Here is a 230686-nt window from a genome sequence, read left to right on the forward strand (position 1 = left end):
GGGCGACGTCTCCAAGGGCGACCAGGTCCTGATCAACGACGGCAACGTCGAGCTGCGGGTCGTCGAGATCGAGGGCCCGCGGGTGCGGACCATCGTCATCGAGGGCGGTGTCATCTCGGACCACAAGGGCATCAACCTCCCGGGTGCGGCCGTCAACGTCCCCGCCCTGTCGGAGAAGGACGTCGACGACCTCCGCTTCGCCCTGCGGATGGGCTGCGACATGGTCGCCCTCTCCTTCGTCCGCGACGCCAACGACGTCAAGGACGTCCACAAGGTCATGGACGAGGAGGGCCGCCGGGTCCCCGTCATCGCCAAGGTGGAGAAGCCGCAGGCCGTGGCCAACATGGAGGCCGTCGTCGACGCCTTCGACGCGGTCATGGTGGCCCGTGGCGACCTCGCCGTCGAGTACCCGCTCGAAAAGGTCCCGATGGTCCAGAAGCGGCTCATCGAGATGTGCCGCCGCAACGCCAAGCCGGTGATCGTCGCGACCCAGATGATGGAGTCGATGATCACCAACTCGCGCCCGACGCGCGCGGAGGCCTCCGACGTGGCCAACGCGATCCTCGACGGTGCGGACGCGGTCATGCTGTCGGCCGAGTCCTCGGTCGGCGCCTACCCGATCGAGACCGTCAAGACGATGTCGAAGATCGTCACGGCGGCCGAGGAGGAGCTCCTCTCCAAGGGCCTCCAGCCGCTCGTCCCGGGCAAGAAGCCGCGCACCCAGGGCGGCGCCGTCGCCCGCGCCGCCTGCGAGATCGCCGACTTCCTCGGCGCCACCGCGCTGGTCGCCTTCACCCAGTCCGGGGACACCGCCCGCCGGCTCTCGCGCTACCGCGCGAGCCAGCCGATCCTCGCCTTCACCACCGACCCGGGCACCCGCAACCAGCTCACCCTGAGCTGGGGCGTCGAGTCGTACGTGGTCCCCCACGTGGACAACACCGACGCCATGGTCGACCTGGTGGACGCGGAGCTCCTCAAGCTCGGCCGCTACGGCCAGGGCGACACCATGATCATCACGGCCGGCTCGCCCCCCGGCGTCCCGGGCACCACCAACATGGTCCGGGTCCACCACCTGGGCGGCGACGCGCGCGCCTGATCCGCGCCGCACGCAGCGCACGACCGCACGACCTGCACGACCCGCACGACCCGCACGACCTGCACGACTCTGCCGCACAGAGACCGAGGGCGGCGCCCCGATCCACTCGGGGTGCCGCCCTCGGTGCGTGCCGTGCCGTGCCGTAGCGTGCCGGGCCGGTGCGGCGCGGAGGCCGTCGCTACTCCGGCGGCCCGATGTAGTTCTTGAGGCCCGGGACGGTGAGCGTGCCGCCGAACTGGCCGGCCTGGACGACCTTGACGCTCGTGAAGAACGCGAAGGGGACGTTCAGCGGCGGCGGGCTGTTCGGGGTGAACTCGATCGGGATCAGCCCGAACAGGTTGCCCTTGAGGCTCTCGGTGTACATCGTCACCGTGCCGCCGCGGATCTTGGACGTGGAGCCGGGACGGGACTTCAGGTGGGCGACGTTCCCCTCCTTGCCGACCGTCTGGTACAGGTCCTTGATGTCCAGCGAGTCGGCGGTGAACTTGAGGACCTTCTTGGTCTTCCCGCCCGCCGTCTTCACCTCCACGATGCCGTGGTAGTCCAGGCCGTAGAGGGTCAGCAGCGAACTGTCCAGGTACCAGGGCTGGTCCGGCAGGAGCGGGATGCCCTGCTCCAGGTCGGCGTCGGCCAGGGCCTTGGCGTCGTAGGTCGGACAGGGGAAGGGTTCCTTCCCGTCCGCGTCCTTCGTCGCCTCCGGGTCGGCGGTGGCCTCGTCGTCGCCCTCGTCCTCGTCCCCGGCCGCCGGGTCGGCCTTCGGGTCGGTCTTCGGATTCTCCTCGCCCTTGGCGCCCGTCTCGTCCTTCGGGTTCTTCTCGGTGTCCTTGACCTCGTCGGACAGCTCCTCGACCTCGGCTCCGGCCCGCTTGGCAGCGTCGCGGATCGCGTCCGCCGCCGGGTCCGGGGTCTTCGAGGTGCTCGGCGTGGGGGTCGGGGCGGGCGTCCGGTCCGCCTTCTCCCGGGCCTCCCGCAGCGGCCTGCCGAGCTCGTCGAAGAACGCGCCGATCTTGTCGCCGACGCCCAACGGGTCCAGCGGGTCGGCCGGTTTGGTCGGCTTGGCCGTCGAGGGGGCGGCCGCCGGTTTCGTCTTCCCGTTCCCGGCCGGGGCGGACGTGTCCGCCGCGGGCGAGGGGCTGGTGCCCGCCCCGGGCTTGGCCTTGGGCTGCACGGACGTGGACGCGGAGGGCGAGGGGCTCGCGCTCGGCGAGGTGCTGGGCGACGGCGTCTTCGAGGGGGACGGCGACGGGGACTGCGCCGGCTCGTCGGACCGCGTCACGCACGGACCGGGAGCGAAGGGGATCTCCTTGTCGTCGGCCGCCGCCAGCTTCGGCGCCATGCCCATCCCGACGAACACGGCGGTCGGCATGGCCGCCAGCGCCATCGTCTTGCCGACGGGTATCTGCAACTTGTTCAGCAGCGACTTCCTGGGCGCCGCGTGCCGCGGACCCTTGCTCTCACGGGACTCTGCGCTGGGGGCCGCGCCCCGCTGCGTCTCGTCACCCCGCACTGTTCCTCCCGCCATCGGCGTGGGCAGTCGTCTCGCTCGCGTGTGCCGTTTCCGTCTCACGGGGACCCGGGATGCCCTGGGGGCCCGCCGGCGCTTCCGTCTTCCCCGCGTACGCGGGATACCCGTCCGCCGGGGCTTCCGCGGCCGGCTGCCCGGGCACCCAGGCCAGCGCGAGGGCGCCGCCGATGAGCGAGAGGGTGAAGCCGATGAAGAAGCCGCCGAGGTTGGAGACCGGGAGGGACACCAGGGCCAGCAGGATCGCGGCGACTCCCGCGAAGACCCGGATGGCCTGCTGGAACCAGAGGGCCAGGCCCAGCGTGATCAGCAGGACACCGATGATCAGTGCGCCCGCGCCGCCGGTGGTGGCCATGGCGAGGCTGATGTTTCCCAGGCGCAGGTCCGCGTACGGGAAGTACGCGATCGGGAAGCCGCCGAGGAGCGTGAACAGCCCGGCCCAGAAAGGACGGCGACCGCTCCAGGCGTGGAAGTGGTAGTACACCACGGTCAGCCAGGCGTCGTCTTCGGCGCGAACGTAAACCGGGGCCTGGGGGTTCATGGACAACAGCTCCCTGGAAACGGTGGTACTGGAGAACTCTGTGGAGCCCGGGAGGGCGGGCGGCGGCAACGGCTGCCACCGCCGCCCGCCCCACCGGTCAGGCGCCGGGACGGACTACTTCTCGTCCTGGTAGCACGGCTGGTCGCCACCGAGCAGGCGCAGCTTCAGGTCGGGCAGCTTGAAGGTGCCCGCCGTGGTCGCCCACGCCTTCTGCCGGACGTTCGACAGGATGGCCTTGTCCGCACGCTGGGAGAACGCGTACGGGCTGGCGACCGTACCGGCCTGCGGCTTGGTCTTGTGGCTGGGGTCGCCGACCGCGACACCGATGTCGAGGTTCTTGAACTCGGCGTCGGTGTCGAGCTCCGCAACATCGAGGTAGATGTTGTCGGCGACGGCCGGCTTGCCCTTGTGACCCGTACGCAGCTGGAGCGTGATGTTGCCCAGCGGGGTCGGGGTGACCAGGGACTGGCACATGTTGGTGATCTCGGCGTGGCTGAACCCGGAGATGGTGACCGGGTGGGCCGCCGCGTTCCCCTTGAGGTCGTGCCCCTCGGCGATCCCGCCGTACTGGATGAGGTTGTCACCGTCGAGCTTGTCGGCCGAGACCTTGAAGTCCTGGCCGGAGACGCTGAAGGACGCCGCGAGGGCACCCTGCGCCAGACCCACACCGACCGCGGCCGTGGCCGCGATGCTCGGCACCATGACGAGCGCGAAGCGCTTCCATCTGGTCCCGCCACGAACCTGAGAACTCATATCGTTCCTCCTTCTCGGACGTACATCTCCGGTCCGGGCCGTACCCGTCCTGGGATGGGAGAAGTGCTACGTCCTCGGGAAGGAGCGCAGGCGGCCCGGGCCGCGGTCGTGCCACGTCCGATCCACCGGCGATCACCCCCGAGCGACAACCACTGGGCCACGCGTTCGCGCAACCTGAGAGGACAGGCCCCGCTGTACGGCGGAGACCCCCCTGTCCCACGACCGGTGCCACTGCCACCGACCGGCCCGGTGGGGACCCTCCACCGCGGCTCCGGATGAGCGGCTCTGCGGGAAGGACCGAGCGTCGCCGATCGTGGTCCATTCCCGGCCGGGGCACAAGGGGGTTCGTTACTGGCGGGTAACGGCCAGATAACCGGGGGCCGACCCAGTGGCGTCGGGCAGCGACACACGGTGTCACCAATGGCCACGACAGATCAGGGGAAGTGTGAACACACCGGACAGTTCACGGGGTTCGGTTTACTGCGAGTAACAGCAGCCGCAATTACCAAGTTTTGGCAAAGTGCGGCCGCTGTTTATCTCCGTGACAACAAATCACCGGCGGTTCGCGGGGCTGCGCGGGCCGCCGGTGCGCTGCTCCTAGAAGAGGACCCGGGCCAGTGCCGTGCGCGCCGCGGAGACCCGCGGGTCGTCCGCGCCGATGACCTCGAACAGCTCCAGCAGGCGCACCCGAACGGCGTCGCGGTCCTCACCGAACGTCACCCGCACGGTGTCCACCAGGCGCCCGAAGGCGTCCTCCACGTGACCGCCGACCAGGTCCAGGTCGGCGGCGGCGATCTGCGCCGCCGGGTCGCGCGGGTCGGCGGCCGCCGCGGCCCGCACCGCCTGCGGGTCCATGTCCCGGACGCGGACGAGGAGTTCGGCCTGGGCCAGCCCCAGCGAGGCCTCGCTGTTGCGCGGGTCCTCGGACAGCACGTTCTTGTACGCCTGGACGGCGCCGGCCAGGTCGCCCGCGTCGAGCGCGACCACGGCCGCCTCCAGCAGGGCGTCGTGCGGGCCGGCCGGGGGCTCGGCCGCGGCGTCCGCCGCGGGGGCGCCCTCGGCGTCCGGGTCCACCTCGACGCCGATGATCCCGAAGCGCTCCTCGGCCACCTGGACCAGCTGCGCGAGGGTCTCGCGGATCTGCTGCTCGGGGGCCGCGCCCTGGAACAGCGGCAGCGCCTGGCCGGCGACCACGGCGAAGACCGCGGGAATGCCCTGGATGCCGAACTGCTGCATGAGCATCTGGTTGGCGTCGACGTCGACCTTGGCGAGCACGAGGCGGCCGTTGGCCTCGATGGTCAGCCGCTCCAGGAGCGGACTGAGCTGCTTGCACGGTTCGCACCACTCGGCCCAGAAGTCCAGGACGACCGGGACCTCGGCGGAGAGCTGGATGACGTCGCGTTCAAAACCGGCCTCGTCGACGTCGATGACGAGGGCGGACGGCGGCAGTGCGCCGGCGGACGGGCCTGCGCCGCCGCCCTGGGCGGCCTGGCGCGCCGCGTCGGCGCGGGCCTGCTCGGCCTTGGCCTTGGCCTCGCCGGCCGCCTTCACCGCGGCGAGGTCGACGACGCCGCTCATGGACATGTTTCTGGGCTGCATGCGTACATCCTCCCCCGTGCGTGCGCGCCGACGAAAAAGATCGGGTGAATTCACGCCTCACCGCGATCGCCGTACGGTCGGCGCCGGGTCCCCACCTGGCGCCTGTAGCCCTTCGCGTGGTTGTCGCTCTTACGCTACGAGCCGTAGCGTAACTCCTCACCCGTCCCCGGCGCCCCGTGATCTGAACCACACGGAACGTGGCCGCCGACACGTGGCTACTGGCGGGTATGGTCTCGGCCATGCGCAACCCCAGCCCCGGCACCGGCGCCGGTCCGACGCACGGCCGTACCGGGCGCCCCCGCAGCGCCGCCGCCGACGCCGCCATCCTCGGGGCGACGCGGGACGCACTGGTCGAGCTGGGCTGGTCGAAGCTGACGATGGGGGACGTCTCGGCCCGGGCCGGGGTCGCCAAGACCACCCTCTACCGGCGCTGGGCGGGCAAGAACGAGCTGGTGGTGGACGCGGTCGCGGAGCTCTTCGACGCGCTCGAACTCCCCGACCGGGGCTCCCTCGAAGCGGACATCGCCTACGTGGTCCTGCAGTTCGCGGAGCTGCTGCGGCGGCCGGAGGCCCGGACCGCGCTGATGGCGGTGGTCGCCGAGTCCACCCGCGACGAGGCGCTGCGCGGCCGGATCCGGTCGGCCATCGTGGACCGGCAGAAACGTCTCGTCGTACTGGGGCGCGAGCGGGCCCAGGCCCGCGGCGAGCTCCCGCGCGAGGAGGACGAGTCGCTCGCGGACCGCACCACCGACCTGATCTTCGACGTGATAGCGGGCACGGTGGTGCACCGCGCCCTGGTGAGCTCCGAACCGGTGGACGCGCTCTGGGTGGCCACCTTCACGGCGCTGCTGATGCACGGTCTCCAGAACCCGGACGCGGACGCCGGCTCCGGCCCGCGCACGGCCTTGACCGGAGGCCGTGCGCGGGCCGGGAGCGGGCCTCAGAAGCCGGGCGGCTCCGTGTAGGTGCCCCACTCCTCGCGCAGCACGTTGCAGATCTCGCCGAGGGTGGCCTCGGCCCGTACGGCGTCGAGCATCGCGGGGATCATGTTCGATCCGTCGCGGGCGGCGGCCAGCATGGCCTCCAGCGACGAGGTGACCTTCGCGTCGTCGCGCCGCGCCTTGCGGGCGGCCAGCTCGCGGACCTGGACGGTCTCCACCTCGTGGCTGACCCGCAGGATCTCCAGGTCGCCGGTGACCGAGCCGTGGTGGACGTTGACGCCGACGACCCGCTTGTCGCCCTTCTCCAGCGAGCGCTGGTACTGGAAGGCGGATTCGGCGATCTCGCCGGTGAACCAGCCGTCCTCGATGCCGCGCAGGATGCCCGAGGTGATCGGTCCGATGGGGTGCCGGCCGTCCGGATGGGCGCGCAGGCCGCGCTCGCGGATCTGGTCGAAGATCTTCTCGGCCTCCGCCTCGATGCGGTCGGTGAGCTGCTCGACGTACCAGGAACCGCCCAGCGGGTCGGCCACGTTGGCCACCCCGGTCTCCTCCATGAGCACCTGCTGGGTGCGCAGGGCGATCTCGGCCGCCTGCTCGCTGGGCAGCGCGAGGGTCTCGTCGAGGGCGTTGGTGTGCAGGGAGTTGGTGCCGCCGAGGACGGCCGCGAGGGCCTCCACGGCGGTGCGCACGACGTTGTTGTAGGGCTGCTGCGCGGTGAGCGAGACCCCGGCGGTCTGGGTGTGGAAGCGCAGCCACATCGACTTGTCGCTCTTGGCTCCGTAGACCTCCTTCATCCAGCGGGCCCAGATGCGGCGGGCGGCGCGGAACTTGGCGATCTCCTCGAAGAAGTCGAGGTGCGCGTCGAAGAAGAAGGACAGGCCGGGCGCGAAGACGTCCACGTCCATGCCGCGGGAGAGCCCGAGCTCGACGTAGCCGAAGCCGTCGGCGAGCGTGTAGGCGAGCTCCTGGGCGGCCGTGGCCCCGGCCTCGCGGATGTGGTAGCCGGAGACGGAGAGCGGCTTGTAGGCGGGGATGCCCGCGGCGCAGTGCTCCATCAGGTCGCCGATGAGGCGCAGGTGCGGCTCCGGCTCGAAGAGCCACTCCTTCTGGGCGATGTACTCCTTGAAGATGTCGGTCTGGAGCGTGCCGTTGAGCAGGGCCGGGTCCACGCCCTGCCGCTCCGCGGCGACCAGGTACATGCAGAAGGCGGGCACGGCCGGGCCGGAGATCGTCATGGAGGTCGTGACGTCCCCGAGCGGGATGTCCCGGAACAGGACCTCCATGTCGGCGGCGGAGTCGATGGCGACGCCGCAGTGGCCGACCTCTCCGAGGGCGCGGGGGTCGTCGGAGTCCCGGCCCATGAGGGTGGGCATGTCGAAGGCGACGGACAGTCCGCCGCCGCCGGCGGCCAGGATCATCTTGTAGCGCTCGTTGGTCTGCTCGGCGTTCCCGAACCCGGCGAACTGCCGGATGGTCCAGGTCCGGCCGCGGTAGCCGGTGGCGTGCAGGCCGCGGGTGTAGGGGTACTCCCCCGGCCACCCGATGCGCTCGAAGCCCTCGTAGGTGTCGCCGGGGCGGGGCCCGTAGACGGGATCGACCTCGTCGCCGGAGAGCGTGGTGAAGTCGGCCTCGCGCGTGCGGGCCTTGTCGTAACGGGCCTGCCAGCGTCGGCGGCCCTCCTCGATGAGGTCAGCGTCCATACCCATGAATTTACTAGGACGTCCTAGTAAATGTCGATGGCAAACCCCCGGGAGTCGTCCCGGGGGTGTCGGCGGGGGTGCCGGCCGAAGTACCGGCGGCTACGCCCTGACGGTCGCCGGACCGCCGGTGACCAGCGGCTCGACCTCGGCGCGGACCTGCCGCTCGACGAAGAAGGCGGCCAGCGGGATGGTGCCGCTGAGCATGACCCAGAGCATCTTGCCGAAGGACCACTTGGCCTTGGAGCTCAGGTCGAAGGCGAAGACCAGGTAGATCATGAAGAGCACGCCGTGGGCCTGCGACACCACGAACGTCAGGTCCGCGCCCCGGTCGAAGCCGTACTTGAAGACCATGCAGGTGCACAGCACCAGCAGCATCACGGCGGTCGCGAAAGCCATCACCCGGTAGCGGGTCAGCACACTGCGTTTCATGGCGTCGAGCCTAGCCGTCCGCTTTGCGCGATCTTGACCGGGGGCCGTGCGGAGCCCGCCCGACCGCCGTGCTCCGCGTCACTTCTCGTCGAAGTCGGCGGCGGCGACGCGCAGCGGGCGCAGCAGGGCGAAGATCTCCGCGCACTCCTCGGAGTCGTACGCGCCGAGGCCGAAGTCGATCTCCATCAGGTCCCGGGTGGCCGCCTCGACGACCTCGCGGCCCTTGTCCGTGATGGAGGCGAGGGTGCCGCGGCCGTCGTTCGGGTTGGGCCGCTTGTCGACGAGTCCGGAGCGCACGAGGCGGTCCACGGTGTTGGTCACCGAGGTCGGGTGGACCATCAGCCGCTCGCCGATCTTCGACATCGGCAGCTCGCCCGCCTTGGAGAAGGTGAGCAGCACCAGCGCCTCGTACCGGGCGAAGGTCAGCCCGTACGGCTTGACCACCGCGTCCACCTCGCCGAGCAGGATCTGGTGCGCCCGCATGATCGAGGTGATCGCGGCCATCGAGGGCACCGGCCCCCAGCGCTGCTGCCAGAGCTCGTCTGCGCGGGCGATGGGGTCGAAGGCAAGGCTGAGCGGCTTGGGCACGCTTCAGACCCTACCGGGCGGTCATTTGGCGGTCAGCCCCGTCTCACTCCTCGGCGCCCCCTCCCCCGTCCCCGCGGCCCGCAGGGCGGCGAGCAGGGCCAGGACGACGGCCGCGCCGAGGGCTCCGGCCCCGGCGACGACGAGGTGGACGGGCAGGAACTCGGCGGCCAGGCCGGCCAGGGCCATGCCCACGCCCTGGAGGGTCATCAGGCCGGTGCCGAGCAGGGTCATCGCCCGCCCGCGCAGCTCCTCGGGGACGGCGTCCACGAACCAGCGGTCGAGGCCCAGGGTGTGCGCCTGGGCCAGGCCGGCCAGGAGCAGGGCCGCGAGGACGGCGTACGGGCCCGGCCGGAGCGCGTACACGAGGAGCGGCAGCGGCGCGAGGACGGCGAGCGGGGCCACGATCCGCGAACGCGTTCGGGCGGTGAGCGCGGAGCCGGCCCACAGCTCTCCCGCGATCGTGCCGACGGGCGGCGCGCACATCAGGAGCCCGAGGACGGCGGTGGAGGCGCCCAGGCCGTCGGCGTACGGGGCGAGGAGCGCCTCGGGGACGACGACGAAGAGCGGCGGCAGCCAGAACAGCAGCACGAGCGCGCGCAGCCGGCGGTTCCCGAACACCGCGCGCAGGCCGGCGAGCGGGGTGCCGCGGTCCCCGGCCGCGCGGGCGGGCCGGGCCGCGGTGCCGAGCCGCAGCAGCAGCGCGGAGCCGAGGAACCCGGCGGCGGTCAGGGCGATGGCACCGCGCGGCGCGAGGACGGTGAGCAGCAGGCCGCCGAGCCCGAAGCCGATGAGCTGGGCGCTCTGGGCGACCATGCGCAGCAGCGAGCGGCCGAGGACGAAGGCGTCGCCGGAGCCGAGGATGTCGGCGAGGGAGGCGCTGCGCGTGCCCTGGAAGAGGGGGGCGACGAAGGCCATGGCGCAGCGCAGCACCAGCAGCAGCGCCACGGGGGTGCCCGGCAGGGCCATGGCCGCGGCGCAGGCCGCGCAGAGCAGGTCGCACCCGACGAGCACGCGCCGGGCGGGGTGGCGGTCGGCGGTCCCGGCGAGCAGGGTGCCGCCGAGGGCGTACGGGAGGAAGCCGAGGGCGAAGGTGAGCGCGCTCATCAGCGGGGAGCCGGTGGCGCGGTAGACGAGGACGGTGAGGGAGATCTCGGCGACGACGACGCCGAGCACGGACAGCAGGTGGGCGGCGAAGACGGGCCGGAACTCCCGGACCCGGAAGACGGCCCGGTATCCGGCGGACGGCGCGGCGGCCTCGGCGGGCGGGGTGACGGTGCTCATCCCGGCACCTTGCGCGCCGGCCCCCCGCGGCCCCAGACATTCGGCCCGGCACGAATGTCCCGGGGTGGCGGCGGCCGCCCCGGGACGGCCGGGGACCGGTGCGCCGATGGCGTAGCGTCGGGCGGGAAGGGCCGAAACGGACCCGGAAGGGCGGCTCTGACGTGCTCTGCGGGCCCAAGGGCTCTGCGGGCCCAAGGGCTCTGCGGGCTCTGCGGGCTCTCACGGGATCAGGCGGGCCCTGACGGGTCTGACGGCTCTGGGGGCCCAGACGGCTCTGAAGACAGGCGGTACGGAGTGGACGCGGACCGGAGGGGTCCGGGGAGGGGTGCGCCGCGTGGGCTTCCACTACCGCTTCGGCCCCGGTGACCTGCTGCGGTGCCGGTTCGCCGTCTCGCCGCGCTGGGAGACCCAGGAGGCGGTGCGGGTGCTGCGGGACCCGCAGCGGCAGGCGTACCACCTGCCCTGGCTGCGCCGGGTCCGCGCCGCTGCCGCGGGGCTCGACCTGCGTCCGCTGTGGCTGCTGATGCCGACCGCCGGGCACCACCCGGACTTCCTGAGCCCGCCGCCGCTCGGGCCCTCGGTGACCATGGCGGAGGAGCTGGCCCGGGTGCGGGCCGCCGATCCCGGGGCGGCCCGGGAGGAGGTGCGGCGCTCCCTCGCGTGCACCCCGGGCGCCCTGGAGAGCGCGGCCGGGCGGCGGATGCTGGCCGATCCGGCCCGTACGGTGCGCGAGCTGGCCGATCTGACCGAGCGGGCCTGGGAGGCGCTGGTCGCCCCGGACTGGCCGCGGCTGCGCGCCCTGCTGGAGGCGGACGTCCTCTTCCACTCGCGACGGCTGGCGGCGGGCGGTCTGGAGGCGCTGTTCGACGGGCTCCATCCGGACCTGCGCTGGCACGGGGAGAGCAGCACCCTCGCCATCGAGCGCCGGACGCACCACGACCGGTCGCTGGGCGGTCAGGGACTGCTGCTGATGCCGAGCGCGTTCGGCTGGCCGGAAGTGGTCGGGGGCTACGACCCGCCCTGGCAGCCGACCGTCGTCTACCCGGCCCGGGGCATCGGCGCGCTGTGGGCGGCCGCGCCGGAGCCGACCCCGCGGGCGCTGGCCCGGCTGCTGGGGCCGGTCCGCGCGGACGTGCTGTGCGCGCTGCACGAGCCGGCCTCGACCACGGCCCTGGCCCACCGCCTGCGCCTGGCCCCGTCCACGGTCTCGGCGCACCTGCGGGTGCTGCGCGCGGCGGGCCTGCTGATCTCGGCCCGCCACGGGCACCAGGTGCTGTACGAGCGCACCCCGCTGGCCATCGCCCTCACCACGGGCGAACCCCCGCCGACCCCCTGACCACGCCCGCGGCGGTGGGTGCCGGTTCCGCCGCGGCATCGTCGGCGAACCACACTTGGCGGGGCGTAATACGCGTCATACACTACGACCGTGGCCAAGACCCGGATCAGCATCAGCCTTGAACAGCAGCAGGCGGAGCGCATCAGGCAGCACGCCGAGCGGGCCGGCCTGGACGTCTCGGCGTACCTCATGCACGCCGCCACGCGGCAGATGGCGGAGACCGAGACCATAGAGGCGCAGTTCGCGGGCGTGGACGCGTTGATCGCGGCAACGGAGGCCGAGGCCGGGCGCGTACTCACGGAGGCGGAGCCACCGGTCGGGGAGCTGACGGAGCAGGAGCGGCAGGACGTCGAAGCAGCCCTCGACCTCGTCTACGGGCCGGCCAGAACGGGCGCCCGCCCGGGGCACGCCGCGTGAGCACGAGGATCCCCGTCTACGACAGCGGCATGCTCATCGCCCTCGCCGACCGCAAGGCCAAGGCGGTCCGCCTGCACGAAGCCCTGAAGGCCACCCCGCACCGAGCCCTCGTGCTGGGACCCGTGCTGGCTCAGGTGTGGCGCCCGAACCCGGCACTGGTGCACGCGCTGGCCACGGTCCTTCAGGACTGCTCCGTACCGCAGGCGCGCGGCTCGGCCGCGCCCATGCGCGAGACCGGGGCCGGCCGACCCGAGTGCATCGCGTGCGCGACGGGCTTCGACCTGACGGACTGGCGCCGCATCGGCACCGCACTCGGACGGGCCGGACTTCCCCCGAAGAAGCGGCCGGACGCGGTGGACGCCTGCGTGGCCCTGGCCGCCGCGAAGCACGGCAGTGCGGTGATCTTCACCAGCGATCCGGAGGACATCGCCGCCTATCTGGCCGTGCTGAATCCGACTGACGTGCATGTCCACGCGGTGTGAGCGCGTCAGCCCCCGGCGAGGTGGCGTTCCACCGTCTCGATCTTCGAGGTGATGCCGTCCGTGACGCCGGGGCGGATGTCGGCCTTGAGGATGAAGGAGACCCGGGGTGCCCGGGCCTCCACGGCCGCCACCGCGCGCCTGACGACGTCCATCACCTCGTCCCACTCGCCCTCGACGGTGGTGAACATGGCGTCGGTGCGGTGGGGCAGGCCCGACTCGCGCACGACGCGGACCGCGTCGGCGACGTACGCGCCGACCTCTTCGCCGACGCCCAGCGGGGTCACCGAGAACGCGACGATCATGCGCGGGCCGCCTCGCGGGCGCGGGCGGCCACGACGCTGTCGGCCTCGTCCCGCTTGAGGAGCTTGTCGCCGTAGAGCCCGCCGAAGGGGACCAGCGCCAGCAGGAAGAACAGCGCGACCTTCTTGACCGGCCACTTCGCCCGGTTCCACACGTCGAGCAGGAAGACGGAGTAGATGACGAACAGGATGCCGTGCAGGATGCCGAGCGGCATCATCAGGTAGTCGATGTCCGTCGTCCGCTTCAGCAGCGAACCGAAGATCAGCAGGGCCGGGAACGACAGCGCCTCCGGGACGGAGATGAGGCGCAGCCGGTGCAGGGCGGAGGCGGTCTTGATGTCCACGGGGAACCTTCGGGATGGAGGCCAGGGTCGGCTCCAGTGTCTCAGCCGCTTTGCGGGATCTTGACCCGGGTACCCGCGGACGCGGCGCCGGTGTGGCGTATATCGGCCACAAGCCCCTTCTCGGGCCCGCCCGCTGCCGATAACGTCATCCCGTGGCTCAGTTCCGACTCCAAGGCAGCAAGGTGCTCGCCGTCGACCTGACCGGGGACGCCGTCAAAGCGAAGAACGGCGCCATGGTCGCGTACGACGGCCAGATGGCCTTCAAGAAGATGTCCGGCGGCGGCGAAGGCCTCCGCGGCATGGTGACCCGGCGGCTCACCGGCGAGCAGATGACCGTGATGGAGGTACAGGGACACGGCACCTGCTTCTTCGCCGACCGCGCCAGTGAGATCAATCTGGTCAATCTGCGCGGCGAGAAGCTCTACGTCGAGTCCAGCAACCTGCTGTGCACCGACGCCGGCCTGCGCACCGGCACCACCTTCACCGGGCTGCGCGGCGCCACCACCGGCAACGGGCTGTTCACGACCACCGTCGAGGGCTCGGGCCAGGCGGCCATCACCTCCGACGGCCCGGCCGTGGTGCTGCGGGTGAGCGCCCAGTACCCGCTGTCCGTCGACCCGGGGGCGTACGTCGCGCACACCGGCAACCTCCACCAGTCCTTCCAGTCGGGCGTGAACTTCCGCACGCTGATGGGCGAGGGGTCCGGCGAGGCCTTCCAGATCCGCTTCGAGGGCGAGGGCCTGGTCTACGTGCAGCCCAGCGAGCGCAATACCGTCGGGGGCGACGTCTGATGCCGTTCCGCGAGGTCAACTCGAAGATGATCGAGGCCCAGGTGGTCCCCGGGCAGAAGATGTACAGCCAGCGCGGCGCCATGCTCGCGTACCGCGGCGAGGTCTCCTTCACCCCGAGCCTGACCGGCGGTCAGGGCGGCGTGATGGGCATGATCGGCCGGCGGGTGGCGAACGAGCAGACGCCGCTGATGGAGGTCGAGGGCAGCGGCACGGTGATGTTCGGCCACGGCGGCCACCACATCCAGGTGATCAACCTGTCGGGCGAAACGCTGTACGTCGAGGCCGACCGGCTGCTGGCCTTCGACGGCACCCTCCGGCAGGGCACGATGTTCATGGGCTCGCAGGGCGGGGTCATGGGCATGGTCCGCGGCCAGGTGAGCGGCCAGGGCCTGTTCACCACCACCCTCAAGGGGCACGGCGCGGTCGCCGTGATGGCCCACGGCGGGGTCGTCGAGCTGCCGATCACCCCCCAGCGCCCGGTCCACGTGGACCCGCAGGCGTACGTCGCCCACCACGGGGACGTGCGCAACAGGCTCTCCACGGCGCTCGGCTGGCGCGACATGGTGGGGCGCGGCTCGGGCGAGGCGTTCCAGCTGGAGCTGTCCGGCCAGGGCGCGGTGTACGTACAGGCCTCGGAGGAGAAGCTGTGAACTTTGGCCCCGTGACCGGCGGCCCGGGGGGCCCGACGGTCTTCGACCCGTACACCCTGCCGTCCGACGACAACGTGAACGCGTACACCTTCTGCGTGGAGCTCAAGGGGAGCCAGTGGTTCCTGCAGAAGGGCAAGATGATCTCGTACTACGGGAGCATCGAGTTCAACGGCATCGGCCACGGCCGCTTCGACCGGCTGCTGCGCACCAGCTTCCACTCCCCGCTGCACGCCTCCGACTGGGTGGTGGCCGAGGGCCAGGGCAAGATGCTGCTGGCCGACCGGGCCTTCGACGTGAACTCCTTCGACCTGGACGACGGCAACCTGACGATCCGGTCGGGCAACCTGCTCGCGTACCAGCCCTCCCTGGCCCTGAAGCAGTCGATCGTGCCGGGCTTCCTGACCCTGATCGGCACGGGCAAGTTCGTGGCGGCGTCCAACGGGCCGGTGGTGTTCATGGAGCCGCCGATCCGGGTGGACCCGCAGGCGCTGGTGGGCTGGGCGGACTGCCCCTCCCCCTGCCACCACTACGACCACGGCTACATGTCGGGCGTGATGGGCGGGCTGCGGTCGCTGACGGGCATCGGGGGCGCCTCGGGCGAGGAGCACCAGTTCGAGTTCGTGGGGGCCGGCACGGTGCTGCTCCAGTCCTCCGAGATGCTGATGGCGGAGCAGGCGGTCGGCGCGGTCGGCGCCGGTGCGGCCGCGGGCAACGCGCAGGGCGTGCCGGGTGCGGGCCAGGGTCCGCTGGGGCAGCTCGGCGTGCCGCGGATGCCGGGGCAGCTGGGTGATCTCCAGCGCCGTTTCGGACTGTGATCCGCGCCTCCCGACACCCCCGATCTTTGTACGCAATTCAACTTCTTAGGTAGAGTTCATTCATGGAGACCATGGAGACCGGGACGGCCACCCCCTGGCTGAGCGAGGCCGAGCAGTGCGCCTGGCGCACCCACCTGGACGTCAGCAGACTGCTGATGCACCAGCTGGAAAAGGATCTCCAGCCCTTCGGACTCACCAACAACGACTACGAGATCCTCGTGAACCTCTCGGAGTCCGCGGACCACCGGATGCGGATGAGCGACCTCGCGACCGCGACCCTGCAGTCCAAGAGCCGGCTCTCGCACCAGATCACGCGCATGGAGGCGGCGGGCCTGGTCCGCCGGGTGAACTGCGAGTCCGACCGCCGCGGGCTGTTCGCGGTGCTCACCGACGAGGGCATGGAGACCATGCGCAAGGTCGCCCCGCACCACGTGGCGTCCGTCCGCAGGCACTTCATCGACCTGCTGCCGCCCGACGCCCTGGCCGCCCTGCGCTCCTCCCTGCGCCCGGTGGCCGAGCACCTGCGGGAGAACCGCGGCAAGGCCTGATCCGCCCGCCCGGCCCCCGGGCCTCCGGGGGCTGCCGGCACCGGGTCCCGGAGCGGGGTGCCGGTGCCTGTTTCGCGGTGCGGGGCCCGGGCTCCGCGGGCTCGACGCGCCGTCCGGCGGGTTCGCCCGGACAATGGACCGGGTATCGCCAGCCGCCGGCCGCTCCCCCGCCCGTCCGTGGGCGCCGTGGCCGGCCGAAGGAGGTCAGCCGATGAAGCGCACCGTGTACATCGCGACAGCCGCGTCCGTGGTCCTGATGCTGGGAGGTCCGGTGGCGTCCGCGGCAGCGGCCGCATCCACCGCCGGGTCCGCCACCGCCTCCGTGTCCACCCCCGCCCGGGCCGACGCGACGGCCGAATCGGCCGTCAAGGCCGCGCTCAAGGCGTACCCGGGCGTCGTCGAGTCCGTCGACCGCGACGGGTCCGTCTGGCACGTCGACGTGATCACCAAGGCCGGCAAGCACGCCGAGGTGCAGGTCGACGCCGCGACCGGCGCCGTCACCAGGCAGGAGCGCGACAACGACGACGACGCCGACCAGCACGCTCCGCTGCTCGCCGCGAAGGTCTCGGCCGCGCAGGCCGTCACGGCGGCCCTGAAGGCGCACCCCGGCACGGTCCGGTCGGTGGACTGGGACGACGGCGACGGCCGCGCGGCCTACTGGGACGTCGAGGTCAAGACGACCGGCGGCAAGACCCAGAACGTACACATCGACAGCGCTTCGGCGAAGGTCCTGTCGTCCACCACGGGCGACAACGACGACGACAACTGACGGCAGGCCGACGCCGACGGCCGGCGACGGCCGGACGGCCCCGGAACACCCGGCCCCCGGGACGGCACGACGGAACGGAGGGGCGGGCGCGGGCTCCGCACAGGGCCCGCGCCCGCCCCTCCCCCGCGCTCAGGCCTCGGTCAGCGTCGCCAGCAGGGAGTCGGCCGCCGCGTACGGGTCCAGCTCGCCCGCGGCCACCCGCGCGGCCAGGGCGTCCAGCCGGGCGTCGCCCCGCAGGTCCGCGATCCTGGCCCGCAGGGCCGTCACCGCGATCGTCTCCACCTCGCGCGCGGCCCGCGCCGTGCGCCGCTCCGCCAGCACGCCCCGCTCGCCCGTCCACGCCCGGTGCTTCTCCAGCGCCTCGACCAGCTCGTCGATGCCCTGGCCGCGGGCCGCGACCGTCTTCACGATCGGCGGCCGCCAGTCACCGGCCCCGCGCGACTCCCCGAGGCCCAGCATGTGGTTCAGCTCCCGGGCCGTGGCGTCGGCGCCGTCCCGGTCGGCCTTGTTCACCACGTACACGTCGCCGATCTCCAGGATCCCCGCCTTGGCGGCCTGGATGCCGTCGCCCATCCCCGGGGCCAGCAGCACCACCGAGGTGTCCGCCTGCGAGGCGATCTCCACCTCCGACTGCCCGACCCCGACCGTCTCGACCAGGACCACCTCGCAGCCGGCCGCGTCCAGCACCCGGATCGCCTGCGGAGCCGCCCAGGCCAGACCGCCCAGGTGCCCCCGGGTGGCCATGGAGCGGATGTACACCCCGGGGTCGGAGGCGTGGTCCGACATCCGCACCCGGTCCCCGAGCAGCGCGCCGCCCGAGAAGGGCGAGGACGGGTCGACGGCGAGCACCCCGACGCGCTTGCCCGCCGCCCGGTACGCGGACACCAGGGCCGAGGTCGTCGTCGACTTGCCGACGCCCGGCGAGCCCGTCAGCCCCACCACGTACGCCCCGCCCGTCAGCGGCGCCAGCGCCGCCATCACCTCGCGCAACTGCGGGGACGCCCCCTCGACCAGCGAGATCAGCCTGGCGACCGCTCTCGGCCTGCCCTCACGCGCCTGGGCCACCAGCTGGGGGACGTCCACCGCCGTCATACGTGCTGCGCTCCTCGGTTCTCGCTACGGGTACGGGTACGACTGCGGGCGGTCCTAGCCCCGCGCGGACGGCACGCGCACGACGAGCGCGTCGCCCTGCCCGCCGCCGCCGCACAGCGCGGCCGCGCCGACCCCGCCGCCGCGCCGCTTCAGCTCCAGCGCCAGGTGCAGGACCACCCGGGCGCCGGACATGCCGATCGGGTGGCCGAGCGCGATGGCGCCGCCGTTCACGTTCACCTTTTCCGGGGTGACCCCGAGGTCCTTCATTGACTGCACGGCGACCGCGGCGAAGGCCTCGTTGATCTCGATGAGGTCCAGGTCGGCGACGGCCAGGCCCTCCTTCTCCAGGGCGTGCAGGATCGCGTTCGACGGCTGCGACTGGAGGGAGTTGTCGGGGCCGGCCACGTTGCCGTGGGCGCCGATCTCGGCGAGCCACTCCAGGCCGAGCTCCTCCGCCTTGGCCCTGCTCATCACGACCACGGCGGCCGCGCCGTCGCTGATCTGCGAGGAGGTGCCGGCCGTGATGGTGCCCTCCTTCGCGAAGGCCGGGCGGAGCCTGCCCAGGGACTCCGCGGTGGTTTCCGGGCGGATGCCCTCGTCCTGCGCGAACACCACCGGGTCGCCCTTGCGCTGCGGGATCTCGACCGGCACGATCTCGGCCTCGAAGACGCCGTTCTTCTGCGCGGCGGCGGCCCGCTGGTGCGAGGCGGCCGCGAAGGCGTCCTGCGGGGCGCGCTCGATGCCCAGGCGGGTGTTGTGCTTCTCGGTGGACTCGCCCATCGCGATGTTCTCGAAGGCGTCGGTCAGTCCGTCGTGGGCCATCGCGTCGAGCATCTCGACGGCGCCGTACTTGTAGCCCTCGCGCGACTTGGGCAGCAGGTGCGGGGCGTTGGTCATGGACTCCTGGCCGCCCGCGACCACGATGTCGAACTCCCCCGCGCGGATCAGCTGGTCGGCCAGCGCGATGGCGTCCAGGCCCGAGAGGCACACCTTGTTGATGGTGAGCGCGGGCACGTTCATCGGGATGCCGGCCTTGACGGCGGCCTGGCGGGCGGGGATCTGGCCGGCGCCGGCCTGGAGCACCTGTCCCATGATCACGTACTGGACCTGGTCGCCGGTGATCCCGGCCCGCTCCAGCGCGGACTTGATGGCGAAGCCGCCGAGGTCGGCGCCCGAGAAGGACTTCAGCGAGCCGAGCAGCCGCCCCATGGGCGTGCGGGCCCCGGCGACGATCACTGAGGTGGTGTTGTTCGATCCGGACATGAGGCACAGCCCCTTGAGGATGAGGAGTGAACGAGGGTTTACCTGAATGTACTGAGCGGTACCCGCGCCGTCACCGGGCTGTCGGTGTGATCGCTGGCACGTTGCGTGACCGCCCTCCTCGGCGGTGCACTGGTCCCATGCTGACAAGAATCGACCACATCGGGATCGCCTGCTTCGACCTGGACACGACCGTCGAGTTCTACCGTGCCACGTACGGCTTCGAGGTGTTCCACACCGAGGTCAACGAGGAGCAGGGCGTGCGCGAGGCCATGCTCAAGATCAACGGGACCTCGGACGGCGGCGCCTCCTACCTCCAGCTCCTGGAGCCGACCCGGGAGGACTCCGCGGTGGGCAAGTGGCTGGCCAAGAACGGCGAGGGGGTGCACCACATCGCCTTCGGCACCGAGGACGTCCGGGGCGACTCCGAGGCCATCCGCGGCAAGGGCGTCCGCGTCCTGTACGACGAGCCCCGCACCGGCTCGATGGGCTCCTCGATCACCTTCCTGCACCCCAAGGACTGCCACGGCGTCCTGACCGAACTGGTCACGGCCAACCCGCAGCACTGATGTCCCGATTCCCCGGCCGGTAGAGTGGCCATGGCTCGGCCGGGGTTTCGGTGCGGAGACGGGGGTCGGGGCCTGTGACCCCTGCCCCGGTATCTGACACCATTCCCCGGGGGCGTCGTTCAGCGGGCGAGCGATGCTCATTTGGGAGTGAGCTTGCGACCAGGGGACGGATGGGACCGCGCTGTGCGGGGCTACGAAAGCCAGGAGAGCCATCAGGCCGAGGCCGACCACCTCTCGCTCTTCGAGGCCGAGATGGAGCGGCTGAAGAAGGAGCGCGGGAAGGCCGTCCAGCACGCCGATGACCTGGGGTACCAGGTCGAGGTGCTGCGCGCCAAGCTCCACGAGGTACGCCGGGCTCTGGCGTCCCGCCCCGCCTACGACGGCGCGGACATGGGCTACCAGGCGGAGCAGCTGCTCCGCAATGCCCAGATCCAGGCCGACCAGATGCGCTCGGACGCCGAGCGCGAACTGCGCGACGCGCGGGCCCAGACCCAGCGCATCCTCCAGGAGCACGCCGAGCACCAGGCGCGCCTCCAGGCGGAGCTGCACGCCGAGGCCGTCAACCGCCGCCAGCGGCTGGACCAGGAGCTCAACGAGCGCCGCCAGACCGTCGAGGCCCACGTCAACGAGAACGTGGCCTGGGCCGAGCAACTGCGCGCCCGTACCGAGGCCCAGGCCCGCCGGCTCATGGAGGAGTCCCGCGCCGAGGCCGAGCAGGCCCTCAACGCCGCCCGGTCCGAGGCCGCCCGCGTCGCCGAGGAGACCCGCCGCCGGCTCGCCGAGGCGTCCGAGACCGGCCGCGCCGAGGCCGAGGCCACGCTGCTGCGCGCCCGCAAGGAGGCCGAGCGGCTGCTGACGGCCGCCTCCGCCCAGGCCCAGGAGGCCACCGAGCACGCGGAGCGGCTGCGCTCCACCGCCTCCGCCGAGGCCGAGCAGACCCGGCAGCAGAGCATGGACCTCGGGCGGGTGGCCGAGTCCCGGGTGCAGGAGGCCGACAGCGCGCTGCGCGAGGCCCGCGCCACCGCCGAGAAGCTGCTCGGGGAGGCCGAGGAGAGCGCGGCCCGCCAGCTGGCCTCGGCCGAGTCGGTCAACGAGCAGCGCACCCGCACCGCCAAGGAGCAGGTGGCCCGGCTGGTCGGGGAGGCCACCAAGGACGCCGAGGCCCTCAAGACCGAGGCCGAGCAGGCGCTCGCCGACGCCCGCGCCGAGGCCGAGCGGCTGCGCACGGAGGCCGGCGAGCAGGCCCGTACGGCCGCGGCCGAGGACACGGCGGCGCAGCTGGCGAAGGCCGCCCGCACCGCCGAGGACGTGCTGAACAAGGCCTCGGAGGACGCCCGGGCGACCACCCGGGCCGCGTCCGAGGAGGCCGAGCGGATCCGCCGCGAGGCCGAGGCGGAGGCCGACCGGCTGCGGCTCCAGGCGGCGACCACGGCCGACGAGCTCAAGGGCGCCGCGAAGGACGACACCGAGGAGTACCGGGCCCGCACGGTCGAGCTCCAGGAGGAGGCCCGGCGGCTGCGCGGCGAGGCCGAGCAGCTGCGCGCGGAGGCCGTCGCCGAGGGCGAGCGGATCCGCGGCGAGGCCCGCCGCGAGGCGGTCCAGCAGATCGAGGAGGCGGCCCGCACGGCCGAGGAGCTCCTCGGCAAGGCCAAGGCGGACGCGGACGAGCTGCGCGGCGGGGCGACCGCCGAGAGCGAGCGGGTCCGCGCCGAGGCCGTGGAGCGGGCGACGGCCCTGCGCAAGCAGGCCGAGGAGACCCTGGAGCGGACCCGCGCGGAGGCGGAGCGGCTGCGCGCCGAGGCCGAGGAGAGGGCGGAGGCCGTCCGGGCCGAGGCGGACGCGGCGGCCGCGGCCCGGCGCGAGGAGACCGAGCGGTCCCTCGCGGCGAAGCGGCAGGAGGCCGACGAGGAGCTCGTACGGCTGCACGCGGACGCGGAGGGCCGGCTGGCGACGGCCGAGCAGACGCTGCGCGACTCCCGCGCGGCGGCGGAGAACGTCCGTCGGGAGACCACCGAGGAGGCCGACCGGCTGCGCGCCGAGGCGGCGGAGCGCATCCGCACCCTGCAGGCGCAGTCGGAGGCCGAGGCCGACCAGCTGCGCACGGACGCGGCGCAGGACGCCGGCCGGGTGCGCGCGGAGGCCGAGCAGGCCGCCGTACGGCTGACCGGCGAGGCCGAGGCCGAGGCCGAGCGCGTGCGCTCCGAGGCACAGGAGACCGCGGACCGGCTGCGCGCCGAGGCGAAGGCGGCGGCCGAGCGGGTCGCCGCGGAGGCCGCGGAGGCGCTGGCGGCGGCGCAGGAGGAGGCGGCCCGCCGCCGCCGGGAGTCCGAGGAGACCCTGGCCTCGGCGCGGACCGACGCGGAGAGCGAGCGGGCGCAGGCCCGGGAGCAGAGCGAGGAGCTGCTGGCGCAGGCCCGCAAGCGCTCCGAGGAGGCGCAGGCCGAGGCGGTCTGGCTGACGGAGGAGGCCGAGCGGCGCGCGTCGGAGGTCGTCGCGGCGGCCGAGGCCACCGCGCAGCAGGTGCGCGACGCCGTGGCCGGGCTGCACGAGCAGGCCGAGGAGGAGGTCGCCGGACTGCGCAGCGCGGCCGAGCACGCGGCGCAGCGCACCCGGACCGAGGCCGAGGAGGAGGCGTCGCGCGTCCGCGCGGACGCCCACGAGGAGCGGGAGCGGGCCGCCGGGGACGCCGAGCGCATCCGCAGCGAGGCGCGCACCGAGACGGACGCGGCGAAGGCCCTGGCCGAGCGCACGGTCGGCGACGCCATCGCCGAGGCGGAGCAACTGCGTTCCGACACCGCCGAGTACGCGCAGCGGGTCCGTACGGAGGCCACGGACGCCCTGGCGGCGTCCGAGCGGGACGCGGCCCGGACCCGGGCGGACGCCCGGGAGGACGCCAACCGCATCCGCGGCGAGGCGGCGGAGTCCCTGGAGGCCTCGCGCGCCGAGGGCCTGGCGATCACCGACGCGGCGGCCGCGGAGGCCCGCCGGCTCACCGAGGAGGCGCGGGCCGCCAACGCGGTCACGGCCGGGGAGGCGGTGGCCGAGGCCGAGCGGATCACCGCGGAGGCGGCCCTGACGCTGGAGCAGGCGCGCACGGACGCGGCCCGGCTCACCGAGGAGACCCTGGCGGCCAACGCCGCCACCGTCGGCGAGGCCGAGAGCGCGGCCGAGGCGCTGCGCGGCGAGGCCGCCGGCACCCTGGACGAGGCGCGCGCGGAGGGCAACCGGCTGCGCACCGAGGCCGCCGAGCAGGCGGACCGGCTCGTCGCCGAGGCCGCCTCGGAGGCCGAGAAGCTCACCGCGCGGGCGGCCGAGACGCTGGCGGGGGCGGAGCGCGACGCGACGCGGATCCTGGTGGAGTCGCGCGCCGAGGGCGACCGGCTCGTGGAGGAGACCCGTGCGGCCAACGAGCTGACGGTCGGCGAGGCCGCGGCGGAGGCCGAGCGGCTGCGCGCGGAGGCGGCGGCGGCGCTGGACGAGGCGCGCGCGGAGGGCGGCCGGATCATCGGCGAGGCCACCGCGGAGGCCGAGCGGGTCACGGTCGCGGCCAACGAGACGCTGGCCGGCGCCGAGCGGGACTCCGAGCGGACGATGGACGAGGCGCGCGCGGAGGCCAACCGGCTGCGCAGCGAAGCCGCCGAGCAGGCGGACCGGCTCGTCACCGAGGCCGCCTCGGAGGCCGAGAAGCTCACCGCGCGCACCCGCAAGGACAACGAGCGCACGGTCGGGGAGGCCGCGAACGAGGCCGAGCGGCTGCGCGCCGAGGCGGCCGAGGCACTGTCGTCGGCGCAGGAGCACGCGACGCGGACCCGGTCGGAGGCCGAGCGGGTCAAGGCGGAGGCGGCCGCGGCGGCGGAGCGCACCCGTGCGCAGGCGCGCACCGAGTCCGAGCGGCTGCTCGACGAGGCCCGCGAGGAGGCCAACAAGCGGCGCAGCGAGGCCGCTGAGCAGGTCGACCGGCTCATCACCGAGTCCGCGGCGGAGGCCGACAAGCTCACCTCCGACGCGCAGAAGCAGGCCCTGGCCTCCACCACGGCGGCCGAGGAGCAGGCCGACGCGATGGTCGACGCGGCGCGCAAGGAGGCGGCGCGGATCACCTCGGAGTCGACGGTCGAGGGCAACTCCCTGGTGGAGAGGGCCCGTACGGACGCCAACGAGCTGCTGGTCGGCGCGCGCACGGACGCCGCGGCCATAAGGGAGCGTGCGGAGGAGCTGCGCGGCCGGGTCGAGGCGGAGGTCGAGGAGCTGCACGAGCGGGCCCGCCGGGAGTCGGCCGAGCAGATGAAGTCGGCCGGCGAGCGCGTGGACAAGCTGGTGCGGGCGGCGACCGAGCAGAGCGTCGAGGCCGAGGCGAAGGCCAAGGAGCTGGTGTCGGACGCGAGCAGCGAGGCGAGCAAGGTCCGCATCGCCGCGGTGCGCAAGGCCGAGGCGCTCCTGAAGGAGGCCGAGCAGAAGAAGGCCGAGCTGACCCGCGAGGCGGAGGGCGTCCTGGCCCGGGCGACGGCGGAGGCCGAGCGGCTCGTCGACGAGGGGCGCCGTGAGCTGGCGGTCCTGGTGCGCCGGCGCGAGGACATTCAGGCGGAGATCTCCCGTGTCCAGGACGTTCTTGAGGCGTTGGAATCATTCGAGGCGCCCTCGGGCGGCGGGAAGCCCGCGGTCGGCGGTCAGGGCGCGGGGGGCGTGAAGGCCGGCGCGGCAGCGGGGTCCACTCGTTCGGGTGGCAAGTCATCAGAGTCCTAGACGAAGCGCCGCGGCGTGTGCTCCTGATGGAGTTTCAGGCGAACGGGGGACAAGCATTCTGTCGCCTTGCCACTCAAAAGGGGTGTCATTGTCCGGATCAAACGCGGATTGACTCGATGACACGCCGTCCGGGCGCCTAGGATTCCCCTTAACACCTCACGTAGCACCTCATCGGTCTCATTCGACAGGAACCCCATGAGCGACACTTCCTCCCCCTTCGGCTTCGAGCTCGTGCGGCGTGGTTACGACCGCGGTCAGGTGGACGACCGCATTACCAAGCTGGTCTCCGACCGCGACAGCGCCCTTGGACGCATCAACTCTCTGGAAAAGCGGATCGAGGAGCTGCACCTCGAAACGCAGAACGCCCAGGCCCAGGTGAGCGACGCCGAGCCGTCGTACGCCGGCCTCGGTGCCCGGGTCGAGAAGATCCTCCGGCTGGCCGAAGAGGAGGCGAAGGACCTGCGCGAGGAGGCCCGCCGCGCGGCCGAGCAGCACCGCGAACTCGCCGAGTCGGCCGCCCAGCAGGTGCGCAACGACGCCGAGTCGTTCGCCGCCGACCGCAAGTCGAAGTCGGAGGACGAGGGCGTCCGCATCGTCGAGAAGGCCAAGGGCGACGCCTCCACCCTGCGCGCCGAGGCCCAGAAGGACGCGGCCTCCAAGCGCGAGGAGGCCGACGCCCTGTTCGAGGAGACCCGCGCCAAGGCCGCCCAGGCCGCCGCGGACTTCGAGACGAACCTGGCCAAGCGGCGCGAGCAGTCGGAGCGCGACCTGGCCGGCCGTCAGGCCAAGGCCGAGAAGCGCCTCGCCGAGATCGAGCACCGCGCGGAGCAGCTGCGCCTGGAGGCCGAGAAGCTCCGTACGGACGCCGAGCGCCGCGCGCGCCAGACGGTGGAGACCGCGCAGCGCCAGGCCGAGGACATCGTGGCCGACGCCAACGCCAAGGCGGACCGCATCCGCAGCGAGTCCGAGCGCGAGCTGGCGGCGCTCACCAACCGCCGCGACTCGATCAACGCGCAGCTGACCAACGTCCGCGAGATGCTGGCCACGCTGACCGGTGCGGCCGTCGCCGCGGCCAACCCGATCGTCGACGACGAGCCGGTCTCGCGCGGGGTCCCGGCCCAGCAGAGCCGCTAGTACGCCGGTTTCCGTACGCCGGGAGCCGCTGCGCATCCCTGAGGGGCCGTATGTCACCTGTTTGAGGTGGCGTACGGCCCTTCGGCGTTCTAGCGTGGCCCGCATGATCGAGCTTGAGGGACTTACCAAACGATTCGGCGCGAAGACCGCCGTGGACAACCTCAGCTTCCAGGTCAGACCGGGGGTGGTGACGGGCTTCCTCGGCCCCAACGGGGCGGGCAAGTCCACGACCATGCGCATGATGCTCGACCTCGACAACCCGACCAGCGGTACGGTCCGGATCGACGGCAAGCACTACCGGGACCTGCCGGAACCGCTGAAGTACATCGGGGCGCTGCTGGACGCGAAGGCCATGAACGGCGGCCGCAGCGCGTACAACAACCTGCTCTGCCTCGCCCAGTCGAACCGCATCCCGGAGCGGCGGGTCTCCGAGGTGCTGGACCTGGTGGGCCTGACGGCCGTGGCCCGGAAGAAGTCGAAAGGATTTTCGCTCGGCATGGGGCAGCGGCTGGGAATCGCCTCCGCCCTGCTCGGCGATCCGGAGATCCTGATGTTCGACGAACCCGTCAATGGTCTGGACCCCGAGGGAATTCTCTGGATCCGCAATCTGATGAAGGGCCTGGCCGCGGAGGGAAGGACGATCTTCGTCTCCTCGCACCTGATGAGCGAAATGGCGCTGACGGCGGACCATTTGGTGGTGATCGGGCAGGGCCGGCTGCTGGCGGACCTGTCGATGGCCGATTTCATCCAGCAGAACTCGCGCAGTTTCGTGCGGCTGCGCTCCCCGCAGCAGGAACGGCTCAAGGACGTCCTGCACGGGGCGGGCATCGACGCGATCAGCGTCCCGGCCACCGGCGCCCTGGAGATCGACGGGGTCGGTCCGGAGCGCCTCGGCGAGCTCGCGGCCGAGCACCGGATCGTGCTGCACGAACTCAGCCCGCAACGGGCCTCACTGGAGGAAGCGTTCATGCGCATGACGGCGGACTCCGTCGAGTACCACGCCCACGCCCCCGGAGCCGCCCTCCCCGGCGGACCGGTCGCGCCCGGCGCGGCCACCGACAATCCGGCCCGGCCCGCCGACGTCCCCGCCTGGGGCGCCGGCTTCGACGCGACGCGCAAGGGCGGCGAGTGACCGTGGCCTCCTTCCCCGCCGTCCTCAAGTCCGAGTGGACCAAGATCCGTACGGTCTCCTCGACCGTCTGGACCCTGGTCGCCGCCGTGGTGGTCACGGTCGGCCTCAGCGCCGCGCTCTGCGCGTTCTTCAACGCCTCCTTCAAGGACATGCCCCCGGAGCAGCAGCTCACCTTCGACCCGACCGTGGCGAGCTTCGCCGGCATGAGCCTCGGCCAGCTCGCGATGATCGTCTTCGGCGTGCTGGTGGTCGGCACCGAGTACAGCTCGGGCATGATCCGCACCTCGCTGGCCGCCGTGCCCCGCCGCGGCAGCTTCCTGTTCGGCAAGCTGCTCGTCGCCACCTCGCTGGCCCTGGTCGTGGGCCTGGTGACCAGCTTCCTGTCCTTCTTCCTCGGACAGGCCATCCTGGGCGACCGCTCCATCGGCATCGGTGAGGACAACGTGCTGCGGGCCGTGATCGGCGCCGGGCTCTACATGGCCATGATCGCGCTGTTCTCCATGGGCGTGGCCTCGATCCTGCGCAGCTCGATCCTGGCGCTCGGCATCCTGATGCCGTTCTTCTTCCTGGTCTCGAACATCCTCGGCGCGGTCGACGCCACCCGGAAGGTCGCCCAGTACTTCCCCGACCAGGCCGGCTCCAAGATCATGCAGGTGGTGCCGGGCGCCATGGACAGCGGCTCGACCCCCTACGGCCCGTGGGGCGGCTTCGGGATCATGCTTCTGTGGGTGGCCGCCTCGGTGATCGGCGGCTACGTCGTCCTCCGCAAGCGGGACGCGTGAGCACCGTCTCCCCCTGACGTACTACGGGTGATCCCCGAGCCGGCCTCAGGGTCGGTTCAGGGATCACGCCCGGGACGGAACCGGCGCGGACTCGATATCCTCTTAATCCTTACGCGGGCGAAAGTCGTCCCGGCCTGGTAAGGGGCAGCAAGATGATCGAGGCAGTCGGCCTGACCAAGCGCTACGGCGCCAAGACCGCCGTCGACCAGCTGTCCTTCCAGGTCAAGCCGGGTCACGTCACCGGATTCCTGGGGCCCAACGGCTCCGGCAAGTCCACCACCATGCGCATGATCGTCGGCCTGGACCGGCCCACCTCGGGCCGGGTCACCATCAACGGCCTGCCCTTCCGGGAGCTGCCGAACGCCCAGCGGCACGTCGGCGCCCTGCTCGACGCCAAGGCCGTCCACGGCGGCCGCCGGGCCCGTACCCACCTGCTCTCCGTCGCCCAGCTGTCCGGCATCCCGGAGAAGCGGGTCGACGAGGTGCTGGCCGTGGTCGGCCTCCAGGACGTCGCCCGGCAGCGCACGAAGGGCTTCTCGCTCGGCATGGGCCAGCGGCTCGGCATCGCCACCGCCCTGCTCGGCGATCCGCAGGTGCTCCTCTTCGACGAGCCGGTCAACGGCCTCGACCCCGAGGGCATCCTCTGGGTGCGCAACCTCATGCGCCAGCTCGCCTCCGAGGGCCGCACCGTCTTCGTCTCCTCGCACCTGATGAGCGAGATGGCCCTGACCGCCGACCACCTGATCGTCATCGGCCGCGGCCGGCTGCTCGCCGAGATGGGCACCCAGGAGTTCATCACCCACAATTCGGCCGGATTCGCTCGGGTCCGCGCGGCCGACACGCGTCCGGATGGCCGGGACGCACTGGGTGCGGCCCTCGTCGCGGCGGGCGCGCGGGTCCTCAAGGAGCCCGACGGAGCACTGCGCGTGACCGGGCTGGACCTGCCGCGGATCTCGGACCTGGCGCACGGGGCCGGCGTACGGCTGTGGGAGCTGTCCCCGCACCGCGCCTCCCTGGAGGAGGCGTACATGCGGATGACCCAGTCCTCCGTCGAGTACACCTCCACCCAGGACCCGCGCGCCGAGCTGTGGGAGCCCGAGCCGCTGGCCCTGCCCGCGTGGGAGGACGAGGGGACGGCCCCCGAGGTCCCCGGCGACGCCTTCTACGCCCCGCCGCCGCCCACGGCGGGCGGGCGGCCCTTCCTGATGCCCGGCAGCCCCGGCGAGCTCGCCTCCACCGCGAAGAACGACACCGAGGACACCGCATGACCGCCTCCACCCCCGGCCCGGCGCCCGCCGCGGCGGGCGCGACCGCGGCCCGCGACGGGAGCCCCGGCTCCGCGCAGCCCGCGCCCCGGCCCCACCTGGGGCACGCGCTGGCCTCGGAGTGGACCAAGCTGGTCTCCGTCCGCTCCACCCTGTGGACGCTGCTCTCCCTGGTCCTGACCGTCGTCGGCATCGGGCTGCTGTTCGTGGCGCAGACCGCCGACGGGGACTACCGGGACATCTCCTTCGCCACCCCGGCCCTCTTCGGGCTGCTGGTGGGACAGCTCGCCGTCATCGTGCTCGGCGTCCTGACGATCACCTCCGAACACGCGACCGGGCTGGTGAGCACCACCTTCACCGCCGCCCCCGAGCGGCTGCGCGTGCTGACCGCCAAGTACCTCGTCTTCGGCGCGACGGCCCTCACCGTGACCACCTGCTCCGTCGTCGCGGTCGGCCTCGCCGCGCGGATCGCGCACGGGGGCGGGGCCGCCGGGGTGCACGGGGCGTCCGAGTGGGTGGGCGCGCTGCTGGGCAGCCTCTACGTCACGCTGCTCGGTGTGCTCGCGCTCGCCGTCGGCGCGCTGATCCGGCACTCGGCCGGGGCCATCGCCGTGATGCTCGGGCTCGTGACGCTGCCGCCGGTGATAGGGGCGATGCTCAACGTCTGGCAGGCCACGGCGCCCCTCGGGCAGGTGGTCCTGCGGCACAACGCCCCGGTGGCGCTGATGACGATGTTCGGGATGCCGACCGGCGGCGCCGAGGGCGTCACCCTCCCGGGCGACACCGCGCACATGGTGCTCATCCTGCTGGTCACCGGCGCCGCGGTGGCCGCCTCGTACGTGGTGGTCGGCCGCCGGGACGTGTGATGCCGCCGGGCCCGCGGGGTCCGGAGGGGACGGCCTAGTACCTGGGCGCGTTGCGGGACCGCTGCACCTTGGAAGTGCGGCGGTCCTTCGCGTTCCAGCAGGCCTTGTGCCAGTGCCGCCGGTCGTCGACGCCGCCGTACTCGGGCCAGGCCACCAGGTGCGGGGTGCCGGAGGGGATCTCCTGGTCGCAGCCGGGGCAGCGGTAGCGCTTGCCCGCCGCGCTCGCGCCCGCGACGTGCCGCACCTTCCACTCCTCGCCCTGGTACTCCTCGGTGCGCTCCAGCCCGTACCGGTCGAGGCCGGTGGAGGGGCGTTCGTCCGGAGTCTCGCCGCCCCTGGGGCGGTTGTGGCGCGGTGACACGTATACCTCACGGAAGGGCGGGCGGCGGTGAATTTCTTCCAGACTACGCGCCGCGGGGCCGGGTAACCGCAGGGTGTCTGTCGAAGGCGGATCGTACGACGGGGACTGGCCCGACAATCCCAATAACTTTCCGGTGGGACCGTGCCTTTGGCACGTGTCGGACGTTGTTGCCATAGGGAGAACCGGTCCACCTGGGGGAGGCCGCGTCAGCCGCGAGGAGGCTAAAGGCGATGCGCGTAGGAGCGTTTGTACTGGCGGCCCAGTTCCCGGGCCAGGGAGCGGGCGAGGCACTGCACCGGGCGGTGCGGACGGCCGAGGTGTCCGAGGAGGCGGGGCTCGACTCGGTCTGGCTGGCCGAGCACCACTTCGTCCCGTACGGGGTGTGCCCCTCGGCGGTGACCCTGGCGGCCCTGCTGCTGGGCCGGACGCGGCGGCTGCGGGTGGGGACGGCGGTGACCGTCCTGCCGAGCACGCACCCGGTCGCCCTCGGGGAGCAGACGGCGCTGCTGCACCTGACGTCGGGCGGCCGGTTCACGCTCGGAGTGGGGCGCGGCGGGCCGTGGGTGGACCTGGAGGTGTTCGGGGGCGGTCTGGAGGCGTACGAGAGCGGCTTCCCGGCCGATCTGGACCTGCTGCGGCGCTGGCTGTCCGCGTCGCGGGTGGCGGGCGACGGCGAGCGGCACGGCTTCCGCGAGGTGGCCGTCGTACCGCGGCCCTCGGACTCCCTGGACGGGGACGCGCCGCCGCCCGAGGTGATCGTGGCCTGCACCTCGCCGGCGTCGGTGCGGATGGCCGCGCAGCGGGGGCTGCCGATGCTGCTGGGCATGCACTGCGGGGACGAGGACAAGGCGGCGATGGTCGCGCTGTGGCGCCGTACGGCGCGGGAGGCCGGGTACGGGGCGCCGTACGTGGCCGCCGCGGGGCACGTCTCGGCCGGGGTGTGCCAGCTGGCGGACCGCACGGCGGACGCCCGCGAGACCCTGGTGAAGAACATGCCGGGGTGGTTCCGGCAGGGCCTGGACGCGCACGTGACGGTGGACGGCCGAAAGCGGGCCATGCGGGACCCGGTGGCGTACACGGAGCTGCTGTGCGCGCTGCACCCGGTGGGCACGCCGGCGCTGGCCGCGGACCGGCTCGCGGCCACGGCGGAGCGGACGGGCATCACGCGTTTCGCGCTCCTGGCGGAGGGCTCCGGAGATCTCGCCGCGACGGAGGAGAACGTACGGCGCCTGGGCGCCGAAGTCCTGCCCCGCCTCGGCTGAGATCGTCCGCCGAAGGGTCCGGGCCGGGTGTTTCCGGTCCGGTCCCGCCTGCTGTGGTCCGGCTCTGTACGTCGGGTCCCGCAGATTCGGGGTCCGGCTAGCAGTCCCGCATTTCCGGCGACTGGTTGAGCAGCTGGCCGCGGATCGAAGTGAACTTGGCCAGCCGGTCGTCCACCGAGGCGTCCAGCGGGAACACCGCTACCCGGTGGCAGTTCTGGAAAGCCAGGCGCACTCCGAAGTGCCGCTGCAGGGCACCGCGTATCGCGTCACTCGCGAGGGCGCGCAACAGCTGCCCCCGTGCCTGCTCGTCCGGGGGCGGCGTCTGGTTGTCGGCGAACTGTCCGCCGTCCACCTTCAGCTGGGCCACCAGCGAGCTGATCATCTCCCATGCGTAGGGCAGGGAGGTCCGGACGCAGTCGACGAAGGCGGCTTCGTCGACCTCGCCTCGCTCGGCCTGTTCGAGTAGGGCCGGTGAGACGTCGAGCGACATGGGTTCTCCTCTCGCGACCCCGGCCGATTGGGTTGCCGGAGTCTTACGGGCAGGGAAGGAGGCCGCGACGCAGCGTGCACGCTCGGCAACCTCCCGCTCACCACGGTAGGCGCCCCTCGGGTGCCGCACCAGGAGAATGCGCATACAACGCGCCATCCGCGAAGGGGGCTTTCAGGGGCGAATCGCGTGGAGGCGCATCCGTCGAGTAGCGTTGCCGACCATGCGTCTCGTCATCGCCCGCTGCTCCGTCGACTACGCGGGCCGCCTCACCGCCCATCTGCCCTCGGCACCCCGTCTGATCCTCGTGAAGGCCGACGGCAGTGTCTCGATCCACGCGGACGACCGGGCGTACAAACCGCTCAACTGGATGTCGCCGCCGTGCACCCTCAAAGAGGGGACAGGTGACGAGTCGGGCGTGTGGACGGTCGTCAACAAGGCCGGTGAGAAGCTCATCATCACGATGGAAGAAGTCCTCCACGACTCCTCCCACGAGCTCGGCATCGACCCGGGTCTCATCAAGGACGGTGTCGAGGCGCACCTCCAGGAGCTCCTGGCGGACCGCATCGAGACGCTGGGCGAGGGCTACACCCTGATCCGGCGCGAGTACATGACCGCCATCGGCCCGGTGGACATCCTGTGCCGCGACGCGTCGGGCGCGACGGTGGCCGTGGAGATCAAGCGGCGCGGCGAGATCGACGGCGTGGAGCAGCTGACCCGCTACCTGGAGCTGCTGAACCGCGATCCGCACCTGGCCCCGGTACGGGGCGTGTTCGCGGCCCAGGAGATCAAGCCGCAGGCCAAGGTGCTGGCCACGGACCGCGGGATGGACTGCGTGGTGCTGGACTACAACGCGATGCGCGGCATCGAGGACGACAAGCTCCGCCTGTTCTGAGCGGGCCGTCGGCCGCCGGCGGTGTTCCGGCGGCCGCGCGAAAGGCCGGGGGCCGGGCCCCCCGGCCTTCGCGTTGCCCCGTTGCCCCGACGCCCCGTTGCTCCCGTGGTCTAGCCGGCGGTGGCGGTCTGCGTCGCGGGCGTCGTCGGGGTGGTGCCCGTCGGCGGGGGGCTCTCCGGGGGCGTCGGGCTCGGGGTCGGCTCCTGGGACGACGGCGGGGGCGAGGACGGCGTCGGCGACGTGGACTTCTGCGGCGTGGACGACGGGCGCTTCGACGCGGTCGGGGAGGTGCTCCGGCCGGGGGTCGGCGTGGTGCTCCCGGTGCGCGCGGTGGACGGCTCGGGCGCGGCGGGGTCGGCGGGCGGCGTGGGCGCGGGATCGTTCCCGCTGGTTCCGGGCGCGACGGACGGCACCACGGCCGCCGGGGTCGTGGCCCCGGGGGCGGTCGGCGGCGCCTCGGGGTCCGGGGAGCCCATGGCCAGCGCCACCACCGTGCCCAGGGCCACCACCGCCAGCGCCCCCGCCCCGGCGAGCAGCACCACGCGCCGGCGCCCGGCCGCCGGGGCCGGTGCGGGCGCGGCGGGTACGGGTGCGGGGGGCCGCTTCGGCGTCAGCGGGAACGCTTCCTCGAACACCTGTGCGAGCTGCGTGGACGGCTCGGAGCGCCGCGTCACGGGCACCACGGGGGTCAGCCGCGTCACGGCCTCGGACGGTTCCGGGGCGCCGGGCCCCTGCCCCGTCCCGGCCGGCCCGCCCGGGAAGGCGGCGCCGGGTCCGCCGTCCGCGCCGAAGCCCGGGGCTCCGGCCGTGCCGGGCGCTCCGGTGCCCCCGGGCGCTCCGGCCGACGGGAACGCCCCGGAGCCGCCCGGCAGTCCGGCCGTGCCCGGGAAGCCGGGGGCGGCCGACGGGCCGGGGAAGCCGGGGGCGGCGGACAGGCCGGGCACGCCGGTGGCCCGGACGGTCGGGAAGGCGGTGCGGCCGCTCTGCGGGGCGGAGGCGCCGGGTGCGCCGGACGGTTCGGGCGTGCCCTGCCGGGCGGACGTGCCGGTCGCGGTCGCACCCGGGAAGCCCGACGGGTCGCCGCGTTCGGGCGCGCCGGCGTCCACGGGCGGGGCGGACGCGGCCGGTCCGGCGTCGGACCCGGGCGTACCGGGTCCGCCCAGCGGGCCGGGGCCGACGGACGCCGCCGACGTGCCGGGCAGGCCGGGTGCGCCGGCTCCCGGGACGGGGGTCGGCGGGAGGTCCGGGAGGGGGGCCGTGGTGGTCAGGCCCGCCAGGCCGAAGGGGGTCGTGCGGTCGGCCGCGCCGGACACCGGGAAGGGGGTCGTCCGGGCGGGGTCGTCGCGGTCGGTGGCGGGGAGGGGCACCGTCAGGGGTTCCGGGGCGGCCGGCAGGCCCGCTCCGGCGGCGGCCGCCGCCGAGGCTGCGGCGCCTGGCGCCACCGTGCCCTGGAGGGCGGCCGGCGCCTCCAGGCGCAGCGGCGGCGAGGGCGGGGCTCCCGCCGACTCCCGGTCCACGACCAGTGCCAGCGCGCGCCGTCCGGCCACCGTGCCCCGCTTGTCGGCGAGGGCGCCCCGCAGCCCGATCGAGGTCTCCAGCTCGGCCCGGGCCCGGTCGAGGCGGCCCTCGCAGAGCGCGAGCACGCCGAGTTCGTGGTGGAAGTACGCCTGCTCGGCGACCTCCCCCGCCTTGCGCGCGGCCTCCGCGCCCGAGCGCAGCACCCGCTCCCAGGCCTCCCAGTGCAGCGAGGCCGCGAACGCCGGGGCAGCCGTGCGCGCCAGCAGCACCGCGGCGACCACGTCGGCGCCGGCCAGCGCCGCGAGCACCGCGTCGGCCTCGGCCGCGACCCGCCCCGGGGTCAGCGAGGCGTGCCCGGTCCACCAGACGTAGTGCCGGGCGGCCGTACGGGCCTCCTCGGCGGCGCTGTCGCCGTAGCCGACGTCCTCCAGCTGCCGGGCGACGCCGGCGGCCAGCCGGTAGCGGGTGCCGACCGGGGTGAGCAGTCCGCAGCCGAGCAGTTCGGCGACGGCCAGGTCGGCGTGGGTGTCACCGACCAGGGCGGGGAGGTGGGCGTGGTGGGGCAGTTCGCCGCCCAGCGCGCACGCGATGCGCAGCGCGGCCCGCGCGGACTCGCTGACCCGGGAGGCCAGCAGTTCGGCCGGGGCCGCGCCTTCGGCGAGGGTCGGCAGGGGGACTTCGACGGTGTCGCGCGGGCGCTCCTCGAAGACGCCCGGCTCCTCCTCGTCGTCGTCCACGTCACAGCGGTTGAGTTCGTCGCGCTGGCGCAGCAGCGCGGCGGCCTGGACGAAGCGCAGCGGCAGGCCCTCGGAGGCGAAGCGCAGGTCTTCGGCCCAGGCGCTCTCCTGGTCCGTCGGCGCTCTGCGCAGGCCGGCCTCCAGCAGGTCCCGGCACTCGTCCCGGCCGAGCCCGGAGAGGAGGACCTCCTCCAGGTGCGCGTCGTCGGAGGGGGCCCGGGTGTCGGGGGTCGCGGCGAGCAGGTAGGCGCACTCGGGGGTGGCGCGCAGCAGTTCGTCGAGGGCGGGGCCGCCCAGCTCCAGGTCGTCGACGAGGACGACCGCGCCGATGTCCCGTACCCGGGAGAGGAGTTCGATCCGGTCGGGCCGTTCCTCGGGGGCCTCGTAGACGGCCGCGTAGAGCGCGTGGAGCAGTTCGCCGGGCTGCTGGTGGCCGTGGCCGCTGAGGCGTACGACGCCGTCCGGCGCGAGGTTCGCGCACTCGGCGGCGACCGCGTCGAGGAGGGTGGTGCGGCCGGAGCCGGCGGGCCCGGTCAGCCGTACGGAGCGGCCGCGGCCCAGCAGGCGTACGAGGCGTTCGCGCTCCTCCCGGCGGGAGGGCAGCAGCCTCGCGGGGGCGGGCGCGCCGGGTGCCTGGGGCGGTCGGGCTCCCGCCTCGCGGGCCCGGCGGGCGGCGCTCTCGCGCTTGGCGGGGCGGCGGGTGGTGGTGCCGGGGCGGTGCGGTTCTATCTCGCTGCCGTCGACGGGGTTGACGGTGAGGGAGAAGTCGCCCGCGGTCAGGGTGACGACGCGCAGGGCCTCCGCCGGGGTGCCGGCCGCGGGCTGCTGCCCGGTCGTGCCCGCGGGACCGCCGGCCGGAGCGGCGGGTGCGGGGTCGGCCGGGGCCGGACCGCCCTGCGCCGCCGGATCGCCCGGGTCCCCCGGGACGGCCGCCTGCTTGTGTGTCCGGTCCATGACCAAGTCCCCCGATCGCGGGCCGCGCGCCTCGCCGTCGTACCGCCCGGCCTTCGCACACGCCGCTGTCGCTTCTGGTCCGGTTTCCGCCCGAACCCTAGACGGTGGCCGGCCGCGCGGGAACCGCCGGGGTGCCGTTCGCCCCCGTACCGTTACGTTTCCGCAGGGTGTGGTGGCGGCTGCCGGATCAGACCCGGGGCAGGGTTTCGGCCTCCAGGCCGCCCTCGATCGCGAGGATGCGGTGGAGCCGGGTGGCGACGAGGAGCCGCTGCATCTGCGGCGGCACCCCCCGCAGGACGAGGCGACGTCCGCTCCGGCCGGCCCTCCGGTGCGCGCCCATGATCACGCCGAGGCCGGTGGCGTCCCAGGAGTCGAGCCTGGTGAGGTCGAGCACGAGGTCGCCGTGGCCGTCGTCGAGGGCGGTGTGGAGGGCCGAACGGGCGTCCGCCGCGCTGCGCACGTCGAGGCGGCCCCCGACAGCGAGTTCGGCGTGGTCGCCCCTGATGTGCATGTGTACTCCCGGCGGTACTGCGTACGTATGGTCCGACTGGGTCCGTGGTCGGCAACTCTCACTGCAACTGACTGCCGCGCGGGCGGGGAAGTTGCCGACCGTGAGCGAACCGATACCTAATTCACTCCGTGGGGTGAACGGCGTTTCGAACGACGGCGCTCGGTGGCCCGGCCGCGTCAGTGCTTGTAGAAGCCCTGCCCGCTCTTGCGGCCGATGTCTCCGGCGTCCACCATCCGGCGCATCAGCTCCGGCGGCGCGAACTTCTCGTCCTGCGATTCGGTGTAGATGTTGCTGGTGGCGTGGAGCAGGATGTCGACGCCCGTGAGGTCGGCGGTGGCCAGCGGGCCCATCGCGTGGCCGAAGCCGAGCTTGCAGGCGATGTCGATGTCCTCGGCGGAGGCGACGCCCGACTCGTACAGCTTGGCGGCCTCGACGACCAGCGCGGAGATCAGACGGGTCGTCACGAAGCCGGCGACGTCGCGGTTGACGACGATGCAGGTCTTGCCGACGGACTCGGCGAACGCGCGGGTGGCGGCGAGGGTCTCGTCGCTGGTCTTGTAGCCGCGCACCAGCTCGCACAGCTGCATCAGCGGGACCGGCGAGAAGAAGTGGGCGCCGACGACGCGCTCCGGACGCTCCGTCACGGCCGCGATCTTGGTGATCGGGATGGCGGAGGTGTTGGAGGCGAGGATCGTGTCCTCGCGGACGATCTTGTCGAGGGCGCGGAAGATCTCGTGCTTGATCTCGATCTTCTCGAAGGCGGCCTCGACGACGATGTCCACGTCGGCCGCCGCGTCCAGGTCGGTGGTCGTCGTGATGCGTGCGAGCGCGGCCTCGGCGTCCTCGGCCGACAGCCGGCCCTTGGAGACGAACTTGTCGTAAGAGGCCTTGATCCCGTCCGTGCCCCGGGTCAGCGCGGCGTCGGTGACATCGCGCAGGACGACGTCCCACCCTGCCTGGGCGGAGACCTGTGCGATCCCGGAACCCATCAGTCCGGCACCGATGACGGCGAGCTTCCCAGCCACTGCACACCCCTAGTCCTCGAAAACGGCCCGGCCTGACAGGCCTCTGGGGCGGAGACTAGCGCTCGGGCGGTGCGCTGTGACCGCTAAGTAACACGCGTCACGTCTCAACTGACGGACATCACACCGGTCCGGCCCACTCCCGGTCCCGGTTCGGCCAACCGCTCCCCGATCGGCCCCAGTCGCCCGCTTTTCCGGGCGGCCCCCCGTCTACGCTGGCCGCATGGTGAACCTGACGCGCATCTACACCCGGACCGGCGACAAGGGCACGACCGCCCTCGGCGACATGAGCCGGACGGCCAAGACCGACCTGCGGATCTCCGCGTACGCCGACGCCAACGAGGCCAACGCGGCGCTCGGTACGGCCATCGCGCTGGGGTCGCTCCCGGAGGAGGTCGTGAAGGTCCTGGTGCGGGTGCAGAACGACCTGTTCGACGTCGGCGCGGACCTGTGCACCCCGGTGGTGGAGGACCCGCAGTACCCGCCGCTGCGCGTGGAGCAGTTCTACGTCGACAAGCTGGAGGCGGACTGCGACCGGTTCCTCGAACAGGTCGAGAAGCTGCGCAGCTTCATCCTGCCCGGGGGCGCCCCGGGCGCGGCCCTGCTGCACCAGGCGTGCACGGTGGTCCGGCGGGCCGAGCGGTCGACGTGGGCGGCGCTGGAGGTGCACGGCGAGGTGATGAACCCGCTGACGGCCACCTACCTCAACCGCCTCTCCGACCTCCTCTTCATCCTGGCCCGGGTGGCCAACAAGGAGGTCGGGGACGTGCTGTGGGTACCGGGCGGCGAGCGCTAGGGCGCGGGCCGGGGGCATCGGCCGCGGGACGGTCTAGCGGTCGGCCCGGGCCGGCGCCGGCCGGTCCTCGGCGCGGGCCGGGGCCTTCTTCGGCCAGACCGTGTACCCGACGGCGATCAGGGCGTGGAGGGCGACCACGCGCAGGGTGGCGAACTGCCAGCCCTCCAGCGTGCTGACGTCGCCCGCGGCGCCGACGTACCGGATGGCGCCCTGGAGCAGGGCGAGGGCGACGGCGGCGCCGGCGAGCGTGCGCAGCCACAGCTTCCACTCGTGGACGGCGCGCGCCCTGCCGTACCCGGCGCCCGGCGGCTTGGGGCCGCCGCCCAGCCGGTGCGCGGCGTGGCCGTCGAGCCACTTCACGGTGTAGTGGCCGTAGGCGACGGTGTAGCCGATGTACAGCGCGGCCAGGCCGTGCTTCCAGTCGGGCTCGGCGCCGTTCTTCAGGTCGAGTGCGGTGACCACCAGCAGGACGAGTTCGAGGAGCGGCTCGCACAGCAGGACCGCCGCTCCCGCCCGCGGCCTCTTCGCCAGGTAGCGCAGGGCCAGGCCGGCCGCCAGCAGCACCCAGAAGCCGACCTCGCAGGCGATGACCAGCGCGATGATCACGGGGCTCTCCCTTCCGTCCGGTTTCCTCTTCTTCCCTTCCAGACTGCCGTCGGATCGGGGCCGGTTCGTCGTCCGCGGTGACGAGGGCCGACTGCATCCTTCGGTGTAGTCGTCGCCTGCCGGCCCTCCGCCCCGGCGGCGAGGCCGGGTGCCGCGCGAGCGTGTTGGATGGGTGCGTGCTGCCGAAGATCCCCCGCCCCCACCGCGACGACGTGTTCCTCGCCGTGGTCAGCGTGCTCGCCGGCCTCCTGCTGTGGTCGCTCGGCGTGTACTCCTCCGGCGACCGCCACCTGCTCCCCGACTGGGCGGCCCTGGTCCCGCTGCTCGCGCTCGGTGCGATGGAACTGCTGCGGCGCTCGCTGCCGAACGTGACGCTGGCCGTCGGCACCGCCGGAATCATCGCGGACCAGTTCACGGTGGGGAACCTGGCCACCGTCCTGATCTTCACCGACCTGATGTACGCGGCCGTGGTCTACGGGAAACCGCCCATGGCCCGCCGGCTCCCCGTCACCACCGGCCTGATCACCGTGGCCGTCGCCATCGCCTCGGTGGCCTGGCTGCGCACCCCGCAGGCCCTGCTGATCGGCGTGGTCACCGGGCTGGTCAGTTTCGGCCCGGCGCTGACCGGGGCCACCCTGCGCAACCACCGCGAGGCCGCCGTGGCGGCCCGGCTGCGGGCCGAACAGACCGCACTGCTGGCCGAGATGGACCGCAAGCAGGCGGTGACGGCCGAGCGCGCCCGGATGGCCCGCGAGCTGCACGACATGGTGGCCAACCACCTGTCGGCCATCGCCATCCACTCCACCGCCGCGCTCTCCATCGACCGGCCGGACACCAGCCGCGAGGCGCTCGGTGTGATCCGGGAGAACAGCGTCCAGGGCCTGTCCGAGATGCGCCGGCTGATCGGACTGCTGCGGGACGCGGGCGCGGCGCGGGAGGCGGTCGCCAGCCCTTCGCTGGACGCCCTGGACGCCCTGGTCGGGCAGGCCGGGGCCAACGGCTCGGCGAGCGGCTTGGAGTTCGTGCTGCGCGACGGCCGGCCGGGCCGGGAGGGGGCCGCGCCGGTGCCGGCGCCGGTGGAGCTGGCGGCGTACCGGATCGTGCAGGAGTCGCTGACCAATGCCCTCAAGCACGCCCTCCCGGGCACGGTCACGGTCGGCGTCGCGTACGGGGGCGGCCTGCTGACGGTGGCCGTCGACTCCCCGTACGGGGAAGGGTCCGGGCCGCGCGCCCCGGGGTCGGGGGCCGGGCTGATCGGCATGCGGGAGCGCGCGGAGCTGCTGGGCGGCCGGTTCACGGCCGGCCCGGCCGGCGCGGTGTGGCGGGTGCGGGCGCTGCTGCCCGCCGACGAGAGGGCGGTGGAGGCATGACCTTGCGGGTGGTGGTGGCCGAGGACCAGAGCGCGGTCCGGGCCGGGCTGGTGCTGATCCTGCGCAGCGCGGGCGACATCGAGGTGGTGGGCGAGGCGGCGGACGGCGAGGAGGCGGTGCGGCTGGCGCGCGAGCTGCGTCCGGACCTGGTGCTGATGGACGTGCAGATGCCGCGGCTCGACGGGGTGTCGGCGACGCGCCTCGTGGTCGGGGAGGGGCTGGCCGACGTCCTGGTCCTGACCACCTTCGACCTCGACGAGTACGTCTTCGGGGCGCTGCGGGCCGGGGCCGCGGGCTTCCTGCTGAAGGACGCGGACGCCGCCGAACTGATCGCGGCGGTACGGACGGTCGCGGGCGGGGAGGGTCTGATCGCGCCGGCGGTGACCCGGCGGCTGATCGCCGAGTTCGCCTCGCCGCGGGTGCGGCGGCCGGAGGTGGCGCCGGAGCGGGCCGCGGCCCTGGCCTCGCTGACCCGCAGGGAGCGGGAGGTCCTGGGGTGCCTGGGCGACGGGCTCTCGAACGCGGAGGTGGCGGCGCGGCTGGAGATGGCGGAGGCCACGGTGAAGACGCACGTCAGCAGACTGCTGGGGAAGCTGCACCTGCGCAGCAGGGTCCAGGCCGCCGTCTTCGCCCGGGAACAGGGTCCGTAGGCCCGGGCCGCCGGCGGTCCGGGCCGCGGCGCCACGGGGGCGGGGGCCGGGGCGGGGGCGGCGCCGGGCGCTCGCGGGGCCCGCGCCGGCGGGGAGGGGCCCGGCCGGCCGGGCCCCGGTGCGCCGCGGCGTCCTCAGAAGGTAAGGATCAGCCGGCCGCGGACGCCGCCGCGCTCCAGCAGGGCGTGCGCGCGGGCCGCCTCGGCCGCCGGGAGCAGGGCGGCCGTGCGCAGGGTCACCGCTCCCCCAGCGGCCAGCGCGGCGAGCTCGGCGAGGGCGGCCCGCTTGTCCGGGTGGTCGACGACGAAGGCCTGGTGCACGCGGATGCCGCGGGTCTCGGGCAGCTCGTACGGGCGGCACTTCACCAGCGCCCCGCCGTCCCGGACGGCGTCGAGGGCGGGCGCGCCGAGCACGGCCGCGTCGACGAGCCCGTCGACCCCGTCCGGCGCCGCGGCCCGGTAGGCGGCCGCGGTCGCCTCGGGCGTGGCTCCGCGGGGGACGACCACGTCCGCGCCGAGCCGCTCCAGCAGCGCGCGGTCGGCGTCGGCGGCGTCGGCGAGGACCCGCAGTCCCCGGTGCCGGGCCAGTTCGACGGCGTAGCCGCCCAGGGCTCCGGCGCCGCCGGTGACCGCGAGCGTGGCGCCGGGCGCCAGGTCGAGCAGGGCCAGGGCCTGGTGGGCGGTGAGGCCGTTCATCGGCAGGCCGGCGGCCTCCCGCGTCGGCAGTTCGTCGGGCAGGCGCACCGCGTGCCCGGCGGGGACGGCGACGTACTCGGCCTGGGCCCCGCCGGCCGCGGTGAACGGGTTCACGAAGGCCATCACCCGGTCGCCCGGCGCGAGGTCGGTGACGCCCGGCCCCACCTCCACGACCTCCCCCGAGGCGTCCATGCCCGGGGTGTGGGGCGGTGCGAACGCGGCCACGTACGGGCCGAGTTCGCCGCTGCGGAGCATCAGGTCGGTCGGGTTGACGGCGGCGGCGAGGACGCGGACGAGGACCTCGCCGGGCGCGGCGGAGGGCCGGGGCCGCTCGACGAGGGCGAGGACCTCGGGTGCGCCGTACTGGGATATGCCGATGGCGTGCATGCGGTGGTCTTCCGGTGTCGGGGGCGGGGGCGGGGAGGGCAGTGGACGGGGCCGGACGGCTCGCGGCCGGGCTTCGATCAGCGCGGTGAGCGCGGCGAGCCGCTGCGGCGGGGGGCCGGTGACGGTGTGGACGGTGGCGCCGGCGCGTTCCAGGGTGTCCAGCAGCAACCGGTCGGACAGGGCCCGGAAGTGCTCGCTGATGGGCGGGACCGGATCGCCCAGCGGGAATTCGACGGGCAGGTGCACGAAGGCGTCGTAGCCGGACAGGGCGCGGTGCAGGACCTCGCGGCCGAGGTGGTCGAGCACCTCCCGGTACGGGCCCGCGCCGGCCCGGACGGCCTCGTACGGGACGTCCGGGCCGGGGTGCAGGCCGACCGCGAGGCGGACGGTGGCGTACACCCACTCGTGCAGCAGCGAGCCGTCGGAGAGGAACGCGCCGGGCAGGGCGGCCTCGGCCAGGACCCGTTCGGTGAGGCGGCGCACCACGAGCTGGACGAGCTCGGGCTCGGTGGCCTCCTCCAGTGGCTTCGCCGCGCCGCCGGCCGGGTCCCGCATGGGCGTGCCGTGCGCGGACGGCAGTCCGGTGGCCGCACCGGCCGCGTGGATGAGGCTGGTCTTGCCGGCGCCGTACGCGCCGACGACGGCGATCTTCGCGGGGGCTCGCACGGCGGCGGGGGCGGGGGCGTCGGGCGCGGTGGCGGACGTCACGGGACGAGCCTTTCGGGGGTGCGGGCGGCCGCGGCCGCGACGGGCCGCGGCAGCGGGAGCGGGCGGGGGTCGGGGGCGCCCGGCAGGTACCCCCAGCCGGCGCGGGCGCCGAGCTGGCGCAGCACCGGGTCGCAGCCGACGCGCACGCCCCGGCCGGTGGTCTCCAGGAGCGGCGCGTCGGAGACGTGGTCGCCGTAGGCGGTGGAGGCCGCGAGGTCGATGCGGTGGGCGGCGGCGAAGAGGCGTACGGCGTCGGCCTTGGCCCGGCCGATCATCGGCTGGTGGGGGCGGCGCACCAGTCGGCCGGTGTAGGTGTCGGTGGCCGGGTCGGTCTCCGGCTCCGTGCACAGGATGTGGTGGGCGCCGACCTGGTCGGCCAGCGGCTCCAGCAGCGCCGGGAGGGAGCCGGAGACCAGGACGACGAGGTCGCCGGCCGCCCGGTGCCGGTGCAGGGCGCTCAGCACGGGCTCGTTGAAGTGGCCGCCCGCGCTCAGCTCGGCGCGGAACCAGTCCCGGGCGAGCCGGGTGATCAGCCCGCGGTCGGCTCCGGCGTACAGGCCGACGTAGCTGCGGTTGGTCTCTTCGCGGCTGACTCCGGCGGCCGTCATGGCCTTGAGGCGCTGGCGTTCCCGCGCGGAGTGGTGGGGCGGGCGGCCGGTGGCGGCGTACCAGTACGAGAGGAACCGGAAGAGGCCCGCCGAGGTGGTGAGGGTGTGGTCGACGTCGAAGAACGCGGCGCGGGTCATGCCGGGCCTCCCGGGATCGGTGGTGCGGGCGGGTGCGGGCGGTGTCGCCCAGGGGGCGGGTACGGGCGCGGCTGCGGCCCGTACGGAGGGGGTGCGGCCGCGGGTCGCGGCGGGACGGGCCGGTCCCGCGGCCGCACCGGTCGAAGGGGCCGTCGGGCGGTCAGGCGCGCACGCCCCGGTCGGCCAGGACGCGGGCGGCCTTCGCGGTGGTCCCGGCCTGGTGGAGCTCGTCGTCCGTGATCTCGACGCCGAAGCGCCGGGTCAGGTCGACGGCGACCTCGACGAGGACGAGCGAGTCGTAGCCGAGGCGCTCGAACTCGGTGTCGGGGGTGGTGCCGGCGGGTGCCTCGTACTTGGTGACGAGCACGTCGAGGATGACCTCGGTCAGGGCGGCGACGGGGGTGGCGGTTGCGGTGGTCATGGACGGTCTCCTTGGTGGACGGAACGGTTCGGTCGGGGTGGGGCCGGGGTACGCGACGGGCGCCGGTGCGGCTGCGGGAGCCGATGCGGCGCGGGTGGCGCCGGGGCGGGCCCGCCGCGCTCAGCAGGCGGTGATGTCGGGCCAGGTCAGGGCCGCCGAGCCCCAGGTGAGGCCGCCGCCGAAGGCGGTGAGCAGCACCCGGTCGCCGGGGGCGACGGTCCCGGCGGACGAGGCCTCGGCGAGGGCCAGCGGGATCGAGGCGGCGGAGGTGTTGCCGACCCGGTCGATGTCGATGACGGCGCGCGCCGCCTCGATGCCGATCTGCTCGGCGACGGCCCGCAGGATGCGCACGTTGGCCTGGTGGCCGACCAGGTGGTCGACGCTGTCGACGGGCCAGCCGACGCGGTCCAGGAGGGCGGCGGAGGACTCGCTCATGCGGCGCACGGCGCTGGCGAAGACCTTCTTGCCCTGCATGGTGAAGTAGCGGCCGTCGTCGCCGGGCTCCTGGTGGGTGGCCCGTTGGCGGGATCCGCCGTCGGGGATGCAGATGAGGTCCTTGTCGTTGCCGTCGGAGCCGAGGTCGAATCCGGCGAAGGCGCCCGGCTCGTCCGCCTCGCCGCGCCGCAGCACGGCGGCTCCGGCGCCGTCGCCGAAGATGACGGAGGTGGTGCGGTCCTGCGGGTTCAGGATGGTGGAGTACGTCTCGGCGCCGATGACCAGGGCGGTCTGGGCCCGGCCGGCCAGCAGGGCGTTGGACGCCACTTCGAGGGCGTACACGAAGCCGGAGCACACGGCGGAGATGTCGTAGGCGGCGGCCCGGGAGAGGCCGAGGCGGGCCGCGACGTCGGGTGCGGTGGCGGGGCAGGGGTGGTCGGGGGTGGTCGTGGCCAGCACGACCAGGTCCACGTCGGCCCCGAGGTCCAGGCCCGCCGACTTCAGCGCGCGGTGGCCCGCCTCGGTGGCGAGGTCTCCGGTCGACTGGCCGGTGTCGGCCCACCGGCGCTGCCGGATGCCGGTCCGGGTGCGGATCCACTCGTCGGAGGTGTCGAAACGGTCGGCGAGCTCTTCGTTGGAGACGCGACGGGGTGGAAGGTAGGTGCCAAGTCCTCCGAGAACGGCCGCAGGCATGGGGATCCTCCAGTTGCTGGGTGTGGGTGGGAGCGGACGGGGCCGGGCAGCCGAGCGGCCGGGCATCCGGCCCCGTCCGCCGCTCTCGTGCTCCTCGGTGCCCCGTGGCGTCGGGGTTCCGGGGGCCTGGGCCTGTGGGGGTCAGGCCGCGACGCGGTCGACTTCGCTGGTGGTGTCGAGCTGCGCGTACTCCTGCTGCGCCCGCTCGATGGCCTCCTCGATGCTCACGACCGGGCGGATGCCGTAGATGTCGATGATCTTCTGGAGGCGCTCGGGGATGGTGCCGCCGACGCTGTGGTACGGGATGTTCAGCTCGTCGAGGGTCTTGAGCATCAGCTCGTCGGCGAGCGAGCGGAAGCGCTCGTTCACGGGCCGGTGGCCGTCCTGGACCAGCGGGAACTCGATGGGCAGGTGGACGAAGGAGTCGTAGGCCGCCTTGGCGTGCTGCTTGGCCGGGACGGCCATCTGCTCCAGCACCTTGCCGTAGAACCGGACTTCTTCGCCGACCTCGACGGTGTCCAGGTTCACGGAGTCGTTCGGGTTGATGCCGACGAGGACGCGGACGGTGCCGTAGGCCCACTCGTGCAGCGAGGAGCCGTCCGAGACGAAGCCGTGGGGCAGGTGCGACTCGTTGACCGCGCGCTCCTGGTTGCGGCGCATGATCAGCATGATCAGCTCGGCCGGGGTGCACTCCTCCAGCGTCTTGCCGGGGATGGAGATGGGCAGCAGCTCCCGCATGGTCTTCGCGGAGGACCGCGGCAGGCCCGTGAGGTGGGCGACGGCCATCGTGGTGAGGGTCTTGCCGACGGAGTAGGTGCCGGCGATGGCGAGCTTCATGGTGTTCCTCGTCTGGGTTCGGGGTGGAGCGGTGGAGTGGGGCGGAGCGGGGCGGGGGCGGTCTCAGGCGGGGAGGCGGTGGGCCACCGAGCAGACGACGCTGACGCCCGCGAGTTCCGCGGCGATGTCGGCCCGGCGCCAGGTCTCGCCGCGCCGGGTGGTGAGCCGGGTGGCGTCGCGCAGTTCCGCGGCGACCGGGTGGGGTCCGCCGTCCGGCGCCGCCGGCGGGCGGTGCGGGGAGGAGGCCTCCAGCAGGGTGGAGCGCATCCAGAGGGTGTCGGAGTCGGCGCGGCTCACCCCGTCCAGTTCGTAGAGCAGGACCTGGCCGAGCTGGAGGGCGACGACGAACGCGTCGATCAGGCCGGCGGACGGCTGGTGGCCGCCTTCGGTGCCGGAGCCCGGCGCCGCGGCCGCGTCCCACGCGGTCAGCCGGACCGCCGCGGTGGCGCGGCCCCGGCCGGGGGCGACCCGCACGTCCTCGACGCTCTGCCGGCGCTGCCGGTGGGCGGCGCCGAAGGGGCGGTCGGCCCGCCCCGCGTCGGGGGCCGGGGCGGGGGCCCGGCGCACGTCCGGGTGGTCGAGCTCCACCCGGACGGTCAGGGCGCCGACGACGGCGTCCACGAGGGACACGGTCCGGCCCGCGTCGGGCGAGGGCCGCTCGCCGGTGAGTGAGGCCGCCACCGGGACGGCGTCCAGGTCGTCCTCGACGGGCACCGCGCCGGCCTTGATGCGGACGCGGCGCAGCCAGGAGCCGCGGAAGTCCTCGTCGGTGAGGCCGCGGTGGCCTGCCAGCAGGGCTTCGGTGAGCTGGACGCCCAGGAGCAGGACGTCGATCGTGGACAGGTGGGGCTTCTGGTCGACGGCGCCCTTGCGGGACCAGTCGGCCGGGTAGGTGACCGCCGCGGTGCCGGTCACGGTGGGGGCGGCCCCGGTGGCGGCGTCCCGGCCGGAGGTGAGCGCGGCCGGGCGGTGGCGGGCCCGCTTGTAGCCCTCGCCGAAGAACCGGCGCTCGGGGGCGCCGAGGTAGTCCGAGACGTTGTCGAAGTGCAGCGGCTCGCGGGTGGTGCGGCTCTCGGCCGCGGCCGGGATCGCCATCGGGGTCGTTCCTTCCGTGTGTACCGTACGGATCGGGGCGGATCGGGACGGATCTGCGGGGGGCGGGGCCTACTTGGCGTCGACGAGCGGGCGCTCGTCGGCCGCCGGGGCCTGCCGCGGGGTGCTCGGGGCGGCCGCGGGCCTGTCGGTGCGCAGGAAGAGCGCGACCAGCAGGGCGCCGCCGAGGACGATCAGGCCGTCCACGAAGATGCCGAAGGTGGTGCCGGTCAGGACTCCGGCCACCGAGGCGACGCCGTCGGTGAGTCCGCCGTACTGCGAGGCGGCGACGGCGGACATGATCGGGATGCCGAGGGTGAAGCCGATCTGCTGGGTCATGGTGGCCAGACCGGTGGCCAGGCCCTGCTCGCTGTCGTCGATGCCGGAGGTGGCGGTGACGGAGTAGGCGACGATGGCGAGGACGTGGCCGAAGCCGCCCACGAAGGTGGTGACCAGGATGGCGACGATGCCCGCGGTCTTGTTCTCACCGAGCCAGAACAGCGCGCCCGTCATGACCGCCTGGATGACCAGGCCGAGGACGAGGGCGCCCTTGGCGCCGGTACGGGCGAGGATCTTCGAGGCGAAGGTGCCGCCGAGGAAGGCGCCGAGGCCGAGGAAGCCGAACATCAGGCCGGTCTGGAAGGCGCTGAGTTCGAGGACCTGCTGCATGTAGAGGGTGAGCAGGAAGGAGAGGGCCGACTCCATGGAGAAGGTGACCAGGCCGCCGAGGTTGCCCCACTTGACGGAGTTGGACTTGAGGATCGCCACGGGGGCGAGCGGGGCGTCGGACTTCAGCTCGATCAGGTAGAAGGCGACCAGCAGGACGGCGGCGAGGAGCAGGGTGCCCCAGGTCTGCGGCGCGGCCCAGCCGTTGCGCTCGATGCCGGTGATGCCGAAGACGAAGGCGAGCAGGCCCGCGGTGACCGTGACGGCACCGGGGACGTCCAGCTTGGGGCGTGAGTCGGAGACCGACTCGGAGATCACCACGATGCCGGCGACGAACAGCACGATGCCGACCGGGACGTTGATGAAGAAGTCCCAGCGCCAGGAGAGCAGGTCCGTGAGGACGCCGCCGAGAATGGCGCCGGAGGCGAATCCGAGGGAGAGCAGCGCTCCGTTGAGGCCGAGCGCCTTGGTGCGCAGCGGGCCCTCTTCGAAACTCGTGGTGATCAGTGCCATTCCGGACGGAGTGACGATGGCGGTGGCGAGGCCCTGGGCGATGCGGGCGGCCAGCATGATCTCGGGGCTGGTGGCGAGTCCGCCGATCAGGGACGAGACGGTCAGCAGGGCCATTCCGACGAGGAAGAGCTTCTTGCGGCCGACCATGTCACCGATGCGGCCGAAGAGGAGCATGAATCCGGCGGCGGTGAGGGCGAATGCGGAGACGACCCATTGGAGGCTGTCGAGTCCGAATCCGAGGTCCGCGCCGATCTCGGGGAGGGCGACGGTCAGAATGGAGAAGTCGACCGCGAACATGAACTGGGCGCCGAGCAGGACGAGGAGGATCGTCTTCTGCTTGCCCGTCATACGGAGTGAATCCGGGGAGGAAGTCTTGGACATGTGAAGAGCTTCGTACGCGGCAAGAAGATCAACCAGTGCGCGGGCAACATAGTGCCAGGACCAACAGGATGTGCGGGAAAAGCGTGCGCGGCCGTCCGCGGCGCCGGCCCCGCACACGCCGACGGCGGGCCTCCCGCACGGCCGTGGAAGCCGTGGGGAGGCCCGCCGTCGCGTGCGGAGCGGGAGCGTACCGGCGTCGCGGTACGGGGGCCTGCGGCCGTCAGGCCAGCGGCTCCCAGGTGTGGCCGCCGGTGTCCCGGTCCGCGCGGACGCGGCCGAAGAGGACGTCGGCGAAGTGCCCCGCGTAGACCAGGGTGCCCGCGGTGGCGGCGTCCCGGAGGAACGCGGTACGGGTCCGCACCGCGGTGGCCGCGTCGGCGTCGAAGAACACGGGCCATTCGGGGTGGGCGACCTGGAGCGGCGAGTGCAGCACGTCCCCGGCGACGACCAGCCGGTCGACCCGCTCCCCGCCGCCGTCCGCCCCGCCGTCCGCCCCGCCGTCCGCCCCGGCCGCGCCGTCTTCGGCGCCGACGGCCAGGACGTAGCCGGCGTGGCCCCCGGTGTGCCCGGGGCTCTCCCGCAGCGTGACCCCGGGGAAGACCTCCGTCCCGTCGGCGGCGGGACGGACCCGCTCGTGCAGCGCGGGCGGCACCTGGCCGGCCCCGCCGCCCCGCCATTCGGCCGTGGACAGGACGAAGGAGGCCGAGGAGAAGAGCGGCCCCCGGTCCGTTCCGAGGAAGGCCCAGCCGACGTGGTCGTCGTGGAGGTGGGTGAAGGCGATGGTGTCGATCCCGCCGGGCGCGAGGCCCGCCTCGGTGAGGGAGGCGAGCAGCCCGCCGCCCTCCAGCGTGCCGAGCGCGGGGTGCGTGCGGTCGGCCGTCAGCCGGCGCGGGCCGTAGCCGGTGTCGATGAGCAGGGCCCGGTCCCGGTACTCCACCAGCAGGCCGCCGATGGCCCCGACCAGGCAGTCGTCGGCGTCGAGGTGGTCCGGGAAGGCGGCCGTGTCGGCCGCCGTCAGGCCGGGGAACCAGCCGGTCGGGCGGAGCTGCACGAGGCCGTCGGGCAGGTGGGTGACCCGGTACTCGCCGAACGTGTGGGTGCGCAGCGGGGCGGGCCGGGTGAGCCGCCGCGCGGCGGTCGCCGCGGCGGGTCCGGTGGAGGTGGCCGGTTCGGTCGGTGCCGGGGGCATGGGGGTGCTCTTTTCGCTGGTTCGTCGCCGCGCGGCCGGGCCCGGCCGCGCGGACGGGGGTCCTACGCCGCCCGCCGGTGGCCGAGCGTCCGGGGCTCGGCCGCGAGCTTCTCGATCGACTGCTGTCCGCTCGTGCCGGGGACCGGGAAGAAGACGGTGAGCCGCAGGCCCATGCGCACGGTGAAGTCGAGGGTGGTGCGCTTGAGGGAGATCGACCCGGTCAGCGGGTGGTGCAGGATGTCCACCCCGCAGGCGTCCTCCTGGACGTCCAGGGCGATCCAGTGGTGCGCGAATTCGGGGCTCTCGGCGCACAGCCGGTCTATTTGCGCGGCGAGCAGCGGATCTCCCGGATAACGGGCCGCGTGAGACCGGAAGCGGGCGACCACGGTGGGTGCTTCCTGTTCCCAGGAGGGATAGGAGGCGCGGGTTCCGGGGTGGGTGAAGAAATCCCGGAGGATGTTGCCGGTGCCGCCGTCCATCGCGAGGAGTTCACGGGCCGAGCGGTTCGCGACCGTCACGTTCCACACGCGGTCGGTGATGTACGCCGGATTGGGCGACCAATTGTCCACGTAGGGCTGGAGGACCGCGGCGTCGGGCTTGCTCGGGGCGGCGCTCTGATCGGGTGTGAGATCGGCCAGTCGCCACACGTACTGACGCTGTGTGTAATCCAGGTTGAGCACGCGGGATATCGAACCCAGCACTTCCGCGGACACGTTCTCCGCGCGTCCCTGTTCGATCCACGTGTACCAGGAGACGCCCACTCCGGCGAGCAGGGCGACTTCCTCGCGGCGCAGTCCCGGTGTTCTCCTGAAACCGACGAGGGGAAGGCCGACTTCGGACGGGGTGATCTCGCCGCGGCGTGCGATGAGGAACTTTCCCAGTTCCTTCAATTGCTGGGTCTTGGACATGGTTTCTGCTGCTCCCCCGAGATGGCGATTGGTGCGGTCACGCTACCGAGGCCCCGCACCCGCCGCCCGCGCCGGACGGATCACTCTGTCAGGTCTGGACCTCTTGACGGTTGGTCCAGACCTTTCTACGCTCACCGGAACACTGTGGTGAGCGTGCCATGACAAAGCGTGCTCACGGGCGGCGCAGGTCCCACCCCCATGTCGATGCCGGCCCCACGGCACCGACGGACCTACGGAGGAACACCCTTGAGCACAGCATCTCCACCCCGCACCAGGCGCACCAGGTTCTTCACCCGGGTCGCGGCGATCGTGGCCGCGCTCGCCGTGCCCGTCACCGGGCTCGTCGTCCTGGCCGGCCCCGCGCAGGCCGCCACGTCCGCGACCGCGACGTTCACCAAGGCATCCGACTGGGGCTCCGGCTTCGAGGGCAAGTGGACGGTGAAGAACACCGGCACCACCACCCTCACCAGCTGGACCGTGGAGTGGGACTACCCGGCCGGCACCTCCGTGACCTCCGCCTGGGACGCCACCGTCACCGGCTCGGGCACGCACTGGACGGGCAAGAACCTCGGCTGGAACGGCACCCTCTCCCCCGGTGCCAGCATCAGCTTCGGCTTCAACGGAGCCGGCACCGGCGCCCCCTCGGGCTGCAAGATCAACGGCGCCGCCTGTGACGGCACCACCCAGCCCGGCGACAACGCACCTTCCGCGCCCGGCACCCCCACCGCCTCCAACGTCACCGAGACCTCGCTGACCCTCGCCTGGTCCGCGGCCACCGACGACAAGGGCATCAAGAACTACGACGTGTACCGCGGCGGCACCAAGATCGCCACGGTCACCGGCACCACGTACGCCGACACCGGCCTGACCAAGGGCACGGCGTACGGCTACTCGGTGATCGCCCGCGACACCGCCGACCAGACCGGCCCGACCTCCGGCACCCTGTCGGTCACCACCCCCGGCGGCGGTGGCGGCAACCCGGACCCGGGCGCCAAGGTCAAGCTCGGCTACTTCACCAACTGGGGCGTCTACCAGCGCAACTACCACGTGAAGAACCTGGTCACCTCGGGCACCGCCGCGAAGATCACCCACATCAACTACGCCTTCGGCAACGTCCAGGGCGGCAAGTGCACCATCGGTGACTCCTACGCGGACTACGACAAGGCCTACACCGCCGACCAGAGCGTCGACGGCAAGGCCGACACCTGGGACCAGCCGCTGCGCGGCAACTTCAACCAGCTGCGCAAGCTGAAGGCCCAGTACCCGAACATCAAGATCCTGTGGTCCTTCGGCGGCTGGACCTGGTCCGGCGGCTTCGGCCAGGCCGCCGCCAACCCGGCCGCCTTCGCCCAGTCCTGCTACGACCTGGTGGAGGACCCGCGCTGGGCCGACGTCTTCGACGGCATCGACCTGGACTGGGAGTACCCGAACGCCTGCGGCCTGACCTGCGACACCAGCGGCGCGGCCTCCCTGAAGAACCTCATGCAGGCCGTCCGCGGCAAGTTCGGCTCGAACAACCTGGTCACGGCGGCCATCTCGGCCGACGGCGCCAACGGCGGCAAGCTGGACGCGGCCGACTACGGCGGCGCGGCCCAGTACGTCGACTTCTACAACGTGATGACCTACGACTTCTTCGGCGCCTGGGCGGCGCAGGGCCCGACGGCCCCGCACTCCCCGCTCACCGCCTACCCCGGCATCCCCCAGGACGGCTTCAACTCCGAGGCCGCCATCACCAAGCTCAAGGGCAAGGGCATCCCCGGCTCCAAGCTGAACCTCGGCATCGGCTTCTACGGCCGCGGCTGGACCGGCGTCACCCAGGCGACCCCCGGCGGCACCGCCACCGGACCGGCCCCGGGCACGTACGAGCCCGGCATCGAGGACTACAAGGTGCTCAAGGCCAGCTGCCCGTCCACCGGCACCATCGCCGGCACCGCCTACGCCAAGTGCGGCAGCAACTGGTGGAGCTACGACACCCCGGCCACGGTCGTCTCGAAGATGGCCTGGGCCAAGAGCCAGGGCCTCAAGGGCGCCTTCTTCTGGGAGTTCAGCGGCGACACCACCAACGGTGAGCTCGCCAACGCCATCCACACCGGGCTCCAGTAACCCCCACTGAACGGAGCCGGTGACAGACGAAGCCGGGGAGACGGGTCCGCCCCCGTCTCCCCGGCTTCTTCACGTGGCCGCTCCGCCGCCCGGTCCGGGCGGCGGGGCGGCCGCGTCAGGCCACGTTCACCCGTTGCCCGGGCGGCGCCGCCTCCAGCCAGGCCAGGAAGCCGGTCAGTGCGTCCTCGCTCATCGCCAGCTCCAGGCGCGTCCCCCGGTGGAGGGCTCCGAGCACGATCGCGTCGGACAGCAGCGCCAGCTCCTCCTCGCCGTCGGGGGCGCGGCGGGAGACCACCTCGATGGAGGAACGCTCCAGCAGCCGGCGCGGCCGAGGCGCGTAGCTGAACACCCGGAACCACTCGATCCGGTCACCGCTGTAGCGCGCCACCCCGTACACCCAGCCCTTGCCGGAGCTGTCGGGCTCGTCGGGCACGCCCCAGCGCATACTGCAGTCGAAGGTGCCGCCGGACCGCTGGATCAGCCTCCGGCGCAGCCCGAAGACAAACAGCCCGATCACCACCAGGGCTACGACCAGGCCGCTCACAAGCAGAGCGAGGAGCATCTTCACCGACCTCCTCGCTCATCGAATCCCGCATGAGAAAAAACGGACCTGCATCGCCTCAGCCGCGACCCGGTCTGGAAAATTCCAGAACGGACCGCGGCTGAGGTCTGCCGTGCCCCGGAAGTCGCCCTCCGGAGCTCAGCGGTTGGTACTCCGACGGGTGTTCAGCCCGTTACGGCGCGCAGCCGGACATCAGCGCGACGCTCGGCGGCCGCGTCGGCCTCCGACTTCGCGCGCTCCAGTGCCCGCTCCGCACGCTGGACGTCGATCTCGTCCGCGAGCTCGGCGATCTCGGCCAGCAGGGACAGCTTGTTGTCCGCGAACGAGATGAAACCGCCGTGCACCGCCGCGATGACCGTGTTGCCCTCGCTGGTGCGGATGGTCACAGGGCCCGATTCCAGCACACCGAGAAGCGGCTGGTGACCGGGCATGACGCCGATGTCGCCGGACGTGGTGCGGGCGACAACAAGGGTGGCCTCGCCGGACCAGACATTGCGGTCCGCCGCGACCAGCTCGACGTGCAGCTCAGCAGCCAAGGTGGCTCCTCGGGTCACCACCCGGCGGGTCGGCCGGGTGTTGGGTCAAATTCTAATGGGCGTGGGGAGAGGGACGGGACACACCCGCCCCTCTCCGGAAAACCTGCGAACCGGATGCGCCCCTCGCGGAGCGCGCCGGATCAGGAGACGCCCAGCTCCTTGGCGTTCGCCTTCAGGTCCTCGATGCCACCGCACAGGAAGAACGCCTGCTCGGGGAAGTGGTCGTAGTCACCGTCGCAGATCGCGTTGAACGCGGTGATCGACTCCTCCAGCGGCACGTCCGAACCGTCCACGCCGGTGAACTGCTTCGCCACGTGGGTGTTCTGCGACAGGAACCGCTCGACGCGACGGGCGCGGTGGACGACCAGCTTGTCCTCTTCGCCCAGCTCGTCGATACCGAGGATCGCGATGATGTCCTGGAGGTCCTTGTACTTCTGCAGGATCCCCTTGACGCGCATCGCGGTGGCGTAGTGGTCCGCCGCGATGTACCGCGGGTCGAGGATGCGGGACGTCGAGTCCAGCGGGTCCACGGCCGGGTAGATGCCCTTCTCGGAGATCGGACGGGAGAGAACCGTCGTCGCGTCGAGGTGGGCGAAGGTGGTCGCCGGCGCCGGGTCGGTCAGGTCGTCCGCGGGGACGTAGATCGCCTGCATCGAGGTGATCGAGTGACCACGGGTCGAGGTGATGCGCTCCTGGAGGAGACCCATCTCGTCGGCCAGGTTCGGCTGGTAACCCACCGCGGAGGGCATGCGGCCGAGCAGGGTCGACACCTCGGAACCCGCCTGGGTGTACCGGAAGATGTTGTCGATGAAGAACAGCACGTCCTGCTTCTGCACATCGCGGAAGTACTCCGCCATGGTCAGACCGGCCAGGGCGACGCGCAGACGGGTGCCCGGGGGCTCGTCCATCTGGCCGAAGACGAGCGCCGTCTTGTCGATGACGCCGGAGTCGGCCATCTCCTCGATGAGGTCGTTGCCCTCACGGGTACGCTCACCGACGCCCGCGAAGACCGACACACCATCGTGGTTGTTGGCGACGCGGTAGATCATTTCCTGGATCAGAACGGTCTTGCCGACACCGGCACCACCGAACAGACCGATCTTTCCACCCTTGACGTACGGGGTGAGGAGGTCGATGACCTTGACGCCGGTCTCGAACATCTCGGTCTTCGACTCGAGCTCGTCGAAGCGGGGCGCCTTGCGGTGGATCGGCCAGCGCTCGGTGACGTTGGCGTTCTCCTCCGGGTAGTTCAGCACCTCGCCCAGGGTGTTGAACACCTTGCCCTTGGTGAAGTCGCCGACCGGGACGGTGATGCCCTCGCCCGTGTCGGTCACCGGGGCCTGGCGGACCAGACCGTCGGTGGGCTGCATGGAGATGGTGCGGACCACGCCGTCGCCCAGGTGCTGGGCGACTTCCAGGGTCAGCGTCTTGAGCGCGCCGTCCTGGGCCGGGTCGGCGACCTGGACCTTCAGCGCGTTGTAGATCTCGGGCATGGCGTCGACGGGGAACTCCACGTCGACGACCGGGCCGATGACCCGGGCGACGCGGCCCGTGGCGGCGGCCGTCTCAACAGTGGTCGTCATTACTTGTCACTCCCCGCGGTCGCGTCAGCCATGGCGCTCGCGCCACCGACGATCTCGCTGATTTCCTGGGTGATTTCGGCCTGGCGGGCCGCGTTGGCAAGCCGGGAGAGGCTCTTGATGAGGTCCCCGGCGTTGTCGGTGGCCGACTTCATCGCACGACGGCGGGCGGCGTGCTCGGAAGCGGCCGACTGCAGCAGTGCGTTGTAGATGCGGCTCTCGACGTAGCGCGGCAGGAGGGCGTCGAGGACGTCCTCCGCCGACGGCTCGAATTCGAACAGCGGAAGGATCTCGCCCTTCGCACCGGTCTCCTCCGCGGCCTGGTCGAGGCTGAGCGGCAGCATCCGGCCGTCGACCGCGTTCTGCGTCATCATCGACACGAATTCCGTGAAGACGATGTGCAGCTCGTCGACGCCGCCCTCGGCCGTCTCCGTCTGGATGGCCTCGATCAGCGGCCCCGCGACGCGCTTGGCGTCGGCGTAGGCCGGGCTGTCGGTGAAGCCGGTCCAGGAGTCCGCGACCTTGCGCTCGCGGAAGCCGAAGTAGGCCAGACCCTTGCGGCCGACGATGTACGTGTCGACCTCCTTGCCCTCGCCGCGGAGCCGCTCGGTGAGCCGCTCCGCCTGCTTGATGGCGTTGGCGGAGTAGCCGCCGGCCAGACCGCGGTCGCTCGTGACGAGCAGGACCGCGGCGCGCACCGGCGCCTCGACCTCGGTGGTCAGGGCGTGCTTGGTGTTCGAGCCCGTCGCCACCGCGGTCACCGCACGGGTGAGCTCGGTCGCGTACGGCATCGATGCCGCCACCTTGCGCTGCGCCTTGACGATGCGCGAGGCGGCGATCATCTCCATCGCCTTGGTGATCTTCTTGGTCGCCGTGACGGCACGGATGCGACGCTTGTAGACCCGGAGCTGCGCTCCCATGAGTCAGGTCCCTTCCGTCGTCACTTGGAGACGTTGACGGCCGGCGCGTCCTCGCCGAGGAGCTTGCCGTCCGAGGTCTCGAACTGCCGCTTGAAGCCGGCGATGGCGTCCGCGATGGAGGACAGGGTGTCGTCCGACATCTTGCCGCCGTCGGCGATGGAGGTGAGGAGGTCCTTGCGCTCGCGGCGCAGGTGCTCCAGCAGCTCCGACTCGAAGCGACGGATGTCGGCGACCGGAACGTCGTCCATCTTGCCGGTGGTGCCGGCCCAGACGGAGACGACCTGCTCCTCGACGGGCATGGGCTGGTACTGGCCCTGCTTGAGCAGCTCGACCAGGCGCTTGCCGCGCTCCAGCGAGGCCTTCGACGCGGCGTCCAGGTCGGAACCGAAGGCGGCGAACGCCTCCAGCTCGCGGTACTGGGCGAGGTCCAGGCGCAGACGGCCGGAGACCTGCTTCATGGCCTTGTGCTGGGCGGAGCCACCGACGCGGGAGACCGAGATGCCGACGTTCAGCGCCGGGCGCTGGCCCGCGTTGAACAGGTCGGACTCCAGGAAGCACTGGCCGTCGGTGATGGAGATGACGTTGGTCGGGATGAACGCCGACACGTCGTTCGCCTTGGTCTCGACGATCGGCAGACCGGTCATCGAACCGGCACCCATGTCGTCGGAGAGCTTCGCGCAGCGCTCCAGCAGACGGGAGTGCAGGTAGAAGACGTCGCCCGGGTAGGCCTCGCGGCCCGGCGGGCGGCGCAGCAGCAGCGACACGGCGCGGTAGGCGTCGGCCTGCTTCGACAGGTCGTCGAAGATGATCAGGACGTGCTTGCCGGCGTACATCCAGTGCTGGCCGATGGCGGAGCCGGTGTACGGCGCCAGGTACTTGAAGCCGGCCGGGTCGGACGCCGGGGCGGCGACGATCGTCGTGTACTCGAGCGCGCCGGCGTCTTCCAGGGCGCCGCGAACGGACGCGATGGTCGAGCCCTTCTGGCCGATGGCGACGTAGATGCAGCGGACCTGCTTGTTCACGTCGCCAGAGCGCCAGTTGTCGCGCTGGTTGATGATCGTGTCGACGGCCAGGGCGGTCTTGCCGGTCTGGCGGTCGCCGATGATCAGCTGACGCTGACCGCGGCCGACGGGCACCATCGCGTCGATCGCCTTGTAGCCGGTCTGCATGGGCTCGTGGACCGACTTGCGGACCATGACGCCCGGGGCCTGCAGTTCGAGGGCGCGGCGGCCTTCGGTCGCGATCTCGCCGAGACCGTCGATCGGGTTGCCGAGCGGGTCGACGACGCGGCCGAGGTAGCCCTCGCCGACGCCGACCGAGAGCACCTCACCGGTGCGCTGCACCGGCTGGCCCTCCTCGATCCCGTTGAACTCGCCGAGGACGACCGCACCGATCTCGCGCTCGTCGAGGTTGAGGGCGAGACCGAGGGTGCCGTCCTCGAACTTCAGCAGCTCGTTCGCCATGGCGGAGGGCAGGCCCTCCACCTTCGCGATGCCGTCGCCGGCAACGCTGACCGTTCCGACCTCCTCGCGCGAGGCCGCGTCCGGCTGGTACGACTGGACAAAGTTCTCCAGTGCGTCCCGGATCTCCTCCGGCCGGATCGTGAGCTCCGCCATCTGGGTTCCCTGCTCTCCTTGTTGGGCCTGAAGCTTCTTAGGGGTCTGGGGGCGACCCCCAGGAATCTTCTGCAAGTTCTGCACGGCCCAACCGGGCCGCTAGGAATGCGTTGTTCTATTGGTGGCTGGTCAGCCGGCCATGCGGCGGGACGCCTCGGCGAGGCGGTCCGCGATGGTGCCGTCGATGACCTCGTCGCCGACGCGCACCGAGATCCCGCCGAGGACCTCGGGGTCCACGTCCAGGTTCAGGTGCATCGCGCGGCCGTACAGCGTGGCCAGTACCGCACCGAGACGCTGCTTCTGCACGTCGCTGAGCGGAACCGCGCTGGTCACGGTGGCGACCATGCGGTCACGGCGCTCGGCGGCGAGCTTGGACAGGGACTCCAGTCCCGCTTCCAGGCTACGTCCACGCGGGTGCGTGACAAGACGGATGACGAGACGCTCGGTGACCGGGTTCACCTTGCCGCCGAGCAGGCTGCGCAGCAGCTGGCTCTTGGCGGCGGCGGTGGCCGCACGGTCGGTGAGCGCGGCGCGCAGCTCGGTGCTGGAAGAGACGATCCGGCCGAAGCGGAAGACCTCGTCCTCGACGTTGTCCAGCGCGGCACCCTGCTGGGCGGCCGTGAGGTCGGCGGTGGCCGCCAGCGCCTCCAGCGCGTCCACCAGGTCGCGGGACTGCGACCAGCGGGACCGGACCATGCCGGACACCAGGTCGAGGGTCTCCCCGCCGACCTGTCCGTTCAGCAGGCGCCCGGCCAGCTCGGCCTTGGCCTCGCCGGACTGCGCCGGGTCCGTGATGACCCGACGCAGCGAGACCTCACGGTCGAGCAGCGCGGTGACGGCAGCCAGCTCACCGGCGAGCTTCGACGCGTCGACGGACGTGTTGTCCGTCAGTGCGTCGAGGCGCTCGCGCGCGGAGGCCAGTGCCTCGCGGCTCGCTCCGTTCATCGGGCGGCCCCGTTCGACGCCGCCTTCTCCTCAAGTTCGCCGAGGAAGCGGTCGATCGTGCGGCTCTGCCGGGCGTGGTCCTCCAGGGACTCGCCGACGAGCTTTCCGGCCAGGTCGGTGGCGAGCTTGCCCACGTCCTGACGCAGTGCGTGCGAGGCGGCCTTGCGGTCGGCCTCGATCTGGGCGTGGCCGGCAGCGATGATCTCCTCACGCTGCCGCTGGCCCTCTGCGCGCAGTTCTTCCTTGAGCGCAGTGCCCTGCTCCAGCGCTTCCTGGCGCAGGCGCGCGGCCTCGTGCCGGGCCTCGGCGAGCTGGGCCTTGTACTGCTCCAGCACGCTCTGGGCCTCGGTCTGAGCGGCCTCAGCCTTCTCGATACCGCCTTCGATGGCCTCGCGGCGCTCGTCCAGAACCTTGTTGATGTTCGGGAGGAGCTTCTTCGCGAGGAAGCCGAAGACGATGACGAAGGCGATCAGACCGATGACGAGCTCGGGGATCGGCGGAATGAGGGGGTTTTCCCCACCCTCAGCCGCGAGAACCAGGAGGTTCACTTCAGTGCCTTTCGTCTAGTGGACTGGTCGTGAATCCGAAGATCACGGGCCGTAGACGAACGGCATGACCAGACCGATGAGGGCGAGCGCCTCACAGAAGGCGAAGCCGAGGATCTGGTTGGCGCGGATCAGACCGGCCGCCTCGGGCTGACGAGCGAGAGCCTGGGTGCCGTTACCGAAGATGATGCCGACGCCGACGCCGGGGCCGATGGCCGCAAGGCCGTAACCGATGGAGCCGAGGGAGCCGGTGACGGCAGCAAGGGTCTGGGACATGCCAGTTCTTCCTTCTCTTTCACGGACCGGTGGGGGTTGGCCACCGGACGAATAAGGGACTCAGGGGCGAGTGGTCAGTGGTGCTCGGCGAGCGCGCCCTGAATGAAGCTGCAGGCCAGGAGGACGAAGACGTACGCCTGGACCGCCTGGATGAAGAGCTCGAAAGCGGTCATCACCAGGACCATGACGAACGAGACGCCGGCGTAGGCGATCCCGATGCCGTTCAGCAGGTACCAGCTGGCGATCGTGAAGAGCAGCAGCAGGGTGTGACCGGCGAACATGTTCGCGAACAGTCGGACCGCGTGGGTGAACGGGCGGACCAGGACGTTCGAGAAGAACTCGATGACCATGACCATCGGCAGGACCGCGCCGAGCGACTTGTCGTAGCCCGTCAGGTTCTTGAAGCCGCCGACGAAGCCGTGACGCTTGAACGTCACGCTCATCCAGATCACGTACACGATCGCCGCGAGGGCGGCGGGGTACGAGATGATCGACGTCACCGGGAACTGGGCCAGCGGGACGATCGACCAGACGTTCAGGATCCAGACGAAGAAGAACAGCGAGACCATCAGGGGGACGTACTTCTCGCCCTCCTTCTTGCCCAGCGTCTCGTACACGATGCCGCGGCGCACGAAGTCGTAACCGGCTTCGGCGACCATCTGCAGCTTGCCCGGGACGACCTTCGGCTTGCGGAAGGCCAGCCAGAAGAAGCCGACGATGACGACCGTGCCGAGCAGGGCCAGCAGCATCGTCTTGTTGAAGTAGGTGTTGCTGTCCCCGTCGCCGAAGATCGGCTGGAACAGGAACGAGTGCAGGCCGGGAGCCGGGAAGCCACAACCGTCGAAGATGTGGCAGTCGGTCTCGAAGGCGAGCACCGTCGTCGGGTCAGCACTCACCGCGGGCTCCTTCAGCGTGGCGCATAGGTACGGCAACCTCGTTGTGTCGGCGCGGCGCACAGCCGCTGTTCGGCACTGGACTGGTGTTACGGATGTGGGGGCGACGGTCAGGCATTGAGCCTCGCGTTGGAACAGGCGTCAGCTCAGATGCCCGCGCCCGCAGCGCCGCAGATGGCACTGGACGATAGCAGCATCCCAACCACGCACTTATGCCGCCCCTACCCCTCACGACGTCGGTCCCGATTTGTCGGGCGTATCGCCCTTCACCGGGTCCGGTTCGACGTAGAGGATCTTGGCCTTCATGTGAGCACGCGCCTGCGCGGCGATCCACACCAGGGTGGTGGCCACGAGCGTGATGGCGAAGGCCTTGGGGTTGAACAGCGTCGTGTTCTTGAACGTTGCGACAAAGACGAAGAGCAGCAGGATCTGGGCCGTGTAGAGCATGAGCCCCATGGCCTGGAACAGGTGCGGCAACGATTTCGCAGTGCGCTGCAGAACGACGAATCCGATGCCCATGAAGAGGATCACGACCAGCGTCGCGACGACGGATCCGAGAGCGCCCTTGCCGCCGGCGACCAACGCGCTGACGACGGCTGCGATAGCGCCGGCGGCAGCGGTGGGTACAGCGGCTTGCAGGAGGGATCGGACGTCATCTGACCGCATGGCGGTTTGCTCCGCTTGGTGGTGTGGGGGCAAGGGACTCGTACGGGACGAGCGTAAGCCCGGTCCGAGTGAGGACCTCGGGCCAATGGACCGTCGCACTACGGTCCTTCGGCTCTGTCGCCGGGTTTAGTGAACGGTATCACAAAGTATTTGATGAGAGCTTTACCCGTAGGGTGTGCTCACTGTCACACATGAGAGTGACCCTGCGCGTGTGTGCGCGACAGCCAACTGGCTTGTCTGGTAAAGGGCATCCATGTCCGACATGCCCTCCACCGGTCAGCGCGTGGATTCAGCCTTACGCCGGTCGGGGAAGCGCGAACGGGGGCCTACGGCAGTCGCTCCGTTGACGCCGGACACTCCCGCCGCGATCGGCCTCGCGAACTCCGGCTCGCGCCCCGTGGTCTCCAGGGCGGCCGCCTCCGCCGCGGCGGCGGCCCGTTCCGCGTGCCGGTAGCGCGGCGGGACGAGACCCTCCGCCCAGTGCGGGGCGCGCGGCGTGAAGCGCGGCAGCAGGAGCAGGATCAGGCCGAGGGCGCTCAGGGCGGCGATGGCCAGCACGATCCACATCGAGGCGGAGTGCACCGAGTACGCGACCGCCCCGAAGGCGATCAGCCCCGACCAGAAGTACATGATCAGCACCGCGCGGCTGTGCGAGTGCCCGAGCTCCAGCAGCCGGTGGTGGAGGTGTCCGCGGTCGGCAGCGAAGGGCGACTGGCCGTTCCAGGTGCGCCGCACGATGGCCAGGATCAGGTCGGCCATCGGGATCGCGATGATGGTCAGCGGCAGCAGCAGCGGGATGAAGACGGGCAGCATCGCGTGCGTCGCGTTGCGCTCGCCGCCCGCGAACAGGGCCATCGCGTCCGGGTCCACCTGGCCGGTGATCGAGATCGCGGAGGCGGCCAGCACCAGGCCGATGAGCATCGATCCGGAGTCGCCCATGAAGATGCGGGCGGGGTGCATGTTGTGCGGCAGGAAGCCCAGGCACATGCCCATCAGGATCGCGGCGAAGAGGGTCGCGGGGGCCGCGGCCTCGATGCCGTACCCGAACCAGATCCGGTACGCGTAGAGGAAGAGCGCGGCGGCGGCGATGCACACCATGCCGGCGGCCAGGCCGTCGAGGCCGTCCACGAAGTTCACCGCGTTGATGGTGATCACCACGAGGGCCACGGTGAGCAGGTTGCCCTGCCACTGGGTGAGCGGGACCGTCCCGATCCACGGAACGGGGATCCACAGGATGGTCAGGCCCTGCATGACCATCACGCCCGCGGAGATCATCTGGGCGCCGAGCTTGATCAGCGCGTCCAGCTCGAACTTGTCGTCGAGCACGCCGACCAGCCAGATCAGGGCCGCTCCGGAGAGCAGGGCCCGCGGCTCGTTCGACAGCTCGAAGACGCCGTTGAGGTTGTGCAGGTGGTCCGCGACCAGCAGTCCCGCGCACAGTCCGCCGAACATGGCGATGCCGCCCAGCCGCGGCGTGGGCTCGCGGTGCACGTCGCGGGCGCGGATCTCCGGCATGGCCCCGGCCGCGATCGCGAACTTCCGCACGGGCCCGGTCAGCAGGTAGGTCACCGCGACCGTGACGCAAAGCGTCAGCAGATATTCACGCACGGGCTGCCCCAGATGTATCGCCGGCCATCTCAGCCCCACACATTAGCTGCGATGTCCCCCCTGCCTAGGACGCGAGGTGGCCGTATTCCGGTTGCGGTACACCCCTCTTGCCCTATTGATCCCCGTACGGGGGAAATCCCCGTCCCAGTTCGTTGACCTCCGCGCGGGTCTTCGCGGCTTCCCCGCGCAGGGCGTCGGCGAACAGGGCCGCGATCCGGAGCATCTGCGCCTCCCCCATTCCCTGGGTGGTCACCGCGGCCGTGCCGAGCCGGATGCCGCGCTGGTCCCCGTACGGGAGGGCGCAGGTCTCCAGCACGATCCCCGCCGCCGCCAGCCGGCCGCGGGCGGTCGGGCCGTCGACGCCCAGCGCCGCGGGGTCTGCGGTGATCAGGTGGGTGTCGGTCCCGCCGGTGGTGATCGCGAAGCCGTGGTCCGCGAGGGCGTCGGCCAGCGTCCGCGCGTTGCCGACGACCCGGTGGGCGTATCCGCTGAAGGCCGGTCCGGCGGCCTCGCCGAAGGCCACGGCCTTGGCCGCGATGGTGTGCATCTGGGCGCCGCCCTGGGTGAAGGGGAACACCGCCCGGTCGATGCGCTCGGCGAACTCGGCGCCGCACAGGATCATGCCGCCGCGCGGTCCGCGCAGCACCTTGTGCGTGGTCGCGCACACGACGTCGGCGTAGGGGACGGGGCTGGGGGCGGCCCCGCCGGCCACCAGCCCGATGGGGTGGGCGGCGTCGGCGATCAGGAAGGCCCCGACCTCGTCGGCGATCTCCCGGAAGGCCGAGTACTCGGGGTGGCGGGGCGCGGAGATCGATCCGCAGACGATGGCCTTGGGCCGGTGCTCGCGGGCCAGCCGCTGCACCTGCCCGTAGTCGACGAGCCCGGTCGCGGGGTCCACCCCGTACCCGACGAAGTCGAACCAGCGCCCGGAGAAGTTGGCCGGCGACCCGTGGGTGAGGTGCCCGCCGTACGGGAGCCCCATGGCCAGCACCGTGTCCCCGGGCCGCAGCAGCGCGGCGTAGGCGGCGAGCACCGCGGAGGAGCCGGAGTGGGCCTGCACGTTGGCGTGCTCGGCGCCGAACAGCGCCCGCGCCCGCTCCACGGCGACCCGCTCGGCGAGATCGGCGTACTCGCACCCGCCGTGGTGGCGGGCGCCCGGGTAGCCCTCGGCGTACTTGTTGGCGAGCGCCGACCCGAGGGCGGCGAGGACGGCGGGGGAGGTGAAGTTCTCGGCGGCGCTGAGCTGGAGCGTGGTCGCCTGGCGCTGCCGCTCGCCGTCGAGGATGTCGGCGAGCTGCGGGTCCTGCCGTCGCAGGAGGTCCGTCGGCTGCTCGGTGGTGACGCTCATGGCACGACTCCCCGCGCGGTGGGTGTACCGGGTAGGCCCACGATATTCCCGCCGCCGGTTTCCCGCCGCCCGGGGACGCGTACGGGGGGGGTGCGCAGGGGTGCTCCGGGCGGGCGGGCGGCCGTCCGCCGGCCCGGGGCCGGCCCGCGGCCCCCGCGGGGTCAGCGCGGTGTGGTCACGCCCGTCAGCGCGGTCACCACGGGCTCCAGCGCCTGGTTGATCTCGTCGCCGATCGAGCGGAAGAAGGTGATGGGGGCGCCGTACGGGTCGTAGACCTCGTCGGCGTCGGGCGACGGGGCCAGCAGCCAGCCGCGCAGCGCGGCGGCGGCCCGCACCAGGGTGCGGGCGCGCTCCCCCATGCCGTCGTCGAGCGGCGGCAGGGTGGCCGGGTCTATCGCCCGGACCAGCCGGGTGAACTCCTTCAGCGTGAAGGTGCGCAGTCCCGCCGAGTGGCCCATGGAGATCACCTGGGCACGGTGGTCGCGGGTGGCGGTCAGTACCAGGTCGGCCCGGATGACGTGCTCGTCGAGCAGCTCGCGGCCGGTGAAGCCGGAGGCGTCGGCGCCGAAGTCCGCGAGGACCGCGGCCGCGTTCGCCTCCATCGGGGCGCCTTCGTGGCCCCAGGTGCCGGCGCTCTCCACGATGAGGTCCCCGGCGACGGGGCCGCCGAGGCGGTGCGCGAGGGCGTGCCGCGTCAGCCGCTCGGTGATGGGCGAACGGCAGACGTTGCCGGTGCTGACGTGGAGGATGCGGAAGGCTTCCGTCCCGGCGGCCGCCGGGAGGTGTCCCCTTGCTATGCCACGCCCCTCAGGGCTCACGGGGCGACCTCGAGGTCGGGTACGACCTCCCGCAGCTGGTCCGCGGAGAGTGCGCCCTCGCGCAGCAGGACCGGGACCTTCCCGGTGACGTCGACGATCGAGGACGGCTGGATGCCGGGGGTCGGGCCGCCGTCCAGGTACACGGAGACGGAGTCGCCGAGCATCTCGCGGGCCGCGTCGCAGTCCTCCGGTGCGGGGTGCCCGGTCAGGTTGGCCGAGGAGACGGCCATCGGGCCGACCTCGGTCAGCAGCTCGATCGCGACGGGGTGCAGGGGCATGCGCACGGCGACGGTGCCCTGGGTGTCCCCGAGGTCCCAGGCGAGCGACGGCTGGTGCCTGGCGACGAGGGTCAGCGCGCCCGGCCAGAAGGCGTCGACGAGCTCCCAGGCCTGCTCGGAGAAGTCCGTGACGAGCCCGTGCAGGGTGTTCGGGGAGCCGATGAGCACCGGGGTGGGCATGCCGCGGCCGCGGCCCTTGGCGGCGAGGAGGTCCTGTACGGCCTCGGGACTGAAGGCATCCGCACCGATCCCGTACAGGGTGTCGGTGGGCAGCACGACGAGCTCGCCGCGGCGCACGGCGGATGCGGCTTCGCGCAGGCCCGTCTTGCGGTCCGTCGCGTCGTTGCAGTCGTATCGCCGGGCCATCAGCGGGCCTCCTCGTGCAGCAGGGGGGTTGCGGTAGGGGTGGTGCCGCTCACGGCAGCGCCTTGCGGGCGGTGGCGAAGCGGGGGCGCTTGTTGAGGTCCGGGTGGTCCGCCGCGTCGGCCCAGCCGCGCTCCTCGGCGAAGATCCACGGCACCTGGCCGCCCTGGGTGTCGGCGTGCTCGATGACGACGATCCCGCCGGGCCGCAGCAGGCGGTGCGCGGTGCGCTCGATGCCGCGGATGGTGTCGAGGCCGTCCTCGCCGGAGAAGAGCGCCATCTCGGGATCGTGGTCCCGGGCCTCGGGGGCGACGTACTCCCACTCGGTGAGCGGGATGTACGGCGGGTTGGAGATGACCAGGTCGACCTGGCCGTCCAGCTCGGGCAGCGCGCTGAGCGCGTCGCCCTGGTGGACGCTGACCCGGGAGCCCTCGGCGTTCTTGCGGGTCCAGCGCAGGGCGTCCTCGGACAGTTCGACGGCGTGCACGCGCGAGCGCGGCACCTCCTGCGCCATGGCCAGGGCGATGGCGCCGGAGCCGGTGCACAGGTCGACGATCAGCGGTTCGACGACGTCCATCGCCCGGACGGCCTGTATGGCCCAGTCCACGACCGACTCGGTCTCGGGCCGGGGCACGAAGACCCCGGGGCCGACCTGGAGCTCCAGGTACCGGAAGAAGGCGCGGCCGGTGATGTGCTGGAGCGGCTCGCGGGCCTCGCGGCGGGCGACGGTCTCCCAGTAGCGGGCGTCGAAGTCCGCGTCCTTGACGTGGTGCAGTTCCCCCCGCTTGACGCCGTGCACGAAGGCCGCGAGCTCCTCCGCGTCGAAGCGCGGTGAGGGCACGCCGGCGGCGGCCAGCCGCTGGGTGGCCTGGGCCACCTCGGCAAGCAGCAAGTTCACGCTGGTCCTCCGGGCTGCTGTCGTACGGGGGGTGCGGGGTCGGGCGGGGGTCAGTGCGCGGCCGCGAGCTTCGCGGCGGAGTCGGTGTCGACGCAGGCCTGGATGACCGGGTCGAGGTCGCCGTCGAGCACCTGGTCCAAGTTGTACGCCTTGAAGCCGGTCCGGTGGTCCGAGATCCGGTTTTCCGGGTAGTTGTACGTACGGATCTTCTCGGACCGGTCCACCGAGCGCACCTGGCTGCGGCGCACGTCGGAGGCCTCCTGCTCGGCGGCCTCCTGGGCCGCGGCCAGCAGCCGCGAGCGCAGGATGCGCATGGCCTGCTCCTTGTTCTGGAGCTGGCTCTTCTCGTTCTGGCAGGAGGCGACGACGCCGGTGGGGATGTGCGTGATGCGCACGGCCGAGTCGGTGGTGTTGACGGACTGGCCGCCGGGGCCCGAGGAGCGGTACACGTCGATGCGGAGGTCGTTCATGTTGATCTCGACCTCGACCTCCTCGGCCTCCGGGGTGACGAGCACGCCGGCGGCGGAGGTGTGGATGCGGCCCTGGGACTCGGTGGCCGGTACGCGCTGGACGCGGTGGACGCCGCCCTCGTACTTCAGGCGGGCCCAGACGCCCTGGCCGGGCTCCGTGGCGCCGTTGCCGCCCTTGGTGCGGACGGACACCTGGACGTCCTTGTAGCCGCCGAGCTCGGACTCGGTGGCGTCGATGATCTCGGTCTTCCAGCCGACGCGCTCGGCGTAGCGCAGGTACATGCGCAGCAGGTCGCCGGCGAACAGGGCGGACTCGTCGCCGCCCGCTCCCGCCTTGACCTCCAGGAGGACGTCCTTGTCGTCGCTGGGGTCGCGCGGGACCAGCAGCAGGCGCAGCTTCTCGGTGAGCTCCTCGCGCTGCGCGGTCAGCTCCTTGACCTCGGCGATGAAGTCGGGGTCGTCGGCCGCGAACTCCTTGGCCGTCTCGATGTCCTCGGTCGACTGCTTCCAGGCGCGGAAGGTCGCCACGATCGGGGTCAGCTCCGCGTAGCGCTTGTTCAGCTTGCGCGCGTTGGCCTGATCGGAGTGGACCGAAGGGTCGGCGAGCTTCTTCTCAAGATCGGCGTGTTCGCCGATCAGTTCCTCGACCGCCTCGAACATCGGGGGACTCCTGGGGTGAAAGTACGGGGGGACTGCGGGGTGACGGGCCCGGGGACCGGGCGACCGCCTGCGGGCCTGCGCGGGACGGCGCCGGACCGACGACAAAGGCGCCGGTCCGGCCGCCCCCGCGTGGACAGGGGGCGGCCGGTGACCGGCGCCTGGGTCGCGCTACTTCTTGGCCGCACCCTTGCCGAAGCGGGCCTCGAAGCGGGCCACGCGGCCACCGGTGTCGAGGATCTTCTGCTTGCCCGTGTAGAACGGGTGGCACTCGGAGCAGACCTCGGCTCGGATGGAGCCTTCGGTCAGGGTGCTACGGGTGGTGAACGCCGCTCCGCAGGTGCAGCTGACCTGGGTCTCGACGTACTGGGGGTGAACATCGCGCTTCAAGGTGTCTCCTAGATTCGGGAGGGCGCCGGGTCGCAGGAGCCGAATTGCGCGCTGCGTGAACCGGGGCCGACAGACCAGTCTGCCAGGACCGGGCCGCCTGTCAAAATTCCGAGGACGCCTCCCTCAACGGGGACGGGCGGCCGGGTATTCCGCACCCCGCCCGGAGGCCCGGCGGGCCCGGGCCCGGGAGCGCCGGGAGAGACGGCCTAGCGGACGATCCCGCCGGCGGCGCCCTTGTCGCCCATGGAGTCGACGGTGGCCTCGGGGGGGATCGGCCGGTCGGCGAGAAGGGCCTCCCAGACCAGCCGGGTCTCCTTGGGGAGCGGGGCGACGCGGTCGGGGTCGCGCGGGTCCGCGGTGACCGGCAGGGTGATCATCTGCATGTCCTGCGCGCCGATGCCCTGGAGGCTCTGGGCGAATCCCATGAGGGACTTCACGTCGCCGAGGGCCTTGTCGGTGGTGACGGCCTTGGTCCCGGAGTCGGCGAGGTCGAGCAGCTTCTTCGGGTTGTCGAACAGGCCGATGCCCTTGACCTGCTTGATCAGGGCCTTGATGAAGGCCTGCTGGAGCTGTATGCGGCCCAGGTCGCTGCCGTCCCCGACGCTCTTGCGGGTACGGACGAGGCCGAGGGCCTGCTCGCCGTCGAGCCGGTTGGTGCCGGCGGGCAGGTCGAGGTGGCTGGCGCCGTCCTTGATGGGCTTGCCGGTGGTCACCTCGACGCCGCCCAGATCGTCGATGATCTTCTTGAAGCCGGTGAAGTCGACTTCGAGGTAGTGGTCCATGCGGATGCCGGACATCGTCTCGACGGTCTTGACCGCGCAGGCCGCCCCGCCGACGGTGTACGCCTCGTTGAACTGCCGGCGCCGGCCGCCGGGGTCGGTCCTGCCGCCGCTCGTGGCGCAGGCCGGGCGGGGGGCCATGGTGTCGCGGGGTATCGATACGACGCTGGCCTTCCGGTGGCCCTCGTAGACGTGGACGATCATCGCGGTGTCCGAGCGGGCCGAGCCGCCGTCGTCCCGGCCGTACTCGCCGTTGGCCCCGCCGCGGGAGTCCGAGCCGAGGACGAGGATGTCCATCGAGCCGTTGTCGGCGTTCTGCGGGCGGTCCTTGCCGAGGGCGGCGTCGATGTCGACGGTCTTCAGGTTGCCGTTGACCTTGAAGTAGACGTAGCCGAGGCCCGCGCCGCCCAGCAGCACCACGCCCGCGGCGCTCCACGCGGCGACGGCGAGGGCCTTGCGGCGGGCGGGCGGCTTGCGGCGGCGGCCTGGGCCGCGCCGGCCGCGGCCCGTGCTGTCCTGGCTCATGCTCTCCTCGGTCCTTGAGTCCGGTCACCTGTCCCCGCGGCGCCGACGCTGCGGTCCGCTGACACAGACGGGGGAACGCCGTTCAGGGTTCCACGGCCGGTGGGGTGCCCGGCTCCGGTCCCACGACACTCCCCCGGGCGCGAACTCCGCGCAATGCCCTTCCCACCTGGGTGTTTACGGGGCCGCGCGGTCCGGCGGCAGCGGGAGCGGCGCGGTGCGGGGTGTGGCGAAGCTCGCACCGCGGCCGGGCGGGCGCACAGGCGGCCCACAGGGGCCGCACAGCGGGCGCGCGGTGCGGGGCCGGGACGACGCACGGCCGCCCCCGCCGCGGGTGCGGTGGGGGCGGCCGTGGTGACGCGGGGCGGGACTCAGTCGTCGTTCTTGCCCGACGGGGTCGTCTTCGCGATCTGCATCAGGAACTCGGCGTTCGACTTCGTCTGCTTCATCTTGTCGAGCAGCAGCTCGATCGCCTGCTGCGAGTCGAGCGCGTGCAGCACCCGGCGCAGCTTCCAGACGATGGCGAGCTCCTCCGCGTTGAGGAGGATCTCCTCCTTGCGGGTGCCCGACGGGTCGACGTCGACGGCCGGGAAGATGCGCTTGTCGGCGAGCTTCCGGTCGAGCTTGAGCTCCATGTTGCCGGTGCCCTTGAACTCCTCGAAGATCACCTCGTCCATGCGCGAGCCGGTGTCGACCAGCGCGGTGGCCAGGATGGTCAGCGAGCCGCCGTCCTCGATGTTGCGCGCGGCACCGAAGAAGCGCTTCGGCGGGTACAGCGCGGTCGAGTCGACACCACCGGACAGGATGCGGCCGGAGGCGGGCGCCGCGAGGTTGTACGCGCGGCCCAGACGGGTGATGGAGTCCAGCAGGACGACCACGTCGTGACCCAGCTCGACGAGGCGCTTGGCGCGCTCGATGGCCAGCTCGGCGACGGTGGTGTGGTCCTCGGCCGGACGGTCGAAGGTCGAGGAGATGACCTCGCCCTTGACCGACCGCTGCATGTCGGTGACCTCTTCCGGACGCTCGTCGACCAGGACGACCATCAGGTGGCACTCGGGGTTGTTGGTGGTGATCGCGTTGGCGATCGCCTGCATGATCATGGTCTTGCCGGTCTTCGGCGGGGCCACGATCAGGCCTCGCTGGCCCTTGCCGATCGGCGACACGAGGTCGATGATGCGGGTGGTCAGCACGCCCGGGTCGGTCTCCAGGCGGAGCCGGTCCTGCGGGTACAGGGGCGTCAGCTTCTGGAACTCCGGCCGGCCGCGGCCGGATTCGGGCGCCATGCCGTTCACCGAGTCCAGACGCACGAGGGCGTTGAACTTCTCGCGGCGCTCGCCGTCCTTGGGCTGGCGCACGGCACCGGTGGTGTGGTCGCCCTTGCGCAGCCCGGCCTTGCGGACCTGGGCGAGGGAGACGTACACGTCGTTGGGGCCGGGCAGGTAGCCCGAGGTCCGGATGAACGCGTAGTTGTCGAGGATGTCGAGGATGCCCGCGACGGGGATCAGCACGTCGTCGTCGGCGACCTGCGGCTCGGCCGGCGCGAACTCGTCGCGGCCGCGACGGCCCCGGCGGTCGCGGTAGCGTCCGCGGCGGCCGCGGCGGCCGCCCTCGTCGTCGAAGTCGTCCTGCGGGCCGTTGTCCTGACGGTCCTGCCGGCCCTGCTGACCCTGGTTCTGGCCCTGGCCGCGGCCGCCCTGCTGCTGGCGGTCGCCGCGCTCGGCGCGGTCCTGACGGCCGCCGCCCTGGGCACCCTGGGCGCCCTGCGAGGAGCCGCCCTGACCCTGACCCTGACCCTGCTCGTCGGCCTTGGCGCCGCGGTCGCGGCGGTCGCGCTGGCGCTCGCCGCGCTCCGTGCGCTCGCCGCCGCGCTCACGCCGGTCGCGCCGGCCGCGGCCCTCGCCGTCCTGGCCGGCGGAGACCGCGGTGGCGGTCTCGGCCTTGGCCTCCGCCTGGGCGGGGGCGGCCGTGGCGGTCTCGGCCTTCGTCTCGACCTGCACGGCGGCGGGGGCCGAGGACTCCGGGCTGCCGGAGGGGGCCGTGGCCCGGCGCCGGCGGCGCTCGCCGGCCGGGGCCTCCTCGGCGTCGCCCGTACGCGAGGGGCCGCCCGCGGGCTGGCCCGGGATCTCGATCTGCGCCTGCACGGCGGGCTTCTCGGCGGGCGCCTCGGCGGCGGTCTCGCCCGTACGGGCCTTGCTGGTGGCACGGCGCTTCGGCTTGGCCTCGGCGGTGTCGGCGGCGCCGGCCGCCGCGGAGGACGCGGCCTTGGGGGCACTGCCGCCCGCCTGCGCCTCCTTGATGACCTCGATCAGCTGGCTCTTGCGCATGCGCGCGGTGCCCCTGATTCCGAGGCCCGACGCGACCTGCTGCAGCTCGGCGAGGACCATGCCGTCAAGGCCGGTGCCGGTGCGGCGGCGCTTGGTGGCAGCGCCCGCGGCGGGGGCACTGGCGTCGACAGAGGTGTCGGCAGCGCCCATCAGATCGGTGGTGTCGCTCACGAAGGGTCCTTCCCTGGAGCGGACGTCGGCCTGTCTGGCTCGGCGACCGGTTGTGCTGTCCGACAGCAGTCCTAGGTGTGTGGACCGTGCCGGGGCGGTGGTCCGCCGGTAGAGGTACGGCGGAGAGAGACGTGCATGGGTGGTTCGGCGAGAAGCCCCCGAGCTGGAAGCGTGGGAATGTCACGCCGAATCCGGAGCGTGCTCGAAACTGCTGGAGTGATCAAAGCAGTCGGGGAGGCTCCCGGAGAAAAAGTGGTCCCGAAGGGGGACGCTGAGCACCGAGCCATGGCGGCTTCGGATGCGCACTTGAGACTAACACTACCGGATCCAACAGATATTCCCCCTCTCGGTCACCGGCGATGGCGCCTTCCGGTGCGGACGGCCTGCCCTGGCCGCCCGCTCCGACCGGTTCGTGTCACCACGGCCGGCCGCGGCGGGTGCGGGCGGCGGCCGGGTGGCGCGGCGGCTCGCCGGGCCTGGCCCGCGCACCGCTCCGTCACCCGCCCGACCTGCCCGGACGGTCCCGCTCAGCTCCCCTGGGTGCCCAGGGGAAGCACGCTCGCGCCCGCGGCGTCGAGTGCGAGCCGGTTGGCCGCCCACCCCTCGCCGGCGAGCTGCGCGACCTTGTCGGCCGCGCCGTTGTCGACCAGCGCGAGGACCGTGGGGCCCGCGCCGGAGATGACCGCGGGGATGCCGTCCGCCCGCAGCCGTGCGACGAGTGCCACGCTCTCGGGCATCGCCGGGGACCGGTAGTCCTGGTGGAGCCGGTCCTCGGTGGCCGGCAGCAGCAGCTCGGGACGCCTGGTCAGGGCCTCGACGAGCAGGGCCGCGCGGCCCGCGTTGGCGGCCGCGTCCACGTGCGGGACGTTGCGCGGCAGCAGGCCGCGCGCGGTTTCCGTCAGAACGGGCCGGGAGGGGACGAAGACCACCGGAACGATGGAATCCGAGGGCTCCATACGGATCGCCTTGGCGCTGCCCCCGTCCATCCAGGCCAGCGTGAAGCCGCCGAGGAGACAGGCGGCGACGTTGTCGGGGTGGCCCTCGATCTCGGTCGCCAGCTCCAGCAGCGCCGCGTCGTCGAGCCGGGTCTCGCCGCCTATGGTCACGGCGCGGGCGGCGACGATGCCGGCGCAGATGGCGGCGGAGGAGGAGCCGAGGCCGCGGCCGTGCGGGATGCGGTTGGCGCAGACGACCTCCAGGCCGCGCGGCTGGCCGCCCAGCAGGTCGAAGGCGGTGCGCATGGAGCGTACGAGCAGGTGGCGCTCGTCGCGCGGGAGGGTGTCGGCCCCCTCACCGGCGATGTCGATGTTCAGGCCGGAATCGGCCACCCGGACGACGACGTCGTCGTAGAGCCCCAGGGCCAGGCCCAGGGCGTCGAAGCCCGGGCCGAGGTTGGCACTGCTGGCGGGGACGCGCACCCGTACGGCGGCGGCGCGGAACGCGGGACCGGCCATCGTCCGATGACACTCCTTGTGACTGTGCGAGATCGTCGCTCTTCGCTGGCTCGCTGTGAATGTACTGGAGAACGCACGACACCCGAAGGCCCTCGGGGCAGCACCGCGAGTCATATGCGGTGGCGGATGTAGGTACAGCGTATCGAAGGAAGGTTCCCTCGCGACATAGGGCGCACAGGAGGCGCACGATGCGTGTCGCGGGCTCCGGCGGCACTTTTGTCGTCGTACGGGGTGAGTTGCCGGGTTCCGCAGGCTCGACGGAGCCCGCGCAACCCGGCACTCGGGCCGGGCGCGGGCCGCCGGGTGTCCGGCGGCCGCGCCCGGGAAGCCGTCAGACCAGGCCGAGGCGGACGGCCGCGGCTTCGGCGTCCACCGGGATGGTGACCGGCTGCGGGGCGCCGGCGACGGCCCAGTCGGGGTCCTTCAGGCCGTTGCCGGTGACCGTGCAGACGATCTTCTGGCCCGGGTCGACCAGGCCCAGCTCGGCGGCCTTGAGCAGGCCGGCCACCGAGGCGGCCGACGCGGGCTCGACGAAGACGCCCTCCTGCGAGGCCAACAGGCGGTAGGCCGCCAGGATCTGACGGTCCGTGACCTCGTCGATGAAGCCGCCCGACTCGTCGCGGGCGGCGAGGGCGTAGTCCCAGGAGGCCGGGTTGCCGATGCGGATCGCGGTGGCGATGGTGTGCGGCTCCTTGACGACCTCGCCGCGCACGATCGGCGCGGAGCCGGAGGCCTGGAAACCCCACACGCGGGGCGTACGGGAGGCGAGGCCGTCGGCCTTGTACTCCTTGAAGCCCTTCCAGTACGCGGTGATGTTGCCGGCGTTGCCGACGGGCAGCACGTGCACGTCGGGGGCGTCGCCGAGCGCGTCCACGATCTCGAACGCGGCCGTCTTCTGGCCCTCGATGCGCACCGGGTTGACCGAATTGACCAGCGCCACCGGGTAGTTGTCGGACAGCGCGCGGGCGAGGTCGAGGCAGTCGTCGAAGTTGCCGTCCACCTGGAGGATCTTGGCGCCGTGCACCAGCGCCTGGCCCATCTTGCCCAGCGCGATCTTGCCGCGGGGCACGAGCACCGCGCAGACCATGCCGGCGCGCACCGCGTAGGCGGCGGCCGAGGCCGAGGTGTTGCCGGTGGACGCGCAGATGACGGCCTTGGCGCCCTCCTCCTTGGCCCGGGTGATCGCCATGGTCATGCCGCGGTCCTTGAAGGAACCGGTGGGGTTGGCCCCCTCGACCTTGAGGTGCACCTCGCAGCCGGTGCGCTCGGAGAGCACCTGTGCGGGGACGAGGGGAGTACCGCCCTCGCGGAGCGTGACCACCGCAGTCGCGGCCGTGACCGGCAGGCGGTCCCGGTACTCCTCGATGATGCCGCGCCACTGGTGGGTGGGATTGCTGCTCATGGGTCCTTACTCCCCTTCAACACGCATGATGCTGGCGACACCGCGGACGGTGTCCAGCTTCCGCAGGGCCTCGACGGTGCCGGTGAGGGCGGCGTCGGGCGCGCGGTGAGTGACGACGACGAGGGAGGCCTCGCCGTCCTTGCCCTGCTGGCGGACCGTGTCGATGGACACGCCGTGCTCCGCGAACGTGGTCGCCACCTGGGCGAGCACGCCCGGCTTGTCCGCCACATCGAGGCTGATGTGGTAGCGGGTGACGACCTCGCCCATGGTGCTGACCGGCAGCTGGGTGTACGCCGACTCGCCGGGCCCCGTTGCCTGGGCGAGCTTGTTGCGGCAGACGGCGACCAGGTCGCCGAGGACCGCGGACGCGGTCGGCGAACCGCCCGCGCCGGGCCCGTAGAACATGAGCCGCCCGGCGGCCTCCGCCTCGACGAAGACCGCGTTGTACGCCTCGCGGACGGAGGCCAGCGGGTGCGTGAGCGGGATCATCGCGGGGTGCACGCGGGCGGTGACCGAGGCGCCGTCGGCGGCCCGCTCCAGGATCGCCAGCAGCTTGATGGTGCAGCCCATCCGCTTGGCGGAGGCGAAGTCGGACGCGCTGACCTCGGTCATGCCCTCGCGGTAGACGTCGTCGAGCCGGACCCGGGTGTGGAAGGCGATCCCGGCGAGGATCGCGGCCTTCGCGGCGGCGTCGTAGCCCTCGACGTCGGCGGTGGGGTCGGCCTCGGCGTACCCGAGGGCGGTGGCCTCGTCCAGGGCCTCCTGGTAGCCGGCGCCGGTGGTGTCCATCTTGTCGAGGATGAAGTTCGTCGTGCCGTTGACGATGCCCATCACCCGGTTGATCTTGTCGCCGGCGAGCGATTCGCGCATCGGGCGCACCAGCGGGATGGCGCCGGCGACGGCCGCCTCGTAGTACAGGTCCCGGCCGTGTTTCTCGGCGGCGGCGTGCAGCGCGGCGCCGTCCTGGGCGAGCAGCGCCTTGTTGGCGGAGACGACGGAGGCGCCGTTCTCGAAGGCGGTGGTGATCAGCGTGCGGGCGGGCTCGATGCCGCCGATGACCTCGATGACCACGTCGATGTCGCCGCGTTCGAGCAGTGCGGTCGCGTCGGTGGTGATCAGGGCGGGGTCGATGCCCTCGCGCACCTTGGAGGGGCGGCGCACGGCCACGCCGGCGAGCTCCACGGGCGCGCCGATCCTCTGTGTGAGGTCGTCGGCGTGCGTCGTCATGATGCGCGCCACCTCTGAGCCGACCACTCCACAGCCCAGCAGCGCCACCTTCAGCGGACGCGTACGCATCATTCGACCTACGCCTTTCGATCTGCACATCGTCAACCCGCGCGCGGATTGCACACCGGTTGTGAACCAGTCTCACTCAATGGACAGCGGTTTCCATCCCCGGTCCAGTGAGTGAGACACCTATTTTGGGGGTCGGCGGGCGTCCTTCAGAAATATGGCCCTCACCCGAGGTCCAGACGCAGAAGATCTTCCTCCGTCTCGCGCCGGACGATCACCCGGGCCGCTCCGTCGCGCACGGCGACGACCGGCGGCCGCAGCGCGTGGTTGTAGTTGCTGGCCATCGAGCGGCAGTACGCGCCGGTCGCCGGCACGGCGAGGAGGTCGCCGGGGGCGAGGTCGGCGGGCAGGAACGCGTCCTTGACGACGATGTCCCCGCTCTCGCAGTGCTTGCCGACGACGCGGACGAGCACGGGCTCGGCGTCGGAGGTGCGCGAGACCAGCGCGATGGAGTACTCGGCGTCGTAGAGGGCCGTGCGGATGTTGTCGGACATGCCGCCGTCGACGCTGACGTACGTACGCAGCCCCTCCAGCGGCTTGATGGTGCCCACCTCGTACAGCGTGAAGGCGGTCGGGCCGACGATGGCGCGGCCGGGCTCGACGGAGATGCGCGGCACGCGCAGCCCGGCGCTCTCGCACTCGCGCGTCACGATCTCGTGGAGGGACTTGGCGATGTCCTGCGGCTCGCTCGGGTCGTCGCCGGAGGTGTACGCGATCCCGAGGCCGCCGCCGAGGTCGATCTCGGGGAGTTCGACGCCGTGCTCGTCGCGTACGGCCGCCAGCAGCCGCACGACGCGCTTGGCGGAGACCTCGAAGCCCGCCATGTCGAAGATCTGCGAGCCGATGTGGGAGTGGAGGCCGAGCAGCTCCAGGCTGTCGTGGCCCAGCGCGCGCCGGACGGCCTCGGCGGCGGAGCCGTCGCCGACGGCGATGCCGAACTTCTGGTCCTCGTGCGCGGTGGCGATGAACTCGTGGGTGTGCGCCTCGACGCCGACGGTGACGCGGATCTGCACGGGCTGCACCACGCCCAGCTCGCGGGCGGTGTGGGCGACGCGGGCGATCTCCTGGAAGGAGTCGAGGACGATCCGGCCGACACCGGCCCCGATGGCGCGGGTGATCTCGTCGGCGGACTTGTTGTTGCCGTGGAAGGCGATCCGCTCGGCGGGCATGCCGGCGGCCAGCGCGGTCGACAGCTCGCCGCCCGAGCAGACGTCGAGGTTGAGCCCCTCCTCCTTCAGCCACTTCACGACGGCCTTGGACAGGAACGCCTTGCCCGCGTAGAAGACGTCGGCGTCCTTGCCGAAGGCGTGCGCCCAGGCGCGGCACCGGGCCCGGAAGTCCTCCTCGTCGAGGAAGTAGGCGGGGGTCCCGAACTCCTCGGCCAGCGCGGTCACCCGGATGCCGCCGACGGTCACGACCCCGTCCGCGCCGCGCTGCACGGTACGGGCCCAGACCTTCTCGTCCAGCGCGTTGAGGTCGGCGGGCGGCGGGGAGTAGTGCCCCTCGGGCAGGACGTCGGCGTGGCGGGGTCCGGCGGGGTGCGCGGAACGGCTCATCGGTATCTCTCTTCGCGGGTCACAGGCGTTCGGGTGCGTCCGTGCCGAGCAGGGCCAGGCCGCCGGCCAGCACCGTCCCGGCGGCTTCGGCGAGGGCCAGCCGGGCACGGTGGGCGGCCGAGGGTTTCTCGTCCCCCTGGGGCAGGACGCGGTACTGGAAGTCGAGCAGGGCGTCGGCCAGCTCGACGAGGTGCCGCACGAGCCGCTCGGGCGCGCGGTGGTGCGCGGCGGCTTCGAGGACCAGGGGGTGGTCGGCGAGCACGCGCAACAGGGCCCGCGCGTCCTCGACCGGGCCGGGTTCGGGACCGAAGCCGAGGTCGCGGGCGTTGCGCAGGAGCGCGCGGCTGCGGGCGTGGGCGTACCGCACGCGGAAGTACTCGCTGGACTCGTCCTGCCGGAGCAGCCGTCCGGAGAACACCGGGGTCTCGCGGGCGGGCACGGCCACCATGGCCCACACGGCGGCGCCGGCCCCGTACCGCGCGACGACGTCGCCGTCGCGCGCGGCGACGGGGGCGACGGGGCCCGGGGCTCCGCCGGCGCCGTCGGGCCGGTGGCCCTGCGCGCGCAGGATCCGCAGGACGGCCGCGCGCACGACTCCCTCGCGCTGCTGGGCAGGGGCGGGGGCGGGGGCCGGCCCGTCGGGGACGGAGACGCCACCGCGGGCGTCGAGGACGTCGAGGACCTCGGGGGCGGAGAGCGGGGGCAGGAAGAAGTTCACGAACCCGGGGCCGGTGACCTCGACCCGCTCGATCCCGGGAACCCGCCCGAGCCGGTGCGCGAGCACGGCGGCGACCTCGGCGGGCCGTATCCGGGCGGTCTTGGCGATCTGGAACGCGACGGGCGACGCGTAGTCCCCCACTCCCCCGGGCCGCGTCCGCTCGACGACCACCCGCCCGGCCGCGCTCCCGGCACCGAGCTCCCCGTCCTCGACGGCGCAGCGCACGGCGTGCGCGACGGTACGGGGGAGGTCGGCGGGGTTCACGGGACCAGCCTAGGGGAGACGTGCGCGCGCGAGGCGAAGGGTTTCGCCATGTGAACAGATGCCGTCCACGGCAGGACCCGACGCGGCGCGACGGGTGGGGCCGGGCGGGGCGATGCAGGGCACGCAGCGGCGGAGCGCAGCAGGACAGGACTGGACAGGACTGGACAGGACAGGACTGGACTGGTCACGTCAGGTCGGGAGGTGGCCGGGGCGCGGCAGGCCACGGCCGTCGAGGACGGCCAGGTCGTCTCTTTCGGATCGTGCGGGTTGAGCCCGCGTCGTCCGGTGCCGTGCATCGGCGCCTCGGCGGGACGCCGGAGTACTGGACGTACGTGGTGTTCCGCCAAGGCGGCGAGGTGCGGTGCCGGGCGGCGCCGGTCAGGCACGATCCGGAAGGGACGCCCTAGCCCCGTCCCCTCCCGGCGGGTGCCCCTTTCCTTCCGTCGCGCCGGTCCTTGCGCTCGACCAGGCGGCGTACGACGCGCACCAGCTCGGCGGGCTCGAAGGGCTTGGCGACGAAGGCGTCCACCCCGGCGGCGATGCCGGCCTCGACCTCGTGCTGCGTACAGGCGCTCACGATGGCGACGGGCACGTCCCGGGTCCGCGGATCGGCCCGCAACTGGGCGGCGGCCCCGAACCCGTCGAGCCGGGGCATGACCACGTCGAGGGTGATGACGTCGGGGCGGACGCGGTGCACGATGTCCAGACACTCGGCACCATCGTTCGCGGTCACGACCTCGAAGCCCTCCAGCTCGAGATTGACCTTGATCAGCTGCCGGATGACCTTGTTGTCGTCGACAACAAGCACCCGGCCCGAGACGCCTGGCACAACTCGAGAGTAGGTCCGCCGGGGCCCCCGCGTCCGGGTTTTCGCCACTTCCACCCCCTCCGGGCGACGCACCCCGCACCGCCCGGCAAACGGGTTCCTGATCACCCCGGTGAAGCTGGTAGTGTTCAACCCGTCGCCGCAAGCGGTGGACGCGCCCCCGTAGCTCAGGGGATAGAGCAACGGCCTCCGGAGCCGTGTGCGCAGGTTCGAATCCTGCCGGGGGCACTCCGGATTAAGGCGCCGACCAGCAGAAATGCCGGTCGGCGCCTTTCTTGTTCATGCCAAAAGACACACGGCCTACCCGACCTTGAGCAATGAGTCCGGCACTGTGCTGAGCTGGGGTTTCACCGCTCCATCCGGGCGAGGTCCCGATGGCCCGATCCCACCGATCACCCCGCGTGGGACATGCCTGGGACGGGAACGCCTCTGTCGAACCCCACCCGACCCCCAACCGCGGTGCGATATGGCCGGACTTCACCCCATGGCGGTGCCTGCAAGATCACCCCCTACGGGCAAGGGCCCGCCTACCCAAACGAGCACCACACCGGCTGGGAGGATGGCCGCTGACCATCGCCGAGCCGGCAGGGCGGTGTTGGACGGCAGACTTCCCGCCCATCGCACCCCCGGGCGGACACAGTCCGCGCCACAGTCGCCGGACCCCCTCCCTGTGGACGACTGGTCGGCGATGCCGGTCACGTCTGCCGAACTGGTGCCGTCCGCAATGGAGACGCCCGCTTGTGGCGCGGTCGTGCCCTCCCCGCCCGATGTACGCACGGCCGAAATCAGCCTGGTCGGTTCGGCCTGCGACGCATGAGATCGCCAGCGCCGGGTTGATCACCGTACGGTGACACCGATCGTCCCGCGTGCCGCCAGGTGGTACTGGGAACGTGACGGACATCCGGATGACCACGGGGGGGGCAGGCGTGACGCGGGCTTGGACGGTGCGGGGCGGGCAGTCAGGGGAACGGGAGCAGGCAGCTCTCGCCGAAGGGCGGGCGATCGTCGGCTGGGAAGAGCTCGGCGACCTCAGCGGCTGCGCGTCGGCCGACGACGTCGGCGAACTGCTGGCGAAGGCGTACCCGGAGGAAGCGGCCGGCACGATCGACAACTGGAAGCGCCAGTTGTGGCGTTTCATCACGATGGACATCGGCGACTACGTGGTCATGCCGCGCAAGCAACTGCCGGTCGTGGCCATCGGCACCCTGACCGGGCTCTACGAGTATCTGCCGCAGGCCGCGCCTGGCTTCAGACATGTCCGCTCCACCGACTGGCTACGCCCCTCGGTGGAGCGGGCGGCCATCCGAGGCGACCTGCGGGACAGCATGGGCGCATTCCTCACGGTCAGCGAACTGAGCCGTCGCGACGCGGCGATGCGCGTCCAGGTGCTCGCCGAGACGGGCTCCGATCCCGGCTACGTGGGTGCCGTCGAGCCGCCGAGTGGGCCGGCAGAACTGGTGCATGACGTCCAGACCAGCGGTACACGCCAACTGACCGCGCGCGATCTGATCGGACTGTGGGGGTGGCAGCGGCGCGCCGCCGAGGTCATCGATCTGGTGGATCACGAGCTGGCCTCGCACGGGCTGCGCGTGGATCCGCACTTCACCGAGGTCCAACTGGACCGCCTGGTAACCGTCTCCGCGAAGGAGACGGCTGAAGCCGAGGACGCACCGGGGGCCGTCCCGGGTGGCGGTATGCGTGCACCAGGAGAGAAACCCGACGTGGAACGGCCCACGGACCGCGATCTCACGTGGCGGATCGGCAGCCTGCCGTTCGTGCGGGAGGTGATCACCGTACGGGTCGGTGATCCGTTGAGCCATGCCGTCACCCCCATGATCGAGCACGACTTCTCCCAGCTCCCGGTCGTGGACCACAACAGCGTGCTGCGCGGAGTGATCACGTGGGAGGGCATAGCCCGCGCCCAATTCGGTGGCGGTACGGCCACGGTCTCGCAGGCCATGGATCCGCATCCGGAGACAGCACGGGAACAGGAAGAGCTCTTCCGCCGGATAGACCGCATCCAAAAGAGCGGCTTCACGATCATCGTCGACGGCGAGAACGCCGTCATCGGCATCCTCACGTCCACGGACCTCGCAGGGCAGTTGAAGGCACGCATCGAGCCGTTCACGCTCCTTGAGGAGCTGGAACGCAGGATGCGCAGGCTGACGAGGCACTTCTCGATGGACGAGCTGCCGCAGAAGATCCGCAAGACGCGAGAGCTGGGCCGCCAGTTCACCCTCGGCCAGTACGCCTTCCTCCTGGAGGACCCGCACTGCTGGGCCAAGCTCGACTGGCCGTACGATCAGCAGCACATGCTCTCGCGGCTGCGCATCGTCACGAAGTACCGCAATGAACTCGCGCACTGGGCGGTCGACGCACCGGCCGAGGACGCCGAGGCACTCGCCGCCACGGCTCGCCTGCTCAAGCTCCTCAAAATCGTCGACCTGGATCCGGCGGCCTGAGTCGTCGCGGCCCCCTGCCGGGGCCGTCGTACCGATACGGACGACGGCCCCGGTGGGGGCTTATCCGGCTGTCAGCGGCGCGAGGAACCTGCTCGGTTCCCCGTGCCAGGTGATGGTGAGGGCGTCCCGGGCACGAGTGGCCGCGACGAAGAGGAGCGACCGGGCCCGCTGGAGCTCTCGCCGGTACCGCACGGGGTCGGTGCGCTCCCAGGCGTCCACCGAGGAACGCGGTACGAGTCCTTCCGCGACACCGGCGATGATCATGCGGCGGTACTCCAGTCCCTTGAACCGGTACATGGTGCCGATGTGGACGCCCTCCTCGTGGCGCGGTCCGTCCTGCGTGATCTCCGTGGACTCGATGCCGCGCTGCTTCAGCCGATAGGCGACCTGGGTGACCATGTCGTTCGTCGGCACGCAGATGGCCATGGCCTCACGGGGCACGTCGTGCCAGGCCCCCAGCTGATCCACCAGCAGGTCGAGCTCCTCGTCCCAGCTTCGGGCTCCCCGCAGGACGGGCTGCGGACCGTGGAGGACGGATCGATATCCGGCCAGGTTGTCGGCTTCTCCGTCCAGGTCGTCGTAGTCGACGCCCTCCAGGACGCCCAGCGCGGAACGCAGGATTTCCCGGGTCGTGCGGTAGCTGAGGGTGAGCCGGGAGGACCGGCCCCGGATGTTGACTCCGAGGCTGCCGAGGGTGACCTGGTTGTCGTAGATCCTCTGGTGAGTATCCCCGACCAGGAAAATGTCATTGGACGTGCTCGGCACCATGGCGCGCAGCATTTTCCAGTGGGCGGCGCTGAGGTCCTGGGCCTCGTCCACCACGATGTGCCGGTAGCGGTAGCGCAGCCAAGCGCCGGAACCGGCCTCGACGTGGACGTTGTGCAGCCCGCCGCGCTCCTCCCGCTCCGCCTCACGCCTGTCGATCTTGGATTTGCGGCCCATTTCCAGCTGCGCGGCACGCTCCGCGACCTGGCGATGGGTCTCCAGACCCTTGGTGTCCAAGCGCTGGGTGAAGCGCTCGGCGAGCTGCCAGATCTCGGCACGTTCCGCCCGGGACACGCTGCGCCCCCGCCCGGCACGCCTGGCCCGGAAGTAGTCGCTGCGGGAGACCACGGCCTGTCCCAGGATCACCTGGTTCCACTCGTCGCTGAGGAAATCCGCGGCCCACCGCTTCTCTCCCGCCTCCACCAGCAGGTCCCGCCACTCCCGCAGGGCCTGGGCATCGTTGATCCTGCGCTTGGAGTTCCCGGGATCGGCCTCGCCGACGACACGCGTGGCCAGTTGGTCCACGTGCTGGATGTCCACCCGGGCCAGGATCTCCGGGCCGCCCAGCGAAAGCAGCCGTGAGCGCAGGTCCGCGGCCAGGTTCTTGTTGAACGTGGTGAGCAGTACCGGCTTGGTATGGCCGGGCGGGAGCTGCTCCACCAGGTGCCGTACCCGGTGCAGCGCGACGATGGTCTTGCCGGTGCCGGGGCCCCCGCCCACCCGGGCCGGCCCCGAGTAGGTGCGGTGCACGAGCTTGTCCTGGGTGGGGTGCAGGAAGATCTTCCAGCGGCCGAAGTCCCCTTCTTCGAGGATGCTCTGCAGGGATTCGTCATCGGTGATGACGACCGCCTGGGAGCGGTCGACGGCGGCCTGCCAGTCCTCGTCGTCGAACTGCTCCTCGGGATCCACCGCGACGGGTGCGGTGACCTCTGCCTTGACCTGCTCGTACGGGACGCCGTCGCACAGCCGCAGCAACACCTCGCCCGTGTGCCGGGGAGCGTACTCGACGAGCCCGAGGAGTTCCTCGTCGGTGGTGAGCCTGAACACGACCGGGATGAGCGGCTCCGCGACACCGAGATCCGCCAGCTGCCGCGCGTCGTACTGGGCGAAGAGGAGCGGCTCGACGGGCCCTGGGGAGACGGCGGCGGGTTCCGGTGCGTCGGCGGCGGCCGTGAGCTCCCGGCGCAGCACGCTCTCCTCCACGACCTGGAGGTCCACGTACTCGATGGCGCCGGTGATCTGGTTGATGCCGTACGCGAGCCGGTCCAGGTTCTGATGGACGTGTCCGCGGTGCTTGACGGAGACGAGGAGCCAGTCGTTGCCGCCGAGGCGGAGCAGCAGGGCCCTGTACTCGCGGTTGACCCGCGCGGACCAGAGGCGGCCGTCGCCCTTGAGGGGCTTCAGGTCGAAGCCGCCGGCCTCGGGGTTGCGCCGGAAGTCGTGCTGGAACTTGTAGACCGCTCCGACGATCGCCCGGTCCAGCTTGACGATTTCCTTGTCCGCCTTGTCCAACAGGCGCAGGGTCGCGCCTGCCGTGGGGGCGCCGGTGACGGTCATCCGTCGTTCTCCTCGTCTTCCTTCTCCGCGCTCACCGGGCCGGTCAGCAGGGCGATCAGTTCGTGGGGGTCCCAGTCGGGTGCGGTACGGACCTGCCAGCCGGCCTTCGCGTAGGCCTGGTCGCGGTCCTCGGCGTCCTGGTCCACGCCGTCGCCGCTGTCCGGCCGGTGCGCCAGGACCACGCCGATGCGCCGGTCCGGCCAGGCCAGTTCGGCCGGCCAGGCGGCCTCTCCGAGTTCGAAGCCCGCTTCGGGTGCTGGTGCTCCCTCGTCGGCCAGCAGAGCCGCGAGTTCGGGCAGCCCCGGGTCGTCCACCAGGTACTCGATGACGTCGTCCCAGGCCGGATCCCGTTGGGCGGCTGGTACGGCCGGTGCGGGCGACCCGGTCCCGGACTCGGCGAGCGCCGGTTCCGGCGTGTTCGCCCGCCGCTGGGAGGTCAGCCAGCCGGCTCCGCCGGTGACGGCGAGCTCCACCGGGTCGAAGCCGCCGAGCTGTCCGGTGGTCAGCTGGACGCCGTCGCCCTCGCCCTCGTTGAGGAACTGGAGCAGGTTGGTCCAGTAGAGCCACGCGTGCCAGCGGCGGCGGTGGGCCGTCTCATCGGCGTTCAGGGTCTCCGCGCTGTCGTCGAGCACGGTGAGCGCCGTCCATGCCGCCCCCTTCTGTCCCTTGCGCAGGTCGAGCGCAATGGTCAGCGGGCAGCCGGAGGAGTCCCGGGTGGCCATGATCTGAACGGCACCCTGCCCACCGGACAAGCGCTGTCCGTGCAGGGCCTCGGCGAGCCGTGCGGCGATCTCCGGGCCGTCGGCGAGGGCCCGGCTGGTCGCCGAGACGGCAGCGAAGCCGGCGAGGGCACTTTGGGTACGCCCCCGCCACAGTTCGGGGTCGGGATCGGTCAGGTATCCGATCAGGGTCTCGACGGGGTTGGCCCAGACGAACCGCCCGAGGTCTCGGGTATCTCCAGCGTGGAGCCGCCGGTGGATGTCCGCGGCGGTCTTCTGCGCGGTGTTCTGGTAGGGCTGCCACACCGGGTCGGGCTGCGGCTTGCTGTCGCCCGTCCACACCTGTACGTCGTCCCACGTGAGCTGGAACACCTGCCAGCCCAGCTCGGAGCGCAGTCGGGTGCGCTTCGCCGCGTCGTCCGCGAGGCGGTTACAGCCGGGGCTCGCGTGGTAGCGGTAGCCGTCGAGGTAGACGGCCACCTTCCGGTCGTCGTCGGTGCTGCGGAACACCACATCGGGCCGGGTGAAGCCGAGCGACGTCTGCGTCTCCATCTCCCAGCCTCGCACCGTTCCGTCGGGTGCCGTGAAGCGCAGCTTGATGTCCTGGCCGCCGTCCGCGGTGAGGGCCGTGCGTGCGCTCACTTCGTCCTTGCGATCGGCCCACTCCAGCAGGCCACGGCGGAAGAGTGCCTCCAGTTCGCTCTCGACCTGGTGGACCAGGGTGATGTCGCGGGTGGTGGCGACGGGTTCCGTGGCCCAGGCGTCGCTCGTCCGGCCGAACAGTTCGCTGAGCATGTCCAGAGCGTGCTCGCGGGAGACGAGCTCGTATTCGCCGTTGCTCACGTGGCGCAGCAGGCACCGGTGGCAGGCGGGCCTGCCCTCGGCCACGCACACGCAGCCTTCGATGACCTCCCGGGCCTTGCGCAGGACGTCCCGCAGCCCGTCCGGCCCGGCCAGGCGGTGCAGGTATCCGGTACCGCCGGGCAGCGTGTCGTAGAGGACGAGGAAGTGCCGACGAAGGCCCGAGTCCCCGCTGCCTTCGTCGGGCATGGAATCGGGTACGACGGCCAGGTGGTCGGGGTCGCCGCCGTAGCTTAGGGCGATGCCGGCCAGCAGCAGTGCCTTGAAGGAGACCAGCCGTTCCTGGGTGTGTGCGGTGACGGCGGGGATGAGGATGCGCAGGGCTTCGGTGCGCAGCTCGTGGGCGAGCAGCACCTTCACCCCCTGCTGGAGTTCCGGCCCTCCCCGTCTGCGGGGGCACCAGGGACGGTGGTATCTGGCGGCCTTGGCCGCGTCGAAGGTGTCGTGTGCGGCGGGCGGACCGCCGTCCGGGTCGGCGAACCCGCAGGCCTCGCAGACCCAGAAGGGGTTCAGCCGGACCTCACGGCCGGCGAAGGCGGTGTCCGGTGCACCGTCCACACGCAGGGCGCCCACGTTGAGGTGGCGGATGCGCGCCTGTCGGGTGAACTCCCAGCCGAAGGTGGCGTGCTGGTGCTTCCACGCCTGCTCGATGTGGTCCCGGTCGATGTCCACGGCCGGGACGATTGTGTAGTTGCGGCGTTCCCGTTCGTCGGAGTCGTCACGCACGCGTACGTCGTCGCGCTCGTCCCTGGAGGTGACGCGGTGGGGCACCAGCACCTTGTGCAGGCAGCCGACGTCACCGATGGCCGGGGACTGGCAGCGCGGGCAGGCGCTGGCGGCCTGCTCGGCCCGGTGGGTGCGGATGTGGCCGCAGTCGGGGCAGATCCGCCACCACAGCCACGTCGGGCGTCCCGGACTGCCGATGTCGAGCCCGGTGATCTTGTGCTTGTAGCCCTGGGCGTAGAAGTGGTTCCCGGGGGCGAAGTCCCTGAGGGCGAGGCCGGCGGTGCGTTGGTGGCGGATCGTCTTGCTCTGTGCCTTGCGGCTGCCGTCGGTGGCCTGCTCGGTCCAGGTGAGGTTCGCCTCCAGCTCGGTCATCGAGTCGATGAGGCTGTAGTTGGGCAGCAGCCCGAGGTCCACCAGTGCACCGTGCGCCGTACCGCGACCGATTTCCTTGATCACTCCCACCGCGGCGCGACGTTCGGCGCGCAGTTCCCGTCCCTGCCGCTCGTGCTCGGGATCGCCGGCGACCAGCAGGCCGTGCGCGCGGTCGATGGCTTCCAGTCGGTGCTGGGTCTCGGCCCTGCGGGATTCCCACTGCTCGTGGGCGCGTTCGAGGGCGGCGCCCAGTCCGTTCGGCCCGGGGTCGGTGGCGTAGGCCGTCAGATCGGTACGGGCCTGCGGGCTCACCCCGGTGCCGCGTTCTTCGTCGTGCGGAGGGAAGAGCGCCAGGAAGTCGCCCACGAGCCGTGCTCCGTGAGCGAGGGCGGCTTCCGTGAACTCGGTCCGCCAGGACGAATCCCGGAACAGCTCGACCGCCAGCCGCGGCAGTGAGGTCACGGGCCGGTCACCGGTGGCGGCAGCCTGCAGTCGCCCTGCACCCGCCAGGTCGAGCAGATGGGCGAGGTACTGGCGGCGCAGGATCTCGGAGGCAGACAGGTAGCAGCCGGGGGGCTGGATCTCCCCGGCGATCATCATCCGGGGGTCTTCGAGGTAGTAGCGGTCGCGGGGGCCTCGGTCGACCATGGTGAGCAGGTACGCGTTGCCGGTGGAGCGGCCGGCGCGGCCCACCCGCTGGATGTAGTTGGCCGGTCCCTTGGGCAGGGACCCGAGGATCACGGCGGACAGGTCGCCGATGTCGATGCCCAGTTCCAGGGTCGGCGTGCAGGAGAGCACCTGCGGGTTGGCGTAGTGGACGTCCGTACCGTCCCGGAACGCCTTCTCCACCGCCTCGCGCTTGGCGCGGCTGAGGGTGCCCGTGTGCTCGGCGGTGTTGATGGTGAAGACGCCCGCCTCCCGGTACATCCGGCGGTAGAAGTCCTCGGTGAAGTCGCGCTGCCGCATTCCCGTCGCCAGGTCCCGGCCGGTGCTGAGGAGGCCGCCACAGCGGTAGCGCGGGCAGGGCTGACCGTGCCACTGGTCGGCCAGGTCGGGATGGACGGTCTGCTCCCAGAAGCAGCGGGGGCAGTGGGCGGTGGCGTCGGCCACGAGGTCGTCCGCGAGCCTGCGGACCTCGATGTGGCCGGGCTGGAGCCCGTAGACCCGGGTGGTGCCGTCCTGGGCGGTGCGGGCCGAGAGGACGCCGGTGTCGGCGAGGGCCGGGAGCAGCCGGACCAGGAGGTCGGTGGCGGCCTCCGGGCGGCGCAGGCCGAGCGCGCGGACGGTCCAGTCCTGGTACCAGCCGAGCCGCCCGGTCAGTACGTCGAAGTCCTCGCTGCCCTGTTTGGGGCTGCCCAGCAGGAAGGAGGGGGCGGACACCCCGGGCGGGAAGGCGGGCATGCCGGGTGTGCGGCCGCCCCAGATCGGCCAGCGGCGTACCCCGGCCTGGTCGAGCCAGGGGTCGAGCCAGGCGTGCCGGACGGCGCCCCGCGTCCGCATCCGCTCCAGCAGGCCCCGTACGAAGCCGAGGTACCGGTCCGGGCCTGGTGTGGAGCCGTCGGGCAGGGCGATCTCATCGGGCGTGGTCCGCAGCAGGTCGCCGACCAGGTCGGCGACGGCCTCCGGGTCGGCGAGCGGTACGTTCCCCGCGACCGTGCGGGTGAGTTCCAGGGTCCGGCCCTGCCGGGACCTGAGGCCGAACTCCATGACGGCGGCGAACGCGAGGCGCTGGGCGATCAGTTCCCACGTCGCGCGGGACCCGCGGCTGCGCCCGGCGAGGAGGGTGTCCACGCCGGGGAAGACGTGGAGGTCGGGCGGGATGACCGCGGCCTGGACGGCCTTGCTGTCGACCACGTCCGCGATGATGTCCGCCGCCAGATCGCTGACCGTGATCGGTTCTTCCTCGTCGATCCGGCTGGCGAGCAGGGCACGGAGGGAAAAAGTGTAGGAGCGGCTGGCGACGTAGCCGGCGCGGTGCGCGGCGTCCTGGACGGAGTCGTTGAAGAGGAGGGTCTTGTTCTCCTTCAGCGTCTTGTCCAGCTCGCCGCCGGTGAACAGCTGGGTGATGGCGGCCGAGGCGAGGGCGGCCAGCCCGGTACCGAGGTAGCGGATGGAGTTGAAGGTCCGGCAGGCGGGGCACTGGTCCGTTTCCGCGGCGCGGTCCCCTGCAAGGTCGGCGAGCACGAAGGCGGCCCCGTGCAGCGGCTTGGCCCGGCGCGGTGTGCCGTCCTCCTCCTCCGCCGCCGGAAGGAAGTCCGACTCCGGGGACAGCGGTCGCAGACGCCCACCCGTCCCCTCCAGCACCATGACGGCCGGCCCGCCGCGCGGGCGCTCGGCGCCGGAGAAGGCCGCCTCGTGCACCTCCTGCTCGGTCGCGGCGATCATGTTGCGCACGCGGCGCTTGTCGCGCCCCACCGAGGCCCGCCGGATCTTGGTCGCGTTGAGGTCGAGGTCGGCGGGGTCGATCTCCGGGGAGTACGCGGCCCAGCCGGAGCGGCCGCACTCCCGGCAGAACACGGCGGGCAGGAACACCTCGGCCGGCGGCGGGGCGCTGTCGTCGGCCGGAACGGCCGTCTCCTCGCCGTTGTAGGGGCTGCTCCGCGGGGCCTCTGCCAAGGGTTTGCGGGCGAGGCGGCCGTGCGAGGTGACCCGCTCGTCGTCCCACCGGAACACGGCGCGCGCCGGGGTGATGCCCCGCAGTACCCGCGAGACGGAGCGCACCCAGTGGTGGATCTCGATCGACAGCAGGGGGCGCCCCGGGCGCTCGGGGTCGGGGTCCCGGGCATGGGACAGCAGGGCGATGTACCGGGCGAGGGCCGTGGCGGCCTTGTCCGGCCGGTGCTTGACGGCCATGCCCCAGTGGTAGGCGTACCGGGGCAGGGCCTCGATCACCTCGTTGATCGAGCGCGGGCTGCCGTCGAGGACCTCCAGGACGGCAGCGGTGAGGCGGTGGCTGCGGAGCCGTCCGCCGAGTTCCTCGGGGGTGAGGCCGCGCTCCCCGGTGAACCGGGCCATCAGCTCGTCCAGCACGCCGGGGTCGCGCGTCGGATCCGGCAGGTCGGCGATCTCGTAGGGATCGGGGAACGGCAGGGAGAAGTCGCTCTCGCCCGCGAACTCCCGCGTGGTGGCCCGGTCCTCACCGATGACGGAATCGGGAGGGAAGGGCACGCCGAAGACCTGTTCGGCGACCTCCAGCATGGTGGGCCCGGTCTGGCCCTGCGGACGGCCGCCGGAACCGTTCTCGCCGAGGGTGGCGGAGGTGGCGACCGGGCAGACCGGTCCCAGGGGACGGCCGGGCTCGGCGAGGCCGCTGACCGCCCCGAGCCGGCGGAGCAGCATCGCCACGTCCGTGCCCTGCGCGCCGTCGTAGGTGTGGAACTCGTCGAGGACGATGTAGGCGAGCGCGCCGTCCTGCCACAGCCGCTGGTCCTCGGGCCGCTGGAGCAACAGGTCCAGCATCTTGTAGTTGGTGATGAGGATGTCCGGGCGGGTCCGCCGGATCTCCTCACGGTCGACCGCGATCCTCGGGTTGGCCTGCTTGAACTCCTGCGACGGCTTGTCGCCGATGTAGAGGGCGGCTTGGACGCCGCCCTCGCGCAGCCGGGCGTCCTTCGGGTCGGCCAGCCGGTCGTTGATGCGGTGCGCCTGGTCGGTGGCGAGGGCGTTCATCGGGTAGAGCAGGATCGCCTTGACACCCTCCTGCCCTGCCTGGCGCTGCCGGAGGCAGTGGTCGAGCACCGGGATGAGGAAGGACTCGGTCTTGCCGGATCCGGTGCCGGTGGTGACCAGCGTGGGCCGGGCGGGACCGTGCAGGGTGGACAGCCGCTCCCAGGCGAGCTCCTGATGGCGGTGCGGCGTGAACGGCTTCTCCGGGTACCAGGTGAGGTGCCGCTTCCACTCCTCGCCCCGGGCGGACCGGAAGGGGGTGCGGACGCGCAGGTAGGGGCCCCGGAAGATGCCGTCCTCGGGGTCGGCGAGGAATCCTTCCAGGGCGCCCCGGGTCCCCTCGTCCGCCAGCGCGTACGTCGTCGCGAGGTACTGGCTCAGGCTGGCCCGTACCTGGTCGGCGGCGAGGGTGGGGCGCACGGGGGATTCTCCTTCTGCGTCTGCATATGGCGTGAGCCAGGGCGGGGCCCGCTCACCGTCCTACGGTAACGGCGACACAGTCGACCCGGGACCTGCGGCGTTGTGCTGTCCCAGGTCTCAGACTCCGCGCTTGCGACCCACGTAGGCGATGCGCAAGGTGCGTTCCTCGTGTACGAGCCGGAAGTGCATACGTCCCGGCTTCGGAAGGAATTCGCAGTGCCAGTCAAAAATTCGTTCCACGCCGTCGAGATCGATGAATTTGCAGAGCTTTCTGCGCATCTCGAACTCGGTCCGCACATCAGAGCGCCACAGAGGCGCGATGGGGCGCGTCTCCGGATCCCACCCGCTGACCGCCAGTTCCAACTCCTCCAACCGCTCGCGCACCGGCCGGACCCACCCCTCGGGAAGGCCCCTGAAGTCGGCTTCGGCCTGGGGCAGGAACTGGAGGTGGGGGAAGAGGGCCGCGCGTCCATCCCAGAGGTCCGCCCCGGTCCGGACGGCGCTCAGGTCCCCCCGCCGTGTGGCTTCGGCGCACTCCCGGATCCACGGCAGGTGCTCGTCCACGTGTTCGCGGGTCGAGGCGTGCGGGATCTTGACCTCGGTGAAGGCGGAGCCCGGACCGTCGTCACCGTCCACGAGTTCTTCCCTGACCAGAGTCAGGCGCGGTCTGTCCCAGTGCGGAGCGACCGGAAGTGAGACCCCCATACCCTCCATGAGGTGGGCCGCGCCCAGCCCCTCGACCGGAACACCCTCATGGCGGTACTCGACCTCGTAGTAGCCCTCCCCCTCGGGGTAGACGGCTTCGTGGGGCCACTTGGTCTGCATCAGCAGCAGCCGCTGCCACAGCTCCTTGTTCCGCGCGAGGCCCGACCACTTGCCGATCGGATGGCCCTTGGCGAGCTGGAGTCCATTGACGGGCTCGCGGGCCACCAGGACCGTGCCGGGCCGGTCCTCTCGGGCCACGGTCAGGACGGCCTTGACGAGTTCCGACATGGCCCGGTTGACGTCCTCGGTTCCTCCGTCGGAATCGCAGGACTTCTCGTTCAGGAACAGCTGCGGCACGTTTCCCCCTCCGCGACGATGTGTTGCCCGCCCCCCGGCGGTGGTCAGCCGATCAGCTGGTCGAGCGTGTTCTCCAGCTCGTCGAAGAATCCCTCGGGCCACTGGTCGAGCAGCCCGTCCCGGTCGACCTGGGGGCTGACGACGTCCACCCCGGTGCCGTCCCCGCGGAAGAAGTGCAGGACCACCTGCTCCGGGGTGAGCCGCCCCTGTTTCACCGCGAGCCGGACCCCGTTGATCACGTGGTCGCTGTGGGTCTCCACTACCAGCTGCACCCCGTGCGCAGCGGCGGCCGCCGCCAGGCCAGCCATGCGGGTCTGGCCCTGCGGGTGCAGGTGGGCTTCGGGGTTCTCCAAGAGGATCAAGGAGCCGGGCCGGGCCGTGAGACAAGCGACCACGACCGGCAGGACGTAGGTCAGGCCGAAGCCGACGTTCCCGGGGCGGCGGCGCAGGCTGGGCCCGATGGAACCCTCGAAGCCGTACGAGAGCTGGACGACGTCGGCGCCTGCGATGGCATCCGCCTGGATGTCCACTCCGGGGCACAAGTCCCCCATCCAGGCCGCCACCTGGTCCAGGAGGAACCTGGACCGGGTCCCCGGGTGGCGCAGCGGACCTTCCGGCACCTCGTCCTTCGCATGGTGGCGGAGGTAGTTGACGGTGTGCTCGCCCCTGGCACCCAGGAAGCCGCGGCCGATGACAGCGTGGTGGTCGCGCGGGTAGAACTCGGCCGGCGTGATGCGGTCGGCGTGCAGGTACTGGAACCCGGCCGTGAACCACGCCGGCTGAACCGCCGCGTCCCCGTCCGGCCGGGCCACACCCTCGGTGACGAGCGGCAGGTCAGTGGCGATCAGTGGTAGCAGGTTCTGTTCGGGCGCGTATCCGACGGTCCAGGCGTACCGGTACCGCCCCTCGGTGACACCGAGCGTGATGGCCGGGTCTTCACCGGTGAAGTCCTCGTGGAGGACGTCCTGTCCGGTGCCGAGTCCGACGAGTTCGCTGTTGAGGAGGAAGCCGTTGCCGTGGTCCTCGTCGGGCGTGCGCCCCTCGGCGAAGGCGACGGCGATCTCCGCCACCTGGTCGAGGTCCCCTGCTACATAGGACTGGTGCAGCAGGCCGAGGGCCTGGAGCACCGTGCTCTTGCCCGAGGAGTTGAGCCCGGTGAGGAGAGTCAGCGCTCCCAGCGGAAGTTCGATCTCGCGGAACGCCTTGAAGTTCCGCATGGCGAGCCGGTCGATCACTGAACTACCCCCTGGAACAGCTTGCGCATTTCTTCGAACCTCGTCCGCACCTTCTTCGGGTCGCCGGTGGCCACGGAAATGGACCGGTCGAAGTCCCAGTCGGCCATCAGCGCGAAGAAAGCGCGCAACACGTCGTCCCGAGACGCTACCAGCCGATCACGTTCTTGATCAGTGAGGTGGGCGAGATTGACGGCGACCGTCTCGAACAGCGCCTTGTTGATGGGAGAGCGGCCCTTGCCGCCACGCCACTTCCGGAAGGCATGGTCGCCGAACAGCGCGGTCGCGTATCTCATCGCCGCCCGGAAATCCCTGGCCAGCGCCTCCCTCTGTTCCGGTGTCAACCGGTTGACGCCGTGCATGGCATCGACGAGGAACTGGTCGAAGTCCCGCTTCGTGTACTCGGCGGGCTCGGCGAGCCGGAAGGCGAGGAAGCGCAGGACCATCTCGCGATCGGCCATGCGCTCGTTGGACACGCTCCACCCGGTGGCCTCACCGAACGCGGCATCCTCCGCCAGATCCGCCAGCAGCTCCCGGGCCGGCCCCTTGACCATGGCGTGCCGGATCTCCTGCGGCTTCAGCGGCAGCCCGCCGGTGTTGATCCTGGAGAAGACGTTGTACTTGACCGCTTCCGGCGTGCCCTGCTGAATGATGTGCACGACGAGCTGTGTCTCTCGCAGCCGGATCTTCAACCGTCCGGTGAGGTCCGCATAGCCCTTCCCGTGGAAGTCCCGCAGGTAGTCCAGTCCGCGGAGGGTGAGCGGGGTCATCCCCACCGCGTCCGGGGCCATGAACCGGGCGATGGCGGTGAGCCGCTGGATCCCGTCCACGACGGCCCAGTTGTCGTCTTCGTCCTGGGCCATGTGGAAGGACGAGATCGGGATGCGCAAGAGCAGGGACTCCACGAGGCGGCTCTGCTGGACGTCGGTCCAGATCCCCGCTCGGCGCTGGAAGTCCGGAGCGAGATCGATCATCTGCTCGCGGAGTCGGGACAGGAGCAGGTCGACCGTGGTCGCCTGGGTCTCGATCTTGATGTTCTCGGGCCGGAACGGGGCGGAGATCTCGTCCGAAGGGGGCGCAGGCGCGGGCTCCCCCGGCTCTTCGTCCAGGGGCTGCTCCAGCTCCACACCGGTCGAGCGTCCGTTCGCCCCGATCTCGACGGGGCTCTCCCCCGTGGAGAACAAGTCGTCCAGGCTTGCCCACTGGTCCGGCGCCAAGTACCTGTCGTTCCCGACCGCCCGCTCCCGGCCCGCCGGCCGCCGGCCGCTGTCTTCCAAACCCGTCATCTCTCCCCGTCGCCCTCGCACCGCGCCGCCGCCGTCACCCACTGGGGCCAGCCTATAGACGGCATCGGCCGACGTCAGTGCGGCAGGTCCAGCTCGGCGATCACGGTCTTGCCGATGGGCAGCCGGTCCCGCACCTCCCAGCGGGCCGCGACCGCCTGTACGAGGAACAGGCCTCGGCCGGTGTCGGCGAGCGGCCGGGGTGTGCGGAGCCCGGCGGGTTCCGGAGGGCGCCGCTCGCCCCGGGCGTCGGAGACCTCGATCCGGAGCGTGTCCGGGTGGAGGGTGAGCGCGAGCTCGAAGTCCCGTCCGGGCACGCGGCCGTGGGTGACGGCGTTGGCGGCGAGTTCGGCGACGAGCAGGGCGGTGGTGTCGGAAGGTTCGGTGCCGTACGGGAGTCCCCAGGCGTGGAGCTGATGGACGGCGAGGTAGCGGGCGAGGCGGGCGCCGCGCGGGGTGGAGCTGAAGCGCTGGGTGAACACACGTACGGTGACCGGCGCTTGCGGCGCGGATGGTGGCGTCATGAGGCCAATGTGGCGGCGCGGAGGGGGTGTTCACCAGGGTGGTGCCGCGTACGCCGGGTCAGCGTACGCGCACGGAGGGTGGACAGTACGCGTCACCGACCGTGACGATGGAGGAGTCGGGAGCGTTACGGGGGACACGTGCGCGGGAGGTGGCCCGGGATGGCCTACGAGAACACGGACGACGACGGTACGGGCGAGGAGGCGGGCGGCAGCCCGGTCGGCGCCGAACCGGAGGCGTCCGACAGTCTGCGCACCTTCGGCGCGGTCGTCCAGGCCCTGCGGGAACACGCCGGGCTCAGCCGAGAGGAGTTCGCGGAGCGGGTCCGTTTCTCGAAGCACACGGTGGCCTCGATCGAGCAGGGCCGGCGCATGCCGGACGAGGACTTCGTGGAGCGGGCGGAGGAGGCCACGGGCAACGTGGGCGCCATCCGGAAAGCCGCACCGCACTTGTCGCGACAGCCTGGCCTGGCGAGCTGGTTCCGGCGCTGGGCCCGCCTGGAGCTGGAGGCGGTGACCCTCTACACGTACGAGTGCCGCATGGTCCCGGGGCTCTTGCAGCCGGAGTCGTACGCGCGCACGCTGTTCACGGACCAGCTGCCGCCGCTCAGCGACGCGCAGGTCGAGGCCCAGTGGACGGCGCGAGCGAAACGGCAGCGGCTGCTGTGGGAACGGCCGAACACCACGTTCGGGTTCCTGCTGGAGGAGCAGCTGTTCCGGCGGGGGACGGGTGGGGCGGAGGTGACGCGGACCCTCATCGACCGGGTGCTGGAGATCGCGGAGCTGCGGAACGTGGAGGTGCAGGTGATGCCCCTGGCCAGGAGTTCGCATGCGGGGCTGGATGGGCCTATGCAGTTGCTGGAGACCCGGTATCCAAGGTGGTTCGCGTACTGCGAGGGCCAGCGCAGCGGGGTGCTACTCAGCGATCCCAGGGAGATCAGCGTCCTCCAGCGGCGGTATGCCAGGATGCGGGCACAGGCCCTCTCTCTGGAGGACTCCGTGGGCCTGCTGCGGGAGATGCGAGGAGCACTATGAGCATGGAAGAGCTGACCTGGTACAAGAGCAGCTTCAGCAGCGGTGGCGACGGGGACTGCGTGGAAGTAGCCGCGGGCGCCTCGGCGGTCCACATCCGCGACTCCAAACACCAGGATGGCCCCCGGCTCGCCCTCTCCCCCACCGCGTGGGCCGACTTCGTCGCGTACGCGCCCGGAGCCTGAGCCTGATTGCCTGACGAGAGTGCTCCGCCTTTGGCGGAGCACTCCGCGTTCATTTGGCAGGCGGGGTCCACTTCCCCGCGTCGATCGCCCCCTGAAGCCGCTCCGAGAAGCAGGCGTGCGCGGCCCGCATCTCGGCATCTCGCTCGGCCTTGTAGAAGGGTGCGCTATAGCCCTCGGGCGGCCCAGGGCTCTTCTTGTTGTCGTAAGCGAGGAACTGCTCGTAGTGCCGCTTCGTCTGTCCGTGACCGTGTGCGTACGGGTCCTGCGCGATCTGGCGCCCGCTGGCGTCGAACCACATCTGCGACTCTCGGTCCGCCAGAATCGCGTAGCGGGCCTTATGGATGGCCATCAACTCGTCGGCACTCATGCCGAGCCACACTGCAACCAGCGCGTCGATCTCGACCAGCGCGGCACGACGCTCGTACTCGGAGCGGAGCGGGGTGTCATACTCCCAGGTCGACTTGAGCCCGGCTGCGAGCGGTCCCAGTTCGGGCCACTTCACGGCCCAATCTTCATAGCCCGGCCATGTCATGTCGTAGAGGTCTCCCCACAGCGGCGCATACGCCTCCGTGAGGCAGTTGAGACGGAGTGTGCGGAGGAGAAGGGCGCCAGCCAGCGGATGCGCCGGGTCCGCGTAAGGCATCTTCTGGGCCTCGGCCACCTGGAGGTGTGAACGGCCAGTGATGCGTAGGAGGTAATCGAACGGGATCGAAGCCCAGAAACCTGCATTGAGGGCAGTACCTCTATTACCCGCCAATGCCATCGACTGCACCGTATGAACATGGGCCGGACCTGGGGGCATCAAGGCCGCGAAGAGACTCCGCTCAGTGTTGAAAGGAATCATGACGCGCCACGCCAGCCGGTAGAACCGCGTGTACGGCTGGAACCACCACAGACGCTGGCGCAGCAGCTCCCGCTGCTCGTCCTCTCCCAGAGCTAGCTCTTCCTCGGAAAGCACCTCGCTGCGGTCTTCCCACTCCTCAGCGCTCGGCTGCCAGTCACTCGTCAGCCGAGAACGGTCCAGCCAGCGATCCTGCTCCCTCTCGTACTCCTTGAGAGAGCACGTCTCGGGACGGACGTAGTTCGTGCGGGGCACGGCATCCGCTGCCAACTGCGTGAGGTCGAAGCTGGTCCAGTCGTGGTTGCCCCGGCAAGGAATCTTCGGCTGCTTGCTGATCGGCGTGGCGATACCGAAGTGCGGCCCTTGGAGAACCAACTCGGACAAGTCCCCCGGTTGAGACGTGTGCCAGGAGATGAACCCGTTCTTCTTGTCGTTCGCCTCGTCGAACCCTCGGGTGATCCTGGGCTCGTGTTCGCCGACTCGACGCGACACTCCAGACAGCGCCTCAATCGCCCCCTGCTCCTCCGTAGTCGTCGGCTGGAGCAGCGCCGCCTGCTGAGCATTTCCCGAATCGCCCGTCAGCTTCTGCCACTTCTCAAGCACCTGCTCATCCACCCGAATGACACGCGCACTGTGGGCCCTCAGGTCCCAGCTGCCACCGTGCTTCATCCCGGGCTTCTCGCCCTCACCGTGGTGGTCGAGTGACGCAACGAGCGGCTCCACACCGTACAGGCGGCTGAGGTTGTCGAATCCGATCTGCTCCTGCGGGTTCCCGTAGATGTGCACACCGAACTCCGTGTTCCGGCTGGCCTCGAATGCCCAGTTACCGACGTTCACGAACCCCGCGTGCAGCCGCAACCTCGGGTATGCCGCGCCTCGAATGCGTCCATCCTTAGTGCCTCCGAGGTGCGTGTCCGGGTGTACCAGTCCTGCCATGCCATGAGCCCCCAGATTGGCCCATGTCCGACACATGAAGGCACGGTACAGATCGGGCTGGGTGCCCGTCAGCACCGGATACCCGACGGCTGAGCCCAACCACGCCGCCATGGCCGAGTGCGACGCCAGCTCGCGGAGGAAGTATCCGAGGGAACCCTCCGAGTCGAGCACGAGCTGCTTGCGCTCTCGCCACTTGGCCACGCTCGGCTTTTCGGCCAGCATGAACCAGGGCTCACGCTCGGCAAGGACCGGGGCCTCCTCCCACCTGGGCCGGACCCACGGCGGGTTGCCCACCTGGAGGTCGAAGCCGCCGCTCGCGCCCCGGAAGATGTGCGCGAAGTGCAGCTCCCAGTGGAAGAAGCCGTGGCCGTCCTCCGCCTTTATGTCGCGTTCGTTCGTGCCCGCGATGGTCTCGACCGTGTCCAGCCAGGGGAAGCGGAACGGCAGCCGGCCGGGGGTGTCCATGCCGAGGGTGCCGTCCAGGCGGTCCTCGATGTCGGAGAGGAAGTCGAGGGCCTCGTCCACCGAGAGGTTCTCGATGCCCGCGAGCAGGGAGCCCTCCGGGACGTCCTCCGTGCCGAGGGCCGCCTCCAAGAAGTCCAGCCAGTCCGCCATGTTCTGGAGCGGGATGCACGGCCGTCGCTGGTCGGTGATCTGGGTCTTGCGGCCCGTCGTACCGCGCTTCGGGCCGGTCTCCAGGCCCGCGCCGTCCTCCGCCGCGCCCAGCTCGACCTGCTCCCCGTCCGGGTCGTCGAAGAGGCCGGCCGCCCGCCACAGCTGGTCCCCGGGCGCCGGGCCCGTGGGGGCTACCGGCTCGGCCGGGGTGGCCGTGCGGCCCGTGATCAGGGTCGGCAGCGCCGACTCCTCGACCAGAGCGCCGCCGGTCCCGTACACCCGGTCCGTGCCGTCGAGCACGCCCACCCGGTCCAGCGGCCAGAACCACAGCGCGCACCAGGCGTCCATGACGGTCTTCAGCCGCCAGTACGGGGTGCCGTGCCGGGTCAGGTCGTCCAGGACCTTCTGCTTGTCCGCGGCCTCCGAAGGCTGGTCCAGCCAGTCCGCGCCCCAGACGTCGATCCGCCGCGAGATCTTGCGCTCCGAGAGCTCCAGGCGCGTCGCCACGAGCGACCACAGGAACTCGGCGCGGCGGGCCACGCCCTGGATCCGCACCAGCTCCGTCTTGGCCGCGGCCTTCTCCCACCGGGCGTACCGCTTCGCCCGCGCCTCCGGAGCCTCGTCGCCCTTCTCCACGAACGGCTTCGGGCCCTTCGGCGCGTGCTGGATCCCCTTGCGCCACTTGCCCAGCGCCTTGGCCTCCGGCTCCGCGAGCTTCTTCGCCTCGGGCTCGCCCGCCACCGCGCCCCACCCGATCGCCGGGAGGAGGAAGTGGTGGACGGCACCCTGCGGGAGGGCGCCCTCGCGGAACGGCAGGTCGACCGGTGCCAGGGTGTCCTTCTTCGCCAGCCACTGGCCGCCGGTCAGGACGTGGGAACGGTAGATCTTGCGGCCGGCTCCGATGAGGGAGTTGCCCCGGCGCAGGTGGAGGCCGAACCAGGGGGCGCGCATGCCCGGGTGCATGGAGTTCAGCCAGAGCGAGACCTCGGCCAGCTCGACCGCCGTGGCATTGAGGTCGACTCCGTAGGCGTTGTGCAGGGCGATGTACGCCTTGATCCGCTGGAGTTCGATCTGGCGCTGGTCGGCGTCGACCCGGCGGCCGAGCTCGTGCTCGCGGCGGCGCAGGTACTCCGCGGCCACCTGGTCGATGGCCTCGTTCAGGAAGGCTCCGGAGCCGAGGGCCGGCTCGCAGATCTTCCACTCCAGCAGTTCACGGCCCGGGGTGGTCGCGCCGTCCTGGTCGAGGCGGTGGCGCAGGGCCAGTTCGACGGTGACCTCGGTGAGGGACTTCGGCGTGTAGTAAGAGGCGGAGGTCTGCCGGTCGCGGCCGGCCAGCCGGTAGACGAACTTGCCGCGGGAGTGGACCACGCGTTCGGCCGCGCCGGTCTCTTCGTTCACGCGCCGGACGAAGACGTCGTCGGAGTAGTCCTTGACCTGGGAAGCCTTGATCATCCAGCTGCCGCCGGAGGGGTCGCCTCCCTTGGCGACCTCCCACAGGTCCTCGTCGGCGATGAAGCCGGTGTACGACATCAGGCCCTCGTACACCGCGCCGAGCTGGTTGATGCCGAGCTGCGCGTACGAGATGAAGCCGCCGCGCTCCTTCCCCTTGCCCTTGGTCAGCATCAGGCGGCGCAGCACCTTGTGCAGCGTCTCGTTGCGCAGCCGGGTGTCGAGGTAGGGGCGGCGCCCGGCTTCGGCGCCGTCGCGTTCGTAGGCGGGGTTCTCGATCTGGTCCTCGCCGATGAGGCGGACGGCTTCCTTCTTGAACAGGTCGGAGCGCAGGGGCTCGAAGCGCAGGCCGACATCGGCGCTGCGGGCGGCGGCCCGGCGGGCGCGGTCGGCCTCGCGGACGCGTTCGGTGTACTCGGCCTGGGTGAGGGTGCCGGCGGCCAGGAGTTCGGCCGCCTCCCGCTCGACCCGGGTGGCTTCCCGGTCGGCGGCCTGGGCTACGAGGTCCTCGGGTTCGGAGCCGAACTCGCGGTGGCCGCGCTCGACCTTCTCGAAGAGCAGCTCCAGGGACTCGTACAGGTGGAAGCCGCGGCGCGAGCGTTCACCGACCAGGTCGCGCAGGACGAGGTCGCCGAGGCGCTGGAGCCCGTAGCCCCGCTCGTACTCCGGGTAGTCGGAGGGAAGGATGCCCAGGGCCGGGCTGGCCTCGGCGTAGAGCAGGAAGAGGATGCGGTAGAGGTAGCGCAGTGCCTCGCGGCTGAGCTCCTTGGCGAGGCGGGCCGGGTCGTCCAGGTCGGCGGGGGTGACGCCGTTCCCCGGTTCGCGCAGGCGTGCCAGGACCTCGTCGGCGATCCACTCGACGCTCAGGCGCAGGCCCTCGCGGAGTTCGGTGGAGACCCCGATGGCGTGCTTGCCGGACTTGTCGAGGAAGCCGGCCAGGGGGGCGGCGCCGCCCTCGGCGGGAATCCGGAGCGAGTCGGCGCCGAACAGGGCGGCGAGGGTGTCGAGTTCGCCGCCGCCCCGGTCATCGCGGCGGTTGAGGGCCGCGTCGAGGTCGGCTGCTAGGTAGCGGCCTTCGTTCCAGGCGAGCCGGTCGGCGAGGACGATCACTCCGCCGACGAGGAGCAGGACGTAGCGCGGGGGCTCGTCGCACGTGAACAGGAAGTCGGTGAGGGCCTTGGCATCGACCAGGCTCCCGGCGCCTTCGAGGGCGACGGGGTGCAGCAGGCGGCCGGCGCCCTCCGGGTCGAGGGCGGCGTCTGCCTGGGTAGTCCAGCCGCAGGCAATGGCGTACAGGCCGGGCTCGGCGTGGACGACCTGCACGGTGTAGGCGTGGTCGGACCGGTGGACGGTGACCGACTGCTCGTGGGCATCGGCGTACCCGAGGGCGCGCAGGGTGTCCAGGTGCAGTTCGGTGACGCGCTTGGCCCAGCCGGCGGGGACGACGGCGTCCGGCTGGGCGAGGGCTTCGGCGTCCTCGGCGAGGACCGCGCGGCCGGCGAAGTAGGGGCCGTGCAGGGCGCGCAGGCTCTCGCGGGGGGTGCGCACCCGGGCGGGGACGGAGGCGGGGTCGGCGCCCTGCTTCTTGGCCTCGGCGACGGCGGTGGCGTGGCGGTGTCGTTCTTCATCCTCGGCGGCGGCCCAGCGGGCCAGCAGGCCGTCCTTGGCCTTGAGGTCCTTGGGGAGGACTTCGGCGAGGTAGTGGGCCGAGAGGTAGTCGCCGTGGTTGACCAGCGAGTCGTACGTCACGTCAGTTGTTCTCCGCCTGGTCGTCGGACGGGGTGGGTTCGGGGGTGGGCGGGCCGTCGGTTCCGGCGGCGGCCGATGCCGGGTCGCCCGGGCGGTCCAGGACGGCCAGGACGCGCAGCAGCGGCCGGCCGGTGGTCTCCAGCTGGTCCAGCAGCCGGGCCAGCTCGTCGGCGGTCTCCTCCACCTGGCGTTCGCGGCGGCCGCTGGCGCCGCCTTCCAGGGTGTCCTGCTTCCAGCCGGAGACGTGCTCACGGTAGGCGGCGAGGGGCTCGCTGAGCTGCGCGGCCCACTCTTCCTTACCCGCTTCGAGATGGTCTCGGGCGACGGCGACGGCAGCGGGGACGAGGGACTGGAGGTGGTCGAGGTCGCGGGGGCCTCCGGTACGGGCGAGCCGCGGATCGACCTTGGCGTCGCGGAGGGCATCCGCCATGGGGACGACGCCCGGGCAGCCCGCGGAGCCGTCGAGGCCGGTCACGGCCATCCAGCGCACCACGGTCGGGCGGCCGAGGGCGTTGGAGTAGATGCCCTGGACGAGGAAGACGGGTCCGTCGACGTGCGGTGAGGTGATCACCGGAGCCTCCTGGTGACCGAATTCGACCAACACCTTGTCGGTCAGCCACTCCACCACGGGGTGGAGGTCGGTGAGGAAGGAGACCTCCGGCCAGAGCGAGGTACTGCTCTTACGGGCCTCGTCCAGTTTCCGCTGGGCCAGCGCCCGGTCGAAGGTGACCAGCATGCGCTTGGCCACTCCCTGTTCCTTGAGGTAGGACGGCGGCAGGGCCTTGAGCCGGTGGAGCAGGTCGGGCGCCATGGCCGGGGACAGGGAGAGGTAGGAGCCGCTGCCCTCGTTCTTCCTGGAGAGGTCGATCAGGCCGGCCGCCTGGTCTCCGAACACCTCGTCGAGGGCGGTGCCCACGAACTCGGCGGTGTTCCCGTCGAAGAGGGAGACCAGTTCGGCGCGGGCGGGCAGCTCGTGCTCGGTGACGGTGTCCACCTGGCCGAACAGGTCGAAGAGCTCGGAGTCGCCGTTCTCGGCGGCGTCGTCGAGGAAGTCCTCCACGCTCCCGCCCTTCACCAGTTCCCTGATGAGTCGCCGTTCTTCCTCCTCGGCCCGGTAGCAGCCGGTTTCGGCCTCCGCGGTCCCGTTGAGCTTGTGCGCCTCCTCCTCGCGCAGGATCAGCTTCTCGGCGACCGTGCGGTCGTCCTTGGCGCCGGGGTGGGCGGAGGTGAGGACCAGGGCGCGGAACTCGGGCTGGTGCTCCTGACCGTAGCGGTCGATACGGCCGTTGCGCTGTTCGATCCGGATCAGGGACCACGGGATGTCGTAGTGGATCAGCTGGTGGCACTGCCGGTGCAGGTTGACGCCCTCGGAGGCGACGTCACCGGTGAACAGGAGGCGCACCTGGTTGTCTGCCAGCCCGAAGGCCTCAAGGATCTTCAGTTGTTCCTGGTCGCCGAGGCCACCGTGGAGGAGGCGGACGGCCTTGAAGGAGCCGTCCTCGTCCGCCTTGAAACCCAGCCGGGCGGGCACGGTGCGGGACAGCCACTTGAGGGTGCGGATGCGCTCGGAGAAGATCACGGCCCGGGTGGTGGAGCGTGGGCCGACGCCGATCTCCTTGAGCTGCTCGACCAGGGTGTCCAGTTTCGCGGAATCGCCGGGTGCGGTGCCGTCGCCCATGCCGTCGACGAGCTCGCGCAGGCGGCGCAGGGCTTCCTGCTCGGGCGCGATGGCCGGGTCCGGGGTGCGGCCCTCCTTCGCCGCCGTGTCCAGCTTGCCCTGGAGCGTGGTGAGGCGAGTCGCGACGGTGTCGCCGAGGGCCTTGTGGGAGGAAAGGAAGGTCTTCAGCAGACCGAAGGCGAACAGCGGGTCGGCGGTGACGGAGACCCGGTCCTGGTCGGCGGTGCCGAACTCGCTGCTCGCCGGGGGCACGGGCAGCCAGTGGTCGGTGAGCTCCGCGAAGATCTTCTCCTCGGCCTCGGTGGCCGGGCAGTGCAGGGAGAGCGTGGGGCCGCGGTCGGGCCACTCGTCGCCCATCTGGTCCCGGACCTCGGGGCTGATCTTCGTACGGCGGATGTAGAGGTGCCCGAGGTCCTCGGCCGGGTCGTAGTGGTCCCGGTCGGCGATGGCGGCGGGGTCCAATAGCGAGATCAGGTCCGCGAAGGAGCGCTTGTCACCGTTGTGCGGGGTCGCGCTCGCGAGGAGCAGGGCGTCCGTGCGGGGGGCGAGGATCTCGGCCAGGGCGCGGCGCTGGCTGCCGGCGTTGATCAGGTTGTGCGACTCGTCGATGACGACGGCGTCCCAGCGGATGCGCTCCAAGTGGTGCCGGTACTGACCGATGTTCTTGAGCGTGTCCACCGAGATGATCACCCGCTTGTAGTGGGTGAACGGGTTGCGGCCGGCCGGGATCTCCCGCTGGATGCGCTGGAGGCCCAGGGAATCCAGGCGGACGAGCGGGATGGCGAAGCGGGTCCACAGCTCGTGCTGGAACTGTTCGAGCACGCTCTGCGGCGTGACGACCAGGATGCGCTCGCCCCGGCCGCGCCGGATCAGCTCGGCGAGGGTGAGACCGATCTCCAGGGTCTTGCCGAGGCCCACCACGTCCGCGATGAGCAGGCGGGGGCGGAGGTTGCGCATGGACAGGGCCAGCTCGGCGGGTCTCTGCTGGTAGGCCAGCGGGTCGAGCAGGAAGCGGTCCGCGAGGGCGAGGCCGCGCTCCGACTGCGGGAGGGGCGTCTTGCGGATGACGGCTTCGAGGAAGAGACGGGCCCGGCGGAAATAGGAGGAGGTGTCCGACACCAGGCGGGTCTTCTCGGGGTCGAGGAGCTCCACGGCGTCGATCCCGCTGAAGAAGACCGCTTCCTCGTCACGGACGAACTCGGATACACCGAGCGCCTCGATCTTCTCGCCGTCGTGTTCCGTCGGCATGGAGTTGCGGACCAGCCACTGCTCGTCACGTACGAGGATCTGGGCGCCCGGCGGATACCGGTTCTCCCCCTGCTCTGCCACTCCTGATCCCTCCGTGATGCGTCGTACGGCCGTCCGGCCGCAAGTCTGTCACGGAGGAATGGGAGGGGTGAGCCGTCCGGAGGAATCCCGTGATCTTGACTCAGAACCGGGCGTCACGGGCGTACGCGGCCCGGATCTGTTCCGCGATACGGAGGGGGGCGGAGAGCCGGGCACCGGCCTCGGTCCTGCGGCGCGAGACGGTGCCGCGCGAAGCCGTTTCTCCGGCAGGCGCCGAGGGGACCTCTTCGGGTGTCACGGCGGAGTCGGCGGATTCCTCCTCCGGCGAAGACTCCGCCCCCTGCCCCGCCGAGTACTCCTCGTCCTCCGTGGCCGCCACGTCCACCAAGGTCGGGGTGTACTCGGGGGTCGCGGTCGGGAGCTGTGGGACGACCACGGCGGGGATGCGGTCCGTGAGCCGGCGCTTGGCCTGGCGGGCGGTGAGGCCGAGGCCGTGCATGACCTGGACCAGTGCGGCGGTCACCTGCGCCAGCGTCGGCCGGGCCGCCGGATCCATCCCGAGCATGTCCGCGATCAGCGGGCTGAGCTCGGGGGGCAGGCCAGTGAGGTCGGGGGCGGTGGCCGGATCCTCGATCCTGAGCGCGACGGCCTGCCAGGTGGGACCGGTGTACGGATAGTGCCCGGTGGCGGCGTAGAGCAGGACGGCACCGAGCGCGTAGACGTCGGCGGCCCGGTCGAGCTGGTGTTCGCCGCGCGCCTGCTCCGGAGGCATGCACAGAATGGACCCCACGACGTAGCCGGTCGCGGTCAGGAAGGAGCGCCGCTCGGCGAGTACGGCCAGGCCGAAGTCGATGACCTTGGGGCCGTAGGAAGCGAGCAGGATGTTCTGCGGCTTCAGGTCGCGGTGCAGCAGGCCCGCCTCGTGCACGGTCACCAGTCCCTCGGCGAGCAGCGCTCCGAGGCTGGCGGTCTCGGCCGCGGGGAGCGGGCCGTGCTCGGTGACGAAGGACCGCAGATCGGGCCCGGGCACGTACTCGACGGCGAGCCAGGGCGCGTCGGCGTGTGCGTCCGCTGTCACGAAGGCGGCGACGAACGGCCCGTACACCGTCTTCAGGCTGTCGACTTCCAGGAGGAACCGGGTACGGGTGTCCTCGTCGAGGACCGAAGGTTTGATCACCTTCACCGCGACCTGTTGCCCGGCCGCCGATTCACCGAGGAACACCTGGCCCATGCCACCCGAACCGATCCTGCATACCAGGGTGTAGCCGCCGATGGTCTGCGGATCGTCGTCCCTCAGTGGCTCCACGGGTACGTGCCCTCCCCCTTGTGGCCTTGTGCGTAGTCCGCCACCTGCAGGCACAGGCGCGCGATCCACGCAAGTGTAGGGCGCCGGGTGCCGTGACCGCCGGGCTCTGGGGCCGCCTCCGTCGCCCCGGTTGCCCGCACGGTGGACGCGGCACCGTCGTCGAGGTCCGGCGCGCACCTCCTAGCCGCCCGGGGCGAGGGTGGCGGCCAGTAGACGGGCGCTCGCGGGAACGCCGCGGGCCGGGTCACCGTAGGCGCTGTGAGCCTCGTCCAGGGTCGGCAAGAGGCTCGGTGCGCGGTCGGTGGGGGCGCGGTCGAGGAGTGTGGTGCCGGTCTCGGCCTCCTGGGTGGGGGCGTAGCCGGCCGTGCGGAGGGCTGACAGGGTCTCCTCCGGCGGGGCTGTGGAGATCAGGACGGTCGGGGCGATTCGGCGCAGGCGGAGCTTGGTCAGGCCGCGGGCCTGGGCCACCTCGGCGATCAGGGCGGTGTCGTCCGAGCGGATGCAGCAGGCGGAGCGGACGACCTTGAGTTGTCCGTGGGTGCGGGCGGTGTCTTTGATCGTGTAGGCCAGTGGTTGGGGGAGGGGGGTGTCGCGCTCGCTCGCCGCCGTGAGGCGGTCGAGTAGTTCGTCCGTGCTCCAGCCGGCGTCCAGGGCCCGGCGGATGGAGGTTGCCGTGATGCGCCAGACCACCGCGTGGCCCTCGGACTCGATGTCGCCGACGGCGGAGAGCAGGTCGGCGAGGGCGGGCGCGGGCGCGCCGGTGGCCGTGGCGGTCAGGTCGCTCTGAAACCGGGCCTTGTCGCTGGGCTCGGGCAGCGCTGCGTACAGCTCCTCGCGGAGGGTGGTCACCGCCTTCGCCAGGGCGGGGCGGAGGGAGAGGTCGTCGCCCAGGCCTTCCGGGCCGCGGGCGGCCGGGTCGGCGCCCGCGCCGGGTACTGCCGGGTAGTGGCGGGCGGCTCCCGCCTCCAGCAGCTGGCACAGGGCCCGCCCGGCGGGGGTGAGCGCGCCGTGGGCCACCATGCCGAGCAGGGCCGCCTCGGCCAGGGTGGCCGCCATGCGGTCGAGGACTCCGTCCAGGCCGGTCAGCTCCCCCGTGGCGTCTGCGGCCAGGTGAGCGCGCAGGGCGGGCTGGAACCATGCGGCCAGGGAGAGCAGTTCGGTGTATCCGCGCGCGTTCGCGGTCAGCCCGTGGCCGTCGGGGAGGACGGCGAGCGCTCGCAGGACCCCGGTGCGGAGGGTCACGGCGTCCTCGTCCTGGGGACTGATGAGCGCGACCGGGGTCTCGTCGGGGTCCGGCCAGTGGGTAAGAACCGCGGGGACCACGGCCCAGGCGGCCAGGAGCGACAGCAGTTTGCCTGCGGGCGGAGCGGCGGCCCAGGCGTCGTAGCGGTCGCTCGGCAGCAGCCGGGCGGTGGGCTTGGGGGCCTTGGAGTTGCGGCGGCCGCGGGAAGCGGGGGCCGGTTCGTCGTCCCGGGGCGCGGCCAGGCCGGCGTTCACCGCGAGGTCCAGCCACAGCCGGGTGTCGGCCTCATCGGCCCCGGCCGCCTTGGCCAGCCGCCGGGTGTCCCGTACAGCGATCCCGCCCGCCTTGCGGATCGCGACCGGCTGGGCGGCCAGCGCCCGCAGTACCAGTTCGGCCCGCCAGGCGGCCGCCGCGGCGGCAGTGCCACCCTCGCCCTCCCAGCCGGACGGCAGCGGCACGGTGGCGGTGAACGGCTCTGGTTCCAGCCGGGGGCTGGGCGCCGCGCCCTCATCGCGGAGCGCACGGGCGACCTCGTAGGGGAGCTCCCCGAGGTCGGGGCCGGAGGGGATCAGTAGTCCGCGCCCGGCCAGCCAGTCGGTGCCCTCGTCGCCGCTGCCGCCCTCCCGGAAGACGTACTTGGCGTCCGGGCCCGCGTACTGCGACCCGTACCGGCCGACGAAGCAGTGGGTCCGCAGCAGCGGCGGGCCGGGTACCAAGTGGTCCAGCAGCTCCAGCGCCCGGACCGGGGCGTTCTCCACCAGTGCCCGCACCCGGGCGGGATCGGCGAGCAGAGCGGTGATCAGCGCCTGGGCCTGGTCGCGGGTACGGGCCGCCCCCTCGCCGAAGAGGTTTGCGGCGATCCGCTTGACCTCGGGGGCGTTGTAGGCGGTGGTCAGCAGCCGGTCGGCCGTACGCCCGTAACCGTCGAACCCGGCGGCGCGGACGTGCAGCAGTGGTGGGAGCGCCAGTCGGCCCTTGGGTGCGGGGAGCAACAACGCGCGCTCCCGCAGTCGGGTGAGTGCGTGTTCCGCCCGCTGACGCTTCTGCCCCGGCTCGAACCAGGACAGTACGTCCCGCTCGGGCACCCATCGGTCCGCGGGTTCCACCGGGGAAACGGGCTTCCGCTGTTGCCAGGGGTATCGGGTCCCATCCTCGGCCTCGCCACCGGCTGCGGGGCCGTGCCGCTCCAGGGCGAGGGCGGCGATGGAAGCGAGCAATTCCAGTTCTCCGGCAGTGCCCGCCATCAGCCCCTGGCCCACCGACTCGTCGGTGAGCAGGTGTTCGGCGAGCTCGCGGAGGGTGGTGATCCGTCGGTGCCCGGCGGCGAGCGGCAGATCCCGCTCCTCCAGCAACGCGGTCAGCCGCTGAGGATCCAGGGTTCCCAGCCATTTCACAAGGGCGGTACGCGCATTCACCCGGCCAGGCTAGCGCTGTCCGGTCACCCCACGGAGGTGAACCCGGCCGCGTCACCACCCTCGCGGTTTCCCTGACTACTGCCAGGCGCGAACAAGGTCCTCCGGACCCCAATGCGCCGCAAGAGGCAGATCGTCCTCGACAGGGGATCCCGCGTTGCAGGAAAGCAAGCCAGAACCGCAGGTACGGATCGGCGATGCGATAGCGCTTGTTCTTGCTGTCCGCCTTGACCGACAGCGGCAGGTCAGCGGCCAGGAGTCGCTTGGCAAGCAGCGTGTTCAGCAGCGGAGACAGCGTGCCCGAGGCCAGCGCGCCGGCACCACCGGCCTGCGCGGCAATGGTGGAGAAGGTCCGCTCGCCACTGCCGACCGCTTCCAGGATCGCGCGCGAGTGGGACGCCTCGGGAAACTCCCCCGGCAGCGACGGTGCGCCCGCCACCACCAGCGGCGCGAACGGGTTGGACACAGCCTCGCGCGGAAAGTCCTGGCGGCCCATCCCCGGCCGCCAGGACTGAACGATTTCCGGGAACCCTCCGGTGATCAGCAGCGTCCACCGCTTCCGCCGCGTCCAGACCGGTCATCGCCTGCACATTGGCCAGATGCAGCGGTCGTACGGTCATCTTGGACGCCCGGCCGAAGAACGGGCGCCCATAGGACTGCAGCGCCTCCATCACCGTCCTGCGGGCCGGTCCGGCCTTCTGGGTGCTGTCCGGCTACACCGGTGCCACCTTCCGGACGGCGACGCTGATGAACGTGGACGCCTGGGAGCGGCGCGACATCGTCAACGTCGCCGACATCAACCAGGACTCCACGCCGGACCTGCTCTGGCGCAACCTGGACAACGGCACCATGTACGTCCGCCACGGCAGGCCCGGGTCGGTCGCGGGGAGCGTGGACCTCAACTCGCTGACGCTGGCGAGCAACTCCCTGAACGGGGACGTCCAGTACGGCACGAGCTGGACCGAGGCGAACGTCTCGACCGCGATCGGCATCCCGGACGTCAACAACGACTCGATCCCGGACCTCTGGGCCCGTTCGGGCGTGGACGGCCAGATGCGGGTGTACTACCCGTCGCAGACCAACACCAACGCCCCGGCCAAGAACGTCCTGACGGTCGACTGGCGCAGCCACCGGTCCCTGAGCTGACCCCGGCCCGGGCGCAGGACCGCCCGGGCCCGCACGCGGCAGCGGCCCGCCCGCCCCCGGTCGGGGGCGGGCGGGCCGCTGCCGTCGTCGGGGGTGCCCGCGGGTCAGCTCGGCCAGGCCAGGAGGGCGGCCTGCGGGGTGAGGCCGGGCTTGGGGGGCGGGGTCGGGGCGGGGAGGGGGGTGCGGCTGAAGCGGGGGGACGGGGACGGCTGGGGGTGGCCGGCCACGTCGACGAAGGTGGCGCGGGCCGCCAGGGCTTCGTGGGCGGCGGCCTCGGTGCGGGTCAGGACGGGGAAGACGCAGGCCTCGTGCTCCTCGAAGAGGGTGGTCCAGTGGTCCCGGGGGCGGGTCAGGAAGGCCGCGGCGATCTGCTCGCGCAGGCGGGGCCACTGGGCTTCGTCGGCGCGGTCGGCGAGGTCCGGGCCGTCGATGCCGAGGCCGGTGACGAGTTCGGCGTAGAAGTGGGGCTCGATCGCGCCGACCGCCACGTGGGCGCCGTCGCCGCACGCGTACGTCGAGTAGAACGGGGCGTCGGTGACCGTGACCCGGCCCGGGACCTCGCGCCACTGGCGGACCATCAGGTCGAGCAGCGCGGCCCCGTCCGCCATGGCCGCGTCGACGACCTGGCCCAGCCCGGAGCGGTGGCGTTCCTGGAGCGCCGCGAGGACGCCGAGGGCCTGGAGGAGGCCGCCGCCCGCGAAGCTGGAGAGGTACGTGGAGGGGGGCGCGGGCGGGGCGCCGGGGAGCCGGTCGCCGTCGAGCAGGCCGGTGACCGCGAGGAAGCTGAGGTCGTGGCCTGGCCGGGTGGACCAGGGGCCCTGCTGGCCCCAGCCGGTGACGCGGGCGTACACCAGGCGCGGGTTGGTCTCGGCGAAGGCGTCCGGGCCCAGGCCGTAGCGCTCGGTGAAGCCGGGCTTGAACCCTTCGAGGAAGACGTCGGCGCGCTCCAGCAGGGTCTTCACGGCGGCGAGGTCGGCGGGGTCCTTCAGGTTGGCCGCCACCGAGCGGCGGCCACGGGCGAGCGGGTCGCTCGGCTCGTACTCCCCGCCGGGCGAGGGCCGGTCGATGCGGACGACGTCGGCGCCCAGTCCGGCCAGGATCGTGGCCGCGAAGGCGGCGGGCGCGCTGCCCGCCAGTTCCACTACGCGGATGCCTTCCAGAGGGGGCATGGTGCTCCTTGTTCGGTTGCTGTGGTGGTGGTCCGGATGCCCGGTCGGGAGGTCTCGCCGGGTCAGGGGGTGGCCGACGCGGCGGCGCGGGCGGCGGCGGGCAGGGCGGCCAGGACGCGGTCGACGGCGCGGTCGTCGTGGGAGGCGGAGACGAACCAGGCCTCGAAGGGCGACGGCGGCAGGTAGACGCCCTGGGAGAGCATCGAGTGGAAGAACGCGCGGTAGCGGAAGGCCTCGGTGGCCTTGACGGCGTCGTAGTCGGTGACGGGGGCGTCGGCGAAGAAGACCGAGAACATCGTTCCGGAGTACTGGAGCTGGTGGACGACGCCGGCGTCGCTCAGGGCCTTGGAGACGCCGGTGCCGATGGTGTCGGCGACGTCGTTGAGCCGGTCGTAGACCGCGTCGGTGCATTCGCGCAGGGTGGCCAGGCCGGCGGCGGTGGCCAGCGGGTTCCCGGCGAGGGTGCCGGCCTGGTAGACCGGGCCGGCGGGGGCGAGCAGGGCCATCACGTCGGCGCGGCCGCCGAAGGCGGCCGCGGGGAAGCCGCCGCCCATGACCTTGCCGAAGGTGAGGAGGTCGGGGGCGACGCCGTCCACGCCGACCCAGCCGGTGCGGGAGGCGCGGAAGCCGGTCATGACCTCGTCGGAGATGTAGAGGGCGCCGTGCCGGTGCGCGAGCTCCTTGAGTCCGGCGTTGAAGCCGGGCAGCGGGGGTACGGCGCCCATGTTGCCCGGGGCCGCCTCGGTGATGACGCAGGCGATCTCGGACCCCCGCTCGGCGAAGACCCGCTCGACGGCGGCCAGGTCGTTGTACGGCAGGACGAGGGTGTCGCCCGCCTGCGCGCCGGTGACCCCGGGGGTGTCGGGCAGCCCGAAGGTGGCCAGGCCGGAGCCGGCCGCGACGAGCAGGGCGTCGACGTGGCCGTGGTAGCAGCCCGCGAACTTGACGATCTTCGTACGGCCGGTGAAGCCGCGGGCGAGCCGGATCGCGGACATGGTCGCCTCGGTGCCGGAGGTGACCAGGCGGACCTTCTCGACGGGGCCGATCCGGCCGGTGATCTCCTCGGCGAGGGCGATCTCCCCCTCGGTGGCGGTGCCGAAGGACGTGCCCTTGGCCAGGGCGCGCTGGACGGCGTCCACGACGGCCGGGTGGCGGTGGCCGAGGATCATCGGGCCCCAGGAGCAGATGAGGTCGACGTACTCGTTGCCGTCGGCGTCCGTGAGGTAGGGGCCCTGGGCGGACTCCATGAAGACGGGCGTGCCGCCGACCGAACCGAAGGCGCGGACCGGGGAGTTGACGCCGCCGGGGATGACCTGGTTGGCGCGGTCGAAGAGCTGTTCGGAGGTCGGGGTGGGGGTGGGCGCGGTGGGCTGCGGCATCTCGTGTGCTCTGCCTTTCGGGTGGTCCGGGGTGGTCCGGATGGTCCGGGGTGGTCCCGGTGGGTGCGCGGGGGTGCGCATGCGGGGCGTGCGGGCGGGGTGGGGGGTGGGGGTGGGAGGGGACCGGTCGGGAGCCGGCGGTCAGGGCATGGCGCCGGCTCCCGACGGGTCGGTTCGGTGGCCCGGCGGGGTCAGGCCTCGGTCGCCGTGCGGACCGGGGCGGCCGGGTCCGCGGGGGTGGTCGTGTAGGCCGCGTCCAGGACGATCGCGCCCTCGGGCAGGACGCGGACCGGGTTGAGGTCCAGTTCGAACTCGCCGGGCCAGGAGGCGACCAGGCCGGCGACCCCTTCGAGGACCCGGGCCAGGGCCGCCTCGTCGGCCGCGGCCCGGCCGCGGGCACCGCGCAGCAGGGCCGCGCCGCGCAGCTCGCCGATCATCGACTCGGCGTCGCCGGGGGCGAGCGGCAGCAACCGGTGGCTGACGTCGTCGAGGAGTTCGGTGAACACCCCGCCCAGGCCGACGGTCAGTACGGTGCCCAGGGCGGTGGAGCGGGCTCCGACCAGGACTTCGACGCCTTCCGGGGCGAGTTCCTCGAAGAGGACGGCGCCGCCGAGCGCGGCGAGCTTGGCGTACGCCCCGGGGGCCTCGGCCTCGGTGACGCCGACGAGGACGCCGCCCGCCTCCGACTTGTGCAGGAGTCCCGGTACGACGGCCTTGGCGACGGCCGGGCCGCCCAGTTCCCGGACCGCGCGCACCGCGTCCTCGGCGTCGGTGACGGTCCGGCCGCGGGGGACGGTGATGCCGGCGTCGGCCAGCAGCCGCTTGAGCTCCGGTTCGGTGGCCGCGGCGGCGGGGGCCGGGGTGCCCGGGCCGTCGCCGGGGGCGGCCGGCGCGGTGCGGGGGCGGCTGACCTGCCACAGCGCGGAGGCGGCGCGCAGGGCGCGGGCGGGGGTCGGGTAGTCGGGCAGCTGGGCGTCCCGGAGCATGGCCGGGGCGTCGGGGGCGAGGAAGTCGGCGCCGGTGCGGGCGACGAGGATCGGCTTGCCGCCCTTGCGGGCCGCCTTGGACAGGGCGGTGACGGCCTTCTCGACGTCGGGTCCGGCCATCACGCAGAAGCAGGCGATGATGATGTCGACGGACTCGTCGGCGATGAGGACGTCGAGCGACTTGTCGAACAGGGTCGGGTCGCTGAGGACGGTCGCGGTGATGTCGACGGGGTTCTCGACGGAGCCGAAGGGCGGCACGATCTCGGACAGGGCGGCGATGCTCTCGGGGGCCAGGTCGCTGAGTTCGAGCCCGGCGCCCTCGACCGCGTCGGCGGCCAGGATGCCGGAGCCGCCCGAGGTGGTGACGACGGCCACGCGGGGCCCGGCGGGGCGCAGCGGGAACTCGAACGCCTGCGCCACGTCGAGGAGTTCGTCGATGTCGTCGACCCGTACGATGCCCAGCTGGCGCAGCGCGGCGTCCAGGACGCGGTCGTCGGTGGCCAGGGCCCCGGTGTGGGAGGCGGCGGCGCGGCCGCCGGCCTCGGTGCGGCCGGACTTGAGCAGGGCCACGGGCTTTCCGGAGGCGCTCAGGACCCGCAGGGTGTCGATGTCCGGGACGTCCTCCAGGTAGCCGAGCAGGCCCGAGACGTCGGGCTCCGCGGCGAGTTCGCGGAGCACTTCGAGGGCGGTGACGTCGGCGTCGTTGCCGGTGCTGACGACCCAGCCGGGCCGCAGTCCGCGCTGGAGGGCGAGGCTGGCGGCGCCGAAGCCGAGGGCGCCGCTCTGGCTGACGAAGCCGAGGGTGCCGGGTTCGAAGGGGACGCTCTCGGCACCGAAGAGCGGGCTGAAGGTGGCCAGTACGCGGTTGTTGAAGCTGACGGCGCCGATGCAGTTGGGGCCGATGAGGCGCACTCCCCCCGCCCGGGCCCGGGCGACGAGGTCGGCCTGGAGGGCGGCTCCCTCGGCGCCGGTCTCGGCGAAGCCGGAGGAGGCGACGATGGCGAGGGGGACGCCGGCGGCGGCGCAGTCGTCGACGGCCGCGGCGACGCGCTCGGCGGACACCATGATCAGGGCCAGGTCGACGGGGCCGGGGATCTCGCGCAGGCTGGTGTAGGCCGGGACGCCGAGGATCTCGCCGCCCTTGGGGTTGACCGGCAGGATGCGGCCCTTGTAGCCGTGCCGGAGGAGGAAGTCGAGGGGCTTGCGCCCCAGTGCGCCGGGCCGTTCCGTGGCGCCGACCACCGCGATCGACTCGGCGTTCCACAGCGCCGATATCGCGCTCATGCCATGACCTCCTGAGTGCTGGTGCTGGTGCTGGTGTTCGTGGCCTGCGCCTCCGGCGCGAAGAGCTCGCGCAGGGCGTCGACGTACACGTCCCCGTCCGGGGCGCCGGCGAGTTCGCGGGCCCGGACCGTGGGGCGGTGGAGCATCTTCTCGACGATCCGCTTGACGCTGTGGGCGACTTCCTTGCGGGCGGCGCCGTCCATGTCGTTCAGCCGGCGGCTGAGCCGGTCGAGTTCGGCGTCGGTGGCCTCGGCCGCGCTGTCGCGCAGCGCGGCGAAGATGGGGGTGGCGCGGGCGGCGCGGCGGGCCGAGTTGAAGGCCTCGACCTCGGTGTCGATGAGCCGGTGGGCGGCCTCGACGCTGGAGACGGACAGTTCGTCGTCGCCGCCCTCGCGGGCGATGCGCTGGAGGTCGACGAGGGTGACCCCGTCGACGCTCCCGGCCGCGGTCTCGATGTTGCGCGGCAGGGACAGGTCGAGCAGGTACAGCGGGCGGCCGGAGCGGCGGGACATCGCGGTGGCGATGTGCTCCTCGGTGACGAGCGGGGCGGTGGCGGCGGTGCAGCTGACCACCACGTCCACCTCTTCGAGGAGGGCCGGGATGGCCTCCAGGGAGTAGCCGGTGCCGCCCGCGGTCTCGGCGAGGCGCTGGGCCTTGTCGGGGGTGCGGTTGGCCATGTGGACGGTCTTGAGGCCGGAGCGGCGCAGGGCGGCCAGGACGACGCCGCCGAAGGAGCCGGCGCCGATGACCAGGGCGGTCCGGCCGTCGAGGGAGCCGACGAGCCGTTCGAAGAAGGCCAGTCCGGCGGTGGCCAGGGAGCGTCCGGCCTCGTTGAGCCCGGTCTCGTTGCGGGCGCGCTTGCCGATCCGCAGGGCGGACTGGACGGCCTGGTTGAGGGTCTTGCTGGCGGTCCCGGCGCGCTGGGCGCGCTCCAGGGCCTCCTTGACCTGGCCGAGGATCTGGTCCTCGCCCAGGACCACGGAGTCGAGTCCGGCGGCGACCTGGAAGAGGTGGCGCAGGGCGTCGTCGGAGCCGCGGACGTACTGGTAGGGGGCGAGTTCGTCGGCGCGCACCCCGGTGTGGTCGGCGATGAGCCGGCCGACGGCGGCCACCGCGTCGGTGCCGGCGGCGGCCTCGACGTAGACCTCCATCCGGTTGCAGGTGGACAGGACGACGGAGGCGGCGATGGCGTCGGACTCGGCCATGCGGGCGGCGAGCTGTTCGAGGGGGTGGGGGGCTTCGTAGAGCCGCTCCAGGAGGTCGAGCGGGGCGGTGGCGTGGCTGATGCCCACCGTGAGGAATCTGCGGTCTTCGGGTGTGGTCGTTTCCACGGTCCTGTCCGTCCCTCTACTTGCCCAGTCGCGGGGCGAACTCGGTCGCCCAGTACGTGATGATCTGAGAGGCGCCCGCGCGGTGGATGGCGGTGAGGCTCTCCAGGACGGTTCCGTCGCGGTCGAGCCAGCCCTTGGCGGCGGCGGCCTCGATCATCGAGTACTCGCCGGAGACCTGGTACGCGGAGACGGGGACGTCGACGCGGTCGGCGATGAGCCGGACGATGTCGAGGTAGGCGAGCGCGGGCTTGACCATGACCATGTCGGCGCCCTCGGCGAGGTCGAGCTCCACCTCGCGCAGCGACTCGCGGATGTTGCCCGGGTACTGCTGGTAGGTGCGGCGGTTGCCCTGGAGGGAGGACTCGACGGCGTCGCGGAAGGGGCCGTAGAAGTGCGAGGCGTACTTGGCCGAGTAGCCGAGGATGGCCACGTTGTGGTGGCCGGCCTCGTCGAGGGCGGCGCGGATGTGGCTGACCTGGCCGTCCATCATGCCGCTGGGGGCGACGATGTGGGCGCCGGCGTCGGCCTGGACCACGGCGGCCCGGGCGTAGAGCTTGACGCTCTCGTCGTTGTCGACGTCCCCGTCGGCGCCGAGCACGCCGGTGTGGCCGTGGGTGGTGTATTCGTCGAGGTTGATGTCGCCGATGACCACGGTCGCGTCGCCGACCTCGGCGACGACGTCGCGCAGGGCCGTCTGCAGGATGCCCTCGGGATCGGTGGCGCCGGTGCCGCGCTCGTCCTTGTCGGCCTCGCGGGGGATGCCGAAGAGCATGATGCCGCCGACGCCCGCGGTGACGGCCTCCGCGGCGGCCTTGCGCAGGCTGTCGCGGGTGTGCTGGTAGACGCCCGGCATGGAGGTGATCTCGCGCGGTTCGTCTATGCCGTCGCGCAGGAACAGCGGCTGGATCAGGTTGTTGGCGTTGACCTGGGTCTCCGCGGTGAGCCGGCGCAGCTGCGGGGTGCGGCGCAGGCGGCGGGGGCGGTGCAGCGGGGCGGCGGCGGGGGTGCTGAAGGCGACGGGTCCGAGGCTGGAGTGGATGGACATGGTTCACGCTCCCTGGATGGTCGAGCCGAGGAATACCTTTTCGAGGTGGTGCGCGATGTCTGAGGGCGGCCGGTGGAACCAGTAGCCGGAATTCGAGCGGCTGAAGATGCCGAGTTCGCCGAGCTGGACGCTGAATTCGGCGAACTTGACGGCGAGGCCGGCCGGGTCGATGACGGGGAGTCCGGCGAGTTCGCGTATGCCGAGGTGCCAGAAGATCTCGTTGGGAATTCCCTCGGCGGGGATGATGACCTCGGCTCCGGCCTGGCGGGCCCGTTCGGCCGCGTCGGTGTAGGTGGCGACGAAGCCGTCGTAGTCGCCGTCGAGGGCGGCGTGGACGCCGGCCCAGCCGTCTGGGACGACCTCGTAGGAGGCGAGCCAGCGGTCGAGGCCGTAGCGGGTGATGTTGGCGCGGATGGGCTCTTCGAGGGGCGGCATGAAGCCGAGGAGCCCGAAGCGCTGGCCGGTCATCGCGGAGAGGAAGAAGGAGGCCTCGCCGTAGCCGAGGGTGGGGATGCCCGCGAGGTGCCGGGCGTCGCGCAGGCCGGGGTCCTGGCCGGCGGCGATGACCCAGGCGTCGTAGCCCTCGCGTTCGGCGCGCAGGGCGGAGTGGGCGAAGTGCTCGCTGAAGAGCACCTGCGCCGAGTGGTGGCCGACGAGCCCGAAGGGGGTGTTGTCGGGGTAGGTCTCGGCGGGGAGGGTCTTGATGTCGATGACGGTGTCGGGGCCCGCGATGGCGTTCAGGTGGGCGCGGTACCAGTCGTCGAGGAGGGGGAGCCGTCCTTCGACCGTGTGTTTGTGGAACCAGATGCGCATGTCGTCCTTCTTCTGCACGGGGGAATGCGGGCAGGGGAAACGGGGCGGTCCTGCGGGCGGGCGCCGTTCGGTCAGGCGCGGACCACCGGGCGCGGGGCGCAGTCCAGCAGCGAGGCCTTGACGAGGTAGTCGGTGCGCCGGTCCGGGTCGGCGGCGACGGCGGCGATGTCGTCCAGGGCGCGGGCGAGCGCGCCGGGGTCGCCGATGCCGGCGGTACGGGCCTCGCTGCGCGGGATCACCGCGTCGAGCACGGCGCCGCGGCGTTCGGCGGCGACCCGGGTGAGCGTGCGGTCGTCGGCTCCGTGGTGGACGGCGGCGACGGCCCGGCCCCACGCGACGGCGTCGTGCAGCCCGCAGTTCATGTTCATGCCGCCGGCGGTGGAGGTCAGGTGGGCGGCGTCCCCGGCGAACAGCACGTTCCCGACGCGGAAGTCCGGCAGGACGTACGCCGCGAGCCGGTAGGTGTGCGCTCCGGTGACGCGGATGTCGGCGGCGGCGCCGGGCAGGCTCCGGGCCAGGAGGTCGCGCACCGCCGGGCGGGCGGTCACCTCCTCGCGCGGCACGGCGCCGGGGATGCGGAAGATCAGCCGCCAGTGGTCCGGCAGGCCGAGCATGCTGAAGGAGCCGCGGGCGTCGCGCACGTAGGACAGGGCGGACAGGTCGGGCAGCACCTCGTCGAGCGGGGTCGGGGTGACCACGCGCAGGGCGTACGTGTCGTACGGCCGGGCCGTGGAGGGCAGGCGCAGCAGGTCGCGCACCGTGCTGCGGCTGCCGTCGGCGGCGATGACGTGGCGGGCGTCGAGCGGGAAGCGGCTGCCGTCGGGGCCGCCGCACCAGACGCGGACCCCGTCGCCGGCCGGGCGGAGGTCGAAGACCTCGCTGGAGAAGCGGACTTCGGCGTGCGGGTGGGCGGCGAGGGCGTCGAGCAGCAGCGGGGTGAGCCGGGCCTGTTCGACGTGGACCCGGTACGGGTGGTCGGTGCGGCCGTCCAGGGCCTCGTAGCCGATCCGGTGGACGACGCGCTGGGCGAGGTCGCGCCACTGGATCTCGCGGACCGTGCGGCCGGCCGCGCACAGGGCGTCGGCGACCCCGAGTTCGGCCAGCAGGTCGAGGGTGGAGGGGTGGAAGGTGGAGGCCCGGGAGGCGGTGGACAGGCCGTCGGCCGCCTCCAGCACCGTGACGGGCACCCCCGCGCGGGCGAGCACCAGGGCGGCGGTGAGGCCGACCGGTCCCGCGCCGACGACCACCGTACGGACCGGGCCGGCGCTCACGCCGCGCTGCCCGCGAGCCGGTGCAGCGGCCAGAGCGCCTCGCCCTGCGGGACGTCGCGGCCCGCCTGCTTGAGGGCCCAGCGGGCCGAGCAGATGTTGGAGGTCAGCAGGGTGCGGCGGTTGTCGGCGCCGAGCTGCCGCAGGGCCTCGAAGGTGAACATCCCGGTGCCGGTGAGGAGCAGCACCGCGTCGTCCGCGGGCGCGGCCTCGTTCACCTGGTCCACCAGGTCGCGGGTGGTCACGTCGTACGGGGAGTAGCGGTCGCCGGCCCGGACCTTGACGGTCTGCGTGACGCGCAGCCCGGCGCGCTCCCAGTAGCCGGCCGACAGGTCCGTGAGCCAGGGCTGGTAGGGGGAGACCAGGACGATGTCGGTGATGCCGAGGTCGCCGGTGGTGTCCAGGGTGGCGAGGGTGGAGGAGGCGACGGGGGCGCCGGCGTCGGCGCCGATCTTCTCGCACAGCGCCCGGTCGCCGTCCGGGTCCAGGAGGTAGTGGGACCCGCTGCAGGCCACCACGACGGCGTCGAGGGCCAGGCCGCCGAATCCGGCGACGACGGCGGGCAGTTGCTCGTTGTAGACGTCGAGTCGCTCGCGCAGGTCCCGGCCCGGCAGGACCGGGAACCGCGAGGTGTGCACATTCAAGGCGGGCCGTACGAGAGTGCCGATTTCCGGTTCCGCCGCGGCATTTCCGGACGGTACGACCACGCCGACCCGCGCCGCTGCATGCAAAGACATGTGGGGCCCCATTCAATGGCAAGGAGTCTCATGTTCCCGGGGCGGTGGACGCTCTCCCGGGTGACATTCGAAACCGTATGCGGGGGCTCTTTCGGCGGCACTACGGAATCACGCAGTCAGTGGAATGTGCCGACCAGGTGACGGCTCCGGCATATTCCCCGGGACCGGGACCGGGACCGGGACGGGAGCCGGGAGCGGGCCGGGGTGCGGGACGGCGCCGGAGTCCGTCTCCGTCCCCGGCCGCCCCGCCGGTCCCGCCTCCGCCTCCGGGCACGGGGAGGGCGCGTAGATGCCCAGGGCGGAGGCCAGTTGGGCCCGCCGGCGGATGGACAGCTTCCGGTACATCCGCGTGAGGTGCTGCTCGACGGCGCGGACCGAGACGTTCAGCCGGTCCGCGATCTCCTGGTTGGTCATGCCGCCGAGCACCAGCAGGGCGATCCTGCGCTCGTGCGGCGAGAGCGTCCCCGCGCCGGGGGCGGCGGGGGCCCCCACGGCGGCGGTCAGCTGCCCGTACTCGACGTTCCACCGCCGCACCCGCGCGCCCGTGACCAGGGCGGCGGCCGAGAGCGGGTCGCCGCGCACCACGCGGTGCAGGGACACCTCGTCCGGCACGTCGAGGACGAGCACCTCCCCGCCGCCGTCGGCCCAGGGGCCGCCGCCGACGAGGATGCCGCGGGCCGCGAGGTTGCGCAGGTACTCCTCGTGCTGCGGCCAGGCCGACCGGAGGCGCCCGCCACCCGCGGGGAAGGACCGCTCCACCACGTACACGGCCTTGACCTCCACGTCAGCTTCCGGCGGCGGAGGTCCTGGCCGGCGCGGCGGCCGGGGCTCCCGCGTCGGGCGCGTCCCGTTCCGGCGCGGCCCCGGCGGCCTCCGCGGGCGCGCCGGCCTCCACGGTCCCGTCCGCCGCCGGCTCCTTCGCGGGCTCGGCGGACGTCGCGGGAGCTGCGGGCTCGGCAGGCTTGCGGCGCAGCAGCCCGGTGGCGACCAGGACGGCGACGGTGCCCAGCAGCACGGTCCAGCCGAGGGGCTCGTCCAGGAACACCGCGCCGAGGACGACGGAGACGACGGTCATCAGGTAGATGACCGTGGCCGCGGCGGCCGGGCCGTCCTTGCCGATGATGATGGTGTTGAGCAGGACGGCGAAGCCGGTGCACATGACGCCGAGGATGACGAGGGCGATCACCGAGTCGGTGCGCCATTCGACGGGCTCCAGGCCGATGAACGGCACCGCGACCAGGGTCATCACGGCCGCCATCGCCAGCTGACCGCCCACCAGCATGAAGACGGGGATGCCGCGCCCGGTCAGGAAGCGCCCGACGTAGGCGAAGCTGCTGCCGAAGCTGACGGCGCCGAGCGCGAAGTAGATCACGCTGGTGGTGGAGACGTGGGTGCCGTCGCTCCACGGCGCGGCCACCAGCACCACGCCGAGCAGGCCGACCACCATGCCCCAGATCCGGGCCGCGCCCAGCCTCTTCTCCGTGCCCAGCAGCACCGCCGCGCCCAGCGTCCACACCGGGCCGGTGCCGCTGACGATGCCCGCGATGTTGCTGGAGCCGGTGCGCTCGCCCTCGGCGAAGAGCAGCCACGGCACGGCGTTGCCGAGCAGGGCCGCGACGGCCATGTGGCCCAGCACGGTGCGGTCGCGCGGCAGTTTCTGGCCCTTGGCGTAGCCGATGCTGAGGATGACCGCGGCGCCGAGGACCAGGCGTACGAAGACCATCTCGACCGGCGAGAAGCCGTAGCCGGAGATCTTGATCCACAGGAAGACCGAGCCCCAGAGCAGGCTCAGTACGGCGAGCCGACCGATGGCGGCTTTCGACATGACTCTCCCTCGATAGGGAGCACCCGGCGGACTCGGGCACAGGTGCTCACAGGGCCGAACCCGGGTCGGCCGGGCCCTGCTGAGGACCCGGCCCCGGGGGCTCCACGAGCCTCACAGCCCGTGCGCGGCGCGTCCATCGAGAGTTATTACCGATGATCTTTAAGTGGCCCTTACGGATGCCCGCGGGCCGGGCGTCACGGGTGCGGGCGGGCGTCCGCGGCCTCGCGCAGCGCCTCCAGTACGGCCGCGATCTGCGGCACCGCCGCCTCTCCGGCCCGTACCGCGGCGAAGACCTGTCGGCTGGGCGCGTCGTCGAAGAGCCGCAGCGTCAGCCCGGCGCCGGAGGCCCCGGCGGCCAGCCGGGGGACCAGGCTGATGCCCAGGCCCTCGCGGACGGCCGCGAAGGTGGCCTGCCAGTCGCCGATGGCGTGCGTGGCCCGCGGGGTGAACCCGGCGGCGGCGCAGGCGGCCAGCGGGATCTCCTGGCACATCCCCGCGGTGGCGAAGATCCACGCCTCGTCGGCCAGGTCCGTCAGGGTCAGCGAGGGGGCGTCGGCGAGCGGATGCCCGGGCGGCAGCGCCACGTCGAACACCTCCTCCATCAGCGGCACCTTGTCGAAGCGGGCGTCCCGGACGGGGGCGGCCGGGCCCTCCACGGCGATGACCACGTCGGTCCGCCCGTCGGCCAGCATGTCGAAGCTGACGGGCGGGTCGACCTCGGCGAGCTGTGTGCGCAGCCCCGGCCGGGTCCGCCGCAGGATGCCGGCGGCGGGGAGGATCAGCGGGGCCAGGGTGGTGGCGAAGCCGGCCACGCCCACGTCGCCGGACTCGCCCTGCCGGTAGGCGGAGACGGCCTCGCGCAGCCGCTCCGCCTGCTCGAACAGTTCGTGCGCGTGGCGCACCACCACCCGTGCGGCGCCGGTCAGCCGCAGCCGCCGCCCGACCGGTTCGGTGAGCGGTACGCCCAGCTCGCGGGCGAGCGCGGCCAGTTGCTGGGAGACCGCGGAGGGCGTCAGGTGCAGGGCCGCGGCCACCGCGCTGACGGTGCCGCGCTGTTCGAGCTCGACGAGGACCCGCAGCCTGCGCAGGTCCAGGTCGCCGTGGCGGGGCCGTGCGGCCCCGCGTCCCGTGCCGGTGTCCATGCCGGGGTCAACCCCGGCGCAACCGCTGGTGTTCCAGGTCCACCAGCTCGGCCGCGACGGTCTCCAGGGTCTCCAGGTCCCGCTTGGCCAGGTCCGCGGTGCGCGGCTCGCCGAGGAAGGTGGGGTCGAGGACCACGGTCGCGGCGCCGAGCGAGTCGAGCAGGTCCAGGTCCTCCCGGATCTGGCCGAGGCTGCCCTCGCCCAGCACCCGGTCCGCGCCGAGCGGGCGCCCGGTGATCCGCAGCTTGATCCGCGGGACCAGCGCGGGCACGGGCAGCCCGAGCCGGTCGGCGGCGTCCCGCAGGGAGGGCAGGCCGTACCCGACGAGCCAGTCGGCGGTCACCGAGGTGGGGTGCCAGGCGTCCCCGTGGCGGACCGCGCGGCGCATGGCGCCGGCGCTGTGGCCGCCGACCCAGACGGGCGGGCCGGGCCGCTGCACGGGCAGCGGCCCGGTGCGCAGCCCCTCGACGGACACGAACTCGCCCCGGAAGGTGACCTCTTCCTCGGCCCAGCAGGCCTTGATGAGCCGCAGGTACTCGTCGCTGCGGGCCCCGCGCCGCTCGAAGGGGACGCCCAGCGCGGCGAACTCCCCGGCGGCCCAGCCGGCCGCGGCGCCGAAGACGAACCGGCCTCCGCTGAGCTGGTCGATGTTGGCCACCAGCCGGGCCACCTGCACGGGGTGCCGGTACGGGAGGATCGTGACGGTCGTGCCGAGGCCGATGCGGCGGGTCGTCCCGGCCAGCCAGGCCAGGACGGTGAAGGGGTCGTAGAAGGGGGTGGCGAACAGCCGGTGCACCTCCGGGGTGACCGCCACGTGGTCGGAGAGCAGCAGGTGGTGGTAGCCGAGCTCCTCCAGGCGCCGGGCCCAGTCCTGGAGGGAGCCGGGCGAGGCGTCCTCACCGTAGTTGGGTACGTTCACGCCGATCTTCACAGGGGGTTCCCTTCGTCGCGCCGGCGGCCCCGGAGCCGTCGGCCGTGCGCCGCGCCGTGCGGCCGGTGGTCAGGTGGACAGCGAGGGCGAGCCCGGCGCAGGCGGCGGCGCCCAGCGGCAGGGTGTGCGGGGCGGCGCCCGCGGCGAGGGCGGCCCCGCCGAGCCCCGCTCCGGCCGCGCCGCCGAGGTAGGTGGCGGAGCTGTTGAGGGCGAGGGCGGCCGGTCCCGCGGCGGTGGAGATCCCGAGCAGCCGGTGCTGCTGGGGTACGACGAACGCCCAGCCCGCGGCGCCCCACAGCACGAGCAGCACCGGTCCGGCCGGACCGGCCGCGGCGGGCAGCGCGGCCAGCGCGAGGGCGAGCAGGGCCAGGAGGACGCCGACCAGGGCGCCGGGGCGGCCGAGCCGGTCCAGGACCTGGCCGATGCCGAAGCTGCCCAGCACCCCGCCGAGCCCCCACAGCCACAGTCCGGGTCCGGCGCCGGCGGCTCCGGTGTCGGCCAGCACGGCGACGAGGTAGGTGTAGAGGCCCAGGCTGGCGGTGGCCTGGAGGAACGTGGTGAGGACGACGGAGCCGACGGAGCGGCTCAGTGCCTGGGCGAAGCGGCTGCGCAGGCTCTGCATCGGGGAGCCCTCGACGGCGGGCAGGAACAGCGCGAGGCCCGCGAGGGCCGCCGCGCCGAGCCCGGTGACCAGCCACAGGGCGGCGCGCCAGCCGGCCCGGTCGGCGAGCAGGACGCCGACCGGTACGCCGAGGACGGTTCCGGAGCTGAGGCCGCCCAGGACCACCGCGAGGGCGCGGCCGCGCCGTTCGGGGCCCGCGAGGGCCGAGGCGGCGGTGGCGGCCATGGGCATGAAGACGCCGGCGGCCACGCCCGCCGCGCCCCGGGCCGCCATCAGGACGGCGGTGCCGGGGGCGAGGGCGCTCACCGCGTTGGCGGCGGTGAACAGCGCGAGGGCGCCGAGCAGGACGGCGCGCACCCCGCGGCGCGACAGGGCCGCTCCGGCCGGCGGCGCCACGAGGGCGTAGGCGAGGGTGAAGACGGTGACCAGCTGGCCGGTCAGCGCGGTCGAGCCGTGCAGGTCGGCGGAGATCTCCGGGAGCAGTCCGGCCATCACGTAGGTGTCCGTGCCCACGGCGAAGGCACCCGCCCCGAGCAGCAGTACGCGTCGCACCCTTTCCTCCTCCGATCCCGGGGCCCGGTCCGCCCGGACAGCAGCCTCCCCCGGAAATGCCGTCCGTGGGGCGTTCCGGGCTCCGGAAGGTACGGAAAACCACACCCGCGTGTCCGGGGAGGCGGGTGGTGCGGCGGTGCGGTCCTAGGGTCCGGAGGGCGGTGACACACCGCGTCTCATCGTCGGACGACGACGGAAGGATGCGCCATGCACGACCGCGGACTCCTCGACACCATCGACTCGTGGTTCCCCGCCCGGCTCCCCGAACTCCGGCACTGGGAGACCCTCTTCGCACCCCGCACGCTGCCGCCCGGAGCCGAGGTGACCCGGTTCGCGCCGAGCCCGACCGGCTCCCTGCACCTGGGCGGCCTGTACGTGGCCGCGCTCGCCCGGGAGAGCGCGGCGGTGACCGGCGGGGTGTACCTGCTGCGGATCGAGGACACCGACAAGCGGCGCGAGGTCGCAGGGGCCGAGGCGGAGTTCGGCCGGGTCTTCGACTACTTCGGGCTCGCCCCGGACGAGGGCGGGACGACGGGCGCCCACGGGCCGTACCGGCAGTCGGAGCGCGCGGAGATCTACCTCAGCCACGCCCGCGACCTGGTGCGCCGGGAGCTGGCCTACCCGTGCTTCTGCTCCGCGGAGGACCTGGCCCGGGGCGCGCGGGAGCAGCAGGCCTCGCGCTCGCCGATCGGGTACTACGGCAAGTGGGCGCCCTGCCGGGGGCTGTCGGTGGCGCGGGCCGACGCGCGGATCGCCGCGGGCGAGCCGTACACGGTCCGGCTGCGCCGCCCGGCGGGGATGCCGGGGCGGGTGCGGTTCCGCGACCGGATCCGGGGCTCCCTGACCATGCTGGACAACGGCAACGACGTGGTGCTCCTCAAGTCGGCCGAGGCCGGGGTGCGGCTTCCGACCTACCACTTCGCGCACGTGGTGGACGACCACCTGATGGGGGTCACGCTGGTGATCCGCGGCGAGGAGTGGATCTCCTCGCTGCCGCTGCACCGGCAGCTGCACGAGGCGCTGGGCTTCCGGGCGCCGCAGTACGCGCACATCGCGGCCCTGATGAAGGTGGACGGCGGCAGCCGGCGCAAGCTGAGCAAGCGCAAGGACCCGGAGTCGGCGGCCTCGTTCTACGTGGCGGCGGGCTATCCGGCCCGCGCCGTCCTGCACTACCTGCGGGGGCTGGCCAACAGCCGGCTCGCGGAGCTGCCCGCGGACGAGGCGCTGGCCACCCCGGTGCGGCTGGCCGAATCCGGCCTGTCGGGGCCGCTGGTGGACCTGGCCCGGCTGCGCTCGCTCAGCCGCGACCACATCGCGTCGCTGCCGCCGCGGGAGGCGCTCGACGCCCTGCGCACCTGGGCCGGCGGCCACGATCCCGAGCTGGCGGAGGTCCTGGCGCGGCACGGGGAGCTCGCGGTGCGGGTCTTCGAGATCGCCCGGCGGGGCACCGGCACGCCGCGCAAGGACCTGGCCTGCTGGTCGGAGTTCCGGGAGGCGTACGGCTTCTTCTTCCCCGAGCTGCACACCCCCGTGCGCTCCCCCGAGGACCCCCGGTTCGGCGGTCTGCCGGCGGGCGCGGTGGCCCGGGTCGCGGCGGAGCTGGCGGCGGGGGCGGGTCTGCCGGGCGGCGCGGCCGGGGAGGCCGGGGAGGTGCCGTGGCTGGACCGGCTGCGCGAGCTGGCCGGGCGGCTGGGCTACGCGCCGGACGTGCGGACGTACCGCGCGGAGCCGGAGCGCTACCGCGGTTCGGTACGGGACGTGGCGAACGTGCTGCGGGTCTGCGTGACCGGCCGGACCCGCAGCCCCGACCTGTTCCAGGTGACCGGCGCCCTCGGCGAGGCGGAGGTGCTCCGGCGCCTCGCCCCCCTGGCGGCCCTGGCCCCACCGGCCGAACCGGCCCTCTGCGGCTGACCCCCGGCCGACGCCGCCACGGGCCCGGGCGCACCGGGCGCGGGCCGGCGACCCGGACGCGCCGGTGGGCCGGACGCGCCGGCGACCCGGACGCGCCGGCGACCCGGACGCGCCGGCGACCCGGACGCGCCGGTGGGCCGGACGCGCCGGTGGGCCGGACGCGCCGGTGGGCCGGACGCGCCGGTGGGCCGGACCCCTTGCGGGGGTCCGGCCCACCGGCACGTCTGCGGACGCGGGTCGCGGCCCGGGCCGCGGGGCCCGGGCCGGGGGCGGCTCAGCCGACCGCCGCCAGGCTGCCGGCTTGCGGCTGGAGCGCGTTCAGCGCCATGGCCAGCTGCGCCCTGCGGCTGATCGAAAGCTTCTGGTAGATGCGCGTGATGTGCTGCTCCACGGCCCGCGGCGACACCGTGAACCGGTCGGCTATCTGCCGGTTGGTCAGCCCGGCCAGCATCAGCCGCGCCACGCGCCATTCGTGCGCGCTCAGCCCGTCGGTGCTCGCGGCGGCCTCCCGGCCCGGCGCGAGCGCCCCCTCCTCGGCCCCCACCAGGTCCCCCAGCGCCCGGATGCGGACCTCGACCACCAGCCGCTCCTGAACGTACGGATCCCGCCCCAGCACGCGTTGCAGGGCGGCGCGGTCCTCGACCTTCACGACGAGCATCTCACCGCGCCCCCCGTCCCATTCACCCCCGTCGACGAGCACACCGAGGCGGGACATTCTTCGCCAGTAGGCCCGGTGCGCGGATCGCGCTCGGATCAGCCGGTCGTCGTTGCGGAACTCTCTGTCGATCAGGAACTTCACCACTGAAACCGCCAATTCCAGCCATAGGAGGCCGGCGGGCCCCCAACCCATCCTTAGCGAACAGCGGAGAACGATACACGCCAAGTCAAAGTTGCACTGGGGGGCAATCTCATTCGGCCATGCAATGTAAACAGGGCACTTGTCGAGTTGGCACGATTCCTCCCGCGCCGGAGTTGCCCAAACCGGGCACAAGATGGCAGTACCCCCATGAAATATCACCGCCGTGTGAACAAAGATTGCCCTGGAGTGCATCGTTGAACCACTATCGATCCAGTGGTGATCCCCCCTCACATCACGACGTCCGTCGTCTTCTTGACCAGATGGGATTCACATGAGCAGCATCGATCCGGTCAGAACCGTCGCCGTTGTCGGCATGGGCTGCCGCTTCCCCGGGGCCTCGGGGACCGACGCTTTCTGGAAGAACCTCACGGCCAATACGGATTCCATTACTCCGATTCCTTCGGAGCGATTCGATGCGGCGCGGTATCACTCCACGACTCCCGGAACGCCCGGCCGGACGGTTTCCCGCCACGGCGGTTTCCTCGACGATCCGTTCTCTTTCGACGCCCCTTTCTTCGGAATTTCTCCGGCCGAGGCCGCTTTACTCGACCCGCAGCACCGGCTGCTGCTGCCGGTGGTGTGGGAAGCGCTGGAAGACGCCGGCATCGCACCCTCGGCCCTGGCCGGCAGCAGCACGGGCGTCTACATCGGCCAGGCCACCGGCGACTACGCCGACACCGGGCTGCACGTGGACCCGACCCTCGGCGAGGCCACCGGCAGCCGGCTGCGGTCCATGGCCGCCGGGCGCATCTCGTACGCCCTCGACCTGCGCGGGCCCAGCATGACCATCGACACCGCCTGCTCCTCCTCGCTGGTCGCCGTGCACACGGCCCGGCAGAGCCTGCTGAGCGGCGAGGCCGAGGTGGCCGTCGCGGGCGGGGTCAACGTGATCCTCTCCCCCCGCGACTCCATCGCCTACTCGCAGGCCGAGATGCTCTCCCCGGACGGCCGCTGCAAGTTCGGCGACGCCGGCGCCGACGGCTTCGTCCGCAGCGAGGGCATCGGGGTGGTGGTGCTCAAGCCGCTGCCGGCCGCCCTGCGCGACGGTGACCGCGTCCTGGCCCTGCTGCCCGGGAGCGCGGTGACCAACGACGGCCGGGGCAGCGGGCTGCTGCTCAAGCCCGCCGTCTCGGGCCAGACCGCCATGTTCGAGGCGGCCTGCCGCGACGCCGGGGTGCGCCCGGGCGACCTGGACTACGTGGAGGCGCACGGCACCGGGACCCCGGTGGGCGACGCGGTGGAGCTGCGGGCCCTGGCCGCGGCCGTGGCCGGTTCCCGTACCGCGCGGCGCCCGCTGCGGACCGGCTCGGTCAAGAGCAACATCGGGCACACCGAGGCCGCCGCGGGCATCGCCGGCCTGATCAAGGCCGTCCTGGCGGCGCACCACGGCACGGTCCCCGCCTCGCTGCACCACCACACCCCGAACCCGGTCCTCGCGGACCTCCCGGTCTCGGTGGTCACCCGCAACGAGCCGCTCGGGCGGGGCAGCGGCCGGGCCCTGCTCGGGGTGAGCTCCTTCGGCCTGTCCGGAACGAACGCGCACGTGGTGGTGGCCGAGCACCTGCCGGAGCCGGCCGCGTCCGGCTCCTCCGGCGCCCGGCGCCCCGGCCCGCCCGCGCGGGCCGCCGTCGGTGCCGGCCGCGGCGCGCCGCCGCGCCCGGCGCCGCCCGCCGCGGAGGCCGCCCTCCTGGTGCTCAGCGCCCGCTCCCCCGCCGCCCTGGAACGGCTGGCCGCGCGGTACGCCGACTTCCTCGGCCCGGACGGCGCCGGCCGGGACCTGGACCTGGCGGAGGTCTGCGCGGCGGCCGCCCTGCGCCGCGACGCGCACCCGTACCGCCTGTGGGTCACCGGCAGCGCGCACGACGAACTCGCCGCCGGGCTGCGGGAGCTGGCCCGCGGCGGCCGCCCGGACAACGGCGGCGCCGGACCCGGGGTGTTCGGGCCGGGCCTGCGCACGGTCTTCGTCTTCCCCGGGCAGGGCTCCCAGTGGACGGGCATGGGCCGCGCGCTGCTGGAGTCCTCCGCCGCATTCCGCGAGGCGCTGGAGGCGTGCGACGCGGCGGTGCGCGAGGAGGCCGGCTGGTCGGTGCTGGAGGTGCTGCGCGCGCCGGGCGAGGACTTCCCCGACGACGTCGGCACCGTCCAGCCCGTCCTGTGGGCGATGGAGGTGGCACTCGCCGCGTACTGGCGGGAGGCCGGGGTGACCCCGGACGTGTGCGTGGGCCACAGCATGGGCGAGGTGGCGGCGGCGGTCGTCGCGGGCGGGCTGGGCCTGCGCGACGGCGCGGCGGTCATCTGCCGGCGCAGCGCCCTGATGCGCTCGCTGGCCGGTCGCGGGGCCATGCTCGCCACCGAGCTCTCCGCCGACCGGGCCCGCGAGCTGGCCCGGTCCGAGGCGGGCGGGACGGTGTGCGTCGCCGCCGAGAACGCGCCGGAGTCGACCGTGCTGTCGGGCGAGCGGGCCGGGCTGGAGCGGCTGGCGCGGCGGCTGGACGAACGGGGCGTCTTCCACCGGCCGGTGCGGGTGAACGTGGCCTCCCACTCCCCGCTCATGGACGGGATCACCGGAGAGCTGCTGGAGGCCCTGGCCGACGTGGCCCCGGTGCCCGCGCACACCGCGCTCTACTCCACGCTGCGCGGCACGGAGCTGGACGGTCCCGAACTGGACGCCCGCTACTGGGTGGACAACCTGCGGGAGCCGGTGCTGTTCCACGGCGCGGTGTCGGCGCTGGCGAAGGACGCGGACGCCGTCTTCGTCGAGATCAGCCCCCATCCGGTACTCCAGGCCGCGCTGGAGGACACCCTCGCGGCGGCCGGATCCGCATCGGCCGTCACGGGTTCGACCCGGCGCGGCCGTCCGGAGCGGGCCGAGCTGGCCCGCTCCCTGGGCCGGGTCTTCGCGGCGGGCGGGCGGGTGCGCTGGGAGCGGTGGTTCCGCGACGGCTCCCCGCACGTGCCGCTGCCCGGATACCCGTGGGACGAGGAGCACCTGCGCCGCCCCGGGGCGGCCGGCGGGGCCTTCGGCGGGCCGGAGCCTGCGGAGCCCGCGCAGCCGGCCGGGCTGGGCTCGTACGTACGGCACTTCGGCCCGGGCGAGGACCTGGTGGGGGTCCGGGTGCGCGGGCTGGACCTGGTCGCGCCGGTGGTGTCGCTGGCGGTCCTGCACGCGGCGGCCGCCGCGCGGTTCCCCGGCGGGGCGCTGATCCGGGACGTACGGGTGGGCGCCGACCCGGTGCCGGCCGGCGCGGGCGGGGTCACCCTCGGGGTGCGCCTGGACGACGCGCCCGAGGGCCGGCCGCGCCCGGCGGCCGTCCGCGCCGCGGGCCCGGCGGGCGGCGCCGCGGGGGCGCCGGCCGTCTGCCTGTCCGCGTGGGTGGAGGGCGCGGGGCCGTCGGCCTCCGGGGCGGCCTGGTACGCGCGGGTCGACGAGGCCCTGGGCCGCTGCCGGGACTACCGGCCCGCTCCGGAGTTCTTCGCCTCGGCGGCCCGGCGGGAGTTCGAGATCGCGCCGGCGTTCCGGACCGTGCGGCGGCTGTGGACCGGGCCGGGCGAGGCCGTGGCCCACGTGGACCGGCCGGACGCGCCGCCCGAGGCCGCCTGGGAGGCGTGCCTGCTGCCGCTGCTGGCGGCGGTCGGGCCGGAGGACCGCTACCGGCCGGTGGCCTTCGACACGGTCCGGTTCCACGGGCCGCTCCCGGAGGACTTCTGGGTCCACTGCTCCGTGGCTCCGGGGCTGCCGGGCCGGGAGGCGCGGGCGGACGTGGTGGTCGCCGGGCCGGACGGGCGGCCGGTCGCGGAGTTCGGGGGGATCCGGCTGCACCGGCTGGAAACGGCCGGTGTCGGGGACGTGACCCGGTGGCTGTCCGACACCGCACTGCGGTTTTCCGACCTTGCCGTGGGCACCGTGGCGGACCTGACGCAGACGCCGAGGCGGGTGTTCACCTCGGCGCTGGCCGTGCTGCGCCCCTCGTTCGCCGCCGCGCCACCGGTGCCCGCGGGGGCCGTGGCCCGGCCCGGGCCGCACCTCGCGCGCCCCGTGCCGGAGGCCGCGGACGGGGCGGGGCCGGCCGCGGCCGGGCCGCATCCGCTCGTCGCCGAGGCGGCAAGGGTGCTGGTCATGGAGCCGGCGCGGATCGACGTGCGGCGGCCGCTGCGGGACTACGGGCTGGATTCCCTGATGGCCGCTCAACTGCGGGGGAGGCTGGCCGCGGACCACGGCATCGCGTACTCGGTCGGCCAGTTGCTGGGAACGCTCAGCGTCGAACGTCTGATCGCCGTTTCGGGCCACTGATTTCGAACACCCGGAGAGGATTTCGAACGGCCCGTGAGGGGCGGCGCACCGGCGCCGCCCCTCCTTCTGCGTTGTACTTTCAACCAATCATGGATCGTGGTACAACGTAGGCCATCCGACGGTGGCAGGAGCGGCAATGGACGAACGACTTCACCCCCCGCACGAACCCGTGGTGGGACGCCGCGAGCGCAACAAACAGAAGGTGCGCGGTCGTTTGTACACGGCCGCCCTGGAACTGTTCAGCGAAAAGGGCTACGAGCACACCTCGGTCGACGAGATCGCCGAGGCGGCCGACGTGGCGCGCGGCACCTTCTTCAACCACTTCCAGCGCAAGGAGGACCTCATCAGCGCGTGGGGCGAGGAACGGCGCGAGCGGCTGCGGGCCGAGCTCAACGCCTCCCCCACGGACAAGCACGAGTGTCTGCCGCTGGCGCTGGACCGCTGTATGCGCATCCTCGCCGAGATCAACGAGGGCGAGCGGAAGACCACCCAGTCCATGCTCAGCGCCTGGGTGAAGGCCGGCCGGCCGCTCCAGGAGGAGCCCTACCTCACCGACATATTCGCCTGTGTCATCGAGGACGCCCGCAGCCACGGCGAGATCCCGGCGAGCGTCAGCGCGCGGCGCGCGGGCCACGTCCTGCGCGACGTCTACTTCGGCACCCTCTACCGCTGGTGCCAGGAACCGGCGGACGCCTTCGAGCTCCGCGCGGAGCTGCACGCGGCGTGCGACATCGTGCTGAACGGGATCACCGGACGGTCCTGGGCCGCGGTCCCGGCCGGGCACGCCGCGGACCGCTGACGCCCACCGTCCCGACGCCTCGGCGCGGAGCACCGGCACCCTCGGGAACCCTTCGGATTTCCGTACAGAAGCACCCAGGACCGCACCCCTAGCCTGACGGTCGTCATACGGCCGATCCGGGCCGTTCCAGAGGGAGTTGCATCCGATGCTGCGTCACGACGCCCACTTCGTCCAGACCGACGACCTGATAGCCGCGCACATCGCCGAGGGAATCCTGCGCGATTCCGACGTGCGCGAACTCGACGCGACCTATCCGGCTCTCGACTCCTTCGAGAAGGTGGTGGTCTCCAACCGCGTGAAGCGGTTCCAGCTGAGCATCCAGTGGCTCTCCCGCGACGGGAAGCCGCTGGATGCGGCGGGGCGGCTCTCCGCGGTCTGGGCCCGGCTCCTGGACGAGCTGGACAGCGAGCGGTTCATCGCGCGGCTCGGCGCCGTGGTGGACCGCGACCTCTCCACCCTGCCGCGCGACATCGGGCTGTTCACCCACGCCAAGGGCGAGTACATCTCCATGCACCACGACGAGCCGGAGAAGGCCCTGACGGTCGTCCTGTACTTCAACCAGGACTGGCCGGCGGACGGCGGCGGCCACTTCGAGGTCCGCGTCTCGCACAACCCCTCCACGGCCCCGGTGCAGTCGCTGCCCCCGGACGCCGGCACCATGATCGCCTTCGACTCCTCCGTCTGGCACGCGACCTCCACGGTCACCACCGGGCGCACGCTGCGCGCCGCGGTCCTGGAGTTCTGGCGCGAGCGCCCCGCGAAGACCGCCCTGAACCCCTCGGGCGAGGGCTGACCGCGGCCGGATTCCGGTGGTCCGTACGAGTGCGGTGGGCCGGGGTCTGTGGGTTTCGGGGTGGGGACCGCGGGGGCGGCCGTGCGTAGGCTGGATTCCGAGGCCGCATCACGCCGTTGACCTGGCGCTTCGCGGGGAGTGAGCTCGTAGGGGAAGGGGCGGCGCGGATGCGTGAGCTGGTGGAGACGGCGCTGCGGTGGACGGCCGAGGGCCGGACCGGATTCCTGGCCCGGCCGGTCACCGAACAGGGCTTCGGCCCGCGGGACCCGGCCGGAGCCGTCCTGATCGACGCGCACGGCCAGTGCGTCGGAGCGCTGTACAACGGGGTGTTCGACGCCGAACTGGCCGCCGACGCGGCCGCCCTGCCCGCCGGGCGGACCGCCCGGGTGTGCGAGGTGTCGGTGGCCGGCGCCGAGGCCGTCCAGGCCCGGCTGACCTGCGGCGGATCGGCGGAGATCCTGCTCCAGCCGCTGTCGTCGGTCCCCGCCGAGTGGTGGGAGCTGCTCGGGCAGGGTGCCGGGGTGGCCCTGGTGACCCGGTTGAACGAGGCCGCCGACCGGGCGGTCAGCGAGGTCGTCCGGGCCGTCGACCCGCCGGGGCACGACGCGGCCCGGCGGGCCGGCGAACTGCTGGCGGCCCGCCGGCCCGGGCGGGACGCCCTGTACTCGGAGTCCGGCCTGGTGCTGGTGGAGGCCTACCCCTCCGCCCCGTTCCTGGTGATCGGCGGGAACGGGGAGCTGGCCGACGTCATCACCGCGCAGGCGTCCCTGCTCGGCTGGGGAGCGGCGTCCGTCGACAGCGCCGCCGCGGCCGGGAAGCTGCTCGCGGACCACCGGGACGCCGCCTGTCTGGTCATGCTCAGCCACGACCCGGCGGTCGACGTGCCGACGCTGCGGGAGGCGCTGGCACTGGGCATCCCGTACGTGGGCGCGCTGGGCTCCCGCCGGACCACCGCCCGGCGCCGCGAGGGGCTGGCCGCGGCCGGGGTGGGCGAGGCGCGGCTGGCCCTGGTGCACGGCCCGATCGGGCTCGACCTGGGTGCCCGGACCCCGGCGGAGACGGCGCTCGCCATCTGCGCCGAGATCCTGGGCGTGCTGGGCGGGCGCGAGGCCCGGGCCCTGCGCGACTCGGACGGCCCGCTGCGGGGCTGAGCCGCGGCCGGCGGGGCCGGGTGGAGCTGCGCACGGCAGGCGGTCAGGACTCGCCGAGGGCCCGCTTGAGCTGGGCCTTGTTCATGTCCGAGCGGCCGTGGACGTTGCGGCGCCGGGCCTCCGCGTAGAGCTGGTCGTACGTGGGGCCCTGGGCGCCGGAGTGGGAGTGCAGGCCACCGCGCCGGGAGGACGACATGTCCTCCAGGGACTCCTTGCTCGCGGTCTTGGACTCGCCCGCCCGCGCCCGCTCCTTGTTGACCGTCCGGGCGGCGATCTCCTTCGCCTTCTCCTCGGGCTCGCCGCGCCGCTCGACGCTCTCCTTGACGTGCTCGTACTGGCGCTCGCGCTTGGGTGATGATCCTCGGGGCATGACCGGTCTCCTCGCTCCGTCCCGGGCTCCGCTCCGGCGCTCTGCCGGCCTCCGTCCCGGGCGTGTACCCCGGATGCCGCACACCACCCCCGCAGAACAGAGCATTCCGGGCAAAGTGCGCGAAAATGACCTTATGTACGCGACCTTGAGCGTGGACAGGACCCTGACCAACATCGCCTGGTTCTTCGTCGTCGGGATCGTCGTGGTGGGCTTCCTCCTCGGCGGCTTCATCCTGGGCCGGCGGGTCCGGGACAAGGAGCCCGCTCCGCCCACCGCAGAGAGCCAGCCGCACCTCCCGGAGGGCGGAGCCGTCTACGAGGTCCGCGAGGAGCGGGAGTACGTGGAGTTCCCCCAGGCCGGCCTGAGACCGCACGACATGCAGGGCTACGGGAACTTCGGTTCCACCACCCACAGCCACCAGGAGGAGGCGCGGGCGGAACGCGAGTCCGGCTACGAGCACGTCGAGGGGCCGGACCCGCACCCCCAGCCCGGCTCTCCCCCGGATTCGGGTCGCGGCGCCCACAGCTGACCGCCGGCCCCGGGACGCACCCGGCAGCCCCCGCCCACCGACCGCTCCGCGCTCCGAGCACCGCACGCCCCCGACCCGTGACCCGCGCTCCGGCGCGGGTCACGGGTCCGTCCTCAGCCGCAGCACCTCGGGCGGCGGGTGCCGGGCCGAGGCGTGCCGGACCTCCGCCGCCAGCGGCGGGTCGAGCGGCCGGTAGGGGACCTCGCCGAGCCCGATCGCGGTGACCGTGGCCCCGGCGGGCGCGGTGGCGGCCCGGGCGGCCACGACCGCCGCGACCTCCGTGCGCAGCGCGGCGGTCAGCGGGCTGGACACCAGCGGGGTCCCGTCCCCCACGGGCAGCACGAGCACCAGGGCGAGCGGCCGGCGCGGGGTGCCGGTGTAGCCGACCGCGGCGGCGTCCCGCACGTCGGTGTGGCGCAGCTTGCGCCAGCCGCGCCGCCCGGCCGGGTAGGACTGGTCCAGCCGCTTGACCACCAGGCCCTCGATGCCGCTGGCGGGCAGGGTCTCGTACCAGGTGGCGGCCAGGTCCGGGTCGGTGGTCATCGGCACCGGCTGGAGCGGCGGGCCCAGCGGCAGCAGCAGGTCGACGAGGAGCGCCCGGCGCCGTTCGTACGGGCGCCCCCGCACGTCCAGCCCGGCCAGCTCCAGGACGTCGAAGGCGGCGTACGAGGCGGGCAGGGTCTGCGCCAGGACGGCGGCCCGCGCGGGCGTGGCCGCCGCCCGCCGCTGGACCAGGGCGAAGTCGGTGCGGCCCTCGTGCCAGACCACCACCTCGCCGTCCAGGACGGTTCCGGCGGGCAGCAGGCGGGCGGCGGCCGCCAGGTCGGGGAAGGCGGCGGTGACGGTCCGGCCGGAGCGCGCCTGGAGGACGACCCCGTCGGCCGAGCGCAGCACCACGAGGCGGTGGCCGTCGAACTTGGGCTCGTACGCCAGACCGGCCCCGCGCGGCAGGTCGCGCACGGCGGCGGCCAGCGCCACGCGGATCACGCGGCCGCTCCGCGCACCGCGGGCAGCCGGCCGACCCGGCCGGGTTCGGTCAGGGCGGCGAACAGGTCGCCGTCGCGGGCGAGCCGGGGGGCGATGTCGTCGGCGAGGAAGACCAGGTCGGCCGCGGTCCGGCAGGCCGCGACCTCCTGCCAGGAGACCGGCGCGGAGACGGTGGGCCGGGCCCGGGCGCGCAGGGTGTAGGGGGCGGCGGTGGTCTTGGCGGCGGCGTTCTGGCTGTGGTCCACGAAGACCTTGCCGGGGCGCAGGGCCTTGGCCATGCGGTGCACGACCAGGCCGGGCAGGTCCCGTTCGGCCTCTTGGGCGAGCCGCTTGGCGTAGGCGGACACCCGCTCGGAGGGGGTCGGCTCCAGGGGCACGGCCAGGTGCATGCCCTTGGAGCCGGAGGTCTTGGCGCAGGCGTGCAGCCCGTCGGCGGCGAGCCGCTCCCGCAGCCACAGGGCGGCGGCGCAGCACTCGACGACGGTGGCGGGCGGACCGGGGTCGAGGTCGAGGACCATCCGGTCGGCGCGGGCCGGGTGTCCGGCGGGCCACTGGGGGGTGTGGAACTCGACGACGAGGTTGGCGGCCCACATGAGGGCGGCCAGCCCGTCGACCACGACCTGCTCGGCGGACTGGTCCTCGGAGCGCGGCACGGGGGTGGTCCTCACCCAGTCGGGCGTGCCGGGCGGCGGGTTCTTGGTGAAGAACAGCTGCCCGCCGGGCCCGTCCGGATACCGCAGGAAGGACACCGGCCGGTCGTGGAGGTGGGCCAGCAGCGGGCCCGCGACGGTGGCGTAGTAGTGCAGCACCTCGCCCTTGGTGAAGCCGGTCTCCGGGTAGAGGACCTTGTCGAGATTGCTGAGCGCGATGCGCCGCCCCTCCACCAATGTGATCGGCGTCATACGATGAGACTGCCACGAATCAGGAGGAACCGTGCGATCCATATGGAACGGGGCGATCTCCTTCGGCCTGGTCAGCATTCCGATCAAGCTCGTGAACGCCACCGAGAGCCACTCGATCTCCTTCCGTCAGATCCACCTCGCCGACGGCGGCCGGGTCCGCTACCGCAAGGTGTGCGAGCTGGACGGCGAGGAGGTGTCCGCGGCCGAGATCGGCAAGGGGTACGAGGAGGCCGACGGGTCGATCATCCCGATCACCGACGACGACCTCGCCCGGCTTCCGCTGGCGACGGCGAAGACGATCGAGATCATGTCGTTCGTGCCCGCGGAGGAGATCGATCCGCTGCAACTGGACGCCGCGTACTACCTCGCGGCGAACGGGGCGACGGCCGCGAAGCCGTACACCCTGCTGCGGGAGGCGCTGAAACGGAGCCGCAAGGTCGCGATCGCCAAGTACGCGCTGCGCGGCCGGGAGCGGCTGGGCATGCTGCGGGTGGTCGACGACGTGATCGCGATGCACGGCCTGCTGTGGCCGGACGAGATCCGGGCGCCCGAAGGCGTGGCCCCGGAGGGTTCGGTGTCGGTGCGCGACGCCGAGCTCGACCTGGCGGACGCCCTGATGGCGACCCTGGGCGAGGTGGAGATGGCCTCGCTGCACGACGACTACCGGGAGGCCGTGGAGTCGATGATCGCCGAGAAGTCGGGCGGGGCCTTCGAGCCGGCGGCCGAAGCGGAGGTCGCTCCGGCCGGCGGGAAGGTGATCGACCTGATGGCGGCGCTGGAGAACAGCGTGCGGGCGGCCAGGGCATCCCGGGGGGAGGGCGGGGAGGCGCAGGCGGCGGCAGAAGCGGAGGTGACGCCGATCCGGCGCGGAGCGGCCGCCGGCGCGGCCGCGCCCAAGGCGGTCGGCGGGAAGAAGTCGACGGCGCGGACCGCGAAGAGGGCGGCGCCGGCCGCGGCGAAGAAGAAGAGCACCGCGACGGCCGGGACGGCGAAGACGGCCAAACCGGCGGCGAAGAAGGCCGCGGCCAAGTCCGCGGCGGCCACCGCGAAGAAGGCCTCGACCGCGAAGAAGGCCGCTCCCGCACCCCGCAAGCGCACCTCGGCCTGACCCGGCCGGCCCGCGGGCGCGGTCCGCCGAGGCCTACGCCCGCTCCCCCGCCCACCGCAGCCACGTACGGCTGTCGCGGGCGGCGGCGTAAAGGGCTTCGACGTCAGGGGGTTGCGGGGCGGCCGGGAGGCGGGCGAGCTCGGGGGTGGCCGTGGGGAGCCGCAGGACGCGCACGTCCCGGAGGGTGGGGGCGGTGTCCACGCGGGCGGCGTCCACGACGGCGAGGGCCGCCGCGACCGGGGTGGCGAGGACCCGGGCGGCCAGCGCGGCGGCCCGGCGGGCCCAGCGGGGGTCGGGGCGGGGTTCGCCGCGGCCGACCGCGAGCAGGAGGTCGCCGATCGTGACGCGGCGGCCCCGGGCCGGGACCGTGCGGACGCAGAAGGTGCCCGCCGGGCCGATGAGCAGGTGGTCGATGCGGCCGAGGCCCGGCAGCGGCACGCAGTGCACGGTCCGCCAGCCCTCGGGCTCCAGGGCGTCGAAGGCGTCGCCCGCCCGCTGCCGGGCGGTGAGCTCGTGGCGCAGCCGGTGGCGGGCCCGGGCCCCCGCCGGGCCGTGTTCCAGTTCGCCGAGCAGGCTCTCGCCCGGGCGGTTCGGGGCCAGGTCCGCGTCGGGCGGCAGGGCGAGGCGCAGCAGGCCGGCGGTGGTGGGCACCGGGGGCGGGCCGATGGACACCGTCCCGGTCAGGTAGGGCCGCAACACGCGCAGGACCGCCTCGCGCTGGTCGTCCGCGAGGACGCTGATCCGGTTCTCCTGCCGGTCGTACCAGGCCACCGCCCGCCCGTCGGGCAGGTTGACGAACAGCCGCCCGCGGCCCGGACGGCCGCTCGGCAGCACCTTGAGTGCCCGCATCGCGCTCACCCCCCGCGTCCATGGGAGCAGCCGGGGCGCCCGGGGGCAATCCCTCGGTCGTGTAACGACTCCGCCGGAACCCTGCGACGTCCCTGTTACACGAACGGGGCCCCGCCGCAACGGCCGCCGCCTAGGTTGGTGCTCCCGGACGCGCCCGACGCGTCCGACCCTGACCAGCCCCGAAGGACTCGCCGTGAGCACCGTCAGCCGCCGGACCCTCGTTCGCGCCACCGCCGTGACCGCGTGCGCCGGGAGCCTGCTGGCGCTGCCCGCCGCCGCGGCCCTGGCCGAGGGGGTGCCGGCGGCCTCGTCGGCGCACTCGGCGGGCCCGCAGCGGACCCTGGTCAAGACCCTCTCGCTGGCCGACGGCGTCTCCACGGCCCGGATCTACCACCTCGCGGGGACCGCCTACCAGGCCGACATCCTGGACGCGGAGGGCCGGACGGCGGCGACGCTGACCAGCCGGGACGGCATCACGGGCATCGGCGGCACCGGGGAGCTGCACGCCGCGCTCGGCCCGGAGGGGCGGCTGACCTCCTGGGTGGGCGACGCGCCCGCTCCGGGCGCCGGCCACGCCGTCTCGGGAGACGGGTACAAGACGGGCACGCGCAGCGGGCGCGTGGTCCCGGCCTCCGCCCCGCTGGACGGCAAGGGGTCCGGTGGCGCGGTCGGGGGCGGCGGCTCGGTCGACGCGCTGCGGCTGGACACCCTGGCCGACGGCCCCGGGGACGGCGTGCTGCTGCTCGCGGCGGGCGCCGGCATCGCCGCCGTGGGCGCCGCCGGGCTGGGCTTCGCGATGCTGCGGCGCGGCCGCACCGAGAGCTGACGGCCCCGCCCCGTCCGAAGTCCGCCCGCGCGCCGTCGCGCCGGTCCCGTGCCGCGCTCCGTACCGCTCCCGCCGGACCCGCAGGGCAAAACGGGCGTACCTCCGCATAAGGTTGGCGCAGCGGCATGACCGGATGCCGGACCGTACCCCCGTTACCCGTGCCACCGTGCACCCGCCGCGGACAGGAGGACGCTCGGCCCCGTGGATCCGTACCCCTCCCCTCCGGACTTCCGGCGCCGCGCCGCCGCGGGCGCCGTCCTGCTGGCGCTGTGCCTGTCGCCCGCGCTGACCGGCTGCGGCGACAGCGGCGGGCTGGCCGGCGCCGGCGCCACGCCGACCGCGAGCGGCCCCGTCCACCTGTGGCCGGACCGGCCGGCGGCGACCGTGCCGCCCCCGGATCCGGGCGGCGCGCCGCCCGAGTACGTCTCCGGGATCGCGCCCGTACGGGACCAGGACGTGCACGGGGTCGATCCGGTGGCGCTGGTCAAGGCGGAACTGCGGGCCCACCGGGGCGCCGTGGTCGGCGCCGACGGGATGCCCGCGGAGACGGCCGCGGCGATCGAGGCGTGCGGCGGGGACGGCGGGACCTGCCCGGTGATGGCGCCGTACTACCGGGACCTGACCGGCAACGGGCTCGACGAGCTGATCGTGGGCATCGAGCTGCCGGACCGGATGATGTCCGTACGGGCCTACACCGCGGACCCCGACGGACGGCTCAACCGGATCATGGCCACCACCGAGACCGTCATCTCCGTGGAGCTGGCGGGCCGGGACGTCGTCCTGCGGGTGCCGAGCGGCAACAACGGCTACGAGCTGATCACCGCCTGGTCCTGGGACGAGCGCCAGCGCACCATGCTGCCGACGCGCGAGCAGATCGTCCGGGTACCGGTGGCGCCCCGGTCCCCGTCCGCGCCGACCGCGCCCCCGTCGGCGGCCCCGTCCGCGCCGGGTGCGCCGTGAGGCTGCCCGCCCGGCCGCGCCTGCCCGCGTGGACGGCGACGCTCACCTGGAAGTCGGCGTGCTTCATCGTCGGGATGTGCTGCTCCCTGGCGGCCGTCGTGGGCGCGCTCGTCCACGTGGAGGTGACCCGGCAGACCGTGGCCACGGCCCGCGAGAAGGCCCTCGGAAAGCTGCACGACGTCTCGCGCGCCTACGAGGCCGGCGAGGAGCTGCCGCCCGAGTCCGGGCTGGACCCGGCCGGGCTGCCGCCGGGGCTGCGGGCGCTGGCCGTGTCCGGACAGCGCGGCACGGTCGTGGGCGACCACCACGGCCGGCCGGCGATGTGGGCGGCCGCGCCGGCGGACGGGCGGGCGCTGGCGACCGCGATCGACTACGGGCAGAGCGCGAGCACCATCAGCGGCCTGGACAAGGCGATCATCGGATCCTCGGTGCTGGCCATCGGGGGAACGCTGCTGGTGGGCGCCTTCGCGGTGACCCGGGTGACGCGGCGGCTGCACCAGACGGCGACGGTGGCCCGGCGGATCACGCAGGGCGACCTGGACGCCCGGGTGGACGATCCGCGGACGAAGGACCCCGCGGGCCGGCAGGACGAGGTCGCGATCGTCGCCGGGGCGCTGGACACGATGGCGGGGAGCCTGCAGGCGAAGCTGGAGAGCGAGCGGCGGTTCACGGCTGACGTGGCGCACGAGCTGCGCACGCCGCTGACCGGGCTCCAGGCGGCCTCGGAACTCCTGCCGGAGGGGCGGCCGACGGAGTTGGTGCGCGAGCGGGTGCGCACGATGCGCCAGCTGACGGAGGACCTGCTGGAGATCTCCCGGCTGGACTCGGGGAGCGAGGCGGTGGAGACCGACCTGCACCAGCTGGAGCGGCTGGTGCGGCGGGTGGTGCGGGCGTCGGGGACCGGGACGGAGGTGGTCGTCGTCCGCAACGCGCACGTGGAGACGGACCGGCGGCGCCTGGAGCGGGTCCTGGGGAACCTGGTGGCCAACGCGCACACGCACGGGCGGGCGCCGGTGGTGGTGACGGTGGACGGCCCGGTGGTGACCGTGCGCGACCACGGGGACGGCTTCCCGGACTACCTGGTGGCGCACGGTCCGCAGCGGTTCCGCAGCGGCGGCCGGGGGCACGGGCTGGGCCTGACCATCGCGGCGGGCCAGGCGGAGGCGATCGGCGCCCGGCTGGTGTTCACGGCCGCGCGGGACGGCGGGGCGCTGGCGGTCCTCACGCTCCCGTCCTGACCGGCCCCCGCCTGCGCGGCGGGGCCGGCGTGCGTCAGGCGCGGGGCGCCTTGGTCCAGGGCCAGCGGGGCCTGGGCTTGGTGCCGTCGGGGCGGAAGTCGTACTTCCAGCCCTTCTGGAGGCCCAGCCGCTTGGAGTACCCCGACGGGACCCGTTCGTAGAGCAGCACGGTGGGCGGGCCGCCGTCCGGGGCCGGGACGGGGATCTCGTACCACTTCGGGGGGTGGCCGGTCGGACCGAGGAGGACCGGCAGGACGCGGCCGTCCATCGGGCCGCCCTCGAAGGGGGTCGCTTGGCTTCTCACCCCACCAGTGTCACAGCAGGTGGGCGGCCCCGGAGACCACGGGCATCACCCGGCGGGCCAGCACCCCGACCGGGCCGTCCGCGGACTCCAGCGCCAGCGCGGCGCCGGCCGCGGCGGCCGTCTCGGGATCGGTGGCGGCGGTGGCGGCGAGCAGGGCGACGAACTGGTCGAGCAGCCAGTCCCGCAGGGAGGCGAGCTCCGGCTGCTTGCCCTCGTCGATCCAGATGAGGGAGGCGCCCTCGACCGCCGTGATCCAGGTGCGGACCATCATCCGCAGCCGCGGTCCGGGGGCGGGGACGCCGAGGTGCAGCAGGATCTGCTCGGCGGCCGCCCGGCGGATGCCGTCGACCGTGGCCGTCGTACGGGAGGTCCCGACCACGCTGCCGCCCCGGAGCAGGGCGGAGAATCCGGCGTCGTGCTCGTCGACGAAGGCCAGGTAGCGGTCGAGGACCCGGGAGAGCCGCCGGGTCAGCGGGCCCTCCTGGGGTTCGGCGAAGCACAGTTCGAGCACGTCCGCCGCCGAGCGCAGGGCGGCTTCGTAGAGCTGCTGCTTGCCTCCGGGGAAGTACCGGTAGACGAGCGGCCGGGAGACTCCGGCGGCCTCCGCGACGTCGTCCAGCGACACCTCCTCCGGTGCCCGGTGCGCGAACAGCGAGAGGGCGGCGTCGAGGAGCTGGGCCCGCCGCTCCTCGACGCCCAGTCTGCGGTAGGCGCGTACGGTCATGCCCGCAGGGTAACCCCGCGGTCGCGGCCTCAGGCCAGGAGTCCCGAGCTCTTCCAGAGCCTGCGGCCGACGCCGCGCAGGATGCCGATGTCGTCGAGGAAGTCGGTGAGCCGCTTGGCGCCGGACTGCATGACCTCGCGCCGGTGCCCGCTCGCCTTGACCTGGGCGACGGCCTCGTGGCGGTCCAGGCCCACGTTGTCGTAGACGGTCGGGTTCACGAAGGCCAGCGAGAAGACGCGGGCGGCCTCGCCGCAGCTGATCCGGGTGAGCTCCTGCTCCCAGCGGGGGGCGGTGAGCATCTGGCGGCGCAGTTCCTCGCGGGCGTAGCGGACGTGCCGGGCCTCCTCGATGACGTGGATGCGGGTCACGCCGCGGACCAGCGGCTGGATGCGCTCGTCCGGGAAGGTCAGGCGCTGCATCCAGTCGAGGATCTCCTCGCCGAGCAGGGTGCAGGCGAAGGAGCCGGGGGTGGTGGAGACGGTCTTGAGGATGCGGGCGAGGTTGTGGTTGGTCCGGGAGACCGGGTAGGCCGGGGCCCCGCCCTTCTCGATCATGCGGGCGAACATCATCGAGTGACGGCACTCGTCGGCTATCTCGGTGAGGGCGTAGCGGACGTGGTTGCTGGTCAGGGACTTGTCGTAGATGTGCCGGACCAGCAGCTGCATGAGGATGATCTCGAACCAGATGCCGAGCGAGCCGAGCGCCGCCGCCTCGTGGCGGGAGAGTTCGATGCGCTGCTCCTCGCCCATCTTCTTCCAGAGCGGGGTGTCGTAGAGGGAGAGCAGCTCGGGGGGCCAGTAGTACTTCCCCTCGATGGGCGGGGCGTCCCAGTCCAGTTCCCTGTCGGGGTCGAAGGAGTGCTTGGCCGAGGATTCGAGGAGCCGCTCGGCGATCTGCTCGCGGTCCTTGAGCAGGCCGAGAGCGTCCCTCAGGGCGGCTCGATCGGTCACCGTCGTCATGGCTTCGGACACCTCGTTCGTTGAGTTACCGGCGGTCACTGCTTATGAGACTGCTTGTCAGCAAGGCCGTCAATCCCCCGCGCACGACTTGTTGACCGCGCGTCTACCAACGTGTGACGCTGCCAACGGTCCGGTCCTGTACGGAAGTACGTGAGACGAGGGGGCGTCCGTGTCGACGCACGAGCTCTACACCCATGACCCGGCCGAGGACGTCTGGCAGGTTCCCGCCACCGGCTCGGCCCGCTTCAGCTGGGAGTACGACGGCGGCCGCGAACGGCTCCTCGCGCTCTACCAGAAGGGCAAGGACAAGCAGTGGGACGGTGCCAAGCGCATCGCGTGGGACATCGAGGTGGACCCGTACGACCCGCTCGGCACCCCGGACGACGTGCTGACCCTGTACGGGACGCGGCACTGGGCGAAGTTCACCGAGAAGGACAAGGGCGACCTGCGCCGGCACTACGCCGCCTGGCAGTTCAGCCAGTTCCTGCACGGCGAACAGGGCGCCATGGTGTGCGCGGCCCGGATCGTGGAGTCCGTGCCGGACCTGGACGCGAAGTTCTACTCGGCCACCCAGACGATGGACGAGGCCCGCCACGCGGAGATCTTCGGCCGCTTCCTGCACGAGAAGATCGGCATGCTCTACCCGGTCAACGACAGCCTGCGCGGGCTGCTCGGCGACACCCTGGGCGACTCCCGGTGGGACATGCCCTACCTGGGCATGCAGGTGCTGATCGAGGGCCTGGCCCTGGCGGCCTTCGGCATGATCCGCGACACCACGGACAAGCCGCTGCCGAAGCAGATCCTGGCCTACGTGATGCAGGACGAGGCCCGGCACGTGGCCTTCGGGCGGATGGCGCTGCGCGACTACTACAGGCAGCTGACGGACGCCGAGCGGCGCGAACGCGAGGAGTTCGTGATCGAGGGCTGCTACCTGATGCGCGACCGGCTGCGCGGGGTGGAGGTGCTGGAGAACTTCGGCATCCCGCGCCGGGAGGCGGAGGAGTTCACCGAGCAGTCGGAGTTCCTGCACCTGTTCCGCAGGCTGCTGTTCAGCCGGATCGTGCCGTGCGTGAAGGACATCGGGCTGTGGGGCGAACGGCTGCAGAAGGCGTACCTGGACATGGGCGTCTTCGAGATGGGCGACTCCAACCTGGACCTGCTGATGAGCCAGGACGAGGAGGTCGCCGAACGGCTGGACCGCGAACGCTTCGCGGCGGAGGAGGCCGCACGCGTCGCGGAGGTCCGCGACGCGATAGCCGAAGCCGAGGCCGAGGCCTGACACGGCACCCCGGCACGCCCCGCCAGCCGGTCCGCGGACCGGGCGCCCCGCGCTCCCGCTACCGCGGCCCGCCCCCCGGACCGGCCTCCGGCACGGGTGCGGCCGGCGCGGGCACCTCGCCCCGGGCCGGGGCCGGATCCTGCGGCCGTGCCGGATCCTGCGGCCGTGCCGGGCCCTGCGGGCGTGCCGGGCCGCGGGCGGCGGCGGGGCCCTCGGCCGGGTCCGGCGCCGGGGCGGCCGGGCCCGGGTCGGGGACCGGCAGGGCCGCCCGGATCACCGCCCGCGCGATCGGCGCGGCGGCCCCGTTGCCGCTGATGTCCCCCCGCACCGCCGACGCGTCCTCCACCACCACCGCCACCGCCACCCCCGGCAGCCCCGTGCCCTCCGCCTTCGCCCAGGCGATGAACCAGGCGTACGGGGTGCCCGCGTTGCCGACCCCGTGCTGCGCGGTGCCGGTCTTGCCGCCGACCACCAGCCCCGGAACCGCGGCGTTGCGGCCCGTACCGTTGTCCACCACCTTCACCATCAGCTCCTGCAGCCGCAGCGCGGTGGCCGGGGTCATGGCCCGACCGAGCGAACGCGGGGCGCCGCGCCGCACCGGCGAGCCGTCGTCCTGCGTGGTGCGGTCCACCAGGTAGGGGGCCTTCAGCTCGCCGCCGTTGGCGACGGCGGCCGCCACCATCGCCATCTGCAGCGGGGTCGCCTTGGTGTTGAACTGCCCGATCGAGGACAGGGCGAGCTGGTCCTGGCTCATGTCGGTGTCGAAGTTGGACCGGGACACCCACGACGGCACCCGCAAGCCGTCCTCGTTGAACCCGAACCGCCGGGCCGCCTCCACCATCCCCCGCAGCCCGACCCGGACCCCGATCTTCGCCATCACCGTGTTGCACGACCACTGCACCGCGTCCGCCATCGAGGCGTCCTGGCAGCCGGTGCCCGCGTTCGGCAGCAGCGTGCTGGTGCCGGGCAGCGGGTAGGGGTCCGGGGTCTCCGTCGGCGCGTCCACGTCGGTGACCGTGCCCGAGTCCAGGGCCGCCGCCGCCGTCACGATCTTGAAGGTGGAACCCGGCGGGTACGTCTCGCGCAGCGCCCGGTTGAGCATCGGCTTGGCCGGGTCCGCGTTCAGCCGCGCCCAGGCCGCCTCGGCCCTCGGGCCCGTACCGGAGAGCGTTCCCGGATCGTACGAGGGGCTGCTGACCAGCGCCAGGATCTTCCCCGTGGCCGGTTCCAGCGCCGCCACCGCCCCCCGCTTGCCCGCCAGTCCGGTGTACGCGGCCCGCTGCATCGCGGCGCGGATCGTGGTCGCCGCGTTCCCGCCGCCCGGGCGGCCGCGGGAGAGCTCGTACCAGAGGGGGAAGGCGGAGAGCCCCGGGTCGGTGCCGGACAGGACCGCGTCCTCGGCCCGCTCGACGAAGCTGGTCCCGTACGTCTGCGAGGAGTAGCCGGTGACCGGGGCGTAGAGCGGGCCGTTCGCGTAGGTCCGCTCGAAGCGCAGCACCTGGCCGCTGTCCCGGGAGCCGGTGACCGGCCGGTCGTCGACCAGGACGTCGCCGCGCGGCTCGGCGTACCGGGCGATGGCGGGGCGCTTGTTGGCCGGATTGGCCCCGTAGGCCGCGGCCTCCCAGACCTGCACCCGGCCGATGTTCACGAGCAGCGCGACGAGCAGCAGCGCGCAGAAGTACGCGCACCAGCGGATGTAGCGGATCACGCGGCGCTCTCCTGCGGTTCGGGTCTGCGGGCGCTGTCGCTGAGCCGGACCAGCAGGGCGACGATGATCCAGTTGGTGACGACGGAGGAGCCGCCCTGGGCCAGGAAGGGCATGGCCATGCCGGTCAGCGGGATCAGGCCGGTGACGCCGCCGGCGATCACGAACACCTGGAGCGCGACGATCGAGGCCAGGCCGGTGGCGAGCAGCCGGCCGAAGGGGTCGCGCAGCGCGAGCCCGGTGCGGAAGCCCCGGGAGACGAGGAGCCCGTAGAGCAGCAGGATCGCGGTGAGGCCGACGAGCCCGAGCTCCTCGCCTGCGGTGGCGAGGACGAAGTCGGACTTGGCGGCGAAGCCGATGAGGAAGGACTGCCCGTGGCCGAGCCCGGCTCCGAGGAGGCCGCCGGCGCCGAAGGAGAAGAGGGACTGGGCGAGCTGGCCGGGGCCCTCGCCGCGGTCGATGGAGGCGAAAGGATTCAGCCAGTCGTCCACGCGGCTGTTCACGTGCGGTTCGAGGGTGCCCACGGCGTACGCCCCCAGCCCGGCCAGGACCAGGCCGATCGCGATCCAGCCGATCCGTCCGGTGGCGGTGAAGAGCATGATCACGAAGAGGCCGAAGAAGAGCAGCGAGGTGCCGAGGTCGCGCTCCAGGACCAGCACGCCGACGCTGAGCAGCCAGATCGCCAGGATCGGTCCCAGGACCCGGCCGGGCAGCAGCCGCAGCCGCCAGAACAGCCTGCGGCCGGTGAGGGCGAGCGCGGTGCGGTTCGCGGCGAGGTAGGAGGCGAAGAAGACGGCGAGCAGGATCTTGGCGAACTCCCCGGGCTGGAAGGAGAGTCCGGCGAAGCGGATCCAGATGTGCGCGCCGTTGACCGCCGGGAAGAAGACGGGCACCAGCATCAGCACGAGGGCGGCGGCCACCGAGAGGTACGCGTAGCGCTGGAGCGTCCGGTGGTCGCGGAGCAGCACGACGGCGACGACGAAGAGGGCCGCGCCGAAGGCGGACCAGAGCAGTTGGTCGTCGGCGGTGAGGTGGGCCGGGGTGGTCGCGTCGAGGCGCTGGATGAGGACGAGTCCGAGCCCGTTGAGCAGGACGGCGATGGGCAGGACGACCGGGTCGGCGTACGGGGCCCGAAGCCGGACGGCGAGGTGCGCCAGCAGGGCGGCGCCGGCCAGTCCGCCGGCGTAGCGGGCGGAGCCGGCCGGGATGCGGCCGGTGGTGGCCAGGCCGACGTAGAGGTGGCCGAGGACGGAGATCAGGACCGCACCGGCCAGCAGCGTCAGCTCGACGCCCCGGCGCCGGGGGGCGTGGGCGTCGGGGGGCGGGGGCGCGGGTTCCGCCACCTGTGCCGTCAGGGCCGTCATGGGGGAAACGTAGCAAGCCGACTGATGGTATGTCCGCTTATGTCATAGTGTGCCGAAGAGTCGTCACAAACGGTCGGAAAGAGGCGCGCCCTCGGCGCGGCCGGTGCGCGCCCGTCCGGCCACCGCCGGCCACCGCCGGGCACGGCGGGGCACGACCGGGCACCACGGGGCATCACCGGGCACTCCCTACCGCCGCACGGGTGGCGCCGTACGGCCCCGCCGACCCCGTTGGGCGATTTGTCATACCGGGCGTGGCAGCATCGGGCGCCCCGGAGGTGATCCCATGTCGCATCGGCCGCTCCGTGCCGCCTGCCTCGCCGCACTGTTGCTCGCACTCGGCCCGCACACCGGCGCCGTCGCCGACCCGCTCCCCGAAGCCGAACCCGTCGGCGTGCTCCTGACCCGGCTGCAGGGGCTCTACCAGAAGGCCGAAGAGGCCGCCGAGGCGTACAAGGCCACCGAGTCCGCCCTCGGCAGCCGGCTCGACGAGGAGCGGCGGCTGGACGGCGAGCTGGGCCGGGCCCGCGGCGCGCTCGGCACCCAGCGGGCCCTCGCCGGACACCTGGCCCGCGAGCAGTACCAGGGCGCCCGGGGCTTCTCCCCGTACGCCCGGATGCTCCTGGCCCGCGACCCGCGCGCCCTCCTCGACCAGCGCCGCCTCGCCGCCCGCGAGGGCGCCCGCCGGGCCGCCGTACTGGCGCGGCTCGCGCGCGGCGAACGGCAGGCCGACGCCCTCGCCGCTCGGGCCCGCACCGCCCTGGACGCGCAGCGGACCCTGGCCGCCCGGCAGAAGCGGCAGAAGGAGGAGGTCGCGGCGCAGCTCAAGGAGGTGGAGCGGGTGCTGTCCTCGCTCTCGGCCGAGCAACTGGCCCGGGTGGACGCCAAGGAGGCGGCGCAGACGGCGGACGCGCAGCGCGCGCTGCTGGACTCCGGGCGGCTCCCGGCGCGCACCGGCGCGCCCACGGCCGCGGGCGGCGCCGCCCTGCGCTACGCGGCCGCCCAGATCGGCAAGCCGTACGTGTGGGGCGCCGAGGGGCCGGGCTCCTTCGACTGCTCCGGGCTGACCTCGCAGGCCTGGGCGCACGCGGGCCGGTCCATCCCGCGGACCAGCCAGGAGCAGTGGGCCGGCCTCCCCCGCGTGCCGCTGGACCGGCTGCGGCCGGGGGACCTCGTCGTGTACTTCCCCAAGGCGACCCACGTGGGGCTGTACGTCGGCGACGGCAAGGTCATCCAGGCCCCGCGCCCCGGGGCGCGGGTGAAGGTCTCGCCGATCGCGGCGAACCCGCTGCTGGGCGCGGTCCGGCCGGACCCCGACGGGGCCCCGCTGGACCGGTTCGTCCCCCCGCCGCTGCCGGAGGCGGCCGGTGCGCGGGGGGCGGAGGAGGACGCCGGCTACTCCGCCGAGGAGGCGCCGGAGGCCGCGCCGGACGGGTCGCCGGACGGGGCGTCCCCCGCCGACGAGGCCGTGACCTCGGCCAGGTAGTCGGCCGCGTCCTGCGGGTCGTAGAAGTAGGCGTCGAAGTCGGCCGGGTTGTCGAAGCCGTTGGCGAACCGGTTGGCCACCGGCGGCAGCTGCCCGGCCGCGCCGATCAGGTTCAGCACGTGCTCCGGCGGGACGCCGAGCATCGCGTTCGTCCACTGCGTCACCGGCTTGCCGCTGGTGAACCAGTACTTGTCGAAGGTCGCCTTCATCCAGGCCTCGTCGAACGGCTTGTCGCCGTGCATCAGGATCGAGGAGAGGTACGAGGCCGCGCACTTGGACGCCGAGTTCGAGCCCTGCCCGGTGATCGGGTCGTTGGCCACGACCACGTCCGCGACGCCCAGCACCAGGCCGCCGCCCGGCAGCCGGCCGACGGGGTTGCGGACCACCGGCGCGTAGCGGCCCGCGAGGGTCGCGTGCGCGTCCGTGAGCTCGACCTTCGTCGCCCGCGCGTACTCCCACGGGGTGAACCGCTCCATCAGCTCCAGCGTGAGCGCCAAGTGCTCCGAGGGGTCCTTGACGCCGGCGAAGGCGTCCACGGGACCGCCCGGGACGCCCTCCCAGAAGAGGATGTCCGCACGGCCCGAGGTGGTGAGGGTCGGCATCACGAACAGCTCGCCGACGCCCGGCACCAGGTTGCAGCGCACGGCTTCGGTGTCGGGGTGCTCGGGGCGCGGGCCGAGCCCGTGCACGTACGAGACGGCCAGCGCGCGCTGCGGGGCGTCGAAGACGGAGCGCGCGGCGTTGCGTTCGAACATGGACACCAGCTCGCCCTTGCCCGCGGCGACCAGCACCAGGTCGTAGGTGCGGGCGAAGAAGTCGAGGTCGGACACGGACGCGCCGTGGATGACCAGCTGCCCGCCGCGCTGCGCGAAGACGTCGAGCCAGCCCGCCATCTTCACGCGCTGGTCGACGGATTGCGCGAAGCCCCCCAGCCGGCCGAGCCAGTCGACGGCCCGGCCGCCGTCGGGGCCGGCGACGGAGACGCCCACGCCCTCGATCTTCGGCGCCTGCTGCTCCCAGAAGTTGATCTGCAGGTCCCGCTCGTGCCGCAGCGCGGTGTCGAACATGCATTGCGTGGACATCACCCGCCCGGTGCGGATCTCGTCCGCGGTCCGGTTGGACATGAGGGTGACCTCGTACCCCTTCGTCTGGAGGCCGAGGGCGAGCTGGAGACCGGACTGACCGGCTCCGACCACGAGTATCTTGCGCATGTCACGTTCTCGTTTCGCGTCTGTCGGTGCTATTCGGGAGTGCCGTCGAGGGCGTGCGCCACCAGCGTCAGCAGCGATTCGACCACCGTGCGGCGGCTGCGCGCGTCCATGATCACGACGGGCACGTGGGCCGGGACGCTGAGCGCCTCGCGCACGTCCTCGGGCTCGTACGAGCGGGTGCCCTCGAAGTGGTTGACGGCGACGGCGTACGGCAGCCCGCAGCTCTCGAAGTAGTCGAGGGCCGGGAAGGAGTCGCGCAGTCGGCGGGTGTCGGCCAGCACGATGCCGCCGATGGCCCCGCGCACGAGGTCGTCCCACATGAACCAGAAGCGCTCCTGGCCCGGGGTCCCGTAGACGTACAGCACGAGGTCGTCGTCGAGGGTGATGCGGCCGAAGTCCATCGCGACGGTGGTCGTGTGCTTGTCCGGGGTGGCGGACAGGTCGTCGGTGGGGAGGCTGGCCTCGGTCATCACCGCCTCGGTGCGCAGCGGCGTGATCTCGGAGACGGAGGAGACGAAGGTGGTCTTGCCGACGCCGAACCCGCCCGCGACCAGCACCTTGACGGCCACGGGCGCGCGCGAGCGGTCGTACTGCCAGGACTGTGCGGGTTCGTCGGCGATCACCGGCTGGTCAGAGACGGCGGAGCCCACTGAGCACCCTTTCGAGCAGCGCGCGTTCGGGCCGGCCGGTGCCGTGGCCCGTTCCGTACACGCGGATTCTTCCCTGGTCGGCGAGGTCGCTGACCAGGACGCGGACCACGCCGAGCGGCAGCTTCAGCAACGCGGCGATCTCGGCGATGGTGCGCATGCGGCGGCAGACCTCGACGATGGCCGGCATCTCGGGCATGCGGTCGGGCTTGCGCGGCTCCGCCGCCTTGGTGTCCAGGGCCGCGACGAAGGTCTCGACGAGCAGGACGTGCGTGAAGCGGGTGCGGCCGCCCGTCAGGGAGTACGGGCGGACGCGGGCGGGGCGGCGATCGGCTCCGCGTATCGGCAGCCGGTCGGAGGCCGGACTCCTCACGGGGTGTTCTCCATCGACTGGCGCAGCTCGCTGCGGACTTCGGGGGTCAGGACGTGGCCGGCGCGGCCGACGAACAGGGCCATGTGGTAGGCGACGACGCTCATGTCGCAGTCGGGCGTGGCGTGCACGCCCAGCAGGGAGCCGTCGCTGATGGCCATGACGAAGACGGAGCCGTGCTCCATCGCGACCATGGTCTGTTTCACCGAGCCGCCGTCCATGAGGGCGGCGGCGCCGGTGGTGAGGCTGCCCAGGCCGGAGACGATGGTCGCCAGATCGGCCGAGGCCCCGCGCGGACCCTTGGGGCGGTCCTGCGCGGCTTCCGCTCCCGGCTCGGAGGAGAGGAGCAGGAGCCCGTCCGAGGAGACCACGGCGACGGAGTTGACGCCGGGCACCTCCTCGACCAGGTCGGTCAGCAGCCACTGAAGGTTGCGGGCCTGGGTGCTCAGTCCGTACGTACTGGGCGCGGTCATGTGCGTGCCTCCTGTGCGGTGTCCCCCTGGTCGGTGTGCCCTTGCCCCCGGCCGTGCGTGTCGTCCTGATCCTGCCCGAGTTCGGCCGCGACGACCCGCCGCCCGTCCTGGGCGCCCTGGTAGAACCCGCCGAGCCGGCGGCGCAGTTCGTCGGCGTCGACGCGGCGCGCGGGCTCCGGCCGGGCCTCCTCCGGGCGGCCGGTGGAGACCGTGCGCGGGGTCCGCTTGGGCAGGCCCTTGTCGGTGACGGTCCCGGCCGGCTCCGCCGGGGCGGCGCCGGGGGCCGCGGGGTCGGCCGGATGGCCTCCCTGGCGGGGGAGCCGGTGGGCCTCGGCGGTGGCGTGCGCGGGTGCGTCCGGGGCCGGCCCGGGGTCCGGGGCGGCGGGCGCCGCCTCGGGGACGAGCCGGGCCAGCAGCTGCTCCTCGGGTGCGGGGGCCGGGGCGGGTACGGGCTCCGGGCCCGCGCCGGCGGTGAACACCTGCTCGGCCGGGGGCAGCTGCTCCGCCGGGGCGGCCGGGGCCCTGCGGGCCGGGAGCTCCGGGGCGGGCGCGACGGCCGGGGCCGGGACGGTGAACGTCGTGTCCGAACCGCGTACGGGGTCCGCTCCGTGGACGGGGGCCGGGGGCTCGGCGGCCGCGGCCCGGGCCGACAGCGGCAGCACGGCGGCGGTGGCCCCGGGCCGCGCGTCGGCCCGACCCGCGTCGGCGGCCCCGGCCGTATCGGCGGCCCCGGCCCCGGCGGCCGCGGTGCCCTCGGTGGACGCGGTGTCGTCGGCGGCCGCGGTGTGCTCGGCGGCGGTGTCCGCGGCGGCCCACGAGGGCGCGGTGACGGCCGGCTCCGCGGGCGCGGGCGCGGGCACGGGGTCGGCGGGCGCGGGGTCGGCCGCCGCCCAGGTCTGCGCGGTCCCGTCCGGTGCCTCCGCCGGGGCCGGCGGGACGGTGCCGCGGGTCCGGGCGGGCAGGGTGTTGCCGTTGGCCTCCGCGATCATGCCCGGGAGGTGCAGGGCGGCCGCGCCCGCGCCCGGGACGCCGAGGGTGTGGACGGTGGAGGTGGGCGGGGTCGCCGGGAGCAGCGCCGCCGGGACGACCACGAGGGCCTCGGTGCCGCCGTCGCGCGGGGCCCGCAGCTCGGCGGTGACCCCGTGCCGGGCGGCGAGCCGTCCGGCGACGTACAGGCCGAGGCCCAGGCCGTGTTCCGCCTCGGGCTCCTCGTCGTACGCCTCGGGCGAGGACAGCCGGGCGTTCAGCGCTTCCAGCCGGTCCTCGGTGACCCCGATCCCCGCGTCCACGACGGACAGCACCGCGTCGCCGGAGTCCAGCAGCCAGCCGGAGACCTTCACCTTGACGTCGGGCGGCGAGAAGGTGGTCGCGTTCTCCAGGAGTTCGGCCAGGACGTGCGAGATGTCGTCGGCGGCGTGCCCCGCGACCTGGGTGTAGGAGGGGAGCGCCGCGAGGTCGACCCGCTCGTAGCGCTCGATCTCGCTGACGGCGGCCCGCATGACGTCGACGAGCGGGACCGGGTGGCCCTGCCCGTGTCCGTGCTCCTGGCCGGCGAGGACCAGGAGGTTCTCGTTGTGGCGGCGCATGACGGTCGCCAGGTGGTCGAGCTTGAAGAGGGTGGCCAGCCGGTCCGGGTCCTGCTCCTTGGACTCCAGCTCCTCGATGACGGCGAGCTGGCGCTCCACCAGGCCGAGGGTGCGCAGGGACAGCGAGACGGAGGTCGTCGACATGATGCGCCGGTGCTCCTCCAGCCCGCCGCGCAGCTTGGACAGCTCCTCCTCCAGCACCTCGCGGCTGCCGGTCAGCGCCTCGTTGCGGCCGATGATCCGGCGCCGGTCGGCGTCGAGCCCGGCGATCCGGGTGTGCAGCGAGACGGTCTGGTCGCGGACCGCGTTCAGGTGGCGCACGACCTCGGCGAACTCGTCGTTGCGGCCGGTGAACCGGACCGGCTCCACCGAGCCCTCCGGGGTCGCGAGGCGGGCCGCGCCGCGGCGCAGTACGGACAGCGGGCGGGTGAGCGAGCGGGCCACGGCGGTGGAGACGCCGACGGTGAGCAGGAACAGCACGCCGAGCAGCGCGATCACGGTTTCGAGCCGGGTCACGTCCTCGTCGCGCAGGGTGGCGAGGGCGGTGGCCCGCTGGCCGGCGAGGGTGGACTCCACGGACCGCATGCGGTCGATGCGGGCGGTGAGCGCGGAGCCGACGGCGGCCGCGTCGGTCTTGCGGTCGGCCGTGGTCAGCGTGGGCCGGTCGGTGAGGCGCTTGAGGTAGTCGTCGGCGGACTTGACCTCGGGGCCGGTGACGGTGGCGGCGAGGGTCTGGCGGACGTCGGGGCGGGCGGAGCGCGCGAAGTCCTCCAGGGCGCCCTGTTCCCGTACGCGGGCCCGCTGGGCGGCGGCGGTCAGCTCGTCGGTGACGGCGGTGGAGCCGGAGGTCTGCTCGCCGCGGGCGACGGGCACGGACAGGGCGGCGACCAGCAGGCCGCGGGTGGCCGAGGCCTGCTCCACGGCCTGGCCCAGCGGGGCCAGGGGGCGGGTGGTGGCGAGGGCGTCGGTGGCGCGCGGCGGGGTGAGCTCGGCGAGGCGGTCGCCGGGGGCGAGGAGTTCGGCGATGAGCGCGGCGTAGGCCTGGTGGGCCGCGAGGGGGCCGCCCTTGCCGCCGACGGCCTCGTCGCGGACGGTCTGCAGCCGGCCCAGGGCGCGGGCGGTCTCCTCGTCGGCCTCGGCCCGGACGTCGGCGAGCTGCCGGTCGGTGCGCGCGGTGCGCTCGTCGACGGCGGACCGGCCGGAGCCGGGGCGGCCCTTGGCGGCGTACTCGGCGACGGCGTCGCGCTCGTCGCCGAGGAGGTGCGCGAGGGTGAGGGTCTGCCGGGTCTGTTCCGCGAGGGTGACCAGGCTCTGGGAGTCGTTCAGTTCCCTCGACGCGGAGACGACGGCTGGGGCGCCGGCCGCGAGGACGGTGAGGCCGGCGACGGCGACGCCGACGACCAGCCTGCGGCGCACGCGGACGCGGCGTCCTGCGGGGGCCGGGCCGTCGAGGGCGGTGCCGTTCTTCCGAGACCGCTTCTTCTGCACCGGTGCTCGCAATCCTGTACGTGTGCTCGTGCTCGTCTACTCGTGTGGCCGAGGTAACGGCCGGTCAACAAGTAAACGCCCCCCGCCCCCTCGTACCGCCACAGACCTTTGCAGTGTGTTGGGGAGAGAGCCGCACATCGCCCACCCGGCCACTCGAACGAGTGAACATCACGGATGAGTTGGCGACCAACTCGGGGACCCGGCGTCAGAGCGCGCCCGTGGACAGGCGGTTGAAAGATCGACGGAGGCTTTGGCAGGATGCCCGCCCACACCCCGGCCCGGCGCCGCGAGCGGGTCCGGCGGGCCCGGGGAGCGCCGGGGAGCGGCCCGCGCGGCGCCGGCCGCCCGGTACGGGCCGGACCCTGCGCGACGGGTTCCCGGCGGGCAGTATGTCCGTATGCGCATCGACCTCGCCTCGGCCCCGGGCGACCCGGAACGCCCCAATGAGGACTGGCTGTCGGCCGCCGTCCCGGCTTCGGGCGGCGGCGTCCTGGTCGCCCTGGACGGGGTGACCCCGCCGGCCGGCGCGGACGGCTGCGTGCACGGGGTGCCGTGGTTCACGGCGCGGCTCGGCGGCCGATTGACCGAACTGTCCGGTTCGCGGCGGGACATGCCGCTGGACCGCGTTCTGGCGGAGGCGGTCCGCGCCACCGCCGACGACCACCGCGACACCTGTGACCTTTCTCACGTCCGCACGCCGCAGGCGACCGTGGTCGTGGTCCGCTGGGACGGGGCGTACGTGGAGCACCTGGTGCTCTCGGACTCGGTGCTGCTGATCGAGGCGCCGGACGGCGCGGTGACGGCGGTGCTCGACGACCGGCTCGACCGGGTGCCGCGGGAGGTGCTGCGCTCGGTGGCGGCCACGGACGCGCTGCGCAACGCGGAGGGCGGCTTCTTCACGGCGGCGGCCGATCCGGCGGTGGCGGCCCGGGCGGTGACGGGGCGCACCCCGCGCGGGCGGGTGCGGGCGGTGGCCGCGCTGACGGACGGGGCGAGCAGGTGGACGGACACGTTCGGGGAGGGCGACTGGGCGCAGTGCCTGGCGGTGCTGCGCAAGGAGGGCGCGGAGGGCCTGATCGGCCGGGTCCGCGCCGTCGAGTCCGACCCGGCGCGCGCCGCGGCCCGCCACAAGCGCCACGACGACGCCTCGGCGGCGTACGCGGAGCTGTAGGGGGGCTTGCGGGCGCGGGGCGGGAGACGGGGGCGGAGGGGACAGGGGCGGTCTACTCCACGCCCGCGTTGAGCTGGTTGAGCAGGCGGGCCAGTTCCGCCACCTCGCCGCGGTCCCAGTCGGCGAGCTTGCGCATGTACTGCTCCCGCCGGGCGTCGCGGACCCGCAGGAAGCGGTGGCGGCCCTCGTCGGTGAGGCCGACGAGGAAGGCCCGCCCGTCGGCGGGGTCCGGTTCGCGGGCGACCAGGCCCAGCTCCTCCAGGGCCCGCAGCTGCCGGCTCATGGTGGCCTTGCCGACGCCGAAGTAGGCGGCGAGTTCGGTGGCGCGCTGGTGTCCGGCGGCCTCCAGCCGGGTCAGGAGCCCGTACGCGGCAGGCTCCAGCTCGGGGTGGAGGGCGCGCGCCATCTCGCCGGAGGAGGCGCGGGCGCGCCGGAGGAAGACGGACAGCTCCCGCTCCAGGGCAAGGAACTCCTGGTCTTCGCTCCCGTGCACGTCCTGCTCCTTCGCCTGTGGGTGGGGGCCCAGTATTTCGCAGCGGGCACGCCGACGGCCCGGGGCCCCGCCGCAGCGGGGTCCCCGGGCCGTCCGTACGGCCGCCGGTCGGGCGGGCCGGGCGCCGCGCGGTCCGGTCAGGCCGCCGCGGTCACGGCGGCCGCCGTGGCCGGGGCCAGGGCCAGTTCCAGGACCTGGCGCACGTCCGTCACCGGGTGCACCTCCAGCCCCGCCAGGACCTCGGCCGGGACGTCGTCCAGGTCGGCCTCGTTCCGCTTCGGGATGATCACGGTGCTCAGTCCGGCCCGGTGCGCGGCCAGCAGCTTCTGCTTGACCCCGCCGATCGGCAGCACCCGCCCGGTGAGCGAGACCTCGCCGGTCATCGCCACGTCCGTGCGCACCTGCCGGCCGGAGAGCAGCGAGGCGAGTGCGGTGGTCATGGTGATGCCCGCGCTCGGCCCGTCCTTGGGCACGGCGCCCGCCGGGAAGTGGATGTGGACGCCGCGGTCCTTCAGGTCGGCGACCGGCAGTTCCAGCTCCGCGCCGTGCGAGCGCAGGAAGCTCAGCGCGATCTGCGCCGACTCCTTCATGACGTCGCCCAGCTGACCGGTGAGGGTGAGCCCGGCGGCGCCCGTCTCCGGGTCGGCCAGGGAGGCCTCCACGAAGAGCACGTCGCCGCCGGCGCCGGTCACCGCGAGGCCGGTGGCCACGCCGGGGACGGCGGTGCGCCGCTCGGCCGGGTCCTGGGCCGACTCCGGCACGTGGTGCGGGCGTCCGACGAGGGCGCGCAGGTCGTCCGCGCCGATGGCGAGGGGCAGTTCCCGTTCGCCCAGCTCGTGCTGGGAGGCCACCTTGCGCAGCAGGCGCGCCAGGGAGCGCTCCAGGGCGCGCACGCCGGCCTCACGGGTGTACTCGCCGGCCAGCCTGCGCAGCGCCGGCTCCTCCAGGACGACCTCGTCGGCGCCGAGCCCCGCGCGCTCCAGCTGCCGGGGCAGCAGGTGGTCGCGGGCGATGACGACCTTCTCGTCCTCGGTGTAGCCGTCGAGCCGGACGATCTCCATCCGGTCGGCGAGCGCCTCCGGGATGGCCTCCAGCACGTTGGCGGTGGCCAGGAAGACCACGTCGCTGAGGTCGAGTTCGACCTCCAGGTAGTGGTCGCGGAAGGTGTGGTTCTGGGCCGGGTCCAGGACCTCCAGCAGGGCGGCCGCGGGGTCGCCGCGGAAGTCGGAGCCCACCTTGTCGATCTCGTCGAGCAGGACCACCGGGTTCATGGAACCGGCCTCCTTGATGGCCCGTACGATCCGGCCCGGCAGGGCGCCCACGTAGGTCCGGCGGTGTCCGCGCACCTCGGCCTCGTCCCGTACGCCGCCGAGGGCGACGCGGACGAAGCTGCGGCCCATGGCGTGCGCGACGGACTCGCCGAGGGAGGTCTTGCCGACTCCGGGCGGTCCGACGAGGGCCAGCACGGCGCCGCCGCGGCGTCCGCCGATGACGCCCATCCCGCGCTCGCCGCGCCGCTTGCGCACGGCGAGGTACTCGGTGATGCGGTCCTTCACGTCGGCCAGTCCGGCGTGCTCGGCGTCGAGCACGGCGCGGGCGCCGCGGATGTCGTAGGCGTCCTCGGTCCGCTCGTTCCAGGGCAGTTCGAGGACGGTGTCGAGCCAGGTCCGGATCCAGGAGCCCTCGGGGCTCTGGTCGCTGGACCGCTCCAGCTTCTCGACCTCCTTGAGGGCGGCCTCGCGCACCTTCTCGGGGAGGTCGGCGGCCTCGACGCGGGCGCGGTAGTCGTCGGACTCCTCGCCGTCCTTCTCGCCGTTCAGCTCGCGCAGTTCCTTGCGCACGGCCTCCAGCTGGCGGCGCAGCAGGAACTCGCGCTGCTGCTTGTCGACGCCGTCCTGGACGTCCTTGGCGATGGACTCGGCGACGTCCTGTTCGGCGAGGTGGTCGGAGAGCGCCCTGACGGCCAGCCGCAGGCGGGCGACGGGGTCGGCGGTCTCCAGCAGCTCGACCTTCTGGGCGAGGGTGAGGAAGGGCGAGTAGCCCGAGTTGTCGGCGAGGGCGGAGACGCCCTCGATCTGCTGGACCCGGTCGACGACCTGCCAGGCCCCGCGCTTCTTGAGCCAGGTGGTGGCCAGCGCCTTGTACTCGGTGACGAGCTCGGTGACCGCTCCGGGCAGCGGGTCGGGCACCTCCTCGTCCACGGTCTCGCCCTCGACCCACAGGGCGGCGCCGGGCCCGGTGGTCCCGGCCCCGATGCGGACCCGGCCGCGGCCGCGGATGAGGGCGCCCGGGTCTCCGTCGGAGAGCCGTCCGACCTGCTCCACGGTGCCGAGCACGCCGGTCCCGGCGTACGTGCCGTCGATCCGCGGCACGAGCAGCACCTGGGGCTTGCCGGTGCCCGCCGCGGCCTGGGCCGCTTCCACGGCGCCGCGCACCTCGGCGTCGGACAGGTCGAGCGGTACGACCATTCCGGGCAGCACGACCTCGTCGTCGAGCGGCAGCACGGGCAGGGTGAGCGTTGCGGGCGTCGAAGCCATGATCTTCCCTCCGGCAGTGAAGTTGAGCTATGCCGACTCAATGCACCCGCGCCGCCCGATGTTCCCCGACGGGCGTTCGCCCGGGGCGAACGCCCGCCGGCCGCGTCACCCACCTGCCCGAACACCACACCTAGGGGGCGAGTCCGTCCTCCCGCAGGCCCGCGAGGACGGCCGCGCCGAGGGCCTGGACCGCGGAGAGCGGGCGGACCATCACGGTCATCTCGTCGATCCGGCCCTCGTCGTCGAAATGGAACAGGTCGATGCCGTGGACCTGCCGCCCGCCGATCCCCGCCCGGAAGACGAGGCCGTGCGCCGGCGCCTCCTTCCCGTCCGCCCCGGTCTCGTCGGCCCCCTCCAGGGCGCCGACGTAACGGAAGTCCTCGAAGGTGCGCAGCAGGACGCCGAGCAGCCCGAGCACCTCGGCCTTCCCCTCGAAGGGGACGAACTTGACCGGGCTGTGCAGGCGGACCCCCTCGGTGAACAGCTCCGACAGCGCGGCGTGGTCGCGCGCCTCGACGGCGGCGCGGAAGCGTGCGGCGGTCTCCATGGCCTGATCCCCTCCCCATACTCATCAATATGACTAGTCTTATTCTTGAGTACGCTGCGCGCCCGGACAAGGGTGCGTACGGGACGAGAGAAGAGGGGGCGGGCCATGGCCCTGCGGCACGCCGTGCTGGCGGCCCTGCTGAGCGGTGAGTTCAGCGGCTACGAACTGGCCAAGTCCTTCGACCTGGGCGTCGCGAACTTCTGGCACGCCCTCCCCCAGCAGCTCTACGCGGAACTGGCCGGGCTGGAGAAGGACGGGCTGGTCACGGGGCGGCAGGTGGTCCAGGAGACCCGACCCAACAAGCGGCTCTTCCGCGTCACCGACGCCGGTCTGCGGGAGCTGGAGCGGTTCGCGGCGCCGCCGTCGAAGCCGTCGTTCATCCGGGACGACCTGCTGGTGAAGGTGCAGGCGGTCGACCGCGTCGGGGCCGGACCGGTGATCGACCAGCTGGAGGAGCGGGCGGCGGCGGCCGCGGCCAAGATCGACCTGCTCGGCAGGATGCTGCTGCGGATGCGCGGGGCCGCGACCGAGGAGGAGTTCCTGCTCGGCGGCGAGCCCGTGGGCCCGTACCTGACCTGCCTGCGCGGTCTGGCCTTCGAGGAGGGGCACCGGGACTGGTGCCTGCGCACGGCCGGGATCCTGCGGAACCGGGAGGCGCTCCGTGCGACCCGGTGACGCGGCTGCGGACGGCGGCCCGCAGGCCGGGGGCACGGCGGGCGGCGGCACGGCGGGCGGGGGCACGGCGGGCGGCGGCACGGCGGGCGGCGGCACGGCGGGCGGCGGCACGGCGGGCGGCGGCACGGCGGGCGGCGGCACGGCGGGCGGCGGCGTGCGCGGCGCCCGCGCGGAGACCGGCGGCGCGGACCGGCGCGGCCACCTCCGGTACGTGGCCCTCGGCGACAGCCACACCGAAGGGGTCGGCGACGGCGACGACACGACCGGGCTGCGCGGCTGGGCCGACCGGCTCGCGGAGCTGATCGCGGCCGCCGAGCCGACGGCGCGCTACGCCAACCTGGCCGTGCGCGGCCGGCTCGCCCACCAGGTCCGCGCCGGGCAGCTGGCGCCCGCCCTGGCCCTGCGGCCCGATCTGGCCACGGTCGTCGCGGGGGTCAACGACGTGCTGCGGCCGCGGTTCGACGCGGGGCGGGTCGCGGGGGAGGTGGAGGCGATGTTCGCCGCGCTGACCGGCGCCGGGACCCACGTGGTCACCCTCGCCTTCCCCGACCTCGGGCGGATCGCACCGCTGGCCCGGCCCCTCGCGCCGCGCCTGACCGAGCTCGACGCCCGGATCCGCGCCGCGGCCGCCCGCCACGGCGTCACGGTCGTCGACACCTCCGGGCACGCCGTCAGCACCGACCCGCGGCTGTGGACCGCGGACCGGCTGCACGCCAGTCCCCTGGGGCACGAGCGGATCGCCGCTGCGGTGGCCGAGGCCCTGGGGCTGCCCGGCAGCGGCGACGCCTGGACCCGGCCGCTGCCGCCCCGGCCGCTGCCCGGAGGCCCGGAGGCGCTGGCGGCGGAACTGCGCTGGGCGGCCGCGTTCCTGGGCCCCTGGCTGGGCCGCCGGCTGCGCGGCCGCTCCTCGGGCGACGGCCGCACGGCCAAGCGCCCGCTCCTGACGGGCGCGGCCGCCGCGCGGGAAGCCCCCTAGCCGGCCGAGACGCGGACGTCGCCGGAGGTGGTCTTCACGGACAGCCGGGAGGCGGCCGCGTCGTCGGTGGGCACGGTGACCTCGCGGGAGCCCGAGGTGGTGGAGACCGCGACCCGGTAGGGGGCGCGCGGGACCTTCAGGGTGACCTCGCCCGAGGTGCTCTCCGTCCGGACCGCGTCCGGGGTCCGCGCGAAGTCCAGGCCGGTGTCGCCCGAGGCCGATCGGACGTCGGCGCTCGGGCCGGTCAGCGCGGTGCCCGTGATCGCGCCCGAGGTGGTGCGGACCTTCAGCGGACCGGCGATCCGCTCGGCCCGGACGTCGCCGGAGTCCGAGGTCAGCTCGGCGCCGGCCACGCCGCTCACCCGGATGTCGCCGCTGCCGCTCCGCAGCCGGACCGTGGCGGTGGCCGGCACCTCCAGGCGGTAGTCGACCGAGCGGCCGCCGGAGCAGTCGGTGGAGAACGTCAGCACCCCGCCGGTGACCTGCTGGCCCGTCGCCGGGACGGTGCTCGCGCGGTAGTGGACGGTGCGCCGCACCGTCACCCCGGGCCCGGCGCCGGCGGTGACCTCGATCGACCCGGCCCGTACGCCGGCCAGTTCGACCGCCGTGACGGCCTCGGTGACGGTGGTGTCGGCGGAGGCCGTCTTGCGGAAGCCGTCGCCGAGCGAGCATCCGGCGAGCAGCAGCACGGCGCCGGCGGTGACGGCGACGACTGCGGTACGGGCGGGGCGGGCTGACGCGGCGTGAGGGGTCATGCTCCGATGGTCGGCGCGCGGGCCGCCCCGGGCGATGGTGCCGGTACCCGCACCCCGGGTGGGGTTATCCCCCGGCCCGCCGGGCCGCGCCGGGCTCCGGTCCGGTGGTGACGGTGAGCTCCGAGGGCAGGCCCCATTCGCTCCAGGAGCCGTCGTACACCGCGAGGTCCCGGTGGCCGGCGAGGGTGGCCCCGAGGGCCAGTACGCAGGCCGTCACGCCCGAGCCGCAGCTGAAGCGGAGCCGCTGCGGTTCCGCTCCGCCGGTCGCGGCGCGGAAGGCCGCGCGGAGCTCGGGCACGGGGCGCATCCGGCCGTCGGGCCGCCGGAGTTCGGTGAACGGGAGGTTCCGGGCGCCGGGCATGTGGCCGGCGCGCAGGCCCGGGCGGGGCTCGGGCTCGGTGCCGGCGAAGCGGCCCCGGCTGCGGGCGTCCAGGACGGCCGCGGCCGGGTCGGCGAGGGCCGCCGCGATGTCGTCGCCGTCCACCAGCAGGCCGGGGCGGGGCCGGGCGGTGAAGGTGCCGGGCGGTCCGCCGTAGGCCGGGGCGGCGCTCTCCACGGCCCGGCCGGCGGCCTCCCAGGCGGGCAGGCCGCCGTCGAGCACGGCGGCCCGGTCGAAGCCGACGGCGCGCAGCATCCACCAGGCACGGGCGCTGGAGTGGATGCCGGCCCCGTCGTAGACGACGACGGTGTCGGTGTCGTGGAGGCCGAGGCCGCGCAGGGCCCCGGTGAGGTCAGCGGTCCCGGGCATGGTGTGGGGTGCGGGGGCCGTGTGGTCCGAGAGGGCTCCGTCGAGGTCGAACGGCCGGGCCCCGGGGATCCGCCGGGCCGCGCCCCGGTGCGCGCCGACGGAGGCGTCGAAGACGACCAGGCCGGGCCGTCCGAGCCGCGCCGCCAGCCAGCCCTCCCCGACCAGCGGCCCGTCCGGCACGTCATACCCGTCCGGCACGTCCGGCCCCTCGACGGGGCCCTGTGGTGTGGTCATGCGACGCCTCCGGAACGCTCGGGTGATCCGCGGTCCGCGCCCCGCCGGGTCCCGGGCCGCGGTACGGACCGCCCCATCCTCACGCACGCCCCGCCGGCGCCGGGCACGGGTCCCGGGCCGGCGGAGGGCCGCGCGGGCGCCGGTCAGTCGCAGGCGCCGGGCCGCGCGTACACCGCGATCCGGGCCCCCCGGGTCTCGGTGAGCGAGCAGCGGTCGAACCAGGCGGCCAGCGTCTGCCGTTTCACCGCCTCCCGCGGGTACGGGTCCAGCGGCTGTCCGGCCGGGTCCATGAGGGCGATCACGCGCGGGGAGGCGATGAGGGCCTCGCGGAGCTCCACCGAGGGCAGTTCGGTGCCCTGGAGGGTGCGCGAGGCGGCCGGGGAGCGGTCCAGGGCCACGTCGCGCAGGCCCGCGTAGACGTCCGGCGAGGAGAGCAGCCACTCGCGGCGCCGGGACGGCAGGAAGACCACCGCGTCGCCCGGCCGCGCCCGCTCCCGCACGGCGGCGGCCGCGGCGAGGGCGTCGTCCTTGCGGCTGTCGGGCGTGCGCAGCCACACCGACCAGAGGGCGGCCGGCACCAGCAGGGCCGCGACGAGCAGCCACGGCCACCAGCGCCGGGCGGTCGCGAGCCGGGCCCCGGCCAGCAGGGCGAGCCCGGCCAGCGCGTAGAGCACGTACCGGTCGACGTACCAGGGGTGCACCAGGGAGACGGCCAGCAGCACCCCGGGCGGCAGCAGCGCGAGCGGCAGGGCGACCCGTACGACACCGGGCGCGGCCCCGCGGGCGAGCAGCAGGCAGGCCCCGGCGAGCACCCCGTACGCCGCCCAGTCCTGCCAGCCGGGCCGCCCGAGCCAGCCGAGCTGCTGGTCGGCCTGGCGGGCGCTCACCCAGGCCAGCGGCAGCAGCAGGACCACCACGGCCGCGGCGGCCCGGCGCCATCCCGGGGCCCGCCAGGCGGCGAAGGCGTGGGCGGGCAGGGCCAGCACGGCGAACTCGTGCAGCCAGCAGCCGAGCAGCAGCACGGCCGCGTAGCCGGCCCAGCGCTCGCGCAGCGCGAGGTGGGTGGCCCACACCACGGCGCAGGCGACCAGGGCGTAGGAGCGGCCCTCCTGCGCGTACATCTGCACCGGCGGGAGCACGGCGTACGCCACCCCCGCGATCAGCGCGGCCCGGTCCCCGGCGAGGCGGTGGGCGACCGCGGCGACGCCGGCGGCGGCGAGGGCGGTGGCGGCGACGGAGGGCAGCCGCAGGGCCCACAGGCCGCCGTCCCAGAGGAGGAAGACGCCGTGCATGAGCAGGTAGTACAGCCCGTGCACGGCGTCCACCGCGCCCAGCAGCTCCCACAGTCCGGAGAGCGGGCGGTGGGCCACCTGCCAGGTGACGGACTCGTCGCGCCACATGCTCCCGCCGCGCTCCAGGCCCCAGAGGCCGAGGAGCGCGGCGAGCGGTGCGGGCACCAGGCGCCAGGGGGCGATGCGGTGGATGGCGGTCTCCGGGAGCTGTCGGATCGGGTACGGGCACTCCATACTCGGGGTTCGGCCCGAAGACCCGCGGAGGTGGGGCGTGCGCGCACGACGAACGGCGGCCGCGACGACGACCCGCCCGGCCCGGGAGCCCGCACCGGAACCCGTACGGAGGCCCGCGCCGGCTCAGCAGTGCGCCGCCCTGCTGGGGGCCGCCCTGCTGGGGGCGGCGCTGCTGGCCCTGGCCGGCTGCTCCCCCGCCGGGCGCTCCGACCCGGCCGGCCCGGCCGGCCCCTCCGGCGCCCCCTCCCCCGCGGTCTCCGCCACGGGTGCCCCCTCCGCCACCGGCTCCCCGGCCACCGCACCGCCCGCGTCCGGCGACCCGGCCCCCGGCGAGACCCTCGTGCGGGTGTCGCGCAGCGGCGGCTACGCCGGGCGGACCCACACGGTGGTGGTCCGGGGCGACGGCTCCTGGACCCGGCTGGACGGCGCGGGCGCGCAGGAGGGCTCCGGCACCCTGGCGCCGCAGCGGCTGGCCGCGCTGTCGGCCGCGCTCCGCGAGGCGGACCTCCCCCGGCTGCCCAGGGTGTCGAAGGGCTCGGGCACGGTCTACGACGGGTTCACGTACGCGTTCGCGCACGGCGGCGTGGAGGTGGCCGCCGAGCAGGAGGCCGTGCCGCCGGCGCTGCGCAAGGTGCTGGACGCGCTGCCGCCGTTCACCCCCGCCTGAGCCGTTCCGGCCGCCGGCCCGGGCCCCGGTGGGACGCCCCGCCACACCCCGCCCGCACCCCGCCCACACCTCGAACACACGTCCGACACATTCCGCCCGGCGCCGCTCTCCGCCGGTCGCGCCCCGCCCCACCGCGCACCCGCCACATTCCCGCTCCGACCAGGGCGTTCCGCACAAATGCCCTGTCCGAACCCCGCATAGCCGCAGGCCGGTGGCTCCTCTACGCTGCACCCCACCACGCAGATCTTCACGGGGCGGGACCGGGACATGGAACAGACGCACACCACCCACAACGGCGCATCGGCGACCCCCGGCGCCCAGCGGCGCGTGCTCGTCGTCGAGGACGACCACACCATCGCCGAGGCCATCGCGGCCCGCCTGCGCGCCGAGGGCTTCCAGGTGCAGACGGCCGCGGACGGCCCGGCCGCCGTCGCCGCCGCCGAGGCCTGGCTGCCGGAGCTGCTGGTCCTGGACGTCATGCTGCCGGGCTTCGACGGCCTGGAGGTCTGCCGTCGCGTCCAGGCCCAGCGGCCGGTCCCGGTGCTGATGCTCACCGCCCGCGACGACGAGACGGACCTGCTGGTCGGGCTCGGCGTCGGCGCGGACGACTACATGACCAAGCCGTTCTCCATGCGCGAACTGGCCGCCCGCGTCCACGTGCTGCTGCGGCGGGTCGAGCGGGCCACCCTCGCCGCGACCGCGCCCCGCGGCGCCACGCTGCGCCTGGGCGACCTGGAGATCGACCACGCGCAGCGCCGGGTCCGGGTGCAGGCCGAGGACGTGCACCTGACGCCCACCGAGTTCGACCTGCTGGTGTGCCTCGCGGGCACCCCGCGGGCGGTGCTCTCGCGCGAGCAGCTGCTGGCCGAGGTCTGGGACTGGGCCGACGCCTCCGGGACCCGTACGGTCGACAGCCACATCAAGGCCCTGCGGCGGAAGATCGGCGCCGAGCGCATCCGCACGGTCCACGGCGTCGGGTACGCCCTGGAGACCCCGGCCCAGCCGTGAGCGGGCCGCGGCGGCAGCGGCCGGCCGGCGAGCTGCGGCCCTTCTCGCCGTTCTCGATCAAGACGAAGCTGGGCACCCTCGTGGTGGTCTCGGTCTTCATCACCACGGGGCTGCTGCTGGTGGCCCTGCGCACCGAGACCGAGCTGCGGTTCATCACGGTGTTCTCGGTGATCGCCTCGATGCTGATCACCCAGTTCGTGGCGCACAGCCTGACGGCGCCGCTCGACGACATGACGACGGTGGCGCGGGCCATCTCCCGCGGGGACTACACCCGCCGGGTGCGCGAGGCGGGGCGCCGCGACGAGCTGGGCGACCTGGCCTCCACCATCAACCTGATGGCGGACGACCTGGAGGCGGTGGACCGGCACCGCAAGGAGCTCGTCGCCAACGTCTCCCACGAACTGCGCACCCCCATCGCCGCGCTGCGGGCGGTCCTGGAGAACGTGGTGGACGGCGTCTCGGCCGCCGACCCCGAGACCATGCGCACGATGCTGAAGCAGACCGAGCGGCTCGGCGGGCTGGTGGAGACCCTGCTGGACCTGTCCCGCGTGGACAACGGCGTGGTCCCGCTGCGCGCCCGCCGCTTCGAGGTGTGGCCGTACCTCTCGGGGGTCCTGAAGGAGTCCCGGCTGGCCGCGGCCGGCCGCCCGGGGCTGTCCACCGGGTCGGGCGGGCACACCCGCAACGACGTGCACCTGCACCTGGACGTGTTCCCGCCCGAGCTGACCGCGTACGCGGACGCCGAGCGGCTGCACCAGGTGGTGGCCAACCTGATCGACAACGCGGTCAAGCACAGCCCCGCCCTCGGCCGGGTGACGGTCCGCGCACGGGCCGGCGACACCCCGGGGAGCCTGGCGCTGGAGGTCCGCGACGAGGGCCCGGGCATCCCGGAGGCTGAGCGCCACCGGGTCTTCGAGCGGTTCAACCGGGGCAGCGCGCGGGGCGGCGACGGCGGGACGGGGCTCGGGCTGGCCATCGCGCGGTGGGCCGTGGATCTGCACGGGGGCCGCATCGGGGTGGCCGAATCGTCACGGGGGTGCCGCATCCTCGTCACGCTTCCGGGCAGCTCGCAAGCCCCGTGTTGACGTAGGGTTCGAGTGGGAAGGACATGATCTCGGCCACATCCAGCCGGGGTCCGTCAGGGGTGCGAGCCACGGTGGTCGCAACCTGGGTCACGCCTACCCGAACCGCAGTTGTTTCCCGCCATTCCTGGTGTCGAAACCCGCCGTTCGATGTGACCTGCGTGACGTAAGTCCCGCCCGGTCTGCATCTCGCGGCGGAGGAGGCGTAGCCTTTATTCCCGCTGTCCATACCTTGTGAAGCGGAAGAGGGCGGTTGCCGCCGTGTCGCCACAGTCCCCCAGTAACTCGACCACCACGACCGAAGGAGCAGGGGGCGGGAAGAACCCTGCCTCAGGCTTCGGCGCCAATGAGTGGCTCGTCGACGAGATCTATCAGCAGTACCTCCAGGACCCGAACTCGGTCGACCGGGCCTGGTGGGACTTCTTCGCCGACTACAAGCCGGGGGGCGCTGCCGCTCCCGTGAAGGCCGAAGAGCCGAAGACGTCCCCGACGACGGACGGCGCCTCCGCACAGGCCGCCCCCGCCGTCGCCGCGGCCCCGCGGGCCACCGCCGCCTCGGGGGCGGCGGACACCGGTTCCGTCTCCGGCTCCTCCGGAGCGACGGCCGCACCCGCGCCCGCGCCGACCTCTGCCGCCGCGCCCACGCCCGTGTCAGCTCCTGCCCCTGCTCCTGCCACCCCCTCTGGTGCCCCTGCTGTGACTGCCACCTCCCAGGCCCAGGCCGCCGCACCGGCCGCGCCCGCCCCTCAGGCCGCGGCTCCGGCCGCCGCTCCCTCCTCCGCAGCCCCGAAGGCCGCGCCTGCCGCCGAGGCCCCCGCGGGCCCCGAGCTGGTGACGCTCCGCGGCCCGTCCGCTGCCGTCGTCAAGAACATGAACGCCTCGCTGGAGGTGCCCACGGCCACGTCCGTGCGCGCCGTCCCGGTGAAGCTGCTGTTCGACAACCGCATCGTCATCAACAACCACCTCAAGCGCGCCCGGGGCGGGAAGATCTCCTTCACCCACCTCATCGGCTACGCGATGGTGCAGGCCATCAAGGCCATGCCGTCGATGAACCACTCCTTCGCGGAGAAGGACGGCAAGCCGACCCTGGTCAAGCCGGAGCACATCAACTTCGGCCTGGCGATCGACCTGGTGAAGCCGAACGGCGACCGCCAGCTCGTCGTCGCCGGCATCAAGAAGGCCGAGACCCTCAACTTCTTCGAGTTCTGGCAGGCGTACGAGGACATCGTCCGCCGCGCCCGCGTCGGCAAGCTGACGATGGACGACTTCACCGGCGTCACGGTCTCGCTGACCAACCCCGGCGGCCTGGGCACCGTCCACTCCGTGCCCCGCCTGATGCCCGGACAGTCGGTCATCATGGGCGTCGGCTCCATGGACTACCCCGCCGAGTTCCAGGGCACCTCGCAGGACACCCTGAACAAGCTGGGCATCTCCAAGGTCATGACGCTGACCTCGACCTACGACCACCGGGTCATCCAGGGCGCGGCCTCCGGCGAGTTCCTGCGGATCGTCGCGAACCTGCTGCTCGGCGAGAACGGCTTCTACGACGACGTCTTCGAGGCGCTGCGCATCCCGTACGAGCCGGTCCGCTGGCTCCGGGACATCGACGCCTCGCACGACGACGACGTCACCAAGGCCGCCCGCGTCTTCGAGCTGATCCACTCCTACCGGGTCCGCGGCCACGTCATGGCCGACACCGACCCGCTGGAGTACAAGCAGCGCAAGCACCCCGACCTCGACATCACCGAGCACGGCCTCACCCTGTGGGACCTGGAGCGCGAGTTCGCGGTCGGCGGCTTCTCCGGCAAGTCGATGATGAAGCTCCGCGACATCCTCGGCGTGCTGCGCGACTCGTACTGCCGCACCACCGGCGTCGAGTTCATGCACATCCAGGACCCGAAGCAGCGCCGCTGGATCCAGGACCGCATCGAGCGCCCGCACAGCAAGCCGGAGCGCGAGGAGCAGCTGCGCATCCTGCGCCGGCTGAACGCCGCGGAGGCCTTCGAGACCTTCCTGCAGACGAAGTACGTCGGCCAGAAGCGGTTCTCCCTGGAGGGCGGCGAGTCCGTCATCCCGCTGCTCGACGCGGTCATCGACTCGGCCGCCGAGGCCCGCCTCGAAGAGGTCGCGATCGGCATGGCACACCGCGGCCGGCTGAACGTGCTGGCGAACATCGTCGGCAAGTCCTACGCGCAGATCTTCCGCGAGTTCGAGGGCAACCTCGACCCGAAGTCCATGCACGGCTCCGGCGACGTCAAGTACCACCTGGGCGCCGAGGGCACCTTCACCGGCCTGGACGGCGAGCAGATCAAGGTCTCGCTCGTCGCCAACCCCTCCCACCTGGAGGCCGTGGACCCGGTCCTGGAGGGCGTGGTCCGCGCCAAGCAGGACATCATCAACAAGGGCGGCACGGACTTCACGGTCCTGCCGGTCGCCCTGCACGGCGACGCGGCCTTCGCGGGCCAGGGCGTGGTCGCGGAGACGCTGAACATGTCGCAGCTGCGCGGCTACCGCACCGGCGGCACCGTGCACGTGGTCATCAACAACCAGGTCGGCTTCACCGCCGCCCCGGAGTCCTCGCGTTCCTCGATGTACGCGACCGACGTGGCCCGCATGATCGAGGCGCCGATCTTCCACGTGAACGGCGACGACCCGGAGGCCGTGGTCCGCATCGCGCGGCTCGCCTTCGAGTTCCGCCAGGCGTTCAACAAGGACGTGGTCATCGACCTCATCTGCTACCGCCGCCGCGGCCACAACGAGTCCGACAACCCGGCCTTCACGCAGCCGCTGATGTACGACCTGATCGACAAGAAGCGCTCGGTGCGCAAGCTGTACACCGAGTCCCTCATCGGTCGTGGCGACATCACGCTGGAAGAGGCCGAGCAGGCGCTCCAGGACTTCCAGGGCCAGTTGGAGAAGGTGTTCGCGGAGGTCCGCGAGGCCGCCACGCAGCCGGCCGCCGGCGCCCCGGTGGCGCCCGTGCAGGTCGCGCAGGTGTTCCCGGTCGCCGTGAACACCGCGATCTCCCAGGAGTTCGTGAAGCGGATCGCCGAGGCCCAGGTCAACATCCCCGACAACGTCACCGTGCACCCGCGCCTGCTGCCGCAGCTGCAGCGCCGCGCGGCGATGATCGACGAGGGCACCATCGACTGGGGCATGGGCGAGACCCTGGCCTTCGGTTCGCTGCTGATGGAGGGCACTCCGGTCCGGCTCTCCGGCCAGGACTCGCGCCGCGGCACGTTCGGCCAGCGCCACGCGGTCCTCATCGACCGGGAGACCGGCGAGGACTACACCCCGCTGCAGTACCTGTCGGACGACCAGGCCCGCTACAACGTCTACGACTCGCTGCTCTCCGAGTACGCGGCCATGGGCTTCGAGTACGGCTACTCGCTGGCCCGCCCGGACGCGCTGGTGCTGTGGGAGGCGCAGTTCGGCGACTTCGTCAACGGCGCGCAGACCGTCGTCGACGAGTTCATCTCCTCGGCCGAGCAGAAGTGGGGCCAGACCTCCGGCGTCACGCTGCTGCTGCCGCACGGCTACGAGGGCCAGGGCCCGGACCACTCGTCCGCGCGTCCCGAGCGCTTCCTGCAGATGTGCGCGCAGGACAACATGACGGTCGCGATGCCGACCCTGCCGTCGAACTACTTCCACCTGCTGCGCTGGCAGGTCCACAACCCGCACCACAAGCCGCTCATCGTCTTCACCCCGAAGTCGATGCTGCGCCTGAAGGCCGCGGCGTCGAAGGCGGAGGAGTTCACCACCGGTTCGTTCCGTCCGGTCATCGGCGACAGCACGGTGGACCCGAACGCGGTCCGCAAGGTCGTCTTCTGCGCGGGCAAGGTCTACTACGACCTGGAGGCCGAGCGGGAGAAGCGCGGCATCACGGACACCGCGATCATCCGCATCGAGCGGCTGTACCCGCTGGCCGGCGCGGAACTCCAGGCGGAGATCGCCAAGTTCCCGAACGCCGCGAAGTACATCTGGGCGCAGGAGGAGCCGGCGAACCAGGGTGCGTGGCCGTTCATCGCGCTGAACCTGATCGACCACCTCGACCTGGCGGTCGGCGCGGACGTCCCGGCGGGCGAGCGCCTGCGGCGCATCTCGCGCCCGCACGGCTCGTCCCCGGCGGTGGGCTCGGCCAAGCGGCACCAGGCGGAGCAGCAGCTCCTCCTGAACGAGGTCTTCGAGGCCTAGTCGGCGCGCGGTTCGGCAGTACGGAAGGCCCGGCCCCCCAGGGGGCCGGGCCTTCCGGCGCTCGGCGGCGGGGCCGGGCCCCCTGGGGCTACGGCTGGGGTTCGAAGTCCCAGTAGGGCCGGGTCCGCTGCTTCGCCGAGACCGTGTGGACGTGCTGTGCCCCGAGCGTGCGGGCCAGGCCCCGGATGCCGGCCTCCTCGTGCTTGCCGGCCTCCACGTCCTCCCGTACCGACCGCAGGTCCGCGGCCAGGGCGATCTGTGCGCTCAGCGTCATCGGGTGGTCCGGGCCGAGCACCCGTTCGGCGGTCCGCAGCGTCTCGCGGCTGAGGTCGAGCGCGTCCTCCAGCCGTCCGGTGATGTTGCGGTGCCCGGTGGCGTTCAGGGCGCAGCCCAGCGTCCAGGGGTGGCGGTCCCCGAGCGCCCCCCGCATCCCGGTCAGTGCCCGCTCGGCCAGGTCCAGGGCCTCGGCGCGCTCGCCCTGCGCGCGGAGCACCAGGCCGAGGTTGCCGACGGTGCCGATGCTGTACGGGTGGTCGGGGCCCAGCTGCGACCGGTAGCCGCGGACCACGTCCTCGGAGATCCGGCGGGCCTCGCCGATGTCCCCGTACTCGCGCAGGTAGGTGGCGTAGTCGGAGGCGACCATCAGGGTCCACGGGTAGTCCACCCCGAAGACGCGGGTGGCCCGCTCCCACACGGTCCGCAGCCGCAGCCCGGCTCCCGGGATGTCCCCGGAACGGCGCAGGCACAGCCCGAGGTTGTGTTCGGCGCGCAGTGTCTGCGGATGGCCGGCCCCCAGGACCTGGGCGTTGAGCCGGGCGCCCTGCTCCTGGCGGGTCTGGGCCTCCCGGTAGCGGCCCGTCAGCCGCAGCCCCATGGCGCAGGCGATGCCGGAGGCGAGGGTGGAGATGTGCAGGGACTTCAGGACGCGCTCGCGCCGGCGCAGGGTGTCCAGGTCGAGGTCGTAGGCCTCCTGGTAGCGGCCCAGCAGGCGGTAGGTGGCGGCGAGGTTGTTCTGGGCGTCGAGGGTGGTGGAGTCGTCCTCGCCGAGGAGTTCGCGGTAGGTGGCCAGGACGTGCTCGAAGATCGCGCGGGCGGGCTCGAACGCGGCGATGCACAGCAGGACGCCGCCGTAGGCGCTGCTCGCGCGCAGGGTCTCCAGGTCGCGTTCGCCGCGCTCCTCGGTGAGCCGGTCGGCGACGGCCCGGGTGAGGGTCTCGGCGCGGCGGAACAGCCCGAGGTTGCGCAGGGCCCCGCCGTACGGGTAGCTGAGCTCGCGGACCTTCGCGTGGTCCTCGCCCAGCAGGGCCCGCCAGGACCGGTCGGTCTCCTCGCACAGCCGCAGGCAGGTGCGGTACTCGCCGGCGAGGATCAGGTAGCGCAGGCAGTGCAGCAGGAACGTCTGGATGCGCGGGTTGCTGCTGGTCAGAACGCCGGCGGGGTCGAGGTGGGGGACGAGTTCGGCGTAGCGGGGCCACAGCCGCGCGTCGGAGGGGCGTCCCGGGTCGGCGGCGGCGAGGACCTGGCGGACGGCGCGGGCCAGCGGTTCGGCCTCATCCCGGGAGAGGTTGGCGCGGACGATGCCGTGGACCATGCGGTGCAGCTGGACGGTCTCCAGCCCGCCGCCGCCCTCCTCCACGGGCAGGTCGGAGTACTCCAGGCGGACGACGGAGAACTGGACGAGCTTGTTGAGGGCGGCGTTCCACCTGATCCGGTCGTTGATGAGCCCGGCGAGCTGCTCGGGCACGTCGTCGACGGGGAACTCGCTCAGCAGCCGCAGCGGCACCGGCCCGGGGGCGAAGAACACGAACAGCCGCAGCAGGGCGAGGGCGTCGGGGAAGTTCTCCCGGACGTTGTTGAGCAGTATGGCCAGCGCGGTGGGGAAGGGCAGCGGGTAGTCGTCGGAGACGGTGACGGCGTCGCGGGAGTCGAGGCGGCTCTGGAGCAGGGCCAGGTAGTCGCCGACCGTCAGCGGGGAGTCGGCGAGCCAGCCGGCGGTCTGGTCGAGGGCGAGCGGGTAGTCCTCCAGGGCCTCGGCGAGCTGGTCGGCCTCCTCGGCGGTGAGCCGCAGGGCCCGGCGCCGGATGAAGGTGACGGACTCGGGGCGGGCGTAGAGGGGCACTTCGACGAGGCTGGTGTGGCGGGCGGCCCACTCCCGGTTGCGGGAGGTGATGATGACGTCGCCCGCGCCCGAGGGCAGCAGGTCGGTGAGGTCGTCGGGGTTGTCGCAGCCGTCGAAGACCAGCAGCCAGCGGTGGTACGGGTTCCCGCGCCGCAGGGCTTCGAGGACGGCCCGGATCTGCTCGCCGTAGCTGCCGGCGCCGCGCGGCAGGCCGAGGGCGGGGGCCAGGTCGGCGAGGCGTTCGCGGAGGGTCGGCCGGTCCTCGGCGGGGACCCACCAGACGACGTCGTACTCGGAGGCGAAGCGGTAGGCGTACTCGGTGGCGAGCTGGGTCTTGCCGACGCCGGACAGCCCGAGGAGGGTGACGGTGGAGGCTCCGGGCGGGGCTTCGGTGAGGGCGGCGCGCAGGGTGCCGATGACGTCGTTGCGGCCGGTGAAGCGGGGGTTGCGGCGCGGGACGCGGCCCCAGATCTCGGGCGGGTCGTTGGGGAAGCGGGGGCCGCGGCGGCCGGTCTCGGTGCCGATCCGGTCGGTGGGCAGTTCCAGGCGGCGCAGCACGCGGTATTCGGCCTCGTACGCGTCGAGGCCCCACAGGTCGGTCTTCTCCAGGACGGCGACGGCGCTGGGCAGCGGGGCGTCGGTGAGGCAGACGGCGGCGAACCGGTCGGGGTGGTCGTCGGTGACGGTGCGCAGCGCCGTGTTCCACTCCTCGTCGGTGTGGGTGCCGGCGGAGAAGTAGCGCTCGCTGAGGACGAGGAGGACCCGGCTGCCGGAGCGGGCGAGGTCGTCGAGGGCGGGCACCAGTCCGGTGCTCTGCGGGTCCCAGCGCTGGAGGGCGACGCGGTGGCCGTGCTCCTCCAGCCGGTGGGCGATCCACACGGCCCAGGGGCGGTTGAATCCGGCGAAGCTGATGACGAAGCGCTGCGGCGGGAGCTGGCCGGGGCCCTGGCCCGGACTCTGGCCGTGGCCCTGGGCCTGGACCGGCTGGTGCTGGTGCGGGTGTTGGTGCTGGTGGCCCTGGTGCTGGGCCGCCTCGTCGCGGTCCTGTCGGCTACCGGTGGTCATGCGGCCGTCTCCCTGGAATCCGGGCGCTGGACGGGGTTGAAAAGGTACCGCAGCGGACGGCCCGTCAGCCCTGTCCGGCGTCGCGGTTCTCGGGTGCGTCCGGTCCCCGCGCCGTGTCCCGGACCCGGGTGAACGGGGCGAGTTCGGGGTGCGCCTCGCACCAGGAGCGGCGCTCGCGCTCGACGGCGCGGCGGGCGGTGGCGTGCTGGTCGGCCGGGGGCGGCAGGTCGTCCATGGCGCGCTCGGCGCCGTGCATCGCCTCGACGAACTCCCGGCCGGGAGGGGTGAGGTGCGGATGCTCGCGCAGGACGGGCAGGACGGCGGCCACCTGGGCGCGGATGCGGGCGTGCTGGGCCCAGGCGCCCCGGGCCCCGTAGAGGGCGGCGCGCTGCCAGTACCCGGCCAGGGCCAGGTGGGCGTAGGCGCCGTGCAGCAGCCCGTCGAGGGGGCGGGGGTCGGTCCGCCAGGGGGCCCAGTGGCGGGGGGTGCGGTCGGCGGTGTGCAGGGTCAGTACGTCGGCGAGGGCGGCGAGCTTGCCGTGCTGGACCTCGTGGACGAGGGTGGCGGCGAGCGCGGGCGGGGGCTGCGTCCGGGCGAGCACGGAGCCGGCGGCCGCGGGCAGGGTGGCGCCGCTGGAGCGGGAGCCGCCGGCCAGCGGCACGACGGAGCGCAGGAGCTGGACGGTTTCGCCCGCGCGCTGGGTGTCGTACCGCTCCAGGAGGGTGAGGGCGCCGGACCACTGGGTGTCCCAGCGCTTGTGTCCCTTGGGGGTGAGCCGGCGGGCCGGGCGGACCGGCGCCGGGTGGGCGCCGTCGGGCGCCCGGTAGGGATCGAGGTCGTCGAGGGAGGTGCCGCCGCCGGGCAGGGCGTGCAGGGGGAGGGCGGCCGGGTCGTCGGGGTCCCAGGAGCCCGCGGTGAGGGTGACCGGGCCGGGGTGGGGCGGACGCAGCAGGCCGAGGGTGGGCAGGAGGAGGCGGCCGTGCCGGGGGCGCAGGGTGGTGGCGAAGTCGATCCCGGCGCGCAGGGCCGCGGCTGCGGCGAGGGCCCCGAGGTGGTCGAGGTCGGGCGCCGGCCCGTACGGGGCGTGCAGGCGGCGCAGGGTCTCCTCGGCCCAGACTCCGGTGGCGGGGTAGTGCAGTACGTCGCGTACGGCGGACGGGTCCTTGCGCTCGGCCTCCTCCAGCAGGGACCAGTGGTCTGCGGCCTCCCCGGCCGGTCCGCCGGGGGCGGCGTCGAGGATCGCCCGGAGCAGCACCAGCCGCTTGGAGCGGCGTATGTCGCGGACCAGGCGGGTGCCGTCGGCGGAGGGCTCGGTGGAGGCGAGCGCGCGCAGGGTGCGGGAGGGGACGGCGAAGGGCGCGAGCGGGTCGCGGGGTTCGCCGGGCGCGGGCGGGCGGGCACGGCCGGGGGCGGGGCGGTCGGGTGCCGGGACGGGGTCGCGGGGGCCGGTCACGGGGCGGCCGCCCGGCGGGTGCCGCCCGGGCGCGCCCCGGGAGGCCCGATGGCGGGCGGGGCCGCGGGGCCGGGTCCCGGGGGCGGCGGGGCGGCGGCCGCCGTGTGGAGGGCGGCGGCGATGTGGCGGATCAGGACCTGGAGGTCGGCGCAGTAGACGGAGGGCTGGCGGAAGCCCTCGCCGGCGAGGTAGCGGTGCGGGTAGTGCCCGCCGCCGCACACCTCCACCAGCTCGCAGGCCCGGCAGCCGGCGGCGAGCGCTTCCCGGCCGAGCTGGCGGGCGGCGAACCCGGGGTGGTCGAGGAGGTCGTCGAAGCTGTGCGCGGCCAGCGTCATCCCGGTGGCGGCGGCGCCCTCGTAGGCGGATTTCAGCGAGTCGGCCTGTTCGATGGTGCCGTCGGTCTCTATGACGGCGGTGGTGGCGGGCGCGAGCCCGAGGGTCTCGGTGGCGGCGGGCAGGCCGAGCAGCAGGGCGATGATCTCCTCGAACATCCTGATCCCGGTGCGCCGCTCCCCGTCGTGCCACCAGCGTTCGAACACGGCCAGCAGCCAGTCCGCGTACGGGGCCCGGCCGGGGCGGTCCGCGCGGTGGCCGGGGGGCGGGGAGCTGCGGTTGGCGAGCGGCAGGAGCAGCCCGAGGCGGGGCGGGGCGAAGGCGAGCAGGGACTCGTACGTCTCCACCGGGTCCTGGTCGAGGTCGATGACGCACAGGACCCCGGCGAAGCTGTCCGGGTGCCGGGCCAGGAGCCGCAGCCCGCGGGCCGCGGCGGCGAACCCGGGGCGCCCGGAGCGGTCCACGCGGCGGTCGTTGTGCACGGGCAGTCCTCCGTCGAGGCTGACGCCGACCCGGATGCCCGCGTCCGCCAGGGCGGCGAGGCGGCCTCGGGTGAGGAGGGTGCCGTTGGTCTGCACGGCGGCCGTGACGCGGGTGCGCGGGGAGCTGCGGGCGACGGCGGCCCGTACGGCGTCCACGGGCCCGGCCAGCCGGGCGGGCGCGGTGAGCAGGGGCTCGCCGCCGTGCAGCACGAGGTCCACGCGGGGCAGGTCGTGGGCGGCGGCGTGCTCGGCTATCCGGTCGGCGGCGCGGGCGATGGTGGCCGGGGTCATGGTGACGGGCTGGTCGCGCCAGCCCTGGTCGGCCATCTCGTAGACGTAGCAGTAGGTGCAGGCGAGGTTGCAGCGGCTGCGCGTCTTGAGCACGAACTGCCGTATCGGGTGGGGCCGGTGGCCGGCCGCCCGCAGGGCGGGTACGTCGAGACGGGCGTAGGGCCACGGCGCGTGGCGGGCGTGGTGCGCCCGCAGGACCCGGCCGGAGCGCGCGGGCAGCAGGGCGTCGCCGCCCGTGATCGCTTGCCTCATCGCCTGTGCCTCCCGCCCGAGCCCCCGCCGGAAAGTGCCCCCTGCGGACGGTCCATCCCTGCCCTGGGGAGGGTGCCCGCTAACGGCGGAAAGTGGTCAACTGCACGGCACACGGGGCCGGGGACGGTCGGGTCCGGTCGGGGTCCGCGGAGCTCACACGGCGCACGCGGCTCGTTCGCTCACACGGCGCGCACGGCTTTCACGGCTCCCATCGCTCGCACGGCTCAGGCGACCCCGGAGTCGAAGGCGTTCAGGATCTCGGCGGGATGGGTGACCCGGTCCACCATGCCCTCGATCACCTCGGCGAGCACGGGATGGTCGATCCCCCGCAATGCGGCCAGGTCGAGCCCCGAGAGGTCCGGCAGCCGCCGGGGGCACGCACGGGTCGCGGACAGTTCCTGACGTTGCGTCACCATGGGCCGCAGATACCCCCGTCGACTCGCACACTCGCCCGTCCCCTGCCCTTTCCCCCTCCCCCGCCCCTCGGAAACGAACGGGCCGGGCCGCACCCCCGGGGGGCGCGGGCACCCGGCCGCCCCGGCGCGGGGGCGGGCGGGCGCGGAGCCGGCCCGGCGGGTGGGCGGTGGCCCTGCGGGGCGGCCTACAGGAGCGCCTCCAAGGCGTGGATCCTGGCCCGTACCGCTTCCGGGCGGGGGCCGCCGGCGTCCTCACCGGCCCGTTGCCACAGCTCCAGCGCGGCCCGGTAGGCGTCCAGCGCCGCCCGGGGCCGTGCCAGGCGTTCCAGCACCGCCCCGCGCAGTTCCTGTACGCGGGCCGCGAGGGGGACGGCCGTGTCCCGGTCCTCGCCCGCAGCGGCCTCCAACGCCGCCCGCCACGCCCGCCGGTAGGAGTCGGCCGCCCGGTCGAGCCGCTCCACCGCCCGGGTGTGTCCGTGGATCTTCTGCTGCACGTCGCCGTGGTCCCGCCACGCCCGCGCCCGCTCCAGGGGGCTCCGGCTGTGCCGGACGGCGAGCTCCAGCAGGTACTCCGCCTCCCGCAGGTCCACCGGGTCCCCCTCGTACGCGTGCCGCAGCCGCAGCCCGGCGGCCAGCCGTACCAGCCGCCGCGCCGTCCTCGGGTCCGACTGCGCGACCGCCGAGCGGCTCTCGCGCAGCACCCGTACGGCGGTCCCCGTGAACCGGCGCCCGTCCGCCGCCCGGGCCCGGTCCAGGAGCACGTCGCCCCACTCCGGCAGCAGCTCCCCGAAGGCCTCGGCGTCCCGGGGGATCAGCCTCCGGGCGCGGCCGTAGGCCTCGGCCGCGTCCTCCAGCGCCACCGGGTCGGCGTCCCGGGCGTAGCGGGCCCGGTGCACGCGGGCCAGGCACACCAGGGCGGCGACCCGCAGCTCCGCGTCCCCGCCGCCCTCCGCGAGGGCGGCGGCCAGCTGCCCGGCGGCCTCCTCCAGCCGCGCGGGCAGGTACCGCAGCGCCCCGGCCAGCTCCACCCGCACCCTGGCCCGCCGCCGGTCGCCCCGTTCGCCCCGCCCGGCCGCGGTCTCCGGGGCCCGCAGCGCCCAGCCGAGCCGGGCGGCGGCCTCCCCGGCCAGGGCGGCCCGCCCGGCCGGCTCCGGCGTGCGGCCCGACAGCGCCAGCAGGACCCGCCCCGAGGCCAGCTCCGGCCCGAAGTACCGCACCCCGCCACCCGAACCGGGCCGCCCGCCCGCGTTCTCGTCCGCTCCGCCGCCCGGTTCGTCCACCGCTCCGTCACCGGGGCCCGAGCCGTCGCCGGACCCGTCCTCCTCGGCCCCCGCCCCGTCCGGCCCGGGCCCGCCGCCCGCGCCATGGCCGTCACCGGCGTCCCCGCCCGCGCCGGGGGCCGGGCTCGGGGCCGTACGCGAGGCCGACGGCAGGGCCGGGGCCGGGCCCGTCAGGAGTTCCAGGGCGGCTCGGGCCTCGCGCAGCGGGCCCGGGTCGTCGCGCAGTTCGGACAGCCGCATCAGGGCCTCCGCGCGCCGCACCGCGCAGTCCCGCCGCAGCTCCCCCGCCGGACCCGCCTCACCCCCGCCCGCCGAGGCGCCGGCCGCCGCGAACTCCCGGTCCGCCGCCGCCAGCAGCTCCGCGTCGGGCCGTGCGCCCGCCAGGGCCCGTTCGTACAGCACCCGGCCCAGCACGGCCCGGGCCGGCGCCGTCCGCAGCCCCGTCACGGACCGCTCCGCCTCGGCCAGCAGTTCCGGGTCGCGCTGGACCGACCACAGTCGCAGCAGCGCCCCGGCCAGCTCGGTCTCCGCCTCCTCCGGCGGGTCGCCGGGCCCCGGGGGCAGGGCCACCGCCCGCCGGAGCACGGCCACCGCCTCGTACACCGCCCTGGCCTCCCCGTCCCCGCCCGCGAGCCGCTCCCGGGCCGCCCGCACGGCCCGGGCCCGCCCCGGCCCCGGCGGTCCCTCCGCGAGCACCGCCCCGGGGGGACCGGGCGGTCCGGGCAGGTACCGCCGCACGACCTTGGCCGACACCTGCGCGAAGGCCTGCGCGAGCGCCCCCGCCGGCATCCCGCCCGCCTCGCCCTCACCGCCACCGCCGCCCGTACCCGTACCCGACGGGCCCGGCCCCGGGTCCGGCTCCGTCACGGGCGCCCCCGTCAGCTGGGACACCGCCAGCGCGGGGAAGTTCCTTACGCCCCGCCCGAAGTGGGCCAGCACGTACTCCGAACAGTGCTTCAGCACCAGCGCCGCCTCGTCCCGCCCCAGTGGCCCCAGCAGCACGTCCTGTACCCCCGGCACGAACTCGTACCACTCCCCCGCCCGGCCCGCCGCGGAGCGCCGCAGCAGCCCGCTCAGCAGCACCTCCGCCAGGTCGGACGGCTCCGAGTCGGGCAGCATCGTGCGCTGCACCAGCCGCATGACGGGCAGCGTCAGCGGCGCCGCCGAGAGGTACACCGCCAGCTGTACGGCCCGGGGCGCGGCCGAGGAGCGGAAGCGTCCCACCAGTTCGCGCGGCGGCCGCACCGCCCTCGGCGGCGGCGCCGGCGCGGCCGGGTGGCCGGCCAGCACCCGGCCCACCTCGGCCGGCACCCGCCCGGTGCCCAGTCCGGCGACGAGCCGCGCCCACGCCCCGAGCGCGGTCGCGCTCGGCGGCAGCACGGGTACGGCCAGCCCGCCCGCGGGCCGCCCCGGCAGCGGCGGACGGTCCGGCCGGAACGTCAGCCGCCGGCCGTCGTCCCCGGCGCGGGACAGGGTGCCCCGCTCGGTCGGCAGCCAGCTGCGGCTCCACAGCCGCTGCGGGAGCGGCTGCACGACCACGCACGGCGTGCACTCGGCCCACCGGTGCAGCAGCCGCTGCGCCGCGCCCTCGCGCCACAGCGGCCCGGCGCAGTCGGAGACCACCATGGTCAGGGCCCGCCCGGTGGGGTCGCGGAGCTGGTCGGCCGAGCGCAGGCCCGCGTCGGGGACCGGGCCGCGGCCGAGCGCCGCCCCGCCGTCCGCGAGCCGGTGCAGGTAGCAGACCCGTACGTCTCGGAAGGCGCCCAGGCGCTCGCAGACGGAGCGCAGTTCCTCGAACATGTCCTGCCACACCGCCATCGACGGCGACGCGTCCATCACCAGCCGGACGGTCGCCTCGCGCCGGCCGTCCGGCCGGAACACCGGCACGACCGGGCCCAGGGTCCGGGCGCTGGCCTCGGCCGTGGCCTGCTCGTCGAGCACCGTCCGCGCGGGCCGTGCGGCCGGCCGGTGCCGCTGGAGGGCGCGCAGGGCCCGCTGGATCTCCAGGATGCGGGGCAGCGCGGCCGCCCCGGGCACCCGGACCCGTACCGCGGCCTCGACCGGGACCTCCGCTTCCGTCCCGTCCCCGGCGGCGGCCCGCGCACCCGGCGCGTACAGGGTGACCGCGTCCTCGGCGACCGGCCGCTCCGGCTCCTCCCGCGGCCCCGCCGCCCCGGCCGCCGCCTCCCCCGCGCCCGTCCGCCGCCCGCCGGTCGCGGACGCCGGCGGCGCCGCCTCCCGCGGTACGGTCCCGGCCGGGGCCCGGCCGCCGGTGCGGGCGGCCAGCCACAGGGCGTCGGCGACCTCCCCGGCGGACGGATCGAGCCCGGCGGCCCGCAACAGGGCCACCAACCGCCGCAGGCCCGGCTCGTCGGACCCCGGTGCTCCGGGCGGGGCGTCGGCCGGTGCGCCGACCGGGACCTCGGACGGCGTCTCGGACGGAACGGCGCGAGGACCGCCGGGCGGCGGTGCGTCGGTGGGTGGCACGGGCCGTCACCTCGGGCGGTCGAGGCGCTGGATCAGCAGGTCGGCCAGGTCCTCGCGGGTGGGCGGCGAGGCGTGGTGGGTCAGGTAGATCGCGTTGAGCAGCTGGTCCGCGGCGACCAGTTCGGACTGGGACCGGGTGAGGAACTCGCGGATCAGGTCGGCCCCCAGCCGCGCGGCCTCCTCGCCGAGATGGGCGCGGACCATGGTGGCGAGCCGCTTCTCGCCCGGCTGCCCCAGCTTGAGCTGGATGCAGCGGCGCAGCAGGGCGGCCGGGAAGTCCCGTTCGCCGTTGCTGGTCAGGACGATGAACGGGAAGGCCCGGCAGCGCACCCGTCCGTCGCGGACCACCGCCTTGGCGCCGTCGTCGGTCAGCACCCGCACCTCGGGCTCGGTGTCGGCCACCCGCTCCAGTTCGGGAAGGGTGAACTCCCCTTCCTCCAGGACGTTCAGCAGGTCGTTCGGCAGGTCGATGTCGCTCTTGTCGAGCTCGTCGATCAGCAGCACGCGCGGCCGCTCGGAGGGCAGCAGCGCCGTCCCCAGGGGCCCGAGCCGGATGTACTTCCCGATCCCGGGCACACCGCCCGCACCACCGGTACCACCCGCGCCGACGCCCCCGGCCCCGCCACCGCTCCCGGCGGCCCCGCTCGCCGCCAGTTGCACGTCCTGGAGCCGGGCGATGGCGTCGTACCGGTACAGCCCGTCCTGGAGGACCGTCCGCGAGACCACCGGCCAGCGCAGCACCCGCCCCAGTTTCAGCTCGTGGGCGACGGCGTGCGCCAGGGTGGACTTCCCGGTGCCCGGGAAGCCGGTGACCAGCAGCGGCCGCCGCAGGTACAACGCCGCGTTGACCGCCTCCAGTTCCTCGGGCTCGGGCCGGTGCAGCTCGGCGGCCTGCCGGTGCGCGCCGAGCCGCCGGGCGATGTTCCCGTCGGCCGCGAGGGCCGCCCCGCCCGCCGCCCCGCCCGTACCCGTCCCGCCCGCGTCCCCGACCGGGCCGCCGTCGAAGTCCCGCCAGGGCGGGGGGTCGGGCAGGGCGTCGATCCCGTCGTGGGGCTCCCCGACACCTCGGTAGATGAGCCATTCGTCGTTCACGGCTGCTGCTCCTTCCTGCCGTTCACAAGTCCCCCTGCAGCGGCTCGTCCTCGGGCAGGGCGCGCGCCGGGTCGTCCCACACCAGCACGGCCCCCGCCGCCCAGTACGCGTCCGGGTCGGCCCCGTGGGCCCGCGCCCGCAGGGCCTGGAGCCGGGGCGGCAGCACCTCCGCCCGTCCCGCCTCGGCCAGTTCCTCGCGCAGCCCGCGGTGGAACGGCGCGCACGGCGCCCCCGGGTCCGCCGGGGGGCGGCGGCCCACGACCACCCCGTAGCCCGCGTCCCGTAGGGCGTGCAGCGCACCGAGCGTCGGCTCCTCGGCGGCGGTCCGGCAGTGCACGGCCACCGTGTTGTCGGGCTGCGCGGCGAGCCAGTCCGGGGCGGGGGTGCGCGGGCGCCCCCGGGCGCAGTCGATCCGCTCGTCCAACAGCGGGCCCGGCTGCACCCGCGCCCACCGTTCGGGGGCGCGCGGGGACGCGGGGCCGCCGGGATGGCGCAGGACCACCGGGCGCTGCGTGCCCAGCGGGGCGCCACCCATCAGCGTCCACTCGTCGACCGCCAGCCCGAACAGCTCCGGGGCGACGGCCACTTCGAGGAGGGCCGCCGCCTCGTGCGTGTCGCAGCGCCGGAAGGCCTCGGCGAGCGGGGCGCGCAGCGCCTCCGGGAGGCCCGCCGGGGTGGCCCGTACGCCCGAGTCGACCGGGGTGACCCGGCCGGGGTGGGCCGGGCCCGCCAGCACCGACACCCGCCAGTCGTAGACGTCCTCCCAGCCGTGCGCCCAGGCCTCCAGCAGCACCGAGGCCCCGCCCGGCAGCCCGCCGGCCGGCCGGACCGGACCGTACGGCCCGCGTCCGGCCCGGGCCCGGCGGCGGCGCTCCCGCTCGGCCAGGCCGCGCTCGTGGCGCTCGCCGAGCTCCCGGCGCAGCGGCCGCCACAGCCGTTCGGCCGTGGCCCGGACCCAGTCCCACAGTTCCTCGTCCGCGCCGGGCGACGGCGGCTCGCGGTGGTCGGCCACGCTGACGTCGGTGGCGTAGCGCAGCATCGCGGCGGCCTCGCCGGTGCCGCCCGGCGGGTCGTGCAGCAGGCCGAGCCCGTCGCGCCAGCTCAGCGGGGCCGGGGGCTGCGGGTCCGGTTCCTCGCCGCGGGCCGCTTCGGCCAGCGCCCGGACGACCTCGGAGGAGCCGGGCGGGGGCAGCTCGGCGAGCAGCCCGCACAGGGTGGTGCGCTCGCCGGGGGTCAGCCGCCCGCGCCCCTCGAACGGCCCGGCCTCCGGCGCGGGCAGCTCGCCGTGCACGTCCGTCCAGGTCCGTCGGGTGTCGAGGTCGCTGACGTGCTGGTCGTAGTGGTGCAGGTCGTGGCCCTGCATGACCCGGCGGTAGAGGCCGGTCTGGCCGCGGGACGGCATCGGCAGCGTACGCAGCTGCACCACGGACACCGCCAGTCCGCCGCCCCCCGTGTGCCGCCGGGCCTTGACCACGCCGACGACCTCGCCGCGGCCGAGGTCCACGACCGGGCCGCCGGACATGCCGGGCTCGATCTCGTCGTCGTCGCCGAGCCGGATGGCGGCTCCGTTGCCGGCGCTGCCGCGCAGCCGGGTGGTGCGGCCGGTGACCTCGGGCGCGCCGAGGTCCTCGGTGACGCCGAAGTAGGCGACCTCGTCGAAGCGGGGCCGGGACCGGTCGGTGAGCCAGACGCAGGCGTGCGAGACGGGGGCCAGCACCCTGATCAGCGCCAGGTCGGGCAGGTCCCACAGGGCCCGCCGGGCCGGCCGGCGCTCCTCCAGCCGTTCGGGCAGCACGCACTCCACGCGCCCGGTGACGGTCCCGGTGGCGCCCCGGCCGCCGGAGGAGAAGGTGATTCCGACCTCGCGCCCGGTCAGACGCACGGCGGCACCCCCTTCCCCGACCACGTGCGCGCACGTCAGGACCCAGCCGGGAGCGATGAAGAACCCGCTCCCCCAGGTGGGCGCGGACGTGCGGCTACCGGGGGATTCATACCCGCGCACGGGGGCGTGGACGCGTACGGTCGCGGCCCGGACGAGGGGTTCGAGGAGCTCGAAGGCGCGCGCCGAGCCGGCCGTGCGCCCGTCCGTCATCCGCGCCCCCCGCTCGTGAGGCGTCCAGGCTAGCGCCGGAGCCGCGGGGGGCGGGAGATCTCTTCCCGACGCGGATTATCCTGGCGGGAAACACCCCGTCACCACCCCCCTCACGGCACGGAGCCCGCCTTGTACTTCACCGATCGCGGCATCGAGGAGCTGGAGAAGCGGCGCGGCGAGGAGGAGGTCACCTTCGAGTGGCTCGCCGAGCAGCTGCGCACCTTCGTCGACCTGAACCCGGACTTCGAGGTCCCGGTGGAACGCCTGGCCACCTGGCTGGCCCGCCTGGACGACGAGGAGGACGGGGAGGACTGACCCCCGGCCCGCCCCAGGGCCCGAACACCGCCGCCGCAACCGGCAACGGCCCCGGGGCGCCGCTGTCCGCCCCCGCGCCGACGCCGGCCGCGCGCAAGGGAGCCCCGTCGACGGGTCGACGGGGCTCCCTTGCGATGCACCACGGGCAGGGCTGCCGATCAGGCGGCCTTGGTCTCCCAGAAGATGCGGTCGATCTCGGCGATGAGGTCGAGGGCCTTCTGGCCCGTCGCCGGGTCGTTCGACGCCTTGGCGGCCGAGAGGGCCTTCAGGGTGTCGTTGACCAGGGTGTGCAGCTGCGGGTACTTCTCGAAGTGCGGCGGCTTGAAGTAGTCGCTCCAGAGCACCGAGACGTGGTGCTTGGCGAGCTCGGCGCGCTGCTCCTTGATGGTGATGGCGCGCGCACGGAAGTCGGCGTCGTCGTTGGCCTGGTACTTCTCCTGCACGGCCTTGACGGACTCGGCCTCGATGCGGGCCTGGGCAGGGTCGTACACGCCGCACGGCAGATCGCAGTGGGCGGAGACCTTCGCCTTGGGGGCGAAGAGGCGGGAAAGCATTGGAGTGTGTCCTCCTCGTGATCGTCTTCTCAAGGGGGAGATTACTCGCTGGGCGGCCGTATTTCGCGGCCGCCCCCGTGGGCTTAGGACAAAAGTCCAGGGTGGCGGCGGCACCGGTGAGCGAATGTACGGGGCCGTACGGCAGCATGCGGAGGTGACGAGGAGGTCGTTCATGGTGGTGGTCCGCAGTCCGCTCAAGCGGTTCGGGGTGGTGGACGTCTCGGGGCCCTCGATGGCCCCGACCCTGGCCGACGGGGACCGGGTGGTGGTCCGGTACGGGGCCGCCGTCCGCCCGGGGGACGTGGTGGTGCTGCGCCATCCGTTCCAGCAGGACCTGCTGGTGATCAAGCGGGCGGTGGAGCGGCGGCCGGGCGGCGGCTGGTGGGTGCTGGGCGACAACCCGTTCAACGAGACCGGCGACAGCACCGACTACGGCGCGGTCCCCGGCGAGCTGCTGCTGGCGACGGCCGTGCTGCGGCTGCGGCCGCGCGAGGAGGGTCAGCGGTCGCTGAGGGCGCGGCTGTCCTGGGCGCTGTCGGCGGTGCGGCCGCTGCGGGCCGACCCTTCGGCCTCCAGCCGCTTGCGGGCGCGGTAGGCCGCCACGTTGGCGCGGGTGGCGCAGCGGTCGGAGCAGTAGCGGCGCGACCGGTTGGTGGAGGTGTCGAGGTAGGCGTTGCGGCAGGGCGCCGCCTGGCACAGGCCGAGCCGCTCGGGGCCGTGCGCGGTCAGGTGGAAGGCCAGGCCGAAGGAGGCCATGGCGGCGTAGCCCGCGGAGGCGTTCGAGGGGTGCTCGGCGAGGTGGATGTGCCAGTCGGGGCGGCCGTCGTCGTCGAGGATCTCGTGGCCGGAGACCTGGGGGCTGACCGGGAACTCCATCAGGAGCGAGTTCAGCAGGTCCACGGCGAGCACGTGGTCGCCGCCGTCGGCGGCCTCGAAGACGGCGCGCAGCCGGCCGCGCACGTTGCGGAAGCGGGTGACGTCGGTGTCGGTGACGCGGCGCGCCATCTGCACGCTGGGGCCGAACAGGGCGCGGACGGCGTCCACCGAGGTGAGCGCGTCCTTGTTGCGGGCCGGCTCCTCGGTGTTGACCAGGCGCACGGCGTAGTCCGAGTAATGGGCCAGTTCCACTAGTAGTCCTTACGGCTGCGGATTGGTGTCTCGGTAACGACTGACACGGATACGAGGGTATTACGTACGGCGGGTGGAGGGGTGCGTGATGACGGATACGACCAGGGCCGGACCCCGGGCCGGGACCGACTGGCAGGCATGGCAGGCCTGGCAGGACAGCTGGGACCGGCTTCAGGAGTGGTACGTGCCGGACCGCGAGGAGCGGTTCCGGGTGATGCCGGACATGGCCGAGGCCCTCGTGGGCACGTCCCCCCGGGTGCTGGATCTGGCGTGCGGTACGGGAAGTATCACGGATCGGCTCCTCAAGCGGTTCCCGGACGCCACGAGCACGGGCGTCGATCTCGACCCGGCGCTCGTTTTTGATCTAGCACGACGAACGCCCGAACACACGTGAGCCCCGCCCACCTGCCAGATGAGACGGCAGGTGAACGGGGCGTTGGGCTGTTCGGGGTCAGCAGGCCGCGCAGGCCACGTTGCGGGGCTCGCCGGTCACGGCCTCGACGATGACCGTCACGCCGCCGCCGCGCGGGCAGACCCTGCGGAATCGTCGGCCGGCACCCTTCACGGTCCGGCAGGTATCCATCAGCGTGGCCACCCGTGTGGCCGCAGACCTCTACCCACCGCAAACAGCTGTTGCAGGAATGGCAGCGGCAGCGCGAGTCGGAGCGGCCCAAGCACCAGTCACACCACGCGGAGCCCTTCTCCCGCACTCGCCGGCGGAGCCTCGCAGCAGCGTCATGCCGGGCCGCTCGTCGTCGGCCCGGGCACGGCGGGTGCGGATACTCGGTCGCCCTCCTACGCCCCGTGGTGAGCCGTGCAGCGCCCTCGATGGGTCGCGGGCTCGGCGCAGTCGGTACAGCGCATGTGGGCCCCTGTCAGTGTCATGTCTTAGGTTGGTCGGATGACTACAACCAATGAGGCAGCCGAGCCCGCTCCGGGCTACCGCCGTTCTGCCGGACGCTGCCAAACGTGCGGTCTCGGTCTCCAGTGGGAGGCTTACAGCCGGACCGCGCTGGTCGACAGCAACGGACAGACGTACTGCGAGCCCGTACGTGGGATGCACACCGTCGACTAGCACCCGCCCCCGGACTTGAACCCGGGAACTCTGCGGCCGACATCCCCGAGCGGGGCCGGGGCCGCGCACCCCTGGCCGTTGGGTCGGCGGACGAAAAGGGCGCCACCAGGTAGCGTCAGTTTTGGTTGAAAAGCTCTGTGCTCGCCGCGGTCCTGGTGCTCGTTGTCCTGGCCGGCGAACCGGTCCGGGCATGGGGACTCCACCGCCTACGGCCCCTCTCGGCGCCCGGGTCGGGACGGTTACCCGTGAGCGGTGCAGTCCCCGCGCTCTACCGCATGACCCCTGCGGCCACCCCGGTATCGGTGGGGTGCGTGGTGCACGGGCAGAGCTGGTGAGAGAGAGCACTCGGTCCGCCGTTCACGCTGTGGTGGGGTGCGCGGTGGTCCCGCTCCCGGAAGGTGTGGAAGGCGAATGCTTCTCCTGCCTCTCGGGCCTTCGGGTCGTTCGCCTTTCCCTGGTAGTGGAGGGCGAAGATTTCCTGCGTGGCAGGAAACAGCACCCCCGCACGGTTCAGCCGGGCCGCTTCCGTGTGGACCGCTACCGTGCCCGTCTCGTCGGCGAGGATGCGCTGCGCCACGTCGCGGATGATCAGCGCGGCCACGGGATCCACCTCGACGTGATCGACCCGGCGGCGGAGTGCGGACGGACGAACTGGTACCCGACGGCGACACTCCCCCGGAGGGCTGGCAGGTCGGCACCCTGCCGGACGCGGGCTTCGCGGAGGCCCGTACGGTCTGGCGCTCGCCCTCGGACGGCCTGGTCCCAGGTCCGGCGGCGGTGTGCTCATGCCGACACCGTGTCCGCCTCGTCGAAGGCCCTACCGTCGTCGCGGGAGACTGCGGGAGGCGGCTGGTCGTCATCCGTGTGTCTCAGGCGGGAGGCGGCTGGTCGTCGTCCGTGTGTTTCAGGCGGGTGAGGACGTCGTCGGCGAGCCGCGTCAGCAGTCGGCCGAGTTCCGCGCGGTCCTGCTCGGGCCAGTGGCTGATGGTCTCGGTGAACCAGCCGATCATGGATGCGGTGTAGCGGTCGGTGGCCTCGCGTCCTTGGGCGGTGGCCTCGATCAGGCGGGCGCGCTTGTCGTGCGGGTCCTCGATGCGCCGTACCAGGCCGCGCCGCTCCAGGGCCTGCACCTGGCGGGTGACGTGGGGCCCGGCCAGTTGGACGCGGTCGGCGATCTCCCCGACGCGCAGGGGGCCGTCCGACCCGCCCAGGGCCAGGAGGACGGTGATCGCGGGGCGGTCCTTGCTCAGGCCCGCCGTCTCGGCGGCCTGTTCGACGACGCGCCCCTTGGCCAGGGCGTTGCCGAGGTGTGCGATGCGGGGCAGGGCTGCTAGAGCCTGCTCTCCGGGCGGGGCGGTGGGGTAGCCGTCCGGCGCGTTCGCGTGCACAGTGCCTCCATTTGCTTACCTGCCGCAGGTAACTATACCCTCGACGCGATCGACCTTATCGCGATCCCGCTTCGGGTCATTTTGATTACCTGAAGTAGGTAACTAGCTGGGAGGAATCATGACCCGCACAGCCAACCGGAGGGTGCTCATCTCGGGTGCCAGCATCGCCGGCCCCGCCCTGGCCTACTGGCTCAGCCGCTACGGATTCGAGGTGACCGTCGTCGAGAAGGCGTCCGCGATCCGCGGCGGCGGCTACGCCATCGACATCCGCGGGACGGCCCTCGGCGTCGTCGACCGCATGGGCCTGCTTCCGCGCCTGCGCGAGAAGCATGTCGGCACCCAGAAACTCACTTTCGTGAACCCGGACGGCACGCCCGTCACGGCGGTGAGCCCCGAGGCGATCGCCGGCGGCGACCCGGGAGCAGACATCGAAGTGCGACGCGGCGACCTCGCGGACGCCCTCTACGACGTGTGCCGCGACCGCGTCGACTTCCGCTTCGGGGACTCCATCGCCACCCTGGAGGATCGGGGCGACCGGGTCGACGTCTCCTTCGACGGTGGTGACAGCCGTACCTTCGACCTGGTCATCGGCGCGGACGGGCTGCACTCCAACACCCGAGGGCTGGCCTTCGGCCCCGAGGAGCCGTACCTGAGCTACCTCGGCCACGTCGTCGCCGTCTTCACCGTTCCGAACGACTTCGACCTGGCCCACGAGGGACTCATCTGGAACGTTCCCGGCAAGGTCGCAGCGCTCTACGCCCACGAACCCGATGACTCGGTGCACGGGTTCCTCGCCTTCCGGCAGAAGGACATGCCCTTCGCCGCCCACCCCACGCCCGAAGCGCAGCGCGAACTGGTCGCCGCCAACTACCCCGAAACCGCCTGGCACATCCCGTACCTGATCGACGCCATGCGCACCGCCGACGACCTCTTCTTCGACGCCGTGTGCCAGACCCGCATGCCCACCTGGTCGCGCGGCAGGGTCGCCCTCGTCGGCGACGCCGCCTTCGCCACCTCGTTCCTGTCCGGCCAGGGCTCCAGCGTCTCCCTCGTCGGGGCCTACGTCCTGGCCGGCGAACTGGCCCGGAACGCCGATCACACCGCCGCGTTCGCCTCCTATGAACGCACGGCACGCCCCTTCATCGAAGAGAACCAGGCCACCGCCGGCGAGGGAGGCACGGCCCTGATCCCCGGCACCCAGGCCATGCTCGACGCACGCAACCACGCCCTGAACGACCCCACCACCCTCGCCGGAGAGCGCAGCTCCATATACACGAGCCTGACCCTGCCCGACTACACCGTCTAGTGACCTGAGTCTGAGATTCGGTGGCAGTAGGCGGCGACTTTGTCGAGGATTTCGTCGGCTGTCTTCGTCCAGACGAAGGGCCTGGGCTGGTCGTTCCAGTCGCTCAGCCAGGCCCGGATGTCGCGTTCGAGGGCCTGGACGGAGCGGTGGACTCCCCGCTTGAGCTTCTTTTGTGTGAGCTCGGCGAACCACCGCTCGACCAGGTTGAGCCAGGACGCGCTGGTGGGTGTGAAGTGCAGGTGGAACCGCGGGTGGGCCAGCAGCCACTTCTTGATGTCCGGCGTCTTGTGGGTCGCGTAGTTGTCGAGGATCAGATGGACCTGAAGATCCGCCGGGACCTCTTTGTCGACCTTGGTCAGGAACTTCTTGAACTCGGCGGCCCGGTGGCGGCGGTGGAGTGATCCGATGACCTTGCCGGTGGCGACCTCCAGGGCCGCGAAGAGGGTGGTGGTGCCGGCGCGGATGTAGTCGTGACTACGGCGCTCGGGAACGCCGGGCATCATGGGCAGGACCGGCTGGGACCGGTCCAGGGCCTGGATCTGCGACTTCTCGTCCACGCAGAGGACCAAAGCCTTCTCCGGCGGGTCGAGGTAGAGACCGACCACGTCACGGACCTTGTCGATGAACAGCGGGTCCGTCGACAGTTTGAACGTTTGGGACCGGTGCGGGGCCAGCGCGAACGCCCGCCAGATCCTCGAGACCGTCGACTGGGACATCCCGGTTGCCGCGGCCATCGACCTCGTCGACCAATGCGTCGCGTTCTTCGGCGTCTCTTCCAGGGTTTTGACGATGACCCGCTCGACATCCGCGTCGGTGATCTTCCGCGGGACACCCGGACGCGGCTCGTCGCCCAGCCCGTCCAGGCCGTGCTCCAGGAAACGCCGCCGCCACGTGCGGACCGTGTCCGGAGCGATCCCCAGCCGCCGCGACACCTCCATGACCGAGTGCCCACCCGCGCACTCCAACACGATCCGCGACCGCTGAGCCAAAGCCTGGGCCGTCGAGCGACGACGCAACCAACCCTCCAACACAGCCCGCTGGGCATCAGTGACCGACAACGGCGGAATCTTCGGACCCGGACGACTCATACCGAACCAACGACAAACCTCAGACTCAGGTCACTAGGACTGAAGTAGGGACATGCGCGCGGCTGAGCGGGGGGGGCGGCGCCGGGGGGCGGTGCGGCGCGCGGGTGCGCGGCGGGGCCCGGAACGCGCCGAGGGGCGGTACGGAGATCCGTACCGCCCCTCGGGCCGTCCTGCCGGGCCGGCCGGCCACCGGCCGCGGCCTCGACCGACCCGACCGACCTCGACCGCCCCGGCCGCCCCGGCCGGCCGCCCTAGAGGACCTTGGACAGGAAGGCCTTCGTGCGGTCGTGCTGCGGGTTGCCCAGCACGTCGCGCGGGTTGCCCGACTCGACGACGACGCCGCCGTCCATGAAGACGAGGTTGTCCCCGACCTCGCGGGCGAAGCCCATCTCGTGCGTGACCACGATCATGGTCATGCCGTCCTCGGCCAGGCCCCGCATGACGTCCAGCACGTCGCCGACCAGCTCCGGGTCGAGCGCCGACGTGGGCTCGTCGAAGAGCATCAGCTTCGGCTCCATGGCCAGCGCGCGGGCGATGGCCACGCGCTGCTGCTGACCGCCGGAGAGCTGGGTGGGGTAGTTGCCGCCCTTGTCGCCGAGGCCCACGCGGTCCAGGAGTCGGACGGCGCGCTCGCGCGCCACCGACTTGGACTCGCCCTTGACCATGACCGGCGCTTCCATGACGTTCTCGACGGCCGTCATGTGCGGGAAGAGGTTGAAGCGCTGGAAGACCATGCCGATGTCCCGGCGCTGGGCCGCGACCTCGCTGTCCTTCAGCTCGTAGAGCTTGTCGCCCTTCTGCCGGTACCCCACCAGCTGGCCGTCGACCGAGAGCCGCCCGGCGTTGATGCGCTCCAGGTGGTTGATGCACCGCAGGAACGTCGACTTGCCGGAGCCGGACGGACCGACCAGGCAGAAGACCTCCCGGGGGGCGACCTCCAGGTCGATGCCGCGGAGGATGTGGGCGGCGCCGTACGACTTGTGGACGCCTTCTGCCTTGACCATCGGCTGGGCGGTCACTTCGCCACCTCCGTACGGCGGAACATGTTCAGGTTGGCCTTCAGCCGCTGGAGCGGCGTGGGCGGCAGGGAGCGCAGCGATCCGCGGGCGTAGCGGCGCTCCAGGTAGTACTGCCCGACGCTGAAGACGCTGGTCAGGGCCAGGTACCAGATCGAGGCGACGAAGTACATCTCGATCACCGCGCCGGCCGTGGAGCCGATGTTGGAGCTGGCCCGCAGGAGCTCGGTGTACTGCACCGCCGAGACCAGGGACGAGGTCTTCAGCATGTTGATGAACTCGTTGCCGGTCGGCGGGATGATCACGCGCATCGCCTGCGGGAGCACCACGCGGCGCATGGTCTGCGTACGGGTCATGCCCAGGGCGTGCGAGGCCTCGCTCTGGCCCTCGTCGACGGACTGGATGCCCGCGCGGACGATCTCCGCCATGTAGGCGCCCTCGTTCAGGCCGAGGCCCAGGAGGGCGACCATGAACGGGGTCATGACGTCGACGGTCTCGTTCTTGTAGATCGGACCGAGGTTGATGTACTGGAAGATCAGCGGAAGGCTGAACCAGACCAGCAGCTGCACGTAGACCGGGGTGCCGCGGAAGAACCAGATGTACAGCCAGGACACGAAGCTCGTGACCGGGTTGTTCGAGAGCCGCATCACCGCGAAGAGGATGCCGAGCACGAGGCCCAGCGCCATCGACGAGACGCTGATGATCACGGTGTTGCCGAGGCCGGCGATGACCGACGGGTCGAACAGCTTGTCGCCGACCGTCGCCCAGATGACCTTGCCCTGGGAGAAGGCGTAGACGAGCCAGGCCAGCAGGACGGCGACGACGACGGCGCTGATCCAGCGGCCGTAGTGCCGGACCGGGATGGCCTTGATGGCCTCGTACGGGGTGCCCGCGGCACCGGGCCCGGCCGGCGGGGTGGCGGCCGGGCCCTTGTCGATCTTGTCAGTCACGATGACTGCCCTTCAGTGGAGCGCTCGGGTCACTTGCCTGCGTTGACCGTGGCGGACTGCACGGCGCTGTCCTTGACGTTCCACTTCTCCAGGACCTTGGCGTAGGAGCCGTCCTTGATGATGGCGTCGAGCGCTTCCTTGAGGGCGTCGCGCAGCTGGGTGTTCTCCTTGGAGACGGCGATGCCGAAGAGGCCGACGTCGCTCTGCTGGCCGCCGACCTCGAAGTCGTTGCCGCCGCCCGAGGTCTTCGCGATGTAGGCGGCGACCGGGAAGTCGTTCAGGTCGGCCACGGCGCCGCCGGCCTTGACGCGGGTCTGGGCCTCGGCGTCGGTGTCGAACGCCTCGATGGTGAGCTTGTTGGCGCCGCACTTCTCGGCCTGGGCCTTGAAGGTGTCCTCGTAGATCGTGCCGCGCTGCACGGCGACGGTCTTCCCGCAGAGGTCGTCCAGGGACTTGATGTTGTCCGGGTTGCCCTTCTTGAGGATGAGCGAGACGCCGGAGGAGAAGTAGTCGACGAAGTCGACGCCCTTGCCGATCTTCGCGCCCTTGTCGTCCAGGCCCTCCTGGCGCTTCTTGTTGTCGGTGATCGACGACATGGCGGCGTCCTGGCGGCCGGTCTCCAGCGAGGTGATCAGACCGTCGAAGGTGCCGGAGGCGAACTCGAACTTCACGCCGAGCTGCTTGCCGAGCTCCGCCGCGATGTCGGGGTCGACACCGACGATCTTGCCGCCCTCGGTGAACTCCATCGGGGCGTACGCGGCGTCCGTGCCGACCTTGATGACACCGGCGTCCTGGATCTTCTTGGGCAGCTTGGAGAACAGCGGTGCGTCGCTGGTCTTGCCCTTGGTCTCGTTTCCGCTGTCGGTCTGGTCTCCACAGCCGGTGAGGATCAGGGCGCCGGCGACCGCGATGGCGCCGACCGCCGCGATCCGGGACCGGGCGGCGGTCGAACGACGAGTGGTGCTAGCGGTCATGAGCTGGTTCCTCCGGCAGGTGGAAAAGCATCGAAAACGGTCGGGCACGCACCATCGAGTGTCGCGACCTTGTGTGATTACGGCATCTTGCCATTCGGACTGACGCATTCAGGCTGCCCATCAGGTCAAAATCGCATAACGGGCGACACCGATCGCCGAACAGGACTGCGGGCGGCGGGCCTCGGGGCCGCACGATGCGCCGTCGCGGCTCCGGGCGGGCGCACTTTTTACGGCCCGTCTCGTCTGCCGGACACGGACTCTTGGACTTTTCGCCAAAACCGTGACAAGAGGCTTATGGTCGAGCAGGAATCGACTCGTCTGGGCGAGCGTTCTTCCGGTAGAACAGATCCTTACACCCCTCATCCGGGGCTCAGGGCGCGCGTGCGGCGCGCCCGCGCGTACGAACCTCCCCTCCGCGGAGACGGGCCAACCGTCGATGCGGAGCACGGACGCGGTGCCCGCCCACCCCTTAACCAGGAGTGGCCACCCTCAACGATTCAAAGGACTTAAGGGGTCACACACAGTGGCAGCGGAGATCGTCAACCCTCGCAGTGACAGCGCGACGGACAACAACCCCGACGCGGTGTTCGCACTGCACCGGGGCGGCAAGATGGCCATCGTGGCCACCGTGCCGGTCCACGACAAGGACGACCTGTCCCTCGCGTACACCCCCGGCGTGGCGAAGGTGTGCAGCGCCATCGCCGAGCAGCCGGAGCTCGTGAACGAGTACACCTGGAAGTCGAACGTGGTCGCCGTCGTCACCGACGGCACGGCCGTGCTCGGACTCGGTGACATCGGGCCCGAGGCCTCCCTCCCCGTGATGGAGGGCAAGGCCATCCTCTTCAAGCAGTTCGGTGGCGTGGACGCGGTTCCGATCGCGCTGGCCACCAAGGACACGGACGAGATCATCGAGACGGTCATCCGCCTCGCCCCGTCCTTCGGCGGGGTGAACCTGGAGGACATCTCCGCCCCCCGCTGCTTCGAGATCGAGCGGCGCCTCCAGGAGGCGCTGGACATCCCGATCTTCCACGACGACCAGCACGGCACCGCCATCGTGACGCTGGCGGCACTGCGCAACGCCGCGAAGCTGACCGGGCGCACCCTCGGCGACCTGCGGGCCGTCATCTCGGGCGCCGGCGCCGCGGGCATCGCCATCGCCAAGATCCTGGTGGACGCGGGCATCGGCGACGTGTGCGTCACCGACCGCAAGGGCGTCGTCTCCTCCGACCGCTCCGACCTGACGGACGTCAAGGCCGAGATCGCGGGCCTGACGAACAAGACGGCCCGTACCGGTTCCCTGGAGGACGCGCTGGCGGGCGCGGACGTCTTCATCGGCGTCTCCGGCGGCACCGTCCCGGAGGCCGCGGTGGCCACGATGGCGAAGGACTGCTTCGTCTTCGCCATGGCCAACCCGAACCCGGAGGTCCACCCGGACGTCGCGCACAAGTACGCGGCGGTCGTGGCCACGGGCCGGTCGGACTTCCCGAACCAGATCAACAACGTGCTGGCCTTCCCGGGCATCTTCGCGGGCGCCCTCAAGGTCCGCGCCACCCGGATCACCGAGGGCATGAAGATCGCCGCCGCCGACGCCATCGCCGGTGTCGTGGGCGACGAGATCGCCGCCGACTACGTGATCCCGTCGCCGTTCGACGAGCGCGTCGCCGAGGCCGTCACGGCCGCGGTCGCCGCGGCCGCGAAGGCCGACGGCGTGGCCCGCCTGGTCTGATCCACCGCGCGGACGGATGCGGCGGGGGCCCGGCCGGAACGTTCCGGCCGGGCCCCCGCGCGTCCCGGCCCGGGCCGTGCCCCGATCGGGCCCCGGGAGGTCTGGAACCCGGGGCTACCGAGCGGTAGCGTCGCGGCATGTTCGCTGCCTACGCCGCCCGAATCGACCGTGACCAGCCGCTGAACGGCCTCGTGCTGGGCGACCGCCCGGCCCCCGAGGCCCGCCCCGGCTGGGTGACCATCAACGTCAGGGCCGCCTCGCTCAACCACCACGACCTGTGGTCGCTGCGCGGGGTCGGCCTCGGCGAGGACCGACTGCCGATGATCCTCGGCTGCGACGCCGCCGGGACCGACCAGGACGGCAACGAGGTCGTCCTGCACTCCGTGATCGGCCAGAGCGGCCACGGGGTCGGCCCCGACGAGCCCCGCTCGATCCTGACCGAGCGCTACCAGGGGACCTTCGCGGAACAGGTGAGCGTCCCCGCCTGGAACGTGCTGCCCAAACCGGCCGGGCTGTCGTTCGAGGAGGCCGCCTGCCTGCCGACGGCCTGGCTGACGGCGTACCGGATGCTGTTCACCAACGCCGGGGTGCGCCCCGGGGACTCCGTACTGGTGCAGGGCGCCGGCGGCGGGGTCGCGACCGCCGCGATCGTCCTGGGCAAGGCCGCCGGCCTGCGGGTCTACGCGACCAGCCGGGACGAGACCAAGCGCGCGCGGGCCGTGGAGCTCGGGGCGCTGGAGGCGTACGAGCCCGGGGCGCGGCTCCCCCGGCGGGTGGACGCGGTGATCGAGACGGTCGGGGCGGCCACCTGGTCCCACTCGGTGAAGTCCCTGCGCCCGGGCGGCACGCTGGTCATCTCCGGCGCCACCAGCGGGGACCGCCCGGCGCACGCGGAGCTGACCCGCATCTTCTTCCTGGAACTGCGCGTGGTGGGCTCGACCATGGGCTCGAAGGACGAGCTGGAGGACCTGCTCTCGTTCTGCGCGACGACGGGCGTGCGGCCGGTCATCGACGAGGTGCTGCCGCTGGACCGGGCCCGCGAGGGGTTCGAGAAGCTCCGGACGGGCGACCTGTTCGGCAAGGTGGTCCTCACCCCCTGACGTGCCCGCCCGACGTCAACAAGGATTGACACCCCTCCCGTGTCAATCTACATTGACACCCATGACGGAAGCCACTGATCTCGCCGAACGGGCAGGTGACCGCGATCCGCGCGTGGGCCTGCGTGCCGTGGCCGCGCTCCGCAGACTGCTGGAGCAACTGGAGGCCGTACAGGTGCGCAGCGCCCGCGCGCAGGGCTGGTCCTGGCAGGAGATCGCGGCCGAGCTGGGCGTCAGCCGGCAGGCCGTGCACAAGAAACACGGGAGGCTCTGATGTTCGAACGCTTCACCGCCGAGGCGCGCGAGGCCGTGACCGGCGCCGTGACCCACGCCCGCCGGGACGGGTCCCCCGCGGTCGGCGAGGAACACCTGCTGCTCGCCGTCCTCGACCAGGGGGCACTGGACCCGCTGGGCGTCGACCGCACGGCGGTGGCCGCCGGCCTCGCCGCCGCCCGCCGCCGCGGCGGCATGTCGCGGGCCGACCAGGAGGCGCTGGCCGGGCTGGGCATCGACCTCTCGGAGATCGTCTCCCGGATCGAGGAGACCCACGGCGAGGGCGCTCTGGCCGCCCCGGCCCCCCGGCGGCGCACGCTCGGCACCTCGCTGCGCGCCGCCCTCGGCCGCCCGGAACAGGACCACCGGCACGTCCCCTTCACCCCGGGCGCGAAGAAGACCCTGGAGCAGTCGCTGCGCATCGCCCTGGGCCGCAAGGACCGCCACATCGGCACCCTGCACCTGCTCCTGGCCCTGCTCTCCCGCCCCGGCACGGTCTCCGAGGTCCTCACGGACCACGGCATCACCTACGCCACCGCCGAAACGGCCGCCGCCTAGTGACCTGAGTCTGAGGTTTGTCGTTGGTTCGGTATGAGTCGTCCGGGTCCGAAGATTCCGCCGTTGTCGGTCACTGATGCCCAGCGGGCTGTGTTGGAGGGTTGGTTGCGTCGTCGCTCGACGGCCCAGGCTTTGGCTCAGCGGTCGCGGATCGTGTTGGAGTGCGCGGGTGGGCACTCGGTCATGGAGGTGTCGCGGCGGCTGGGGATCGCTCCGGACACGGTCCGCACGTGGCGGCGGCGTTTCCTGGAGCACGGCCTGGACGGGCTGGGCGACGAGCCGCGTCCGGGTGTCCCGCGGAAGATCACCGACGCGGATGTCGAGCGGGTCATCGTCAAAACCCTGGAAGAGACGCCGAAGAACGCGACGCATTGGTCGACGAGGTCGATGGCCGCGGCAACCGGGATGTCCCAGTCGACGGTCTCGAGGATCTGGCGGGCGTTCGCGCTGGCCCCGCACCGGTCCCAAACGTTCAAACTGTCGACGGACCCGCTGTTCATCGACAAGGTCCGTGACGTGGTCGGTCTCTACCTCGACCCGCCGGAGAAGGCTTTGGTCCTCTGCGTGGACGAGAAGTCGCAGATCCAGGCCCTGGACCGGTCCCAGCCGGTCCTGCCCATGATGCCCGGCGTTCCCGAGCGCCGTAGTCACGACTACATCCGCGCCGGCACCACCACCCTCTTCGCGGCCCTGGAAGTCGCCACCGGCAAGGTCATCGGATCACTCCACCGCCGCCACCGGGCCGCCGAGTTCAAGAAGTTCCTGACCAAGGTCGACAAAGAGGTCCCGGCAGATCTTCAGGTCCATCTGATCCTCGACAACTACGCGACCCACAAGACCCCGGACATCAAGAAGTGGCTGCTGGCCCACCCGCGGTTCCACCTGCACTTCACACCCACCAGCGCGTCCTGGCTCAACCTGGTCGAGCGGTGGTTCGCCGAGCTCACACAAAAGAAGCTCAAGCGGGGAGTCCACCGCTCCGTCCAGGCCCTCGAACGCGACATCCGGGCCTGGCTGAGCGACTGGAACGACCAGCCCAGGCCCTTCGTCTGGACGAAGACAGCCGACGAAATCCTCGACAAAGTCGCCGCCTACTGCCACCGAATCTCTGACTCAGGTCACTAGGGAGTGTCGCCCAGGGCCGAGGTCAGCCGGGTCGCCGCCGCGGCCAGGTGGGCCCGGGCCTCGGCCAGCTGGGCCGGGGTCACCCCGTGGTCGCGGGCCGCGTCGCGTACCTCGTCGCGGAAACGGTCCAGCAGGCGGTCCAGGTCCCGGGCCGGCTCACCGGTGGCCGCGAGGTCCTGCGCCCAGTCCGTGTCCACGACCGGCGGCGCGGGCCGGTCCGCGGAACCGGACGGCGCGGGGCCGCCCGCGCCTCCGAGCCAGGCACCGGCCAGACTGCCCAGCACCCCGCCCGACTTGGCGAACTGCTCCTGGAGCTGCCCGGCGATGCGCTGGACCTCCTCGCGGGCCCGGTCCTGCGCCTCCTTCGCCTGCCGGCGCGCCTGCTGGGCCTCCTCGCGGGCCCGGCGGCTCTCGTCCTTCGCCCGGCGGGCCTGCTCCTTCCACTCGTGCCGCGCCTTGCGCAGCTCCTCCTTGGCCGCCTTCCACGACTCGTCCTCGACGTGGGTGGCGCTCGCGGAGGCCGCCGCCCGCATCTCGCGGCGGAGGTCGCCCGCCGCACCCCGGACGTCCTCGCGGATCTCGGCCGCCAGTTCGGTGACCGAGTCGCGGATCTCCAGCTCCAGATCGGCGAGCTCACCACTGCGGTCGGCCAGCTCGGCGCGGCCCGCCTCGGTGATCGAGTACACCTTGCGCCCGCCCTCGGTGGCGTGCGTGACCAGTCCCTCGGCCTCCAGCTTCGCCAGCCGCGGGTACACGGTGCCCGCGGAGGGCGCGTACAGGCCCTGGAAGCGCTCCTCCAGCAGCCGGATCACCTCGTACCCGTGGCGCGGGGCCTCGTCCAGCAGCTTGAGCAGGTACAGGCGGAGGCGGCCGTGGGCGAAGACGGGCGGCATGTCAGAGCACCTTCTTGTCGAGCGTGAGGGGGGCCGAGTCGGCCTGCGGGCGGCGCAGCAGCGCGATGGAGCCGGAGACCGTGGTGGCGCGCAGGGTGCCGGTGCCGGAACCAAGCGTGCCGGTGATCCTCTTGGCGCCGAGCTGGCCGGAGACCCGGAGGTCCTCGAAGGCGTTGGAGACCCCGCCGGTGGCGGTGTTGGCCTCGACGCGGGCGTCGGCGGGGTGCGGGAGCCGGATGGCGACCTGGCCGGAGACCGAGTTCAGCGCGATGTCCACCGGGCTGGCGGCGGCCGGGTCGAGGTCCAGGTCGATGAGCATGTCGCCGCTGACCGAGTCGGCCCGTACGCTCACGCCCGCCCCGTCGACCACGGTCAGGCCGCCGGACACCGAGTGGAAGGCGAGGTCGCCGGTGACGGACTGGGCCTCGACGGCGCCCGAGACGCTGTGCGCCTTGACCCGGCCGGACAGCCCGACCAGGGTGGCGTCGCCGGAGACTCCGTTGACGTCGGTGCCGCCGGAGATGCCGGACACGAACACCCCGGCGTCGACGGTGGCGAGGTGGACCCGGGTGCCGGCGGGGACGGTGAGGGTGACGGCGGCGCTGCGCTCCCAGGCCTTGCGGCCGGAGGAGCCGCCGGACCAGGCCTTCCACGGCTTGCCCTCGAACCACTTCTTGAAGCCCTGCGCGCCGTTCCAGGGCAGGTCCTCGTAGGAGACGGTGAGGACGCCGCCCTCCTGGACCACGTACAGCGGCGGCCCGTCGACCGCGGCCGCCTCCAGGCGGGCCGGACCGTCCTCGGCGGCGACGACGTTGACCGTGCCGCTCACGAGACGGACGCGGAGCTCGGTGACCGGCCCCTCGAAACCGAGCTTCTGCGGCTCGGCGATGTGCCACGTCGACTGCTCTGCCATGGTGCTGATCCTCCTCGTGCGTTCACGGACACGGGTCTCGACGCACGCAACATATCGCGTCTTCACCAGACACGATATATCGCGGCCTCTCGAAGTCAAGCCGTCGCGGGCCTCCGCCAGCCGGGGCCGGGGACGGGGTGGGGTGTCGTCCGGGACGTGAAACGTGAGGTGTGCCGCGAACGGGCCCGTAGGGGGCGAGGCGGAAGCCGAGGGCGCCCTACGTCACGCAGTCCCGGACGGCACCCCACCCCGACCCCGGGACCACCCCGCCCCGAGCTCCCCAGGACCCCGGCTCCGCCCGGACCCGCGCCTCGAACGCCGGCGGGGCTGAAGTGGCCGGCGCGGCGCACCCGTCAGCCCCGCCCGGCCCGGCCGGCCCCGCCCGGCCCCGCCCGGACCCGCGCCTCGAACGCCGGCGGGGCTGAAGTGGCCGGCGCGGCGCACCCGTCAGCCCCGCCCGCCCGGCCCCGGCCGGGCCGCAGGATCGTTACGCCGCCTCCAGGAGCGGGCTCGCGTGGTGGTGGAGCCACGCGCGGTACGGCGGCATCCGCAGCGCCGCCTCCCGATACGCCTCCCGGAGGTCCTCGTAGACCTCCGCGTGCGCCCCCGGCCGCGTCGCCAGCAGCAGCCGCACCGCCAACGGGTCCCCCGACAGCGGCCGGATCGCCATGTCCTCCCGCGGCCCGGACGTCGGCTGGCACGGCGCCACCGCCTCTCCGGAGACGATCAGCGACGTGGCGGTGTGGTAGTCGGCGTGCAGCACCGGCGGGTCCAGCCCCGCCCCGGCGAACACCCTCCGCAGGCCGTCCCACTCGCCGTCGACGGAGGGGTCCACCGTCCAGCGGTCGGCGGCCAGGTCCCGTAAGGACACCACCGCGTGCCGGGCGGCGGGATGGTCCCGGGCCATCGACACGAACTGCGGCTCCCGCTCCATCAGCACGTGCACCTGGAGCCCCGCCGGGACCCGCAGCGGACTGCCCTCCACCTCGTGGACGAACGCCACGTCCAGCTGCCCCGCGTCCACCATCCGCAGCAGCGCGTTGGCCGAGACGTCCACCACCAGCGAGGTCTCGGTGTCCGGCTGCCGCACGTGGAGCCGGCGCAGCCACCCCGGCAGGGCCCGGCTGGCCGTGGAGCCGATGCGCAGCCGCGGCCCGCGGGCCAGTGCCCGCGCCTCCGCCACGAGGGCGGCCATCTCGGCCAGCAGCGGGCGCGCCCGGCCGAGCACCGTGCGGCCGAAGGGAGTGGGCCGGCAGCCGGTGCGCTCGCGCAGGAACAGCTCCCCGTCCAGGGCCCGTTCGATGCGGCGCAGCTGGGTCGTCAGGGAGGGCTGGCTCACGCCGAGCTGCCGGGCCGCCTTGTGCAGGCTGCCGGCGTCGGCGATGGCGCACAGCGCCCTCAGGTGCCTGACCTCAAGCTCCATGACCCGAGGGTAGGCGGCTTGCGGTGGACCGCACCAGCCGCCGATAGCCCCCCGAATCCCGCCATTCTCACTCCAGTCGGCCTACCGAAAAGTTCCCGATAGGTCCGCGCTATCGGGCAGTGACATCATCCGCCGGGCCCGTCCGCTCCCCCAGACTCCGGTACCGAACGACCCACCCCCCACCGCACCGGACGAGTAGGAGCTCCCCCACATGCGCCACTCCCGCAAGGCCGTTCTGGCCGCCACCGTCGGTCTCGGCCTCGCCGCCACGCTCGGCGGCATCGCCCCCACCGCCACCGCGGCGCCCGCCACCGCCGCCGATTCCGCCGGCTACGCCGCGTACGAGCGCTCCGCGGAGAACCAGGCCGCCACCAAGGCCTTCTTCGAGGCCGTGCAGCGCTCGGTCGCCGAGCAGCGCGCCGCGAACCCGGGCCTCCTGGCCGTCACCGTCACGTACAACACCCGCAGCGCGCCCAGCTTCCGCTCCCAGATAGCCAGCTCCACGCAGATCTGGAACAGCTCGGTGACCAACGTGAAGCTCCAGGAGGTGTCCACCGGCGGCAACTTCTCGTACCGGGAGGGCAACGACTCGCGCGGCTCGTACGCCAGCACGGACGGCCACGGCCGCGGCTACATCTTCCTCGACTACCGGCAGAACCAGCAGTACAACTCCACCCGCGTCACGGCCCACGAGACCGGGCACGTGCTGGGCCTGCCGGACCACTACTCCGGCCCGTGCAGCGAGCTGATGTCCGGCGGCGGCCCGGGCACCTCCTGCCAGAACCCCAACCCGAACAGCGCCGAGCGCTCGCGCGTCAACCAGCTGTGGGCCAACGGCCTGGTCGCCTCGGGCCTGGGCTCGAAGGGCTAGTCCCCGGCGTCAGCCGATCCCTCCCGCGGGCCGGACACGTGCACCCCACGTGCCCGGCCCGCGGTGCGGGCGCTCCCGGCCCGACGGCCACGACCGGACCCGACGGGCCCGCCCGGCCGCGCTCCGCGCCGGACCCGACGGCTCAGCGCTTGCGCGCGTACGTGGTGACGACCTGTCCGCCGCCGAAGCTCCTGACCCCGGTCAGCTCCAGGTCGCGCCGTGCGAACCCGGCCCGCGAGAGGGGGATGCCGCGCCCCGCGAACACCGGGTACGTCTTGACGACGAAGACGTCGATCTCCTCGACCAGTTGGGCCGCCAGGTCCGCGCCCCCGCAGAGGTAGATCCCCAGCCCCTCCTCGGCCTTCAGCTCCCGCACCCGCGCCACGACGTCCCCGCTCACCAGCTCCACCGCCGGGTCCGGCGCGACCGTGATCGACCGGGTGACCACGTACTGCCCGAGGTGGCCGTACGGGCTGGTGATGCCCGCCTTCAGGGCCGGGTCGTACGAGCGCCGCCCCATGAGCACCGTGTCGAAGTGCCGGGCACCGGAGAGGTCGACGCCCAGGGACGCGTGGCCGGCGGTCGGGATGGTCTCCGGGTACTCGGCCGTGAGGTACGCGAGGTACTCCGGGTCGAGGTAGGCGCCGAGGAAGTCCCCGTCCCCGTCCGGGTCCGCGATGAACCCGTCGACGGAGGTGGCCACGTAGTACGTGAGCGTCCGCAAGCGGTTCCCTTCCGTTCGGCCGCGCCACCGCACCGGGGCGCGTCGATCAAACTACTTCGCCCGCAGTGGTTCGGCAACGCCGTTTCACCCGCGCGGCTTGCGCCACATCGGCCACATCGTCGGCCCGTCGGGAAGCCGCACCGCCTCGCCGGTGAACTCCCAGCCCAGCCGCTCGTACAGGCCCCTGCTGCGCTCGCTGCTCGCCTCCAGGTACGCCGGTACGCCCTCGCGGTCACAGCGCTCCAGCACCGGCCGGATCAGCTCGCTGCCGAGCCCCTCGCCCTGGCGGCCCGGGGACACGCCGATCATCAGCAGGTACTCGTGCTCCTCCGAGGTCGGATGGACCGCGCCCGTGATCCGGCCGACCAGCTCGCACCGCTCGTTGTCCGGGTCGGCGACCGCCCGCATCCGGGCCGGGACCTCGTCCTCGCCCTCGGGTTCGCCCGCCGGGATCCGCAGCCACAGCGCGGCCGCCGAGCCGTCGGCCGCGTAGTCGACGCGCCCTTCGGCCAGGGCCACGTCCACGAAGACGCCCAGGAACTTCGCGTGCACCGCGGCCCGGTGCTCCGGGTCCGGGAAGACCCAGCTGCTCACCGGATCGCTGCGGAATGCCTCGTCGAGCAGGCGCGCCACCGCGTCCCGGTCCGACTCGTCCGCCTGACGTATCTCCAGCGCCATCGGGCACACCCTTCACTCGTGCGTCAACAACCGTGAGTGATCCTAGAGTTGGGCCCACAGCCGCGTAAGGCCCGTTCCGGCACCATGCGGTGTCGAAACGGGCCGTGCGCCAGGTCCGCGCGCGCAGCCCGGGGGCCGCGCGCGAGGCCGTCACCTCGTGCGGCGCGTGACGAACTCGGCCAGCGCCAGCAACCCGCCGGCCGCCCCGAGGTCCGGGACCGCCCGCGACAGCTGCTGCACCGCGCGGCCCATCCGGTCCGCCGCGTGGGCCTGCGCCCAGTCGCGGCCGCCGGCCCGGTCCACGGCCTCGGCCGCCCGGTGCACGTCGTCCCCGGTCATGGGTCCGGCGTACAGGGCCGCCAGCTCCTCCCCGGCCGCGGTGCCCGAGGTCAGGGCGGCCACGACGGGGAGGGACTTCTTCCGGGCGATCAGGTCGGCCCCGGCGGGCTTGCCCGTGTGCCCCGGGTCCCCCCAGATGCCGATCAGGTCGTCGATCAGCTGGAAGGCCAGGCCGGCCTCCCGCCCGAACGCGTCCATCGCGTCGACCTCGTCCGGGCCGGCCCCCGCGTAGAGCGCGCCGAGCGCGCACGCGCAGCCCAGCAGGGCGCCGGTCTTGGCCGTGGCCATGGCCAGGCACTCGTCGAGCGAGACGTGCGGCCGCACCTCGAAGGCGCAGTCCGCCTGCTGTCCCGCGCACAGCTCGATCACGCAGGAGGACAACCGGGCCGAGGCCGCCGCCGCGGCCGGGTGCGGGTCCTGCGCGAGGAGCCGCAGGGCGAGCGCCATCATCGCGTCGCCCGTGATGATCGCGTCCGGTATCCCGAAGACGGTCCAGGCGGTGGCGCGGCCGCGCCGTCGGGCGTCCTTGTCGATGACGTCGTCGTGCAGCAGCGTGAAGTTGTGCGCCAGCTCCACGGCGACCGCGGCCCGTACGGCCTCGTCCGCCGCCCCGCCGTCCTGGCCCCGCAGGGCCTGGGCGGCGGCGAGCACCAGGGCCGGCCGGATGGCCTTGCCGGCGTTGCCCGCGGCCGGTGTCCCGTCCGCCTGCTCCCAGCCGAAGTGGTACATCGCCACGCGCCGCATCGAACCGGGCAGGCTCTCGACCGTCCGGCGCAGTTCCGGGTTGACCGTTTCTCTCGTGCGTTCCAACAGGGCGGCGGCCTCTTGGCCCTCGCCGGTCGTGATGGCCTCGGTGGTTGCCACGGCGTGTCCCCGGTGCTCTCCGGCCGCCCGGCTCAGTGCCAGCGGCCGATCTCGACGTTCTCCAGGACACCGAGCGCGTCCGGCACCAGGACCGCCGCGGAGAAGTACGCGGTGACCAGGTACGAGATGATGGCCTGCTCGCTGATCCCCATGAAGCGGACCGACAGGCTCGGCTCGATCTCGTCGGGGATGCCGGGCTGGTGCAGGCCGATCACGCCCTGCTCCTCCTCGCCCGTGCGCATGCACAGGATGGAGGTGGTGCGGGCGTCGCTGATCGGGATCTTGTTGCTCGGGAGCAGCGGCACCCCGCGCCAGGCGGGCACCCGGTGGCCGCCGAGGTCGACCGTCTCGGGGTACAGGCCGCGCCGGTTGCACTCGCGTCCGAAGGCGGCGATGGCCTTGGGGTGGGCGAGGAAGAACTTGGAGCCGCGCCGCATGCTGAGCAGCTGGTCCAGGTCGTCGGGGCTGGGCGCGCCGTCGTGGGGCTGGATGCGCTGGTCGTATTCGGCGTTGTGGAGGAGGCCGAAGTCACGGTTGTTGAGCATCTCGTGCTCCTGGCGCTCGCGCAGCGCCTCGACCGTGAGCCGCAACTGCTGCTCGGTCTGGTTCATCGGCTGGTTGTAGAGGTCGGCGACGCGGGTGTGGACGCGCAGGACCGTTTGCGCAATGGAGAGTTCGTACTCGCGCGGGTGGGCGTCGTAGTCCACGAAGGTGCCCGGGAGCACGGCCTCGCCCTGGTGGCCGGCCGAGAGGTCGATCGCGGCCTCGCCGTACTTGTTGGTGCGCTGGGCGGGCTGGGTCCGTACGGCGTCCACGTGGGCGCGCAGCGACTCGACGCGGTCGGCGAGGAGCTGGAAGTCCTGCCGGGACAGGACGAGCGCGGTGCCGGAGGTGGCGGCGCGGGCGGTGTACTCCCAGATGGCCTCGTCGTCGGAGAGGGCGTCCTCGCCGAAGTAGGCGCCGTCGGCGACGGTGCGCAGGACGGCGTCCTCGCCGTAGGGGCCGGGGCCGATCTGGTCGATGCGGCCGTGGGCCAGCAGGTACACCCGGTCGGAGGGGCTGCCGAAGGAGGTGAGCTCCTGGCCGGCTTCGAAGTCGATCTGCTGGCAGCGCTGGGCGAGTTCGCCGAGGACGTCGAGGTCCTCGTACTCGCGCAGGAGCGGGAGCTCGCCGAGCTCGGCGGGGATGACCTGGACCTGGGTGCCGGTCTTGATGAACTCGACGCGTCCGTCGCCGACCGAGAAGCTCAGGCGGCGGTTGACGCGGTAGGTACCGCCCTGCACCGAGACCCACGGGAGCGTCTTCAGGAGCCACCGCGAGGTGATCTCCTGCATCTGCGGCGCGGACTTGGTCGTGGTTGCCAAGTTCCGTGCGGCCGATGTCCCGAGACTGCGCTGCGGGGCCTGGGTCTCGGATTCGGAACCTGCCTGGACCGACATGTATTTCCCTTTCGATCACTCCATGGGTCTGCGGGACGCAGCTTTCCAGCACGGGGCGTGGTGGGACCATTACACAAAAGGATGGGACTAATTCCCGCGTGCGCGGGGCACTGTCTCGGGTCACTTCACTCCGCACGCCCCATCGGACCGGCGCTTTTCGGCCATCCCGAGACGGCGGCGGCACACCGGACCGCGGACCCTCCGCGATTAAATTTGCAGATCATATGCAAGTTATCTACGGTGGTTCCATGAGGCTGACCCGGTTCACCGATCTGGCGCTGCGCGTCCTGATGCGCCTCGCCGTCGAGGACGCGGACCTTCCGACCACCCGCGACGTGGCCGCGACCATGGAGGTCCCCTACACCCACACCGCCAAGGTGGTCGCCAGACTGCAGCACCTCGGCCTGGTCGAGGCCCGGCGCGGCCGCGGGGGCGGGCTGGCCCTGACCGGCGCCGGCCGCTCGGCCTCCGTCGGCGGGCTGGTGCGCGAACTGGAGGGCGCGGGCGACGTCGTGGACTGCGAGGGCGCCGCACCCTGCCCGCTGCGCGCCGCGTGCCTGCTGCGCGGCGCGCTGCGCGGGGCCCAGGAGGCGTTCTTCGCCTCACTGGACCCGCTGACCGTGAACGACCTGGTGGCGGCGCCGACCGGGCCGATCCTCCTGGGCCTCTCGGCCGGCCCGCCGTCCGGAGCCGCCCGCGCCTGACGGCCGCCCGCACCGCGGGGCCCCCTGGCCGGTTCGCGTCGGCCGCCGCCCCGCCATGCCGCCCCTGAATGCCGACTCGAACGTACGTCCACCCAGACATCTGGACGCACCCCGGTGCGGCACACCCAAAAATACGCATCTCAGATGCACATTCAACGAGGAGTCCCGATGCTTTCCGAGCAGTCGACCGCGACCGTCCGAGCCACCCTCCCCGCCGTGGGCGCGGCGATCGGCGACATCACGGAGCTGTTCTACGCGAAGCTGTTCGCGGCCCACCCGGAGCTGCTGCGCGACCTGTTCAACCGGGGCAACCAGAACGCCGGCCTCCAGAAGCGGGCGCTCGCCGGCTCCATCGCCGCCTTCGCCACGCACCTGGTCGCCCACCCGGACCAGCGCCCCGACGTGATGCTGCGGCGCATCGCGCACAAGCACGCCTCCCTCGGGGTGACCCGCGACCAGTACCGGGTCGTCCACCGCCACCTCTTCGAGGCCATCGCCGAGGTTCTCGGCGAGGCCGTCACCCCCGAGGTCGCCGCCGCCTGGGACGAGGTCTACTGGCTGATGGCGAACGCGCTCGTCGCCATCGAGGAGCGGCTGTACGCCGGGCGGCGGGTCGCCGCGGGCGACGTCTGGCGGGAGTGGACGGTCACCGGCCGGACCGAGGAGACCGCGGACTGCACCACCTTCCGCATCGCCCCCGCCGACGGCTCCCCGGCCCCCGCCCACCTGCCCGGCCAGTACGTCTCCGTCCAGGTCGAACTCCCCGACGGCGCCCGCCAGATCCGCCAGTACAGCCTCTCCACCGCCCCCGGCTCCCCGGTCCGCGCGATCACCGTCAAGCGGGTCCACGGGCCGGCCGGCGCGGGCCCGGACGGCGAGGTCTCCCACCACCTGCACGCCCGCGTCGCCGTCGGCGACACCCTGCGGGTCTCCCTCCCCCACGGCGACCTGGTCCTGCGGGACTCCGCCGCCCCGGTCCTGCTCGCGTCCGCGGGCATCGGCTGCACCCCGATGCTGTCGATGCTGGAACACCTCGCCGACACCGGGCACGGCGCCCCGGTCACCGTCCTGCACGCCGACCGCTCGCCGGCCGACCACCCGCTGCGGGCCGACCACCGCGCGCTGACCCACAAGCTCGCCGACGCCACGGCGCGGTTCTGGTACGAGGAGTCGGCCGGGCCCGGCGACGGCGCGGGCCGCCTCGACCTCGCGGACGTCCCGGTCGCCCCCGGCACCGAGGCCTACCTCTGCGGACCGCTGCCCTTCATGCGGTCGGTGCGCGAGCAGCTCCTCGCCAAGGGCGTGGCGGCCGCCGACATCCACTACGAGGTCTTCGGACCCGACCTGTGGCTGGCCTCCGCGTGACGCGTGGGGCGGGTGGGCCGATCCGGCCTGTCCGGATCGGCTCGCACACCGTACGAGGGCACTAGCGCCGGAAGCCGAGCCTCCACTACACCGGAGCGTAGCGGGCCGTGCACACACGGTGCCCGTCCCGCACGGCACGAAGGAGGCGTACATGGCCGCACCCATGTCCGCGGACCAGTTCGTCCACGCCTTGCGGAACGAGGGCCTGACCGTCGTCGAGGTCGGCGCCTGGCGCACCCACAACCGCAACCAGAAGGGCCCCTGGGGGCCCGTGCACGGGGTGATGATCCACCACACCGTCACCAGCGGCACCGCGTTCACCGTCCAGCTCTGCCGCGACGGCCGCTCCGACCTCCCGGGCCCGCTCTGCCACGGGGTCATCGCCAAGGACGGCCACGTCCACCTGGTCGGCTACGGCCGCGCCAACCACGCCGGCGCGGGCGACTCCGACGTCCTGGCGGCGGTCATCGCCGAGAAGCGCCTCCCGCCGGACAACGAGGCCGACACCGACGGCAACCGCGCCTTCTACGGCTTCGAGTGCGAGAACCTCGGCGACGGCGAGGACCCCTGGCCGCCGGCCCAGCTCGACGCCATCGCCCGCGCGGCGGCGGCCATCTGCCGCTTCCACGGCTGGACGGCCCGCTCGGTGATCGGCCACCTGGAATGGCAGCCGGGCAAGATCGACCCCCGGGGCTTCACGATGGACTCCATGCGGGCCCGCGTCACGGAGAGACTCAAGTAGCCCCCGCCGTGCCCCGGCGGCCCGCCGGGGCACGGCGCACAATGGGCGGGTGAATCCTCCCGGGCACCTCGGCGTGCTCCTGCAGCCGCGCCCGCCGTCCCCGCTGCGGGAGGTCCGCGACGAGCGGTTCGAGCGGTGCGGGGTCCGGCTGCTGCTGAAGCGGGACGACCTGATCCACACCACCCTGCCGTGGGACGCGGACGCCCTGGGCCCCGTGGACCTGCACCCCTCCGGGAACAAGTGGCGCAAGCTCGCCCCGAACCTCCGGGCCGCCCTCGCCGGCGGCCACGACACCGTGGCCACCTTCGGCGGGGCCTACTCCAACCACCTGCGGGCCACGGCCGCCGCCGGGCGGCTGCTCGGACTGCGGACCGTCGGGATCGTCCGCGGCGAGGAGCTGGCCGGCCGGCCGCTCAACGCCTCCCTCGCCCGCTGCGCCGCGGACGGCATGCGGCTGCACTTCGTCCCCCGCTCCGACTACCGCGCCAAGGCCGACCCGCAGGTGCGCGACCGGCTGCTCGCCGAGGCCGGCGCCCCGGGCGCGTACGCCGTCCCCGAGGGCGGCAGCAACCCGCTCGCGCTCGCCGGCTGCGCCGAACTGGGCCGGGAGCTGCGCGGACTCACCGACGTGGCCGCGGTGGCCTGCGGCACCGGCGGCACCCTGGCCGGCCTCGCCGCCGGACTGGACCCGGAGCAGCGGGCCCTGGGCGTACCGGTGCTGGCGGGCGGCTTCCTGGACGCGGAGATACGTTCCCTCCAGGAACGGGCCTTCGGCGGCCCGGCCGGGTCGTGGACCCTGGCCGAGGGCTACCACCACGGCGGCTACGCCCGCGTACCGGCCGCCCTGGAGGCGTTCGCGGCCGACTTCGAGGCCCGCCACGGCGTCCCGGTCGAGCGGATCTACGTGGCCAAGCTGCTGTGGGCCCTGGCCGACCTCGCCGCCGCCGGCGCCTTCCCCCGCGGCACCGCCCTCACGGCGGTCGTCACCGGCCGCCCGTGAGGGCGGGCGGGCGCCGTCAGGTCTCCTCCCGGTACGCGGCCGCCTCCTCCAGGTCCAGTCGGCGCAGCAGCGCCCGCAGCATCTCGTCGTCGATCCGGCGCTGGTCGCGCAGGGCCACGAACACCTCGCGCTCGGCCTCGATCATCTCCCGGGCCAGCCGCCGGTACACGTCGTCCGCCGACTCCCCGGTGACCGCGTCGACCTCGCCCAGCCGCTCCCACACCGCGTTGCGGCGCCGCTCCAGCACCGTGCGCAGCCGGTCGGCCAGCGGCGGCGGCAGGGCGCTGTTGGCCGGCTCCTCCAGCAGTTCCCCCAGCCGCTCCTCCGCCGCCCGCGAGGCCTCGCTCTGCGCCTGGGCCTCCGCCAGCGTGTCGGCGTGCGCGTCCCGGGCCGGCAGCCGCAGCAGCCGGATCAGCGGCGGCAGGGTCAGCCCCTGCACCACCAGCGTCCCGATGACGGTGGTGAAGGTCAGGAAGAGGATCAGGTTGCGGTGCGGGACGCTCATCGGCACGGAGAAGGCGATGGCCAGCGAGACCACCCCGCGCATCCCCGCCCAGCCCACGATCACCGGCGCCTTCCAGGTGGTGTCGGGTTCCCGCTCGCGGACCCGCCGCGACAGCAGCCTCGGCAGGAACGTCGCGGGGAAGACCCACAGGAAGCGGGCGGCCACGACCACGAGGAACACCGCGAGCGCGTACCAGGCGGCCTCCGGGCCCGAGTACTCGGCCAGCCCCCTGAGGACCACCGGCAGCTGGAGCCCGATCAGCGCGAACACCACCGATTCGAGGACGAAGGCGACGACCTTCCAGACCGCCTCCTCCTGGAGCCGGGTGGCGAAGTCGACCTGCCAGTTGCGGTGCCCGAGGTACAGGGCCACCACCACGACCGCGAGCACCCCGGAGGCGTGCACCCGCTCGGCGGCCGCGTACGCCACGAAGGGGATCAGCAGCGACAGCGTGTTCTGGAGCAGCGGCTCCTTCAGCCGCGTCCGCAGCTGGTGGATCGGGACCATCAGCAGCAGGCCCACCCCGACGCCGCCGACCGAGGCCAGCAGGAACTCGGCGATGCCGCCCGCCCAGCCGGCGCTCACCCCGACCGCCGCCGCCAGGGCCACCTTGTAGGCGGTGATGGCGGTGGCGTCGTTGACCAGGGATTCGCCCTGGAGGATGGTCGTGATCCGGTGCGGCAGGCCCAGCTTGCGGGCGATGGCGGTGGCGGCGACCGCGTCCGGCGGTGCGATCACCGCGCCCAGCACCAGCGCCACCGGCAGCGACAGGCCGGGCACCAGCAGGTAGGTCACGTACCCGACGGCGATCGTCGCGAAGAGCACGTACCCCACCGACAGCAGCGCGATGGGGCGGGCGTTCGCCCTCAGGTCCAGGTACGAGCTGTCGACGGCGGCCGTGTGCAGCAGGGGCGGGAGCAGCAGCGGCAGCACGATGTGCGGGTCGAGGGCGTACGGCGGCACGCCCGGGACGTACGCGGCCACCAGCCCCACCGCGACCAGCAGCAGGGGCGCCGGCACCGGCGTGCGGCGCGCCAGCCCCGCCACGACCGCACTGCCGGCCACCAGTGCCACCAGCGGCAATACCTCCATCGAAGATCCACCCTCATCCGTCGAACACGCCCGCGCTGGTCGTACGCTGGCCATCATGAGCGAGTGCACCCACGTTGCCGAACTGCCGCGCCCCGAGCCGGTCCCGTCTGACCGGACCTGTCCCGAATGTCTGGCGCTGGGCAGCCATCCCGTGCAATTGCGGATGTGCCTGGAGTGCGGACGCGTGGCCTGCTGCGATTCGTCCCCCTACCGGCACGCCACGGCACACTTCGAACAGACCGGCCATCCGGTGATGCGCAGCTTCGAACCGGGCGAGACCTGGCGGTGGTGTTTTGTCGACGGTTCGATCGTCTGAGCCGGGGTAGGTCAACCCTCCGCCGGTTCCCCTGATTTGGACCCCGCAGACCCCTAGCCACTGTGCGTACCCGTGGGCTTACCATCAGTCACTGGCCGTGGACGAGGGTGCTCTGAGCGGGCGCCGCGAGGGGTGCCGCGACACGATCGCCCGGATCGCGATAGCGTCACCGGCGAACAGAGCTCGTACCACCTTGGAGGTGAGGGTGTCCCAGATCGCAGGCGAGCCCGGGACCCAGGACTTCGTGGAAGTCCGGCTGCCCGCTGCGGGTGCCTACCTGTCGGTGCTCCGAACGGCCACGGCCGGCCTCGCGGCACGGTTGGACTTCACCCTCGACGAGATCGAGGACCTCCGCATCGCGGTGGACGAAGCCTGCGCGATCCTGCTCCAGCAGGCCGTGCCAGGCTCCGTCCTCAGCTGCGTCTTCCGGCTGATCGACGATTCGCTGGAAGTGACCGTCTCGGCGCCCACCACCGACGGGCGCGCACCGGAGCGCGACACGTTCGCGTGGACGGTCCTGTCGGCGCTGGCCGGCAAGGTCGAGGCCACGGTCGAGGAGAACCGGACGGTGAGCATCAGCCTCTACAAACAGCGCGGCGCGGGACCAGGGCCGGCGTGAGCGGCGGGGAGGTCCCGGTGCGGGGCGGGGATCGCCCCCGGGTGCGGCACGCGGTCGACGGCAGCATCCCGGAGCAGCAGCACGCCCGGCCGCACCCGGCCGACTCGGATGCGGACGACGGCTTTTCGGACTCGGCGGAGCGACGGGCGGGCCCTATGAGCGACAACCAGCACGAAGAACCACAGCCATCCCGGCCACCGGAGGCCGCTGCCACGGCCCCGGTGGTGCCGGCGCCGGTGTTCCCGGTGACCCCGGCCCTCCCGGACCCGCGCGACCGCAGCGGCGCGCGGGCCCTGTTCATCGAGCTGCGGGCGCTGCCGGACGGTTCGGCGGAGAAGGCCGAACTGCGCAACCGGCTGGTGCGGATGCACCTGCCGCTGGTCGAGCACCTGGCGCGGCGCTTCCGCAACCGCGGTGAGCCGCTGGACGACCTGACGCAGGTGGCCACCATCGGCCTGATCAAGTCCGTGGACCGGTTCGACCCGGACCGCGGGGTGGAGTTCTCCACGTACGCGACGCCCACCGTGGTCGGCGAGATCAAGCGCCACTTCCGCGACAAGGGCTGGGCGGTACGGGTGCCGCGGCGCCTGCAGGAGCTGCGGCTCTCGCTGACCACGGCCACCGCGGAACTCTCCCAGCAGCACGGCCGCTCCCCCACGGTGCACGAACTGGCCGAACGGCTGGGGATCTCCGAGGAGGAGGTGCTGGAGGGCCTGGAGTCCGCCAACGCCTACAGCACGCTGTCCCTGGACGTCCCGGACACCGACGACGAGTCGCCGGCGGTCGCGGACACCCTCGGCTCGGAGGACGAGGCGCTGGAGGGCGTCGAGTACCGCGAGTCCCTCAAGCCGCTGCTGGAGGGGCTGCCGCCGCGGGAGAAGCGCATCCTGCTGCTGCGGTTCTTCGGGAACATGACGCAGTCGCAGATCGCCCAGGAGGTCGGCATCTCCCAGATGCACGTCTCCCGGCTGCTGGCCCGCACCCTGGCCCAGCTGCGCGAGAAGCTCCTCGTCGAGGAGTGAGCGGACCCGTACGGGTCATCGGGCCTCTTCCCGGGGCCCGATCCCCAGGGCCCGCGTGGCCGTCGGGTTCACCAGCAGCACGACGACGGCCACCACGGCCGCGGCCAGTGCCGCCGCGGCGGCGATCATCGCGCCGCCCGTGGTGTAGAGGGTCAGGGCCACCGGCAGCGCCATCAGCTGCGTGGTCAGCGCCGGGCCGCGGCTCCAGCGGCGGCCCAGGCGCAGCCCGCGCGCGGCCGCCAGGGGCAGCGCCGCGAGCGCGAGCAGGGTGAGCCCGACGAGCTCGGCCTGCCGGGGCGAGTCCGGGCGGCCGGCGATGCCGACGTACAGCATGTAGACGCCGAGCCCGGCCAGTGCCAGCCCCTCCAGGGCGGTGAGCACGGCGGCCGCGGTCAGCCGACCGGGCAGCGCGGCGGCCCCGGCGGCGGGCTCGGGTACGGGCGCGGGGGGATTCTGGGGCTGCTTCTCACTCACCCCAGCAGGGTAGCGGCGCGGCCCGGAGGGCGGACGGGACGGCCAGTAGGCCCCGCATATGACCGGGTGGGTACTCTGGCGGTCATGCGTGCACTTCTCGTGGCCAACCCAGCAGCGACGACCACCAGTGCGCGCACGCGCGACGTCCTGACCCATGCCCTGGCCAGCGAGATGAAGCTGGAGGCGGTCACCACGGAGTACCGGGGGCACGCCCGGGACCTGGGGCGCCGGGCCGCGCACGACGGGCTCGACCTGGTCGTGGCCCTCGGCGGCGACGGCACGGTCAACGAGGTGGTCAACGGGCTCCTGCACGACGGGCCCGATCCGGAGCGGCTGCCCCGGCTGGCGGTGGTCCCCGGCGGTTCCACCAACGTCTTCGCGCGGGCGCTGGGCCTGCCCAACGACGCGGTCGAGGCGACCGGCGCCCTGCTGGACGCCCTGCGCGAGCAGCGCGAGCGGACGGTGGGGCTGGGCCTGGCCGCCGGCACCCCGGGCACCGAGGACGAGTCGGTGCCGGCGCGCTGGTTCACGTTCTGCGCGGGCTTCGGCTTCGACGCGGGTGTGGTGGGACGGGTCGAGCAGCAGCGGGAACGCGGCAAGCGTTCGACGCACGCCCTGTACGTGCGCCAGCTTCTTCGGCAGTTCTTCGAAGAACCGCACCGCCGGCACGGTACGGTCACGCTGGAGCGTCCGGGCGCGGATCCGGTGACGGATCTGGTGCTGTCGATAGTGTGCAACACCTCACCGTGGACGTATCTGGGGAATCGCCCGCTTTACGCCTCCCCGGAGGCCTCGTTCGACACCGCGCTTGACGTACTGGCGCTCAACCGTTTGTCAACTCCGGCGGTGGCCCGGTACGCGACACAGCTCCTGACCTCGACTCCTGAGCGGGGTCCGCACGGCAAGCACGCGGTGTCTCTGCACGATCTGACCGACTTCACCTTGCATTCCAAGGTCCCCCTTCCGTTCCAGATGGACGGCGACCATCTCGGACTGCGCACCAGCGTTCAGTTCACAGGCGTACGCCGTGCACTGCGTGTGATTGTGTGAGTGGAAGGGCCTAAAGTCCTTTCACTCGAACGTTTACACGCTGGTCCACCCCCAGGAACTAGGGCTGTGACCTAGTAGACACCGACGAATCAAAAAAAACTTTCCGGAAGGGGTTGTATCCCCGTCCGAGGTTTGCGAATCTCTACATGGCGGTCGGGACAGCCCGCAGAACCCGGCACCCGCAAAGATCGCCAGAACCCCTCCACGAATCAAAGCCCCTACCCGGGCAACCGGGCAGTTGCCCTTCCCTCACGGGGGGATTCGTGAAAGCGTTCACATTCACAAGCAACCTGCCCGTAATACAAGGAGATGGAGCAGCCATGGACTGGCGTCACAACGCCGTTTGTCGTGAGGAAGACCCGGAACTCTTCTTCCCCATCGGCAACACCGGTCCTGCGCTGCTGCAGATCGAGGAAGCCAAGGCCGTCTGCCGCCGCTGCCCCGTCATGGAGCAGTGCCTGCAGTGGGCGCTTGAGTCCGGCCAGGACTCCGGCGTCTGGGGCGGTCTCAGCGAGGACGAGCGCCGCGCGATGAAGCGCCGCGCCGCTCGCAACCGGGCGCGCAACGCCAGCGCCTGATAACGACTTTCGAGCCTCGACGCGCAGCGCGTAGTACCCGTATGAGCGCTTAGCAACGTGCTCTTGAGCCCCGGACCGGGAACATTCGGTCCGGGGCTCGGTGCTGTCCGGGGTCCGTTCCCCCCGCCCACCCCGCACCCGGTCCGTCACGCTGGGTGACGGACCGTACGGCGGCTACTTCTGCGGGCTGGACGGTATGTCGAGGACGACCCTGGTGCCGCGCGGCCGGGCCGGGAGCATGTCGAACGTGCCTCCGAGCTCCCCCTCGACCAGGGTCCGCACGATCTGGAGCCCGAGGTTGCCGGCCCGCTGCGGGTCGAACCCCTCGGGCAGTCCGCAGCCGTCGTCGAGCACGGTGATCAGCAGCCGCCCGTCCGCGCGGCCGGCGCCGGTACGGGTCGCGGCGACCTCGACCGTGCCGCCCTCCCCCTGGGTGAAGGCGTGTTCCAGGGCGTTCTGCAGGATCTCCGTCAGCACCATCGACAGCGGGGTGGCGACCTCGGCGTCCAGGATGCCGAACCGCCCGGTGCGCCGGCACTCCACCCGGCCCGGCGAGATCTCCGAGACCATGGCGATCACCCGGTCGGCGATCTCGTCGAACTGGACGCGCTCGTCCAGGTTCTGGGACAGCGTCTCGTGCACGATGGCGATCGAACCGACCCGGCGCACCGCCTCGTTGAGCGCTTCGCGCCCCTGGGGCGAATCCATCCTGCGGGACTGGAGGCGCAACAGCGCGGCCACGGTCTGGAGGTTGTTCTTCACCCGGTGGTGGATCTCCCGGATGGTCGCGTCCTTGGTGATCAATTCACGTTCGCGACGGCGCAGTTCGGTGACGTCCCGGCACAGGACGAGGGAGCCGATGCGGGTCCCCTTGGGCTTGAGCGGGATCGCGCGCAGCTGGATGACCCCGCCGTTGCCCTCGACCTCGGTCTCCCGGGGGGCCCAGCCGCTGGCGAGTTTGACCAGGGCCTCGTCCACGGGGCCGCGGGAGGGGGCGAGTTCGGTGGTGGTGTCCCCGAGGTGCTGGCCGACCAGGTCGGAGGCGAGGCCGAGGCGGTGGTAGGCGGAGAGGGCGTTCGGGGAGGCGTAGGTCACCACCCCGTCGGCGTCGAGCCGTATCAGTCCGTCGCCGACCCGCGGGGAGGCGTCCATGTCGACCTGCTGGCCGGGGAAGGGGAAGGACCCGGCCGCGATCATCTGCGCCAGGTCGGAGGCGGACTGGAGGTAGGTCAGCTCCAGCCGGCTCGGCGTGCGCACGGTGAGCAGGTTGGTGTTGCGGGCGATCACGCCCAGCACCCGGCCCTCGCGGCGCACCGGGATCGACTCGACGCGGACCGGCACCTCCTCGCGCCACTCCGGGTCGCCCTCGCGCACGATGCGGCCCTCGTCGAGCGCGGCGTCGAGGAGCGGGCGGCGGCCGCGGGGCACCAGGTGGCCGACCATGTCGTCCTGGTAGGAGGTGGGACCGGTGTTCGGGCGCATCTGGGCGACCGAGACGTACCGGCTGCCGTCGAGGGTGGGGACCCACAGCACGAGGTCGGCGAAGGACAGGTCGGAGAGCAGCTGCCACTCCGAGACCAGCAGGTGGAGCCACTCCAGGTCGGTTTCACTGAGAGCGGTGTGCTGGCGTACGAGGTCGTTCATGGAGGGCACGGGGCGAGCGTACCCCGGGTACGCCCGATGACTTTCCGCACGGGAACGCGCAGGAGTACCCAGGACCGTACGGGGCCGCGTAGTGTTGGAGGAAGTGACGGGAATCCTAGGGCCGTCATTGGATGGACAGAAGAGAATGGTCTAGTCCACAATTGCATCAGGCTTCCGTCCTCCCCGCACAGGAGGACGGATCGAGGTAAGCCGCGCGCTCTGCCCTGACCGCGCGGGAACCTCCCACCGGCCTTCGGGAACCGCACACCCGTCGGCCGTAAGTACTCCGGGCTACGGTGCCGGATGGGCCGAGGGTCCCGTCCTGCACCGTGGCCCAGAGGAAAGCGCCGCCGCTGACGTCCGCGGCGATGCGCCTCCCGCGCACCACAGCCGCTCGGACCGGGCCCGCAGGGCCGGTGCCCGCACCGCTTCCCCTTCCTCCCGGGCGACCCCGCCGGGGCCCGCTGCGGCATTCCCAGGAGCGCGGCCACCCGCGCGGCGGGCCCGGGCCCGCGCATCGGCGTCCGGCGAAGGCCCCGCGGGCCGTCACGGCCTCCTCGAAGAGGGTGCGCCCGCCCCCGGAGGCCGCGCGGCGGCCGGGGGTGCCGGCGCCCGGGCCCTGGTCCGGGGTCGGCGCCGGACGCGGCCCCGCACCCGCGCTCCCGGACGGAGAAGACCGTTCCGCAGGCCGGGGCGGACAAAGCGGAACACCATGGGAAGGGCCCCCGGACCCGGGCGCGGGAGGAGCGTTTCTGCTAGATTGGTCTATACCACAATGCCCAGACCCCTCTCAGATCGGCAGGCCCCGCGTGGAAGTTGTCATCGTCCCGGACGCCAAGGCAGGCGGCGAGCTCATCGCGGAGGCCATGGCCGCACTGGTCCGCCGCAAGCCCGACGCCCTGCTCGGCGTGGCGACCGGCTCTACCCCGCTGCCCGTCTACGAAGCCCTCGCCGCCAAGGTCCGGGCCGGCCAGGTCGACGCCTCCCGGGCGCGGATCTGCCAGCTCGACGAGTACGTCGGCCTGCCGGCCGGGCACCCCGAGTCCTACCGCGCGGTCGTCCTGCGCGAGGTCGTGGAGCCGCTCGGCCTGTCCGAGTCCTCCTTCATGGGCCCCGACGGCTCCGCCGAGGACATCGTCGCCGCGTGCGAGGCCTACGACCTGGCACTGGCCGAGGCCGGCGGCGTCGACCTCCAACTGCTGGGCATCGGCACCGACGGGCACATCGGCTTCAACGAGCCGTGCTCCTCGCTCGCCTCCCGCACCCGCATCAAGACGCTGACGGAGCAGACCCGCGTGGACAACGCGCGCTTCTTCGACGACGACCTGGAGCAGGTGCCGCACCACGTCGTCACCCAGGGCATCGGCACGATCCTCGACGCCCGCCACCTGGTACTGCTGGCCACCGGCGAGGGCAAGGCCGAGGCCGTCGCGCAGACCGTCGAGGGCCCGCTGTCCGCGCTCGTCCCGGCCTCCGCGCTGCAGCTGCACCGGCACGCGACCGTCGTCGTGGACGAGGCCGCCGCCTCGAAGCTGAAGCTGGCCGACTACTTCCGCCACACGTACGCCGACAAGCCCTCCTGGCAGGGTCTGTAGGCCCCGGGGCCCACGACGGGCCGGTGCTCCCCACCCGGGGGAGCACCGGCCCGTCCGCGTTCCCGGGGCGCCGTTGCGGGCGGCGCCCGTACGCGCAAGCACCCGTGCCCCCGGACTCGCAGTCCAGGGGCACGGGGGTCCGGGCGGTCGCCGCCGGGGGCGGTCAGGCCCCGGCGATGACCTCCGCGGCCGCCCGCGCGCAGACGCGGGAGGCGCCGTGGGTGGCGATGTGGAGGGCGCCGCGGGGCTCCGCGCGGGGCAGGCCCATCTCGACGACCACGGTGTCCGGGCGGGCCGCCACCAGGGCGTCGAGGGCCTCGGCCATCCACGGGTGGCGGTGGGCGTCGCGGACCACCGCGACGACCGTGCGGTCCCCCGCGGCCGCCAGGATCTCGGCGGCCGGGGCGCCCTCGCCGTAGAGGCCCGCGGTGGTGCCCGGGAGCAGCTCGGCCAGCGGCGCGGCCACGCCCCACGGGGTCTCGTCGCCCACCGCGATGTTCGCGACGGGCGCCAGCGTGGCCACGTACGGGGCGGTGAGCGCGGTCGGCGTGCCGGTCACGGCGAGGGCGCGGCGGGCCGCGGTCAGGCCGATGCCGGACGCGCGGCTCCCCTCCGGCTGCGCGTCCGGCCTGGCCCGGCGGGTCCATTCGGCGAGTGCCCGGACCCGCGCGGCGGCGTCGGCGAGCCGCTCCTCGGGGAGGGTGCCTTCGCGGACGGCGGCGACCAGTGCGTCGCGCAGGCTCAGCACGGTGCCCTCGTCGGCCAGTCCGCCGCCGACGCAGATGGCGTCGGCGCCGGCCGCGATGGCCAGGACCGAGCCGCGCTCGATGCCGTACGTCCCGGCGATGGCGTTCATCTCCATGCCGTCGGTGACGATCAGTCCCTCGTAGCCGAGCTCCTTGCGCAGCAGACCGGTCAGGATCTGCGGGCTGAGGGTGGCCGGCCGGGTCGGGTCGAGGGCGGGCACCAGGATGTGCGCGCTCATCACGGCCTTGGTGCCGGCCGCGACGGCCGCCCTGAAGGGGACGAGCTCGCGGGCCTGGAGGACGTCGAGGTCCACGTCGATGCGGGGCAGCGCGTGGTGCGAGTCGACGTTGGTGTCGCCGTGGCCCGGGAAGTGCTTGGTGCACGCGGCGACGCCGGCGGCCTGGAGGCCCTCGACGTAGGCGGCGGTGTGGCGGGCGACGAGCCCGGTGTCGGCGCCGAAGGAGCGTACGCCGATCACCGGGTTGTCCGGGTTGGAGTTGACGTCGGCGGACGGGGCCCAGTTGAGGTTGACACCGCACTCGGCCAGGCGCCGGCCCAGCTCGCGGGCGACCTCCCGGGTCAGGGTGGTGTCGTCGACGGCGCCGAGCGCCAGGTTGCCCGGGAAGGACGAGCCCTCGCGGACCTCCAGGCGGGTGACGTCGCCGCCCTCCTCGTCGATGGCGACCAGGATGTCGTCCCGCTCGGCGCGCAGCTGCGCGGTGAGCGCGGACAGCTGCCCGGCCGAGACGATGTTGCGGCCGAAGAGGCCGACGGAGGTGAGGCCCTCGCCGACGAGGCGGAGCACCCAGGCGGGGGCGGTGGTGCCCTCGAAGCCGGGCTGGAGGACGGCGAGCGCGTCGCGCGTGACCGTATCGGTGTGCTGCGCAAGGACAGTCATGGGGCCGTTATCCCTTCACGGCGCCGGAGGTCATGCCCCCGACGGCCTTGCGCTGGAGGAAGACGAAGATGAGCAGGACCGGGACCGCGAAGAGCGAGGAGGCGGCCATGGTGGCGCCCCAGTCGTTGCCGAAGGCGGTCATGAACTCGGTCAGCCACAGGGGCAGGGTCTGCGCGGTCTTGTCCTTGTTCAGGATCAGGACCATCGCGAACTCGTTCCAGGCGGTGATGAAGCCGAAGAGCGAGGTGGACATGAGGCCGGGGGCCAGCAGGGGGAAGATCACCTTGCGGAAGGCCTGGCCGCGGGTGCAGCCGTCGATCTGGGCGGCCTCTTCCAGGGTCACCGGGACGGCGGCGATGAAGCCGCGCAGGGTCCAGATGGTGAAGGGGAGGATCATCACGAAGTAGATCGCGGTGAGCAGCGGGAGGCTGTTCAGCATCTCGCCGTCGCGGGCGATCATGTACATCGCGATGACCATGACCTCCCAGGGGGCCATCTGGGCCATCATCACGGTCAGGACCAGGCCCTTGCGGCCCTTGAACTTCATCCGGGCGATGGCGAAGCTCGCGGCGAGGGCGACGAGCAGGGCCAGGACGACGGCGCCGACGGTGACCAGGACGCTGTTGGTGACGTACGTCCAGAAGTTGGTGACGCCGGTGGCCTTGGCGAAGTTGTCCATCGTCGGCGTGAAGACGAAGACGGGGTCCTTGGTCAGCATCTGGTCCGCCGGCTTGAGGGCCGAGGAGAACATCCAGTAGACCGGGAAGACGAAGACGAGGGCCAGGAGCAGCGCGCCGACGTTCTTGACGACGGATCCGGGGCGCAGCGGCCGGCGGGTGCGGAGCTTCTGCGCGGGCTTCGCGGTCGCCGCGGGGGCGGACGGCGCGGGCTTCGGGGCGGTGGTCGTGCTCACTGCTCCTCCTCCTGCTTCAGGATCAGGCGGAAGTAGAAGGACATGACGATCACGAGGATCACGATCGTCAGGACGGAGATCGCGGCGGCGAGGCCGTAGTGGGCCTGGCTCTGGCCTTCGACGTAGGCGAAGACGGGCAGGATCTCGGAGGCGCGGTCGGGGCCGCCCTTCTTCATCGCGTAGACCTGGGTGAAGGCCTTGAAGACCCAGATCACCTCAAGGAAGGTGGTGATGAGGAAGAAGGGCTTGAGGTTCGGGAAGACGATCTTCCAGAAGGTCTGCCAGCCGTTGGCGCCGTCCATCCGGGCGGCCTCGTACAGTTCGCCGCCGACCGTGGTCAGTCCGGCGTACATGTTCAGGGCGACGAAGGGTATGGAACCCCAGACGACGAGGATGGTGACGATCGTCAGGGTGGAGAGGCCGGTCTCGAACCAGTTGTGCCGGTCGTATCCGGAGAAGCCGACGGTGCGCATCACCCAGTTCATGACGCCGAACTGCTCGTCGAACAGCCACTGGAAGACCTGGACGGAGGCGACGATCGGCATGGCCCAGGCCATCACCAGCGCCATCGACAGGACCAGGCGCATCCACTTGCCGAGCCGGTTGAGCAGGATGCCGATCAGGCTGCCGAGCGCCATGATCAGTGCGACGTTCGCGAGGGTGAACGCGAAGCTTCGGACGACGACGGTCCAGAAGGTGGAGTCGCCGAGGAGCTCGGTGTAGTTGTCGAACCCGGCGAAGGGGTACTTCCGCTGGATGAACTCGACCTTGTTGATGTCCTGGAAGGACAGGATCACGTTCTTGATCAGCGGGTACAGCAGGAGGACCGCGAGGCTGAGGATCGCGGGCCCGATCAGCAGGTAGGGCAGCCATCCCGAGGGGAGCGACTTTCTGCCCCCGCGAGGAGGAACCGGATGGCTGGAGCCTGGAGCGGTCGTGGGCGCCTTCGGCCGTCCGGCGGACTTCGGTGGTGCGTCCTGTGGAGCGCTGGTCGCCGCTCCCTGGGAGTGCACGGTCATGTCTTGGCTTCCTCGCGGTTGACTGTGGAGTCAAATGCGCGACCGGGGGCGCGGCAGGCGCGGGGCGCCTGCCGCACCCCCCGGTGCGTTCACACTGCTGGGTCCTGCGGATCCTGCGGGGTGGGACTACTTGTTGATGCGGCTCGCGATTTCCTTGTCCGCGTCCGCGCCCGCCTTGGCGGGGTCCTCACCGTTCAGGACCTTGGTCATGAACTCCTTGATGGGGTTCGGCTCGGTCTCGACGTTCGCCCAGCCGGCCGTGACCGGGGTGATCTTGCCGTTGAGGCCGGCCTTGGCCATGGCCTCGGCGAAGGAGCCCGCGGGGGCGGCGAAGTTCGCGCCGGCCTGGTTCGGGAGCAGCGCGCCCTTGGTCTCGGCGGCGTACTTGGTCATCTGGTCCTTGCCTGCGGCGAGGGCCAGCCACTCCTTGGCGAGCTCCTTGTTCTTGGACCGCTCGGCGACCGCGAGGTTCGAGCCGCCCAGGAAGACGGTGCTGGTCTTGTCGGCGGTCTTGCCCGGGATCGGGAAGTAGCCGAAGTCGGCTTCCTTGCCCGCGTCCTTGAGCGCCTTCTCCGCGCCGCCGGCCTCCCAGCCGAGACCGATCCACGAGGCGACGCCGCCCTTGGGGATGATGTCGGTGGACTGCTGCGGGTTGGCCTCGTCCTTGTCCTTCGGGGCGGTGGAGAAGGACTGGAGCTTCTTGTAGAACTCGATGGCGGAGGCGGCCTGCGGAGTGCCCAGCCCGCCCTTCCACTTGTCGCCGTCCTTGACGGCGAGGTCGCCGCCCTCGTCCCAGATCAGACCGGCCAGGACGTACCAGCTCTGGCCGGGGAGGTAGAGCGCCTGCGAGGCCGGGTCGGCCGCCTTCAGCTTCTCCAGGCCGGCCACCCACTCGTCGCGGGTCTTCGGCGCGGTGACGCCGGCCTTCTCGAAGGCCTTCTTGTCGTAGATGACGACGCGGTTGGCGGCGTACCAGGGGGCGGAGTAGAGCTTGCCGTCGACCTCGGCCGAGGCGAGCATGCTCTTCTGCCAGGCGTCGGCGCCGAGCTTGGCCTTGTCCTTGGTCAGGTCCGCGAGGCCGCCGGTGACCGCGTAGCCGGCGGTCTGGGTGTTGCCGAGCTCGATGACGTCCGGCGGGGTGTTCTCGGAGAGGGCCGTGGTGACCTTCTCCTGGATGCCGGTCCACTTCTGCTCTTCGACCTTGACCGTGACACCGGGGTGCTTGGCCGAAAACTCCTTGTTGACCTCGTCGAGCCAGGCCTTCGGCGCGGAGCCGTCCATCACCCAGACGGTGATCTCCTTGGCGCCGCCCGCGTCGGTCTTGCCCTTGTCGTCGCCGCCGTTGCCGCACGCCGCGACTCCGACCATCATGCCCGCGACACTGACCGCCGCGATGAGCTTGCGCTTCACGCCACCCTCCTCAGGGATGCTGCCTGCAACTTCCCTCGCCCAACGTGGTGACGTACGTACCAAGTACTGCCCGTGGGGCCGGGATCTGATCCATGATTGGTTTAGACCAGTAGCTGGAGCTTGGCCTAGACCTTTAGGGGTGTCAAGGGTCTAATGAGCGGGTGATCGGTCCGTTATCGGACCGACACCTGGGGAGAGAGAAGGCCTGTCCCCCCGCACGTGTCACGATGTGACCGCACATATCGGAGGAGCCGGTGACGGCAGCGAAACTGGAGTCGGGAAGGCGGGCGGCGATGGCCACCGAAGGGGCGATCACGGAGCCGGAAGGCGGGGCGGCCACCCGCACGGCACGTGTACCCAAGTACTACCGACTCAAGCGGCACTTGCTCGACATGACCGAGACCCTACCGCCGGGCACGCCCGTGCCGCCCGAGCGCACCCTGGCGGCCGAATTCGACACCTCCCGGACCACCGTCCGGCAGGCGCTCCAAGAGCTCGTCGTCGAGGGCCGCCTCGAACGCATCCAGGGCAAGGGCACCTTCGTGGCCAAGCCCAAGGTCTCCCAGCCGCTCCAACTCTCCTCGTACACCGAGGACATGAGGGCGCAGGGCCTGGAGCCGACCTCACAGCTCCTGGACATCGGATACGTGACGGCCGACGACACCCTGGCCGGGCTGCTCAAGATCACCACCGGTGGGCGGGTGCTGCGCATCGAGCGGCTGCGCCTGGCCAGCGGCGAACCGATGGCCATCGAGACCACGCACCTTTCGGCCAAACGCTTCCCCGCGCTGCGCCGTTCGCTGGTCAAGTACACCTCGCTCTACACGGCCCTCGCCGAGGTGTACGACGTACGGCTCGCCGAGGCGGAGGAGACCATCGAGACCTCCCTCGCCACCCCGCGCGAGGCCGGCCTGCTCGGCACCGACGTCGGGCTGCCGATGCTGATGCTCTCCCGGCACTCGCTGGACGCCGACGGGGAGCCGGTCGAGTGGGTGCGTTCGGTGTACCGCGGCGACCGCTACAAGTTCGTCGCGCGCCTCAAGCGCCCCGCGGTCTGACGGCGGTCCGGGACCGGCGGCGGAGCCGGTCCGGGACCACACCGGGACCATCGGGACGATCGGCACCCCGCCGGGCGGACGCGACGTACCGGTATGCGGACGGGGTCTTACGCGGACCGGGCAATCCCCCGTAGATTCCCTGCGCTTACGCAGATGATCGACGACGGGACGAGAATCATGGCGAAACCGGAAGCAACAGGTACAGAGCGGGACGCGGCAGGCCCGGACGCGACGCAGGGCCCGCCTTCCCCCAGGTCCATCGCCGTGTGGGTGCTCGTCGGTCTCGTCGGCGCACTCGGCTGGGGCGTCCTGGCCCTCTCCCGCGGCGAGGAGATCTCGGCGGCCTGGCTGCTCGCCGCCGCCCTCGGCTCGTACGCCATCGGCTACCGCTTCTACGCGCGGTTCATCGCGCACCGCGTGCTGAAGGTGGACAAGACCCGGGCCACCCCCGCCGAGCGGCTTGACAACGGTGTCGACTTCCACCCGACCGACCGCCGCGTCCTGTTCGGCCACCACTTCGCCGCCGTGGCCGGCGCCGGCCCGCTCGTCGGCCCCGTGCTCGCCGCACAGATGGGCTACCTGCCGGGCACCATCTGGATCGTCGCCGGCGTCATCTTCGCGGGCGCCGTCCAGGACATGGTCACCCTCTTCTTCTCGACCCGGCGCGACGGGCGCTCGCTCGGGCAGATGGCGCGGGACGAGATCGGCCCCGTGGGCGGAGCCGCCGCCCTCGTCGCCGTGTTCGCCATCATGATCATTCTGCTGGCGGTGCTGGCGCTGGTCATCGTCAACGCCCTCGCCCACTCCCCCTGGGGCGTCTTCTCCATCGGCATGACCATCCCGATCGCCCTGTTCATGGGCTTCTACCTGCGCGTGCTGCGGCCGGGCCGGGTCACCGAGGTCTCGGTGATCGGCGTCGCGCTGCTGCTGCTCGCCATCGTCGCGGGCGGCTGGGTCGCCGAGTCCTCGCTGGCCGGCACCTTCACGCTGGAGAAGGAGACGCTGGTCGTCTGGATGGTCGCGTACGGATTCGTCGCCTCGGTGCTGCCGGTGTGGATGCTGCTCGCGCCCCGCGACTACCTGTCGACCTTCATGAAGGTGGGCACGATCGCCCTGCTCGCCGTCGGCGTCGTGATCGCGATGCCGACCCTGAAGATGCCCGCGGTCACCGAGTTCGCCACCCGGGGCGACGGTCCGGTCTTCGCCGGCTCGATGTTCCCCTTCGTCTTCATCACCATCGCGTGCGGCGCCCTGTCCGGCTTCCACTCGCTGGTCTCCTCGGGCACCACCCCGAAGATGATCCAGAAGGAGACCCAGGTCAGGGTCATCGGCTACGGTGCCATGCTCACCGAGTCCTTCGTCGCGATCATGGCGATGATCGCGGCCTGCATCATCGAGCCCGGCCTCTTCTTCGCCGTCAACTCGCCCCCCGGCGTCATCGGCACCACGGTCGAGACGGCCTCGCAGGCCGTGACCGGGTTCGGCTTCGCCATCAGCCCCGACGCCCTCGCGCAGGCCGCGAAGGACGTGGAGGAGGCCAGCCTGCTGTCCCGTACGGGCGGCGCGCCGACCTTCGCGCTCGGAATGTCGGAGATCTTCTCGGCCGTCATCGGCGGCGCCGGCATGAAGGCCTTCTGGTACCACTTCGCCATCATGTTCGAGGCCCTCTTCATCCTGACCACCGTCGACGCGGGCACCCGCGTCGGGCGGTTCATGCTCCAGGACACCCTCGGCAACGTGCACAAGTCCTTCAAGGACGTCAGCTGGAAGCCCGGCGTCTGGCTGGCGAGCGCGGTCGTCGTCGGCGGCTGGGGCTACTTCCTGTGGGTCGGCGTCAAGGACCCGCTGGGCGGCATCAACCAGCTCTTCCCGCTGTTCGGCATCGCGAACCAGCTGCTCGCCGCGGTCGCCCTGGCCGTCTGCACCACCCTGCTCGTCAAGTCCGGGCGGCTCAAGTGGGCCTGGGTGACCGGCGTCCCGCTGGCGTGGGACGTGGCCGTCACGCTCACCGCCAGCTACCAGAAGATCTTCTCCTCCGACGTGAAGGTCGGCTTCTTCGCACAGCGCGACAAGTACCAGGCCGGCATCGACGCCGAGAAGGTCCTGCCGCCCGCGAAGTCCATGGCGGAGATGCACACCGTGGTCACCAACGCCACGGTGGACGGCGTGCTGTCGGTGCTGTTCGCGGTCCTGATCGTGATCGTGCTGCTGGACGCGGCCCGGACCTGCTTCAAGGCCATCTCCGCCCCGGAGTCCGTGAAGCTCTCCGAGGTCCCGTGGTCCGAGTCGAAGATCGTCGCACCCGCCGGGCTGATCGCCACCGCCGAGGAGCGGGCCGAGCTGGCCGCGGCCGGCCTCGACTCGGGCGGCGGCCGCGCCAAGGAGCCGGTCGCGTGAACCGCTCGGCGGCCGGCGCCGCGGGGCCGGCCCCGTCCGGGTGCGCGGGACCCGCCCCCGGACGGCTGCGCCGGGCCCTGGCGCGGGCGCGGTTCTACGTGCGGGAGTTCTCCGGGGAGGCCGCCTACGACCGGTACGTCGCCCACGCCCGCGCGCACGACCCGGACGCCGAGGTCCCCACCCGCCGCGCCTTCGAGCGGGCCCGCACGGATGCCCGGGAGGCCGATCCCCGCGAGGGGTTCCGCTGCTGCTGAGCGGCCGCGTACCGAAGGGCCCCGCCCCTCCCGGCGGGGCCCTTCGGCGCACCCGGGTCCGGGGCCGTTCGGTCCTCCGGCACACTCGGTGCCATGGACATCACGATCAGGACGGCGCTGCCCGCCGACTACGCGGAGCTGGGCGAGATCACGGCGGGGGCCTACCTCTCCGACGGGCACCTGGACTTCGGCGACGGCGACCCCTACCTCCACACGCTGCGGGACGTCGCCGGCCGCGCCGCCCGGGCCGAGGTGCTCGTCGCCGAACTCGGGGGCCGCCTGCTGGGCGGCGTGACCTTCGCCGCGCCCGGCAGCCCGCTCGCCGACATAGCCGGGCCGGGCGAGGCCGAGTTCCGGATGCTGGCCGTGGCCCGGGAGGCGCGCGGGCAGGGCGCGGGCGAGGCGCTCGTGCGCGCCTGCCTGGAACGGGCGCGGGCGATCGAGGGGGTGGAGGC

The 230686-nt window shown here is 73.0% G+C and carries 193 protein-coding genes, 1 tRNA gene and 2 pseudogenes (2 of these 196 cut by a window edge); 71 read left to right on the forward strand and 125 right to left on the reverse strand.

Features of this window, described 5'->3' with window-relative positions; genetic code table 11:
• Positions 1–1096, forward strand: the 3' portion of a protein-coding gene (gene pyk, locus CP968_RS10615) for a pyruvate kinase (protein ID WP_150517781.1). 335 nt of this gene lie to the left of the window's left edge; the window shows 1096 of its 1431 coding nt (coding positions 336–1431); its start codon lies off the left edge, out of view; it ends in the stop codon at positions 1094–1096.
• A 178-nt stretch (positions 1097–1274) separates the two neighbouring features.
• On the opposite strand, the gene CP968_RS10620 is transcribed toward pyk, so the two are convergent.
• The 4 genes from CP968_RS10620 to CP968_RS10640 form a co-directional block, all read right to left on the reverse strand.
• Positions 1275–2603: a hypothetical protein gene (locus tag CP968_RS10620; RefSeq protein WP_150517782.1), complete on the reverse strand. Its 1329-nt coding sequence runs from the start codon at positions 2601–2603 to the stop codon at positions 1275–1277.
• Entirely contained in the window at positions 2593–3159 is a 567-nt protein-coding gene (locus CP968_RS10625; RefSeq protein WP_150517783.1) for a DUF6114 domain-containing protein, read from the reverse strand. The genes CP968_RS10620 and CP968_RS10625 overlap by 11 nt, the downstream gene beginning before the upstream one ends.
• Positions 3160–3273: 114 nt before the next feature.
• Complete coding sequence (locus CP968_RS10630) at positions 3274–3912, reverse strand: DUF6230 family protein (protein ID WP_150517784.1); 639 nt, start codon at positions 3910–3912, stop codon at positions 3274–3276.
• A gap of 597 nt (positions 3913–4509) precedes the next feature.
• Positions 4510–5511, reverse strand: a complete 1002-nt coding sequence (locus tag CP968_RS10640; protein ID WP_150517785.1) for a tetratricopeptide repeat protein — start codon at positions 5509–5511, stop codon at positions 4510–4512.
• A gap of 239 nt (positions 5512–5750) precedes the next feature.
• Between CP968_RS10640 and CP968_RS10645 the strand changes: the two genes are divergently transcribed.
• Entirely contained in the window at positions 5751–6476 is a 726-nt protein-coding gene (locus tag CP968_RS10645; protein WP_229886120.1) for a TetR/AcrR family transcriptional regulator, read from the forward strand.
• Here the strand turns inward: CP968_RS10645 and icmA are convergent.
• The 4 genes from icmA to CP968_RS10665 form a co-directional block, all read right to left on the reverse strand.
• Positions 6452–8152, reverse strand: coding sequence for a coenzyme B12-dependent isobutyryl-CoA mutase large subunit (gene icmA / locus CP968_RS10650; RefSeq protein WP_150517786.1), 1701 nt, complete (start codon positions 8150–8152; stop codon positions 6452–6454). The two genes, CP968_RS10645 and icmA, sit on opposite strands and share 25 nt — an antisense overlap.
• Before the next feature lie 99 nt (positions 8153–8251).
• On the reverse strand, positions 8252–8581 hold the full coding sequence (locus tag CP968_RS10655; protein WP_150517787.1) for a DUF3817 domain-containing protein: 330 nt from the start codon (positions 8579–8581) through the stop codon (positions 8252–8254).
• Positions 8582–8659: 78 nt separating this feature from the next.
• Positions 8660–9169, reverse strand: a complete 510-nt coding sequence (locus CP968_RS10660; RefSeq protein ID WP_150517788.1) for a MarR family winged helix-turn-helix transcriptional regulator — start codon at positions 9167–9169, stop codon at positions 8660–8662.
• 21 nt (positions 9170–9190) lie between these two features.
• Complete coding sequence (locus CP968_RS10665) at positions 9191–10450, reverse strand: MFS transporter (protein ID WP_150517789.1); 1260 nt, start codon at positions 10448–10450, stop codon at positions 9191–9193.
• A 334-nt stretch (positions 10451–10784) separates the two neighbouring features.
• Between CP968_RS10665 and CP968_RS10670 the strand changes: the two genes are divergently transcribed.
• From CP968_RS10670 to CP968_RS10680, 3 genes are all read left to right on the forward strand, one after another.
• Positions 10785–11786 (forward strand): ArsR/SmtB family transcription factor, encoded by a 1002-nt coding sequence (locus CP968_RS10670; RefSeq protein ID WP_150517790.1) that lies wholly within the window; start codon positions 10785–10787, stop codon positions 11784–11786.
• Positions 11787–11876: 90 nt separating this feature from the next.
• Positions 11877–12203, forward strand: coding sequence for a plasmid mobilization protein (locus CP968_RS10675; protein ID WP_150517791.1), 327 nt, complete (start codon positions 11877–11879; stop codon positions 12201–12203).
• On the forward strand, positions 12200–12685 hold the full coding sequence (locus CP968_RS10680) for a hypothetical protein (RefSeq protein ID WP_189828863.1): 486 nt from the start codon (positions 12200–12202) through the stop codon (positions 12683–12685). Before CP968_RS10675 ends, CP968_RS10680 begins: the two co-directional genes overlap by 4 nt.
• Before the next feature lie 5 nt (positions 12686–12690).
• Here CP968_RS10680 and CP968_RS10685 read toward each other — a convergent pair whose 3' ends face one another.
• Both CP968_RS10685 and CP968_RS10690 read right to left on the reverse strand, forming a co-directional pair.
• Entirely contained in the window at positions 12691–12987 is a 297-nt protein-coding gene (locus CP968_RS10685) for an MTH1187 family thiamine-binding protein (RefSeq protein ID WP_150517792.1), read from the reverse strand.
• Positions 12984–13328: a DUF3817 domain-containing protein gene (locus CP968_RS10690; protein WP_150517793.1), complete on the reverse strand. Its 345-nt coding sequence runs from the start codon at positions 13326–13328 to the stop codon at positions 12984–12986. The genes CP968_RS10685 and CP968_RS10690 overlap by 4 nt, the downstream gene beginning before the upstream one ends.
• Before the next feature lie 152 nt (positions 13329–13480).
• On the opposite strand from CP968_RS10690, the gene CP968_RS10695 reads away from it, so the two are divergent.
• From CP968_RS10695 to CP968_RS10715, 5 genes are all read left to right on the forward strand, one after another.
• Positions 13481–14119 (forward strand): AIM24 family protein, encoded by a 639-nt coding sequence (locus tag CP968_RS10695; protein ID WP_150517794.1) that lies wholly within the window; start codon positions 13481–13483, stop codon positions 14117–14119.
• Complete coding sequence (locus CP968_RS10700; protein ID WP_150517795.1) at positions 14119–14769, forward strand: AIM24 family protein; 651 nt, start codon at positions 14119–14121, stop codon at positions 14767–14769. The genes CP968_RS10695 and CP968_RS10700 overlap by 1 nt, the downstream gene beginning before the upstream one ends.
• 11 nt (positions 14770–14780) lie before the next feature.
• Entirely contained in the window at positions 14781–15584 is an 804-nt protein-coding gene (locus tag CP968_RS10705) for an AIM24 family protein (protein WP_150521846.1), read from the forward strand.
• 71 nt (positions 15585–15655) lie between these two features.
• Positions 15656–16132, forward strand: a complete 477-nt coding sequence (locus tag CP968_RS10710; protein ID WP_150521847.1) for a MarR family winged helix-turn-helix transcriptional regulator — start codon at positions 15656–15658, stop codon at positions 16130–16132.
• Positions 16133–16343: 211 nt separating this feature from the next.
• Positions 16344–16901 carry a PepSY domain-containing protein gene (locus tag CP968_RS10715; RefSeq protein WP_167536786.1) on the forward strand — a complete coding sequence of 186 codons (558 nt, stop codon included), beginning with the start codon at positions 16344–16346 and terminating at the stop codon, positions 16899–16901.
• A 129-nt stretch (positions 16902–17030) separates the two neighbouring features.
• On the opposite strand, the gene meaB is transcribed toward CP968_RS10715, so the two are convergent.
• Together meaB and CP968_RS10725 are read right to left on the reverse strand one after the other, a co-directional pair.
• Positions 17031–17993: a methylmalonyl Co-A mutase-associated GTPase MeaB gene (meaB, locus tag CP968_RS10720; RefSeq protein ID WP_150517797.1), complete on the reverse strand. Its 963-nt coding sequence runs from the start codon at positions 17991–17993 to the stop codon at positions 17031–17033.
• Positions 17994–18047: 54 nt separating this feature from the next.
• The gene (locus CP968_RS10725) at positions 18048–19256 is read right to left on the reverse strand and encodes an acetyl-CoA C-acetyltransferase (protein ID WP_150517798.1); all 1209 of its coding nucleotides are present in this window, start codon (positions 19254–19256) and stop codon (positions 18048–18050) included.
• Between the two features lie 137 nt (positions 19257–19393).
• On the opposite strand from CP968_RS10725, the gene mce reads away from it, so the two are divergent.
• From mce to CP968_RS10760, 7 genes are all read left to right on the forward strand, one after another.
• Positions 19394–19822: a methylmalonyl-CoA epimerase gene (gene mce / locus CP968_RS10730; protein WP_150517799.1), complete on the forward strand. Its 429-nt coding sequence runs from the start codon at positions 19394–19396 to the stop codon at positions 19820–19822.
• A 183-nt stretch (positions 19823–20005) separates the two neighbouring features.
• Positions 20006–24562, forward strand: coding sequence for a polarized growth protein Scy (gene scy, locus CP968_RS10735; protein ID WP_189828862.1), 4557 nt, complete (start codon positions 20006–20008; stop codon positions 24560–24562).
• A gap of 195 nt (positions 24563–24757) precedes the next feature.
• Positions 24758–25696 carry a coiled-coil domain-containing protein gene (locus tag CP968_RS10740; RefSeq protein ID WP_150517800.1) on the forward strand — a complete coding sequence of 313 codons (939 nt, stop codon included), beginning with the start codon at positions 24758–24760 and terminating at the stop codon, positions 25694–25696.
• A gap of 103 nt (positions 25697–25799) precedes the next feature.
• Positions 25800–26828, forward strand: coding sequence for an ABC transporter ATP-binding protein (locus CP968_RS10745; RefSeq protein WP_150517801.1), 1029 nt, complete (start codon positions 25800–25802; stop codon positions 26826–26828).
• Between the two features lie 2 nt (positions 26829–26830).
• The gene (locus tag CP968_RS10750) at positions 26831–27610 is read left to right on the forward strand and encodes an ABC transporter permease (RefSeq protein ID WP_150521849.1); all 780 of its coding nucleotides are present in this window, start codon (positions 26831–26833) and stop codon (positions 27608–27610) included.
• 152 nt (positions 27611–27762) lie between these two features.
• Positions 27763–28878, forward strand: a complete 1116-nt coding sequence (locus tag CP968_RS10755; protein ID WP_150517802.1) for an ABC transporter ATP-binding protein — start codon at positions 27763–27765, stop codon at positions 28876–28878.
• Entirely contained in the window at positions 28875–29741 is an 867-nt protein-coding gene (locus CP968_RS10760) for an ABC transporter permease (RefSeq protein ID WP_150517803.1), read from the forward strand. The genes CP968_RS10755 and CP968_RS10760 overlap by 4 nt, the downstream gene beginning before the upstream one ends.
• 34 nt (positions 29742–29775) lie before the next feature.
• On the opposite strand, the gene CP968_RS10765 is transcribed toward CP968_RS10760, so the two are convergent.
• Positions 29776–30102: an ATP/GTP-binding protein gene (locus CP968_RS10765; protein ID WP_150517804.1), complete on the reverse strand. Its 327-nt coding sequence runs from the start codon at positions 30100–30102 to the stop codon at positions 29776–29778.
• A gap of 230 nt (positions 30103–30332) precedes the next feature.
• On the opposite strand from CP968_RS10765, the gene CP968_RS10770 reads away from it, so the two are divergent.
• A complete protein-coding gene (locus CP968_RS10770) occupies positions 30333–31364 on the forward strand; it encodes an LLM class flavin-dependent oxidoreductase (protein ID WP_150517805.1) in 1032 nt (343 codons plus the stop codon).
• A 97-nt stretch (positions 31365–31461) separates the two neighbouring features.
• Here CP968_RS10770 and CP968_RS10775 read toward each other — a convergent pair whose 3' ends face one another.
• A complete protein-coding gene (locus CP968_RS10775) occupies positions 31462–31854 on the reverse strand; it encodes an SCO5389 family protein (protein WP_073911458.1) in 393 nt (130 codons plus the stop codon).
• Positions 31855–32074: 220 nt separating this feature from the next.
• On the opposite strand from CP968_RS10775, the gene nucS reads away from it, so the two are divergent.
• Positions 32075–32746, forward strand: a complete 672-nt coding sequence (nucS, locus tag CP968_RS10780) for an endonuclease NucS (protein ID WP_150517806.1) — start codon at positions 32075–32077, stop codon at positions 32744–32746.
• 110 nt (positions 32747–32856) lie between these two features.
• Here nucS and CP968_RS34055 read toward each other — a convergent pair whose 3' ends face one another.
• The 3 genes from CP968_RS34055 to CP968_RS10795 all read right to left on the reverse strand — a co-directional run bounded on the left by CP968_RS34055 (position 32857) and on the right by CP968_RS10795 (position 37491).
• Positions 32857–35955: an ATP-binding protein gene (locus tag CP968_RS34055; RefSeq protein WP_167536787.1), complete on the reverse strand. Its 3099-nt coding sequence runs from the start codon at positions 35953–35955 to the stop codon at positions 32857–32859.
• A gap of 187 nt (positions 35956–36142) precedes the next feature.
• Positions 36143–36466 (reverse strand): STAS domain-containing protein, encoded by a 324-nt coding sequence (locus tag CP968_RS10790; protein WP_150517807.1) that lies wholly within the window; start codon positions 36464–36466, stop codon positions 36143–36145.
• A gap of 176 nt (positions 36467–36642) precedes the next feature.
• Positions 36643–37491: a 3-hydroxyacyl-CoA dehydrogenase family protein gene (locus CP968_RS10795; protein ID WP_150517808.1), complete on the reverse strand. Its 849-nt coding sequence runs from the start codon at positions 37489–37491 to the stop codon at positions 36643–36645.
• Positions 37492–37711: 220 nt separating this feature from the next.
• On the opposite strand from CP968_RS10795, the gene CP968_RS10800 reads away from it, so the two are divergent.
• Positions 37712–38284: a cob(I)yrinic acid a,c-diamide adenosyltransferase gene (locus CP968_RS10800; RefSeq protein WP_150517809.1), complete on the forward strand. Its 573-nt coding sequence runs from the start codon at positions 37712–37714 to the stop codon at positions 38282–38284.
• A gap of 33 nt (positions 38285–38317) precedes the next feature.
• Here CP968_RS10800 and CP968_RS10805 read toward each other — a convergent pair whose 3' ends face one another.
• Positions 38318–38890 (reverse strand): hypothetical protein, encoded by a 573-nt coding sequence (locus CP968_RS10805; RefSeq protein ID WP_150517810.1) that lies wholly within the window; start codon positions 38888–38890, stop codon positions 38318–38320.
• A gap of 176 nt (positions 38891–39066) precedes the next feature.
• On the opposite strand from CP968_RS10805, the gene CP968_RS10810 reads away from it, so the two are divergent.
• Together CP968_RS10810 and CP968_RS10815 are read left to right on the forward strand one after the other, a co-directional pair.
• Positions 39067–40260, forward strand: coding sequence for a sensor histidine kinase (locus CP968_RS10810; protein ID WP_373304025.1), 1194 nt, complete (start codon positions 39067–39069; stop codon positions 40258–40260).
• Entirely contained in the window at positions 40257–40910 is a 654-nt protein-coding gene (locus CP968_RS10815) for a response regulator (protein WP_150517811.1), read from the forward strand. The genes CP968_RS10810 and CP968_RS10815 overlap by 4 nt, the downstream gene beginning before the upstream one ends.
• A 134-nt stretch (positions 40911–41044) precedes the next feature.
• Here CP968_RS10815 and CP968_RS35550 read toward each other — a convergent pair whose 3' ends face one another.
• The 9 genes from CP968_RS35550 to CP968_RS10860 form a co-directional block, all read right to left on the reverse strand.
• Entirely contained in the window at positions 41045–42700 is a 1656-nt protein-coding gene (locus tag CP968_RS35550; RefSeq protein WP_167536788.1) for an alcohol dehydrogenase catalytic domain-containing protein, read from the reverse strand.
• Entirely contained in the window at positions 42697–43446 is a 750-nt protein-coding gene (locus CP968_RS10825; protein ID WP_150517813.1) for an HAD family hydrolase, read from the reverse strand. Before CP968_RS10825 ends, CP968_RS35550 begins: the two co-directional genes overlap by 4 nt.
• Before the next feature lie 160 nt (positions 43447–43606).
• Complete coding sequence (locus CP968_RS10830; RefSeq protein WP_150517814.1) at positions 43607–43867, reverse strand: acyl carrier protein; 261 nt, start codon at positions 43865–43867, stop codon at positions 43607–43609.
• Positions 43868–43987: 120 nt separating this feature from the next.
• A complete protein-coding gene (locus CP968_RS10835; protein WP_150517815.1) occupies positions 43988–44995 on the reverse strand; it encodes a beta-ketoacyl-ACP synthase III in 1008 nt (335 codons plus the stop codon).
• 141 nt (positions 44996–45136) lie between these two features.
• Complete coding sequence (locus CP968_RS10840; RefSeq protein ID WP_150517816.1) at positions 45137–45832, reverse strand: AAA family ATPase; 696 nt, start codon at positions 45830–45832, stop codon at positions 45137–45139.
• Positions 45833–45895: 63 nt separating this feature from the next.
• Positions 45896–46927: an AvrD family protein gene (locus CP968_RS10845; protein ID WP_150517817.1), complete on the reverse strand. Its 1032-nt coding sequence runs from the start codon at positions 46925–46927 to the stop codon at positions 45896–45898.
• Positions 46928–46996: 69 nt separating this feature from the next.
• Entirely contained in the window at positions 46997–48451 is a 1455-nt protein-coding gene (locus CP968_RS10850; RefSeq protein WP_150517818.1) for an MFS transporter, read from the reverse strand.
• Positions 48452–48704: 253 nt separating this feature from the next.
• Positions 48705–49673: an MBL fold metallo-hydrolase gene (locus CP968_RS10855; protein WP_150517819.1), complete on the reverse strand. Its 969-nt coding sequence runs from the start codon at positions 49671–49673 to the stop codon at positions 48705–48707.
• A gap of 62 nt (positions 49674–49735) precedes the next feature.
• Complete coding sequence (locus CP968_RS10860) at positions 49736–50581, reverse strand: helix-turn-helix domain-containing protein (protein WP_150517820.1); 846 nt, start codon at positions 50579–50581, stop codon at positions 49736–49738.
• Positions 50582–50827: 246 nt separating this feature from the next.
• Here CP968_RS10860 and CP968_RS10865 point away from each other — a divergent pair, with 246 nt between their 5' ends.
• On the forward strand, positions 50828–52684 hold the full coding sequence (locus CP968_RS10865; protein ID WP_229886118.1) for a glycoside hydrolase family 18 chitinase: 1857 nt from the start codon (positions 50828–50830) through the stop codon (positions 52682–52684).
• A gap of 115 nt (positions 52685–52799) precedes the next feature.
• Here the strand turns inward: CP968_RS10865 and CP968_RS10870 are convergent, their stop codons facing one another.
• The 25 genes from CP968_RS10870 to CP968_RS10990 form a co-directional block, all read right to left on the reverse strand.
• The gene (locus CP968_RS10870) at positions 52800–53246 is read right to left on the reverse strand and encodes a DUF2550 domain-containing protein (RefSeq protein ID WP_150517822.1); all 447 of its coding nucleotides are present in this window, start codon (positions 53244–53246) and stop codon (positions 52800–52802) included.
• A gap of 164 nt (positions 53247–53410) precedes the next feature.
• Positions 53411–53782, reverse strand: coding sequence for a F0F1 ATP synthase subunit epsilon (locus tag CP968_RS10875; RefSeq protein ID WP_030660309.1), 372 nt, complete (start codon positions 53780–53782; stop codon positions 53411–53413).
• Positions 53783–53922: 140 nt separating this feature from the next.
• Positions 53923–55365, reverse strand: coding sequence for a F0F1 ATP synthase subunit beta (gene atpD / locus CP968_RS10880; protein ID WP_150517823.1), 1443 nt, complete (start codon positions 55363–55365; stop codon positions 53923–53925).
• Entirely contained in the window at positions 55365–56282 is a 918-nt protein-coding gene (locus tag CP968_RS10885) for a F0F1 ATP synthase subunit gamma (RefSeq protein ID WP_150517824.1), read from the reverse strand. Before CP968_RS10885 ends, atpD begins: the two co-directional genes overlap by 1 nt.
• Before the next feature lie 20 nt (positions 56283–56302).
• Positions 56303–57898, reverse strand: coding sequence for a F0F1 ATP synthase subunit alpha (gene atpA / locus CP968_RS10890; protein ID WP_150517825.1), 1596 nt, complete (start codon positions 57896–57898; stop codon positions 56303–56305).
• 129 nt (positions 57899–58027) lie between these two features.
• Positions 58028–58843, reverse strand: a complete 816-nt coding sequence (locus CP968_RS10895) for a F0F1 ATP synthase subunit delta (protein ID WP_150517826.1) — start codon at positions 58841–58843, stop codon at positions 58028–58030.
• Entirely contained in the window at positions 58840–59391 is a 552-nt protein-coding gene (locus CP968_RS10900) for a F0F1 ATP synthase subunit B (RefSeq protein ID WP_150517827.1), read from the reverse strand. The genes CP968_RS10895 and CP968_RS10900 overlap by 4 nt, the downstream gene beginning before the upstream one ends.
• 42 nt (positions 59392–59433) lie before the next feature.
• Entirely contained in the window at positions 59434–59664 is a 231-nt protein-coding gene (atpE, locus tag CP968_RS10905) for an ATP synthase F0 subunit C (RefSeq protein WP_030768902.1), read from the reverse strand.
• 74 nt (positions 59665–59738) lie between these two features.
• Complete coding sequence (gene atpB, locus CP968_RS10910) at positions 59739–60575, reverse strand: F0F1 ATP synthase subunit A (RefSeq protein ID WP_167536926.1); 837 nt, start codon at positions 60573–60575, stop codon at positions 59739–59741.
• A gap of 210 nt (positions 60576–60785) precedes the next feature.
• Positions 60786–61223: a Cg1360 family ATP-synthase-associated protein gene (locus tag CP968_RS10915; protein WP_150517829.1), complete on the reverse strand. Its 438-nt coding sequence runs from the start codon at positions 61221–61223 to the stop codon at positions 60786–60788.
• Positions 61224–61499: 276 nt separating this feature from the next.
• Complete coding sequence (locus CP968_RS10920) at positions 61500–62843, reverse strand: MraY family glycosyltransferase (RefSeq protein WP_189828867.1); 1344 nt, start codon at positions 62841–62843, stop codon at positions 61500–61502.
• Positions 62844–62943: 100 nt separating this feature from the next.
• The gene (locus CP968_RS10925) at positions 62944–64179 is read right to left on the reverse strand and encodes a serine hydroxymethyltransferase (RefSeq protein ID WP_150517831.1); all 1236 of its coding nucleotides are present in this window, start codon (positions 64177–64179) and stop codon (positions 62944–62946) included.
• A 161-nt stretch (positions 64180–64340) separates the two neighbouring features.
• Positions 64341–64997 (reverse strand): arsenate reductase/protein-tyrosine-phosphatase family protein, encoded by a 657-nt coding sequence (locus tag CP968_RS10930; protein WP_229886116.1) that lies wholly within the window; start codon positions 64995–64997, stop codon positions 64341–64343.
• Positions 64994–65641 (reverse strand): L-threonylcarbamoyladenylate synthase, encoded by a 648-nt coding sequence (locus tag CP968_RS10935; RefSeq protein WP_150517832.1) that lies wholly within the window; start codon positions 65639–65641, stop codon positions 64994–64996. The genes CP968_RS10930 and CP968_RS10935 overlap by 4 nt, the downstream gene beginning before the upstream one ends.
• Before the next feature lie 49 nt (positions 65642–65690).
• Positions 65691–66536, reverse strand: coding sequence for a peptide chain release factor N(5)-glutamine methyltransferase (gene prmC, locus CP968_RS10940; protein WP_150517833.1), 846 nt, complete (start codon positions 66534–66536; stop codon positions 65691–65693).
• A gap of 50 nt (positions 66537–66586) precedes the next feature.
• On the reverse strand, positions 66587–67666 hold the full coding sequence (prfA, locus tag CP968_RS10945) for a peptide chain release factor 1 (protein WP_150517834.1): 1080 nt from the start codon (positions 67664–67666) through the stop codon (positions 66587–66589).
• A 168-nt stretch (positions 67667–67834) separates the two neighbouring features.
• A complete protein-coding gene (rpmE, locus tag CP968_RS10950; RefSeq protein WP_150517835.1) occupies positions 67835–68053 on the reverse strand; it encodes a 50S ribosomal protein L31 in 219 nt (72 codons plus the stop codon).
• Positions 68054–68259: 206 nt separating this feature from the next.
• The gene (locus tag CP968_RS10955; protein ID WP_150517836.1) at positions 68260–69357 is read right to left on the reverse strand and encodes an LCP family protein; all 1098 of its coding nucleotides are present in this window, start codon (positions 69355–69357) and stop codon (positions 68260–68262) included.
• Positions 69358–69725: 368 nt separating this feature from the next.
• On the reverse strand, positions 69726–71849 hold the full coding sequence (rho, locus tag CP968_RS10960) for a transcription termination factor Rho (RefSeq protein ID WP_150517837.1): 2124 nt from the start codon (positions 71847–71849) through the stop codon (positions 69726–69728).
• A 527-nt stretch (positions 71850–72376) separates the two neighbouring features.
• A complete protein-coding gene (gene thrB / locus CP968_RS10965) occupies positions 72377–73303 on the reverse strand; it encodes a homoserine kinase (protein ID WP_150517838.1) in 927 nt (308 codons plus the stop codon).
• Between the two features lie 331 nt (positions 73304–73634).
• A complete protein-coding gene (gene thrC, locus CP968_RS10970) occupies positions 73635–74705 on the reverse strand; it encodes a threonine synthase (RefSeq protein ID WP_150517839.1) in 1071 nt (356 codons plus the stop codon).
• 6 nt (positions 74706–74711) lie between these two features.
• The gene (locus tag CP968_RS10975) at positions 74712–76004 is read right to left on the reverse strand and encodes a homoserine dehydrogenase (RefSeq protein WP_167536789.1); all 1293 of its coding nucleotides are present in this window, start codon (positions 76002–76004) and stop codon (positions 74712–74714) included.
• Positions 76005–76162: 158 nt separating this feature from the next.
• Positions 76163–77554, reverse strand: coding sequence for a diaminopimelate decarboxylase (gene lysA, locus CP968_RS10980; RefSeq protein WP_150517840.1), 1392 nt, complete (start codon positions 77552–77554; stop codon positions 76163–76165).
• 19 nt (positions 77555–77573) lie between these two features.
• Positions 77574–78536 (reverse strand): ArgS-related anticodon-binding protein NrtL, encoded by a 963-nt coding sequence (gene nrtL / locus CP968_RS10985; RefSeq protein ID WP_150517841.1) that lies wholly within the window; start codon positions 78534–78536, stop codon positions 77574–77576.
• Between the two features lie 403 nt (positions 78537–78939).
• The gene (locus CP968_RS10990) at positions 78940–79419 is read right to left on the reverse strand and encodes a response regulator (RefSeq protein WP_373304022.1); all 480 of its coding nucleotides are present in this window, start codon (positions 79417–79419) and stop codon (positions 78940–78942) included.
• A gap of 99 nt (positions 79420–79518) precedes the next feature.
• Between CP968_RS10990 and CP968_RS10995 the strand changes: the two genes are divergently transcribed.
• Positions 79519–79590, forward strand: a tRNA-Arg gene (locus tag CP968_RS10995).
• Positions 79591–80252: 662 nt separating this feature from the next.
• Positions 80253–81824, forward strand: coding sequence for a CBS domain-containing protein (locus tag CP968_RS11000; protein ID WP_150517843.1), 1572 nt, complete (start codon positions 80253–80255; stop codon positions 81822–81824).
• 60 nt (positions 81825–81884) lie between these two features.
• Here CP968_RS11000 and CP968_RS11005 read toward each other — a convergent pair whose 3' ends face one another.
• The 6 genes from CP968_RS11005 to CP968_RS11030 all read right to left on the reverse strand — a co-directional run bounded on the left by CP968_RS11005 (position 81885) and on the right by CP968_RS11030 (position 95011).
• On the reverse strand, positions 81885–84146 hold the full coding sequence (locus tag CP968_RS11005; protein ID WP_150517844.1) for a UvrD-helicase domain-containing protein: 2262 nt from the start codon (positions 84144–84146) through the stop codon (positions 81885–81887).
• Complete coding sequence (locus tag CP968_RS11010) at positions 84143–90910, reverse strand: DEAD/DEAH box helicase (protein ID WP_150517845.1); 6768 nt, start codon at positions 90908–90910, stop codon at positions 84143–84145. The genes CP968_RS11005 and CP968_RS11010 overlap by 4 nt, the downstream gene beginning before the upstream one ends.
• A gap of 117 nt (positions 90911–91027) precedes the next feature.
• Positions 91028–91972: a hypothetical protein gene (locus tag CP968_RS11015; protein ID WP_150517846.1), complete on the reverse strand. Its 945-nt coding sequence runs from the start codon at positions 91970–91972 to the stop codon at positions 91028–91030.
• A 44-nt stretch (positions 91973–92016) separates the two neighbouring features.
• A complete protein-coding gene (locus tag CP968_RS11020) occupies positions 92017–93207 on the reverse strand; it encodes an AAA family ATPase (protein ID WP_150517847.1) in 1191 nt (396 codons plus the stop codon).
• On the reverse strand, positions 93204–94532 hold the full coding sequence (locus CP968_RS11025) for a DUF262 domain-containing protein (protein WP_229886115.1): 1329 nt from the start codon (positions 94530–94532) through the stop codon (positions 93204–93206). The genes CP968_RS11020 and CP968_RS11025 overlap by 4 nt, the downstream gene beginning before the upstream one ends.
• Before the next feature lie 32 nt (positions 94533–94564).
• Positions 94565–95011: an ATP-binding protein gene (locus tag CP968_RS11030; RefSeq protein WP_150517848.1), complete on the reverse strand. Its 447-nt coding sequence runs from the start codon at positions 95009–95011 to the stop codon at positions 94565–94567.
• 159 nt (positions 95012–95170) lie between these two features.
• Here CP968_RS11030 and CP968_RS11035 point away from each other — a divergent pair, with 159 nt between their 5' ends.
• Together CP968_RS11035 and CP968_RS11040 are read left to right on the forward strand one after the other, a co-directional pair.
• Positions 95171–96043, forward strand: a complete 873-nt coding sequence (locus tag CP968_RS11035; RefSeq protein ID WP_150517849.1) for a helix-turn-helix domain-containing protein — start codon at positions 95171–95173, stop codon at positions 96041–96043.
• The gene (locus CP968_RS11040; protein WP_150517850.1) at positions 96040–96225 is read left to right on the forward strand and encodes a DUF397 domain-containing protein; all 186 of its coding nucleotides are present in this window, start codon (positions 96040–96042) and stop codon (positions 96223–96225) included. The genes CP968_RS11035 and CP968_RS11040 overlap by 4 nt, the downstream gene beginning before the upstream one ends.
• 49 nt (positions 96226–96274) lie before the next feature.
• Here the strand turns inward: CP968_RS11040 and CP968_RS11045 are convergent, their stop codons facing one another.
• From CP968_RS11045 to CP968_RS11060, 4 genes are all read right to left on the reverse strand, one after another.
• The gene (locus tag CP968_RS11045; RefSeq protein ID WP_150517851.1) at positions 96275–101815 is read right to left on the reverse strand and encodes a DNA methyltransferase; all 5541 of its coding nucleotides are present in this window, start codon (positions 101813–101815) and stop codon (positions 96275–96277) included.
• A gap of 1 nt (position 101816) precedes the next feature.
• Positions 101817–104822, reverse strand: coding sequence for an SNF2-related protein (locus CP968_RS11050; RefSeq protein WP_150517852.1), 3006 nt, complete (start codon positions 104820–104822; stop codon positions 101817–101819).
• A 100-nt stretch (positions 104823–104922) separates the two neighbouring features.
• Positions 104923–106086, reverse strand: coding sequence for a serine/threonine-protein kinase (locus CP968_RS11055; protein ID WP_150517853.1), 1164 nt, complete (start codon positions 106084–106086; stop codon positions 104923–104925).
• Positions 106087–106266: 180 nt separating this feature from the next.
• Positions 106267–108744 carry a helicase-associated domain-containing protein gene (locus CP968_RS11060; protein WP_150517854.1) on the reverse strand — a complete coding sequence of 826 codons (2478 nt, stop codon included), beginning with the start codon at positions 108742–108744 and terminating at the stop codon, positions 106267–106269.
• A gap of 675 nt (positions 108745–109419) precedes the next feature.
• Between CP968_RS11060 and CP968_RS11070 the strand changes: the two are divergent.
• Positions 109420–109887, forward strand: a pseudogene (locus CP968_RS11070) (hypothetical protein); the annotation flags it as partial.
• A gap of 104 nt (positions 109888–109991) precedes the next feature.
• Here CP968_RS11070 and CP968_RS11075 read toward each other — a convergent pair.
• From CP968_RS11075 to CP968_RS11135, 13 genes are all read right to left on the reverse strand, one after another.
• Positions 109992–111056, reverse strand: a complete 1065-nt coding sequence (locus CP968_RS11075) for a CaiB/BaiF CoA transferase family protein (RefSeq protein ID WP_229886114.1) — start codon at positions 111054–111056, stop codon at positions 109992–109994.
• Between the two features lie 62 nt (positions 111057–111118).
• The gene (gene hemL / locus CP968_RS11080; RefSeq protein ID WP_150517855.1) at positions 111119–112435 is read right to left on the reverse strand and encodes a glutamate-1-semialdehyde 2,1-aminomutase; all 1317 of its coding nucleotides are present in this window, start codon (positions 112433–112435) and stop codon (positions 111119–111121) included.
• A 191-nt stretch (positions 112436–112626) separates the two neighbouring features.
• Complete coding sequence (locus CP968_RS11085) at positions 112627–114705, reverse strand: acetate--CoA ligase family protein (RefSeq protein ID WP_150517856.1); 2079 nt, start codon at positions 114703–114705, stop codon at positions 112627–112629.
• A complete protein-coding gene (locus tag CP968_RS11090; protein WP_150517857.1) occupies positions 114702–116036 on the reverse strand; it encodes a glutamyl-tRNA reductase in 1335 nt (444 codons plus the stop codon). The genes CP968_RS11085 and CP968_RS11090 overlap by 4 nt, the downstream gene beginning before the upstream one ends.
• Before the next feature lie 16 nt (positions 116037–116052).
• Positions 116053–117081, reverse strand: coding sequence for a porphobilinogen synthase (gene hemB / locus CP968_RS11095; protein ID WP_150517858.1), 1029 nt, complete (start codon positions 117079–117081; stop codon positions 116053–116055).
• A gap of 3 nt (positions 117082–117084) precedes the next feature.
• Complete coding sequence (locus tag CP968_RS11100; protein WP_229886113.1) at positions 117085–117912, reverse strand: aspartate/glutamate racemase family protein; 828 nt, start codon at positions 117910–117912, stop codon at positions 117085–117087.
• Between the two features lie 53 nt (positions 117913–117965).
• Positions 117966–119165, reverse strand: a complete 1200-nt coding sequence (locus CP968_RS11105) for an FAD-dependent oxidoreductase (RefSeq protein ID WP_150517859.1) — start codon at positions 119163–119165, stop codon at positions 117966–117968.
• Positions 119162–119800 carry an aspartate racemase/maleate isomerase family protein gene (locus CP968_RS11110; RefSeq protein ID WP_229886137.1) on the reverse strand — a complete coding sequence of 213 codons (639 nt, stop codon included), beginning with the start codon at positions 119798–119800 and terminating at the stop codon, positions 119162–119164. Before CP968_RS11110 ends, CP968_RS11105 begins: the two co-directional genes overlap by 4 nt.
• A gap of 207 nt (positions 119801–120007) precedes the next feature.
• Positions 120008–120682 carry a helix-turn-helix transcriptional regulator gene (locus CP968_RS11115; protein WP_208835984.1) on the reverse strand — a complete coding sequence of 225 codons (675 nt, stop codon included), beginning with the start codon at positions 120680–120682 and terminating at the stop codon, positions 120008–120010.
• Position 120683: 1 nt separating this feature from the next.
• Positions 120684–121724, reverse strand: a complete 1041-nt coding sequence (locus CP968_RS11120; RefSeq protein ID WP_167536790.1) for a DMT family transporter — start codon at positions 121722–121724, stop codon at positions 120684–120686.
• A gap of 194 nt (positions 121725–121918) precedes the next feature.
• Positions 121919–122866: a LysR family transcriptional regulator gene (locus CP968_RS11125; protein ID WP_150517861.1), complete on the reverse strand. Its 948-nt coding sequence runs from the start codon at positions 122864–122866 to the stop codon at positions 121919–121921.
• Positions 122867–122873: 7 nt separating this feature from the next.
• Positions 122874–123785 (reverse strand): TIGR03619 family F420-dependent LLM class oxidoreductase, encoded by a 912-nt coding sequence (locus tag CP968_RS11130; protein ID WP_229886111.1) that lies wholly within the window; start codon positions 123783–123785, stop codon positions 122874–122876.
• The gene (locus CP968_RS11135; RefSeq protein WP_150517863.1) at positions 123763–124971 is read right to left on the reverse strand and encodes an MFS transporter; all 1209 of its coding nucleotides are present in this window, start codon (positions 124969–124971) and stop codon (positions 123763–123765) included. Before CP968_RS11135 ends, CP968_RS11130 begins: the two co-directional genes overlap by 23 nt.
• A 207-nt stretch (positions 124972–125178) precedes the next feature.
• Between CP968_RS11135 and CP968_RS11140 the strand changes: the two genes are divergently transcribed.
• Positions 125179–126882, forward strand: a complete 1704-nt coding sequence (locus CP968_RS11140) for a glutamate--tRNA ligase (protein WP_150517864.1) — start codon at positions 125179–125181, stop codon at positions 126880–126882.
• Between the two features lie 274 nt (positions 126883–127156).
• Here the strand turns inward: CP968_RS11140 and CP968_RS11145 are convergent, their stop codons facing one another.
• A complete protein-coding gene (locus CP968_RS11145) occupies positions 127157–127681 on the reverse strand; it encodes a helix-turn-helix domain-containing protein (RefSeq protein ID WP_229886109.1) in 525 nt (174 codons plus the stop codon).
• A gap of 331 nt (positions 127682–128012) precedes the next feature.
• Between CP968_RS11145 and CP968_RS11150 the strand changes: the two genes are divergently transcribed.
• The 4 genes from CP968_RS11150 (at position 128013) to CP968_RS11165 (ending at position 134775) form a co-directional block, all read left to right on the forward strand.
• Positions 128013–132032, forward strand: a complete 4020-nt coding sequence (locus tag CP968_RS11150) for a type I polyketide synthase (RefSeq protein WP_150517865.1) — start codon at positions 128013–128015, stop codon at positions 132030–132032.
• A 136-nt stretch (positions 132033–132168) separates the two neighbouring features.
• Positions 132169–132831: a TetR/AcrR family transcriptional regulator gene (locus CP968_RS11155; RefSeq protein WP_150517866.1), complete on the forward strand. Its 663-nt coding sequence runs from the start codon at positions 132169–132171 to the stop codon at positions 132829–132831.
• Between the two features lie 145 nt (positions 132832–132976).
• Positions 132977–133624, forward strand: a complete 648-nt coding sequence (locus CP968_RS11160) for a 2OG-Fe(II) oxygenase (RefSeq protein ID WP_150517867.1) — start codon at positions 132977–132979, stop codon at positions 133622–133624.
• A gap of 167 nt (positions 133625–133791) precedes the next feature.
• Entirely contained in the window at positions 133792–134775 is a 984-nt protein-coding gene (locus tag CP968_RS11165; protein ID WP_150517868.1) for an XdhC family protein, read from the forward strand.
• 43 nt (positions 134776–134818) lie between these two features.
• Here the strand turns inward: CP968_RS11165 and CP968_RS11170 are convergent, their stop codons facing one another.
• Positions 134819–135145 (reverse strand): plasmid stabilization protein, encoded by a 327-nt coding sequence (locus CP968_RS11170; RefSeq protein ID WP_150517869.1) that lies wholly within the window; start codon positions 135143–135145, stop codon positions 134819–134821.
• Positions 135146–135278: 133 nt separating this feature from the next.
• Between CP968_RS11170 and CP968_RS11175 the strand changes: the two genes are divergently transcribed.
• The gene (locus CP968_RS11175; protein WP_150517870.1) at positions 135279–135674 is read left to right on the forward strand and encodes a DUF6479 family protein; all 396 of its coding nucleotides are present in this window, start codon (positions 135279–135281) and stop codon (positions 135672–135674) included.
• A gap of 99 nt (positions 135675–135773) precedes the next feature.
• On the opposite strand, the gene CP968_RS11180 is transcribed toward CP968_RS11175, so the two are convergent.
• Both CP968_RS11180 and ligD read right to left on the reverse strand, forming a co-directional pair.
• Positions 135774–136658 carry an ATP-dependent DNA ligase gene (locus tag CP968_RS11180; protein WP_150521857.1) on the reverse strand — a complete coding sequence of 295 codons (885 nt, stop codon included), beginning with the start codon at positions 136656–136658 and terminating at the stop codon, positions 135774–135776.
• Positions 136658–137563 (reverse strand): non-homologous end-joining DNA ligase, encoded by a 906-nt coding sequence (ligD, locus tag CP968_RS11185; protein ID WP_150517871.1) that lies wholly within the window; start codon positions 137561–137563, stop codon positions 136658–136660. The genes CP968_RS11180 and ligD overlap by 1 nt, the downstream gene beginning before the upstream one ends.
• A gap of 31 nt (positions 137564–137594) precedes the next feature.
• Between ligD and ku the strand changes: the two genes are divergently transcribed.
• A complete protein-coding gene (gene ku, locus CP968_RS11190) occupies positions 137595–138671 on the forward strand; it encodes a non-homologous end joining protein Ku (protein ID WP_150517872.1) in 1077 nt (358 codons plus the stop codon).
• A 33-nt stretch (positions 138672–138704) separates the two neighbouring features.
• Here the strand turns inward: ku and CP968_RS11195 are convergent, their stop codons facing one another.
• Positions 138705–139520 (reverse strand): nuclease-related domain-containing protein, encoded by an 816-nt coding sequence (locus tag CP968_RS11195; RefSeq protein WP_167536928.1) that lies wholly within the window; start codon positions 139518–139520, stop codon positions 138705–138707.
• Between the two features lie 193 nt (positions 139521–139713).
• Here CP968_RS11195 and CP968_RS11200 point away from each other — a divergent pair, with 193 nt between their 5' ends.
• The 3 genes from CP968_RS11200 (at position 139714) to CP968_RS11210 (ending at position 142544) form a co-directional block, all read left to right on the forward strand.
• A complete protein-coding gene (locus CP968_RS11200; RefSeq protein WP_150517874.1) occupies positions 139714–140346 on the forward strand; it encodes a hypothetical protein in 633 nt (210 codons plus the stop codon).
• 201 nt (positions 140347–140547) lie between these two features.
• Complete coding sequence (locus CP968_RS11205) at positions 140548–141306, forward strand: hypothetical protein (RefSeq protein ID WP_150517875.1); 759 nt, start codon at positions 140548–140550, stop codon at positions 141304–141306.
• A gap of 2 nt (positions 141307–141308) precedes the next feature.
• Positions 141309–142544: a sensor histidine kinase gene (locus CP968_RS11210; protein WP_150521858.1), complete on the forward strand. Its 1236-nt coding sequence runs from the start codon at positions 141309–141311 to the stop codon at positions 142542–142544.
• Between the two features lie 34 nt (positions 142545–142578).
• On the opposite strand, the gene CP968_RS11215 is transcribed toward CP968_RS11210, so the two are convergent.
• The 3 genes from CP968_RS11215 to CP968_RS11225 are packed head-to-tail and all read right to left on the reverse strand — an operon-like array spanning position 142579 to position 144531.
• Positions 142579–142848: a hypothetical protein gene (locus CP968_RS11215; protein ID WP_150517876.1), complete on the reverse strand. Its 270-nt coding sequence runs from the start codon at positions 142846–142848 to the stop codon at positions 142579–142581.
• A gap of 10 nt (positions 142849–142858) precedes the next feature.
• Complete coding sequence (locus tag CP968_RS11220; RefSeq protein WP_150517877.1) at positions 142859–143572, reverse strand: TetR/AcrR family transcriptional regulator; 714 nt, start codon at positions 143570–143572, stop codon at positions 142859–142861.
• A 29-nt stretch (positions 143573–143601) separates the two neighbouring features.
• Positions 143602–144531 carry an AurF N-oxygenase family protein gene (locus tag CP968_RS11225; RefSeq protein ID WP_150517878.1) on the reverse strand — a complete coding sequence of 310 codons (930 nt, stop codon included), beginning with the start codon at positions 144529–144531 and terminating at the stop codon, positions 143602–143604.
• Between the two features lie 169 nt (positions 144532–144700).
• Here CP968_RS11225 and CP968_RS11230 point away from each other — a divergent pair, with 169 nt between their 5' ends.
• Positions 144701–145810, forward strand: a complete 1110-nt coding sequence (locus CP968_RS11230; protein WP_150517879.1) for a ferritin-like domain-containing protein — start codon at positions 144701–144703, stop codon at positions 145808–145810.
• A gap of 58 nt (positions 145811–145868) precedes the next feature.
• Here CP968_RS11230 and CP968_RS11235 read toward each other — a convergent pair whose 3' ends face one another.
• On the reverse strand, positions 145869–147518 hold the full coding sequence (locus tag CP968_RS11235; protein WP_229886107.1) for a penicillin-binding transpeptidase domain-containing protein: 1650 nt from the start codon (positions 147516–147518) through the stop codon (positions 145869–145871).
• A complete protein-coding gene (locus CP968_RS11240; protein WP_150517880.1) occupies positions 147515–148879 on the reverse strand; it encodes an FtsW/RodA/SpoVE family cell cycle protein in 1365 nt (454 codons plus the stop codon). Before CP968_RS11240 ends, CP968_RS11235 begins: the two co-directional genes overlap by 4 nt.
• A gap of 283 nt (positions 148880–149162) precedes the next feature.
• Here CP968_RS11240 and CP968_RS11245 point away from each other — a divergent pair, with 283 nt between their 5' ends.
• Positions 149163–150362 (forward strand): C40 family peptidase, encoded by a 1200-nt coding sequence (locus CP968_RS11245; RefSeq protein WP_150517881.1) that lies wholly within the window; start codon positions 149163–149165, stop codon positions 150360–150362.
• Here CP968_RS11245 and CP968_RS11250 read toward each other — a convergent pair.
• The 5 genes from CP968_RS11250 to CP968_RS11270 are packed head-to-tail and all read right to left on the reverse strand — an operon-like array spanning position 150272 to position 156137.
• Complete coding sequence (locus CP968_RS11250; protein ID WP_150517882.1) at positions 150272–151573, reverse strand: styrene monooxygenase/indole monooxygenase family protein; 1302 nt, start codon at positions 151571–151573, stop codon at positions 150272–150274. The two genes, CP968_RS11245 and CP968_RS11250, sit on opposite strands and share 91 nt — an antisense overlap.
• A gap of 29 nt (positions 151574–151602) precedes the next feature.
• Complete coding sequence (locus CP968_RS11255; protein WP_150517883.1) at positions 151603–152223, reverse strand: GTP-binding protein; 621 nt, start codon at positions 152221–152223, stop codon at positions 151603–151605.
• Positions 152204–152593 carry a DUF742 domain-containing protein gene (locus CP968_RS11260; protein WP_150517884.1) on the reverse strand — a complete coding sequence of 130 codons (390 nt, stop codon included), beginning with the start codon at positions 152591–152593 and terminating at the stop codon, positions 152204–152206. The genes CP968_RS11255 and CP968_RS11260 overlap by 20 nt, the downstream gene beginning before the upstream one ends.
• Positions 152590–153063, reverse strand: coding sequence for a roadblock/LC7 domain-containing protein (locus CP968_RS11265; RefSeq protein ID WP_150517885.1), 474 nt, complete (start codon positions 153061–153063; stop codon positions 152590–152592). The genes CP968_RS11260 and CP968_RS11265 overlap by 4 nt, the downstream gene beginning before the upstream one ends.
• Complete coding sequence (locus CP968_RS11270; RefSeq protein ID WP_150517886.1) at positions 153060–156137, reverse strand: sensor histidine kinase; 3078 nt, start codon at positions 156135–156137, stop codon at positions 153060–153062. The genes CP968_RS11265 and CP968_RS11270 overlap by 4 nt, the downstream gene beginning before the upstream one ends.
• A gap of 397 nt (positions 156138–156534) precedes the next feature.
• Between CP968_RS11270 and CP968_RS11280 the strand changes: the two genes are divergently transcribed.
• Positions 156535–157308 (forward strand): protein phosphatase 2C domain-containing protein, encoded by a 774-nt coding sequence (locus CP968_RS11280; protein WP_150517888.1) that lies wholly within the window; start codon positions 156535–156537, stop codon positions 157306–157308.
• 52 nt (positions 157309–157360) lie between these two features.
• Here CP968_RS11280 and CP968_RS11285 read toward each other — a convergent pair whose 3' ends face one another.
• From CP968_RS11285 to CP968_RS11295, 3 genes are all read right to left on the reverse strand, one after another.
• Entirely contained in the window at positions 157361–157801 is a 441-nt protein-coding gene (locus tag CP968_RS11285; RefSeq protein ID WP_229886105.1) for a MarR family winged helix-turn-helix transcriptional regulator, read from the reverse strand.
• A gap of 137 nt (positions 157802–157938) precedes the next feature.
• Positions 157939–160338: an endopeptidase La gene (lon, locus tag CP968_RS11290; protein ID WP_150517890.1), complete on the reverse strand. Its 2400-nt coding sequence runs from the start codon at positions 160336–160338 to the stop codon at positions 157939–157941.
• Positions 160339–160468: 130 nt separating this feature from the next.
• Positions 160469–160885 carry a nuclear transport factor 2 family protein gene (locus CP968_RS11295; protein WP_150517891.1) on the reverse strand — a complete coding sequence of 139 codons (417 nt, stop codon included), beginning with the start codon at positions 160883–160885 and terminating at the stop codon, positions 160469–160471.
• A gap of 105 nt (positions 160886–160990) precedes the next feature.
• Between CP968_RS11295 and CP968_RS11300 the strand changes: the two genes are divergently transcribed.
• Entirely contained in the window at positions 160991–161560 is a 570-nt protein-coding gene (locus CP968_RS11300) for a PadR family transcriptional regulator (RefSeq protein ID WP_150517892.1), read from the forward strand.
• A gap of 154 nt (positions 161561–161714) precedes the next feature.
• The gene (locus CP968_RS11305) at positions 161715–162536 is read left to right on the forward strand and encodes an SGNH/GDSL hydrolase family protein (protein WP_150521859.1); all 822 of its coding nucleotides are present in this window, start codon (positions 161715–161717) and stop codon (positions 162534–162536) included.
• Here the strand turns inward: CP968_RS11305 and CP968_RS11310 are convergent.
• The 3 genes from CP968_RS11310 to CP968_RS11320 form a co-directional block, all read right to left on the reverse strand.
• Positions 162533–163291: a DUF4097 family beta strand repeat-containing protein gene (locus CP968_RS11310; protein ID WP_150517893.1), complete on the reverse strand. Its 759-nt coding sequence runs from the start codon at positions 163289–163291 to the stop codon at positions 162533–162535. The two genes, CP968_RS11305 and CP968_RS11310, sit on opposite strands and share 4 nt — an antisense overlap.
• A 64-nt stretch (positions 163292–163355) precedes the next feature.
• Entirely contained in the window at positions 163356–164273 is a 918-nt protein-coding gene (locus CP968_RS11315) for a sulfurtransferase (protein WP_150521860.1), read from the reverse strand.
• A 143-nt stretch (positions 164274–164416) separates the two neighbouring features.
• On the reverse strand, positions 164417–165799 hold the full coding sequence (locus tag CP968_RS11320; protein ID WP_150517894.1) for a glycosyltransferase family 39 protein: 1383 nt from the start codon (positions 165797–165799) through the stop codon (positions 164417–164419).
• A 37-nt stretch (positions 165800–165836) separates the two neighbouring features.
• Between CP968_RS11320 and CP968_RS34060 the strand changes: the two genes are divergently transcribed.
• The 4 genes from CP968_RS34060 to CP968_RS11340 all read left to right on the forward strand — a co-directional run bounded on the left by CP968_RS34060 (position 165837) and on the right by CP968_RS11340 (position 172750).
• Positions 165837–166466, forward strand: a complete 630-nt coding sequence (locus CP968_RS34060) for a hypothetical protein (protein WP_167536791.1) — start codon at positions 165837–165839, stop codon at positions 166464–166466.
• A 267-nt stretch (positions 166467–166733) separates the two neighbouring features.
• Positions 166734–167474 (forward strand): response regulator transcription factor, encoded by a 741-nt coding sequence (locus CP968_RS11330; RefSeq protein WP_150517895.1) that lies wholly within the window; start codon positions 166734–166736, stop codon positions 167472–167474.
• Entirely contained in the window at positions 167471–168559 is a 1089-nt protein-coding gene (locus CP968_RS11335) for a HAMP domain-containing sensor histidine kinase (protein ID WP_150517896.1), read from the forward strand. Before CP968_RS11330 ends, CP968_RS11335 begins: the two co-directional genes overlap by 4 nt.
• A 258-nt stretch (positions 168560–168817) precedes the next feature.
• The gene (locus tag CP968_RS11340) at positions 168818–172750 is read left to right on the forward strand and encodes a multifunctional oxoglutarate decarboxylase/oxoglutarate dehydrogenase thiamine pyrophosphate-binding subunit/dihydrolipoyllysine-residue succinyltransferase subunit (protein ID WP_150517897.1); all 3933 of its coding nucleotides are present in this window, start codon (positions 168818–168820) and stop codon (positions 172748–172750) included.
• A gap of 88 nt (positions 172751–172838) precedes the next feature.
• On the opposite strand, the gene fxsT is transcribed toward CP968_RS11340, so the two are convergent.
• The 7 genes from fxsT to CP968_RS11375 form a co-directional block, all read right to left on the reverse strand.
• Positions 172839–175934 carry an FxSxx-COOH system tetratricopeptide repeat protein gene (gene fxsT, locus CP968_RS11345; RefSeq protein WP_208835985.1) on the reverse strand — a complete coding sequence of 1032 codons (3096 nt, stop codon included), beginning with the start codon at positions 175932–175934 and terminating at the stop codon, positions 172839–172841.
• 64 nt (positions 175935–175998) lie between these two features.
• The gene (locus tag CP968_RS11350; protein WP_150517898.1) at positions 175999–177387 is read right to left on the reverse strand and encodes an aKG-HExxH-type peptide beta-hydroxylase; all 1389 of its coding nucleotides are present in this window, start codon (positions 177385–177387) and stop codon (positions 175999–176001) included.
• The gene (locus tag CP968_RS11355) at positions 177384–178745 is read right to left on the reverse strand and encodes an FxsB family cyclophane-forming radical SAM/SPASM peptide maturase (protein WP_150517899.1); all 1362 of its coding nucleotides are present in this window, start codon (positions 178743–178745) and stop codon (positions 177384–177386) included. Before CP968_RS11355 ends, CP968_RS11350 begins: the two co-directional genes overlap by 4 nt.
• Before the next feature lie 224 nt (positions 178746–178969).
• Entirely contained in the window at positions 178970–179161 is a 192-nt protein-coding gene (gene fxsA / locus CP968_RS11360) for an FxSxx-COOH cyclophane-containing RiPP peptide (RefSeq protein WP_150517900.1), read from the reverse strand.
• Positions 179162–179346: 185 nt separating this feature from the next.
• Complete coding sequence (locus CP968_RS11365; protein ID WP_150517901.1) at positions 179347–182928, reverse strand: SAV_2336 N-terminal domain-related protein; 3582 nt, start codon at positions 182926–182928, stop codon at positions 179347–179349.
• Positions 182929–182934: 6 nt separating this feature from the next.
• The gene (locus CP968_RS11370) at positions 182935–184020 is read right to left on the reverse strand and encodes an AAA family ATPase (RefSeq protein ID WP_150517902.1); all 1086 of its coding nucleotides are present in this window, start codon (positions 184018–184020) and stop codon (positions 182935–182937) included.
• A gap of 22 nt (positions 184021–184042) precedes the next feature.
• Positions 184043–186112, reverse strand: a complete 2070-nt coding sequence (locus CP968_RS11375; RefSeq protein WP_150517903.1) for a VMAP-C domain-containing protein — start codon at positions 186110–186112, stop codon at positions 184043–184045.
• 129 nt (positions 186113–186241) lie between these two features.
• On the opposite strand from CP968_RS11375, the gene CP968_RS11380 reads away from it, so the two are divergent.
• Positions 186242–186427, forward strand: a complete 186-nt coding sequence (locus CP968_RS11380; RefSeq protein WP_150517904.1) for a DUF6104 family protein — start codon at positions 186242–186244, stop codon at positions 186425–186427.
• 158 nt (positions 186428–186585) lie between these two features.
• Here CP968_RS11380 and sodN read toward each other — a convergent pair whose 3' ends face one another.
• Positions 186586–186981 carry a superoxide dismutase, Ni gene (gene sodN, locus CP968_RS11385; RefSeq protein WP_030036761.1) on the reverse strand — a complete coding sequence of 132 codons (396 nt, stop codon included), beginning with the start codon at positions 186979–186981 and terminating at the stop codon, positions 186586–186588.
• Between the two features lie 172 nt (positions 186982–187153).
• Here sodN and sodX point away from each other — a divergent pair, with 172 nt between their 5' ends.
• On the forward strand, positions 187154–187576 hold the full coding sequence (gene sodX, locus CP968_RS11390; protein WP_150521862.1) for a nickel-type superoxide dismutase maturation protease: 423 nt from the start codon (positions 187154–187156) through the stop codon (positions 187574–187576).
• On the opposite strand, the gene CP968_RS11395 is transcribed toward sodX, so the two are convergent.
• The gene (locus CP968_RS11395) at positions 187480–188109 is read right to left on the reverse strand and encodes a CGNR zinc finger domain-containing protein (RefSeq protein ID WP_150517905.1); all 630 of its coding nucleotides are present in this window, start codon (positions 188107–188109) and stop codon (positions 187480–187482) included. The genes sodX and CP968_RS11395 overlap by 97 nt on opposite strands.
• An 88-nt stretch (positions 188110–188197) precedes the next feature.
• Here CP968_RS11395 and CP968_RS11400 point away from each other — a divergent pair.
• A pseudogene (locus CP968_RS11400) lies at positions 188198–188488 on the forward strand (class I SAM-dependent methyltransferase); the annotation flags it as partial.
• Between the two features lie 964 nt (positions 188489–189452).
• On the opposite strand, the gene CP968_RS11410 reads toward CP968_RS11400, so the two are convergent.
• Positions 189453–189785, reverse strand: a complete 333-nt coding sequence (locus CP968_RS11410; RefSeq protein ID WP_150517906.1) for a hypothetical protein — start codon at positions 189783–189785, stop codon at positions 189453–189455.
• 268 nt (positions 189786–190053) lie between these two features.
• On the reverse strand, positions 190054–190572 hold the full coding sequence (locus CP968_RS11420; RefSeq protein WP_150517907.1) for a MarR family winged helix-turn-helix transcriptional regulator: 519 nt from the start codon (positions 190570–190572) through the stop codon (positions 190054–190056).
• Positions 190573–190690: 118 nt separating this feature from the next.
• Between CP968_RS11420 and CP968_RS11425 the strand changes: the two genes are divergently transcribed.
• Positions 190691–191878, forward strand: a complete 1188-nt coding sequence (locus CP968_RS11425; RefSeq protein ID WP_150517908.1) for an FAD-dependent monooxygenase — start codon at positions 190691–190693, stop codon at positions 191876–191878.
• Here CP968_RS11425 and CP968_RS11430 read toward each other — a convergent pair.
• The 4 genes from CP968_RS11430 to CP968_RS11445 form a co-directional block, all read right to left on the reverse strand.
• The gene (locus CP968_RS11430; protein WP_150517909.1) at positions 191875–192966 is read right to left on the reverse strand and encodes an IS630 family transposase; all 1092 of its coding nucleotides are present in this window, start codon (positions 192964–192966) and stop codon (positions 191875–191877) included. The genes CP968_RS11425 and CP968_RS11430 overlap by 4 nt on opposite strands.
• A 251-nt stretch (positions 192967–193217) precedes the next feature.
• On the reverse strand, positions 193218–193970 hold the full coding sequence (locus CP968_RS11435; protein ID WP_189829253.1) for an amino acid ABC transporter ATP-binding protein: 753 nt from the start codon (positions 193968–193970) through the stop codon (positions 193218–193220).
• Between the two features lie 11 nt (positions 193971–193981).
• Positions 193982–194932 (reverse strand): amino acid ABC transporter permease, encoded by a 951-nt coding sequence (locus tag CP968_RS11440; protein ID WP_150517911.1) that lies wholly within the window; start codon positions 194930–194932, stop codon positions 193982–193984.
• A gap of 29 nt (positions 194933–194961) precedes the next feature.
• Complete coding sequence (locus CP968_RS11445; protein ID WP_150517912.1) at positions 194962–195906, reverse strand: ABC transporter substrate-binding protein; 945 nt, start codon at positions 195904–195906, stop codon at positions 194962–194964.
• 523 nt (positions 195907–196429) lie between these two features.
• Between CP968_RS11445 and CP968_RS11450 the strand changes: the two genes are divergently transcribed.
• From CP968_RS11450 to CP968_RS11470, 5 genes are all read left to right on the forward strand, one after another.
• Positions 196430–197632: an NAD(P)-dependent malic enzyme gene (locus tag CP968_RS11450; RefSeq protein WP_150517913.1), complete on the forward strand. Its 1203-nt coding sequence runs from the start codon at positions 196430–196432 to the stop codon at positions 197630–197632.
• Between the two features lie 137 nt (positions 197633–197769).
• Positions 197770–198732, forward strand: coding sequence for a zinc-binding dehydrogenase (locus CP968_RS11455; RefSeq protein ID WP_150517914.1), 963 nt, complete (start codon positions 197770–197772; stop codon positions 198730–198732).
• A 61-nt stretch (positions 198733–198793) separates the two neighbouring features.
• Positions 198794–199003, forward strand: a complete 210-nt coding sequence (locus tag CP968_RS11460; protein WP_042818984.1) for a helix-turn-helix domain-containing protein — start codon at positions 198794–198796, stop codon at positions 199001–199003.
• Positions 199003–199560, forward strand: coding sequence for a Clp protease N-terminal domain-containing protein (locus CP968_RS11465; protein ID WP_150517915.1), 558 nt, complete (start codon positions 199003–199005; stop codon positions 199558–199560). Before CP968_RS11460 ends, CP968_RS11465 begins: the two co-directional genes overlap by 1 nt.
• A gap of 33 nt (positions 199561–199593) precedes the next feature.
• The gene (locus CP968_RS11470; protein ID WP_150517909.1) at positions 199594–200685 is read left to right on the forward strand and encodes an IS630 family transposase; all 1092 of its coding nucleotides are present in this window, start codon (positions 199594–199596) and stop codon (positions 200683–200685) included.
• On the opposite strand, the gene CP968_RS11475 is transcribed toward CP968_RS11470, so the two are convergent.
• From CP968_RS11475 to CP968_RS11485, 3 genes are all read right to left on the reverse strand, one after another.
• Entirely contained in the window at positions 200682–201578 is an 897-nt protein-coding gene (locus tag CP968_RS11475; protein WP_150517916.1) for a PadR family transcriptional regulator, read from the reverse strand. The two genes, CP968_RS11470 and CP968_RS11475, sit on opposite strands and share 4 nt — an antisense overlap.
• 1 nt (position 201579) lies before the next feature.
• On the reverse strand, positions 201580–202491 hold the full coding sequence (locus CP968_RS11480; protein WP_150517917.1) for a DUF4097 family beta strand repeat-containing protein: 912 nt from the start codon (positions 202489–202491) through the stop codon (positions 201580–201582).
• 487 nt (positions 202492–202978) lie between these two features.
• Positions 202979–203914, reverse strand: coding sequence for a LysR family transcriptional regulator (locus CP968_RS11485; RefSeq protein ID WP_150517918.1), 936 nt, complete (start codon positions 203912–203914; stop codon positions 202979–202981).
• A gap of 211 nt (positions 203915–204125) precedes the next feature.
• On the opposite strand from CP968_RS11485, the gene snpA reads away from it, so the two are divergent.
• Positions 204126–204785 carry a snapalysin gene (gene snpA / locus CP968_RS11490; RefSeq protein ID WP_150517919.1) on the forward strand — a complete coding sequence of 220 codons (660 nt, stop codon included), beginning with the start codon at positions 204126–204128 and terminating at the stop codon, positions 204783–204785.
• A gap of 142 nt (positions 204786–204927) precedes the next feature.
• Here the strand turns inward: snpA and CP968_RS11495 are convergent, their stop codons facing one another.
• The 4 genes from CP968_RS11495 to CP968_RS11510 all read right to left on the reverse strand — a co-directional run bounded on the left by CP968_RS11495 (position 204928) and on the right by CP968_RS11510 (position 208829).
• Entirely contained in the window at positions 204928–205509 is a 582-nt protein-coding gene (locus CP968_RS11495) for a dihydrofolate reductase family protein (RefSeq protein WP_150517920.1), read from the reverse strand.
• 84 nt (positions 205510–205593) lie between these two features.
• Positions 205594–206187 (reverse strand): GNAT family N-acetyltransferase, encoded by a 594-nt coding sequence (locus tag CP968_RS11500; RefSeq protein ID WP_150517921.1) that lies wholly within the window; start codon positions 206185–206187, stop codon positions 205594–205596.
• A gap of 150 nt (positions 206188–206337) precedes the next feature.
• The gene (locus CP968_RS11505) at positions 206338–207390 is read right to left on the reverse strand and encodes a family 2 encapsulin nanocompartment cargo protein polyprenyl transferase (protein WP_150517922.1); all 1053 of its coding nucleotides are present in this window, start codon (positions 207388–207390) and stop codon (positions 206338–206340) included.
• A gap of 32 nt (positions 207391–207422) precedes the next feature.
• Positions 207423–208829: a family 2B encapsulin nanocompartment shell protein gene (locus CP968_RS11510; protein ID WP_150517923.1), complete on the reverse strand. Its 1407-nt coding sequence runs from the start codon at positions 208827–208829 to the stop codon at positions 207423–207425.
• A gap of 248 nt (positions 208830–209077) precedes the next feature.
• Between CP968_RS11510 and CP968_RS11515 the strand changes: the two genes are divergently transcribed.
• The 4 genes from CP968_RS11515 (at position 209078) to CP968_RS11530 (ending at position 212640) form a co-directional block, all read left to right on the forward strand.
• Complete coding sequence (locus CP968_RS11515) at positions 209078–209533, forward strand: RrF2 family transcriptional regulator (protein WP_150517924.1); 456 nt, start codon at positions 209078–209080, stop codon at positions 209531–209533.
• Positions 209534–209701: 168 nt separating this feature from the next.
• Positions 209702–210898 (forward strand): globin domain-containing protein, encoded by a 1197-nt coding sequence (locus CP968_RS11520; protein WP_150517925.1) that lies wholly within the window; start codon positions 209702–209704, stop codon positions 210896–210898.
• A gap of 151 nt (positions 210899–211049) precedes the next feature.
• Positions 211050–211640, forward strand: coding sequence for a peptidoglycan recognition protein family protein (locus CP968_RS11525; protein ID WP_167536792.1), 591 nt, complete (start codon positions 211050–211052; stop codon positions 211638–211640).
• Between the two features lie 49 nt (positions 211641–211689).
• A complete protein-coding gene (locus CP968_RS11530) occupies positions 211690–212640 on the forward strand; it encodes a 1-aminocyclopropane-1-carboxylate deaminase/D-cysteine desulfhydrase (RefSeq protein ID WP_150517926.1) in 951 nt (316 codons plus the stop codon).
• Between the two features lie 16 nt (positions 212641–212656).
• On the opposite strand, the gene CP968_RS11535 is transcribed toward CP968_RS11530, so the two are convergent.
• Positions 212657–214237, reverse strand: coding sequence for a Na+/H+ antiporter (locus CP968_RS11535; RefSeq protein WP_150517927.1), 1581 nt, complete (start codon positions 214235–214237; stop codon positions 212657–212659).
• Positions 214238–214292: 55 nt separating this feature from the next.
• Here CP968_RS11535 and CP968_RS11540 point away from each other — a divergent pair, with 55 nt between their 5' ends.
• The 3 genes from CP968_RS11540 (at position 214293) to CP968_RS11550 (ending at position 216194) form a co-directional block, all read left to right on the forward strand.
• Positions 214293–214553 (forward strand): UBP-type zinc finger domain-containing protein, encoded by a 261-nt coding sequence (locus tag CP968_RS11540; protein WP_150517928.1) that lies wholly within the window; start codon positions 214293–214295, stop codon positions 214551–214553.
• 205 nt (positions 214554–214758) lie between these two features.
• Positions 214759–215172 carry an ATP-binding protein gene (locus CP968_RS11545; protein WP_030012703.1) on the forward strand — a complete coding sequence of 138 codons (414 nt, stop codon included), beginning with the start codon at positions 214759–214761 and terminating at the stop codon, positions 215170–215172.
• A gap of 17 nt (positions 215173–215189) precedes the next feature.
• Positions 215190–216194, forward strand: coding sequence for an RNA polymerase sigma factor SigF (locus CP968_RS11550; RefSeq protein ID WP_373304100.1), 1005 nt, complete (start codon positions 215190–215192; stop codon positions 216192–216194).
• A gap of 15 nt (positions 216195–216209) precedes the next feature.
• On the opposite strand, the gene CP968_RS11555 is transcribed toward CP968_RS11550, so the two are convergent.
• Positions 216210–216668, reverse strand: coding sequence for a hypothetical protein (locus CP968_RS11555; protein WP_150517931.1), 459 nt, complete (start codon positions 216666–216668; stop codon positions 216210–216212).
• Between the two features lie 84 nt (positions 216669–216752).
• Between CP968_RS11555 and CP968_RS11560 the strand changes: the two genes are divergently transcribed.
• Together CP968_RS11560 and CP968_RS11565 are read left to right on the forward strand one after the other, a co-directional pair.
• Positions 216753–217718, forward strand: a complete 966-nt coding sequence (locus CP968_RS11560; protein ID WP_150517932.1) for a diacylglycerol/lipid kinase family protein — start codon at positions 216753–216755, stop codon at positions 217716–217718.
• A 320-nt stretch (positions 217719–218038) separates the two neighbouring features.
• On the forward strand, positions 218039–218296 hold the full coding sequence (locus CP968_RS11565; RefSeq protein ID WP_003953983.1) for a WhiB family transcriptional regulator: 258 nt from the start codon (positions 218039–218041) through the stop codon (positions 218294–218296).
• Between the two features lie 174 nt (positions 218297–218470).
• On the opposite strand, the gene CP968_RS11570 is transcribed toward CP968_RS11565, so the two are convergent.
• Complete coding sequence (locus CP968_RS11570) at positions 218471–219940, reverse strand: sensor histidine kinase (protein ID WP_167536929.1); 1470 nt, start codon at positions 219938–219940, stop codon at positions 218471–218473.
• 809 nt (positions 219941–220749) lie between these two features.
• Between CP968_RS11570 and nagB the strand changes: the two genes are divergently transcribed.
• Positions 220750–221535 carry a glucosamine-6-phosphate deaminase gene (gene nagB, locus CP968_RS11575; protein ID WP_150517934.1) on the forward strand — a complete coding sequence of 262 codons (786 nt, stop codon included), beginning with the start codon at positions 220750–220752 and terminating at the stop codon, positions 221533–221535.
• 163 nt (positions 221536–221698) lie between these two features.
• Here the strand turns inward: nagB and CP968_RS11580 are convergent, their stop codons facing one another.
• From CP968_RS11580 to CP968_RS11600, 4 genes are all read right to left on the reverse strand, one after another.
• Positions 221699–223180, reverse strand: a complete 1482-nt coding sequence (locus CP968_RS11580; RefSeq protein WP_150517935.1) for a glycoside hydrolase family 3 protein — start codon at positions 223178–223180, stop codon at positions 221699–221701.
• Positions 223181–223187: 7 nt separating this feature from the next.
• Positions 223188–224006: a carbohydrate ABC transporter permease gene (locus CP968_RS11585; protein WP_229886766.1), complete on the reverse strand. Its 819-nt coding sequence runs from the start codon at positions 224004–224006 to the stop codon at positions 223188–223190.
• Between the two features lie 83 nt (positions 224007–224089).
• Positions 224090–225112 (reverse strand): carbohydrate ABC transporter permease, encoded by a 1023-nt coding sequence (locus tag CP968_RS11595; RefSeq protein ID WP_150517936.1) that lies wholly within the window; start codon positions 225110–225112, stop codon positions 224090–224092.
• Positions 225113–225238: 126 nt separating this feature from the next.
• Positions 225239–226522 (reverse strand): extracellular solute-binding protein, encoded by a 1284-nt coding sequence (locus CP968_RS11600; protein ID WP_150517937.1) that lies wholly within the window; start codon positions 226520–226522, stop codon positions 225239–225241.
• A 293-nt stretch (positions 226523–226815) separates the two neighbouring features.
• On the opposite strand from CP968_RS11600, the gene CP968_RS11605 reads away from it, so the two are divergent.
• The 4 genes from CP968_RS11605 to CP968_RS11620 all read left to right on the forward strand — a co-directional run.
• Positions 226816–227580 carry a GntR family transcriptional regulator gene (locus CP968_RS11605; RefSeq protein ID WP_150521865.1) on the forward strand — a complete coding sequence of 255 codons (765 nt, stop codon included), beginning with the start codon at positions 226816–226818 and terminating at the stop codon, positions 227578–227580.
• A gap of 177 nt (positions 227581–227757) precedes the next feature.
• A complete protein-coding gene (locus tag CP968_RS11610; RefSeq protein ID WP_229886760.1) occupies positions 227758–229977 on the forward strand; it encodes a carbon starvation CstA family protein in 2220 nt (739 codons plus the stop codon).
• 65 nt (positions 229978–230042) lie between these two features.
• Positions 230043–230231, forward strand: coding sequence for a CstA-like transporter-associated (seleno)protein (locus tag CP968_RS11615; protein ID WP_150521867.1), 189 nt, complete (start codon positions 230043–230045; stop codon positions 230229–230231).
• Positions 230232–230324: 93 nt separating this feature from the next.
• Positions 230325–230686 carry the 5' portion of a GNAT family N-acetyltransferase gene (locus tag CP968_RS11620; RefSeq protein ID WP_150517938.1) on the forward strand. The gene runs 136 nt beyond the window's last position, so only the first 362 of its 498 coding nucleotides appear in the window; its start codon is at positions 230325–230327; its stop codon lies beyond the right edge, outside the window.

Source organism: Streptomyces subrutilus, assembly GCF_008704535.1.
In the GTDB taxonomy this organism is placed as follows: Bacteria; Actinomycetota; Actinomycetes; order Streptomycetales; family Streptomycetaceae; genus Streptomyces; species Streptomyces subrutilus.

Excerpts from the sequence above, each read along its gene's own strand:
- CP968_RS10840 (WP_150517816.1), bottom strand. The coding sequence starts at position 45,832 with ATGAAGCTCGCCATCGCCGGCACCTACTCCGTCGGCAAGACCCTCACC.
- CP968_RS11460 (WP_042818984.1), top strand. The coding sequence starts at position 198,794 with ATGACGGAAGCCACTGATCTCGCCGAACGGGCAGGTGACCGCGATCCG.
- CP968_RS11005 (WP_150517844.1), bottom strand. The coding sequence starts at position 84,146 with ATGACCGTCACCGGCGCCCCCACGGCAGGCGCGACCCTGCGCCTGTTG.
- CP968_RS11030 (WP_150517848.1), bottom strand. The coding sequence starts at position 95,011 with ATGACGCCACCATCCGCGCCGCAAGCGCCGGTCACCGTACGTGTGTTC.
- CP968_RS11430 (WP_150517909.1), bottom strand. The coding sequence starts at position 192,966 with ATGAGTCGTCCGGGTCCGAAGATTCCGCCGTTGTCGGTCACTGATGCC.
- CP968_RS11525 (WP_167536792.1), top strand. The coding sequence starts at position 211,050 with ATGGCCGCACCCATGTCCGCGGACCAGTTCGTCCACGCCTTGCGGAAC.
- atpE (WP_030768902.1), bottom strand. The coding sequence starts at position 59,664 with ATGTCCCAGACCCTTGCTGCCGTCACCGGCTCCCTCGGCTCCATCGGT.
- CP968_RS11425 (WP_150517908.1), top strand. The coding sequence starts at position 190,691 with ATGACCCGCACAGCCAACCGGAGGGTGCTCATCTCGGGTGCCAGCATC.
- CP968_RS10740 (WP_150517800.1), top strand. The coding sequence starts at position 24,758 with ATGAGCGACACTTCCTCCCCCTTCGGCTTCGAGCTCGTGCGGCGTGGT.
- sodN (WP_030036761.1), bottom strand. The coding sequence starts at position 186,981 with ATGCTTTCCCGCCTCTTCGCCCCCAAGGCGAAGGTCTCCGCCCACTGC.
- CP968_RS10625 (WP_150517783.1), bottom strand. The coding sequence starts at position 3,159 with ATGAACCCCCAGGCCCCGGTTTACGTTCGCGCCGAAGACGACGCCTGG.
- CP968_RS10915 (WP_150517829.1), bottom strand. The coding sequence starts at position 61,223 with ATGCGGTCAGATGACGTCCGATCCCTCCTGCAAGCCGCTGTACCCACC.
- CP968_RS11470 (WP_150517909.1), top strand. The coding sequence starts at position 199,594 with ATGAGTCGTCCGGGTCCGAAGATTCCGCCGTTGTCGGTCACTGATGCC.
- CP968_RS11595 (WP_150517936.1), bottom strand. The coding sequence starts at position 225,112 with ATGACCGTGCACTCCCAGGGAGCGGCGACCAGCGCTCCACAGGACGCA.
- CP968_RS10975 (WP_167536789.1), bottom strand. The coding sequence starts at position 76,004 with ATGATGCGTACGCGTCCGCTGAAGGTGGCGCTGCTGGGCTGTGGAGTG.
- CP968_RS11085 (WP_150517856.1), bottom strand. The coding sequence starts at position 114,705 with ATGAGCGCGATATCGGCGCTGTGGAACGCCGAGTCGATCGCGGTGGTC.
- CP968_RS10725 (WP_150517798.1), bottom strand. The coding sequence starts at position 19,256 with ATGTCCGGATCGAACAACACCACCTCAGTGATCGTCGCCGGGGCCCGC.
- CP968_RS11475 (WP_150517916.1), bottom strand. The coding sequence starts at position 201,578 with ATGCCGCCCGTCTTCGCCCACGGCCGCCTCCGCCTGTACCTGCTCAAG.
- meaB (WP_150517797.1), bottom strand. The coding sequence starts at position 17,993 with ATGACGGCGGTGGACGTCCCCCAGCTGGTGGCCCAGGCGCGTGAGGGC.
- CP968_RS11320 (WP_150517894.1), bottom strand. The coding sequence starts at position 165,799 with ATGGAGTGCCCGTACCCGATCCGACAGCTCCCGGAGACCGCCATCCAC.
- CP968_RS11315 (WP_150521860.1), bottom strand. The coding sequence starts at position 164,273 with ATGACCACACCACAGGGCCCCGTCGAGGGGCCGGACGTGCCGGACGGG.
- lysA (WP_150517840.1), bottom strand. The coding sequence starts at position 77,554 with ATGAGCCGTTCCGCGCACCCCGCCGGACCCCGCCACGCCGACGTCCTG.
- CP968_RS11300 (WP_150517892.1), top strand. The coding sequence starts at position 160,991 with ATGGCCCTGCGGCACGCCGTGCTGGCGGCCCTGCTGAGCGGTGAGTTC.
- CP968_RS11570 (WP_167536929.1), bottom strand. The coding sequence starts at position 219,940 with ATGAACGACCTCGTACGCCAGCACACCGCTCTCAGTGAAACCGACCTG.
- CP968_RS10645 (WP_229886120.1), top strand. The coding sequence starts at position 5,751 with ATGCGCAACCCCAGCCCCGGCACCGGCGCCGGTCCGACGCACGGCCGT.
- icmA (WP_150517786.1), bottom strand. The coding sequence starts at position 8,152 with ATGGACGCTGACCTCATCGAGGAGGGCCGCCGACGCTGGCAGGCCCGT.
- CP968_RS11075 (WP_229886114.1), bottom strand. The coding sequence starts at position 111,056 with ATGCCCCCTCTGGAAGGCATCCGCGTAGTGGAACTGGCGGGCAGCGCG.
- CP968_RS11280 (WP_150517888.1), top strand. The coding sequence starts at position 156,535 with ATGCGCATCGACCTCGCCTCGGCCCCGGGCGACCCGGAACGCCCCAAT.
- ligD (WP_150517871.1), bottom strand. The coding sequence starts at position 137,563 with ATGACGCCGATCACATTGGTGGAGGGGCGGCGCATCGCGCTCAGCAAT.
- CP968_RS11515 (WP_150517924.1), top strand. The coding sequence starts at position 209,078 with ATGAGGCTGACCCGGTTCACCGATCTGGCGCTGCGCGTCCTGATGCGC.
- CP968_RS11565 (WP_003953983.1), top strand. The coding sequence starts at position 218,039 with ATGGACTGGCGTCACAACGCCGTTTGTCGTGAGGAAGACCCGGAACTC.
- CP968_RS11040 (WP_150517850.1), top strand. The coding sequence starts at position 96,040 with ATGAGCATGGAAGAGCTGACCTGGTACAAGAGCAGCTTCAGCAGCGGT.
- hemL (WP_150517855.1), bottom strand. The coding sequence starts at position 112,435 with ATGCCGCAGCCCACCGCGCCCACCCCCACCCCGACCTCCGAACAGCTC.
- mce (WP_150517799.1), top strand. The coding sequence starts at position 19,394 with ATGCTGACAAGAATCGACCACATCGGGATCGCCTGCTTCGACCTGGAC.
- CP968_RS11605 (WP_150521865.1), top strand. The coding sequence starts at position 226,816 with ATGGCCACCGAAGGGGCGATCACGGAGCCGGAAGGCGGGGCGGCCACC.
- CP968_RS10710 (WP_150521847.1), top strand. The coding sequence starts at position 15,656 with ATGGAGACCGGGACGGCCACCCCCTGGCTGAGCGAGGCCGAGCAGTGC.
- CP968_RS10685 (WP_150517792.1), bottom strand. The coding sequence starts at position 12,987 with ATGATCGTCGCGTTCTCGGTGACCCCGCTGGGCGTCGGCGAAGAGGTC.
- CP968_RS11035 (WP_150517849.1), top strand. The coding sequence starts at position 95,171 with ATGGCCTACGAGAACACGGACGACGACGGTACGGGCGAGGAGGCGGGC.
- CP968_RS11485 (WP_150517918.1), bottom strand. The coding sequence starts at position 203,914 with ATGGAGCTTGAGGTCAGGCACCTGAGGGCGCTGTGCGCCATCGCCGAC.
- CP968_RS10845 (WP_150517817.1), bottom strand. The coding sequence starts at position 46,927 with ATGGCGATCCCGGCCGCGGCCGAGAGCCGCACCACCCGCGAGCCGCTG.
- prfA (WP_150517834.1), bottom strand. The coding sequence starts at position 67,666 with ATGTTCGAGGCGGTCGAGGAACTGATCGGCGAACACGCCGATCTTGAG.
- CP968_RS11150 (WP_150517865.1), top strand. The coding sequence starts at position 128,013 with ATGAGCAGCATCGATCCGGTCAGAACCGTCGCCGTTGTCGGCATGGGC.
- CP968_RS11445 (WP_150517912.1), bottom strand. The coding sequence starts at position 195,906 with ATGACCGCTAGCACCACTCGTCGTTCGACCGCCGCCCGGTCCCGGATC.
- CP968_RS10815 (WP_150517811.1), top strand. The coding sequence starts at position 40,257 with ATGACCTTGCGGGTGGTGGTGGCCGAGGACCAGAGCGCGGTCCGGGCC.
- CP968_RS11170 (WP_150517869.1), bottom strand. The coding sequence starts at position 135,145 with ATGCCCCGAGGATCATCACCCAAGCGCGAGCGCCAGTACGAGCACGTC.
- CP968_RS11560 (WP_150517932.1), top strand. The coding sequence starts at position 216,753 with ATGCGTGCACTTCTCGTGGCCAACCCAGCAGCGACGACCACCAGTGCG.
- CP968_RS11295 (WP_150517891.1), bottom strand. The coding sequence starts at position 160,885 with ATGGAGACCGCCGCACGCTTCCGCGCCGCCGTCGAGGCGCGCGACCAC.
- CP968_RS34055 (WP_167536787.1), bottom strand. The coding sequence starts at position 35,955 with ATGGACCGGACACACAAGCAGGCGGCCGTCCCGGGGGACCCGGGCGAT.
- CP968_RS10935 (WP_150517832.1), bottom strand. The coding sequence starts at position 65,641 with ATGGCCCGGCGATACGACTGCAACGACGCGACGGACCGCAAGACGGGC.
- CP968_RS11245 (WP_150517881.1), top strand. The coding sequence starts at position 149,163 with ATGTCGCATCGGCCGCTCCGTGCCGCCTGCCTCGCCGCACTGTTGCTC.
- CP968_RS10790 (WP_150517807.1), bottom strand. The coding sequence starts at position 36,466 with ATGCACATCAGGGGCGACCACGCCGAACTCGCTGTCGGGGGCCGCCTC.
- CP968_RS11155 (WP_150517866.1), top strand. The coding sequence starts at position 132,169 with ATGGACGAACGACTTCACCCCCCGCACGAACCCGTGGTGGGACGCCGC.
- CP968_RS11435 (WP_189829253.1), bottom strand. The coding sequence starts at position 193,970 with ATGGTCAAGGCAGAAGGCGTCCACAAGTCGTACGGCGCCGCCCACATC.
- CP968_RS11165 (WP_150517868.1), top strand. The coding sequence starts at position 133,792 with ATGCGTGAGCTGGTGGAGACGGCGCTGCGGTGGACGGCCGAGGGCCGG.
- hemB (WP_150517858.1), bottom strand. The coding sequence starts at position 117,081 with ATGTCCATCCACTCCAGCCTCGGACCCGTCGCCTTCAGCACCCCCGCC.
- CP968_RS10895 (WP_150517826.1), bottom strand. The coding sequence starts at position 58,843 with ATGAACGGAGCGAGCCGCGAGGCACTGGCCTCCGCGCGCGAGCGCCTC.
- nucS (WP_150517806.1), top strand. The coding sequence starts at position 32,075 with ATGCGTCTCGTCATCGCCCGCTGCTCCGTCGACTACGCGGGCCGCCTC.
- CP968_RS10630 (WP_150517784.1), bottom strand. The coding sequence starts at position 3,912 with ATGAGTTCTCAGGTTCGTGGCGGGACCAGATGGAAGCGCTTCGCGCTC.
- CP968_RS10885 (WP_150517824.1), bottom strand. The coding sequence starts at position 56,282 with ATGGGAGCGCAGCTCCGGGTCTACAAGCGTCGCATCCGTGCCGTCACG.
- CP968_RS11140 (WP_150517864.1), top strand. The coding sequence starts at position 125,179 with ATGCACGACCGCGGACTCCTCGACACCATCGACTCGTGGTTCCCCGCC.
- CP968_RS11250 (WP_150517882.1), bottom strand. The coding sequence starts at position 151,573 with ATGCGCAAGATACTCGTGGTCGGAGCCGGTCAGTCCGGTCTCCAGCTC.
- CP968_RS11225 (WP_150517878.1), bottom strand. The coding sequence starts at position 144,531 with ATGACGACGGTGACCGATCGAGCCGCCCTGAGGGACGCTCTCGGCCTG.
- CP968_RS10700 (WP_150517795.1), top strand. The coding sequence starts at position 14,119 with ATGCCGTTCCGCGAGGTCAACTCGAAGATGATCGAGGCCCAGGTGGTC.
- CP968_RS10925 (WP_150517831.1), bottom strand. The coding sequence starts at position 64,179 with ATGAGCGTCACCACCGAGCAGCCGACGGACCTCCTGCGACGGCAGGAC.
- CP968_RS10955 (WP_150517836.1), bottom strand. The coding sequence starts at position 69,357 with ATGAGCCAGGACAGCACGGGCCGCGGCCGGCGCGGCCCAGGCCGCCGC.
- thrC (WP_150517839.1), bottom strand. The coding sequence starts at position 74,705 with ATGAGCAGCAATCCCACCCACCAGTGGCGCGGCATCATCGAGGAGTAC.
- CP968_RS10665 (WP_150517789.1), bottom strand. The coding sequence starts at position 10,450 with ATGAGCACCGTCACCCCGCCCGCCGAGGCCGCCGCGCCGTCCGCCGGA.
- CP968_RS10760 (WP_150517803.1), top strand. The coding sequence starts at position 28,875 with ATGACCGCCTCCACCCCCGGCCCGGCGCCCGCCGCGGCGGGCGCGACC.
- CP968_RS10770 (WP_150517805.1), top strand. The coding sequence starts at position 30,333 with ATGCGCGTAGGAGCGTTTGTACTGGCGGCCCAGTTCCCGGGCCAGGGA.
- sodX (WP_150521862.1), top strand. The coding sequence starts at position 187,154 with ATGGTGGTGGTCCGCAGTCCGCTCAAGCGGTTCGGGGTGGTGGACGTC.
- CP968_RS11540 (WP_150517928.1), top strand. The coding sequence starts at position 214,293 with ATGAGCGAGTGCACCCACGTTGCCGAACTGCCGCGCCCCGAGCCGGTC.
- CP968_RS11480 (WP_150517917.1), bottom strand. The coding sequence starts at position 202,491 with ATGGCAGAGCAGTCGACGTGGCACATCGCCGAGCCGCAGAAGCTCGGT.
- CP968_RS10850 (WP_150517818.1), bottom strand. The coding sequence starts at position 48,451 with ATGACGGGCAAGCAGAAGACGATCCTCCTCGTCCTGCTCGGCGCCCAG.
- CP968_RS11465 (WP_150517915.1), top strand. The coding sequence starts at position 199,003 with ATGTTCGAACGCTTCACCGCCGAGGCGCGCGAGGCCGTGACCGGCGCC.
- CP968_RS11220 (WP_150517877.1), bottom strand. The coding sequence starts at position 143,572 with ATGACCGTACGCGCCTACCGCAGACTGGGCGTCGAGGAGCGGCGGGCC.
- CP968_RS11535 (WP_150517927.1), bottom strand. The coding sequence starts at position 214,237 with ATGGAGGTATTGCCGCTGGTGGCACTGGTGGCCGGCAGTGCGGTCGTG.
- CP968_RS10855 (WP_150517819.1), bottom strand. The coding sequence starts at position 49,673 with ATGCCCCCGGCACCGACCGAACCGGCCACCTCCACCGGACCCGCCGCG.
- CP968_RS11175 (WP_150517870.1), top strand. The coding sequence starts at position 135,279 with ATGTACGCGACCTTGAGCGTGGACAGGACCCTGACCAACATCGCCTGG.
- CP968_RS11355 (WP_150517899.1), bottom strand. The coding sequence starts at position 178,745 with ATGAGGCAAGCGATCACGGGCGGCGACGCCCTGCTGCCCGCGCGCTCC.
- CP968_RS11455 (WP_150517914.1), top strand. The coding sequence starts at position 197,770 with ATGTTCGCTGCCTACGCCGCCCGAATCGACCGTGACCAGCCGCTGAAC.
- CP968_RS10830 (WP_150517814.1), bottom strand. The coding sequence starts at position 43,867 with ATGACCACCGCAACCGCCACCCCCGTCGCCGCCCTGACCGAGGTCATC.
- CP968_RS11125 (WP_150517861.1), bottom strand. The coding sequence starts at position 122,866 with ATGGACACCGGCACGGGACGCGGGGCCGCACGGCCCCGCCACGGCGAC.
- CP968_RS10775 (WP_073911458.1), bottom strand. The coding sequence starts at position 31,854 with ATGTCGCTCGACGTCTCACCGGCCCTACTCGAACAGGCCGAGCGAGGC.
- CP968_RS10870 (WP_150517822.1), bottom strand. The coding sequence starts at position 53,246 with ATGCTCCTCGCTCTGCTTGTGAGCGGCCTGGTCGTAGCCCTGGTGGTG.
- CP968_RS10825 (WP_150517813.1), bottom strand. The coding sequence starts at position 43,446 with ATGACCCGCGCCGCGTTCTTCGACGTCGACCACACCCTCACCACCTCG.
- CP968_RS11510 (WP_150517923.1), bottom strand. The coding sequence starts at position 208,829 with ATGTCGGTCCAGGCAGGTTCCGAATCCGAGACCCAGGCCCCGCAGCGC.
- CP968_RS11195 (WP_167536928.1), bottom strand. The coding sequence starts at position 139,520 with ATGCGGGCACTCAAGGTGCTGCCGAGCGGCCGTCCGGGCCGCGGGCGG.
- fxsT (WP_208835985.1), bottom strand. The coding sequence starts at position 175,934 with ATGACCACCGGTAGCCGACAGGACCGCGACGAGGCGGCCCAGCACCAG.
- CP968_RS11500 (WP_150517921.1), bottom strand. The coding sequence starts at position 206,187 with ATGGCGCTGGAGATACGTCAGGCGGACGAGTCGGACCGGGACGCGGTG.
- CP968_RS11265 (WP_150517885.1), bottom strand. The coding sequence starts at position 153,063 with ATGACCGCGCCCAGTACGTACGGACTGAGCACCCAGGCCCGCAACCTT.
- CP968_RS10835 (WP_150517815.1), bottom strand. The coding sequence starts at position 44,995 with ATGCCTGCGGCCGTTCTCGGAGGACTTGGCACCTACCTTCCACCCCGT.
- snpA (WP_150517919.1), top strand. The coding sequence starts at position 204,126 with ATGCGCCACTCCCGCAAGGCCGTTCTGGCCGCCACCGTCGGTCTCGGC.
- CP968_RS10655 (WP_150517787.1), bottom strand. The coding sequence starts at position 8,581 with ATGAAACGCAGTGTGCTGACCCGCTACCGGGTGATGGCTTTCGCGACC.
- thrB (WP_150517838.1), bottom strand. The coding sequence starts at position 73,303 with ATGGCCGGTCCCGCGTTCCGCGCCGCCGCCGTACGGGTGCGCGTCCCC.
- CP968_RS11610 (WP_229886760.1), top strand. The coding sequence starts at position 227,758 with ATGGCGAAACCGGAAGCAACAGGTACAGAGCGGGACGCGGCAGGCCCG.
- CP968_RS11330 (WP_150517895.1), top strand. The coding sequence starts at position 166,734 with ATGGAACAGACGCACACCACCCACAACGGCGCATCGGCGACCCCCGGC.
- lon (WP_150517890.1), bottom strand. The coding sequence starts at position 160,338 with ATGGCTTCGACGCCCGCAACGCTCACCCTGCCCGTGCTGCCGCTCGAC.
- fxsA (WP_150517900.1), bottom strand. The coding sequence starts at position 179,161 with ATGGTGACGCAACGTCAGGAACTGTCCGCGACCCGTGCGTGCCCCCGG.
- atpD (WP_150517823.1), bottom strand. The coding sequence starts at position 55,365 with ATGACGACCACTGTTGAGACGGCCGCCGCCACGGGCCGCGTCGCCCGG.
- atpA (WP_150517825.1), bottom strand. The coding sequence starts at position 57,898 with ATGGCGGAGCTCACGATCCGGCCGGAGGAGATCCGGGACGCACTGGAG.
- CP968_RS11160 (WP_150517867.1), top strand. The coding sequence starts at position 132,977 with ATGCTGCGTCACGACGCCCACTTCGTCCAGACCGACGACCTGATAGCC.
- CP968_RS10800 (WP_150517809.1), top strand. The coding sequence starts at position 37,712 with ATGGTGAACCTGACGCGCATCTACACCCGGACCGGCGACAAGGGCACG.
- CP968_RS10755 (WP_150517802.1), top strand. The coding sequence starts at position 27,763 with ATGATCGAGGCAGTCGGCCTGACCAAGCGCTACGGCGCCAAGACCGCC.
- CP968_RS11310 (WP_150517893.1), bottom strand. The coding sequence starts at position 163,291 with ATGACCCCTCACGCCGCGTCAGCCCGCCCCGCCCGTACCGCAGTCGTC.
- CP968_RS11120 (WP_167536790.1), bottom strand. The coding sequence starts at position 121,724 with ATGTCGAAAGCCGCCATCGGTCGGCTCGCCGTACTGAGCCTGCTCTGG.
- CP968_RS10860 (WP_150517820.1), bottom strand. The coding sequence starts at position 50,581 with ATGTCCAAGACCCAGCAATTGAAGGAACTGGGAAAGTTCCTCATCGCA.
- CP968_RS11580 (WP_150517935.1), bottom strand. The coding sequence starts at position 223,180 with ATGACTGTCCTTGCGCAGCACACCGATACGGTCACGCGCGACGCGCTC.
- CP968_RS10745 (WP_150517801.1), top strand. The coding sequence starts at position 25,800 with ATGATCGAGCTTGAGGGACTTACCAAACGATTCGGCGCGAAGACCGCC.
- CP968_RS11375 (WP_150517903.1), bottom strand. The coding sequence starts at position 186,112 with ATGACGGACGGGCGCACGGCCGGCTCGGCGCGCGCCTTCGAGCTCCTC.
- CP968_RS10715 (WP_167536786.1), top strand. The coding sequence starts at position 16,344 with ATGAAGCGCACCGTGTACATCGCGACAGCCGCGTCCGTGGTCCTGATG.
- CP968_RS10640 (WP_150517785.1), bottom strand. The coding sequence starts at position 5,511 with ATGCAGCCCAGAAACATGTCCATGAGCGGCGTCGTCGACCTCGCCGCG.
- CP968_RS11520 (WP_150517925.1), top strand. The coding sequence starts at position 209,702 with ATGCTTTCCGAGCAGTCGACCGCGACCGTCCGAGCCACCCTCCCCGCC.
- CP968_RS11240 (WP_150517880.1), bottom strand. The coding sequence starts at position 148,879 with ATGACGGCCCTGACGGCACAGGTGGCGGAACCCGCGCCCCCGCCCCCC.